We start from the raw sequence: 230686 nt of genomic DNA, 5'->3' as shown, positions 1-230686 counted from the left end.
ACAAGGATGAAAACGGCCAGCTTCTGGAGCCGATCGAGGAAGTCGTCGTCGACGTCGACGAAGAACATTCCGGTGTCGTCGTGCAGAAGATGTCCGAGCGCAAGGCCGAAATGGTCGAGCTGCGTCCGTCGGGCGGTAACCGTCTTCGCCTGCGTTTCTACGCACCGACCCGCGGCCTGATCGGCTACCAGTCGGAACTGCTGACGGATACGCGCGGCACGGCGATCATGAACCGCCTGTTCCACGACTACCAGCCCTACAAGGGTGTGATTGGTGGCCGCGTCAACGGCGTGCTGCTCGCCAACGCTCCCGGCGAAGCCGTCGCCTATGCGATGTTCAACTTGGAAGATCGCGGCCCGATGATCATCGAGCCGGGCGAAAAGGTCTATGCCGGCATGATTATCGGCATCCATTCGCGCGACAACGACCTTGAAGTCAACGTGCTGAAGGGCAAGCAGCTCACCAACATCCGCGCCGCCGGCAAGGACGAAGCGGTGAAGCTGACGCCGCCGATCCGGATGACGCTTGATCGCGCGCTCTCCTGGATTCAGGATGACGAGCTGATGGAAGTGACACCGAAGAATATTCGTCTGCGCAAGATGTATCTCGACGCAAACGATCGCAAGCGTTTCGAAAAGACGAAGGCGGCGCTCTAAGAGCCATTCAAAGTGCGATAGCGTCTTGCGGCTCTCGAAAAGAGGCGCAGCGCTGGAGAGAAATCCCTAAAAACCCCGGCTTGCGCGCCGGGGTTTTTTATTGTGCGCCGCGTCGATTCCGTCTTGTGACAATCGTTAAAAAAGCGTTAACTTTTGATCGTCGTCCACATATCAAGTCTGTGGGCAATCGATCACAATGCCTCTGTGCATATGGTTAATTGCCTTCGGCGGGACCAGAGTAAACGTTATGAAGACGTTGTCGATCGATGTCCGGCGGGCCGAGCCGCAAGATGCCCGAGCCATATCGGAAACACACAGGCTTGCCTGGCAGCATACATATGCGGGCATCATTCCGCATCGCGCGCTGACGCAGATGATCGAGCGGCGCGGCGAAAGCTGGTGGCGCAAGGCAACGCGCGGACCGGCGACGCTGCTGGTTCTCGATGTTGCCGGGACAGTCGCCGGCTATGCGACGCTCGGCCTCAACCGCGCCCGTGCTCTGCCGCAGGAAGGCGAGATTTACGAGCTTTATCTTCGGCCCGAGTATCAGGGTATCGGCCTTGGCAGGATGCTGTTCGGCGAGGCGCGCCGGCTCTTGAAGTCGCTCGGCTGCAACGGGCTGGTCGTCTGGTGCCTCGAGGAAAACGAGACCGCCAGTCACTTCTACCGCCATCATGGCGGTGTCGATTTCTGCGAAGGCATGGAAAGTTTCGACCACAGGCAATTGAAGAAGATCGGCTTCATCTGGAGCTGAACGGCCATTCAAAGTGCCACCGCGTCCTTGGCGCGTCTGAAAAGACGCGCGGCGCTGGAGTCGGCGTTTCACTATCTCCTATTAGAAACTTTTGATGTGAATGTGCGCCGCTGCAGTCAAGCATTGGCGCTGTGCGATGTTGCGTTGCCACATGAAACTGATTATCTGGCTGCCAGCACATTCAACCTCGCGGGAGTTTCTTATGCGCATCGACGCCATTTCAATCGGTAATAATCCACCTGAGGACGTCAACGTTATCGTCGAGGTTCCGGTCGGCGGCCATCCCATCAAGTATGAGATGGACAAGGAAGCCGGCACGCTGGTGGTCGATCGTTTCCTCTATACGCCGATGACCTATCCGGGCAATTATGGTTTCGTGCCGCACACGCTGTCGGAAGACGGCGACCCGATCGACGTGCTGATCGCCAGCACCCGTCCGCTGGTTCCCGGCTGCGTCATCAATGTGCGCCCGATCGGCGTCCTGAAGATGGAAGACAATTCCGGCAAGGACGAGAAGATCATCGCCGTGCCGTCGCCGAAGCTGACGCTACGCTATGAGAAGGTGAAGGACTACACCGATCTTCCCGAGATCACGCTGAAGCAGATCGAGCATTTCTTCGAGCACTACAAGGATCTGGAACCCGGCAAGTGGGTGAAGATATTCGGCTGGGGCGACTCCAAGGAAGCAGGCGAACTCATCCTCGAAGCCGTTGAGCGCGCCAAGAAGAAAGGCTGATCGCTCAGCCTAAAAATATCTCGAGCTTTTTTACCAAATCCTCCGGATCGCCGTCGATCCGGAGGATTTTTTTGCGTGCCGTGTCGCCGGAGATAAGGCTGACGCTGGATTTGGGGATGCGGAGCGACTGGGCGATGAGCAGGATGAGGGCCTTGTTGGCCTTGCCTTTCTCGGGCACGGCAGCGACGCGTGCCTTCAGGAAAGCCTCGTCGGCCTCGATACCGTCGATCGCGTCACGCCCGCCATTCGGCGTCAGCCGGACGGCGAGGCGAAGATGGTCATCGAAAAGGCTCCAGGGACGGCTCAAGCGACCAGCGGGTACAACGTGGTCCAAAGCAGGGTGCGCAGGAAGAAGATGATCAGCAGCAGGATGATCGGCGAAATGTCGATACCGCCAAGGTTCGGCAGCAGGCGGCGGATCGGCTTCAGCACCGGTTCGGTGACATTATAGAGGAATGTGCCGACCGAATTGACGAACTGATTGCTGGAATTGATAACATTGAAGGCATAGAGCCAGGAAAAAATGGCACTGCCAATCAGGATCCAGGTGTAAATATTCAAAGCCAAATCAATGGTTTGAAACAGCGCAAACATCATCGTCTCCAATTCGTTGTTGACAGACATGTAGACATTGGCGACTAAACGAGCAAGTGCCGTGTGGAAACGCACGGTGAATCATGTTTAACGGGCGGCTTTGCCGCTATTCCGGCGCCCGTCTCCTCGGAAAACCTCCATGTCGTTTTCGCCCACCGGAGACCGTTTTGCCGCGTTCCGGCACTCGTCCTATACGCGGTTCTTCTTCGCGCGCTTCCTGCTTTCCTTCTCGCAGCAGATCGTCAGCGTCGCCGTCGGCTGGCAGATGTACGACCAGACGGGCAGCGCGATCTATCTCGGTTTGATTGGTCTCGTGCAGTTCCTGCCGTCGCTGCTGCTCATCCTCGTCACCGGTTCGGTGGCCGATCGGTACAATCGCCGGGCGATCGCCGCACTCTGCTCGCTGGTGAGCGCGCTCTGTACGCTGGCGCTGCTGGTTATGACGGTCATGGGGACATTCACTCCCTTGCCTGTTTTCGCGGTGCTTTTGATCTTCGGTGTTGAACGCGCCTTCATGTCGCCGGCAGTGCAGTCGCTGGCGCCCAATCTCGTGCCGGAGGGGGCACTCTCCAATGCGATCGCCTGGAATTCGTCGTCCTGGCAGCTCGCGGCAATCACCGGCCCGGTGCTCGGCGGTCTGCTCTACGGCGTCAGCGCGACGACCGCCTATACGGTGGCGGTGGTCTTTTCCGTGCTCGGTGCGGCCCTTCTCTACATGATCCCGAAGCCGGAGCAGAAGACGACGGGCGAGACCAAGAGCTGGGCGATGATCCTCGGCGGCTTCAGTTTCATCCGCGCCGAAAAGGTGGTGCTCGGGGCGATCTCGCTCGATCTCTTCGCCGTGCTGCTCGGCGGGGCCACGGCGCTGATGCCAATTTTTGCGCGCGATATCCTCACCCTCGGTCCCTGGGGGCTCGGACTGCTGCGCGCCGCACCGGGACTTGGCGCCATCGTCATGGCGATTTTCCTTGCCGCCTATCCGCTCAAACATCGCGCCGGCATCTACATGTTCATCGGTGTCGCCCTGTTCGGCGTCGGAACGATCATTTTCGGCATCTCGACCAACACCGAGGTCTCGATCGCGGCGCTGGCGCTGATGGGGGCGGCCGACATGGTGTCGGTCTATGTGCGCGAGAGCCTGATTGCGCTCTGGACGCCGGACCAGCTGCGCGGCCGCGTCAATGCGGTCAACATGGTCTTCGTCGGCGCTTCGAACGAGCTCGGGGAATTCAGGGCGGGCACGATGGCGGCGATCTTCGGCGCGGTGCCGGCGGTCGTCATCGGCGGGATCGGAACGCTTGTCGTGGCGGCGATCTGGGCGTCGAGTTTCCCCAAACTGCGCGGGATCGATACGCTGGACGCGCCCACTGTATCGTCGGAATCGATTTAGAAACCGATTATGCGCAAAGAGCGATAGAGGACGCCGCCTTCGCCGTCTTTCCCTCGAAGACGATGTCGAGGAATTCGGTGAGCCAGGCTCTCAGCGGCGCATCGAATAGCATGCGGCCTTCGAGATGTTCGCGGCCCTGCTGGGCGTTCGGCAAGATGAAGCGATGGGCGCCATGCACGACCCAGCGATGCATCATCACCCGGGTCAGTTCGGCATGGAACTGCAGCCCCCAGGCGTTGTCGTCGTAGCGGAAGGCCTGGTTCGGATAGGCATCGCCTTCGGCCAGCAGGTCGGCGCCGCGCGGCAGTTCGAAGCCCTCGCGGTGGAAATGATAGACCATCCTCGGCCAGTGCATCAGCAGGCGGCCCTTCTCGGTCGGGTGCAGCGGATACCAGCCGATCTCGGTCGAGCCATCGGCATTCGGCTGCACCTTGCCACCGAGATGATGCACCAGCATCTGCGCGCCGAGGCAGATACCGAGGTAGGGGCGCTTTTCCCGGAGCGGAACGTTGATCCAGTCGATCTCCTTCTTGACGAAGTCATCGGGATCATTGGCGCTCATCGGCCCGCCGAAGACGACGGCGCCAGCATGGTCTTCAAGTGTTGTCGGAAGCGGCTCGCCGAGAACCGGCCGGCGGATATCGAGGCGGTAGCCCTTTTCGACGAGCAATTGGCCGACACGGCCGGGGCTCGACCGTTCCTGATGCAGGACGATGAGGATCGGGCGCGCGTCGCGGTTCGGGTTTTGCTCAGTCGGTATCATCTTGCGCAACCTGGACGTCTGTCACCCTGGCGGCGGCCTCCTGCCGCTTCTGGATGCGCTCGCGCGAGGAGACGCCGAGCAGATCGGCGATACGCCAGATCACATGGTCTTCCATCTCGCTGCGTTCGCCATCGGCATAGACGATGTCCCAGAGGACGCCGATCAGCTCCAGCCGTTGCTCGGTATTGAGATGACGTTTCAGGTCGGCGGTGAAGCGATAATAGTCGACGGCGGAGCTTTCGGCCTCAAGGCCGGCTGCTATCAGAGCGTCGAGCTGCTTGCCGTCGAGTGCATACTGCTCCTTCAGGAGCTTGCGCAGCCGCTTCTTCTCGCTGGCTTTGATCTGGCCGTCAGCCTCCATGACCTGCATGCAGAGCGCTGCCACTGCGATGCGCGGATCATCAGGGGCAAAACCTTTCTTCGGGTGGTCGGCGGTGAGATTCTGGAAGAATGCCTGAAAGCGTTCGAACATGCGGTTTTCGTTCCATTTCAGAAAAGGCGGAGCCGTGTCTTGGGTTCCGGTTCCACCCTGGGATCGCGAACGCCGGGATCATCCGGCAGTCCGCCAAAGAAAGGTTTCGCCTCGCTCGGCGCGGGCGCTTTATCGCCCGCGGCCGGTTCGACGGGTTTCGGTTTTGACGATGTCGGTGCCGGTGCCGGCGTGGGGCGCACAGCCTCGGCAATCGTCGCGGCGCGTTCCAGCTCGATGATGCGATGGTCGTTGGCGGGACTTTCCGGCCTGACGTCACGCAGCGGCGGCAATGTCTTCAAAGCGGTTTCGATCGAGGCCGGCGCCGAACCGTCTTCGAGCGGACCCTCGATCTGGCCGAAGGGCGCCTTCCATTCGAAGGCGTCGAGACGGCCGGTCACGGGCGATACCGGCAGCCATTTGTCCGACACGAAGCCGTCTGCCACCCAGGCCGGATCGCGCGGCGCCTTGAGCGCCTGGGCCAGCCAGTGGCGCACGCGGCCCTGGTCGCCAGTCTCGGCTTCTTCGATGTCGGCCAGCAGCAGGTAGGCGGCTTCACGCGGCTGCATGCGGGCCGCCGCTTCCGCCTTGGCGCGGGCCTTGGCGAATTCCTGCGCGTCGAGGGCTGCCTGGGCGACGACAAGAAGGGATTCGACATTGTTCGGGCGCTGCCCTTCCAGCCGCTCGGCGCGCTTCAGCCGGTCGAGTGTGGAATCGCCGCTGCGGGCCCTGACATAGGCTTGGCCGATCTCAGGATGAGGTGCCGATTTCCATGCCTGTTCGAGGATCGAGGCGGCCTTGCGCACGCCGCCTTCGCGGAACAGCGCCTTTGCGGCAATGAGGGCTGCCGGAATGAAATCGGCGGCAAGCTTCAGCGCCTGCAGGGCGTCGTCGCGGGCACCGGTCGGGTTGCTTTCCAGCTTCTCGCCGGCGCGCGCCGTCAGAAGAACGGCGTGCAGACGGTTGGCTTCGGCCTTTTCGACGACGCGGGCGGCCTTCTGCTGTTCGAGCAGGCGGATCGCATCGTCCCAGCGGCCGGCCTGGCTGCGATATTCGAGCGTCGCCTGTGCGGCCCAGGGAAGATAGGGCGCGTTGTCGGCAGCCTTTTCGGCATATTGGCGGGCGGCCTCGTTGGCGCCGAGACGGCGGGCTTCCAGATAGAGGCCGCGCAGACCGAGTTCGCGCGTCTCGGGATCATTGGCCATGGCCTCGAACTTGGCGCGTGCCTCATCATGGCGGCCTTCGATGAGGGCGGCCTGAGCTTCGAGCAGGTTGATCAGCGGTTCCTGATCGGCGCGGATGAGGCCGCGCGAGCGGGCGGCCATCTTGCGGGCGAGCAGCGCATTGCCAGCGCCCGCGGCAATCAGGCCGGTCGACAGCGCCTGATAACCGCGATCTCGTTTGCGGGCGCGGAAATAACGCGTCACCGAATGCGGCGAGGTCCAGACGAGACGGACGAACCACCAGGCGATCATCACGGCGGCAATGAGAGCGATGATCGCGCTGGCGGCGACGATCAGCTTCGTCTGGTAGATCTGGCCCTCCCAGATCAGCGAGAGGTCGCCGGGACGATCGGCAAGCCAGGAGAAGCCATAGGCGAGAAGCAACACGAAGAGAGCGAAGACGACAAGGCGGATCAGCATGGTCTTATCCTTCCTTGCCGGTGCCGGAAACCGCTTTCGACAGCGCCCCGCCAACCAGTTCCTCGACGCGGATGCGCGCTTCGAGCGATTGCTTGAAGGCGGCGGACGCCTGCTTGCCGGAAGCGGGCAGGTTATTCCATTCGGCGGAGGCGCCTGGCAGGTCGCCGCTCTTCACCTTCTCCTCCATGCGGGCGGCAATGGCTTCGACGCTTTCGCCCTCGATATTGCCGACGGGACGGACGCTCACCAGCGACTTGGCGCTCGACATCAGCCGATCCGACCAGCTCTGGTTCGGGTCCGGCTGGTTGACGGCTTCGACGATTGCGGTGGCGACATCGGGAACCTCGCGCACCAGCTCGGTGCGTGAGGGAATGCCCGTCTCGGCAAAGGTTCGGAGGTCGGCGACGGCTGGATCGTCGGGTGCGACGCCGGCGAAGGTGTCGAGTTCGGCCAGGAACGGGCCACCGCGATCGATTGCCGCCTTCAGGGCGGCAGCCGCGATCGCCCGGGCAACGGCGACGTCCTCGCGCGGCTCGTTCAGCTTCTTTTCGGCCTCTTCCAGGCGCTTGGCGATATCGGCGCCGTTCGTCGTCTGCTGCTCGGATGACTGGGCAAGCGTTGAGCGTAGCTGGTCGACCTGACCGGTCAGTTCCGCAATCTTCTGGTTGAGTGCCTCGACGTTAACAGAATCGGCCGGCGCGCCGGCTACGGGGGCCTTGGCAGTCGTTTCCAGCGCAGCAACGCGTTTCGCAAGCTCGCCGTCATCCGCGCTCGCCGGATTGGCGGCAAGGTTGGCGACGGTCTGTTTCAGGCCGTCGATCTCGCCGGCAAGATCCGCCGTCTCCGGCGATGTCGTCTGCGGCGTGGAGGAGCCCGGGAGGTAACCGGCATACTGGATGGCGCCGGCGCCAAGCAGCGCAACGAGGCCGCCAACGATGCCGGCGGCAATGAGGCCGGAGGTGCCGGCGCTCTTCGGCGCAGGCTGTTCGGGAGGAGGGGTGAAGGAAGGTTCTGGAGCTGCCGGTTCCTCCTCCGGCGCATCCATCACCGGCTTCTCTTCATCTTCGACATGCGACGCAGTCTCGGTTTCGGACGGCAGGCCGACATCGGCGGCGGCGGTGCTGTCGGCCTCGCCAGCATCATTGTCTACCGGTTTTTCGGTATCGGCTGCAGAGGCGAATTCCTGTGCATCGAGGTCGATCGTGACCGGCTCGTCGGCGCTCTTCGAATGGCGTGGCGGGTTTCCCGATACCATGAGGTCCTCTTTATCCTGCATTGCAACGAAACTAGACAGTGATGCCAGTTAAGGGAAGAGGTTAGATCAAATTTGGGCGGGTGGAGCCTCAAAGCAGCGACAAAAGGCTTTTCTCATCCGTCATCGGTGAAATCGTTACGGCTTTTTTCAGAGCCGTCGGGATGGCCTCCGCCACTGCCTCGCTAAGGCAGAGAAAGCGGATTCCGCTGTGTTCCGGCACGGCTGATCGCAGTTCCGGCACGCGAAAGAAATCCTCGGCCGTCTGCCGGGAATAGAAGAGAATGGCCTCAGGACGAGACCTTGAGAAAATCGCTTCGATCTCGGCCGGGCCGGGAACGATCGGCTGCATGCGATAGCATTCGGCGATAGAAAAGCGGATGCCGAGTTCGCGCAATCCTGCTTCGAAAGTTTCGGCGCGGGGCCAGCCGGCAAGATAAAGCAACCCGTCCGCTCCCTGCGTCGCGACGAGATCGGCGAGATCGCGGCCGTTGCCCTGGGATGAGGCGACCGATCGGAAGCCGAGGCTGCGCGCTTCTTCCGCGGTCGTTTCGCCGACCGCGAAAAGCGGGCGGGCGAGATGCGGACGAAGTTTTTCGCCGAGCGCGGAGAGGACCCTGATGGCTTCGGCGCTGGTCACAGCGATTGCGCCGCTGGTGGTTGCAAGCGCGGCTAGGGCGGCGACGCTGTCGTGCAGCGGCTGACGCAGCGGCAGCAGCAGGGGCTCGTGGCCCATATCGCGCAAACGTTGTGCGGTTCTCGTCGCCGAATGCGCAGGGCGGGTGACGAGCACACGCATGGCCGCTTCAGTGCCAGTCGTCGAAAAAGGCGCTGCCGGCTCTTGCGCGCACGTCCTGGCCGGCGCGGGTGCCGAGCGCTGCCGCATCGCGGCGGTGGCCGTCAGTCGTCACCGCATGCTGGCTGCGGCCGTCGGGAGTGATGATGAGGCCGGAGAACCGGATCAGGTCGCCTTCGCAGACCGCATAACCGCCGATCGGCGTGCGGCAGGAGCCGTCGAGTGCGGCGAGGAAGGCGCGTTCGCAGGAGACTGTGTCGAAGGTCGTGATATCGTTGACCGGCGCCAGCAGATCGTCGATCCTGGCATCGCCGATGCGGCTTTCGATGCAGATCGCCCCCTGCGCCGGCGCCGGCGGGAAGGTGTCGGGATCGAGGATATCGGTCAGCACATCGACCTTGCCGAGGCGCTTCAGGCCGGCAAGCGCCAGCAGGGTCGCATCCACCTCGCCCTCTTCGAGCTTGCGCAGGCGAGTCTCGACCAGGCCGCGGAAGGTGATGACATTGATATCCGGCCGCATGCGGCGGATCAGCGCCTGGCGGCGGAGCGAGGATGAACCGACGGTGGCGCCATGCGGCAGGTCGATCAGTTTGCGTGCGGTGCGGCCGATGACGGCGTCGCGGATATCTTCGCGCGGCAGATAGGCGGAGAGATAAAGCCCCTCGGGCAGCTTCGTCGCCATGTCCTTGGCGGAATGCACGGCGAAATCGAGCTCGCCGGCGGTAAGCTTCTGTTCGAGCTCCTCGGTGAACAGGCCCTTGCCGCCGATCTCGGCCAGCGACCGGTCGGTGATGCGGTCGCCCTTGGTCGTCAGCACGACGATCTCGAACATGTCCTCGGGCAGATGATGCGCCGCCATCAGCCTGTCGCGGGCTTCATGCGCCTGGGCAAGCGCCAGCGGGCTGCCTCGCGTGCCGATCCGGAAAGGTTTTGTTTGCATCCGTTCTATTCCGTTGTTACCGGAGTTCTCGTAAACGGGTTTCCATCCCATCGCAATCAACGAACAGGCTTCATGGTTCCCTTTCTGCGCATCCTTGGCATCGAAACGAGCTGCGACGAGACCGCCGCCGCGGTCGTCGAGCGCGATGCGGAGGGACATTCCAACGTGCTGTCGGACGTGGTGCTTTCCCAGCTCGACGAACATAGCGCCTATGGCGGCGTGGTGCCAGAGATTGCCGCACGCGCCCATGTCGAAGCGCTGGACGAGCTGATCGAGGAGGCGCTGAAGCGCGCCAATGTGTCGCTCAACGATGTCGACGCCATCGCCGCGACGTCGGGGCCGGGGCTGATCGGCGGGCTGCTTGTGGGGTTGATGACCGGCAAGGCGATCGCCAGAGCCGCCGGCAAGCCGCTCTATGCGATCAACCATCTCGAAGGCCATGCGCTGACGGCGCGGTTGACGGACGGGCTGTCCTTTCCCTATCTGATGCTGCTGGTTTCCGGCGGCCATACCCAGCTCATCCTGGTGCGCGGCGTCGGGCAGTATGAGCGCTGGGGCACGACGATCGACGATGCGCTCGGCGAAGCCTTCGACAAGACGGCAAAGCTGCTCGGCCTGCCTTATCCCGGCGGGCCGGCGGTGGAGCGGATGGCGCGGGACGGCAATCCCGATCGGTTCGACTTTCCGCGGCCGCTGGTCGGTGAGGCGAGGCTCGACTTCTCCTTCTCCGGCCTGAAGACAGCGGTGCGGCAGGCGGCGCAGGATATCGCGCCGCTCAGCGATCAGGACGTGGCGGATATTTGCGCCTCGTTCCAGAAGGCAGTTTCGCGGACGCTGAAGGACCGTATCGGCCGTGGCCTGCAGCGGTTCAAGGCGGAATTTCCGACGACATTCCCTGCTACTGGCCCTGCTACTGGCCCTGCTACTGGCGAAAAGCCGGCGCTCGTCGTTGCCGGCGGTGTCGCCGCCAATCTCGAACTGCGCGGCACGCTGCAGGCGCTGTGCGACAAGAACGGTTTCCGCTTCGTCGCGCCGCCGCTGCACCTCTGCACCGACAACGCCGTGATGATCGCCTGGGCAGGACTGGAACGGATGGCGACCGGTGCCGCGCCGGATACGCTCGACGTACAACCACGTTCGCGCTGGCCGCTCGATTCCAATGCGGAAACGCTGATCGGCTTCGGAAAACGAGGGGCCAAGGCATGAGCGAAACCATCGCCGTCGTCGGATCGGGGGCTTTCGGCACGGCGCTTGCCGCCGTCATCGCGCTTGCCGGCCGCAGCGCCGTGACGCTCGTCGGGCGTGATCCGTCACTGATTGCCGATCTGAAGACCGAACGGCTGCACGATGCGGTGCTGCCCGGCATTCTCCTGCCCGATACGCTGGAATTTTCGGCCGAGGCGGATGCGATCGCCGGCGCTTCCATCGTGCTTTTTGCAATGCCATCGCAGGCGCAGGCCGATGCGGCGCGGCAATACGGACCTTATCTTTCCAAGGATGCCGTGGTCGTTACCTGCGCCAAGGGCATCGAGCGGGCGACGGGCAATCTTCTGACCGACATGCTGGAACGGGAACTGCCGGACCATTCCGTCGCCGTGCTCTCCGGCCCGGGTTTTGCCGCCGATATCGCCAAGGGCCTGCCGACGGCGATGGCGATTGCGGCAGCCGACATGGAGACCGCGGAGCGGCTGGCGCAGGCGATTTCCGGCCGGACCTTCCGGCTCTACGCCTCCAACGACCGGATCGGCGTGCAGCTTGGCGGCGCGCTGAAGAATGTGCTGGCGATCGCCTGCGGCATCGTCGAAGGCCGTGGCATCGGTGATTCCGCGCGCGCGGCGCTGATTGCGCGCGGTCTTGCCGAGATGTCGCGTTTCGTCGTCGCCAAGGGCGGGCAGGCGGACACGGTGCGCGGGCTTTCCGGCCTCGGCGATCTGGTGCTGACGGCAACGAGCCATCAATCGCGAAACCTGCGCTTCGGCATCGCGCTCGGGCGCGGCGAAAAGACCGATCCCCTGCAGGGTGCGCTGGTGGAAGGCGCGTTTGCAGCCTCCGTCGCCTCGCGGCTTGCGGCGGAGTTGAAGGTCAGCATGCCGATCACCGATGCCGTTTCCGCCATCATCGACGGCAGGCTCGATATATCAGAGGCGATAGAGCAGCTGATGACGCGTCCGATCACCACCGAATAGGAGACAGACATGCTTTTCGCCCTTCTCTGCAAGGACAAACCGGGACATCTGAACGTGCGCATGGATACGCGTCCGACGCATATCGAGCATCTGAACAAGCTGAATGCCGAGGGCACGCTGAAGATCGCCGGCCCATTTCTCGATGACGACGGCAAGCCCTGCGGCAGCCTGATCATCGTCGAAGCGGAATCGAAAGAGGCGGCGCGTGCGCTTGCCGATGCCGATCCCTATGCCAAGGCCGGACTGTTCGAAAGCGTCGACGTCAAGGCCTATAACTGGGTCTTCAACAAACCGGAGGCGTGAGCATGGCGCACTGGCTCTATAAATCCGAACCCGCTTCCTGGTCCTGGGAGCAACAGAAGGCTGCGGGCGAAAAGGGCACGGAATGGACCGGAGTCCGCAATTATCTGGCGCGCAACAACATGCGGGCGATGCAGATCGGCGACAAAGGGTTCTTCTATCATTCCAATGACGGGCTGGAGATCGTCGGCATCGTCGAAGTCTGCGCCCTGTCGCATCCCGATTCTTCCGCCAAGGGCGATCCGAAGTGGGATTGCGTCGACATCCGCGCCGTCATGGACGTGCCGAAGCCGGTGACGCTGAAGGATGTCAAGGCGAGCGAGAAGCTCGCCAAGATGGCGCTCGTCACCTCGATGCGGCTTTCGGTGCAGCCGGTCACCGAGGAAGAATATCTCGAAGTCTGCCGCATGGGCGGACTGGACAACCCGCCGCGTTGAAGACTGATCCGGAAGCTTTCATTCGCGCCAATACCAGCCTGATGCCGCCGCCGCATGTGCCGGAGATTTCGCTCTATCTGGCAAGCGAGGCGCATGAGCTCTGGTTGAAGACGGAGGAAGAGCTGGAAGCGATCGGCCTGCCGCCGCCCTTCTGGGCTTTTGCCTGGGCGGGCGGCCAGGGACTGGCACGCTACGTTCTCGATCATCCGGAAACGGTGTGCGGCAAGCGCGTGCTGGACTTCGCCAGCGGTTCCGGCCTTGTCGGCATCGCGGCTGTGATGGCTGGCGCCGGGGAGGTCATCGCTAGCGATATCGATCCCTGGGCGGAGACGGCAGTCCGGCTGAATGCCGAGGCCAATCGCGTTTCACTCGGATTTACCGGCGCCGATCTGATCGGGCAGGCCGTCGATGCGGATATCGTGCTTGCCGGCGACGTCTTCTACGACCGCGTTTTCGCCGATGCGCTCGTTCCCTGGTTCGCGAAGCTGGCAGCCGACGGCAAGCGGGTGCTGGTCGGAGACCCCGGACGCAGTTACCTGCCGCGGGATCGGCTGGAATTCTGCGCGGTTTATGAGGTGCCGGTAACGCGGGCGCTGGAGGACAGCGAAATCAAGAAGACGACGGTGTGGCGCTTCGCTTCCTAGATCAAAAATGAGAGCCTGATATCCCAGGCCATTCAGGGGGGAACTAAAGCGGCCGTGGCTTCGCCGCCCGCTGCTCAAGCCGACCCTCGATATCCAGAATGTTCCCGACGAACTTAACCTGACATCACCGAGCTGGCATATGACAGGATAGCGTGCATATTCACACGGGCTATCCGCAGAGCGTTGATCAACGGGGGAGCTTATGACGATCTACGACGAGCTTCGCAAAGCGCCGTTCAACCTCGACGACGCTGCGATATCCTGGATCCGCGACGTCTATGCCTCGCTTGATCTCGATGACAAGATCGGCCAACTCTTCACCTTGATCATGATCGGGACGGATGAGGAGGATTTCAAACGCATTGCTTCACTAAGGCCGGGCGGCGTAACCCGCTTCTTCACGGCTGACCTCGAGTTCGAGCGGCGGGTCATCTCTGACCTCGTGGCCAAGAGCAAAGTCCCGCCCATCATCAGCGCAGACCTCGAAGGCAGCCGTCATTCCTTCGCTTTCGGCACTCCGGTGCTGGGCCAACTTGGCCTTGCCGCCGTCGACGACGTTCAGGCGACCGAGAAAAGTTCAGAAATCCTGGCACGCGAGGGCCGCGCGATGGGGGTGCGCTGGTCCTTCACGCCGGTCATCGACATAAATACCGCGTTCCGATCACCGATTGTCGGTACACGGTCATACGGCTCCGATGTCAACAAGATCGAGCGGCACGCGGTTGCCCATGTTCACGGTCTCCAACGAAATGGCGTTGCCGCCACCGCAAAGCACTGGCCGGGCGAGGGATATGACGACCGCGATCAGCACCTCGTTACGACGACCAATCCGCTTTCCATGGACGAGTGGAAGGAAACCTTCGGTCGGCTCTATAGAACGCTGATCACCGAAGGCGTGTTGGCAATCATGAGTGGGCACATTTCCCTTCCGGCCTATATTCGATCGAAGATGCCAGATGCCGGGCTTGAAGCTTTCCGACCGGCCTCGGTTTCCCGGTTGCTGAACGTTGATCTTCTCCGAGACGAACTCGGCTTCAATGGCATCGTCGTCTCTGACGCGACCCCCATGGGAGGGCTGTCTGCCTGGGGCCACCACCTCGATACGCTGCCTGATATCATCGCAAATGGCTGCGACATGATCCTCTTCAGCGATGAACCTGAGGAGGATATGGCGGCGGTCAAGGCTGCCGTCGAAGATGGACGAATTACTCCGGAGCGACTTGAGGAAGCGGTTCTTCGCGTGCTGGCGCTCAAGGCCCATCTCAAACTTTTTCAACCGTCAGACGTCCTACCCGATGCGGCGGAAGCGTGCCACCTGCTTGCGCATCCAGACAATGTCGCAGCATCAAGGGAATACATCGGCCGCTCGCCTACGCTTGTGAAGGACGTCAATGGTATCTTTCCGCTCGATCCGGCGAAAACAAAGCGCGTGCTGCTGGTCGACGGCGGCATCATTCATCCGCTCATGCCGCAGCCACTGGAATTCTTGCTACCCGCGCTGTTGCGGAAGGAAGGTTTCGAAGTCACGATCGACCGACCGGACATCGTGCCGACCCCCGACGACTTCGACCTCGTCCTCTACGCGCTAGGCGACGAGTCGCTGCTCGTACGAGGCCGGATATTCGTCGACTGGCATAGGATGGGTGGTGGCGGCCTTTTCAAGGCCATGTACCGACCCTGGACGAATATTCCCTCCGTAATGATCTCATTTGGGCATCCCTATCACCTTTACGATGCGCCGCGCGTACCGGCCTATATCAATGCGTACTCCACCATGGACAGCGTCCAGGAAGCCGTCGTTGATTGTATGCTCGGTCGCAAGCCCTTCCTAGGCACCAACCCGGTCGACCCTTTCTGTGGCCTTGAAGATGCGCGCTATTGAAGTCGTTGGGAGCAGAGGCTGCCGGCCTATTGGAACGGGGCAACAGGCCCCCGATCATTCGCGATCGCCCGGACCAGCAGACGTCAGCCGGCGATCAAAGCGGCTTCATACACCATCGTCGCGGCAGCAGGATCGGCCAACGCCGTTCCGACTGCCTTGTAGAGAGTGATCGCGTCGTTGGACGTCCGCGCTGGACTATCCTGGCGACACAGTTCGTCAAGTGCCGCACGCACCGTATCTGTAGAAATCACGCCGCCTCGGCGGGAATAGAACCGTCGGACAGCAGTGCCTTACCTGCTCGACAGGGGTATCACAGCGTCATTGCGCATCACCACCTCTATATGGGCGCAGAATGCTGAGAGACGGACGAGGAGGAATTAGCGGCGAAGCCATGAGCCTCTGTAGAAGAGACATCTTACGCGTTTTTGGCTGCTTCTGCGACGGAGGCAGTTCTTGCGCCGCTCTTTTCGCAAGTTCGAAATCAAAATCAAAAGACATTTCGGGCCTCGTCCACCATTTGGAAATCTCGAAGAAAATCTCGAAGACTAGAATGCAGGAAACGTGCCAACCGCCGCGTTAGGCGGTGCTGGCACGCCGGCGTCAACCCCGTCGCCTCGGCTATTGCGCCTAGATGTGGATGCTCAAGAGGTTGTCTCGGTTGAGGCCGAGGCGACTGATGGGTGTTTTTGATTTCAGGCTGCCGTGCGGACGATGCCAATTGTACATATGGGTCCAGCTTGGCAGATGGGCTTTTCGGTGTTCGGATGACGGATAGGCGCATGCATAGGCCCACTCTCGCAAAGCCGTCTGAATGAAGCGCTCCGCCTTGCCGTTGGTTTTGGGGGTATAGGGTTTGGTGCGGATGTGCTTGAGGCCGAGTGCCTTGCAGGTGGTTGCGAAGTCCTTGGCCTTGTAGCAGGCGCCGTTGTCGGTCATCACCCGCGTGACTGTGATGCCCAGGCTCTGATAATAGGTGACGGCCGCCTTGAGGAAGGCAATGGCGCTAACGGCGGTTTCGTCGGGGAAGATATCGGTAAAGGCGATGCGGGAGGCATCGTCAATGCAGATGTGGACGTATTCCCAGCCGACACCACGCGAGTTGCTTTGGCCGGTCCGGTTGCCGGTGATGCGGTGGCCGACGCGATGAAAGCGGCCGAGGCGCTTGATATCGAGATGGATCAGACCACCCGGCTCGGCATATTCGTAACGTACAATCGGCTCGGCGGGATCGACATCCTTCATCCGTGACAGGCCTGCACGCCTGAGAACGCGGCTGACGGTGGCGGGCGACACGCCTGTTTCCATGGCGATGTGCTTGCCTGTCCGGCGCTGACGGCGAAGTGCGACGATGCGCTCTGCCAAGGACTGACCCGTCTGACGTGGACTGATTTTGGGCCGGGACGAGCGGTCCGCCATCCCGGCGCGTCCTTGTGCCCTGAACCGTTCGACCCAGCGCGAAACGATCTTTGACGAGACACCATAAAGGCGGGAAGCCTGGGCTTTGGACACTTGGCCTTTGGCAACGGCCAAAGCCATTTCCTCTCGACGCAACGGGGTCAGTCGGGGTTCATTCGGAGTGATCCTGGAAAACTGAGGTGTGGTAACTCCAGTCTCCTAAATCCGCTCCGAATGGACAACCTCCGGAAAGCTCACACCTAGAGCATGATGCCGAAAAGTCTGAGCGGTTTTCGGGCGATATCATGCTCTAACTATTTAATTTAGAACAGGATTTAGATTTTAGCCCGACCCGGCCTAAAATCATCCTGTTCTAGGATACGGCCTCAAATCGAATGGATTGCGCGCCTTCCCACAGCGTGAGGCGCCCTATTTCGGCGAGTTGGTCGAGATTGGATGTGATTGTGATGAAATGATTGCCAGCCAGTTGGCCCATTTTCGATGAAAAATCGACGCCTCCGTAGGCAAGCAGGATTTCCGTTTCGCTGATGCCTCCCGGGTAAAGGATGATATGACCGGGGGCCGGATGGCTTGTATGGTTCTCATAACCGACGCCGAAATCATGGTCGCCAAGCGGGATCCAAACGCCCTCGCCAGACCAGCGAACGTGCACGATTTTACCATCGAACGGCATCTGCTTGATGAATGCTTCACAGGTTTTGGGCGCTTTGGCAGTTTCCAGGACAGCGTCGAGGATGAATGGCCCTGCTGTAATTTTCAGTTTCATGATGTCGCTCTTGTTAGATTTGACTGCTTGTTGATTTGTCTCGCCGCGGCTTTCCGATATTGCCTGTGGCCCTTGGTACCCACCAGGACGCCGTTTTCGACGACAGGCTTTCCGGCGACAATTGTCGTTATCGGCCAGCCGGTGATCTCGATCCCCTCGTAGGGCGAATAGTCTGCGCCATCATGCGGTTCCGCATGACGGATGGTCCGTTCGACATGGCTGTCGATGCCGCCTGGAAGGACATATTTGCCCGAGGCGTCGATCGTGCGCGCAGCACCCGACAGGCTCTGCCCGATCTGGACAATCTTGCCGTCTTTAATGCCGATATCCGCCTGGAAAACATCCGCAGCAGTCGCCACCGTGCCGTTCTGGATGATGAGATCGTAGTCGCTCACAAGCCTGACCTTCAGTGCTGCAGGATTTTGCCAAGGAAAGCTTCGGTTCGTGGGTTGTGTTTTCCCGCGAAAAACTCCTCGCTCGGACGATCCTCGACGATCTCGCCCTGATCGATGAAAATCACGCGTGTCGCCACCCGGCGGGCAAATCCCATCTCATGGGTGACGACCATCATCGTCATGCCGTCCTTTGCCAGTCCGGACATGACATCGAGCACTTCGGAAATCATCTCTGGATCAAGCGCGGATGTCGGCTCGTCGAAGAGCATGGCGAGCGGATCCATCGCGAGCGCCCGCGCGATCGCCACGCGCTGCTGCTGCCCGCCGGAGAGTTGGCTTGGATATTTTTTCGCGTTGTCCGTCAGCCCGACGCGATCAAGAAGCGCCATGGCCTTCGCGTGGGCTGCCGTTTCGCTGCGGCCAATGACAATCTTCTGCGCCAGCATGATATTGTTGATGATCGTCAGATGTGGAAACAATTCGAAGTTCTGGAAGACCATCCCTACCCGTGTGCGAAGGTTCGGCAGGTCGGTCTTCGGGTCGCCGACTTCGATACCATGCACCCGGATCGAACCTTCCTGAAACTGCTCGAGCCCGTTGACGCATTTGATCAACGTCGATTTGCCCGACCCCGAGGGACCGCAGACAACCACGACCTCACCGCGCTCGACGTTCACCGAGCAGTTCTTAAGGACAGCGAACTGACCGTAATATTTGGTAACGCCAGCGATCTCAATCATGCCCGGCCTTTCTGGAAACGCGAGATGGAAAAGGGTTGCAAGGCTCTATCGGTCTCGCGACCGAGAACGAGCCGAGATGTCAACTGGCCGACGATCGGGCCGAGCGTATAACCGTTTGAAGTGACGGCGTTGAAGAACCCGGGCATTGACGGATGTTCGCCGAGGATCGGCGCACCGTCGATGTTGATGTTCATCGCTGCCCAGCTCCGGATGACGTGAAGTTTGCGCAGAGCGGGAACGACGTGCTGGGCAACCCAAAGGTTTCCCTCAAGGCTCGACAGTAGCGGGCGTGGATGTTGATGGATGGGATCGAGGCCTGCCGTCCAGCCGCCGCCGATGATGAAGTTCCCGTTTGCCGCCTGCTTGAGTGTCAAATGGCGGTCGGCATGGGCGACGAGACACGAGATCAAAGGTGCTGCGGCCTCGGTAACCACCATCTGCAGTGGAGCACCGAATACCGGCACATGGACACCGAGCATCGCGCCGATCCTTGAAGCGAAGGCTCCGGCTGCATTGACGATCCGTTTTGCCCGCAACATGCCCCTCGATGTCCTGACCTCAAACCCGTCGTCCGAGGTCGTTATTCCGGTGACCTCGCAATTTTCGAAGACTTGAGCGCCGTCTCGCCGTGCCGCCTCCAATATATATTGCGTAGCGACGAGAGGATTGATCTTGCCCTCCTGGGAGCAGTAGGCAGCACCGACGAAGTGAGAAGACAGAGCAGGCTCCAGGGAGCGCAGTTCCTCTTGCCCGATCAAGCGGCAATCGATCCCGGCCGCGCACTCCACCCCGACCTTTTCCGCCAGAAAACGCATGTGGTCATCGGTTTCGGCCACCATGAGGCCGCCTGTGACCTTCATCTCGAAATCCTGCCCGAGCTCGCTTTGCAGCGCGGCCCAAAGAGCGATTGAATCGCGCTGGAGGGGAAGTGTTTGTGCGGCCGTTCCGCCGCCACCTTCGGCACGGGCACCGTGGTCGAAGGAAAGCAACTGGGCATGAAGGCTTCCTGCATTCCCTCCGGACGCCAGCGAGTTCGCAAAAGCGCGCTCCACCACCACAACGTCCTCGCCTTCCCGGGCAAGGAAGAGCGCCGTCGAAAGGCCTGCAATGCCGGCGCCGATTACCAGCGTGGACGTTTCCGCCACCGGCAAAGCTTGAGGATTCGCCAATGGAGGTTTTTCCGGCAAAAGTGCGCGCTTGTGGCCGCCCCATTCCGGCTTCTCGACCGCAAGCGCCGCCAGCGGAATAGGTCGAAGTGGCATTTGCGGGGCCAGAAAACCGCTTGTTTCGCCCGTGAGGTGCCGTTCTTTCGCGACGTCAGCGATCGCTTTGCCGCAGTAGCGGCTCTGACATCGCCCCATGCCGGCACGCGACAGGCGCTTTAATGTCGAGACGTCCTGCGCACTATTTGCGCTGAGCGTCCTCAAGACACCGTAAGTCACTCCTTCGCAACGGCAGATCAATGCATCATCTGGCGGAATTGCCGTCTTTGTCTTTGCATCGTCCTTCGGCGCAAAGACCTGCCAAAGCGCCTCTTGAAACCGTCTATGGCGGGCAAGCCTTTTCACTGCGCTTTCGTCGGCTTGGACAAGGAGGCCCAGTTTTCGCGCAATCGCGGCGGCGGCGATCTGCCCTTCTGCCATCGCAACATGCGCGCCGCCGAAACGCGCCGCTTCACCGACAGCATGCACGTTCGCAAGCGTTGTCTGACCGTCGAGACCTCGCACTGCCCGCAGATCGCCGTCGATGACCTCATGGCTGCAGCCGAGCAGCCGGGACAGCTCATTGGAGGATGTGAAATTGCCGCCGACAAGGACCGTGTCGGCATCGAAATTGATCTCGCCGCCTGGTCCGGTGAACGTGACGTTCTCCACACGCTGCGAGCCGTTGATCGAGGTGAGTACGCTGTTCCAGCCCATCTTGACGCCCGCGGACCTAAGCGTCGATATCTGGCGCAATCCGTGGCGGGCGAGGGCGGGATGCGTTGTCAGAAGGCCGAGGGCTGCCAGCGGCCGAGACCAGGGTGGCGGCGCTGCTTCCAGCAAAGCGACTATCGAGGCTCCTGCCTTTCGAAGTTCGTTTGCGACCTGCATATTCAAAGGACCGTTTCCGGCAATAACGATCCTTCGGCCGGGAACGGTGCCATAGCTCCTCAGCAACGTCTGGGCGGCCCCTGTTGTCATCGCACCAGGAAGTGTCCAACCCCTCACCGGCGTTGGGCGTTCGTAGGCCCCCGTCGCGATGATGAGCATTTTCGGCTTGCAGTAAAACGCATCGCCGGAGCCATAGCAGGCAATAATAAGCGAACCGTCGTCGTCACGTGCGGCACCCCACACCACCGTAGCGGTTAGAAATGTCACGCCGTGATCGCGCACTTGCCCTATAAGCGCTGCGCCGGATAAAGCCTGCTCGTCGCCACTCACTCGCTCAGTGGCGCTCCATGTCGAGGGTTGTTTGAAATACTGTCCGCCGGCGGACGGCCGTTCATCAATGACAGTCACCTTGGCGCCGGCCGCAGCAAGAACCTCAGCTGCGGCAAGCCCTGCAGGCCCCGCTCCGACGATGAGAACGTCCATCGTCCTTGTCGTCAAGGACTGCGGCACACCGCAGAGATCGGCAATCTGACCAGTGGCAAGGTCGGGCCGCGCAGCAGGACGCAGAACCTGCATGTCATCGTCGACAATGGTCATGCAGGCCCGCTGGCTGGCTTTTCCGTCGATCGTCACGAGGCAATCGTGACAGACGCCCATTCCGCAGAAGAGGCCACGGCCGTCGCCTTTGATGCCTCGGGAAAATTCATGCCGCCCCGTCGCCTCGATGGCGGCGGCGACAGACATGCCCTTTTCGGCAAATATCTGCAGACCGTCGACCGAGAGCCTGACCCGTGCATCGTCGGGCCTCAAGCTCTGGTTTATGGAAGCGACGGGCATCATGGAATTCCTCAGACGCCGAACGTCAGACCGAAATCGGCCACCAGCCTCTTCATGGCGGCATCCTGCGCGGGCGGCAACGGTAGGCGCGGCGGACGCGGCAGGCCTGCGCCAAATCCCATGTGGGTCAGCAGGGACTTCGTTCCTGCGACATAGGCCTGGCCCCCGACCGCCTGAATGACAGGCAGCCATTTGAGGTAAAGCTCTCTTGCCTCATCGAACTTTTTCTCATTTGCGACAAGTTCGAAGATCCGCGCCATCGGTCCTGGCGCAACATTTGAAGCCACTGCCACCCAGCCCTGCGCACCCATAACGAAAGACTCGAACCCGAGTATGCCCCCGAACACAGTCATATCGTCGCCGGCCAGCCGGATGATATCGCGCACGCGCGTCACTTCGAGGGTGGACTCCTTGATATAGTCGCAGCCATCGATTTCGGCGATGCGCTTGACCAACTCCGGCTTCAGATCGACGTTTGCGGTCGCGGGATTGTTGTAGACCATAATCGGGATGGCCACGGCAGACGCAATGCTCTTGTAGTGGTGAACGAGTTCGTCATCCGTTGGGGTGGAATAGAACGGCGGAATAATCATGACGCCCTCAGCTCCCATTGCCTCGGCCTTGACGCTAAGGCGAATGGATTCCCGCGTATCTTCCGCTCCCGTGCCGATCAGAACAGGCACCCGTCCCGCGACAGTTTCGATGACGGTCCTCGCCACACCATCGCGCTCTTCCTCGCTGAGCGACAGAAACTCACCTGTCGATCCAAGAGGGATCAGGCCATGGATACCTTCTTTAACCTGCCAGTCGGTAAAGGCAGCCAGCCCCTTCAGATCGACCGCGCCGCTGGGATCCAACGGAGTAATCATCACGGTGTAGACACCGCGGAACGTCTTCTGCATTTGAAAATCCTGGTTCTAGCGCTTCTCGTTAATGGAAAGCCGCGATCCGGCTTGACCGAGACGCTTTTCGATATGGCTCTGGAAGAAGTCCCAGAGTGTTGTGAGGAGGAGGTAATAAATCGCCGCGACCGCAAACAGTTCGAGCACCATGAACCGCTCCTGGATGAGAACCTGAGTCCGGCGAAGGAGTTCTTCGACCGAGATCACAGAAGTGACGGAGGTCGTTTTCAAGAGACCGTTCACCGAATTGCCGAGAGGCGGAACGATAACTTTAAAAGCTTGCGGCATGACGATGTAGCGCATGATCTGACGCTCGGTCATGCCGAGTGCGCGCGCTGCCCTGGTCTGGCCTTCCGGCACGGCTTCGATACCGGCACGAATGATCTCCGCGAGATACGCCGCCTCGTTGACAGCCAATCCGAGCAACGCCGCCTCTATGACGGTGAACTTGATGCCGAACAGCGGAAGCGCCGTGTAGATCGCAATCAACTGTACAAGAAGCGGCGTGCCGCGAAAAAGCCAGATATACGCCTTGGCAATGTAGTATGGCACCCGCCGCGACGATCGCCGCATCAATGCAAGGGCGAAGCCGAGGATAAGCCCCGCAATCAACGAGACGACGGTGAGCCAAACGGTCGTGAACACCCCGCCAAGTATAAAGGGGTTGAACAGATAACCGAAGAAGCCGGACCAGTTCCAAAGCGACATGACAACGACTTTCTGCAAGAGGTTTGGCGCGACGTGGTCGCGCCCCGCCTCATCTCTAAACGATCCTTGAAATCAGTTCAGCGGCCGGGGCCTTTAACCGAATAGTCACCCGCGACCATCGGCAGGCCGTATTTGTCAAAGAGCGCCTTCAGAGATCCATCCGCCTTCATGTCTTTCAACGTCGCAGACACGGCATCGGCCAAAGCCGGGCTTTTGAATGCGACAGAAACCGGGGCTGGGTAGAGGCCGCTGATTGCCCGTTTGAAGTCCCCGCGAGAATCGTACTCCTTGGCGACGGCGTCGATCGACACGACACCCTGCACCTGGCCTGCCCGCAGAGCCTGGTAGGCCAGGGCGAAATTATCGAACGTCTGGATGGTCAAGCCTTCTTTGCCCGCGTCACGCAGTTCCTTGTCGAGAAGGCGTGTCTTCGTTTCCTCGAAACCACCGATTTCGACACCGATCGTCATGCCGGCAAGATCATCTTTTGCGGCGACGTCTTTCTTCGAATCTGGTGCCACGGAGACGCTGATGGCCTGATCTTCATAGGGGATCATCTGCATGATCTTGGCGCGTTCTTCGGTGAAGAAAATGCCCGTATTGATCATGTCCCAGCGGCCAGCCTGCAGGCCCGGAACCATCGCCGAGAATTCGATGCGGACATATTCGGGCTCAAGGCAAAGGCGCTTGGCGATCTCTTTGCCGAGGTCGATGCGCATGCCCTTCAGATCACCCGTGGAGTCGATGAACTGGAGCGGAGGAAGCGTTGGATTGGTCGACATGACGAGCGTGCCGGGCTTGATCAACTCGCCTGCCGCCACTTTGGGTTCGCAGGATTGAGCGAAGGCAAAAGACGCTGTGACCGACAGGAAGGACGCGGCAAGAACGCTGCGAGAGAAGTGTGAACGGAGCATGGAGAGCCTCTGGGAGTTCGGTTCTTTATCGTTGGATCCCGACCGTGCATTCAAGTGGGATCCCACTTTTATACAAAAGTTCACCGTAGATGCAAGTGCATTCTCAACTCATCGATTCAGTAGTTCGCAAGGACGCCCTGACGGACGACTTCGAGATGATCGGTCATGGCTCGGCGAGCCGCCTCGGCATCGTTGGAGGCCAAGGCAAGCAGGATTGCTCGATGTTCCCGCACGCCCGGCTTCGCACGCACCACAGGCAGCTGCCGCTCGAAGATCGTTGTGTAGCGCCGCATCTCCCCGATCGTGGTTGCCATAAAGGGGTTGCGGCTTTCGCTTGCGATATAGTTGTGAAGCGCATCGTCAAACGCCCAGACCATCTCAGGGTCAGGTTCGGGGTCGGCCTCGATCTCGTCCAGCATCCTTGTCAAAGGGTCCAGTTCAAGTCGCGAAGCATGGGGGCTGGCGAGCGCAGCCGCAGTTGGTTCGAGCAGCATCCTCATGGTGAGACTGTCAAGGTAATCCTTGAGACTGATGACCCTGACCGAGAGAACGCCTTTTTCGTTTCTGACAAGTAGTCCCTCTCCTTCGAGACGTCCCAGCGCGTGACGCATGGGAGAACGCGAAACAGCATGTTTCGTCGCCAGGCGGCGTTGCTGGACGACCGATCCCCCCACGAGCCTGGCTGATAGAATATCGGCCAGCAGGGAACGGTAGGTTTCGTCAGCAAGGCTGGAGTCGCCAACTTCATTCAGACCATCGTCCATCTGCACTCGTTCCAGTCCTTTTCCAAATCGGCTATCATATGTAACAAGTGATCGCGTAAGGAAAGCGCGGTGCCGCGTCGAGCGGCCAACGCCCTAAAGAACAAGGAAATAGCAAACGGTGACAGACGCCTTAGCGGCCCCGGGTCGGAAAATTGCCGAGAAAGGGCAGCATAATCTTGCATCGCTGACCTACAAGGCCGTGTCCGACATGATCCGGCATCGCCGGCTGAAAGGCGGGCATGTCATCGTTGAGGCAAGGCTTGCCGAGACACTCGGGATTTCGAGGACACCGCTGCGCGAAGCGCTGCAGAGGTTAGAAGGCGAAGGCCTGGTTCGCAAGGGCGATGGCCGAAACTACGTCGTGCGACAGGTGGATGTCGGCGAGTATCTTCAAAGCTTGAAACTGAGGTTGTTGATCGAACCTGAAGCAGCGGTACTGTCGATCAACGCCATTCCGCGACGTCTTTTGATGAGCGTCCGGCAGGAAATCCACGACCTATTGGGCGCGACGGCGTATCACACAGACGCGCATTGGTTCTCGGACGACAATCTCCATAATATGATCATCGATCATTGCGGCAACGCGGTCATGGCAAAGGTACTGCGGGAGCTTCGGGCGACCACGCGTCTCTTCGAAATCGACCGCCTGAAAGATCGCCTGAAGCCGGACTCCACGGAACACCTCGTTATCATCGAGGCGATCGACCGGGGCGAGGTCGAGGAAACGCGCCGAGCTGTCGCCCAACACATCGAGAGCCTAATGGCATTTACGCGAATGCATCTACAAGTCGCTGACCTCTAGCGCGATTAAGTGGAGGGTTCTTGGTTGCTGTTTCAGACTGCGTAGATGCCGAACTCCCTGTTAATGCCTCAAAAGGGTGCTGATCAGCTGATTCCGCGAACTGCCAGAACGGCTTCCGCAAAGGTGTCGATCTGGCTGGCCTGCAGCCCGGCGACATTGATGCGTCCGTCCTCGACGATATAGATGGCGTGACGCTCGCGCAACATCACAGCTTCCCTGGGTGTCAGACCGATCAGCGAAAACATGCCTTTGTTCTTGGCGAGGAAATCGTAGTCGCTGCCATTGGTGAAACGCCGGAACGAGGCAGCAAGCCCCTGGCGCAGCGACAGAATGCTGGAGCGCATATCGTCCAGTTCGGCGCGCCAGTCGGCGGCGAGTGCCGGGTCTTCCAGGACGGTGCGAACGATAGCCGAGCCATGATCCGGCGGCATCGAATAGACGACACGGGCTCGCACCGTGAGTTGTGCCTTGGCTGCATCCGCCCGATCCGCGTTGGCGGCGAGAATGAATGCGGCACCTGTACGCTCGCGGTAGATTCCGAAATTCTTCGAGCATGACGAGGAGACGAGCATTTCCGGAACCATGCCGGCGAGCAGCCGTACCACGAAGGCATCGTCCTCGAGACCCTCGCCAAACCCCTGATAAGCGATATCGACCAGGGGAACGAGCCCGCGCTCGGCGATGATCTCTGCCAGCGCCTGCCATTGCGAACGGCTCGGGTCGGCGCCCGTCGGATTGTGGCAGCAGCCGTGCAGCAACACGATGTCGCCCCGCTCCGACCGTGAGAAATGATCGAGCAGGGCGTCGAAATCCACCTCGCCTGTTCGGCTGTCGAGGTACGGGTAAGTGACGACCCGAAGCCGGTTGTCTTCGAGGATCGACACATGGTTCACCCATGTCGGGTCGGGCACATGGACCGCGGCACCCGGGCGCGCCAGGGAGATCAGGCCGGCGAGCACCGTCAAGGCGCCTGCTCCGCCCGGCGTCTGGATGCCGCGAATTCGCTCCCACGGCGCCGCCTCGCCGAAGACAAGCCTGCCGATGAGATCGCAAAAAACAGGATCTCCGGCCGGGTCGACATAGGCTTTGGTCGTCTGCGCGGTATGGATTCGCTTTTCTGCCTCCCTCACCGCCCGCGGGATCGGCGTCGTACCGGAGGCGTCCCGGTAGACTCCGACGCCGAGATCGATCTTGTTCGAACGACCGTCCTGCCGGAAAATCGGCATCAACGACAGGATCTTGTCGGCTGGCGGCATTGTCAGATCATCAAACATGGTTCTCTCCGGTCAGGGGAATTGCAGGCGGTGATGAAACGCCGGCGCCGCATGATGCGGCCGCAGCCCAAATCAGCCGGCCCGCCTATTTCAGCGCGCCGATCTTGTTCTCGATGGCCTCGAGAAATGCGCCGGACCGCACGATCTCGAGAGCTGGTGTGGTCTGCTTGGGCATGTAGCTGTCCTCCTGCTGGAACGGGATCGCGTCGCGAAGCGCGTCATAGAGCGCCTGGCTGCCGGTTCCGAGCTTGTAGCCGCCGAGTGCCTCTTCGGTCAGGAAGATGGCGCGGGCCGCAAGCAGGCATTCGACACCAAGGATCTTCGGCATGTTGTCGACCACCTGACGCGTCTTGCGGCATGCCCATGTCGCCATCGAAACATGGTCTTCCTGGCTGCTCTTGGTCGGGATGGTATCGGCAACGGCGGGGAAAGCCAGCGTCTTGTTTTCCGATGCGACTGACGCCGCGGCCGTCGAGATGATGCCATAGCCGTAATTCAGGCCGATCGGCTTGCCGGCAAGGTTCGGCGGCAGGCCGTAGTTCAATGTCGTATCGCAGAGCGAGAACAGGCGGCGCTCGGAAATATTGCCGATTTCCACCAAAGCGATCGTCAGGATGTCCATGGCGAAAGCGATGGGTTCGCAATGAAAGTTGCCGCCGGACAGGAATTCCAGCGCGCCGAGTTCGTTCCAGAAGACGAGCGGATTATCGGTCGCGGCGTTGAGCTCGCGCGTGATCAGCTCCTTGGCGTGCTCCAACTGGTCGCGGCAGCTTCCATGCACCTGCGGCAGGCAACGGAAGGAATACTGATCCTGGATCCGGGCGGTGTGTTTCGGATGCAGGATATCGTCCTCGAGGCGTACCGCACGTGCTGCCTCGGTCGTGCGACGGCTGCCCTCGATAATGCGACGGATATTTTCTGCGGTCGCGATCTGCCCGGGCTGCTTGCGCACGAGATGAATGCGGGGATCGAATGCCGCCTGCTCGCCGCGGATCGCCTCCAGACTGAGCGCCCCGGCCGCATCGGCCGTCTTCATCAGCATCTCGGCGTCGTGGAGGTTGAGAACCGCCATGGCCGCGCAGAGGCTGTTGCCATTGATGAGGGCAAGGCAGTCCTTCGCCTTGAGATCGAAAGCAATCGGGGAGATGCCGGCCTTTTCCAGAGCCTGCGGCGCCGGCATGCGTTCGCCCTGATAATAGGCTTCCGCCTCCTCATAGCCGATCAGCACCGAAACCATGTGGGCGAGCGGCGCCAGATCGCCAGACGCGCCGACCGACCCCTGGATCGGCACCACAGGGTGAACGCCGCGGTTCAGCATCTCAACGAGACGATCGACCACTTCGATCCGCAGGCCGGAAACTCCGAGGCAGAAGGCGTTGATGCGCACGGCCATCATGGCGCGGACGATTTCTTCCGACGCCGGTTCTCCGATGCCGGAGCAATGAGAGAGCACGATATTGCGTTGGAAGCGGTCGTTATCGGCCTGGCTGATGGCATAATCCTTGAGCTTGCCGACGCCGGTGTTGAAGCCGTAGGTTGGCGGTGCATTTTCGGTCAGCCAGTTTTCCTCGATATAGTTTCTCACCTTGATGATTTCGGCGCGCGCTGCATCGGCGAGCGCTACCTTGGCGCCCTGGCGCGCGATACGAACGGTATCTTTGATCGTCAGGCTGTCACCGTCTAAAATTATGGCGTTCATCTCGATGTCCTTGAAGTTCGATAGGTGTGAGAAAGTAAGTGCCGAAATCGAACACGCGCGCTGGGAGCGCAGCCTGTCTCCATCGCAGCGGCAATGCCACCAGTGACGGCGACGTAGTTTTCCGCGACGCCTTCTTCGGTGCCGATGGTTCCTGTCATGACGGCGTCGAAATCGCTCATGATGTCTTCAGATCCTCAGTGCGCATGATGGGGAAGCCGTGGCACACGGCTTTGGCGGCGTCTCGAAGCCGTCCGACCAACGTCCCTGCTTCGGGTTCCGGCATGGAAATCGTTTCGAGATAACGGGCTGCCAGCCCGCCGGGCCCTTCGAGCGGGAGAAAGTCGTCGGCCAGACGCAGGACCTGCAACCGTTCCGCGTCCAGCTCCGCTGCCTTGATCTTCTCGTAAAATTCAATCTCTGCCGTGTTCCTGCGGCCTTGACGCAGGGTTAGCCGAAGATGTCGCAACGGCAGGACGAAAAGCGAGCGCCATTCGCCGGCACGTTCCAGAAGCCGCTGCATCTCGCCGTCATCCGCGCCGTGTCCGTCACTATCCGCAAGAGCGAAGAACAGCAGAGACGGCACATCCACCGCATGACGTGTCTGGGCTTCGAGGCACCAGGACGCGATGCCGGGCTCGCCGTAGAGCCGGACCATGACATCGAACACATTGGCACAGAAAGCAGCGCGCCTCGCAGTTCCGGTATCCTGTTCTGAGCGCGCACTGCCGCTTGCCAGCGTTTTTTCTTCGAATGCGTCAGGGGCTTTTTCCATCACGCTTGCTCCGCCGTCTTCATTCCGGGTGCCGGTTCGTCGTGAGGGAAATGGCAGGCCGCGAACTGGCCGTAGGGCATCGCCGCAAGCTTCGGTTCCTGCGCCGCACAGACCGCCTGAGCGCGCGGGCAACGCCTGCGGAACCGGCATCCGGATGGCGGCGCGCTCCGCGACAAGGCCTGCGTCGGCGTTGCGCTCGGCACGATCTTCCGGCTGGCATCGGGAACCGGGACTGCTTCCAGCAGCATGCGGGTATAAGGATGCGCCGGACGCTGATAGATGGCGTCGCCGGTTCCGATCTCGACGATCTTGCCCATGTAGAGGACGGCGACCCTGTCGCTGACATTGCGCACGACGGCAAGATCGTGGGAAATGAAGATCAGCGCCAGGTTTCGATTCTGGCGGATATCCTGCAGAAGATTGATCACATGCGCTTGCACCGACACGTCGAGAGACGCAACCGGCTCATCGCAGACGATCAGCTCCGGCCCAACGGCTAGCGCCCGTGCGATCGCAATACGCTGGCACTGGCCACCGGAAAACTGATGCGGCCTGCGGCCCTCCACCATCGTCCGGCTCATGCCGACATCGTTGAGCGCACGATCGACCCTTTCCAGTCTTTCCGCTTTGCGGATGCCCTGGATCTCGAGGCCTTCTCCGACGATATCCTGCACCTTGCGGCGCGGATTGAAGGAGGAAATCGGATCCTGGAAGATCATCTGCAGTTTGCTTCGGATGGCGCGAAGATCGGAAGCAGACAGGTCGGCAAGATTCAGGCCGTCATATTCGACGTGGCCGTCGACACGCGTGTCCACCTTCGGCAGAAGCTTCAAAAGGGCACGACCGATGGTCGTCTTGCCGCTGCCCGACTCTCCGACGAGACCGAGTGTTTCCCCAGGAGCCACGTCGAAGGAGACGCCGTCGACCGCAACAAAGATCTTGCCGCCGCGGCGATATCTGACCGAGAGATCGCGTACCTTCAAAAGCGCGTCGTCGCGCAGGAAAGCATCGAAGGCATGCGTTGCGGCACCTGTATCGACGGCCTGGCCGGAAGCCTCGTCATTCATGACGATGCCCTCCTTTCGACCGCAGTGTCGGCTGCATCGCCGGTTTGAACAGGCACATAGCAGGCGAAGCGATGCTTGCCATCCGCACTGGTGGTCATCGGCGGCATCGAAGCATGGCAGCGGGCCTCGGCGGCGGGGCAGCGCGGTGCGAACGGGCATCCGGGCGCGGGGTTGGCAAGATCGGGCGGACGGCCCGGAATCGTGCGCAGTTTCGTATGAGCCGGCTGGTCCATGCGCGGCATCGCCGAAAGCAGAGCCTCGGTATAGCGATGGCGCGGATGGGAAAAGACGGTGTCCGTCGGGCCGTATTCCACGACATGCCCGCCATAGAGCACGAGGATGTCGTCGGTGCGTCCGGCGACGATGCCCAGATTGTGCGTCACCAGGATCATCGACATCTGCCGCTGCTGCTGGATAAGCTGCAGCAGATCGAGAATTTCCTTCTGAACCGTCACGTCGAGCGCAGTCGTCGCCTCGTCGGCGATCAGCAGATCCGGCTGGCAGGCAAGTGCCGTGGCGATCATGATCCTCTGCTTCATGCCGCCCGAAAACTGATGCGGATAATGTCCGTAACATTCCGCGGCATCGGGAATGCCGACGCTTGCCAGTAGTTCGATCGCGAGTGCCTTCGCCTGCGCTTTTCCAAGCCGCAGATGGAAGCGGCTCGCCTCTTCGATCTGCCGCCCCACCCGCACGAACGGATTGAGGGATGTCATCGGGTTCTGGAAAACCATCCCGAACTTGCGGCCGAGAAAGGCGCGGCGTTTCGCCTCGTTGAGCGTCGACAGATCGGTCCCGTCGGCGAGGATGCGGCCGCTGGTTTTCATGCCCTCCGGCGCAATCCCCATGATCGTCTTGACCAGCATGGATTTGCCCGCGCCGGATTCTCCGACGATGCCGAGCGTCGTGCGCGGCGGGATGCTGAAGCTGATGTCGTGCAGCACGCGGATCGGCCCGAACGGTGACCTGAAATAGCAGGAGAGATCGTGACAATCGAGGACCGGGGTGGTTTTCGCAGCCTCACTCATATCAGAGTTCCCTGCCGCGATGGTTCATGCGACGGGCCAGACAATCCCCGACCGTGTTGAGCGAGTAAACTGTTAGAACGATGGCGACGATCGGTCCGAAGATCAGCACTGGAAAGCGGCTGAGCAGGTCGGTCGAGCTGGCGATCATCCCGCCCCAGCTCGGCGCCGGCGCCGGAATGCCGTAACCGAGAAAGCTCAGCGATCCCTCCGTGATGATCAGCCCCGCCATCAGCGGCGGAACGATGGCCGTCAGCGCCGGAACGAGATTGGGCAGGATCTCGCGCAGCAGAAGCCGCATGTCCGATGCGCCCATGGCGCGTGCCGCCAGCACGTAATCACGGTCGTTCTGGGCAATCACGCCGCCTTTGGCGATGCGTGCATACGTTCCGATGTCGAGCAGGCCAAGCGCCAGCATCATCGTGAAAACCGAATTTCCGGTCACCGATATCAGCGCCAGGATGACGAGGATCGGCGGAAGCGACGCCATGGAATTGGCATAGAGATCGACGATCCGCTCGACCGGGCCGCGATAGAAGCCGGCGAGCATCCCGAGGATCATGCCGATCACCAGCGAGATCAACGTCGCGACCGAAACGATGGCAAGTGTCGTTCGCGCACCGTAGAGCACCCGGGACAGGATGCTGCGTCCGAGCGCATCGGTTCCGAATAGACCGTTCAGGCTCCATTCCGGGCCTTGCGAGAAATCGCCATAGGGGAAGCTTGCCCGAACGAGACCCGGAATGAACTCCACGAAAACCGAGGAGGTGATCAGGACCGTCAGGAACACGAAGGCGAACCATTCCATCGGATGGCCGCTCGGCATGCGGAAACGCGCGGTCTTCGGCATCGCGGCATTCAACGTCTCCGCCAATGCGACCGCTTCGCCGGGCACGAGGTCCGTTTGTGTTGGTTGGAGGCGGCTCATGACACGTCCACCCGCGGATCGATAAGCGCGTAACCGAGATCGACCAGGATGAAGATGACGACGAAGATCACCACCGTCAGCGACAGGATGGCCTGCATGACGGGCAGGTCGTGGCTGCTCACCGCATTGAGAACGGTCCAGCCGATGCCGGGCACCGCGAAATAGCTCTCGACGATGAAGGAACCGCCGAGCAGATAGGTCATCGACAGGCCCATCACCGTCAGCACCTGGGGAGAGGCCGGGCGCAGCACGTGGCGCATCAGGATATAGCGTGTCGGCAGGCCCTTGGCCCTGGCAACGAGGACATAGTCCTCCTGGAGGACCGCGACGAATTCGCTGCGGCTCACCCTGTAGAAATAGGCTGCCTGGTGCACGCTGAGGCACATCACCGGCAAGGCGACATAGTAGAGATTGCCGATCGGATCGTCGCTGAAGGTAACCCAGCCGGTCGCTGGCAGCCAGCGCAGCACGATTGCAAAGACGAAACCGAGCAGAACCACGATGACGAAGGTCGGGATCGACAGCATGACCGAGGAGACTGCCCGCAGCACCGTATCGACGATGCCGCCCGGCCGGCTGGCGGTGTACATGGCGAGCGGCACGCCGATCAGCAGCGAGACGAACATGGCAAGCAACGCAATCTCAAACGTCACCGCCGCCCGGTCGACCAGGAGTTTTGCCACGGACTGCTGGCTGAACATGGTCTGCCCGAGATCTCCGTGAAGAAGCCGTCCGAGCCAGCCGAGATAACGTTCCCAGACCGGCAGATCGTAACCGTAACGGCTGTTCAGCGCATCGATCTGGGCCTGCGTCGCGTTCTCTCCGAGGATCAGCTGCGCCGCCGACCCCGGCATCAGGCTCGACAGCGCCGTCGCCGAGAACGTCACCAGCAGGAAGACCGGAATGCCGGCCAGAAGCCGGACGCCGACCGCTTTCAGATAGGAGAGCTTGGCAATTCGCAACGATCGGACTCCGATTGTCAGGTGGAACATCCGATGCCGGGCTGGACCGGCATCCGGATTTCGCAAAACGAGACGGCAGAGCGGCCGGTCTCCGGGATCAGAGCGCCTTCCATCTGTCCTCGGCATCGAGCCAGCCGCTGTCCCGCTCCAGCGAGGATTTCTGCTCGGCGGGCGTCATGCCGCCCATGCTGTGCTCATCCGCGTAGCGCGTGCTGCGGTCCTTGAAGACATGCCGACCGTAATCCATCATGCCATACATCGATCCCTTCTCGAGATAGTGCATGGTCACCAAGTTGAAGCCGAGCGCCTCGATTTCTTCAAGCCGCACGAAGGGCACGCCATTGACGGTCGCGACATCGCCGAACATCTTCCAGCCGGGCAATTCCTTGGCCACCTTCCGGCATTCCTCCAGCGTGCGCAGGCCATGCACATAGGTCATTTCAGCGCCGAGCGCTGCGGCGCGCACGCAGCGTTCGATAGCGTCGTCCAACCCTTTTTCGAGCTTGGATTCGGTGCGCGCTATCACCACGCAATCGCTGCCTTGACAGGCTTCGATCGAGGCCTTGATCTTGGCGAGCCAGAGCTCCTGCGAGACGACCTCATGCGGCACGTTGCCATCGACCTTGCCGGCAAGGGTCGCTGCCTCCATGGCGCGGCCGAACCGCGCATAGCCGCGTTCATTGGGCGTATCCTCGATCAGGATCGCGCCGGCGCCGGCCTTGGCGAGACGATAGCAGGTGCGGAAGGTCTGGACGACATCGCCGAAGCCGTCATCGGCATCGATAACCAGCGGCAAAGGCGAGTAGTCGGCGATGCGGTCGGTCGCATAGACCAGTTCCTCCTGATTGTGCAGGCCAAGATCCGGCACGCCGGACATGCTGAATCCCAGCGACGCGCCGCTGAGCAGGATCGCCTCGAAGCCGGCCATTTCCGCCGCCTTTGCGGAGTAGCAATCCCAGACGCAGGGCGTGAACACCTGCTTGCGGGAAACCAGATCCCGAAACTTCACCTTCTCGCGATTGCCGATCATCGTCATCCACCTTTTCCGATCGCCCCGCATCGCAGGGCTCATTCTGTCGTCTTAACGTCTCTGGCGTGTACGGTCGTCCAGCCCATCGACCGGCCCTTCGCTGCCCGCCCGGATCTTCCGGGCGAGCCTGCGCGTCGTGATCTGGAGCCTGCTATTTCTGGCAGGTATCCGTGCAGACATAGAGGAACTGCTTTTGCAGGATGCCGCCGTTCGAGGGAACGACGCCGCCGGTATTGTTGCGCAGCAGCAGCGAGCGCGTCTGTTCCCCGAAGATGTAGAGTGGCATTTCGGTTGCAACGAGCTTCTGAACCTTGACATAGGCGGCTTTGACAGCGGCAGGGTCGAGGGTGGAGCTGGCCTCCTTCAATGCAGCGTCCATCTCGGCGCTCTTGTACTGTCCCCAGTTGAAAGCACCACCGGAGCTCAGCAGATTGGAAATGTTCGGCTCGGCACCGTTCGACACCAGCACCCCGCCTTCGACGCAGATGTCGAAGTCGAGCTGCGTCTTGCACCGCTGGATCAGCGAGGCCTGGTCGACCTCGACGATATCGGCCGAGGCGCCTTCATAGCCGGTCAGCACCTGCTGGATGTAGGCGGCAAGACGCTTCAGGTCCGAGTTGGTATAAGTGACGATCTTGATCGAGAATGGCTTGCCGTCCGCTTTCAGAGCGTCGAACAGTTCCTGCGCCTTCTTCGGATCATAGGCTGGAAGCGATGAAGCGCTGTCGAAATAGGGCGAATTCTCTCCAAAATAATTGCTGGGTGCCTTGTATCCGGGCATCTGCGTGAAGGCCTGCATCAGCCGCGCGCGGTCGATGGCGGAATAGAAGGCCTCGCGGGCGCGAACATCCGTGAAGATACCCTTGGCCTGGTTGAGATAGGCGCGGTTGATGCCGCGGATCGGGATCTCGTGGGTTGCAACCCCCGGCGCCGTTGCGTTCGAGCCGAACTGATAGGGATAACCGGCCATCATCGTTGCGCCGCCCTGCACGACGGTGGCGATGCGGCTGTTGGTTTCGGGAATGATCGCGAACTTGATCGTATCCAGATAAGGGCGCGGCTGATCCCAATAACCGGGATTGCGGGCCATGGTCATTGATATGCCCTGGTTCCACTCGGTCAGCGTAAAGGCGCCGGCGCCCACCGGCTTGATGTCGGTCTTTTCCTTGGCGGCCTTCAATGCTGCCGGCGAGGCGATGAAGGGGCACAGCTCGGCGACCTGGGCTGCGAAATTGGCGTTCGGGGAGGACAGCTTGATCGTCAGGGTTTGCGGATCGACGACGGTGATTGCCTTGTTCCATGAGGATATGAACGGCTGCGCCGGTGAAAGCGTGGCCGGATCGGCGGCGCGGTCCCAATTGTATTTGACGGCTTCCGCATCATAGGGCGTACCGTCCGTGAACTTCATGTCCTTGCGAAGCTTCAAGGTCCAGGTCACGGCGTCTGCGCTGGTCAGGCTTTCGGCCATGCCGCCGGTCACGACGCCCTTGTCGTTGACATAGACGATAAAGCCGTAGACGGCGTCGAGCACATCCATCGGGCCGCCGGGATAGGTGCCGGCGGTGATCGCCGGATCCCAGCTCTTGATGTCCGAACCGTTGATGATGGTCATCGTGCCGCCGCTGACGGGTTTTTCCGTCTGCGCACCCGCGTGAGACGCGGCGAGCATCACGGGTGCGGCCGCCATCAGCGACAACAGCAACCCGGCGGCGCCGCGCATGAACAGGCTCTGCAGCCTTCTGGAACGATTGTCTGACAACATCACTCTATCTCCTTTTTTTGAGTTCCCCTGGGGGAGTGATTGTGCGTCGTTGTTTTGCATACGGTTGGCATCATGGCCGGGCAGCTTTCGGTGCTGCTCTTCATGGCTCAGTCGTTATGGTCCTCCGTCCAGCGCCGGACCGTCGGATGATGAAGTCCGAATTGATCCAGCGCACGGCCCACGGTCTGGTCGACCATTTCGGCGATTGATTTCGGCAGCGTGTAAAAGCTCGGCACCGGCGGCATGATGACGGCGCCGTTGCGTGTCGCCTGGTCCATCAGTGCGATATGGCCCGCATGCAACGGCGTTTCCCGCACCATCAGCACCAGCCGGCGGCGTTCCTTCAGGCAGACATCGGCGGCACGCACGATCAGATCATCCGCATAACAATGCGCGATCCCGCTCAGTGTCTTGATCGAGCATGGCGCAACCAGCATGCCGTCGCACCGGAAGGAGCCGGAGGCGATCGACGCGCCGATATCCCCGTGGCTGTAGACCCGGTCGGCGAGGCCACGGATTTCGTCCGCGGTCTTTCCAGTCCCTTCGGCCAGTGCCGTGCGGATCGCCGCCGGCGATATGACGAGATGCGTCTCGACATCGTCGAAATCCCGCAGCATCTCCAGCGCACGCAGTCCGTAGATTGCACCGGAAGCCCCTGATATGCCGATGATCAATCGCCTCAAATCAGCATCTCCGGCTTGACGCGCAACAGCAGCTGGCGCATCCGTTCGTAGGAATCCGGCGGCGGAAGTGCCTTGTCGAACCCTTCCCTTCGATCGCCCGCCTTCATCGTGGCGTCGTAGCCGACCTTGGCGATCACGCCGCCGTCTTCCTGAGGCTCGGACCGGTCTGCCGGAAGGTCCGTGACGATGAGAATGTCGCGCGCCGCGCGCATGCGCGTCATCTTGGCCAATTCGACGGCGTCGAGATCCCAGGGGTCGACATCGCTGTCGACGATGGTGACGTTCTTGACGATGCTGACCGCACCCCAGCAGATCGACATGATGCGGCGCGCCTGTCCCGGGCGGGGCGCATCGATCTGCACGACCACGTTGTTCCGTCCGCTGCCGGAGGTGGTGACGGCAACTTCGCCGACATTGAGAACGGACCGCCGGATGACGGCCTTGAGGCTGGCAGCGATCGGCACCGCGCCGAGATAAAGGTGCTCCATGTGGTAACCGGGCTCGATCACCTGCAACATCGCGTCGGAGCGGCAAGTCATGCATTCAAATCTGACGCGCACCCCGGAGCCGTAATCCTCGTACATGCCGTGATATTCGGAGACCAACCCTTCGAGGATCGGCTCGTCGACATGAATATGACCTTCGAGCACGATCTCCGCCTCTGCAGGCACGGCAAGATCGATCGACTTGCAGCGGACCAGCCGCACCGGCTCGCCGAGCAGCGATCCGGCGCAGTGCATTTCATCGTCACCAAGCCCCAGATAGAAGCAGGCGGCAAGCTGAATGGCTGGATGCGCGCCGAGGACGACGGCGAAGGGGAGCGACTCGCCTTTGGCGCCCGCCTTGCGGGCCATGATGGCGAGATGATGGTTCGGTGCAATTCCGATCATCGCCTCGTTCGGACCAAGCACCTTGATGCGGGCATAGGACGCGTTGCCCAAGCCCGTTTCAGGGTCGCGCGCCACGATCAGACCCGCGGTAATGTAAGGACCGGTCTCCTTGGAAAAGAATGTCGGGACTGGAAGCCGGGTCAGGATGTCGTCCTGGAAGAGCTGTTGCTGTACCGGCGCATCGTCTACGAAGACAGGCGGCACCGGAGAGGCGATCGAGGACAGCAGCTTTTCCTGGATCTCGCTTTTCGCGACGCCAAGCGCCAGGGCGACACGATCGAGATCCGACAGGATGTTGCCGAAGATCGGCATGTCGTGACCTTTGATGCGGTCGAGCCGCACCGCCGCCTTTTCATCGACGATGGAAAGGATGGCCGACACGTCGTGGATCGGGTCGATCTCCTCAGAAATCACCAGCAGCCGACCGCGTCGGTCGAGTTCCTGAAGAATGCCTCGACAGGATTGATCGCTTTCGCTGCGTGGCATTGCAGCGCCGGCCGTCCTGGATGTCATGGCCGCGTTTTCAGGCGGATCAGGGTGATCATTCATCCGGCAATCCTGTGAAAGTCAATTCCGAGGGCTGTTTTGATGCGGCAAGTATCAGCCGCAGGCCGGAGGCTGGGTAGCTCGAAAATCATGAATTGGAGGATAGGAAAATCAGAATGCTCCGCGCATGATCCCGATCCGACGCGACATGCGTTAGATCACGCCTGTTGGCCGAAGACGGCAACGAGGGACTGGATCATCGTCCGTTCCGCCTCGGACAGCGTCCTTTCGCCGGAGAAAATCACCGAGAGGTTTCCGGCGATGACGTCTTCCGTAATCGACGCCGCGGTAAGGCGTCCGCTGCCGATGTCCTGCTGGACCGAGGACACCGGCAGGACCGTGCAGACCGGCAAGCGGCGGACCATGGCGATGGCCAATGGCAGAGAACCGACGTCCATGATGGGCTCGACACGCAGATGCCGCGCGCTGGCGGCTGCCATGAACGCCTGATGGATACTGAGATGCTTGATTCCGAGAACCAGCGGAAATCCGCAAACTTCGGCCAGTGGAATTTCCGTTCGGCCGGCAAGGTTCAAGGCCGGATTGGCAACGACCGAGAGGCGCTCGCTCGGTCCGAGATGGATCCGGGTCATCTGCGTCTGGACGACGCCGACAATGGCCAGATTGAGCTCTCCCGCGCGCACCTGGTCGTGAAGCGCAGCGTTGGAACCTTCGACGATCCTCAGCCGGTATTCGGGATGGCCGAGGCGGGTCGCCGTCAGCGCCTGCGCCACCTTGTCCGTCATGACGCTGTCATGCCCCGAACTCGGCAGCATGCCGATTGAGATGGTCGCCTGTGTGTGGGCGGCAATATCCTGACTGGCCCGAAGGAGGCTGTCGATGCGCTCTTCGATCTCCAGGGTGAACGGAAGCAATGCCTTGGCGGCCTTCGTGCTCTCGGCACCGTTGCGCCGCCGTTCGAACAGGGGTTGCCCGACAACCGCCTCGATCTTCTGAATCTGGATCGAAACGGAGGGTTGGGTGACATGCGCCGCGCGCGCCGCCGCCGAAATACCTCCGCTGAGATGCGCAAGGTTGAAGTAGTGCAATTGACGTGCCGTCAACTGCGGTCGAAAGACGATATTGGCCTCCGTTGCCTCCAGATTTTTCTTGAGGCTACAAAGCAGGGCGGACACGACCTCCTGGTCCGGCCCGTTTGCGCGCACGCCCAAGGTGCTCGACAACGGCGGATCGAGGGGTTCCAGATGCAGGCGCGCAAGTCCGAGCCGGTCGGCGACCATACTGCGCGGCATCAGGAACCGCATCTGCGGAAACCCGTTGAGCAGCCGGTGAAGGTCTGCCGGCTCCTCATCCATCAGGATCATGCGGTCGCGGATGCCATGCTCGTCCGCATATCGGGTGACGGCATCGCGAAGTGCCTGACGCATTTTCAAAACGACAAATTTCTGATTGGGGGAGCGAAGATCAACCGCGGCCTCCGCCGTTCCGACGGAAACCCAGACCTCATCGTAAAAAGGCGTCATCGCGGGCAGGTTCGCAGGTGGCACGCCGGTCATATAGCCGACTTCGATTTCCGTCGAACCCGCCTTGCCCGGGATTTTCGCAGCCTCGTCGTCAACAAGGGATTTTCCTCGTCCGTCTGCAAACATTACGTCGATCAGCAGGTCGGGCCGCTCGCGTTCCATATCTTCGACAGTACGTCCGATCGCCTTCGAAAACCGGCCGATGGAGAAACTGAGATCGAGACGAATATCGATGCGAAGATGGTCCGTGTCCCCATTGCGCATCCGACGCACGAACCTTTCGCGATGAAGGATGGCCGTTGCCTGCTGAAACAGCCAGAAGGCTGCCGGTAAAGGACTGAGGTGACCGCTTTTCCGAATGAAGAGCTTGAGTTGAAGTTCATTTTCCAAAGTACGCAGACTTGATGTCAGCGCCGAAGGAGCAATCCCAAGCTCGCGCGCGGTCTCTGCCAGCGTCGGGCTCTGACAGGCCAGCACGAATTGGGCCAGTTGCTGGATTTCGATGCGCGGCGGATTTGTAGTCACTGCGGGTCTATTGCGGGTCTATATCGGATTGCACAAGGGGCTTACCCGACTATGGCACACAAAGCGTTATACCGCACGAATATCAGCGCCGGCCCGTTGCTTCCCCTTCGCCCCAAAGACGTCAGCCGGCGATCAAAGCGGCTTCATACACCATCGTCGCGGCGGCAAGATCGGCCAAGGCCGTTCCGACGGCCTTGTAGAGAGTGATCTCATCGTTGGACGCCCGCGCTGGAACATCCCGGCGACACAGCTCGTCAAGTGTCGCACGCACCGCGTCTGCAGCAATGACGCCGGCCCTGATCGGCTGAACCAGATCGCCCGCTTCGTGAAGGGCTTCGTGAGTGTCGATATAGATCGAGGAGCGCCGAAGCGCCTCGTCATCGGCCTCGCGCATCGCCGGGGTGAAGCCGCCGATCAGATCGACATGGGTGCCCGGCCGCAACCATTCGCCGCGGATAAGCGGTGCGGTCGCCAGCGTCGCCGCGCTGACGATATCGGCTTGCCGCACCGCGGCTTCCAGATCCGTGACGGTAGTGGCCTGGAGCCCCTGTTGCCGGAGGCTCTGCGCCAGCCGTTCGGCATTGGCGGGATCGATATCCCAGATATCGACATCTGCGATCGGCCGGACGGCGCGGTAGGCATCGGGTATGAGGCTCGCGACGCGGCCTGCGCCGATCACCAGCAGACGGCAAGCGTCCTTTCGAGCAAGATAATCCGCGGCAAGGGCCGATGCTGCTACCGTGCGGCGCGTGGTGATCGTGTTTCCGTCAAGTAGCGCAAGCTGCATCCCGGTCCGGCCATCATAGAGCATGTAAGTCGAGGTCAAACCGGGAATGCCGCGTACGGTGTTGCCCGGAAAGACGGTGACGATCTTGATGCCAAGGTAGCGCTCCGACCGGTGCGTTTCATGCCAGGCCGGCATCAGAAGCAGCGTCGCATCCGGTTCGCCGCTATTGGCAATCGTGTGGTGATGCCGTACCGGCACGACACAGCCTTCGGCAAATGCTTGCCGCAGGGTCGCGACCAGCGCGCCGAACGGTAGAAGCTCGCCCGTTGTCCGGGCATCGAGAATACGGATTTGTGTGTCGGTCATTGAAGCGATCTCCCGGTAAGTTCTGACTGCTGGATAAGGCAAATTCTGTGTGATTGAACGAGAGCGGCGTCGCCGCTGCGCGGCGTACCAGCTTTCAACCGGCATCGGCCCTTTGGACACTCCGCTGCGATCGGAATGCGGAGCAACTCGGCACCGCTCAGCCAAACGCCGCTTTCTTCTCCAGAAATCTGGCGTATTGCGTCAGCGGATAGCACAGGGCGAAGAAGATCAGCGCGACGAGACCGTAGACTTTGAAAGGTTCGAAGGTCGCGTTGTTGATGGCGTTTGCGGTTTTCAGCAGTTCGTCGAAGCCGAGGATCGAGGCCAGTGCGGTGCTCTTGATCAACTGGACCAAGAACCCGACGGTCGGTGCGTGCGTGATCCGGAAAGCCTGCGGCAGGATGACAAGGCGAAGTTCGAGGAGACGATGCAAGCCCAGGCTGGCTGCGGCGTCCCATTGCCCGCGCGGCACCGCCTCGACGCCGCTCCGCCAGATTTCGGCAAGATAAGCGCTGGCGTAGAACGTCAGGCCGCAGACGGCGGCGGTCCATGACTCGATCCGGAAGCCGAGCATCGGCAGGCCGAAGAACATCAGAAAGAGCTGCATGAGGAGCGGCGTTCCCTGAAACAGGGCAATGTAGCCGGACGCGAAGCTGCGCGGCCAGCGCGTTTTCGATATCCGTGCAGACAGGATCGCCAGGCCAACGATGGCGCCGCCGGCAAAGGCTGCGAGCGAAAGCATAAGGGTCCAGCGTGTCGCGAAGACAAGATTGCGCAGAATGTCCCAGAAAGTGAACTCAATCATGCCAGACCGGCTCCCAGAAAACGGCGCTTCCCGGTGAAAAGGAGCCGGCGAAGTGCGGCGGACATCGAAAGGTAGATCAACGTCGCCACCAGATAGGTCTCGAAGGACCGGAAGGTGCGCGATTGAAGCAGATCGGCCTCCTGCGCCAGCTCGCGGATGGATATTTGCGAAACCACCGCCGATTCCAGCATCATGATGATGACCTGGCTCGTCAGCGCCGGAAAAATGATGGCGATCGCTTGCGGCAGGATGATCTTGAAGAACACCAGCCGAGGCCTCAGGCCGAGCGCCTGCGCCGCCTCCTTCTGGCCTCTCGGTATGGCATCGAGCCCGGCCCCGACCACCTCGATCGTGTAGGCTGCCATGTTGAGGGTCATGGCAAGGACGGCGGCAGTGACCGGATCGAGGCGAATGCCGAGGCTAGGCAAGCCAAAGAAGATGAAGAACAGCTGCACCAGGAACGGCGTATTGCGCATGATTTCCACATAGAGGCCGACGACCTTGCGCAACCACGGATAAGGTCCCCGGCGCGCGGCCGCGCCGAGAATGCTGAGAACGATCCCGAGGACCGATGTGGAGGCCGTCAGGGCAAGCGTCGTGCCCGCGCCATAAGCCAGAGCTCCCATTCCGTCCCAAAGCCAATTGAAATCGAGGCTGTATCTCATCGCATGTCCTTTGGAGCCGGATGATCTGGGCCGGATCGCCCCGGAAATCTGGATCCGCCTCTCAAGCAAAGAATTGGAGCATGATGCCACCGGAATCGCTTACAGTTTTCGGCATCATGCTCTGGTGAGTGGGAGGCCGTCCTCGTCAGTCCTTCAGGTTTTCCGGGTTGAGCGGCGCTTTCAGCCAGCTCTTCGAGCCTGCGTCGAGCGAACCATCGGCGATCATTGCGGCGACGCTGTCATTGACAGCCTTCTTCAGGCCTTCCTCGCCCTTGCGGAGCGCGATGTGCGAGGGGGAGCTGAGGAGCTGGAACTTCTGCTCCGGCTTCAAGGCTTCCTGTCGTGCCAGAACCTGCGCACCGACATCGTTGCCGACGACCATCAACTGGGTCTGGCCGGATATGAAGGCCTGGATGACCGAATTGTAGTTCTCGAAGCGCTGGATCGCGGCCGAGCCGGGGGCGGCGGCCGTCAGCGACGTGTCTTCGAGCGTCCCACGATTGACGGCAATTGTCTTGTCGGCAAGGTCTTCCTTGCCGCTCACCTTCAGCGCCGTCGGACCGATGACGGCGATATAGTAGGGGGCGTACGGGGCTGCATAATCGATAACCTCGGCGCGCTCCTTCGAATAGCCGACGCTCATCAGCAGGTCGACGCGGTCGTCGTTCAGGTAGGCGATCCTGTTCTGGCCAGTAACGCTGACGAGATTGAGTTTCACGCCGAGCCCGTCGGCGATCTTCTGGGCGACGTCGACGTCATAGCCCTTGATGCTCATATCGGCGCTTGCCGAAGAGAAGGGCGGGAAATCGGAGAAGATGCCGATGTTGATCTCGCCTGCGGCTTTGATATCGGCAAGTTCGTCGGCCTGTGCGGCCCCTGCCAGGATGCCGAACACGGCAATTGCCGCAGTAGCGGTGAAGCGTAATTTCATACGAGCAGTCATGTCGTTCCCCTTTTTGAGACGTGTTGTGCGACAGGTGATGGATGGCAGCGGGCACGAGGCACGCTGCCGTTGTGGAGCTTGTTCTCAGGTCAGCTTTGTCCTGACCGCGGGACTGAACATCGCGAGGCACAGGAGTTCGAACAGGACCTGCGCGGCGATCTGCGCGGTGTTGGTGGTGTTGTCGTATTGCGGCGCGATTTCCACGACGTCGCCGCCGACGAGGTTGATGCCCTTGAAGCCGCGCAGCAGGGTCAGAGCCTCCCTCGGCTGAAGCCCGCCGACTTCCGGCGTGCCGGTTCCCGGAGCGAAGGCCGGATCGAGGCTGTCCACGTCGAAACTGAGATAGGTCGGACCGGCGCCGACGACCTCCAGAGCCTTTGCGATCACCGCCTTGAGGCCCATCTCCGCCACCTCTTCCGCGTGAATGACGGTCATGCCGGAGGCAAAGGAGAACTCCCAGAGATATTCGCCGCCGCCGCGGATGCCGATCTGGATCGTACGCTTCGGATCGAGCACGCCCGCCAGAACCGCCTCGCGGAAGGGCGCGCCGTGATGGAACTTGGAGCCCTCATAGGGACCAGCGGTGTCGCAATGAGCGTCGATGTGGATCATGCCGACCGGCTGGCTGGCCGCCAGGCCCTTGAGGATGGCGCCGGAGATCGAATGGTCGCCGCCGACCGACAGCGGGATAACCCCGGTTGCCGCGATCATCCGGTAGCAGGCCTCGATGTCGGCATGGCATTCGGCCAGGCCGAACCGGCTGCGCATCGGCACGTCGCCGACATCGGCGACCGTTAGCCCTCCCATCGGCGCGACACGCAGAACATGCTCGTAGGGACCGATACGCTCGATCGCCCGGACGGCCCGCGGCCCCAACCTCGCGCCGGCGCGATTGGTAACGCCGAGGTCCATCGGCACGCCGATCAGAGCCACGTCAAGCGCCTCAAGCACCTCGGGCCGCAAGCCGTTCTCGATGAAACGGGCATCCAGAAAGGTCGCAGGATCGGCGAAGGGCCATTTGCGGCTGTCGCCGTCCTTGAATACGCTCGCCGCCACGGCGCGGAAGTGTGGATCTTCCATCTCCCCGCCTGCAGCGCTGCCGAAGCGCTTTCTCAAGTCTTCCAGAAAATCCCGGTCAATGGTCAAGGCAGGCTCCCACGGTATTGATGCTGCCATCATCATCGGCGCCGCCCACTTCTCTTGGAACCGCGAAAATTCGAGAGGGGATATAACGATTATTGATAGCTCGGATCCGCCGAGGCTCCGCGATACAGGTAGCGCGTCCATCGGTGCATTCAGAAAACTTTATAACCCGGCGAGAATTTTCCCACTACCGCGGCTGGCAACCTCCAAGCAGTCTCCGATGCGAACGGTCCGGCAGAGGGCCGACAGCAAAGGGAACCTACCATGTTGCACGATATGACACGCCGCCGCTTCCTCGGATCCGCCGCCGCCGTGGGGATTGCCGGCACGATGACCGGGTTTGCAAGATCCGCCGCAGCCGGCAGCGGCAATCTCACCGCCGTCGAATGGGGCGGCGATGTCGTCGAAGCGATGAAGCAGATTGCCGCCGACCAGAATGCGGCGACATTCAACTGGGTTCTTCACCAGGGCGGCGCGGGCGCGATCCTGCCGAAGATCAAGGCCGTCTGGCCGAATGTCGACTACGACTATGTCGCCGGCTGGGAAGGCTCGTTCAACAGCATGGTGAAGGAGGATTGGCTCGAGACCATCAATCCTGCCGATGTTCCCAACCTCGCGAATATTCCCGAGAAAATCATCATTCGTGACGGCAAGGGCAATATCAAGGCGGTCCCGCGCGCAGTTGGCGGCATGTATTTCGGTGCCCGAACCGACACGGCTCCGATCGCCGTGAAGACCATCGATGATCTGCTGAGCCCCGATCTCAAGGGCGCGATCTGCTGGCCAGGCCCGACACAGAGCATGATGCTCCAGATTGTCGCGCTCGCCCTTCACGCCGGCGGCAGTGAAACGAATATGGAGCCCGGGTGGAAGCTCATGACGGAATTGGCGAAATCCGGCAATATCGGCCGCGTCGCCGTCACCGATATCGATTTCACCAATTCGCTGACGTCGGGCGAAACCTCCGTCGGCTTCTTCGCCGAGCCCGGCTGGGCGGCGGTGGCGAAAAACTTCCCGGTTACGCGCTTCACCAAGGACAGCAACTTCAAGGCCTTTCTCTACCAGAGCGGTTTCGGCGTCCTGAAGAATAGGCCAAACACCAAGGCAACGCTCGATTTCGTCAACTTCGCGATCAGCCCGGACATGAACTCGCTCTACGCCAAGGTGGCTGGCGAAGCGCCGTTGAACAGCAAGGCGGTCACACCCGACAATCTCAAGCATCTGTCCTTCACGTCGGACGAGTTTTCGAGCTTCGTCTATGTGCCGGACTACAATGCCGTTCTCGAACAGCAGGATGCCTGGTCCAAGCGCTGGGAGCAGGATATCGCCCCGTTGCTCTAAGACACCCCGCGGTAGGTTGTCGTAGGCGCGGGCTTCGACAACCTCCCTTTCTCATGGCCCGCAAGGGCGAGGAAAAGGCTGTTCCACCATGACCAAGGTAAGGCGGCAACCCGTTGCCATTTCAATTCCGGATCGCCGAGATGCGGCCCTGACGCTCGGGCCAGCCCTGCTGGTGTTCGCATTCGGTTTTCTGTCACCGCTCATCAACCTGGCAATCGAAAGCTTGAAGGAGTTTACGCCGGGACGCGTCGGCTCCGTGGAAAATGCCGCGGCAACGGTTCAAAACTATTACGAGCTTGCAAACCAGGCGTTTGCAAGCGTCCTGCTGACGACCTTCTGGATCGGCGGAGTTGCCGCGATCATCGGCCAGCTTGTGGCATTCCCGCTGGCCTATTTCATCGTGCGGCGGATCTCGCCGCGGATGCGCACGCTCACCCTCGGCTTCTTGATTACGCTTGTTCTTTCCAGCGTCCTGATCAAGACGTACGCGATCGAACTGACCTTCGGATCGGTCGGCATCCTCCGCCCCTTCCTCTTGACATTGGGCCTTTCGCCCAACAGCCGCGAATATATCAATATCGTCGTTATTGCGGGTCTGGTTCACTCGATCATACCGGTCGCAACGCTAACGTTGATTGGCGCGATGCAATCGATCGATCCGCGTCTGCTCGATGCAGCCCAGTCGCTCGGCGCGCCGGGATGGAAAGCCCATCTGTCGATCACGCTTCCCCTGAGCTTCCCGGCTCTGATCTCGAGCACGCTTGTCTCACTGACTTTCGCGATCAGCGCCTTCGTCATTCCCATGGTGCTCGGGAGGGGCCGGGTGCTTTTCATGTCGAACGTCATCTACACCCGGTTCAGCGATATCGCCAACTATCCGAGCGGCGCGGCGATCTCGCTCGTCATGCTTGCCGCGGCCCTGGCGGTCGTCGCTGTCATAACGTTTGCGCAGGCGCGGAGGGTTTCCCGATGAGCATGCAGTCTCTTGCAGCGAGAAGCGGAGACCGGATCGCCGGTTCCCTTGCCTACGGTGTCATCGGCCTTGGATTGGCGTTCCTTGCCATCCCGTTGGTGATAACATGCGTCATGGCTTTCGATGCCAGGACCTACCTCGGCCCGATGCCGCCACCTGCCTTGTCGCTTCACTGGTTCGAACGGCTCGTCTCCCAGGCGGATATCCTTGCCAGCCTGCGCACCAGCCTCATCTTGGCGGTACTCACGACGGTTCTGTCCGTCACGATTGGAACTGCGGCGGCTGTCGGTCTTGCCCGGGGCAATTTTCCAGGAAAGGCAGCGCTGACTTCGGCCTTTCTCTCGCCACTCATCGTCCCGCCGGTCGTGATTGGATTCGGCCTGCTGCTTTTCCTTTCCAAGGCCGGTATCACAAATGGTATGGCGCGCCTGCTCCTCGGCCACGTGATCGTGACGTTGCCCTATTGCATAAGGACCAGTCTCGCCAGCCTTCTCGGCAGCGACCAACGATTGACGGAAGCCGCAATGGTTCTCGGCGCCACCGAGCGCCAGGCCTTCTGGACCATTACCCTGCCGCTCATGCGCACGGGCGTCGTCACCGGCGCGATCTTCGCCTTCGCAATTTCGATGGATGACGTATCGATCAGTCTGTTTCTGAGCGATCCGTCCGCAACGACCTTGCCTGTTACGCTGGTCAGCAACATGCGCGCGGCTTTCGATCTGACGATCGCTGCAGCGGCCGTGGTCCTGATTGCCGTCACCGCGTTGCTGATCGTTGTGCTGGACCGTGTCGTCGGCTTCGACACTGTCGTCGGTCAGGGTTTGTTTCGTTCATGAGGACAATACGATGATTTCTGCCGTGGAATTTCAAGGGGTCAGCAAGCGCTTCGGCGAAACGGTCGCCCTCGGTAATATCTCCTTCTCGGTGAACCCAGGTGAAACAATCGCACTGCTTGGGCCGAGTGGCTGCGGCAAGACCACCATTCTTCGGCTCATTGCCGGATTCGAGCGGCCCGACAAAGGCTCGATCTTGATCGACGGCCAGCCGATGGCCGGGTTGAAACCCTATGAGCGCAATGTCGGGCTGCTGTTCCAGCACTACGCTCTTTTCCCGCATATGACCGTCGAACAGAACATCGGCTACGGACTTCGCCATCGCAACCATCCACCTGGGCAAATACCGCGCCGCATTGCCGAGATGCTCGAGCTCGTCCGGCTCGTCGGTTTCGGACAGCGGCGGCCGCACCAGTTGAGCGGCGGCCAGCAGCAGCGTGTTGCGCTTGCGCGGGCGCTCGCCACCCATCCAAGCCTCGTTCTTCTGGATGAGCCCCTGTCGGCTCTCGACGCCAAGCTTCGGCATGAACTGCGCACCGAATTGAAGGATGTGCTCGCCGCGGTCGGCTCGACCGCGATCGTGGTAACCCACGACCAGGAGGAGGCGATGAGCCTGGGAGAGCGCATATTCGTGATGAACCGTGGAGCAATCATGCAATCCGGCAGGCCGGACGATGTGTATTGGCGTCCAGACTCGCGTTTCGTCGCGGATTTCATGGGTCGGACGAATTGGATCCATGGCTCGATTTCGGCCGCGGGCGGAACGGCCCGGAAATTTCGCTCCGAATCCGGCTGGGAGTTTCCGGTCGCCTCCACGGCAAGCCTTTCAGGTGCCGCCGAGATTTGCGTGAGGCCGGAAAGCGTCGAGATATCGTCCGGCACTCCGGGTGCCGGGGCTATGGCCGGACGTGTTGCCGACGTCGTGACACTCGGTGCCTTCAGGCATGTCGTTCTGGACCTCGCCAGTGGCGACCGCATAATCTCGGCTTGCCCGAACCGTCCAGACATAGCTTTCGCTCGCGGGCAGGAGATCAGCGTTTCCATTCCCCCCGAGGCATGCGTTCTCTTCGCGCGATAAGCTGGCATTGATGGGGCGCAGCTTATACTGCGCCCGGGCTAAGGGTCACCAGTTGCGGGAAGAACATGGTTCGTCCAATATCCACTTACGGGCAGAGAGGCCCTCGGCTCTCGAGCGCCACAAAGTATGGAATGCGGCTTCTGATGCTTGATCTTGATTCCTATCTGCTTCGTGCATTTCTGACCGTCGCGGAAATCGGCACCGTCAATGGAGCAGCCGTCAAGCTGAACAGAACGCAGGCGGCCGTGAGCATGCAGATCCGCAAGCTGGAGGAGCTTGTCGGCGTTACGTTGTTTTCGCGTTCGTCAAAGGGCCTCGAACTCACGAGCCATGGGCAGATCATGCTGGCTTATGCCCGCGAAATGGTCGCCCTCAGCGACGAGGTCGGGAAAAGGCTGACAGGCAAGATGATCGAGGACCGCATTCGCCTCGGCGTCGTCGAGGACTTCGCAGCCGGCCACCTGATCGACATTCTTAGTGCCTTCAGAGCTCAGAACCCGAAGGTCGAGATCGATATCATTGTCGAGCCGAATCGCCGCCTCGCCAGCCTGTTTGAAGACAGGAAGCTGGATCTCGTGGTTTGCGACATCACCTGCCTCTCGCGAAAACCGACCCTGATCTGGACCGAATATTTGATGTGGACGGTCAGATCCGACTTTGTGGCGGATACGGAAAAACCGCTTCCCATCATCATGTTCGAGGAGGAGTGTCCCTGGACGCTCCCGACGATTGCGGCTCTGTCCCAGCGGAACATCAAGTGGAAGACGGCGTGCGTCGCATCGACGCTGGTCGCCATGGCGACCGCGGTTCGCGTCGGTATCGGTATCGCGCCAATGATGCTCAATACGAAACCGGAGGGCTGCCGGACGCTTGACCGATCGGCGGACCTGCCCGGTCCAGTGCGCATCGAAATCGGTCTGTATGCTCAATCCGAGACAGCCGAAGGTGCGCGCTATCTTGTGGACTTCATCTCGCGGCACACGGCCATATTGTCCAGCTAGAGCCTTTCCTGGTCAGAATGCTTCAAGCTGACCAGGAAAAGCTCTAGGAGCGTTCAGCTTCCATTATATCGGGTCAATTTAATTCCCTCTACCGGAATGGCGAGCGAAGCCCCACAGTGATCGGATAAAGGGTCGACGACCCAATCTCAAGCATTCATGGAAGTCTGCGAATACGATGATGGGGCAAGCCAAAGTTGACGAAACTCTCCTCGCAGATGCGGCCTATCTGCCCGGCCAGGTCGCAAACCTGACGAGGGGAGCGAGCGTGACGGCGCAGACCAACGAAATACTGGAGCGCATCAATGACATGCTGCTGCGCGAAGGTACCGACAAGTCAGAGATCATTCTCGCCAACATCTGGCTCAGGGACCTTGCCTCATTCGAGGAAATGAACAGAGCCTGGGATGCTTGGATGCCGGATAGTGGAACGCCACGGCGGGCGACGTTTGAGGACAAGAATCTCCCGCCGATGTGCGCCATCCGTATTGACGTAGCCGCGTCGCGAAAGAGTGGGGCCGGACAAATTTGAGCCGCCTGCGTTCGTTCTTCATAGCCTTGTCAGCGAAGCCGGAGCGGAATTCCGCACTCTCGGCATCATGCGCTAAGGCCGGATGACGCAGACATTGGCCTCATAGGCGCAGGGATCGTCCTGCACCGCGATATCGATGACTTTCGCCTTCGGTGCCAGTTGCTCAGGCCGTGCTGTGGGATAGAAGCCATAGCCGTCGCCGCCGACATAGGTTCCGCCATCGGCCTGATAGACGTAAGAAGAGCCGGAATAGGTGCCGCCACCACCACCCTGCGCCTGGGGTACGACGACGATGAGATTGTTGCGGGCGAAGCGATTGGTCGCCGGCGATGAAAACTGTTTCAGGAACGGCATCCGTTCTTTGCGGTTCCGATATCGATAGGCGTTGTCGGAACGGATGCCGCGATCGCGCCAGCCGATACGTTCGCCGAGGAGTGATCCGCCGTGGAAAGCGTGACGATGGCCGGGAAAGCGATGATCGCTGCGGCGGTCGCCGGCTTCGGCGGGAAGTGCAGCAAGCGCGGACAGGGCAAGCAGGGCGACTGCGGACAGACTTCGAAACATGGGTGGCCGGCCTCCGGAATTCCGATCCCTAACAAATCGTTAACGCCAGATTGCGCCAAAAGCCGAAGCTTGTCCATTCGGGCCGGAGAAACAGCGCAAAATTTGAGCGGAAAGGGCCAGTTTTGTTAGCCCGCAAACTTCCCGGTAACGCGAATCGATTAAATTAAAAGCAGACAGCGATTGTGCTTGTCGTCGGCGTTCCCGGTGATTAAACGTCGCAATTGATGCAACGCACACAGAGAAATTTGTCATTCGTGTGGTTGACTGAGCATGCTCCGAATTCGGGAGCGCAGAATAGCCGCCGCGAGGTTCTGATGGCGAATGTGACAAATAACCGGCCTCTGTCGCCGCATTTGCAAATTTACAAGCCTATCCCCACCATGATCATGTCCATCGTCCACCGTATCACCGGTGGCGCCCTCTATGTCGGCACGATCCTCGTCGCCTGGTGGCTGATCGCGGCGGCAAGCGGCCAGGGTTCTTATGACTGGGCCAACTGGGTGCTCGGCAGCCTTCTCGGCAAGCTCGTGCTTCTCGGCTACACTTGGGCGCTGCTGCACCACATGCTCGGCGGCTTCCGCCACTTCATGTGGGATCTCGGCTATGGCTTCGGGAAAGAAATCTCGACCAAGCTCGCCATCGCCAACATCATCGGGTCGCTCTGTCTGACCGTGCTGGTCTGGGTGATCGGCTTCCTCATTCGCTTCTGAAGGTCCTCTCATGGATATGCGCACCCCCCTCGGCAAGGTTCGCGGGCTTGGCTCCGCCAAGGACGGCACGGACCATTTCTGGCGGCAGCGGCTGACGGCCGTCGCCAATGTTCCGCTCATCCTCTTCTTCGTCTTCTTCATGCTCGCTTATGCCGGCGCGCCCTATGCGGATGTGGTTCGCGCGCTGTCGAACCCCTTCATCGCGGTCGTCATGGCACTGATGGTGATCTCCGGCGTCATCCACATGAAGCTCGGCATGCAGGTCATCATCGAGGATTACGTGCATGGCGAGTTCGGCAAGATCGTTCTCCTGATGCTGAACACGTTCTTTGCGATCCTGATCGCCAGCCTCTGTCTCTTCGCCATTCTGAAAATCGCATTCGTAGGATAAGCTGATATGGCACCGACTTCACCCGCCCAGAATGGCAAGGCCTACAAGTATGTCGATCACTCCTACGACGTGATCGTCGTCGGCGCCGGTGGCGCCGGGCTGCGCGCCACGCTCGGCATGGCCGAGCAGGGTTTCCGCACGGCCTGCATCACCAAGGTATTCCCGACCCGGTCGCATACGGTCGCGGCCCAGGGTGGCATCGCCGCCTCGCTGCGCAATATGACGCCGGATAGCTGGCAGTGGCACCTCTACGACACCGTCAAGGGTTCCGACTGGCTCGGCGACGTCGACGCCATGCAGTATCTCACCATGGAAGCGCCGAAGGCGGTCTATGAGCTCGAGCATTACGGCGTGCCGTTCTCGCGCAACGAAGAAGGCAAGATCTATCAGCGCCCGTTCGGCGGCCACATGCAGAATTACGGCGAAGGCCCGCCGGTACAGCGCACCTGCGCCGTTGCCGACCGTACCGGTCACGCCATCCTGCATACGCTCTACGGCCAGTCGCTGCGCAACAATGCCGAATTCTTCATCGAGTACTTCGCGCTTGACCTGATCATGTCGGAAGACGGCAGCCGCTGCACCGGCGTCGTCGCCTGGTGCCTCGATGACGGCACGATCCATCGCTTCGCCGCCAAGATGGTGGTGCTGGCGACCGGCGGCTACGGCCGCGCCTATTTCTCGGCAACATCAGCCCATACCTGCACCGGCGACGGCGGCGGCATGGTGGCGCGCGCCGGCTTGCCACTGCAGGACATGGAATTCGTTCAGTTCCACCCGACCGGCATCTACGGTTCGGGCTGTCTGATCACCGAAGGCGCGCGCGGTGAAGGCGGTTACCTCGTCAACTCCGAGGGCGAGCGCTTCATGGAGCGTTACGCGCCTTCGGCCAAGGACCTTGCCTCGCGCGACGTCGTTTCGCGCTGCATGACGCTGGAAATCCGCGAAGGCCGCGGTGTCGGCAAGGCGAAGGACCACATCTTCCTGCATCTCGACCACCTCGATCCGGCCGTTCTTCATGAACGCCTGCCGGGGATTTCCGAGAGCGCCAAGATCTTCGCCGGCGTCGACGTCACGCGCGAGCCGATCCCGGTTCTGCCGACCGTTCACTACAATATGGGCGGCATTCCCACGAATTATTGGGGCGAAGTGCTGAACGCCGACGGTGCCAATCCGGAACGGATCATTCCCGGCCTGATGGCTGTGGGTGAAGCCGGCTGCGCCTCGGTGCACGGCGCCAACCGCCTCGGCTCCAATTCGCTGATCGACCTCGTGGTCTTCGGCCGCGCCGCTGCGATCCGCGCCGGCGAGGTGATCGACCGCGCCGCGCCGATCCCGCATCTCAATGTCGCAGCCTGCGACAAGATCATGGACCGCTTCGACGGTCTGCGTCATGCCCGCGGCGGCACGCCGACGGCGGAACTGCGCGAGAAGATGCAGCGCGCCATGCAGGAAGACGCCGCCGTCTTCCGCACGCAGGAATCGCTGGAATCGGGCTGCCAGCGCATCTCGGCAATCTGGGGCGAGATGAAGGACATCAAGGTCACCGACCGTTCGATGATCTGGAACTCCGACCTTGTGGAAACGCTTGAGCTGCAGAACCTGATGGCCAACGCCATCACGACGATCTACGGCGCCGAGGCCCGCAAGGAGAGCCGCGGTTCGCATGCCCGCGAAGACTATACCGAGGGTGCATTCGCCGGCCGCGACGACGTCAACTGGCGCAAACACACGCTCGCCTGGGTGAACGAGGCGGGCGAGGTCAAGCTCGACTACCGGCCGGTCCATACCGAACTCATTGCCGAAGGCATCGATCCGCACAAGATCGAGCCGAAGGCTCGCGTGTACTGATCTCAAGAGGAACCGGACATGGTTGAACTCGCTCTCCCTAAGAATTCTCAGATGCGCGAAGGCAAGGTCTGGCCGAAGCCGGCGGGTGCCAAGAACACCCGCGAATTCCGCGTCTACCGCTGGAGCCCGGATGACGGTCAGAACCCTTCTATCGATACCTTCTATATCGATGTCGACGACTGCGGGCCGATGGTGCTCGACGGTCTGCTCTACATCAAGAACAAGATCGACCCGACGCTGACGCTGCGCCGTTCCTGTCGTGAGGGCATCTGCGGCTCCTGCGCGATGAATATCGACGGCACGAACACGCTCGCCTGCACCAAGGGCCTCGACGATATCAAGGGCGCGGTGAAGATCTATCCGCTACCGCATCTGCCCGTCGTCAAGGATCTGGTTCCCGACCTCACCAACTTCTATGCCCAGCATCGTTCGATCGAGCCATGGCTGAAGACGGTGTCGCCGGCGCCGGCCAAGGAATGGAAGCAGAGCCATGAGGACCGGCAGAAGCTCGACGGCCTCTATGAATGCATCCTCTGTGCCTGCTGCTCGACCTCCTGTCCGAGCTACTGGTGGAACGGCGACCGCTATCTCGGTCCGGCCGTTCTGCTGCAGGCCTATCGCTGGCTGATCGATTCCAGAGACGAGGCGACCGGCGAGCGCCTCGACAATCTCGAGGATCCATTCCGCCTCTATCGCTGCCACACGATCATGAACTGTGCGCAGACCTGCCCGAAGGGCCTCAACCCGGCCAAGGCGATCGCCGAAATCAAGAAGATGATGGTCGAGCGCCGGGTTTGATCAGCATGCATTCCGATGGCGGAATCGACGGCTTCGATCCCGAAGCCGTCACCTATGTCACGTCGGCCCGGTGTAATCCTTCTGCAGGATGCACCTGAGCGCTATTCCGAGACATTGCGCGAGTTCGACAGGGATCCTGACAGAGATGAACGCGCGCAACACCTTGCTGACAAATTCTATGTGCAGGAAGTTTTGCAGCGGGACAGTTGAACTGTGTCGTTTTTCGGTTAGTTGTTGTCACGGGCAATTTATGCAGCACGACTTGATTAACCAAATCGAATTACGATAATCGGACTTGTCTCACGCCCGTTTCTTTACGGCGATAGCCGAATTCAGGAGTATGATGATGCAGTTGCGATATGCGATGACAGGTCTGGTGGTGGTTCTGTCGCTAGCCGGTTGTCAGCGTACGGCATATGATTACAGCTCCAACGCCAGTGCCGGTCCGGCGCCGTTGACGGCGCAGCCGGTGCCCTCGGTGCAGGGCGGGCAGCTTCCACCGCCGACCGGCGGCTCGCAGTTTCCGGCCGCGCCGACGACGACGGCGCCGATGCCGGGCGCTGAGCCTGGTGCAATGGCCGCGAATGCGCTCGATATCACCAAGGAATCGATGGTCGGAAGCTGGCGCGTCAACGGTAGCTGCGACATGTTCCTAACGCTCACCAATCTCGGCAGCGGTTCGCGCGGCGGAACGCGTGGCTGTGTCGGCGAGCTGACGGCGATGGGCTCCTGGGAGGTCGCCGGCAAGCAGGTGCTGCTCAAGGACCGCTCGGGCAACCAGCTCGGCAGCGTCTACAAGACGGCCGACAACCGCTTCCAGGGACAGACGAGCACAGGCCAGTCGATCAGTCTCAGCCGGTAAATGTTCCGGCGGGTCTCCGCCGTTGACTGACAGGCGGATATGCCCTCATGCAACCAATGCCGGATTATGCGCTCAGCGTCTGCGAACAGCTTAAAGCGCTGACCGCATCGGGCGCCCTTCAGGCCGATTCTGCCCAATTGGACGTGTCAAAGAGCCTCGACCGGGTGCTCGCCGGTCTGAAGCAGCGGCGGCCGGCGGCAAAGTCGAGCGCGCTCGGCTGGCTGTTTGCCGCCAAGAAGAAATCGGCCGACGGCATCAAGGGGCTTTATATCCACGGCAGCGTCGGGCGCGGCAAGACCATGCTGATGGACATGTTCTTCGCGATGGCGCCGTGCAGGAAGAAACGGCGGGCGCATTTCCACGAATTCATGGCGGATGTGCACAACCGCATCGCCGCGCACCGGCTGAAGCTCAAGAACGGTGAGACGAGGCAGGCAGATCCGATGCCGCCGGTCGCCGCAGCGCTTTACGACGAGGCAGAACTGCTTTGCTTCGACGAGTTCACGGTCACCGACATCGCCGATGCGATGATCCTGTCGCGGCTGTTCTCCGAGCTTTTCGCGCGCGGATGCGTGCTGGTCGCGACCTCGAACGTCGAGCCCGACAATCTCTACGCGGATGGTCTCAATCGCGGCCTCTTCCTGCCCTTCGTTGCCTTGCTCAAGCAGCATGTCGATGTCGTTACCCTGGATTCGTCGACCGACTACCGGATGGAGAAGCTGAGCAGCCAGCCGGTCTACCTGGTGCCGATCAACGAGCATAACGACATGGCGATGGATGCGTCCTGGACGCAGGCGCTGCATGGGCGCAAGGCGCAGCCGCTGGATATCCCGATGAAGGGGCGCCACATCCATGTGCCGCTCGCCGTCGACCGCATGGCGCGGTTCTCTTTCGCCGATCTCTGCGACAAGCCGCTCGGGGCGGTCGACTTCCTGGCCATCGCCGAACGCTTCGATACGGTCTTCGTCGATCACATTCCATTGCTCGGGCCGGAAAAGCGGAACCAGATCAAGCGATTCATCATTCTGGTCGATACGTTCTACGATCATGCCGTGCGGCTTTACATTTCCGCGGCGGCCATGCCGGAGGAACTGCTGCTGCACCGCCGGGGCACCGAGGGCTTCGAATTCGACCGCACGGCATCGCGCCTGTTCGAGATGCGCAGTGCGGAATATCTTGCGCTGCACCATGAGAAACGCGCCGCAGAGTAACAATTCAGTGACAGAATGTCTTACGTTTACGTAAGAATTTTTGTATCTAAACGATTGAAAACGCTGCATCAAAAATAATGAATTGCCATTTTTTGGCTTTGGGTCTATGCGATTGCGTCATTGGGCGGTGCCTTGCGCGACCGTTCGACGAATTTGATCGCAAAGGAAACAGCGAAAATGGCGCGTAACAAGATCGCACTCATTGGTTCTGGCATGATTGGTGGCACGCTGGCGCACCTCGCCGGCCTGAAGGAACTGGGCGACATCGTTCTCTTCGACATCGCGGACGGCATTCCCCAGGGCAAAGGTCTCGATATCTCCCAGTCATCGCCGGTCGAAGGCTTCGATGTCAATCTGACTGGTGCCAGCGACTATTCCGCGATCGAAGGCGCTGACGTGTGCATCGTCACGGCAGGCGTCGCCCGCAAGCCCGGCATGAGCCGCGACGATCTTCTCGGCATCAACCTCAAGGTCATGGAGCAGGTTGGCGCCGGCATCAAGAAGTATGCGCCGAACGCCTTCGTGATCTGCATCACCAACCCGCTCGACGCCATGGTCTGGGCGCTGCAGAAGTTTTCCGGTCTTCCGGCCAACAAGGTCGTCGGTATGGCCGGCGTTCTTGACTCCTCGCGCTTCCGCCTTTTCCTCGCCAAAGAATTCAACGTGTCCGTCCAGGACGTCACAGCCTTCGTTCTCGGTGGCCACGGCGACACGATGGTGCCGCTCGCCCGCTACTCGACGGTCGGCGGCATTCCGCTCACCGATCTCGTCACCATGGGCTGGGTCACCAAGGAGCGCCTCGAAGAGATCATCCAGCGCACCCGTGACGGCGGCGCCGAAATCGTCGGCCTGCTGAAGACCGGTTCGGCCTATTACGCGCCGGCCGCCTCGGCGATCGAGATGGCCGAATCCTACCTCAAGGACAAGAAGCGCGTTCTGCCTTGCGCTGCCCACCTTTCCGGTCAGTACGGCGTCAAGGACATGTATGTCGGCGTTCCCACCGTCATCGGTGCTGGCGGCGTCGAGCGCATCATCGAGATCGATCTCAACAAGACCGAGAAGGAAGCCTTCGACAAGTCCGTCGGCGCTGTCGCCGGTCTCTGCGAAGCCTGCATCAACATCGCGCCGGCCCTCAAGTAGTCGACGGGCTGAAGTAATCGAAACAGGGATACACCCATGAACATCCATGAATATCAGGCCAAGGCTCTGCTGAAGGGCTATGGCGCGCCGGTTGCCGAAGGTGTGGCTATTCTCAAGGTTGAAGAAGCCGAGGCTGCCGCCAAGTCGCTTCCCGGTCCGCTTTACGTGGTCAAGAGCCAGATCCATGCCGGCGGCCGCGGCAAGGGCAAGTTCAAGGAGCTCGGCCCTGACGCGAAGGGTGGCGTTCGCCTCGCCAAGTCGATCGAGGAAGTCGTTTCCCACGCCAAGGAAATGCTCGGCAACACGCTGGTGACCGCCCAGACCGGCGAAGCCGGCAAGCAGGTCAACCGTCTGTATATCGAAGACGGCGCCGACATTGCTCGCGAACTCTATTGCTCGATCCTTGTCGACCGCTCGGTCGGTCGCGTGGCCTTCGTCGTATCGACCGAAGGTGGCATGGACATCGAGGCCGTCGCCCACGACACGCCCGAGAAGATCCACACGATCGCCATCGATCCGGAAGCCGGCGTGACGGCTGCCGACGTTGTTGCAATCTCCAAGGCTCTTCAGCTCGATGGTGCTGCTGCTGAAGACGCCAAGACGCTTTTCCCGACGCTCTACAAGGCCTTCGGCGAGAAGGACATGGCTCTGCTGGAGGTCAATCCGCTGATCGTCATGAAGGATGGCCACCTGCGCGTCCTCGATGCCAAGATGTCTTTCGATGGCAATGCGCTCTTCCGTCACGACGACGTCAAGACGTTGCGCGACGAGACCGAAGAAGACGCCAAGGAAATCGAGGCCTCGAAGTGGGACCTCGCCTATGTCGCGCTCGACGGCAATATCGGCTGCATGGTCAACGGCGCAGGCCTTGCCATGGCGACGATGGACATCATCAAGCTCTACGGCAAGGAGCCGGCCAACTTCTGTGACGTCGGCGGCGGCGCCGGCAAGGAGAAGGTTGCTGCGGCTTTCAAGATCATCACCGCAGACCCCAAGGTCGAGGGCATTCTCGTCAACATCTTCGGCGGCATCATGAAGTGCGATGTCATTGCCGAGGGCGTCATTGCTGCGGTCAAGGAAGTCGGTCTCAAGGTTCCGCTCGTCGTGCGCCTTGAAGGCACCAATGTCGAGCTCGGCAAGAAGATCCTGAACGAGTCGGGTCTGGCGATCACGGCGGCCGACGACTTGGACGATGCGGCCAAGAAGATCGTCGCGGCGATCAACGGCTGAGAACGATCATGGCCTTCCAGTCCACGCCCTCCGCTGCTCATTTCCGCCTCAACGCCTTCGCCGGCGTGTGGGAAGGGGATGAGCGTGTCGCGGCGTCGGCGTGGACGAGTGAAGGCAAGGCCAGTGCTGAGTTTTCCGGCGAGGCGTTGTTCGGCGGGTTCTTCCTCGAGCAGCGCTATCGCCAGACGCGCGATGGTGCTGTTTCGTTCGAGGCGCGAAATGTTTTCGGCTTCGATGCTTCGGACAAGACCTACAAGCTCTACCAGTTCGACACCGCAGGTTTTGCGCCGCCCGTGCCGGCGTCCGGCGAGTGGAACGGCAATGAGCTTGTGCTGATGAAGACTTCGCCGCGCGGCAGCCAGCGCACCGTATTCACATTTGAAAATGAAGACTGCTACCGGATGGGCGTCAGCTTTTCGCCTGCAGGCAGCGATACTTGGCAGGAGGTCGTCAGCGGCGTCTATCGTCGTGCGTCCCCCACGTCTTCCAACCTCTCCTAAACAAAGGCCTCGCATGTCCATTCTCGTCAACAAAGACACCAAGGTTCTCGTTCAGGGCCTAACCGGCAAGACCGGCACGTTCCACACCGAACAGGCGCTCGCTTACTACGGCACCCAGATGGTCGGTGGTATCCACCCGAAGAAGGGTGGCGAAACCTGGACCGGCGCGAAGGGCGAAAGCCTGCCGATCTTCGCAACCGTTGCCGAGGGCAAGGAAAAGACCGGCGCCAACGCGACCGTCATCTATGTTCCGCCGGCAGGAGCCGCCGACGCGATCATCGAGGCGATCGACGCCGAGATCCCGTTCATTACCTGCATCACCGAAGGCATTCCGGTCATGGACATGGTGCGGGTCAAGGCTCGCCTCGATCGCTCCAAGTCGCGCCTGCTCGGTCCGAACTGCCCGGGTATCCTGACGCCGGAAGAATGCAAGATCGGCATCATGCCGGGCTCGATCTTCCGCAAGGGTTCGGTCGGTATCGTTTCCCGCTCGGGCACGCTGACCTATGAAGCCGTGTTCCAGACCTCCAATGAAGGTCTCGGCCAGACGACGGCCGTTGGCATCGGCGGCGACCCGGTCAAGGGCACCGAGTTCATCGACGTCCTGGAAATGTTCCTGGCCGACGAAGCCACCCAGTCGATCATCATGATCGGCGAAATCGGTGGTGCGGCTGAAGAAGACGCGGCCCAGTTCCTCAAGGACGAAGCCAAGAAGGGCCGCAAGAAGCCGATGGCTGGCTTCATTGCCGGCCGTACGGCGCCGAAGGGTCGCACCATGGGCCATGCCGGCGCAGTGGTTTCCGGCGGCAAGGGCGATGCGGAATCGAAGATCGCGGCGATGGAATCGGCGGGCATCAAGGTATCGCCCTCTCCGGCCCGTCTCGGCAAGACGCTGGTTGAAGTCCTCAAGGGCTAAGCCACCTATATAGACCGGGCGGAGGAACGGCATCTGCGCCTTCCGCCCGGCCTCGACGACACGAGACCAGCAGATGCGCCGCGGACAGGCGGCAATCGGAATGCGGCAGCCGGCCGTCAAGCCGGCAAATTCATCAAAGTCAGGAGGCGGACGGAAGCGTCCGCATATCACGATGGCACGGCAAGAAGCCAACGAGCAGTTTCAGATCACCTCGTTTCTGGATGGCGCCAACGCTGCCTATATCGAGCAGCTCTATGCGCGGTACGAAGAAGATCCGGCATCGGTCGACGATCAGTGGCGGTCCTTTTTCAAGGCGCTGGAGGAGGATCCCAGCGATGTGAAGAGAGCGGCCAAGGGCGCTTCCTGGCGCAAGAAGAACTGGCCGCTTCAGGCAAGCGGCGATCTGGTATCGGCTCTCGATGGCGACTGGGGCATCGTCGAGAAGGTGATCGAGACCAAGGTCAAGGCCAAGGCCGAAGCTCAGGGCAAGCCTGCCGACAGCACCGAGGTGCTGCAGGCGACGCGCGATTCCGTGCGCGCCATCATGATGATCCGCGCCTACCGCATGCGCGGCCACCTGCATGCCAAGCTCGACCCGCTCGGCATCGCCGCTCCCGTCGACGACTATCACGAGCTGTCGGCGGAGAATTACGGTTTCACGGCCGCAGATTACGATCGCAAGATCTTCATCGACAACGTGCTCGGCTTGGAATACGCGACCATCCGCGAGATGATCGAAATCCTCGAGCGCACCTATTGCTCGACGCTCGGCGTCGAATTTATGCATATCTCCAATCCGGAAGAAAAGGCCTGGATTCAGGAGCGCATCGAAGGACCGGACAAGGGTGTGGCCTTCACGCCGGAAGGCAAAAAGGCGATCCTTGCCAAGCTCGTCGAAGCCGAAGGCTACGAACAATTCCTCGACGTCAAGTTCAAGGGCACGAAGCGTTTCGGCCTCGACGGCGGCGAATCGCTGATCCCGGCGCTGGAGCAGATCCTCAAGCGGGGCGGCCATCTCGGCCTCAAGGAAGCCGTGTTCGGCATGGCCCATCGCGGCCGCCTGAACGTGCTCTCTCAGGTCATGGGCAAGCCGCACCGGGCGATCTTCCATGAATTCAAGGGCGGCTCGGCCGCTCCCGACGAGGTCGAGGGCTCAGGCGACGTCAAGTACCATCTCGGTGCCTCCTCCGACCGCGAATTCGACGGCAACAAGATCCACGTTTCGCTGACGGCGAACCCGTCGCATCTCGAAATCGTCGATCCCGTCGTCATGGGCAAGGTCCGCGCCAAGCAGGACATGAACGCCACCGTCTGGGAAGGCGACATCATCCCGCTTTCCGAGCGCGCCAAGGTGCTGCCGCTGCTGATCCATGGCGATGCGGCCTTTGCCGGCCAGGGTGTCATTGCCGAAATCCTCGGCCTTTCCGGTCTGCGCGGTCACCGCGTCGCCGGCACCATGCATGTTATCATCAACAACCAGATCGGCTTCACGACCAACCCGGCCTTCTCGCGCTCGTCGCCTTATCCGTCCGACGTCGCCAAGATGATCGAGGCGCCGATCCTGCACGTCAACGGCGACGATCCGGAAGCAGTGGTCTATGGGGCGAAGATCGCCACCGAATTCCGCATGAAGTTCCACAAGCCTGTGGTGCTCGACCTGTTCTGCTACCGCCGCTACGGCCACAATGAAGGCGACGAACCGTCCTTCACGCAGCCGAAGATGTACAAGGTGATCCGCGCCCACAAAACCGTGCTGCAGCTCTATGCGGCCCGTCTCGTCGCCGAGGGCCTGCTCACCGAAGGTGAAGTCGAGAAGATGAAGGCCGACTGGCGCCTCCATCTCGAACAGGAATTCGAGGCCGGCCAGCAGTACAAGCCGAACAAGGCCGACTGGCTGGACGGCGAGTGGTCGGGCCTGCGCACGGCCGACAATGCCGACGAGCAGCGCCGCGGCAAGACCGCAGTGCCGATGAAGACGCTGAAGGAGATCGGCCGTAAGCTCTCTGAGATCCCGGCGGGCTTCAACGCGCACCGGACGATCCAGCGCTTCATGGAAAACCGCGCCAACATGATCGCCACCGGCGAGGGTATCGACTGGGCGATGGCCGAAGCGCTCTCCTTCGGCGCGCTCTGCGTCGAAGGCAGCAAGATCCGTCTGTCCGGCCAGGATTGCGAGCGCGGCACCTTCTCGCAGCGCCACTCGGTTCTCTACGATCAGGAAACCGAAGAGCGCTACATCCCGCTCGCCAATCTTTCACCGACGCAGGGGCGCTACGAAGTCATCAATTCGATGCTTTCGGAAGAGGCCGTGCTCGGTTTCGAATATGGCTATTCGCTCGCCCGCCCGAATGCGCTGACGCTCTGGGAAGCGCAGTTCGGCGATTTCGCTAACGGCGCGCAGGTGGTCTTCGACCAGTTCATCTCGTCGGGCGAACGCAAGTGGCTGCGCATGTCCGGCCTCGTCTGCCTGCTGCCGCACGGCTATGAAGGTCAGGGTCCCGAACACTCCTCGGCCCGCCTCGAGCGTTTCCTGCAGCTTTGTGCGGAAGACAACATGCAGGTCGCCAACGTCACGACGCCGGCGAACTACTTCCATATCCTGCGCCGGCAGCTGAAGCGTGACTTCCGCAAGCCGCTGATCCTGATGACGCCGAAGTCGCTGCTGCGCCACAAGCGGGCGGTCTCGACGCTTGCCGAAATGGCCGGCGAGTCTGCCTTCCATCGCCTGCTCTGGGACGATGCCGAGGTGATCAAGGACGGCCCGATCAAGCTGCAGAAGGACAACAAGATCCGCCGCGTCGTCATGTGCTCCGGCAAGGTCTATTACGATCTTCTCGAAGAGCGTGAAAAGCGCGGTATCGACGACGTCTATCTCTTACGTGTCGAACAGCTCTATCCGTTCCCGGCAAAGGCGCTGATCAACGAGCTGTCGCGCTTCCGCAACGCCGAGATGGTCTGGTGCCAGGAAGAGCCGAAGAACATGGGCGCATGGTCGTTCATCGACCCCTTCCTCGAATGGGTGCTCGCCCATATCGACGCGAAGTACCAGCGCGTCCGCTATACCGGCCGTCCGGCCGCCGCCTCGCCGGCGACGGGCCTGATGTCCAAGCATCTGTCGCAGCTCGCCGCATTCCTCGAGGATGCATTGGGCGGTTAAAACAAGGGGGGCGCAATGGCTTATTTCTTTCTGAGATTGCAGCCGCCGCGCGCCACTTTCCCACATGACGGGACCGGGGAGGAAATGGCGGCGATGAAACGCCATGCCGAATACTGGCATCGGAACGCTCTTGCGGGATCGGCGATCATCGTCGGCCCCGTCTTCGAGGGTGAAGGCGCCTGGGGCATGGCGATCGTCGAGGTCGAGGATCAGGCGGCGGCGCAGGTTCTTGCCGACGGCGATCCGATCATCGCTTCCGGTTTCGGTTTCCGCTTCGATATCCTGCCGATGCCCTCGATCATCTCGCGGCCGCCTGCCGTCTGAAACGCATAAACGAAAACACACGAAATCAGGATCTGAACAATGGCCACAGAAATCCGCGTTCCAACTCTCGGTGAATCCGTCAGCGAGGCAACCGTCGGCACCTGGTTCAAGAAGGTCGGCGACGCCATCAAGGCCGACGAGCCGATTCTCGAGCTTGAAACCGACAAGGTGACCATCGAAGTTCCAGCACCCGCCTCCGGCACGCTTTCGGAAATCGTCGTTGCTGCCGGCGAGACCGTCGGCCTCGGCGCGCTGCTCGGCCAGATCGCCGAAGGGGCTGCCGCTGCTGCCGTGCCTGCTGCTGCTGCACCGGCCGCCGCGCCTGCTGCTCCGGCTCCCGCCCAACCGGCCGCTGCTGCTCCGGCCCAGCCGGCAGTTGCCGCCGCTGCTGCGTCGTCCTCGAGCGCCTCCGTCTCCACCATGCCGCCGGCACCGGCAGCTTCGAAGATGCTTGCCGAAAACAACCTTTCCGCCGATCAGGTCGACGGCAGCGGCAAGCGCGGCCAGGTGCTGAAGGGCGACGTCATCGCCGCCGTCGCCAAGGGCATTTCCGCTCCGGCGGCCGCCCCCGCGGCAACGCCTGCCGCCGTGCGGGGCCCGTCGACGGTCGAGGATGCCTCGCGCGAAGAGCGCGTGAAGATGACGCGCCTGCGCCAGACGATCGCCAAGCGCCTCAAGGATGCGCAGAACACCGCCGCCATGCTGACCACCTACAATGAGGTGGACATGAAGGCGGTCATGGACCTGCGCAACAAGTACAAGGACATTTTCGAGAAGAAGCACGGCGTCAAGCTCGGCTTCATGGGCTTCTTCACCAAGGCGGTGACGCATGCGCTGAAGGAACTGCCGGCCGTCAACGCCGAAATCGACGGCACCGACGTCATCTACAAGAACTACTGCCATGTCGGTATGGCCGTCGGAACGGACAAAGGCCTCGTCGTTCCCGTCATCCGCGATGCCGACCAGATGTCGATCGCCGAAATCGAGAAGGAACTCGGCCGTCTTGCCAAGGCAGCCCGTGATGGCTCGCTCTCCATGGCCGACATGCAGGGCGGCACCTTCACCATCACCAATGGCGGCGTCTACGGTTCGCTGATGTCTTCGCCGATCCTCAACGCGCCGCAGTCCGGCATTCTCGGCATGCACAAGATCCAGGAGCGGCCGGTTGCGATCGGCGGCCAGGTGGTCATCCGTCCGATGATGTATCTGGCGCTGTCCTACGATCACCGCATCGTCGACGGCAAGGAAGCGGTCACCTTCCTCGTGCGCGTCAAGGAAAGCCTGGAAGATCCGGAACGTCTGGTTCTCGATCTCTAAGGGAGCGCTTTCGATGCGGAACCGGATCATGCGAGCGGCGCGCCTTCTTCTTTGCGCTGCCGCCGCGCATAATCCGGCCGCCGCATCGGCTGCGGGCTGGGATATCGGCAAGGCAAGCAGCAATTTCGACCTGGTGGCGCTCAGCGATGCCGAACTTTCCGGCCGGTCGATCGGCGTCATCCATATGGGCAATGTGGAGCTGACATCGGGGCGCATCGTTGCGGCCGATCCGCTGGCCCAGCCCGACCGTCCAGCACTCGCAAGAACGGTTGCGCCTGGCGAGTATCCGGTAACGCTCTACCAGGCCTTCGGGCGCGTCGCGGCCGCCAGCATGCGGTTTGCCGAGGGCAAGCCGGATCGTTGGGAGCTTGCGGTCCTGCCCGGGCAGGACCCGGCGACGCTGAAGGACGGCGAGATCTTCGGTTATCCCGTCGATGCCGGCCTCGGCTGTTACATGGACGCCGATACGCTTGATCTGATCGGAGAGCGCGAAAAGCAGGTGCAGGCGCAGAAACCGGATTCCGACGTCAACTATTACGACGACGTGCTGGCGTCGGACCTGGAAGCCAACAAGGACATCTATGCGCTGCACCGGCCGGTCGCCGACAAGAAGGGCAATGTTGCGGTGTTCTGGAGCGGCTGGGGCGACGGTTTCTATCCAGCCTTCTGGGGGCTCGACAGGGATGGCCGTGCGCTGGTGCTGCTGACGGATTTCAGCGTTGTCGAGAACGCCGACGGGCGGAGGGAGCCGAAGCTGCAATGAGCGGAAGGATCAGGATCACGGCGAGACGGAAAGGCGTGGCTGCAATCGCAGCCGCCGCGTTTTTCGTCGTTCCGGCCTCCACCTTCGGTGCCGCATGCAAGCAGGAGCAGGCTGTCTATGTCGATCGCGATGGTGCCTATGAATTGCGCTTTGCACCGCTGAATTCTCCATCGGCGGCCGCCAGCAACCAGTTCAAGGTCAGCGCGCTGAAGACACCTGTCGTGATGGAAGGTTATGTCATGCCGTCGGGAGATCCGGTGCGCGCCATCGGCATCCTGATGTTCAACTGCCCCGAGGGTGATGCGACCGGCGCCGATCTCAATGCCTGCACGGTCTGGCAGGGCGCCGTCTATGGCATGGATGCCGAGGGCGAGATGGACAATCTGCAGCCCGAAGGCGCTGAAGCGGCTGAAAAGCTCGTGCTTCCCGGCCTTGGTCCCGCCATCCGCGAATCCAGCGCCTGGGGCGAGGGCAAGGCCGTGGTGGCACCGTGGGACGTGCTGACATTCAAGGAGTGTGCGACATGAGCGATACACCTGTTGTTCTCATTACCGGCGGAAGCCGGGGTATCGGCGCCGCGGCTGCACGGCTCGCGGCGCGCCAGGGCTGGCGTGTCGCGGTGAACTACGCCGCCAACCGTCAAGCCGCGGATGCCGTCGTGGCTGCGATTGTCGAGGATGGCGGCGAGGCCGTGGCGATCCAGGGGGATGTCGGCAAGGCTGCGGATATCGTCTCGATGTTTACGACGGTCGACCGGCATTTCGGCCGGCTCGACGGGCTCGTCAACAATGCCGGCATCGTCGATTATCCCCAGCGCGTCGACGAGATGTCGGCGGAGCGGATCGAGCGCATGCTGCGCGTCAATGTGACAGGCTCGATACTCTGCGCCGCAGAGGCCATACGTCGCATGTCGAGCCGGCAAGGCGGGCAGGGCGGGGCGATCGTCAACATCTCGTCGATGGCGGCGATCCTCGGTTCGGCGACGCAGTATGTCGATTATGCCGCCTCGAAGGCGGCGATCGACACCTTCACCGTCGGGCTGGCGCGCGAGGTCGCAGCCGAGGGTATCCGCGTGAATGCGATAAGGCCCGGCGTCATCGAAACCGACCTTCATGCCTCCGGCGGCCTGCCGGATCGGCCGCGGGAACTGGCGCCGTCGATCCCGATGCAGCGCGCGGGCACGCCCGCGGAGGTGGCGGATGCGGTCCTCTATCTTCTGTCACCTTCGGCTTCCTATATCACCGGCGCGATCCTCAATGTGAGCGGCGGCCGCTAGAACGACAGGGCGAAAAACAGCCTGCAATACATTCTCGAATTCCACGGCCAGATATCGCGCGCGGCCGATTAAACGAAAAATCAAAGGGAAAGAAGCAATGTCCTACGATGTGATCATTATCGGAACCGGCCCGGGCGGCTATGTCTGCGCCGTCAAGGCGGCCCAGCTTGGCCTCAAGGTCGCCGTCATTGAAAAGCGGGCGACCTATGGCGGCACCTGCCTAAACGTCGGCTGCATTCCGTCGAAGGCGCTGCTGCATGCCTCCGAAATGTTCCATCAGGCCGGCCACGGGATGAGCGCGCTCGGTATCGATGTCCCGGCGCCGACGCTCAATCTCGGCAATATGATGGCCCACAAGGATGCGACGGTGAAGTCGAATGTCGACGGCGTCGCCTTCCTCTTCAAGAAGAACAAGATCGATACCTTCCAGGGCACCGGCAAGATCGTCTCGGCCGGTAAGGTCTCCGTCATCGCCGAAGATGGCAAGGTGCAGGAGATCGAAGGCAAGAACATCGTCATCGCCACCGGCTCCGATGTCGCCGGCATTCCCGGCGTCCAGGTCGAAATCGATGAAAAGACCATCATCTCGTCCACCGGCGGCATCGCGCTGGAGAAGGTGCCGGAAACGCTGATCGTCGTCGGCGGCGGCGTCATCGGGCTCGAGCTCGGTTCCGTCTGGTCGCGCCTCGGCGCCAAAGTCACCGTCGTCGAATATCTCGACACCATCCTTGGCGGCATGGACGGTGAAGTCTCCAAGCAATTCCAGCGCATGCTGGCCAAGCAGGGCATCGATTTCAATCTCAGCGCCAAGGTTACCGGCGTCGAAAAGGGCGACAAGGGCGCCAAGGTCACTTTCGAGCCCGTCAAGGGCGGCGACAAGGTGACGCTCGACGCCGAAGTCGTGCTGATCGCCACCGGCCGCAAGCCCTATACGGCGGGCCTCGGCCTCGAAGAAGCCGGTGTGACGCTCGACAATCGCGGTCGTGTCGAGATCGACGGTCACTTCAAGACCAATGTCGCCGGCATCTATGCGATCGGCGATGTGGTCAAGGGTCCGATGCTGGCGCACAAGGCGGAAGACGAGGGCGTGGCGCTTGCCGAAATCCTCGCCGGTCAACATGGCCATGTGAACTACGAGGTCATTCCGAGCGTCGTCTATACCCAGCCGGAAATCGCTTCCGTCGGCAAGACCGAGGAAGAGCTGAAGGCGGCAGGCGTCGCCTACAAGGTCGGCAAGTTTCCCTTCACGGCGAACGGCCGGGCGCGCGCGATGCTGGCAACGGACGGCTTCGTCAAAATCCTTGCCGACAAGGAAACCGACCGGGTGCTCGGCGGCCATATCGTCGGCTTCGGCGCCGGCGAGATGATCCACGAGATCGCCGTGCTGATGGAGTTCGGCGGTTCGTCGGAAGATCTCGGCCGGACCTGCCACGCGCATCCCACAATGTCGGAAGCGGTGAAAGAGGCTGCGCTCGCAACCTTCTTCAAGCCGATCCATATGTAACCTTACATATTCGTAACAAAGCATACAGCCGCTTGCCGGAAGGCAGGCGGCTGTTTTAATTGTTGCGTATCGTTGAGTTCAGCATCCGCGAAGGTACAGAAATGCAGCAGCCGTCCATCATGAGTTACAGCCTGAGCCAGCGTTTTCTTCATTGGGCCGTGGCGCTGCTGATCTTCTTCAACCTGCTGTTTCCCGATGGCATGAATATCTGGCATCGGCTGATGCGCAGGGGCCAGGTGCCAACGCCGGAGCAGATTTCATCGGCGAATATCCATGCCTATGTCGGCATCGCCATCCTGCTGCTTGCCGTCCTCAGGCTCGGGCTGCGTTTTACCAAGGGCGTTCCGGATGAGATCGCGCAGGAGCCGGTGATCTTCCGTCTTGCAGCGAGGCTTGCCCATGCCGGCCTTTACATCCTGATCTTCGCGATGCCGCTTTCCGGCATCGCCGCCTACTATTTCGGTATCGATCCCGCCGGTTCGTTCCACGCGGATGTGCTGAAAATCATTCTCTGGGCGCTGATCGCGGCGCATGTCGCCGGCGCCCTCGTCCATCAGTTCTATTGGAAAAGCAATGTTCTGCGCCGCATGACGCTCGGCTGACCGCCGGCATAAGCGATCACATGCGCCTTGGCCCGTTAATCGATGAGGTGGCACAAATGGGAGTTTGATTTAGCTTATAGTTGGTTCGCAACGCATCCCGTTCCATGGAAAAGACGCCTTCCCTCCGTCACTCCAGTTTCCTTGGAATTCGGAGAAATCCGATGTGAAGGTTATAACCAGATTCCCGTGGCCATACTTGTCTTGCCAAACGAGATTGCGCGTTAAATCATTTCCATCACCGTCGTCGCTCGGCTCAGCCAGCAAGCCCGTGACAGTCTGCCCTTCCTCGAAGAATACGTAGCTTCCGCTTATCTTGCCGTCTGTGACACTCGGACCGAACGTTGTCTGCGCCTCTGCCATGATGCCGTTCGACAGGAGCTCCCCGCAATATTTCCCCAGCGGAAATCGATTACTCTGGGTGGCGGTGGCGATGCATGGGATACTGGAAGCGGCAAGAATCGCGACCATTCGTAAACTGCGAATAGCTTTCAATTTGTGCTTCCGCGGCGGCGGCAAAAAGTTGGGCCGATTTATAGTTTCCATCTCCGGCGAAATTAATTCGCTTCCCGAACCAGAGCTTGTTTTCACGCCGCCCATCCGGTGCACAAGGCCGACTTTGCCAAGCATGTCCGATCCGTCAATCTTGGCACTGAAGGCTTAATTTACAGCTGTCACGGTGAAGCCCTGCTGGCGCAGCAGTTCGATGACGCCGTCCTTGCCGGGCAGATGCAGGGCCCCGACGGCCATGAAGACGTTGCCGCTGTCTAGGATGGGCGCTGCGCGCTCGGCCATCACCTTATTGCGGTCAAGGATGACACGCTGCTCGAAGGCGGCATAATCGCTGTTTTCGCCTTCCTCCTCCGGTGTCACGGTTTTCAGCATCGGCATGGTCATGCCGATGTCGCCGGAGAGGTAGAGGTCGGTCATCGTCTCGACGACGTCGCTCATCTTGTCGCCGAGTTCCAGCGTCTCGATCAGCGATTTCAGATGGAATTCGACCGGCAGATCGGCCATGGCCTGGATCTGCTCGGCAAGGGTTTCCAGCCCCTTGACCTGTTTGCCCTGAGCAATGGCATCGGTGGCGATCTTCTGGTCGAGGAACTGCGCGCCTTTTGCCTTGCGGGCGATTTCGCAGGCCGGCAGGGCGACGGCGCTGGAAATCATCCAGGGCCGCATCCGGGAAACGGCGCTGATCGGGATACCGCGCTGCTTGAGGCCGGTTTCGAGACGCTTGTAGTCCTCGGGAGAAAGCAGCTTGTCGATCGTCGTGCCGTCGGTGAACATCGTCAGTTCCGGCTTTGCAAGCAGGGCGGCGGTCGCTTTCCGCTCATCGAGGATCTCGTCGGATTCGATGATGATCGTGTCGGCGGCATCGTGGGCTGCCTGGGCGCGCGGCGGCAGGGCCAGCACGCGCGGATCGGTGACATGCATGCTGCCGAGCAGCCACGAGGGTGCAAGTCCCGGCTTCTCGATCTTCCAGAAGATGCCCTTGCCGTTCGGCGTGGCGTCAGCTTCCTTGAGCGCCTCGGCATAGCGGGCAGGGTCGTTCTGCTGCAGCTCGACCATCAGGTTGCGGCCGGTGCAGGCGACATCTTCGGCCGCTGCCGGTCTTGCCGTCAGGAAGGCGGCAAACAGGGCGGCAAGAAGCAGCATGTGAAAGGCCGCGATTAGCCAGAGCAACAGATTGGCCGGCACTGCGAGGTAAGACGTCCGGCGGCCGATTGATGTGGTCATGATGGGTGTTCCGATTACATGCCTTGTGCATTTCATGCTCTACGCCCGGCTTGCGCATATTCCTTTAAGAGAAGGCCTTAACGAGAGCTTAAAGCGCCTCACATTCAATCGCATCCATGCGATGCGCTTTAAGCCTATCGTTTATGCATGTCGTTGCCCCAAAACCGCTGCGCACTTTTGGGCGACATCCATTACGCTCGCGGATGGGCCCGATCATACACCTCGAGCAGCCGCGATGCATCGACGCCGGTATAGACCTGTGTTGTGGAAAGGCTGGCATGGCCGAGCAATTCCTGGATGGTGCGCAGATCACCGCCGCCGGCAAGCAGATGGGTGGCGAAGGAGTGGCGCAGTGCATGCGGTGTCGCCGTTTCCGGCAGGCCGAAGGCGCTGCGCATCTTCTGCATGGTGCGCTGGATGATCGCCGCTTGCAGCTTGCCGCCGCGAGCGCCGCGAAACAGCGGCTCGCCGCTTTCGAGATGATATGGGCAGAGCGTGCGGTATTTCTCGACGGCGTCGAAAACCACGGAGAGCAGCGGCACTAGCCGCGTCTTGTTGCCCTTGCCGGTGATGCGCAGAGTCGTCGCGCGCTTCTGCAGGTCGGCGGGAGTAAGATCCAGTGCTTCGGAGATGCGCAGGCCACAGCCGTAGAGCAGCGTCATGACAGCCGCGTCGCGCGCCGCAATCCAGGGTTCGTCGTGGAGCTGGGCCTCATCGCTGACGACGGTGATCGCCTGGGTGTCCGACAACGGCTTGGGCAGCGATTTCGGCTGTTTCGGCGAGCGCACCGCGGCAGCCCCGGCGGCATTGACCAGGCCCTTCTTTTCGAGATGGCGCAGCAGCGAGCGAAGACCGGCGAGATTGCGGCCGAGCGATCGGGCGCCGGAGCCCTGCTTGCGCCGGGCCGCGAGGAAGGCGCGGAAGTCGGCGGGGCGCAATTCCCTGATATCGCGGAGCGTCGCCGGGCCGGCGAGATGGCCGGTCAGAAAGGTCAGAAACTGGCGGGTATCGCGCTCGTAGGCGTCGAGCGTGTGCTCGGAAAGACGGCGCTCCCCGGCGAGGTTTTCGAGCCACGCGGCCCGTTCCGCCATCAGGCGCTGATCGGCGATAACAAGCAGTTCGTTCACGTTGCGGGCCTTGATTTTGCCTTCAAGTCCGCCAATTTGGAGCAGGAACAGTTATGGAATTGCTAATGCCGGCCAAGCCTTTGTCATCCTTCGATCATATTCTACTGCGATAGCTTATACCCCATAAACAGGATCTTTCATGGCACGGCGCGATTCCATGACGGCTTTCGGACAGCTCGCGGAAGCGATCGCTCTCGTTTCACAGGGAAAGCCCGGTCATATCGTCGATACGCTGATTGCCGAACGCGGCCAGAGGATCGTGAAAAATCCGCTCTGGCCGGTCATGCGGCCGTTCCTCTACACACTGCTGCGCTATAACAAGGCGCTCGAATTCGCCAATGCGGTCGCCAAAATGCCGGGCTTCCAGTCGTTCGAATATATGAGCGACATGCTGAAACTCGACATCGGCATCACCAACGGCGAACGCATTCCTGATACCGGCGGCTTCATCCTCGTCAGCAACCATCCGACCGGCATCGCCGACGGCGTTGCCGTGTTCGATCTTTTGAAAGCGCGCCGGCCGGACATGATGTTCTTTGCCAATCGCGATGCCATCCGCGTCAATCCACGGTTTGCCGAGATGATCATTCCCGTCGAATGGCGGGAGGAGCATAAAAGCAAGCTGAAAGCGCGCGAAACGCTGCAGCTGACAAACCATGCGGTGAAGGAAGGCAAGGCGACAGTGCTCTTTCCCTCAGGCCGCATCGCCTATTGGGCGAACGGCCGGCTGAACGAACGTCCGTGGAAGACCTCGGCCGTCGGGCTTGCGCGCAAATACAATCTGCCGATCCTTCCCATCCATATGACGGCACGCAATTCGGGGCTGTTCTACTGGCTGGCGAAATGGTCGACGGAGCTTCGCGACATGACTGTCTTTCACGAACTGCTGAACAAACGCGGCGACCGCTTCGATTTCGTCATCGGCAATCTCATTCCGGCCGAACATCTGGACGGCGACCTCAACGAGGTGACGAAGGCGCTGGAGAAACATACAGTGCACGACATGGCTAGAGATGGTGACGCGAGTTTCGTGCCGGTCGGCCTGCCGGCTGCGGCGCCGCGCCGCGAGATTCCGGTTCCTGCAATCTAAAACCATCGGCATTGCCATGACAATTGATATCCGCAGGCTCCGCGATCGGTTGCCGCAGGAGATGGCAGGTCTCGAAAGCGAGGCCCGGCGGGAAGGCTATCGCCATGTCGCCCGCCTTATCGACGAATGGTCGGCCGGCGATATCAGGTTCGAACATCACGGCGAAAGGCTGCTTGGCGCCTATGTCGATGATGCGCTCATCGGCATCGGCGGCATGACCGTCGACTCCGTAATGTCAGGGGCGTTGCGGATGCGGCGTTTCTACATTCGTCCTGCAATGCGCGGGCGCGGCATCGGCCGGATGCTTGCCCAGGCTCTGCTCGACCATGCGCGTTCCTGCTGCAGCATCGTCACCGTTCATGCGGGAAACGATGCTGCGGCGAGGTTCTGGGAGTCGCTCGGGTTTCAACCCCACGGACGAGATGGACATAGCCATCTGCTCGAGCTGCACCGCCACAGCGATGATCCAGCGGCTTCGGATTTGCGCCGGTGCGTCACGCCCCGATCTCCTTGAGGCGGATGGCCTGACGTGCCAGCAGCCGCTCGACATCGGCAATATCAAGCGCCGAGAGCTTGGCGCCTGGCTTGCGCAGGGTGGCGGACTTGATCACGCCGCGCTTGGCAAGCACGTATTTGCGCGAGGCAAGGCCGATGCCCTGCTGCTGTTCGTAGCGGGCGAGCGGCAGATAGGCATCGAAGATCGCATGGGCGCGATCGGGATTTCCGGCGGCATAGGCCTCGACGACGCCCACCATCATCTCAGGATAACAAAAGCCGGTCATTGCGCCATCGGCGCCACGGCCCATCTCTTCGGGCAGGAAAAGCCCGCCATTGCCGCAAAGGATCGAGATGCGCCGCATGGCGCCCTTGTCGCTGGCGGCGCGAAGTGCCGAGATCTTCGAAAGACCCGGCCAATCCTCGTGCTTGAGCATGACGCAGTTCGGCACCTCGTTGACGATGCGCTCGATGACCTTGGGCGCAATCGTCACATTGGTTGTGAGCGGATAGTCTTGCAGCACGAAGGGCGTATCGCCCAGGGCCTCGCCGACCGACTGGTAGAAGGCGAAAGCCTGATCGTCGGTCTTGACGGTCCAGGGCGGCGCGACCATGACGCCGGCCGCACCCTCACCCATGACGGCTTCGGCGAGTTCGCTCATCGGCGCAAGCCCTGGCGCCGAAACGCCGACGACGACGGGAAGACGCCCGTCGAGGCGCTTCAGCACCCGTTCGACGACTGTCCGCGATTCCTCGGCGGTCAGCTTCGGAGCCTCGCCGAGCTGGCCAAGCACCGTCAGGCCGGTGACGCCGGCACCCTCGTAGAAATCGACCATGCTGTCGATACTGGCGAGATCGAGCGCGCCGTCATCGGTGAAGGGGGTTACGGCAATCACATAGACGCCCTTGGCATCTTCGGTCAGTCTGGCCATTCCTACTCTCCAAGTCAGCGGCCGAAGAACAGCGCTTCGGCATTTCGAACAAAAATCTTTTCGGCCATCGCGGGATCGTCGATGGCGGCTTGCATGGTCTCGATCAGCTCGGCGTCATCGGGCATGCCGTCCCACAATTCGGTGTGCGGCCAGTCGCTGCCCCAGAGCAGCCTTTCTGCGTGGGTGGCGGCGAGGGCGCGGCCGACTTCGGCGAAACCTTGATCGTTCATGTCCTTCGTCAAGCGGTAGGGCGCGGTGACTTTGACATAGGTATCAGCCGCGTCCATCAGCCTTCTCAGCGCATCGACATGCCGTGATCTCGTCTCCGTGGCAAGCGGAATGAAGCCGAGATGATCGATGGCGATGGGCAGGCGAATGCCGGACAGGGTTGCCGCGATATCGGGAAGTTGTTCGGGATTGATCTGCAATTGCAGCGACCAGCCGAGAGGGGCAATGCTTTCCGCCAATGTCCTGGCGGCGGCGAGCGGGAGGCCGCCCTTGTTGCGCGTGTTGATCCGCACGCCGCGCACGCCGAGCCGGTCGAGCCGCTCGATTTCGGTCTCCGCGGTTTCGGGATCGATGACGACGATGCCGCGCAGACGATCTGGATAGGCGGCCAGCGCCTCCAGCAGCACCCTGTTGTCGAGGCCATAGACGCTTGGCTGCACCAAAACGCCTCTGGCGATGCCAAGGCTGCCGGAGAATTCGATCCAGTCGGTGATCGTCGCAATGTCAGGCGTGTAGCTGCGTGGGGTATTGAGCCGAGCGCCGGCGCGAAAGACGTGGAAATGCGTATCGATCGTGCCTTCCGGCAGTGCGGCCCGCGGCAGCCGCGTCAGCGGCCGGCGGGGCAGGCAAAGCGGTGCCTCCATATCAGCGGCGCTCATCGCGCGTCGATCTCCTCGCTTTGCAGGAAATCGAAATCGGCGCCTTCGTCAGCCTGGAGCACGCGCTCCTGATAGAGCTTGGCATAGCCGCGCGACGGGGCAGGGGACGGCCGGTTGACGACTTCAAGCATGCGGCGATCGAATTCCGCCTGGTCGATATCGAGGTCGATGCGCCGGCCCTCGACGTCGAGGCGAATGTGATCGCCGGTACGGACGATCGCCAGAGGGCCACCATCGGCGGCTTCAGGGGCGATATGGAGGATGATCGTGCCGAAGGCCGTGCCGCTCATGCGGGCATCGGAAATCCGCACCATGTCCTTCACGCCCTGCCGCGCCAGCTTGCGGGGGATGGGTAGATAGCCGGCTTCCGGCATGCCGGGCGCACCCTTTGGCCCGGCATTGCGCAGAACCAGAACGTCGTCGGCGTTGACGTCGAGATCGTCACTGTCGATGCGCAGCGTCATATCCTCGACGGAATCGAAGACGACGGCGCGGCCGATATGCTGGAGCAGATCCTTGGAGGCGGCGGATTGTTTGATGACGGCGCCGCGCGGCGCAAGATTGCCGTGCAGGACCGCGATCGTTCCGATCGGCTTCAACGGTTTCTCGACGGTGCGGATGATGGTCTGGCGCGGCTCGTCAACGACATCGTCGATGATTTCGCCGATCGTTCTGCCGTAGACCGTCGGGGCGCTGCCGTCGATTTCATGGCGCACCGCCTTCAACAATGCCGGGACGCCGCCCGCCTCGTGGAACTGCTCCATGTAATGCTGACCGGAGGGCTGCAGGTCGACGAGCAGGGGAATGCTTCGGCCCAGCCGGTCGAGTTCGGCCATGTCGAGGCGCAGGCCGAGGCGGCCGGTTATCGCGGCAAGATGGACGACGGCATTGGTCGAGCCGCCCATCGCCTGCAGCGCGACGAGGCCGTTGCGGATTGCCTGCGGCGTCAGGATATCGCGCACCGTCGGTGCGGCCTCATCCATGGCGAGACGCGCCGCGACACGGCCCGTCTCCTCGGCAAGGCGAACCCGTTCGGATTCGACGGCGGGCGCCGAACCGGCGCGGGGAAGGCAGAGACCCATGACTTCGGTCAGGTTCGCCATGGTGCTCGCCGTGCCCATCACTGTGCAGGTGCCGATCGAGCTGGCCAGCTTGTTGTTGACCTCAGCGATCTCGGCCTCGTCGATCTCTCCGGCGCGGAAGCGTCCCCAGAAACGGCGACAATCCGTGCAGGCGCCGAGCCGTTCGCCCTTGTGGTGGCCGACGGCCATTGGACCGGTCGGAAGGAAGATCGCCGGTATCTCGCTGCTGGCCGCCGCCATGATCTGGGCCGGCAGGGTCTTGTCGCAACCGCCGATCAGGACGACAGCATCCATCGGCTGGGCGCGGATCATCTCTTCCGTTTCCATCGCCATCAAGTTGCGCAGATACATCGAGGTTGGCGATGCAAAGCTCTCATGGATCGAGATCGTCGGAAACACCATGGGCATCGCACCCGCCAGCATCACGCCGCGCTTGGTTGCCTCGATGAGTTGCGGCACATTGCCGTGACAGGGATTGAAATCACTGTAGGTATTGGCGATGCCGACGATCGGACGGTCGAGCGCATCGTCCGAATAACCCATGGCCTTGATGAATGCCTTGCGCAGGAAAAGAGAGAATCCCTGATCGCCGTAACTCGTCAGCTTGCGACGAAGACCGTTCGACAAACCTGTTCCTCCCTCGCCAAATTGATCCATGGCCGTGGTGTCAGCGTAGAGGGATACGGGTGATTGTCAATAAATAAGATGGCGTCACTGTATCGTATTTTTGGATTTCTTCGGCGATCACCATACAATACAGTGGGAATCTGCGAAATTAGCACTTTCCTTCGATAATCGAACGATTGGCTTTTGTGACGAAGCCGGATAGATTATTGATAAAATGAGACAGAATGCAGAGGAAGCGCGCCATGACGGGAACGAGACGACGGCGTATCGGCATTATCGGTGCCGGCTGGGTCAGCGCCTACCATCTGCCTGCATGGATGCGGCAATCGGAAAGGGCCGAGGTCGTGGCGATTGCCGACCCGTCGCCGAGCGCCATCGCAGCCCGGCTTGCCGCCTTCGATGTCGCGCGCCACTATACGAGCGCGCAGGCGATGCTGGATGCCGAGCGGCTCGATGCCGTGGATATCTGCGCGCCGCGGGAGTTCCATGTCGAACTGGTCCGGCTGGCGGCGGCAAAGGACCTCGATATCATCTGCCAGAAGCCGCTGGCACCTTCCTACCGCGATGCGGTCGAGCTGCTGGCAGGTCTTTCCGGCAGGGGCAGACTGATGATCCACGAGAACTGGCGGTTCCGCGCTTATTATCGGCGGCTGAAGGCGTGGCTCGACGAGGGGCTTGCCGGCGAGATCCGCCAGGTGCAGTTCGAATTCCTGTCCAGCGGCATGATCGCGGATACAGAAGGAAAAAGGCCGGCTCTGGTGCGCCAGCCGTTTTTGCGGACGCAGCAGCGATTGCTGGTCATGGAAGTCATGATCCATCATCTCGATACGCTGAGATATTTGCTGGGCGAGATGGAGGTGGTCAGCGCTCGGCTTGAGAGGAGCAATCGCGATATCGTCGCGGAGGATGTCGCAAGCGTCGTCCTGCGCCGGACGAGCGAAGGCGTTCTCGTCACCATCAATGCCAATCTCGCCGCGCATGGCGCGCCGCCGACGCCGCGCGATCACCTGCGCATCTTCGGGACGCGCGGCACGCTCGAACTGAGCGGCAATCTGCTCTCGGCCGAGGGTGCGCAGCAGCGCCGGGAGAGCTTCGATCCTGACGAGACCTACCAGGGCGCCTATGACGCGACCATTGCGCATTTCCTCGACAGCCTCGATGGAAGGGCGGCGATGGAGACATCGCCGGACGATAACATCAAAACGCTTGCTCTCGTTGAGGATATCTATCGCTTGAGCCGGTTCGACCCGGACCGCAATCCACTGTAACATGGCCCACCGCCGTCAGAGGAGATGACATTGCAGACGCTCAACGAAAGCCGCGAAGACGGCATCGAGCATGATGATTTAAGTATTGCCCGCGCGCTGGAGGAGGACATCATTTTCGGGCGCCTGGCGCCTGGAACCCGTCTGACCGAAGACACGCTCCTTGCCCGCTTTCACGTCACCCGCCATTTCGCCCGGCAGGCGATCGTGCAGCTCGAGACGATGGGCATCGTGGTTCGGGAGCGCAACAAGGGGGCGACCGTCCGCTCGCTGACGGCTCGCCAGGTCCAGGAAATCTACGACGTGCGGGAACTGCTGCAACGGCAGGCGGCGCTGTGGATAAAGCTGCCGGCGCCCGAGGCATTGATCGAGGAATTGCTGGTGCTGCACGAAGAGCATGGCCGCCACATCGAATCCGGCTATCTCAGGGGTGTGCACGAGGCCAACGACAAATTCCATCTGACGCTCTTCGGCGCCTGCGGCAATGCGCATCTGGTGCAATCGATCGAGCTCTATATGCGGCTCAGCCTGCCGGTGCGCGCCAATTCGATGTCGAGCAAGGAGTCGTTGCGCATCTCGCACGAACATCACCGGCTGATGATCGAGATGCTGCGTGGTGGGGATAATTGGGTTCTCGCCCAGCTCTGCGTCGACCATCTGCAGCCGAGCAAGAAGCGTTATCTCGCCTATGTCAGCGAGAACTGACCGGGCTGGTCTTGAAAGGGAGCGCAAACTTTCGATTGCGCTCCCTTCGCCTACCGGCTCACCAATCGAGGCGCAGGAGAGACACGCCCTGACGCGGTAGGGAGACTTTGAGGGTGATCTTGCCGTCATCGACCTTAGCCGTTGCCTCACCTTCGATCTCGGCGAGTTTTCCCGAGGCTTCCAGCCTGGCATAATCTTCGCCGGCCGGATTCTGCGGCTTGCCCATCGCCTTCCAGACGCCGAAAGCGTTGGAATGCTCCTCGTCCATCCTGAAATGTTTGAGCGAGGCGGACGTGTCGTCCCAGCCGTCGAGATTGACCGTGATATCGGCGGACGGCCCGGCTTCATCATCGTCGTGGTAGTGCCAGAGGAGAATGGATACGCCCTTGTCGTCGCGGGTCGCCACGACGTTGACATCGGGCTTGCCGCGAACGCCATGGCTCATAATATCATCGATGTCGCGGCGATAATCGCTTTCCGATTCCAGCCATTCGCCGCCGAGTTTGCCGAGCATGCGGAAGCCGTTGAGGACAGCCTTGTCGACGCCGTTGGTGGCAAGATCGCGGAAGCCGTCGAAATAGGGCTGGTCGTCGAAGAGGAAGGCCCAGGTGACTGCGCCTTCGATGTGGATGTTGGCGCGTCTTGCAAGCTCATAGGTGCGGATCATGCTTTCGACGACATAGACGCCGTAAAGCGGGCCGTTGCGATAGCCGTTCTGTGGATGGACGCGTGCGGAGCAGGCGGCACAGCCTTCCGGATCAGATTCGCCGATCACCACGGGCAGATGCCGGAGTTCCGGAAATTCGTTGATGATGGCAAGGTTCGTCTCGATGTCGCGGAGCTGCTTGTGCAGGCCCATCCGCACGTGACCCTCATAGATCACCGGATTGCCCTTGGCGTGGAAGGCGAGGAAATCGATCGGCGACTTGTTGTCGACGACATGCTTGAGGAAGGCGCGCAGGAAGGTCTGGGCCTTTTCATTGGCAAAGGCGCCGCAGGTGTGCGGCCCGCCGACGCGAGCCTTCGGCAAAGCGCGCTTCAAGGCCTTGGCGCTGACGTCATACATTTCGCAGAATTGTGGGATGGTGCCGGTCCAATAGTGGCCGTCCGGCTCGTTCCACACTTCCCACGGCCAGCGTGAAACGACGTCCTCACCATATCTTTCGGCGAGATGGCGCGCCCATGCTTCGATCAGGTCGCCCCATTTCTTCAGGTCCGTCGGCGGGGCCGTCCAGCCGGTGGTGATCGTTGCGTATTTGTCGGCCGGCTCCCACTGGTGGCGATAAGGGCCGTCGAAGTCGGAGAGCGCTTCGGGCGTGAAGCCGATCTGAATCAGCGGAATGTTGCCGGCTTCGACATAGGTGTCGAAGATCTTGTCGATGATCGTCCAGTCGTAGACGGGATTGCCGTTCGCGTCCTCGGTATAGGCATTGGTCGAACCCCATTTGAGGGCAGGCAGGCCATCGCCGCTGGTCAGAAGATTGTGCGCGCGGATGCGGGGCGGCTCGGGGCTGAGCTCGGTGAGTTCCTTGAGCAGCTTCCTGCCGTGCGGGGAGTAGGTGTAGTTCGGCTCGTCGTAACCGAACCAGTTCCACAAGGGTTGGTATTTGCCGGTTGGCCGGTTGGCGTGAACGGAGATTGTCACGTCATAGGGGCTGCTCATCCTGGTGTCCTCTTGAACGGTCATGCCAAAGCCTCCTCCCGAAAGCAGCCGACCTGTCTGGTGATGAAGTACGGCCTCTTGGGAGGGTGCCGCGCTCGCCGCAAAAGCTAAGCCAAACGCTCACTTTGTCAATAATATAAAAAAGCAGATCATCACCGCTCATCTAAAATGCCTGAAAATGCGCTATTTTTTATAGTCTGCAAAATTATCAGTTGCCGTTTCTCAAAAAATTGTCGATAACTATCGCGTGAGTTCGCCCGCCGCCGAGGAGTGCATGTGCCCTGCGGCACGCGCAGGCAGGGGTTCGCTGGACGCCATCGTCAATTGATTACGGGAAGCGCTCGCTGCGGCGAGTTGAGGAGGAGGAACATCCGATGAAGTTCCGTAAATATGCAGCCATTGCCTTATTGTCGCTCATGGCCCTTCCGGCATTTGCGCAGGATTTCATTGCCGGCATACCGCGCAATGAAACGCTGATCATCCAGGGTACGCCGCAGCAGAATGCCGACTGGTTCAACGTCTGGGCTCCGGGCGGCGGGGCGGCGGCAAACCTCAACGGCCTGCAGCAGCTGACTACCGATACGCTGTGGTTCATCAATCCCGAGGGCGGCAAGGATGCCTGGCAGAATGCGCTGGCCAGCGAACCGCCGAGCTATAACGCCGATTTCACCGAGATGACGGTGAAATTGCGCAAGGGCATCTTCTGGAGCGACGGCGTCGAATTCACCAGCGACGACGTGGTCTATACCGTGCAGACGCAGATCGATCATCCCGGCATGGCCTGGAGCGCGCCCTTCACCGTCAATGTCGCGAGCATCGAAAATCCGGATCCGCAGACGGTCGTCTTCCATCTGAAGAAGCCGAACTCGCGCTTCCATACGCTTTTCACGGTGCGCTGGAATGCCGCCTGGATCATGCCGAAGCACGTCTTCGAGAAGGCCGCAGATCCGCTGTCCTTCAACAATAATCCGCCGGTTTCACTCGGGCCCTACCAGCTGCAAAGCTATGACAAGGGCGGCAACTGGACGATCTGGAAGCTGCGCGACGACTGGCAGCGCACGTCGATCGGCCTGGCTGCAGCACAACCGCCCGAGGTCAAGTACGTCGTCTATCGTGCCGCCGGCAATCCGGAAGCTCGCGTCATCGAACAGCGCAACCACAATCTCGACGTCATCAACGACATGGCGCCCGAGGGCATGTTCTCGATCATGCGTGACAGCAAGAGCACGGCATCCTGGCTGAAGGGCTTCCCTTTCGCGCATCCGGACCCGACGCTGCCTTCCGTTCTCTTCAATACGAAGAAGGCGCCCTTCGACAATAAGGACGTGCGCTGGGCTCTCGCTCTGCTGATCGATATCCGCGAAGTGGCGCTCGGCTCCTATCGCGGCGCGGCCAATATCGCCGCCCTTGCCACGCCGCCGACGGGTTCTGCCCCGGACGACTATTACGCACCGATGCAGGACTGGCTGACGAATTTCGAGCTCGACACCGGATCCCGCAAGATCAAGCCCTACGATCCCAACATCTCGGCGCAGATCGCCAATATGGTGCGCAGCCAATGGGCCGATCAGATCCCGACCGATCCGGCCAAGCTGCAGCGTACCTTCGGCTTCGGCTGGTGGAAAAAGGACGTTGAGGCTGCGACCGAGCTGCTGCAGAAGGCAGGCTTCAAGAAGAGCGGTCGCCAGTGGGTGAAGCCTGACGGCACGCCCTTTACGATCCGCCTGCAGGTGGAAGGCGATGCCATCCCGACGCTTGCCCGCGCCGGCACGGTGATTGCCCAGCAATGGACGCAAGCCGGCATCGCCACCAAGGTCGATGTTGCCGGCCCGACCAATGGCCAGCGCCTCAGCACCGGCGATTTCGAGACGGCGATCTACTGGAGCATCGAGACCTGGGGCGGTCATCCCGACCTCTCCTTTTTCCTCGACAGCTATCATTCGGAGTTCATCAAGCCGGTCGGGCAGATCCAGCCGCCGCGCAATCTGCAGCGCTGGCAGGATCAGCGTCTCGACCAGATCATCGAGCGCAATCGATCGATCGCCTTCGATTCGCCGGATGTCGCCAAACTCGGCCAGGACTTCCTGAAGCTCGCCGTCGAGGAAATGCCGATGATCCCGCTGATGGCCTACAACAAGTTCGCGCCGCTCGATACGACCTACTGGACCAACTATCCGAGCGCGGACAATCCTTATTCGGCTTCGGGTCCGAACTGGTCGAACATTCGCTACATGGTGGTCGGGCTGAAGGCCAATCCGGATGCGCCGAAGCCTTGATCGAGGCACAACAAAGGAAACAGCCGGCCGCCGGCTGTTTCCGTTCTGCTATTGAAGGGTCGATGTCATGAACGGCTTTCTGATCTATGCGGCAAAACGCTTTCTGCAATTTCTCTTCGTGGTCTTCACCGGCATCACGCTGGCCTTCCTGATCGCGCATTTTTCGCCGGTCGATCCGATCGAGCAGACCGTATCGCTGTTGACGAGCTTCGGTTCCACCGATCCGCAGGCCGTCGAAATCCTCCGCGAATCGCTGCGCGAGCTCTACGGCACCGGCGGCCCGCTGCTGGAGCAGTATTTCACCTTCTGGGGCCGTGTCCTGACCGGCGATTTCGGCCCGTCGCTTTCGTCTTTTCCGACCCCCGTGATGACCGTTATCGGCCGGGCGCTGCCCTGGACCGTCGGGCTTCTGACGCTCGCAACGATCATTTCCTGGATCATCGGCAATTTTCTCGGCGCGCTTGCCGGCTATTTCCGCAGCAGCAAGCTGCTGAAGGTTGCCGGCATCGTCATCATGGCGCTGCAGCCGATCCCAACCTACATCATCGGTCTCAGCCTGGTGATCCTCTTCGGTTTCATCTGGCCGATCCTGCCGATCAGCGACGGCGCGCAGGTCAATCTCGCGCCGGCCTTCAACTGGGCCTTCATCAGCTCGGTGATCGAACACGGCATCCTGCCGGCCCTGACCCTCGTGCTCGTCGGCATCGGCGGCTGGTTCATCTCGATGCGCTCGCTGGTTTCCAACATCGTCACCGACGATCACGTCGTCTATGCCGAACTTGGCGGCGTGCGCTCGCGCAGCATCTTTTCGCAATATGTGGCGCGCAACGCCATGCTGCCGCAGGTCACCGGCCTGGCACTCAGTCTCGGCAATGTCTTCGGCGGCGCCGTCATCGTCGAGTTCGTCTTCAACTATCCCGGGATCGGCAAGCTTCTGATCTCCGGCATTTATTCCGGCGACTACAGCCTCGTTCTCGGTGTCACCACAATCGCAATCATCGCGGTTGCCGCCGCGGTCTTCGTGATCGACATCATCTATCCGCTGATCGATCCACGCGTGAAACTGGGGTAATCCGTGATGTTCAAAGTCCTCAGAGATCTGCTTCGCTACAACAAGGAGTTCCTGCTCGGAACCATCCTGATCTCAATCATCCTGGCCCTGATCGTGGCGTCGTTCTTCTCGCCCTATGACGAGAATGCCATCTATGTGGTCGCGCCCGACATGCCGCCTTCGGCCGAATTCTGGCTGGGCACCACCTCGCGTGGCCAGGAGGTTTTCTGGCAGATCGCCGCCTCGATGCGCAATACGCTGTTCTTCGGCATCATCGTCGCCTTCGTCAGCCGCATCATCGCCATCGCCGTCGGGCTGATCTCCGGCTATATCGGTGGGCGAACCGACCAGATCATCATGGCGGTCAATGATACGCTCGGCGCACTGCCGAACATTCCGATCCTGCTGCTTCTGGTCTTCGTGCTTCGCGACCAGATGACGTGGTTCATGCTGGCGATCACAGCGGCGCTGCTCGGATGGACGCATGACAGCCGCCTGATCCGTTCCGTCGCCCTGTCTCTGCGCCACCGGGAATTCACCCGGCACGCGGTCTTTTCGGGCATGCGCACGCGGCAGATCCTCATCCGCGAGCATCTGCCCTATGTCATGCCGATCGTCTTCTTCACGACGATGAACAATCTGATCTGGGCGATCGGCCTCGAGGTGACGCTCTCGGTGCTCGGATTCTCCGACATCAACCGGCCGACGATCGGCGGCATGATCTACTGGGCCAATGCGCATTCCGCGATGGTATCGGGCGTATGGTGGTGGGTCGCCTTTCCGATGCTCTTCGTGGTCATCCTGTTCCTCGGCCTGTTCATGCTCGCCATGTCGGTGAACGAATATATCGACCCACGCTCGCGGCTCGCCCGCATGGGAGCATGAGGAGATGCAGAACCTGATGAGGACGCAGCCTTTGACCCTTGCCGAAAACGCCACGGACGCGCTGACGATCGACGGGCTGAAATGCTATTACGTCAACGACTATTTCGGTGTGCGACGGGAGATCCGCGCGGTCGACGATATTAGCCTGACCATCCGCAGAAACGAGATCTACGGCATTGCCGGCGAATCCTCGAGCGGCAAGACATCGCTGATCAAGACGCTTGCCGGCGCCATCCGGCCGCCGATGCGTGTCGTCGGCGGAACGGTCAAATTCAATTTTGCCGACGGGCCGATCGATGTCTATGGCGAACCGAACAAGATGAAGGCGGCACGCTGGCGCCACCTTTCCTATATCATGCAAGGCTCGATGAACGTGCTGAACCCGGTCAGAAGGGTCAAGCACGCCTTCACCGATTTCGCCTCCCGCCACATGAACCTCGATCCAGATGCCTTCCGCGCGCGCGTCGAGGCGCATCTTGCTAGGCTGCATCTCGATCCGCATGTGCTCGAGGCCTTTCCGCACCAGCTTTCGGGCGGCATGCGCCAGCGTCTGACGATAGCTCTCGCCACTGTCTGCGAGCCGGAATTCATCATCGCCGACGAGCCGACGACGGCGCTTGACGTGCTCGTCCAGCAGGACGTTCTGGCGCTGATCAAGGAAGTGCAGATGCGCCTGCAGTCCTCAGTCATCTTCGTGACCCACGACATGTCGGTGCATGCCGCCATCACCGACCGGCTGGCCATCATGTATGCGGGACGGCTGGCGGAGGAGGGGCCGACGCAGGCGATCTTCGACAATCCGCAGCATCCCTACACCGTCCACCTGATCGGCAGCCTGCCGCGCATCGGTGATGTTTCGACGCGAAAGAGCCTCAAGGGCAAGCCGCCGGCACTTTCGGATCCACCCTCGGGATGCCGTTTCCATCCGCGCTGTCCGATCGCGATCGACAAATGTTCACGTGAAGTGCCGCCCATGCTGCCGAGCGCCACGGGAGGCCGGGTCGCATGCTTCCGTGCCGGGGAGTACCAGATCCAATGAGCGGCCATTTCCTCCTCGAACTCGACCATGTGACCAAGCTCTTTCCGATCGGTGGTTTCTTTTCACGCGAGAAGATGAAGGCGGTCGACGATGTCAGCTTTGCGCTTAGCGCCGATAAGCCCGAGATATTCACGATCGTCGGCGAATCCGGTTCCGGAAAGTCGACGCTGGCGAAGATGATCCTCGGCAGCGAAAAGGCCGATCGGGGCAGCATCCGCTTCGACGGCACGGATGTGAAGGCGGTGCGGTCCCGTCGGGATCGCGAGGCTTTCATGGCCAAGGTCCAGCCAGTCTTTCAAAATCCGTTCGAGGCCTTCAATCCGCTGACGCGGATCGACGAGTATCTGCTGGCCACCGCCCATCGCTTCAAGGGCGCAAAGAGCCGGGCCGAAAAGGAAGCGCTTGCCGATGTCGCCCTTCAACGTGTCGGCCTGTCGATGGCGGAGATAAAAGGTCGTTTCTCGCATGAGCTTTCAGGCGGCCAATTGCAGCGCATCGCCGTCGCCCGTGCGCTGATACCCGAGCCGAAGCTGATTGTGGCGGACGAGCCGGTCTCGATGGTCGACGCATCGCTTCGCATGTCGATCGTCAATCTCTTCCGGGATCTGCGCGACGCTCTCAACGTCTCGATCGTCTACATCACCCATGATCTTGCGACCGCCTATTACATTTCCGACCGCGTGGTGATCATGCGCAAGGGCGTGGTGGTGGAGAGCGGCGACGCCAGGGATGTGCTGGAACATCCGAAACACGCCTATTCGATCGCGTTGAAGAACGCTGTCCTGCCGCCCAATCCACGCGAGGCGTCGGCGATCATCCGCCTGCGGCAACGCAATGCCGAGACAAATGAAGCCACTTCCGGCAGTGGTGACCGCCTTGCGCAGTGAAGCTCAACTTCTGAGCTTCACTGTTTAAATCGTCGCGGCGACCCGTAATGCGCGGCTCCGTCTTTGCGGTTCCAATTCCATCGATTTGCGGGCATGGTCTCGCCCGATGAGCACAGATTCGTCCGATCTCTTTGGCGCGCTTTTCGAGGCACCGCCCGCGAACCGAACGGTTCCGGTGCTGGTGCCGATGCCGGCGCCCAAACCCTATTCCTATTCGGTGCCGGATGGCATGGCGGTCGAGCCCGGCTCGGTCGTGCAGGTGCCGCTCGGGCCGCGACAGGTGATCGGCGTCGTCTGGGACGGCGGCGAGGACGGTGTCGATCCGAAGAAGCTTCGGCCGATCAGCCACGTCTTCGACTGCCCGCCGCTTTCCAGCGAGATGCGGGATTTCATCGATTGGGTGGCGACCTATACGCTCTCGCCGCCCGGCCTCGTCGCCCGCATGGCGCTGAGAGCGCCGAACGCCTTCGAGCCGGAACCGATGGTGGAGGGGTTGAAGCTCGTCGGCGGCGAACCGGAGCGGATGACGCCGGCGCGCGCCCGGGTGCTCGATACGGCCTCCGACGGTTTTTCCTGGACACGCAGCGGCCTTGCGCATGCGGCGGGTGTCTCGACGAGTGTCGTCGACGGGCTGATCACGCTCGGCATCTTCGAGACGGTATTCCTGCCGCCGCCGCCGGTGGTGGCGATGCCCGATCCGGATTTTGCCGCTGCACGTCTCGAAGGGCCGCAGAAGCAGGCGGCCGAAGAGATCGTTTCCGATGTCCGCAAGGGCGAATTTTCGGTGTCGCTGATCGACGGAGTGACCGGCTCCGGCAAGACGGAGGTCTATTTCGAGGCGATTGCCGAAACGCTGAAACGCGGCAAGCAGGTGTTGATCCTGCTGCCGGAGATCGCGCTGACGGCCAGTTTCATGGAGCGCTTCCAGGACCGCTTCGGGGCAAAGCCTGCCGAATGGCATTCCGATCTTGCGCCGCGCATGCGCGAAAAGGTCTGGCGCCAGGCGGTGACCGGCGAAGTGCGGGTGGTGGCGGGCGCGCGCTCGGCGCTCTTCCTGCCGTTCGAGGATCTCGGCCTGATCATCGTCGACGAAGAGCACGATCCCGCCTACAAGCAGGAGGATCGTGTCTTTTACAATGCTCGCGACATGGCCGTCGTGCGCGGCCGCATCGGTGATTTTCCCATCATTCTGGTGTCGGCGACGCCGTCGGTCGAAAGCCAGGTCAACGGCCAGAGCGGGCGCTACAGCACCGTTCATCTGCCGACGCGTTTCGGCGATGCGGCGATGCCGGACCTGCATCTGGTCGATATGCGCAGGCACGCGCCGGAGCGGGGCGGCTTCCTGTCGCCGGTGTTGATCCGGGCGATCGGCAAGACGGTGGAAAAGCGCGAACAGGCGCTGCTCTTTCTCAACCGGCGCGGTTATGCGCCGCTGACGCTCTGCCGGGTCTGCGGCCACCGGTTCCAATGCCCGCAATGCTCGAGCTGGCTGGTGGAGCATCGCTTCCGCAAGCAGCTGCAATGCCATCAATGCGGCCATGCCGAGCGCACGCCGGAGGCGTGCCCGGAATGCGGCACGCTCGACCATCTCGTCGCATGCGGGCCAGGCGTCGAGCGCATCGCCGAGGAGGTGGAACGGCATTTTCCGGAGGCGCGGACGATCGTTCTCTCCTCGGATATCATGGGCGGGGTGAAGCGGCTGCGGCTGGAGCTGGAAGCGATCGCCAAGGGCGAAGCCGATATCGTCATCGGCACCCAGCTTGTGGCCAAGGGCCACAATTTTCCGCTGATGACGCTGGTCGGCATCGTCGATGCCGATCTCGGCCTTGCCAATGGCGACCCGCGCGCCGCCGAGCGCACCTTCCAGCTGTTGTCGCAGGTGACGGGCCGGGCCGGGCGCACCGGCCTCAAGAGCCATGGTCTGCTGCAGACCTATCAGCCGCAGCATCCTGTCATGCAGGCAATCGTCTCCGGCGATTCCGATGCTTTCTACGAGCGCGAGATCACCGAACGCGAACGCGCCCTATTGCCGCCCTTCGGCAGGCTCGCCTCGATCATCGTTTCAGCCGAGACCCGCCACGACGCCGAAAACCATGCGCGCGGCATGCGCAACGCCGCACCGCAGGTGTCAGGCATTTCGGTGCTCGGCCCGGCCGAAGCGCCGCTTGCGCTGGTGCGCGGCCGCCACCGTTTCCGTCTTTTGGTGCACGGCCGGCGGAACTCGGACATGCAGGGGTTCCTGCGGGCGATGCTGTCGCAATCGCCCAAGGAGCGCGGATCGGTGCAGGTGCAGCTGGATATCGATCCGCAGAGTTTTCTCTAAATGAATGACGCCGCCATTCCCTCCTTTTTCGGCCCATGCCATAAAACACTGATTCATCCGGGTGATTTGGGGCTGATGCATGGAGTTTTACTTTCCGACCGAGCTTGGCGAGCAGCTTGCCTTTTGCTCCGCCGCTTTCACGGCGCTTGCCGGCTTCATCATGATGTTCGCGCCGGGCCAAACTTTCCGCCTTCTCGGTCTGCAGGCGCAGGAGGGGCGGCCGGAAGGCTTCGGCGAGGGACGCTCGATGGGCGGTTTCTATCTCGGTTTCGGGCTGTCGGCGATCATGCTCGCCCAGGATTGGATCTACATGGCGCTCGGCGCCTCCTTCGCGATGGCTGCCTTTGCCCGTATCATCTCGATCCTGTCCGATAAGGGGAGTAATCTCGTCAACTATTTACTTCTGGTTGTACAGATCGCCTTGGCCGCGCTACCGCTGCTCTACGTCTTCGGCTTCACCCAGACGTAAGTCTGGCTGCCGACAGACGGCTTCTTTGGCCTGCTTCCAGGCCATTGCGCAATTTTGCGGACAGAAATTCATATGAAAGGCGTATTCGGGCGTTACGCGTGTTGCGAGTCCGAACATCCTATGTTAGACGGACCCCGAATTTCGGAAGAAGCAAGAGGCTTCTCTTGTGATTTCTGGGGGAAATCAAAACGAATTCAAGATCATAGGTTCGGCGCCCGCCGAGAGCCGGATTTTGGGTTGAAATCAGGGAAATTTGTGCCAGTGGCAGACACGTCCCAGCTTACTTCTGGTGTTGCAGAACGCTATGCCTCGTCGCTTTTCGAACTGGCGCTCGAGCAGGGCGCCGTCGACAGCGTCACCGCCGATCTTGACCGTTTCCAGGCGATGCTGGATGAGAGCGCCGACCTGAAGCGCTTCGTCGCAAGCCCGGTTTTTTCAGCCGAAGACCAGCTGAAGGCGATCGTCGCCATCAGCGAGAAGGCCGGCATCAGCGGTTTCTTCGCCAATTTCCTGAAGGTCGTGGCGCGCAACCGCCGCCTGTTCGCCCTGCCGGGCATGATCAAGGCCTTCCGCATCATCGCCGCGAACCATCGCGGTGAAATCTCCGCCGAGGTCACCTCGGCGCATGCGCTTTCGCAAGCGCAGGAAACCGAATTGAAGGTGGCACTCAAGAGCGTTACCGGCAAAGACGTGACGATTGCCGTCACGGTTGATCCGTCAATTCTTGGTGGTCTGATCGTGAAGGTCGGGTCCCGTCAGATTGATACGTCTCTTCGTACCAAACTCTCTACCCTTAAGCTCGCATTGAAAGAGGTTGGCTGATGGATATCCGCGCCGCGGAAATTTCCGCAATTCTCAAAGACCAGATTAAAAATTTCGGCAAAGAGGCAGAAGTCTCGGAAGTCGGCCAGGTTCTCTCCGTCGGTGACGGTATCGCTCGTGTCTATGGTCTGGACAATGTCCAGGCCGGTGAAATGGTCGAGTTCCCGGGCGGCATCCGCGGCATGGCGCTGAATCTTGAAGCCGACAATGTCGGCGTCGTCATCTTCGGTGCCGACCGCGACATCAAGGAAGGCGACACCGTCAAGCGGACCGGCGCCATCGTCGACGTTCCGGTCGGCCCGGAGCTGCTCGGCCGCGTCGTCGACGCGCTCGGCAATCCGATCGACGGCAAGGGCCCGATCAACGCGACGCGCCGTTCGCGCGTCGACATCAAGGCTCCGGGCATCATTCCGCGCAAGTCGGTTCACGAGCCGATGTCGACCGGCCTCAAGGCCATCGACGCGCTGATTCCGATCGGCCGCGGCCAGCGCGAGCTGGTTATCGGCGACCGCCAGACCGGCAAGACCGCGATCCTTCTCGATGCCTTCCTGAACCAGAAGGCCATTCACGACAACGGTCCGGAAGGCGAGAAGCTTTACTGCGTCTACGTCGCCGTCGGCCAGAAGCGCTCGACCGTCGCTCAGTTCGTCAAGGTGCTCGAAGAGCGCGGCGCACTGAAATATTCGATCATCGTTGCCGCGACGGCTTCCGACCCGGCGCCGTTGCAGTACCTGGCTCCGTTTGCCGGCTGCGCCATGGGCGAATATTTCCGCGATAACGGAATGCATGCGCTGATCGGTTACGACGACCTGTCCAAGCAGGCCGTGTCCTACCGCCAGATGTCGTTGTTGCTGCGCCGCCCGCCGGGCCGCGAAGCCTATCCGGGCGATGTTTTCTACCTGCACTCGCGCCTGCTCGAGCGTGCTGCGAAGATGAACGACGACCAGGGCGCCGGTTCGCTGACGGCTCTGCCGGTTATCGAAACGCAGGGCAACGACGTGTCGGCCTTCATTCCGACCAATGTGATCTCGATCACTGACGGCCAGATCTTCCTTGAAACCGACCTGTTCTACCAGGGTGTCCGTCCGGCCGTGAACGTCGGCCTGTCGGTTTCCCGCGTCGGCTCGGCGGCGCAGATCAAGGCGATGAAGCAGGTCGCCGGTTCGATCAAGGGCGAACTTGCCCAGTATCGCGAAATGGCCGCCTTCGCCCAGTTCGGTTCGGACCTCGACGCTGCGACGCAGCGCCTGCTGAACCGCGGCGCACGCCTGACCGAACTCCTGAAGCAGCCGCAGTTCTCGCCGCTGAAGACGGAAGAGCAGGTCGCCGTGATCTTTGCTGGCGTCAACGGCTATCTCGACAAGCTGCCGGTCGCTTCGGTCGGCAAGTTCGAGCAGGGCTTCCTCTCGTACCTGCGTTCGGAAGGCTCTGCCATCCTCGACGCGATCCGCACGGAAAAGGCAATCAGCGATGATACCAGGGGCAAGCTCACCGCTGCTCTCGATAGCTTCGCAAAGTCTTTCTCGTAATCGGGCCCTAAGTTAGGACGGATCACGGATGCCTTCACTTAAGGATCTGAAAAACCGGATCGCCTCCGTCAAGGCGACGCAGAAGATCACCAAGGCGATGAAAATGGTCGCCGCGGCGAAGCTTCGGCGTGCGCAGGAGGCGGCCGAGGCCGCTCGGCCTTATTCGCAGCGCATGGGTGCGGTTCTGGCGAATATCGCCAAGGCCGTCACCGATGCCGACGGTGCGCCGACGCTGATGACCGGCACCGGCCAGGACCAGGTCCATCTGCTGGTGGTGTGCACGGCCGAACGTGGTCTTTGCGGCGGTTTCAACTCGCAGATCGCACGCTTTGCACGCGAACATGTCCGCAAGCTGCTTGCCGAAGGCAAGACGGTGAAGATCTTCACCGTCGGCAAGAAGGGTTACGACATCCTTCGCCGCGAATTCGCGTCGCTGATCATCGAGCGCAAGGAATTGCGCGACGTCAAGCGCGTTGGTTTCGAGAATGCGGACCAGATCGGCAAACGCATCATCGAGATGTATGCTGCCGGTGAGTTCGACGTCTGCACGCTGTTTTATTCCGAGTTCAAGTCGGTGATCAGCCAGATTCCGACGGCGCAGCGGCTCATCCCGGCTTCGGCGGGAGCTGTGCAGGCCGAAGATGCCGAACATGCAGGCGCCGTCTATGAATATGAGCCGGATCCGGCTTCGATCCTCGAAGATCTGATCCCGCGCAACATCTCCGTCCAGGTCTTCCGCGCGCTCCTCGAGAACGTCGCAGGCGAGATGGGCGCCAAGATGAGCGCTATGGACAACGCAACGCGTAATGCCGGTGAGATGATCAACAAGCTGACGCTGAGCTACAACCGCCAGCGTCAGGCGCAGATCACCAAGGAACTCATTGAAATCATTTCGGGCGCGGAAGCGCTCTGAGGCTAGGAAAAGAGGGTCAGAAAATGGCTGAGGCAGCTACCCCCAAGATCGGCTCTGTCGGCAGAGTCACCCAGGTTATCGGCGCCGTCGTCGACGTTGCTTTCGAAGGCGAACTGCCGAAGATCCTGAACGCGCTGGAAACCAGCAACAACGGCATCCGCCTGGTTCTCGAAGTTGCGCAGCACCTTGGCGAAAACGTCGTCCGTACTATCGCGATGGACTCGACAGACGGTCTCGTGCGCGGCCAGGAAGTCGGCGACACCGGCGCTCCGATCATGGTTCCGGTCGGTAACGAGACGCTCGGCCGCATCATGAACGTCATCGGTGAGCCGGTCGACGAAGCCGGTCCGCTGGTCACCGCTCACAAGCGCGCCATCCACCAGGATGCGCCAACCTATGTCGAGCAGTCGACGGAGGGGCAGATCCTCGTCACCGGCATCAAGGTCGTCGATCTTCTGGCTCCCTATGCACGTGGCGGCAAGATCGGCCTCTTTGGCGGCGCCGGCGTCGGCAAGACCGTTCTGATCATGGAACTGATCAACAACGTCGCCAAGGCGCATGGTGGTTATTCGGTTTTTGCGGGCGTCGGTGAACGCACCCGCGAAGGCAACGACCTCTACTATGAAATGATCGAATCGAACGTCAACAAGCATGGCGGCGGCGAAGGCTCGAAGGCTGCGCTGGTTTACGGTCAGATGAACGAACCGCCGGGCGCCCGCGCCCGCGTCGCCCTGACCGGCCTGACTGTTGCCGAGCACTTCCGCGACCAGGGCCAGGACGTTCTGTTCTTCGTCGACAACATCTTCCGCTTCACGCAGGCAGGTTCCGAAGTGTCGGCTTTGCTGGGCCGCATCCCGTCGGCCGTCGGTTATCAGCCGACGCTGGCAACTGACATGGGCCAGATGCAGGAGCGCATCACCACGACGACGACTGGCTCGATCACCTCGGTTCAGGCCATCTACGTTCCGGCCGACGACTTGACCGACCCGGCGCCGGCAACTTCGTTCGCCCACCTTGACGCAACGACGGTTCTGTCGCGCTCGATCGCTGAAAAGGGTATCTACCCGGCCGTCGATCCGCTCGACTCCACGTCGCGCATGCTCGATCCGCTGGTCGTCGGTGAAGAACATTACGACGTCGCCCGCAAGGTCCAGTCGACGCTGCAGCGCTACAAGGCCCTGCAGGACATCATCGCCATCCTTGGCATGGACGAACTGTCCGAAGACGACAAGATTGCTGTTGCCCGCGCCCGCAAGATCGAGCGTTTCCTGTCGCAGCCGTTCTTCGTCGCCGAAGTCTTCACCGGTTCGCCGGGTAAGCTGGTTGCTCTGGAAGACACGATCAAGGGCTTCAAGGGCCTCGTCAACGGCGAATACGATCACCTGCCGGAAGCTGCCTTCTACATGGTCGGCTCGATGGAAGAAGCGGTCGAAAAGGCCAAGAAGCTCGCAGCTGCTTAATGAGCGACGCGCTAGGCGAGATATTCTGCTGCGACTCCCTGAAGGGGGTCGTGGCGGATCTTCCAGAACCAGCCGCGCCGACCGTCTATCGCGCCGATAACGGCGTGCTGATGATGGTGGTGGGTCTGGTTCAAAGCGAGGAAGGCCTCGGTTATCTCGACCAAGCGATAATGCACTGCCCGTTCTGCGGGACTAAATTGCAAGATGCGAAAGCCATAGCCGAGAAGGTAAGTCACTGATGGCTGACAATTTCAACTTTGAGCTCGTTTCGCCGGAGCGCCTGCTGCTGTCGGAGATGGTGACCGAGGTCGTTATCCCTGCGACTGAAGGCGAGATGACGGTCATGGCAAACCATGCACCGACGATGACGACGATCAAGCCGGGCGTCGTGAGCGTACGTTCGGCCTCCGGCAAGAAGCAGGATTACGTCGTGTTCGGCGGTTTTGCCGATATCCTGCCGACTGGCTGTACATTGCTTGCCGAATCCGCGGTTCCGGTCGAGGAACTCCAGAAGGACGAGCTGACGCGCCGCATCGAGGCTGCCCGCCTGGAACTCGAACATGCCGAATTGCATGAGCACAAGTCGAAGCTTGAGCACTTCATCATGGAAATGACGCATCTGCGCGGCGTCGTTGAACAGGATTGATTACAATCGGCAAGATTCATGAAAAGCGGCCGCGATGGCCGCTTTTTTGTTTCTGCCTTTCTCTGTCGACGTGTGGAAAACAGCGCTATCGGCCGAGCTGAAATTAGGACGCGCGGCGCTATAAGACCGCCTACCTCTGGTAGTGATGCCGGATCATTCTCAGAAGCCCGTGCCGCCGCGCAGCTCCATGGCGACCGTCCGGAGCAGTATCTTCAGGTCGAGCAGCAGGCTGAAATTCCGGACATAATAGATATCGCAGGCAATGCGAGCGCGGGCTTCCAGCGATCGCGTCGTCGGGCCCCGCCAACCGCGTGTCTGCGCAAGACCGGTGATGCCGGGGCGCATGATGTGGCGCTGATGGTAGTCGGGCACCAGTTCTTCGTAGAGCTTGCCGGCTGCCCGCATGTTGATGGCGTGGCAGCGCGGGCCGACCAGCGACATCTCGCCCTTAAGAACGTTGAAAAGCTGCGGCAGCTCGTCGATATTGGTCTTGCGGAGCACCGCGCCGATGCCGGTCACCCGGTTGTCGCCCTTGACCGTCTGTTGAACGCCGCTCGGATCACAAGCTTCGGCACGCATCGATCGGAACTTGAAGACCGTGATCTTGCGGCCGTTCAGCCCCCAGCGGATCTGGCGAAAAAACACCGGACCGCCATCGTCGAGCTTGATGAAAAGCGCGATTGCCAGAAAAAGCGGCGCCAGCACCATCAGGGCGCTGACTGAGGCGACAATGTCGATCAACCGCTTCATACCCAGCCGCACCGCCATTTTTCTTTCGACAGGGGAAAAGCTCTCCGGCTGGCGAATGTTGGAGTTCGCTATAACCAGGATCTTGGTTTTGTCCTGACGCTGAGACGGATCGAAGCGTGAATTCGTCTTCGAAGTAAAAGCATTCATTACGCAAGGTCCACAAGTTTAGATGCGGTACTGAACAACAGTGAGACAGATACAGGGTCACGTATCGTTTGTCATCGGTATAAATAGGAATTTGATAACCCTAAAGTCACCAAAAATGGGAGTATTTCGCGTTAACCTTAACGCCTGTAGTTGCGCTTGCGGGAAATTTATACTTTGAAAGGAGTAGCCCGATTGGGTTGGCGCGACGTCAGCCGGTTGCCGAAATCGATCGCTGGCTTTTCCAGCAGGAAGTAGCTGAGGCTTGCGACCAGAAGGATGAGCGCCGCCGCCAGCCCGCAAGATTGCAGCCAGCCGGTGACGACATTTTCCGAGGAAAAGCCAAACGAGCCCGGGTCGAGTCTCTGGATCAATATCAGGATGATCTCCTGCCAGATATAGATGCCGAAGGAGACCTTTGCGATGTAGCGGACAGGAGCGTTGTCGAACAGCCTGCCCAGGTGTTGCGAATGGCTGAGCGAAACGAGCGCCGTTGCGACCGCCAGCGGAAAGACCGGAAAACCATAGGGGATTTCGAGCCAGCCGTAAGCCGCGTCGGAGCCGCCGGGCGATATGACGAGGCGGTAGCCGGCAACGGCGATGGCCAGGAGCGATATAACATCGAACCAGGAGGCGCGCCTTGTTGGGAGCATGACCTCGACGCCGGCGGCAAGCGCGCCGAGCGCGAAGACGGCAAAGAAGCCGATCGGATTATATCTCGGCATCCACTCCTTCGCGCCGCCCTGCAGGCCGTACTGCCAGCCGCGTCCGATGTCGTCGAGCGGAAAGAAGGTCAGGATCAGCACATGGGCGAGAAGCACGGCTGTGATGACGCAAAGCCAGGCGAAGCGGGCAGGCAATGGGCGCCGCCTCAGCACTGGCAAACGAAACAGCAGGAGAAAGCAGATCGGCAGGAGCACATAGCTGGTGACTTCGAAGGCAATGGACCAGAGCGGCCCGTCGGCTTCGACAGGAAACAAGGTGCGCCAATGCCACTGGTTCATGAACAGCAGCCCGGAGACGTAGCGGAGCACAAGCTCCGGCGTCAGCGGCAGGTCAAGCAGCGTCAGGCTGAGGGCGAAGCCGATGGTGGCGGCGAACCAGAAGCCTGGAGCGATGCGCGCCGCCCTGCGGATCGTGTAATGCCGGAGGCTCGGCATGGCGCTACCGGCGTCGAGCGCGCGCCAGAAGGGATGGGCAAGAAGAAAGCCGCTGAGCACGAAGAAGATGGCGACGCCGAAATTGCCGAAGCGGAGGATATTTGCGGTCGGTCCGAGTTCGTCGGGGATTCTGCGCATATCCAGCCGCAGCGCGAAGTGGTGGGCGAGCACCAGCAGACAGGCCGTCGCGCGCAGAAAGTCCGCTCCGGCCAGTCTCTCCTGTTGTCGCATCTTGTCCCCCGCCCTGCCCGGAGCATGATGCCGAAAAGTGTGAGCGGTTTTCGGAGGACATCATGCTCTACTTCTTTGATTTAGATACGGATTCAGATCTTAGGCCGATCCGGCCCAAGATCTGAATCCGTATCTGGGATTTTGCAGCGGAAAGCCGCAACGGGCAAGGCAGGGGGTGGGCTCAGTCGAGAAGTTCGTTGGTATAATAGGTGGAAAAGTCTGGATTCTCCTTGAGTGCGGCGCCATTGGCATCGACCAGAATGCCGTTTTCGACAAGGAAGCCGCCGATGGCGCCGGCCTTTGCCGGGTCGAGCGTACCGATCACACCGGCCTCGGATTTTAGGAAGTGTCCCTCGATCAATGCTTTCTGAGAAGCCTTTACCAGTTCCGTATTCATCAGTGCGCCGTTGCTTCCAGAGATCAGCAGGTCGCAGGCTTCGTCGGGATGGTCGACGGAGTAGGCATAGCCCTTTCGTGTCGCCTGGATGAAGGCGCGGGCGTGTTCCCGACTTGCGGAGAGATAGGCGTCGCTGGAGACGATGACCGTCGTCTGCTCGTCGGGAATGCCGTAATCGGAATAGTGGAAGCGGCCGATCTTCCGCTTTTCCAGTTCGGCGGCGATGCCTTCCCAGGTGTAGATCTCCAGCGTGAAATCGATCGAGCCATTGTCCAGCGCCTCGTAAGCAGAGGTGCCGAGGGTGACGGTCTTGACGTCGCCTTTGCCGCCATCATTGCGGATCATCGCGGAGATCAGCGCGCTCTCCCAGGTGCCGCCAAAGCCGCCATAGGTCTTGCCGTCGAGGTCTTTCGGGCTCTTGATGTCGTCGCGTCCGCCCTTGAAGATCAGGCGTGCGGTTTCCGTCTGGACGACGCCGTAGACCATCTTCACGTCACCGCCGCCAGCGCGCTGCGTGAGGGTCTCGATCTCGCTGCTGATGCCGAAATCGGCAACGCCGTTGGACACCAGCGTTCCGGCGCTGGTATCGGTGAAGGGAAGAATCTCGACATCGAGGCCAGCATCGGCATAGAAGCCCTTCGCCTTGGCGACATAGATGCCGATATGGTTGGTGTTGGGCGTCCAGTCGAGCGCGATGCGGACCTTTGCGGGCGCCGATTGGGCGAAGGCGGGGCGGCCGGCGAGGCTTGCCGCGATGGCGGCGAAGATCGTCTGGCGACGGGTGAGAAGCAGCATGGTGACCTCCTCAGGTCTCTAGAGCATGATGCCGAAAAGTGTGAGCGGTTTTCGGACGACATCATGCTCTAACTCTTTAAATTAGAAGAGGATTCAGATTTCAGGCCGATCGGCCTAAAATCATCCTGTTCTAGCGGATGAAGCAGGGTTTGCAGGATTTCGGTTTCGATCGCCTGGGCCGCCGGCGAGCCGAGATCGGCAATGCTTCTCGGGCGGGGCAGGGGAACGCGGAATTCGCGGATGATACGCGCCGGACGGGCCGAAAGCACGTAGATCCGGTCGGAGAGGAACACGGCCTCGCGAACATCATGGGTGATCAGCAGCGCCGTCCAACGGTGTTCGGTCCACATGCCCTGCAGCCATTCCTGGATCTGCGTGCGCGTCAGCGCGTCCAGCGCGCCGAAAGGCTCATCGAGCAGCAGCATGTCCTGGGTCTGGACCACGGTGCGCAGCAGCGCGGCGCGCTGGCGCATGCCCCCTGATAGTTCTGAGGGATAGTGATGCTCGAAGCCGGCGAGGCCGAAGCGCTCGAACAGAGGCGCGACGGTGGCGCGGGCCGCGCGGCGGCTCATACCGCGCACCTCAAGGCCGAGTGCCGCATTGTCGATGATCCGGCGCCAGGGCATCAGCGCATCGCGTTGCGGCATGAAGGCGAAGGAATGCGGCGCCTGTTCCAGCGGCGCGCCTTTAAAAAGCATGCTGCCGGAATCGGGCCGAAGCGCCTGGGTCAGCAATCTAAGGACCGTCGATTTTCCGGAGCCGGACGGGCCGACGATCGAGACGAACTCGCCGCTTGCGACAGCGAGCGAAATATCGCCGAGCACCTTCATGCCGTCGAAGGACTTCGAGATGTTGCGCAATTCAACCATTCCACCGTTCATCGGCGCCGCTCCCCGGATGGTTGCCAGGGCATGATGAGGCGCTGGATCATCAGTGTCGCTCCGAAGAGGCAGAGTGTCAGCACGGCGCTGACGATGACGGCGGCGAGCACGAGATCTGGACGGAAATTGTTCTTTGCGTTGAGGATATAGATGCCGAGGCCGCGGGCGGCGCCGGCATATTCGGCAAAGATCGCGCCGACGACGGCATAGGTGATCGAGATCCGCAGACCGGCGAAGAAATAGGGCAGCGAGGAGGGAAGCCGTGCCAGGCGGAAAATGCGCCAGCGGCTCGCCTTCATCGAATTCAGCAATTCGGTGATGTCACGGTCGGTCGATTCATAGCCCTGCAGCAAGGCGACGAGCAGTGGGAAGAAGGTGACGAGCGCCACAAGCAGGATCTTCGGCAACAGGCCGAAACCGAACCAGAGGACGACGAGGGGCGCGATCGCCACCAGCGGCAGGGTCTGGCTGGTGATGAAGATCGGCAGCAATGCCCGGCGCATGAAGGGCACGAAATCCATGAGGATCGAGGCGGCGAAGGCGAAGGCAAGCGAGAGGGCGAAACCTCCGAGTGTCGCGCCGAGCGTCGGCCAGGTGTTGGCGATCAGCGCCTCGCGGTTCAGCCAGCCCTGGACGACGATGCGCGAAGGCGCCGGCAGGATGGATGGTTTGATGCCGGAAAGATCGACATAGAGTTCCCACGCCGCCAAAAAAACGCAGCCGGCAAGCAAGGCGGGTATGCCCCGGTAGAGAGCGGCGCGGAGCGCGGCAAGGCGCGGATCCGATGGTTTTGACAGTGTCATCAGCGTTCGATTTCAAGCTTTCGTCGGCTGCTGCATAATTCCTTAAATCGGAATCGATTTAAGGAATTATGCAGCAAATTTAAGGTGCTACAGCGTCCTTTGCGCGTCTGAAAATACGTGCGGCGATGTATTGGCCGACACCGTGATGTCGAGGGTCACATGCCCTTCGGGGTCGCCGAAGCGAAAGAAGGCCTCACGAATGGTGGCGAAGACCGCGCCGGCATCACCAGAAAGCCTGGTGCAGAAATTCTTGGCGCGGTCGAAAGTGCCGGAGCGCTTCAGGAAGTCGATGCAGCCATAGATCTCGTCCATATGGGTACCGGTGCCCATGACGTAGAGCGAGAATTGCGCAGCGGTCGGCTGTCCGCTCTCGGTGGTGATGTCAACGGCGGCAAGTGCGGCTCTTATGCGCTCGGCAAGCGGCTCCGCCTGGCCGGGGGAAGGGTTGACGCCGCAGATGGCGTCGTCGGGCTCGCCGGGGCAGCCGCGTGAAACCGCGGCGGACAGCACGCAATGCTCGCCGGTCCTTGCGGCGGCGACGAAAAGATCGTGCATGGCGGCGAAGAGGATGTCAGGCGGGCCGACCAGCAGTGTGGAGATGTCATCGGTCTCGATGCGCAGTCGGTCGCGATAGGGATCGAGCGCCTTGACGGCATCGAGAATGATGCCGACGAAATTGCCGGACATGGGATAGAGTGACACTTGTGCGCCTGAGAACATCTGAACCTCGCTCCGCTGGCATTACCCAGATCAGCTTTGAAGGGTCCAGAGGTTTGCACCTCACATCTCAGCCCCGGCGATACGGAGCTCCCCTGTTATTTGCGCGGAAACTATCACCGGGGTTTTCTCCCCGCAACAGCAAAATTGCGAACCCGTCCGCGCGGTCGGAATGAAGCTGAGGTGACGGAAAACACCCGGACGGAGGTCCTGCCCGGGTGTTCCCAATGGTTCCGTACCTGCCGGGAACGGAACCGGAGCTTCCTGCCTCAGGCGGCTAGCGCATAACCCCGAAAATCGGAATCGATTTTCGGAAAGGATTATGCGCAGATTCAAAGTGATAGAGCGTCCTTAGCGGGTCTAAAAGACGCGCGGCGCTCTATTCCGGCATAGGGACGATCGCTGCGGGCAGTGACGAGTGCCCGCGTCCACCATTCCAGCCTCGCCATCATCCGATCGAGCAAACGCAGTGCATCGGCGGGATTGTCGAGCCGCCCGTCCGGGTCGAAGCGGTTCCAAGGTGCGGCAAAGCTCACCGAATCGCGGATCGTGACGGCGTGGAGTTCGGCAAAGACGAGCCGCAGCTGTTCGACGGCGCGCAGGCCGCCGGATATGCCGCCATAGGAAACGAAGGCGACCGGCTTGCCCTGCCAGGGCTCGAGGAAGAAATCGATGATCGACTTCAACGAGGCGGTGAAGCTGTGATTGTATTCCGGCGTGACGATGATGAAGGCGTCGGCCATGCCAAGTCGCCCGGCGAGCCTGTCGATTTCGGGGTGCGTCATGTCACGGTTGACCGGCAGCGCGAAATCGAGCGGGTCGATGATGTCGATATCAAATTGCGGGAAGCGGACGAGCTCCTGCGTCAGCCATTTGACCACCCGGTCGCAGATGCGGCCCTCTCTCGTGCTCCCATAGATGACAGCCAGCCTGGTGGGTGTTTGCATGCGTCGCTCCTTATTGCGATTGGACTTTACGATTGCGGGAGCAAGGGTTATAAAACCTCAACTAATATTGAGGTCAAGAGGCGATGGATACAATTCCTGCAGCGCCGCTCGGCAAGCTCCTGACGGTCGGTGAAGTGGCGGAGCGCAGCGGCCTGGCCGTCTCGGCGCTGCATTTTTACGAGACCAAGGGGCTGATCTCGAGCATTCGCTCCCGCGGCAATCAGCGGCGCTATGGGCGCGATGTGCTTCGCCGGCTCGGCATCATCAAGGTGGCGCAGCGTGTCGGCATTCCGCTTTCGGAAATCCAGGCGGCGTTCGAGTCTCTGCCGCAGGGACGCACGCCGACCGTCGGCGACTGGCAGACGCTTTCGGCGCGCTGGAAGGATGATCTCGACGCGCGAATCAGGGGGCTTAGCCTGCTGCGCGACCGTCTGACCGGCTGCATCGGCTGCGGCTGCCTGTCGATCGAAAGCTGTCCGTTGCGCAATCCCTGTGACCGGCTTGGCAAAGAGGGGCCAGGCGCGCGGCTTCTGGAGACCGAAAACTAAAAGGCTGGAACTGCTCGGGAAGACCAGTCTCTCCAGGGCGGGACCTTAGTCTCCCCAGGCAGAGACCAAGTCTCTTCCGGAAAGATCGACGCCTGCCTTTCTTTCGGTCGGCGCGCTCATATGTTAAGGGCGAATGACGCAACCGGCGGCACTGTCCGCGAGGAGGACGGCTTCGTGTTCCATCCCAGACTATTCGAAAATCGCAATGTGGTCGTGACCGGCGCCGGTCGCGGCATCGGCCTTGAAGTGGCCCGGCAGTTCCTGGACTGCGGCGCGAAGGTGATCGTCCATACCGGGCGAAAGCCGGGACGCGACCTGCCGGATTTCCTGCTGACGGCTGAATCCGAAAGACGGGCGCTGCTGCTGCATGCCGATTTCTCCGCAGTCGGCGGGGCAGCGCAATTTGCTAAAGATGCTCTCGCCTTCTTCGACAAGGTCGATGTGCTCGTCAACAATGCCGGCACCATGCTTGGTCGTTTTCCCGCTGCCACACTCACCGACGCAGAATATGAGGCGGTCGTGCGGCTCAACCAGACATCGGTAGTGGCGCTGACGCGGGCGCTGCTGCCGGCATTGAAGGCGGCTGAAGGCGCTGCCATCGTCAACACGGTTTCGATTTCGGCGCTGACCGGTGGCAGCCCCGGTTCTTCGATCTATTCGGCCTCGAAAGCCTTCGTTGCGACCTATTCCAAGGCGCTTGCCCGCGAGCTTGCACCGGACGGAATCCGCGTCAATTGCGTGTCGCCAGGAACGATCGAGACGGAATTCCATGAGCGCTATTCCTCCCGCGAAAAGCTTGAGCAGACGAGAAAATCCATCCCCCTGCAGCGGCTCGGCACGGCGGAGGACTGCGCTCCCGCCTATCTGTTCCTGGCGGCTCCCTCGCTCTCGGGCTACATCACTGGACAGGTGATCGAGATCAACGGCGGTCAGCTTATCTGCTGATTTGCTTGGACCTTTTTTGGCATTTCATCACTTTTGACCAATTCGCTTTTGCGAATATGCTATTGTGCTGATCTACCTCATCGCCTCCCTTCCGAGATACAGAATGCCGTTGCCCAAACCCGAGCCGGGGATGACCGGCCAGGAATTGCACAAACTCGCTGGAAAAGCCCACGAAGCGAGCGATCTGCTGAAAGCGCTAGCGCACCAGACCCGACTTCTGATTCTCTGCATACTGGCGAATGAGGAGCGGACGGTGAGTGAAATCGAAAATATCCTCGGCATACAGCAGGCAATGGTCTCGCAGCAACTGGCGCGGTTAAGGCTCGAAGGCCTGGTCCATACGCGCCGTCAGGGCCGGCTGGTCTATTACAGCATCGGCAATGTCAGCGTGCTTGCCTTCCTCGAATCGCTGTTCGATCTTTTTCCGGCTGCAGAAAACAGTTAGCGACCGCCCTTGCGGAGCACAGCTGCTGCGTCAAAGATGAACTGACCCGGATGATGTCATGCCGGATCGGGAGACCGGATGATCGACAAGCTGGAATTCTTCATCGCCCTTGCCAATGAAAAGCATTTTGGCCGCGCCGCGGAGGAGTGCGGGATCTCGCAGCCAACGCTTTCGGCTGCCATCCGGCAGCTCGAGGATCAGCTTGGCGTCATGCTGGTGCAGCGCGGTTCGCGGTTCCAGGGGCTGACGCCTGAGGGGCAGCGCGTGCTCGAATGGGCCCGACGCATCGTCGGCGATGCCCGCACCATGCGCGAGGAGATGCGCGCCGCGCGCCGCGGTCTTTCCGGCCACATCCGCCTCGCCGCCATTCCGACCGCCCTCGCCATGCTGTCGCGCATCACCACGCCATTTCAGGAGCGGCATCCCGGCGTGACCTTCTCGATCGTCTCGCGGAATTCGCTGCAGGTGCTGAGCATGCTCGAAAACCTCGAAATCGATGCCGGCATCACCTATCTCGAAAACGAGCCGCTCGGCCGCGTCACGACCGTTCCCCTCTATGCCGAGCGCTATAATCTGATCACGGCTGCAGGCAGCCCGCTATCTGATCGCGACAGCGTGACCTGGCGGGAGATCGGCGATCTTCGGCTTTGCCTATTGACTGCCGACATGCAAAACCGCCGCATCATCAACCGCCACTTGACGGAAGCGGGCGCCACAGCGCATCCGACGCTCGAATCCAACTCGATGATCGTGTTGTTCTCGCATGTCAGGACTGGACGCTGGGCGAGCATCATGCCGCGCAACGTTGCAAAATCCTTCGGATTTCCAGTGGAAATCCGCATGATCCCGATCGTCGAGCCGGAGGCGCATCATCTGGTCGGCCTTGTTGCGCCTTATCGTGAGCCCTTCACGCCGCTTGTCTCGGCCTTGCTGCACGAGGCGAGAGTGCTCGTGCAAGATGAAGAACTTTGATAGAAAAAAACTATCAAGCAACGAGATAGCTTTATTGATCGCTGGCTGCTTCCCTGAGATGGTGGTTGCGGAAATAGCACTCGGCCGGGGGAGGCCCGCTAATTCGCAACGAGCAAGCCGCTGGGAGGGCTGCCTTATGACCATTCATATCGCCGAAGGCGATATTGCAGCGCGCACCCGAGCCATCGTCGCCGATCTTCGCTTTCTCGAAGGGCCGCTGCTTCCTATTCTGCACGAGGTTCAGCAGGAATTCGGTTATGTGCCGCAGGAAGCCATGCCCGTCATCGCGGAGGAATTGAACCTCTCCCGTGCCGAGGTGCATGGCGTGGTGACCTTCTATCACGATTATCGCGATCATCCTGCCGGCCGGCACGTGCTGAAGCTCTGTCGCGCCGAAGCCTGTCAGTCGATGGGCGGTGATGCGTTGGCCGAGCGCGTCAAGACACTGCTCGGCATCGATTTTCATCAGACGACGCTCGATGGCGGCGTGACGCTGGAGCCGGTCTACTGTCTCGGGCTCTGCGCCTGCGCGCCGGCGGTGATGCTCGACCGCGAGGTCTATGGCCGGGTCGACGATCAGACGGCGGCGGAAATCGTCGCGGAGGCACGCCGATGACGGTCAGGATATATGTTCCGCGCGATGCCGCAGCGCTGGCGCTCGGGGCCGAAAAGGTGGCAAAGGCGATTGCCCAGGAGATCGCCGCCCGCGGCTTCGATGCCGAGATCGTGCGCAACGGCTCGCGCGGAATGTTCTGGCTGGAGCCGCTGGTCGAGGTCGAGGTTGCCGGCAAGCGCATCGGCTATGGACCGGTGAAGTCAAAGGATGTGCCCGATCTGTTCGATGCCGGGATGATTGATGGAGGCGAGCATCGGCTCTGTCTCGGGGAGGTTGAAGACCTCCCGTTCCTCAAGGAACAAACTCGCCTGACCTTCGCCCGCTGTGGCGTCATCGATCCGCTTTCGCTTGGCGATTACGAGGCTCACGGCGGCCTCGCCGGCCTTCGCCGCGCCATTTCGATGACTTCAGCCGACGTGGTCAAGGAAGTCACGGACTCCGGCTTGCGCGGGCGCGGCGGTGCGGGTTTCCCGACGGGCATCAAGTGGAAGACCGTTCTCGATGCAATCGGTGAACGCAAATATATCGTCTGCAATGCCGATGAAGGCGATAGTGGCACCTTCGCCGACCGGATGATCATGGAGGGCGATCCCTTCGTGTTGATCGAGGGCATGGCGATATCAGGGCTTGCAACCGGGGCAACGAAGGGTTTCGTCTATACGCGCTCGGAATATCCGCAAGCGATCGCTGTCATGACCGAGGCCGTCGGCATCGCACGCCAGGCCGGCATTCTCGGGCCATCGGTGCTCGGCTCAGGCCGCGCCTTCGATATCGAAGTGCGCACCGGCGCCGGCGCGTATGTCTGCGGCGAGGAGACGGCGCTGCTCAACAGCCTCGAAGGCAAGCGCGGCATCGTGCGAGCCAAGCCGCCGCTGCCGGCGCATAAGGGGCTGTTTAACTGTCCGACCGTCATCAACAACGTGATCTCGCTGGCTTCGGTGCCCGTCATCATGGAAAAGGGTGCGGCCTTCTACCGCGATTTCGGCATGGGCCGCTCACGCGGCACCATCCCGCTGCAGATTGCCGGCAATGTCAGATATGGCGGCCTCTTTGAGACGGCCTTTGGTCTTTCGCTCGGAGATATCGTCGACAGGATCGGTGGCGGTACGGTGACGGGACGGCCGGTCAAAGCCGTGCAGGTCGGCGGACCGCTCGGCGCCTATTTCCCGCGGGCGCTGTTCGACACGCCATTCGATTACGAATCCTTCGCTGCCAAGGACGGGCTTATCGGCCATGCCGGCATCGTCGTCTTCGACGACACGGCCGATATGCTGAAGCAGGCGCGTTTCGCGATGGAATTCTGCGCCGTCGAAAGCTGCGGCAAGTGCACGCCCTGCCGCATCGGCTCGACGCGCGGCGTGGAGACGGCCGACAAGATCGCTCACGGCATCGAACCGGAGAAGAACCGGGTGCTGCTTGCCGATCTCTGCAATACGATGAAGTTCGGCTCGCTCTGTGCGCTGGGTGGTTTCACGCCCTATCCCGTGATGAGCGCCATGACGCATTTCCCGGAGGATTTTTCGCCGGCACCTCTGGTGGAGGCGGCGGAATGACGAGTTTTTCATGGAACGCCTGCGCTGACCTCACCATCTCAAGCAAGGAGACCAATCATGTCTCTCATCCATGAAATCGACTACGGCACTCCTGCTTCGAAATCCGAGGCCATGGTGAGGCTCACCATCGACGGACAGCAGATCAGCGTGCCGGAGGGCACCTCCATCATGCGCGCCTCGATGGAAGCCGGCATCAAGGTGCCGAAGCTCTGCGCCACCGATATGGTCGATGCTTTCGGCTCCTGCCGGCTCTGCCTCGTCGAGATCGAGGGTCGCAACGGCACGCCCTCTTCGTGCACGACGCCGGTGGCGGCAAACATGGTGGTGCACACGCAGACGGGGCGGCTGAAGGATATCCGCCGCGGCGTGATGGAACTCTATATTTCCGACCATCCGCTCGACTGTCTCACCTGCGCGGCCAACGGCGATTGCGAATTGCAGGACATGGCAGGCGCCGTCGGCCTGCGCGATGTGCGCTACGGCTATGAGGGCGACAATCACGTCAAGGCGCGCAGCAATGGCGACATCAATCTGAAATGGATGCCGAAGGACGAATCCAATCCCTATTTCACCTATGATCCCTCCAAGTGCATCGTCTGTTCGCGCTGCGTGCGCGCCTGCGAGGAGGTGCAGGGCACCTTCGCGCTGACGATCGAGGGCCGCGGCTTCGGCTCACGCGTTTCGCCCGGCATGCACGAGCATTTCATCGATTCCGAATGCGTTTCCTGCGGCGCCTGCGTCCAGGCCTGCCCGACGGCGACGCTGACGGAGAAATCGGTGATCCAGATCGGCCAGCCGGAGCATTCGGCTGTCACCACCTGCGCCTATTGCGGCGTCGGCTGTTCTTTCAAGGCGGAGATGCGCGGCGAGGAACTGGTGCGCATGGTGCCGTGGAAGGACGGTCAGGCCAATCGCGGCCATTCCTGCGTCAAGGGCCGCTTCGCCTATGGCTACTCCACCCACAAGGACCGCATCCTCAATCCGATGATCCGCGAAAAGGTCAGCGATCCCTGGCGGGAAGTGAGCTGGGACGAGGCCTTCGCGCATGTGGCGCTGGAGTTCCGCCGCATCCAGTATCAATACGGCCGCGAGGCGATTGGCGGCATCACCTCGTCGCGTTGCACCAATGAGGAAACGTATCTGGTGCAGAAGCTGATCCGCGCCGGCTTCGGTAACAACAATGTCGATACCTGCGCCCGCGTCTGCCATTCGCCGACCGGCTACGGTCTCGGCCAGACGTTCGGCACGTCGGCGGGTACGCAGGATTTCGACAGCGTCGAGCATTCGGATGTCGTCGTCGTTATCGGCGCCAATCCGACCGACGGGCATCCGGTGTTCGGCTCGCGGCTGAAGAAGCGGCTGCGCCAGGGCGCCAAGCTCATTGTCATCGATCCGCGACGTACCGATATCGTCCGCTCGCCGCATATCGAGGCCTCGTATCATCTGCCGCTGAAGCCCGGCACCAATGTCGCGGTCATGACGGCGCTGGCGCATGTGATCGTCACCGAAGGCCTCTTTGACGAGGCGTTCATCCGCGAGCGCTGCGACTGGTCGGAGTTCGAGGACTGGGCGGGCTTCGTCGCCGAACCGCAGCATAGTCCCGAGCAGACCGAGACCTTCACCGGCGTGCCGGCCGCGGATCTGCGCGGCGCGGCACGGCTCTATGCCAAAGGCGGCAACGGTGCGATCTACTACGGCCTCGGCGTCACCGAACACAGCCAGGGCTCGACCACGGTCATCGCGATCGCCAACCTGGCGATGGCGACCGGCAATATCGGCCGTCCCGGCGTCGGCGTGAACCCGCTGCGCGGCCAGAACAATGTGCAGGGTTCCTGCGACATGGGTTCCTTCCCGCACGAACTGCCGGGCTACCGGCACATTTCCGACGATGCGACGCGCGATATCTTCGAAAAGCTCTGGGGCGTGAAGCTCAACAACGAGCCGGGCTTGCGTATTCCGAACATGCTGGATGCGGCAGTCGACGGCTCCTTCAAAGGCATCTACATCCAGGGCGAAGACATCCTGCAGTCCGATCCCGATACCAAACATGTCGCGGCCGGGCTTGCGGCGATGGAATGCGTCGTCGTGCAGGACCTGTTCCTCAACGAGACCGCCAATTACGCTCATGTCTTCCTGCCGGGCTCAACCTTCCTCGAGAAGGACGGCACCTTCACCAATGCCGAACGACGCATCAATCGCGTGCGCAAGGTGATGTCGCCGCGCAACGGCTATGGCGACTGGGAAGTGACGCAGAAGCTTGCCCAGGCGATGGGGCTCGACTGGAATTACACCCATCCGTCGGAAATCATGGACGAGATCGCCGCGACGACGCCGAGTTTTGCGATGGTCTCCTACGACTATCTCGAAAAAATGGGCTCGGTGCAGTGGCCCTGCAACGAGAAGAACCCGCTCGGCTCGCCGATCATGCATGTCAATGGCTTCGTGCGCGGCAAGGGCAAGTTCATCCGCACCGAATATGTGGCGACCGACGAGCGCACCGGTCCGCGCTTCCCGCTGCTGCTGACAACCGGCCGCATCCTCAGCCAGTACAATGTCGGGGCGCAGACGCGGCGGACCGAGAATGTCGTCTGGCATGCGGAAGACCGGCTGGAAATCCATCCGCACGATGCCGAGCAGCGCGGCGTTCGCGACGGCGACTGGGTGAAGCTCGGCAGCCGCTCCGGCGACACGACCCTTAGGGCACTGATCACCGATCGCGTCGCGACGGGTGTCGTCTACACGACCTTCCATCATCCCAATACGCAGGCGAACGTCATCACCACCGATTTCTCCGACTGGGCGACGAACTGCCCGGAATACAAGGTGACGGCGGTGCAGGTCTCGCCCTCCAACGGGCCGAGTGAATGGCAGCTGGAATATGACGAGCAGGCGCGTCAGTCACGCCGCATCGCCGGCAAACTCGAGGCGGCGGAGTGACGATGTGGGGGCGGTCTGGTGTGGCTTTCCCTTCTCCCCTCGGGGAGAAGGTGCCCGGAGGGCGGATGAGGGGGCGGCTCGGCAAATGCGACCTCGCTTTCGCTCGTTCGTTCGCTCCTATTGTCGCTCACCCCCTCATCAGCCCTGACGGGCATCTTCTCCCCGCGGGGGAGAAGATGGAGTTTGCATCATGACCTTCACCGTCACTGCCCATGCCCCCGAAACCGCCCGCCGCAACGGCATCCTGCAGACCGGTTCGCGAATCGTGCCGGAAGAGGTGCCGATCGCCTTTTCCTATGGCGGCAGTTCGCATGCGGTGATGATGGCAACGCCTGCGGATCTCGAGGATTTTGCCGTCGGATTCAGCCTGACCGAAGGCATCATTGCCGGGCCGGCGGAGATATCGGGCATCGAGGTCGTCGAGGGTGAGCAGGGGATCGATGTGCAGGTGAGCCTGGTCGACGACGTCGCCGATCGGCTGCGGGCACGGCGCCGCAGCATGGCAGGGCCGGTCGGCTGCGGGCTTTGCGGCATCGAATCGATCGAACAGGCGGTACGGCCGGTGCCTGACGTTTCGACATCGCCGTTGGCATTGTCGCATGCGGATATCGTCCGCGCCATTTCGCTTCTGAACGAGGCACAGCCGCTGCATCATGAGACGCGGGCGGTGCATGGCGCCGGATTCTATCGTCCCGGCAGCGGGCTGGTTGCCGTGCGCGAAGATGTCGGCCGGCACAATGCGCTGGACAAGCTCTGCGGCGCCGTCATCCGCGCCAGTGAAAGAGGCGGGGACGGTGCCGTTGTCGTCACCAGCCGGCTCTCCGTCGAGATGGTGCAGAAGGCGGCGATCCTCGGCAGCCCGGTGCTCATCGCCATATCGGCGCCGACGGCTCTCGCCATCCGCACGGCCGAAGAAGCCGGCATGACGCTCGTCGCGCTGGTGCGCGGCGAGGATTTCGAGATCTTCACCCACCCGCACCGCATCTCGCCCGGAAGCATTGCCGATGTCGCATGATACCAAGACCAAGCTCGTCTATATGGCAAACCAGATCGCCACCTTCTTCAAGAGCCAGCCGCAAAGCGAGGCCGCGCAGGGGGTCGCCACCCATATCAACAAATTCTGGGACCCGCGCATGCGGCGGCAATTGTTCGAAATTCTGGAGAATGAGGAAAACGGCCTGGATGCGCTCGTGCTTCAGGCCGCTCCTCTGATCCGAAAGCCGGAGCCGGTGACACACTAAAGCGCGTCGCAATCTTTCAGATTGGCTTCTCGCGCTTTAGGTCTTTATTTCCAACGCATGTCGTTACCGTAAAACCGCTGCACACTTTTGCGCGCCATGCTTAGGTCCGATAACCAGCATCGGCCCATGCGGGAGGGGAGGCAGGAGCAAGCTGCCTACGCATGCGCCGGTGACAATAAGTCTGAATCAAGCCAGGTCCGAATCAAGCCAGGTCCGAATCAAGGAGGAGTTGTTCATGGTAGCAGCGGGAACACGTACAGACGGGGCGTTGGCGGGGGTAGGCCTGCTCGATCGTGAAAGGATCGTCGCAAGGCCCGGGTTCAATCGGTGGCTGGTGCCGCCGGCCGCGCTCGCCATCCATCTCTGCATCGGCATGGCCTATGGTTTCAGCGTCTTCTGGCTGCCGCTTTCCAAGTCGCTCGGGATCACGGCCTCGACGGCCTGCCCCGATCTGACACTCGCCTCGGCGCTGTTCACCACGACCTGCGACTGGCGTGTTGCCGACCTCGGCTGGATCTATACGCTGTTCTTCGTTCTGCTTGGTTCATCCGCCGCCATCTGGGGCGGCTGGCTTGAGCGCGCCGGTCCGCGCAAGGCGGGCGTCGTTTCCGCCTGCTGCTGGTGCGGCGGCATCATTCTTGCCGCGATCGGCGTCATCACCCATCAGCTCTGGATGATGTGGCTCGGTGCCGGCGTTATCGGCGGCATCGGTCTCGGCCTCGGCTACATCTCGCCGGTCTCGACGCTGATCAAGTGGTTTCCCGACCGGCGCGGCATGGCGACCGGCATGGCGATCATGGGCTTCGGCGGCGGTGCGATGATCGGCGCCCCGCTTGCCAACCTGCTGATGAACGCCTTCAAGACCGACAGTTCGGTCGGCGTCTGGCAGACCTTCATCGTCATGGCGGCGATCTATTTCGTATTCATGATGGGCGGCGCCTTCGGCTATCGCATTCCGCCGGCAGGCTGGCGTCCTGAGGGTTGGACACCGCCTGTGGCCAAGAGCACAATGATCACCACCAAACATGTGCACCTCGGCGATGCCCACAAGACCAAGCAGTTCTGGCTGATCTGGGCGGTGCTTTGCCTCAACGTTTCGGCCGGTATCGGCGTTCTCGGCATGGCCTCGCCGATGCTGCAGGAAATCTTCGCCGGCTCGCTGATCGGCCTGCCGGATGTCGGCTTCGCCCAGCTCGACGCCGGGCAGAAGGCATCGATCGCCACGATCGCCGCCGGTTTTGCCGGTTTGCTGTCACTCTTCAACATCGGTGGACGGTTCTTCTGGGCGTCGCTGTCCGATAAGATCGGCCGCAAGAATACCTATTATTGCTTCTTCGTCCTCGGCATCGTGCTCTATGCGCTGGCGCCCACTTTCGCAGGCATGGGCAACAAAGCGCTGTTCGTTCTCTCCTTCGGCATCATCCTGTCGATGTATGGCGGGGGCTTTGCGACCATCCCGGCCTATCTTGCCGATATTTTCGGCACGCAGTTCGTCGGCGCCATCCACGGCCGGCTGCTGACGGCCTGGGCAACGGCCGGCATCGTCGGTCCGGTCGTCGTCAACTATATCCGCGAAGCGCAGATTGCAGCCGGCGTAGCGCCCGGTCCAACCCTTTATACCGGCACCATGTATATCCTCGCCGGCATGCTGGCGCTCGGGCTTATTGCCAATTCGCTGATCAGGCCGCTTTCGGACAAATGGTTTATGTCCGATGAGGAGGTCGCTGCGCTGCAGGCGAAGTCGGCGGCCGTCAATGCAGGGCCGACGGGTTCCTTCGGCATCGGCACAGGCGGGCTGGACGCCAAGGCGATGCTTGCCTGGGCCGTCGTCGGCATTCCGCTGCTCTGGGGTGTCTGGGTGACGCTGAGGGCGACTTTTGCGCTCTTTGGGTAACCCATCAAAGCGCGCCGCATGGGTATCATGCGACGCGCTTATCTTCGTATGCAGCTCAACGTGATCAAAGTGCCGCCGCTTTGCGGCGGCACGGTAAAATGGTCATGCGGGGAGACCGCGATCAGAACTCTTCCCAGCTCTGGGCTGTTGCTCCGGCAGCGCCGTGCGCCTTTGCGACACGTGAAACGAGATGCAGCGCCGGCGAACCCGTCTGTCTTGCCTCATGCCTGCCGGCGGTCTGGGTCTGGCCCGGCAGACGGAACCTCGTCAGCAGCACACGCAGCGTTTCGGCTTCCTTCGCAAGACTGTGGCTGGCGGCGGTGCTCTCCTCGACCATCGCGGCATTCTGCTGGGTTGCCTGATCCAGCGTATTGACCGCCTGGTTGATTTCCTTGAGGCCGGTTGCCTGTTCCCTGGAGGCTTCGACGATGGCGACGACATTGCCGTCGATATCGCCGACCTGTGCGACGATCTCTTCGAGCGCCTTACCAGTCCGGCCGACGAGGCCGACGCCGTTCCTGACATGCTCGCCCGACGTGTTGATCAGCGCCTTGATCTCCTTGGCAGCTTTGGCGGAGCGCTGGGCCAGCTCCCGCACCTCCTGGGCCACCACGGCGAAGCCCTTGCCGGTTTCGCCGGCGCGGGCCGCCTCGACGCCGGCATTCAATGCCAGGAGGTTGGTCTGGAAGGCGATATCGTCGATGACGCTGATGATGTTGGTGATCTCGCGCGAGGACTGTTCGATCTGGCCCATAGCGGCGACGGCATTGCTGACAACGACACCGGATTGCTCGGCGCCCTGCTTGGTCATGGCGACGAGGCGGCCGGCTTCATCGGCGCGACGGCTGGAATCGTTGACGGTGGTGGTGATCTCTTCCAGCGCGGCTGCGGTTTCTTCGACGGAGGCGGCTTGCTGTTCCGTCCGCTTGGAGAAGGAATCCGCCGATGCGCCTATCTCGCGTGAGCCGGCGGCGATCGCGCTGGCATTCTCGCCGATCGTCTTCATCGTCTCGGCAAGATCTTTGATCGCAGTGTTGAAATCCTGGCGCAATTGCTCCATCGAGGGGACGAAGGGCGTGTCCAGCGTCCTTGTCAGATCACCTTCGGATAACTGACGCAGCGCGCCGCCGAGCAGAGAAATCGCGCTCATGCGCTGGGTGACGTCGGTTGCGAACTTCACGACCTTGTAGATCTTGCCGTCGGCATCGACGATCGGGTTATAAGCCGCCTGGATCCAGATTTCGCGGCCGTCCTTGCCGAAGCGGACGAATTCGTTGGCAATGAATTCGCCATTGGCGAGACGCCGCCAGAAATTGCTGTAATCCTCGGTGCTGACATAGGCCGGCTCGCAGAAGATGCTGTGATGCTTGCCGGTGATCTCGGCCAGGGAATATCCCATGGCTTTGCAGAAATTCTCGTTCGCGGTCAGGATCTCGCCCTTCGGGGTGAATTCAATCACTGCCTGCGACCGTGAGATCGCCTGAAGCTTGCCGGAATCCTCGACCGCCTGCTTCTTGGCGGCAGTGATATCGGCGGCGAATTTCACCACCTTGAATGGCTTTCCGCCCTTGAAGACAGGATTGTAAGAAGCCTGGATCCATATCTCGCTATTGCCCTTGGCAAGACGCTTGTAAGCACCGGCATCATATTCGCCGCGTCCGAGCCGCGCCCAGAAGGCGCGATATTCCGGGGTCGCCGTATAGGCCGGCTCGCAGAACATGCTGTGATGTTTGCCGACGATCTCGTCTAGGCGATAACCAAGTGCGTTGCAGAAATTCTCGTTCGCCTTGAGGATATTTCCCTTGAGATCGAATTCGATGATCGCCTGCGATTTGGAAATGGCATTGAGAATATATTTCGAATCGTAAGATAGACCAAACATTCTCGTCCCCATGAGATGAGCAGCAGCTTCTGCTGCTACGGCTGGTAAGGCGAAGCCGGTCGGGCGAGAAAAACCGGCGCCGGGAAGACAGCCGATAACCGGCTATTTTTCCTGTCTATCGGGAAACGTGTTGTCCTTATGCTTCGCAACCCATGCTGATGAAGTATGGTTAATATCCGGTATAGAAGGCATCTCTAATATTCAAATATCAGAGCCGAAAAAATGATGGTTGCGATTTAAATTTGCTTATGATGACGCAATAAAAAACCGCCCAAAGCGGGCGGCTTCTATTATTCGATTGTATGGTCCGAATCACGCCGCCAGTTCATCCGTCTCGTTTTCCTTGAACATCTTGGCGAGGTTCAGGAAGCAGATCATGCCGTTTTCCGAGGCAATGATGCCTTCGCAATAAGCGCGGTCGAAGGACGCGGTCACTTCAGGCACCGGCTGGACCTGGCTGGAGGAGATGGTGAGGATATCCGAGACGCGGTCGACCAGCATGCCGATGACCATGCTGTGAACTTCGGCGACGACGATGGCGCTGCGCTCATTGGCGACCGTGCTCTTCATGCCGAGCTTGAAAGCAAGATCGATGATCGGGATCACCGAGCCGCGCAGGTTCATGACACCGATGACATCGGCCGGTGCATGCGGGATCGGCGTCGACGGCGCCCAGCCGCGGATTTCGCGAATGGTCGTGGTCTTGACGCAGAATTCCTGATCATGCAGGCGGAAGGCAATAATTTCGAGCGTATCGCCGCTGAAGTTAGTCGAATTGATCGTGGCCATTAGAATTCTTCCCAACTGTCGTAAGCTAGGGCAGAAGCGGATGCGCCACCATTGGCGCGGACAAGCTTTGCCTTCATACCACGCGATGGCTTTGCGCTCGGCGAAGCATCGTTACGGTTATTGACGACATTAGCGAAAGAGTGTTGCCCAAATCTAAATTGGGCGACGAGATTGCGAAGGTTTTTATCTCGGATGACAACCAGGCGGTTTTGCTGTCGATCTCTTCCAGCCGATCTTTGGCATTCAGGATCTTCCAGGCTTCTGCGGGATAGTGAAGAAGAATTGCGCCGATTTACTCAGCCTATCGTCTTTTCAATCTGCGAGACGGCCCAATCCACCTGCTCTTTGGTGATGACCAGTGGCGGAGCGAGGCGAATCGTATGGTCGTGGGTATCCTTGGCGAGAAGGCCGCGCTCTTTCAGCGCATGGCAATATTGCCGTGCGCCGCCGGCTTCGGGTTCCAGCTCGATGGCCATCATCAGGCCACGGCCGCGCACGTCTCTGACGATGTTCGAGCGGATCGACCTGAGGCCTTCGGTGAAGTAGTCGCCCATGACAGCGGCGTTCTCGATCATGCCCTCTTCCGTCAGCACCTTGAGTGCGGCGCGCGCCACTGCGCAGGCGAGTGGATTGCCGCCGAAGGTCGAGCCGTGCTGGCCGGGCTTCAGCACGCCCAGAACTTCGGAATTCGAAAGCACGGCCGACACGGGATAGAAGCCGCCGGACAGCGCCTTGCCGATCAGCGTCACGTCGGCCTCGATGGCTTCGTGCTCCTCGGCCAGCAGCTTGCCGGTACGGCCGAGTCCGGTCTGGATCTCGTCGAGGATGAGGGTGACGTTGTTTGCCGTGCAGAGCTCGCGGACGCGGGTGAAATAACCCGCCGGCGGAATGATGACGCCGGCTTCGCCCTGAATCGGCTCGATCAGGGCGGCCACCGTATTGGCATTGATTGCGGCGGCGAAAGCCTCGGCATCGCCGAAGGGAATGATGCGGAAACCTGGCGTATAAGGACCGAAGCCGGCGCGGGCCTCGGGATCTGTGGAGAAACTGATGATGCTCAGCGTCCGGCCATGGAAATTATCGGCGCAGACGATGATCTCCGCCTTGCCCTCCGGCACGCCCTTGACCTCGTATCCCCATTTGCGCACCGCCTTGATGGCGGTCTCCACCGCTTCGGCGCCGGAATTCATCGGCAGGATCTTGTGCGAGCCGGTGAGAGCCGCGAGCTCTTCGTAGAGATAGGCGAGCTGATCGTTGCGGAAGGCCCGGGAGGTGAGCGTCAGCCTGCCTGCCTGCTCGACCATGGCGGCGAGGATCTTCGGATGACAATGGCCCTGGTTGACGGCGGAATAGGCTGAGAGGCAATCGAGATAACGGTTGCCGTCAGTATCCCAGACATAAACACCTTCGCCACGCGTCAGCACCACGTCGAGCGGCTTGTAGTTATGGGCGCCGAGCCGTTGTTCCGTGGCAATCAGTTTTTCCGATGTGTTCATGGCCGTTCTCCCTCCAGAGCATGATGCCAATTTTATGCGGCGCGTGTCGGGCGATCGAAGATGCGGCGGCCAAACAGGCTTGCCGTCAGCTCGACCAGGATGCGGGCGCTCTTGCCGCGATCGTCGAGAAACGGATTGAGCTCGACGAGATCGAGCGACGAGACGAGGCCGCTGTCCGAAAGCATTTCCATCACCAGATGCGCCTCGCGAAAGGTCGCGCCGCCCGGGACCGTCGTGCCGACGCCGGGGGCAATCTCGGGATCGAGGAAATCGAGGTCAAGGCTGACATGCAGCAGCCCGTTCGCCTTGGTCACAACATCGAGGATCTCACGCATGATGGCGCCGATGCCCTGCTCGTCGATCGCGCGCATGTCGAAGACATTGACGCCGTGTTCGTGGATTTCCTCGCGCTCGCGCGCATCGACCGAACGGATGCCGACCTGGAAGACATTCTTTGGATCGACGAACGGACGATCCTTCGGCAGGATCTCGGCGAACTCCGCCTCGCCGCAGAAGAAGGCGACGGGCATGCCGTGAATATTGCCGGAAGGCGACGTCGCCGGAGAATTGAAATCGGCATGGGCATCAAGCCAGAGGACGAAGAGCGGGCGGCCTTTGCTAGCGGCATAGCGGGCCATGCCGGAGACGCTGCCCATGGAAAGGCTGTGGTCACCGCCGAGAATCAGCGGAAAACGCCCGGAGGCGGCCACGTCGTGGACGCTGCTTTCGAGGGCGCGTGTGAAGGCGCCGACAATCCTCAGATTGTGGGCCTTCGGGTGATTCGGCAGGTCCATCGCCGGCACGATCCTGAGATCGCCGATATCGGCGACGTCATGGCCAAGCTCGATCAGCGTCTGGTCGACGCCGGCAATGCGCAGGGCCGCGGGGCCCATGGCAGCCCCCCTGCGGCCGGAGCCTTCTTCCAGCGGCGCGCCGATGAGGGTGACAGATCGCGATTGGGCATCCATTTCGAGGGCTCCGTGGTTGTGGCCTGTTTCGACCAATATTGGGGTAAAGTGCTGGTAGCAAAAAGATGGAAAAACGTCAGAAATGGACTATGATTGCGCAGATTGATAAATCTATTTTGACAAAGTGGTCAGCGTGGACGATCTCGACACCGAACTTCTCAGTGCACTTCGCCATAACGCCCGGATTTCCGTCTCGTCGCTTGCCGCGACGACAGGTGCATCGCGGGCGACGGTTGCCGCACGTATCGACCGACTGGTCGCCAGCGGCACCATTGTCGGCTTCACCATTCGCACCGGTCACGAGACGCGGTCCGCCGGCGTGCGCGCCATCGTCATGATCGAGGTGCTCGGCAAGCTCGCCGACAGGGTGGCCGATCAGTTGAGGGGCCTGCCGCAGGTGCGCGCGCTTCACAGCACCAACGGCAAATGGGATTTTGTCGCCGAACTCGAGGACCGCGACCTTGCCGCCTTTGACGAGACGCTGCGCCGCATCCGGCTGATCAACGGCATCAATTCGACCGAGACCAATATCCTTCTCAAGACGAGTAAGACGGGTTTCTAGAGCAATTTCCAGGAAAAGTGCGAAGCGGTTTTCCCAGGCAAAGCGCGAAGCGGTTTTGCCAGGAATTGCGTAAAACAAAGATTAGGCTGGCTCAGTATTCCCGCTCATAGACAATGCCGGCTTCGCCCTCACCGTTGCCACCGGCCCCTCCGCGCAGCTTGACGCCGCGGCCGACATCGAGGTTGATCACCGCCTTGGCGCCGGCCGAACCGCCCTGCTGCAATTCGAAATAGGTGCGATCGTTGAGATAGCGGCCGACGCTGACGCTCGTCTGGCCCTTGGAATCGGTGCTGACGTCGAAATCGTCGACGCCGAGCTGGTTGCGTAAGCCTTCGAAAAGTGAGGTGGAGCGGTTGCCGGCCAGCTGACTGACGGCGTCGGCGAGCTGGGCGATCTGCACCGGCGAGAGCTTCGACATCGACTGGCCGAAGATCAGCTGCGCCAGCACCTCGTCCTGCGGCAGCTGGGGCGAGGAGGAAAAGGTGATCGCGGGGTCGGTGGCGAGGCCGGCGACGTCGACGGTCAGCGTCGTCGATCCAGAGGCCGAGGTCGCTTCCATATCGAGCGCCGGCGTCAGGTCGCCGGCAAAGGTGATCCTGCTCTTGTCGGAGAAGTCCAGACGGCGGTTGAGAATGGTCATGCGGCCGCGGCGCATGGTGAAACCGCCGGTCACGATGGGTGCAGCCGCCGTGCCGCGGATCGTCACCAGGCCGCCAAGCTCGGCATCGATGCCGCGGCCGCGCACGAAGATATGCGAGGGCGCGTCGATTTCGAGATCCAGCGTGATCACCGAGGATTTCTCGCCGGGTTTGCGCTCGCCGTCATCGCGCAACTGCGCAAGTACAGCCCGCGGCGCATTCTTATGCCGGATGTCGATTTCTCTCAGTGAGGTCGGCAATTTTTCCGGGACCGTGATTGAGGTCTTGTCCAGCCGAAGCTTGCCGCTCAGCGTCGCATTGGTGATCGGCCCGCGCAGGCCGACCGTGCCATTGACGGTCGAGACGACAAGGGTTCCATCGACATAGACCGCCTTGTCGAGCTTGATCGAAATGTCGGTGGGAAAGCCGCCGGCTGGCTGGATGCCGATCGTGCCGCTGGCCGAAATCGTGCCGCCGCCGCCAAGGCTGCCGTTGAGGCGCGATATCACGGCCTGGCTGCCATTGAAGGTCACGGTCGCCATAAGATTGTTGATGGCCAGGTTGCGTCGGACGTCGACGAGCTTGGCGCCATTGGTCGAGACCGTGCCGTTGATGACGGGTGCTGCGGCCGTTCCGCCGATCTGGAGATTGACGGTGGCGACGCCATCCGCAACGAGGCCCTGCTGCGCAAGCGGGGCGCCGAGCACGGCGAAAGGAAGATTGCCGTTAAACCGCATGTCGATGGCGCGATTGCCTGTGATCACGACACTGCCGCCGCCCTTCAGCGACATGCCGGCGTCACCGGCAAGGCTGGTGTCGACCGTCAGCCTGTTTCCGGCAAGTTTGCCTGACGCACCGATGCTGAACGGCGAAAGGCCGGCACCTTTGGTCTGGCTCGTCGCCGCGTTCTTCCAGTCGACCTTGAAGTCGACGGAGGGCGCCGATAGCGCGCCGGTGGCCTTTACGGTCGCCGAGACCGCGCCCTCGGCTGCAAGACCGGGAACGAAGCCGTTGGCAATGCCCGCCGGCAGATTGGTGGTATTCGCCGTGACATCGAGAGACTTGATCGACGTGCCGGCTATGGCGAGATTACCGGTGGCCTTGAGCGCAATTCCGCCGCTGCCGTTGAGGGTGGCATCAAAATCCAGCCTGTCACCGGCGTATTTTCCCGTCGCTGCCAGCGCAAGGCGAGAGAGGCCGGCAGCCTTGGTGTGGCTGGTCGCGGCATCTTTCCAGTTGAGCTTGAAATCGACGATCGGGCTTGCCGGCGTTCCCGACGTTATGGCGTTTGCCGAAAGCGTGCCTTCAGCACCGAGACCGGGAACGAAGGCATTTGCGATATTTGCCGGCAGCGCCGGGATATCGGCATTGATCGAAAGGTCCCGGATGGCCGTTCCCGCGATCGTGACGCCGCCCTTCGCCTTGGCCAACACGCCGTCCTTGCCGCTAAGGTTGGCATCGAAGTCGACCCGGTCGTTGGCGAACTTGCCGGATGCCGCAGCACTCAGGCCCGAAAGGCCGCTGCTCTTGGTCTGGGCGGTCGCGGCGTTCTTCCAGTCGAGCTTGAAATCGACCGCTGGCTTCGGCAGCGCGCCGGAGGCCGATGCCGTGCCCGAGACGGTGCCTTCGGCGGCAAGACCGGGGACGAAGCCGTTGGCGAGGCCTGCAGGCAGGTTGGCGAGATCGGCCTTGACGTCGAGGTTGCGAACTGATGTGCCTAATATCGCGATGTTGCCGGCGGCCTTCAGCGAGAGGCCGTCCCGGCCGCCGAGATTGGCATCGAAATCGAGCCGGTCGTCGGCGAAGCGTCCGGATGTGGTGAGCGCTAAGCCCGAGAGATGAGCGCTTCGGGTATGGCTGGTCGCAGCATCCGTCCAGTCGAGCTTGAAATCGGCTTTCGGTGCGGCGGGTGTCCCGGCGGCGGACACAGTGCCGGATATCGTGCCGCCGGCCGCCAGATCGGGAACGAAGGCATTTGCGAGACTGGCCGGAAGCTTGACGATCTCGGCATCGACCTTGATGCTGTCGATCGCCGTGCCGGCCAATGCGACATTGCCCATGGCCTTCAGCGAGAGGTCTTTATCGCCGCTAACTGCCGCGTTGAAATCAAGCTTGTTTTCGGCAAATTTTCCCGATGCGGTCACGCCGAGCGCTGCAAGGCCGGCACGTTTCGTGTGGCTCGTCGCAGCGCCTTTCCAATTGAGATCGAAATCGGCACTCGGGGCGGAAAGGGACCCGCTGGCCGAGATCTTTCCGGAGATCGCACCTTCGGCGGCGAGATCCGGGACGAAGCTGTTTGCTATATATGCTGGGACATTTGCCAGCGCGGCATCGACTTTGATGCTGTCGATCGCCGTACCGGCCAATGCGACATTGCCCATGGCCTTCAGTGAGAGGTCTTTGTCGCCGCTAACTGCCGCGTTGAAATCAAGCTTGTTGTCGGCAAATTTTCCCGATGCGGTCACGCCGAGCGCTGCAAGGCCGGCACGTTTCGTGTGGCTCGTTGCAGCGTCTTTCCAATTGAGATCGAAATCGGCACGCGGGGCGGAGAGCGACCCGCTGGCCGAGATCTTTCCGGAGATCGCGCCTTCGGCGGCGAGATCGGGGACGAAGCTGTTTGCGATATTTGCGGGAACATTCGCCAGTGCGGCGTCGACCGTGACCTTGCCGATCGTCGTGCCCGTGATGGCGACATTGCCGTTTGCCTTCAGCGAGAGGCTGTCGGCGCCGCCGATCACTGTATCGAAATCGAGCTTGCTGTCGGCGAATTTTCCAGATGCCTTGACAGCGAGGGCGGCAAGGCCTGCACGCCTCGTCTGGCTCGTCGCAGCACTTTTCCAATCGAGATCGAAATTGGCGGTGGGAGCAGCCAGCGAGCCGGAGGCCGTCAGTTTTCCTGTAATCGTGCCTTCGGCGGCGAGATCGGGCACGAAACCATTGGCGATGCGGGCAGGCAGGTTGAGGATATCGGCGTTGACATCAAGCACCGGCGCCTTCGGGTCGGCGAGCGCGACATTGCCGGCGGCCTTCAGCGAGAGGCCGTCATTGCTGCCGACCGTCGTGTCGAAATCGAGCTTGTTGTCGGCGAATTTGCCGCCGGCGGTGATGCCGAGCGGTGCCAGGCCGGCGCCCTTGGTCTGGCCCGTCGTCGCATCCTTCCAGTCGAGCTTGAAGTCGGCGACCGGTGCTGCCGGCGTTCCGGTCACGGCAATCGTTCCGGAGATCGTGCCGCCGGCTGAAAGGTTCGGAACGAAACCGTTGGCGAGCGCCGCCGGCAGCTCGCGGATATCGGCATCAAGCTTCAGCGTTTCGCCGGCGGAACCGGTGACGGTCACCGAACCGGCGCCGGTCTTCAGCGTCAGTCCGTTCAGACTGGCGGCACCGTCGCCGATGGCGACCTGCGTCGGTGCGGCAAGCTCGATCGGGATATTGCGGGGGCTTGCCGAGAAACGATCAAGGTTCAGGTGGATCGTGCCGTCCGCCGCCTCGACATTGCCGGCGGCCAGCAGGGGATTGCCGTCATAGGCAGCATCGAGATCGAAGTTGGTATGGTTTTGCTGCTTGGTAAACCTAAGCGAAAGGCCGGCAAGCTTGTTCGTTCCGGCGCTCACCTCCTCGGCCTTGACCGTGCCGTTTGCGGCAAGGGCGCTGAGATCGCTGACCGTTACATCGATATCCGGCTTGACGATCGCAAGCGTATCACGGCGGATCGAGCCGCCTGTTGCAAGCAGTTTGAGCGCGATCCTGCCGCTGTCGCTGCTGACGCCGAGCGAACCCTTGAGATCGCCTTCGGCCTTCTGTCCGCCGAGTGCGGCGAGCAGGCCGACATTGGGGAAATCGAAGGTCAATGCGCCTGTTGGCTCCAGAGAGGGCGAGAATTCCACATTGCCGGTCAGCCGGTTGCCGCCGATATCGGCGGTCAGTGCCGGAATGCTTATCTTGCCGTCCTGCGAGGTGATGTCGCCGTTGATGCCGATCGGTTGGCCATCGATCGTACCGGTGGCGGCGATCCTGCCCTGCGGCGCCTTGGGATCGGCGAGACCCGACAGGTCGATATTGAGGTTGCTGAGCGTGCGGTCGGCCATTTTAAGGCTGGCGGCCTTGAGATTGGCCGTCACCGAGATTGCCGGGAGCTCACCGCCCACTCTCAACGCATAACCCGCCCCACCACTGGCTCCGGGGATGAGCTTGCCGATGTCAGGCAGCCGGCCGGAGAGATCGGCATTCAACATCCCGCCATCAAGCGCGACGTTGCCGGCGGCTTCGAGCGTGCTGGACTTCAGGACGAGATTGGACAGCGCGAATTTTGACGGGATGGTGCCGACCACCTGGCTTTCGAGCGAGATCGGTCCGTCGAACTTGCTTGTTACCGCAGCCGGCAGGGCTGCCGGGTTGATGGTGAGCTTGAGGTTGCCGGTCAGCGCCTTGTCTGCCAGCCGATAGGAACCGTTGAGGCCGCCGTTGATATTGGCACTTTCGACGGTGGTGCCGTTGAAGCCGATGCCACTGGGCGAGATCTGCAGCGGCGAGGCGATCGTGACCGGGCCCTGGACCGCGCGATTGAGGTTCGGCTCGGCAAAGGTCGCGTCGCCGGCAACGAGGCGCAGCTGGACGCTGCCGGAACGCGCTGCGAGATTGAAGGCGTCGCTCTTTGCGGTCAGCTTGATATTGCCGATATTGGCCTGCGGAAGGGTTGCGGTGTCGAGCGAGCCGCTGACGTTCAGCCGGGCCGCCTGCGCATCGCCTGTTAGTGCCAGGTTGAGGCCAGAAATGAGGAAGCGCGCTTCGCCTTCAGCGAGTGGCCAACGGAAATCGACGGGCCCCGACGTGCCGAGCAGATTGGCGTTCAGACTGTTGTTGCCGGCCGGATCGAGGGTGCCCGAGGCGGCGATCACCACGCTGCCGGTGGCGATATTGCCGGTCTGGATATCGATCTTGCCGTGATTGTCGAAGGTGGTGGCAAGATCGATATTGGTCTGGCCGGCAAAAAGCGGCCGGAATGCCGATGGAAGCAGCGAGCTCAGGTCACCGCCGCCCTTGAGGTCGAGGTGGTGCAGCCCGTCTTCCGTAATCTGATGCCGGGCCTCGATTGCGGCGCGCTGCTGCCCGTCGAGGGCAGCCTGCAATTTGCCTTTCCAATCGGATATCGGCCCCTGGCCGTCCAGATCGATGTTGACGGCCGGGCTGTCCGGCAGGCCGAGAAAGCCCGCCAGCAGCCCGCCCTTCGGCTCGGACAGCTGCGCCTTCAGCCGCAGCCGGTTTTCGGCAGGCGCAAAGGCGATGTCGGCGGCAAGCCGCGCATCCGGGACCGCGTGACGGCTGACATTGACGACAGCTTCGCCGCCATCGCCATTCGCCGAAAGGCTGCCCTCGGCGGCGAGCGCAAAGGCGCGGCCGGCAACGGGTGCGGCAAGTTTGATATCGGGCAGCGCGACACGGTCTATATCGACCTTGATCGGAAGATTAAATCCGCCGGAATTTTCAGCTCCGGGCCGCGAGGGCAGGGTGCGCAGCGGCTTGCGCAGCACGTTGATCGCTTCGATCTCGAAGCGTTTGGCATGGAAAGTTCCCGTCAGCAGCGCAAGCGGATTCCAGTCGATCGCGATGCCATGAATTTCCGCAAAGACACCCCTGGTGTCGGAGATGGAGATCTCGGCGGCGCGAAGCCCGCCGGTCAAAAGGCCTTGCGGTTCGCGAACCTCGATCGTCATGTCGCGGTTGGAAAGCGTGGAGGCTATCTTTTCGGTAACGATTCGAGCGCCAAAACTGGTGAAGCCGAAGATCGCAAGCGCAGCGACCGCGAGAATCAAAGTGGCACCGACGGCATAGCCGGTGAGCCGTATGATCCAGTTGACGATTTTTGCCAGCGTTTGCATTGGCGCGGACACTACCCCGTTTTCATGACGGCTCACAGATCGGAAAACACGAACGGAATCGGCAATTCTAGAAGGACTGGCCGATGCCGGCGTAGATTCCGTAATCTGTGCCATCTTCGTACTTGTTCAGCGGCATGGCAAAATCAAGCCGCAGCGGGCCGAAAGGCGTTGCATATCGTATTCCGGCGCCGGCGCCGGCGCGGATATCGGAAAAACCTGGAAAGGTGCTGTCCGATACGGTGCCGACATCGATGAAGGGCACGATGCCGATCGTATCGGTAATCTTGATGCGAGCCTCCAGCGAACCGGTCACATAGGAGCGGCCGCCAGTGGGATCACCATTGTCGTTATAAGGCGAGATTTCCTGATAGCTGTATCCGCGCACGGAGCCGCCGCCGCCGGCAAAGAAGCGCTGTGTGGCGGGAATATCCCCAATGCTATCGCCGCCGATCAGGACGCCGGCGGCAACCTTGCCGGCCAGCACGACGCCGTCTTCCTGGCCGAATGGCAGATAGCCGGAGATCGAGCCCTCGAATGCCGCATAGGGCGTGGCGTTGAAGATTTCGTAGCCAGGCTTTGCCGAGAATGTCGCGCGATAACCCTCCGTCGGGTTGAACTTGTCGTCGCGTGCGTCGCGATCATATTGGATCGGCAGGGTGAAGGTCAGATAGTCGTTCGTGCCGAAGGCGTCATCATCGCGTTCCCAGCTGACCTCGCCGCTCGCCGAGACCGTGTCCTGGTCAGTCAGTTCGTAGGAAAGACCGAGCGAGGCGGTGACGAGCGTCGCGTTATAGGCATCCGGATTTTCGGTCTTGGCGACGATGCCGGCTTTCAGCGTGGCGGCGGGAAAGAAGGCGCCGGGCTTGGTGAAGAGGATGCCTGCGGAATAGTCGAGGCTGCCGACATCCGTCGTTTCGCCAAGCCGCGAAACCGATCCCTCGATCCTCAGCGTTTCGGCTTCGCCAAACAGATTGCGGTGGCCCCAATAGCCCTGAACACCGAAGCCGTCGGTGGTGGAATATTGCGCGCCGACGCCGAAGTAACGTCTCTTGCCTTCTGAGACCTCGATCGTCATCGGCAAGGTGCCATCCGGCGCCAGCGCATCCCCTTGGTGGATGGTGACGCTCGAAAAGACGCCGAGGGCGCGAAGGCGCTCGCCGGCTTTCTTCAGCGTTTCCGGGGAATAGGCTTCGCCCTTGTTCAGCCGGGAGTAGCGCTGGATGAAGCCTGGTCTGACAGTCTTCTCGCCGGTGACGCCGACATCGCCGATCGGGGCGATGGGACCGCCCTCGGCAGCAAGGACGATATCGACGGTATCGCTGTTGTGATCGGCGACGACCTTGCGTTCGGTCAACTTGGCGAAGGGCCGGCCTTCACTCTTCAATTGTTCGACGATCTTGTCGCCGGCCCTGATGATGGCGAGCGAGCCGGCCTCAGCGCCCGGGGCGAGGTCGTAATCGGCGGGATTGTGGTTTGCAGCATCGCCGCCGAACTGTACCTCCCTGACCTTGAAAACGGGACCGGGAGCAATGTCGACGGTGACGGGGATCGGTCCGGACCGGTCGAATGTCGGATTGGGCGGCAGGTCGTCGATATTCTTGCCGTCGATGGCGATCGTCACCAGGCCGCCATAACGGGCCTTTTCATACAGAGTGGCGATCAGCCGCTCACGGTCGTCGCGCGCCTTGACGACGATGCCAAGATCGCCGGAAACCGGCTGCTTCTGGTCGCTGACGAGACGGGAACTGTTTTCCAGCGCTTCTTTCAGGTCGGGATCGGCGGTATCGGCCCTGAGGTCGACGTGGTAGCGCACCGGATCGGGCACCTGTTCGCCTTCGTCTTCTTCTTTGCCGAAAATGGTGATGCCGAAAAGCTTGAAGGCGTAAGCGTCGCCGATCAGGACCGGTGAGAACGCAGCTGCCGCTGCGACCACCATCATGGTGCCTGTTCGCCGATACGCAGTACCTGTTTTCGGGCCTGTCCCTCTGATCCGCATCCGCCGCTTTTGGTTATGTCTACATTGAAGCTTCGTTGCCCAGCCATGAACAGCTTAGCGACAAAATCGCGCGGGGTGTACCATTTTAAATTGCCAACGCGCTAATTTAGCACAAAAAATCCCGGACGTGTGTCCGGGATTTCCTGAATTTGCCGATCTCCGAGCGCTCTCAGCGCGGGCAACTATCGATGTAGCGGCGGCCGTAACGGTCGCGATAGTAGCACTGGCCGGGCTGTTCGGCGACGCTGCCGATGAGGGCGCCAGACACGCCGCCGATAGCGGCGCCGACTGCCGCGCCACGGACGTTGCCGGTGACGACGCCGCCGATGACGGCACCGGATGCAGCGCCGATGCCGGCGCCCTGTTGCGTCGGCGTGCAGCTTGCGATCGACAGGCCGATCAGTGCGAGTATGACAACTTTCTTCATCTTTTCTCTCCGAGGTTGTTGCCCAGCGGGCAAAGGCCGTCCCTTCTATTTTTTTGTCAGGCTAGACCGAAAACTATGTCGGAAGAAAGGGTTGTCCATCCGGTGTGCTGATTTTTTTGCGATCAGGCTGGGTCGCCTTTTGCACGGTGCGCAAACTCGGCTGCCTTCTGCGGCATCAATTTCATTGATCGCGGCTCGCATATTTTTTATCTGGAATCATTCAAAAATCTGGGCCTTTTGCCGCAGTTGATGTTAAAGCAAAGGGTAAGCATTGACGCGCGGACGTCCAGTCATCAAGAACATCCGCGCGATACTGGAGCATATGATGGATTTCGAAGCGTTTTTCAAAAACGAGCTGGACGGGCTTCATGCTGAGGGCCGTTACCGCGTTTTTGCCGATCTCGAACGTCACCGCGGCAATTTTCCCCGCGCGACGCGTTACACCGCGGATGGCCAAAAGGAAGTCACGGTCTGGTGCTCCAACGACTATCTCGGCATGGGCCAGCATCCGAAGGTGATCGAGGCGATGAAGAACGCCATCGACCACTGTGGCGCGGGTGCGGGAGGCACCCGGAATATTTCTGGCACCAACCACCATCACGTCATGCTCGAGCGTGAGCTTGCCGACCTGCACGGCAAGGAAGCAGCGCTGATCTTCACGTCGGGCTATGTGTCCAACTGGGCAGCACTCGGCACGCTCGGCGCCAAGATCCCCGGCCTGATCATCTTCTCCGATGCGCTGAACCATGCTTCGATGATCGAGGGCATCCGCTATGCCAAGTGCGACAAGGTGATCTGGAAGCACAATGACGTGGCCGATCTCGAAGCCAAGCTCAAGGCCGCCGATCCGAAGGCGCCGAAGCTGATCGCCTTCGAGAGCGTCTATTCGATGGATGGCGATATCGCCCCGATCAAGGCGATCTGCGACCTCGCCGACAAATATGGGGCGATGACCTATCTCGACGAAGTGCATGGCGTCGGCATGTATGGCCCGCGCGGCGGCGGCATTGCCGAGCGCGAAGGGCTGATGGACCGGCTGACCGTCATCGAAGGCACGCTCGGCAAGGCGTTCGGGGTGATGGGCGGCTATATCGCCGCTTCGACGGCACTTTGCGATTTCATCCGCTCGTTTGCCTCGGGCTTCATCTTCACCACGGCGTTGCCGCCGGCACTGGCCGCCGGCGCCGTTGCCTCGATCCAGCACCTGAAGGTCAGCCAGTTCGAGCGCGCCCGCCATCAGGACCGTGTCCGCAAGCTGAGGGCGCTGCTTGACCAGCGCGGCATTCCGCATATGCCCAATCCAAGCCATATCGTGCCGGTGCTGGTCGGCGATGCGGCCAAGTGCAAGTGGATCTCCGACCTGCTGCTCGACAATTGCGGCGTCTATGTCCAGCCGATCAACTATCCCACCGTGCCGAAGAAGACCGAGCGGCTGCGCATCACGCCGACGCCGCTGCATTCCGACGCCGATATCGCCCATCTCGTCGAGGCGCTGCATTCGCTCTGGTCGCGTTGTGCGCTCGCAAGGCACGTCGCCTGATTTTTCGATGATCGCTCGGTTCGAACCGTAATTCAGGGCCTCCACTGGAGGTTCTGACAGCGATCGGTCTTGCTCCCGCAAGACGCCGCAATAAACCTCCCTTGCCCTTCCAAGATCATCCGCTCTGCGCTTGGTCTTAACACTGATGACACATCGCAATTGGCCTGACCGATGCGCATGGATCTTTCCCTGTGCTTGCGTCCTCCCACAAACTGCGCCGCCGATCCGAGCCTTGGGGTCGTATGAGAAAACCTTTTCTCACTTGACATAGGGATTGGTAAAAGCTTTTCTCAGATCACTTCAGAAGGAGGACGTTCTGAACATATCGGGAGGAAAAAGAGGCAGGATCACCATCCACGAGGTGGCGGCGGCTGCCGCGGTGAGCATCTCGACGGCGTCGAAAGCTCTCAATGATACCGGCCGGATGGGGTCGGAGACGCGCGAGCGGGTGAAGCGGATCGCCGCCGAGATTGGATATCGGCCGAATGCGCTGGCGAGAGGTCTTCTCAGCAAACGCAGTTTCACCATCGGGCTGCTGACGAACGACACCTATGGCCGTTTCACGCTGCCTGTCATGGCGGGTATTTCCGACGCTCTCGTCGATCACGGCGTTTCGGTCTTCCTGTGTGCCATTGAAGACGATCCGGCGCTCGCTCAGATCCATGTCGACGCGATGCTGGACAAACAGGTCGATGGCATCATCGCGACGGGAAAACGCTTGGACAGACGCCTGCCTGTCGATCTGTCGAATTTGCATGTGCCTGTCGTCTACGCATTCACGGAGGGGACGCAGAACAGCGTGACCTTCCGGTCTGACGACGAACAGGGTGCGCGGCTGGCGGTGGAATGGCTCGTGAAGATCGGACGGCGGCGGATTGCGCACATCACCGGGCCGGAGGATTTCTTCTCGGTGCGGGAACGTGCCGGCGCCTATCACGAGGTGGCCGGTCACCGCGAACCGGTGCTCTACGGCGTCTGGTCGGAAAGCTGGGGTCATGAGGCGGTCGAACAGCTTTGGAAGAGACCGGGAGAAAAACCGGATGCGCTCTTCTGCGGCAATGACCAGATCGCCCGCGGCGCTGCGGATGCGTTGCGCGAGCGCGGCGTCAAGGTGCCGCAGGACGTCTCGGTCATCGGCTTCGACAATTGGGAGATTGTCGCGGCCCAGACGCGGCCGCCGCTGACGACGGTGGACATGGAACTGAAGGAGCTCGGGCGGCAAGCCGGATTGACGGTGCTTGCGCTTGCGGAAGGACGGCCTGTCGAGCCGGGAGTGAGGAAATTGCCGTGCCGGCTGATCGTCCGGCAGTCATGCGGGGGTAAAGCCCCCCGGGGATGAGAACAAGAGAATGAGCAAAGGCGCGAGGAGATGCGCCATATCGGGAGGAGTGTCATGATCAAGCGTCTTTTGGCGGCGACCAGCATCGCTACCTTATGTCTGGTGTCGGCCGCGTCGGCTGCCGAAAATGTCGAAATGTGGGTTCGCTCGGGGATCGGCGACGCCTTCAAGAAGGTCGTCGAAGCCTATAATTCCGGTCACGAGAACAAGGTCGTGATGACCGAGGTGCCGTTCTCCGAGCTGGTGCAGAAATATGCGACGGCGATCGCCGGCGGACAGGCGCCGGACGCCCTGTCGATGGACCTCATCTATAACCCTGCCTTTGCCGCGGCCGGCCAGCTGGAAGATCTGACGGACTGGGCAAAATCCCTGCCGTATTTCAATTCGCTTTCGCCATCGCATGTTCGCTTGGGCACCTATCAGGACCGGATCTACGGCCTGCCGCTTTCGGTCGAAACATCCGTCTTTGCCTGGAACAAGGATCTCTACAAGAAGGCCGGTCTCGACCCGGAAAAGGCACCTGTGAATTGGGACGAAATTACCGCCAATGCCGAGAAGATCCGGGCGCTCGGTGACGACACCTATGGCTTCTATTTCTCTGGCGGCGGCTGCGGCGGCTGCATGATCTTCACATTCACGCCGCTCGTCTGGGGTGCGGGCACCGATATCCTGTCGGCCGACAGCAAGACGGCGACGCTCGATACGCCTCAGATGCGCAAGGCCGTCGACATCTATCGCAACATGGTCAAGAAGGACCTGGTGCCGGCGGGAGCCGCCAGCGACAACGGCGCGAACTTCCTGACCTTCACCAACGGCAAGATCGGCCAGCAAAGCCTCGGCGCCTTTGCCATCGGCACGCTGGTGACCGAGCATCCCGATATCAACTTTGGCGTGACGCTCATTCCCGGCGTCGACGGGAAGCCTTCGTCCTTTGCCGGCGGCGACAACTTCGTCATCACCAAGGGCACGAAGAAGATCGACGCGGTGAAGGAGTTCCTCGAATATGTGTATTCGATGGATGGCCAGAAGATCATGGCAAAGTATGGCAGCCTGCCGACGCGCGGCGATATCGCCGATAAGGTGCTTGAGGGCCTCGATCCGCGCATGCAGGTTGGCCTGAAGGCGATCGGTGTGGCCAAGACACCCTATACGCTGCAGTTCAACGACCTGATCAACAGCGCCAACGGGCCATGGGCAAGCTTCACCAACGCCGCGATCTTCGGCGACGACGTCGACGGCGCGTTTTCGAGTGCGCAATCGGAAATGCAATCGATCATCGATAGCGGCCAGTAAACTCTCCCCCGGCCGCGGCCGGGGAGCGGTGGCAGCTTCCCGGCCAATCCCACTCGACAGATGCGGAGCGTTTTGATGACCGGTTCCGGTTCAGAGATTCTATTGCCTCGGCGCAGGCGACGGCGCAGATCGAACTGGCGCGGCCTCGTCTACATTGCGCCGGCCATGGCGCTGGTCATCGTCTTCTTCATCATGCCGGTTCTCTTCACCGGATGGATGAGCCTGCATAACTGGCCGCTGATGGGGGCGTCCCGCTGGATCGGCTTCAACAATTATGTCCGCATGGCCAACGACACCCGCTTCATGACGGCGCTGAATTTCACGGCCTATTACACCGTGATCGTCACCATCGCGATCTTCGCGATCGCCTTTCCGCTGGCAATCTTCGTCGAGAAGGAACGGCAGTTCGTCGGCGCCTACCGGACGATCATCTTCCTGCCTGTCGTGGTCGGTCTTGCGACAGCCTCCCTGCTCTGGGTCTGGCTCGCCAATGTCGATAGCGGCTTCATCGGCCCGGCCTTGAGAGGGCTCGGCCTTCTGGAAAAGAGCCCCAATCTTCTTGCGACTTTCGACACCGCCTTTTTGACGATCGTGGTGATGGTCGTCTGGAAGATCGCCGGCTTCACGATGATCATTCTTTTGACCGGGCTTCAGGCCATTCCGTCCGAGCTGACGGAGGCGGCCCGCATCGACGGCGCCGGCCGCTGGCAGCGTTTCCGGCATCTGACGCTGCCGCTGATGCGCAAGACGATCGCGCTGGCGCTGATCGTCTCCGTCACCGGTTCGATCCTCGCCTTCGACCAGTACTACATCATGACGTCAGGCGGACCGCAGAACAAGATGATCTCGGTGGTCTACTACATCTTCAATCAGTCCTTCGTGTCGTTCAATCTCGGTTATGGCGCAGCACTGTCGATCGTGCTTCTCGCCATTCTGGTGGCGATCAGCATCGTGCAGCTCTGGCTGCTTCGCGTCGGGGAGGAGCGTCCATGACCACGTCAAGGGAACGCCGCGCGCGCAAGGCCATCCGGACGAAGTTGGCCTATCATCTGACCGGCATCACTATCTCGATCTTCTTTCTCGCCCCCTTCGTGATCACGCTGTTGTCGTCCTTCCGGCATGGCACGGAGGCCAGCCTGCCGCCCTTGCCGCCCTGGCCGACATCCGGCGTCAGCATCGATTCCTACGCGCTGCTCGATACATTCGGCGCCGGCATCTGGCGGCACATGATCAATTCGCTATTCGTTTCGGTCGCCACCGTGGTGCTCACCGTCGCCGTCAGCCTGCTCGCCGGTTACGGCTTCTCGCGCTACCGGTTCCCGCTGAAGAATGCGCTCTTCGTGCTGATCATCGCGACGCTGATGATCCCGTTCCAGTCGATCCTGACGCCGCTCTTCATCATCCTGGCAAAGCTCGGCCTCAACAATTCGCTGCTTGGGCTGACGCTCGTCTATGTGACGCTGCAACTGCCCTTCTCGGTCTTCATGATGCGCAACGCCTTCGACGCCGTGCCGAAGGAGATTGAAGAGGCCGCACGCATCGATGGGGCGCGGGACCTCAGGCTTCTGGTGCGGGTTCTTCTGCCGCTGGTGCTTCCGGGTGTCGCGACGGTCGCGATCTTTGCCTTCCTCAATGCCTGGAACGAGTTTCTCGCCGCGCTGGTGCTGCTCTCCAGCAATGAGAAATACACCCTGCCGGTGCTGATGACGGCGGTTCGCGCCGGACGGCTCGGCGCCATCAACTGGGGAGCGGTCCAGGCCGGTGTCGTCGTCATGACGATCCCCTGCCTGATCGTCTTCCTGCTCCTGCAACGCTACTACATGCGCGGGCTGATGGCCGGCGCGGTGAAATGATCTTAGAGAAAGTGGAGCCCATGACCAAACCAAGCAACGACCGCCAGTTTCGCCCCGTCGCCGTTCCCGATGTGGAGCTCGGCGGGTTCTGGGGCAAATGGCAGGACGCCGTCTGCAATTCCACTGCCGAGACCCTGCTCGACCGCTGTGTCGAGGCCGGCATGCTCAAGGCGATCGACGTCGATCAGCCGAGCCCCGGGGTCGTCATTCCCATTCAGCCATGGGGCGGCACGACGCAGATGTTCTGGGATTCCGACCTCGGCAAATCGATCGAGACGATCGCCTATTCGCTCTATCGCCGGCCGAACCCGAAGCTCGAAGCGCGCGCCGATGAGATCATCGACATGTACGAGAAGCTGCAGGATGAGGACGGCTATCTGAATGCCTGGTTCCAGCGCGTGGAACCGAACCGCCGTTGGACCAATCTGCGCGACCATCACGAGCTCTATTGCGCCGGCCACCTGATGGAAGCTGCGGTCGCTTATTATCAGGCTACCGGCAAACGCAAGCTGCTCGACATCATGTGCCGCTATGCCGATTACATGATCAAGATTTTCGGCCACGGCAAAGGCCAGATATCAGGCTATTGTGGCCACGAGGAAGTCGAGCTGGCGCTGGTCAAGCTCGCTCGCGTGACCGGCGAGAAGAAATATCTCGAATTGTCGAAATACTTCATCGACGAACGCGGCACCGAACCGCATTTCTTCACCGCCGAGGCAACCCGCGACGGGCGCGATGTCTCCGGGTACCACCAGAAGACCTATGAATATGCGCAGGCGCACCAGCCGGTGCGCGCGCAGACAAAGGTCGTCGGCCACGCGGTGCGCGCCATGTATCTCTATTCCGGCATGGCCGACATCGCCACCGAATACAAGGACGACAGCCTGACGGCAGCGCTGGAAACGCTCTGGGACGATCTGACGACCAAGCAGATGTACATCACTGGCGGTATCGGGCCGGCTGCCTCCAACGAGGGCTTTACCGATTACTTCGACCTGCCGAACGATACCGCCTATGCGGAGACCTGCGCCTCGGTCGGCCTGGTGTTCTGGGCGAGCCGCATGCTCGGCCGCGGTCCGGACCGGCGCTATGCCGACATCATGGAGCAGGCGCTTTACAACGGCGCGCTGCCCGGGCTTTCGACCGACGGCAAGACCTTCTTCTATGACAATCCGCTCGAAAGTGCCGGCAAGCACCACCGGTGGAAGTGGCACCATTGCCCCTGCTGCCCGCCCAACATCGCCCGGCTGGTGACCTCGATCGGCTCCTACATGTACGCCGTTTCGGATAACGAGATCGCCGTGCACCTCTATGGCGAGAGCACCGCAAGGCTGAAGCTGGCCAACGGCGCCGAGGTGGAACTCGAGCAGACCACCAACTATCCGTGGGAAGGGGCGGTCGCCTTTACCACCAAGCTGGAGAAGCCGGCGACATTCGCGTTGTCGCTGCGCATTCCGGATTGGGCTGATGGTGCGACTCTCAGCGTCAATGGAACGATGCTTGATCTCAACGCCACTATGCACGACGGATATGCCAGGATCGATCGCGAGTGGGCCGCGGGTGATCGTGTCGCCCTCTACCTGCCGCTGGCGCTTCGCCCGCAATATGCCAACCCGAAAGTGCGCCAGGATGCCGGGCGCGTCGCACTGATGCGCGGCCCGCTGGTCTATTGCGTCGAAACCACTGACAATGGCGAAGACCTCAACGCCATCGTCCTGCCGCGTGAGCTCTCCACAGCCGAAACCGTCGTGCTGAAGGATCTCAATGATGCCGTCGCTCTCGATCTCAAGGTCGAGCGCGAGGAAACATCGAACTGGGGAACAGCGCTCTACCGCAAGGCGCCGGCCGAAAGGCAGGTCGCCACCGCGCGTTTCGTGCCCTATCATCTCTGGGACAACCGCGCGCCCGGAGAGATGCTCGTCTGGGTCCAGTCGGACAGATAGGTCTTTTTGGGGATGACGAACGGTATGGGTAACAAGAGCGTCGTGCTCCAGGACGTGCGAAAAAGCTATGGCAATCTGCAGGTGGTCCACGGGATCGACCTGACGATCGCGGAGGGCGAATTCGTCGTCTTCGTCGGCCCTTCCGGCTGCGGAAAATCGACGCTTCTTCGCATGATCGCCGGCCTGGAAGACGTGACCGACGGGGAGGTCGAGATCAAGGGGCGTGTTGTCACCGATCTCGATCCATCCGAGCGCGGCATCGCCATGGTCTTCCAGTCCTACGCGCTCTATCCGCATATGAGCGTGCGCGACAACCTGGCCTTCGGCTTGAAGATGGCGCGCACCAATGCCGCGGAGATAGAGACGCGGGTCAAGGCCGCCTCCGCGATCCTGAAGATCGACCATCTTCTCGACCGGCGGCCGGGACAGCTTTCCGGCGGCCAGCGGCAGCGTGTGGCGATCGGCCGGGCGATCGTGCGCAAGCCCGACGTCTTCCTATTCGACGAACCGCTGTCCAATCTCGATGCGGAACTGCGCGTTTCGATGCGCATCGAGATCGCCCGCCTCCACCGCGAACTCGGCAACACGATGATCTATGTCACCCACGACCAGACGGAGGCGATGACGCTCGCCGACAAGATCGTCGTGCTGCGCGACGGCCGCGTCGAACAGGCGGGAACGCCGCGGGAAATCTACGAGAATCCCTCGAATACCTTCGTGGCGGGCTTCATCGGCTCGCCGAGGATGAACCTGCTGAATGCCCGCTGGGGTGAGGGGGGCCTGGTCGAGGTCGCCGGCCGGCAGATCGAAAGCGGCCTGCCGCCGGCGGACAGGCCGGTTGGTGCAGCGGTGACGCTCGGTCTGCGGCCGGAGCATCTGAAGGTGGCATCCGACCTATCGGGCAGCCTGACGGCCAGGGTTGATTTTTCGGAATATCTCGGCGGAACGCAATATCTCTATTGCCAGCTTGCCGATGGCCAGTCACTCACCGTCGAGCATCGGTCACCGATCAGTATTGCGGCGGGCGAGCAGGTGAGCCTGCTGTTTGAACCGTCGGATTGCAGGTTGTTCGACGAGGGCGGGAACCGGTTGCGCTAATCGCGACCGTCAGGAGGCGGGCGAGCACCCGGCGATCGGCCGGGTCTGAACTTCACTCGGCGATCGCCAGTGTCATGAGCTCTGCCGCCCTTTGCCGGGCCTGCCTGTCGGCGGCGAAGACATCGTCCATGGCGGAAGCCGGGGGCAGGCGGGCCAGATCGTCCATGACCCTCTCGGTGACCTCGGCCATGGCGAGGAAGGACAGTCGCCCTTCGATGAAGGCTTCGAGCGCCACTTCCTTGGCGCCGTTCAGCACCGCGCCCTGAACACCGCCGCGCGTCATCGCCAGGCGCGCGAGCCGCAGCGCCGGAAACCGCACTTCATCCGGTGCCTCGAAATCCAGCCTGGCGAGCTTGGCGAAATCCAGCCGCTCGACCGGCAGGTTCGGCCGGCGCGGAAAGGACAGGGCATAACCGATGGCGGTGCGCATATCGGGCGCGCCAAGCTGCGCCAGCACAGACCCATCCGTATAGCCGACCATGGAATGGATGATCGATTGCGGGTGGAAGATGACCTCGATCTGTTCGGGGCTGAGGCCGAAAAGGTGCCGGGCTTCGATCATCTCCAGCGCCTTGTTGAACATCGAGGCGCTGTCGATCGAGATCTTCAAGCCCATCGACCAGTTCGGGTGGGCGCGCGCGGTTTCCACCGTCACATCAGCCATGTCACGCAGCGAGGCGGTGCGGAAGGGGCCACCCGACGCCGTCAGGATGACCCGCTCGACGGCATGGCGTTGGTTCTCTTCCAGCACCTGGAAAATCGCGTTGTGCTCGCTGTCGACCGGAAGCAGCCTGCCGCCGCCTTCGCGGATCGCTGCGATAAAGAGATCACCGGCCGATACCAGGCATTCCTTGTTGGCAAGAGCGATATCGGCGCCGCGGCGCGCAGCGGCAAGGGTCGGCGCCAGGCCCGCAGTGCCGACGATGGCCGCCATCACCCAGTCGACTTCGCGGTCGGCGGCTTCCATCAGGCCGGATTTTCCCGAGGCGACCGCGATGCCGCTGCCAGAAAGTTCGCTCTTCAGTGATTCGTAATGGCGGTCGTTTGCCGTCACCGCCAGCCGCGCGCCGGATAGTTTCGCCTGCCGAGCCAGCAATTCGACATTGCCGCTGCCGGTCAGCACGGAGATTTCGAAGTTCTCCCGTCCGCCCAGGTGATCGACGACATTGAGTGTATTCTGGCCGATCGAACCCGTCGAACCGAAGATGCTGAGGCGCCGCGGCGCGCTTTTGCCGGTCATCATGTAGAATTTCGCGAAAATTTCTCTCGTAGGCTCAGGCTCTACTAGGCTTTGGAGGGGGCGGCAAGTGTGCGGTGCAGCAGATTTCAACCCTTGAGGGGTTTACAGAACGGCGGTTGGATGTGATCCTCCTAACATTGCTTGAGGAATCGCGGTTCCGTTGCGGCTGGTTTCGGTCGCATGGGCAATTTGAGGCGCTAAAGCGTCTATTGAAGAACAGGCACTCGGTGCCGCCGGCTTTCCGAGCCAACCATTAAATCGAGGATGAAACCGGGATGAGCGGCTTGGCCGAGATCCCTCATCGCGTTCGCTGCGAGCGCTTCTGTGTGCTGCTGCTTCGGTTTCGGAGCCGCAGCCCTGTGTCAGGCAAAACGTTCTTACTTCATGACGACATTTAAAATAGCGTGCATTCTTTTCGCCATCCTGCCCTCGCTCACCGCTGCAGCGAGGGCGGATGACTTGGTGATCTGGTCACCGGCCAAGCTTTCGGACCGGTCCTACAAGGCGACGATGGGGTTTCGTTTGCCGGCGGAATGGGAAACGAGCGCCGGCGCCGATATTGCGCTTGCCTCGACCAAAGGCGGGGCGCCGCTGCCCGGCTCGGAACAGGCAATGCTTTGGGGCAGGATCACCAGGACGAGCGTCACTCCGGAAAGCCGGTCACAACAGGGCGCGAGCGTCAGCGTCGATACGCTGCGCGGCAGCGGCGCGCTGACCCTCAGCCGCTCGCGCAGCTGGATCCTGTCCGATTCGCTCGACATGCAATCGAGCCGGTCCATCAGCGTTCAATATGATGCGGTCGATGCCCGGCAGGCTTCTGTGACGGCATCGCAGGCGCTGAAACTGATCCATCCCTGGACGGGAACCTCGCTTTCGGCAGGCACAGGCGTCAGCAATGTCAGCGGCGACTTCTCGAGTACGGTGGCGGTCAGCCAGGCCATCCTGCCGAACCTCAATCTCGATGCGTCGATGAACAATCCGTTTTCGGGGGATGAGGCTGGCAGCGTCAATCTCCGCTATCGCGTTAACTGGTAGCGGCGCTGAAACCAAACTCTGTCGAAGGGCGTTTCCTCTGGAGGTTTCACGGAGGAATGGATCATGGTTTTCAAGGAGCAGACATTTCACGGGCTCGAACCCGAGATGGAAGCGGAAATCGCCAATCGTGCATCGGTCGAGGCAGCCGTCGCCAATGCGCTGGCGATCGCCGGCGGTATCGATGCGTCTGATGTCGAAGTGACGATGGAGAACGACCAGATCGTGCTGAGCGGCACCGTCGGCACGGTCGGCGAGATCGAACGGGCAACCGCGGTTGCCAAAGCCGTCGAGGGCGTGCATGCGGTGCTAAACCGGATCCTGCTTGGCGGATCCTCGCTCGACGGCACGCATTAGCCAGATAGCAGGCTGCTCCGGAGCCAAACCTGCCGGACGAGGACAGTTCCGCGTCGCCGCTATAAGTCGGCACTCAGCCGGTCAACCGGCGAAGCGTTCGACGAGGAAGGACGAGCCGGCCAGACGATCCGTTTTATGTGCGGCGCCCGATCCCTGCGGCTGGTAGGCGATGGCGAGCAGCAGGACACTGACGGCGACATAGGCGATGGCCAAAAGAGTCATCTTGATACGCATGATGAATACTCCTGTTTCGCGATAAACGCGGCTGATATGGCGAAGTTCCTCATTGGCGCGATCAGATGAAAAGCCCGGCTGGGGAGGATCAGCCGGGCTTTTCCTGCAGGGATTGCCTTATCGGCAGATTCGGGTTTCCTTGACGATCGTGTGACCGTGGCGGCGGATTTTTTCCACCTTGGTGAAGCACTCCTCGGAAATGTGACGCGGCCTCATGTGAGGGCGGTAATAGGGCCGGTCTGAATGGCGGTAGTACGGACGCGCGTCATCCGTGGTGATGGTCACACTTGCCGCCTGGGATGGCATTGCGGAAAAGATGGACGCAGCAGTGAGCGTGCAGGCAAGGATAATCTGTTTCATGACGAGCCTCTCTTTCTGAGTTGGTCACGGCATCAACTCGCTGGAAGCACAGTCAGTTCAATCACATAGAGTTACCGATTGTGACGGAGGCAGAAACCTTTACGGCCGCGGATCGTTAGCGCAGGGGATAGCCGGAGGCATCGATCATGGGACTGATTGCAAGGATCATCGCCATTGTGGCCGGGCTTGCGGGCGGCACGATTTTTTCGCAGGCGCCGGAATTTGCGCAGCAATACCGCCAGCGGATCGGTGGGGCGATCGACGAATTGCGCGTCATCGTCGAGGATTTCAACGCCCAGGCCGCCGAGCACCATCTCGATCGCCAACAGGCGCTGAATGCCTATGCGCAATCACCCGACGATTTTCTGCGCGACCGCGGCGTCTCGATGCGCAGCACGATCACGCGTTACGAAACGCTGCTCTCCCAGCAGCTCCACCTCGGCACCGCCGCACCCGTCGCCAAGCCTTTCATCCTGCTGCAGGACGCGGATGAGGGCGTTCTCGCCAATACCTGGCGCGACTTCATGCCCGGCGTGCCCGTCAGTTTTGCCGGTCTCGTCTGGGGCGCGATCGGCTTTGTCGGAGGTTGGGCCGTGGCGGCGCTGCTGGGATTGGGTGCGCGGCGGGTCACGAGGACACGGCGCGTCCATCGTCAGGTGCGATGAACCAATTGGCGGCGAACGCGGCCTGGGGCAATGAAGATCGAACGGTCTTCGAGCTCATTTTCGAGAATGGTTTAAGAACTTTGCCGGCGGGTTGGCCCACCTGAACGGCGAGGCGAAGCGACCGGCCCGGAACGTGATGATATCAGTCAGGCTTGCGCTGAAATGACCCCCGCCAAACTCCGGCGGGGGCGTCGATATTGATCGGAACCAGTTCGTGCAGTCGCCTTTCCGGTGATCGGGCCAGAGAGCCTTGTTACGTGGACGCTGCCGCTTCCTTGGCGATGCCACCTGAAAGCAAACGCCAAATGCCGAATGCCACCACGCCCATCGCGAGGAAGATCACAAAGATCAGGAAGTTGTAGTAGATCATCGCCGCCAGCGCGACGAGGGCGAGCCCGAGGGCAATGGCTGGCACCACGGGATAACCCCAGGCCCTGAAGGGTCGGGCGAGTTCAGGTTCGGCCTGACGCAGCTTAAACAGCGACGCCATCGAGACGATGTACATGATGATCGCGCCGAACACCGACATGGTGACAATATTGGCCGTCAGCGGCAAACCGCCGATCTGGATCAGGCTGTCGGAAAAGATGGCTGCGATGCCGACGGCGCCACCTGCAAGGACTGCGAGATAAGGCGTGCGGAATTTCGGATGGATTTTTGCAAGGACTTCCGGGAGGTAGCCGGCGCGGCCCAGCGCAAAAATCTGCCTGGAATAGCCCATGATGATGCCGTGAAAGGAAGCAATCAGGCCGAACAGGCCGATCCAGACCAGCATGTGCAGCCAACCGGAGGATTCGCCCACCACTGCCTTCATCGCCTGCGGTAGCGGATCGTTGATGTTGGACAGCGTGCGCCAGTCGCCGACGCCACCGGCGAAGATCATGGTGCCGAAGGCAAGGAAGACGAGTGTCAGAATACCCGCAATATAGGCAATGGGAACGGTGCGGGTGGGGTTCTTGGTCTCCTCAGCCGCCATCGCCGCGCCTTCGATCGCCAGGAAAAACCAAATGGCAAATGGAATGGCGGCAAAGATGCCTCCAATGGCACCGACCGAGAATTCAGGGGCGCCAGCCCAGCCATTGGCCGCGAAATTGGCAAAAGAGAAGCCCGGCGCGACGACACCCATAAAGATCAGCAGTTCGGCAATCGCCAGAATGGTGATGAAGAGTTCGAAGGTTGCCGCGATGGTAACTCCGACAATATTGAGCGCCATGAAAATGATATAGGCGCCGACCGCCGCCACTTTCGGATCGAGCCCCGGGAACTGCACATTGAGATAGGCGCCGATGGCCAGCGCGATGGCCGGAGGGGCGAAGACGAATTCAACCAATGTCGCAAAGCCCGCAACGAAGCCGCCGAGCGGGCCGAAAGCCCTCAGCGCATATGCAAAAGGGCCGCCGGCATGGGGAATAGCCGTCGTCAGCTCCGTGAAGGAGAAAATGAAGGTGGTGTACATCACGGCGATCAGGATTGTGGTGATCAAGAACCCGAGTGTGCCGGCAGCCGCCCAGCCATAGCTCCAGCCGAAATATTCGCCGGAGATGACGAGGCCGACGGCAAGTCCCCATAAATGCAGCCCGGTCAGGCTTTTGGCGAGCGTCGGTTGAGAATTTGACATGATTGTTCCCCTTTTTTTTAGATTGAATTTTATGCTTCTTGGTGTGGCAGCGCTTCTATGGCGCCTTCGGCATTTTCCTTGAGATCGACACCAGTCAGCTGCAAGCGAAGCGCCTCCCGGACGATCCAAACGATCTTGTCCGCTGCGACCTCGTAGCTGAGCCCGTCGGCATGAATATTCGAAATGCAGTTGCGCTCACTATCGCGCCGTCCCGATTGCGGTCGGAACGTGATGTAGGCGCCGAGACTGTCAGGTACGCTTAGTCCCGGCCTCTCGCCGATCAGCACGATCGCAACTTCCGCACCAAACGCCGCCGCTGCCTCATCACCAAATGCCACCCGCGCCTGCTCGCCCAATATCACCGGGGCGACGCTGAAGCCGCCGAGACGCTTCATGCATGCCTTAAACAGCGGCACCGCATGGTGCTCGACCGCCGAGGCCGAAAGTCCGTCTGCGATGATGAAGGCGATATCATAGCGATCGCCTGAGCTCGGGAGATCGGCTGCGTTGGTCTTACGGCCGAGATCCGGGCGCGCCAGATAGATCGTACGGTCTTTGGCGCGAGACCGAATCCGGACCGTCGGCACGGGAGCAAGCTGCTTGGCAAGGGCGACAAAATCCACTTGCCCGTGCACGGCATCCCGCGCCCGGGCATGGGCAAGCTGGAAGTCGAGAATTGCCGATGTCGGTAAAGCGTCGCCTGCCCTTCCAAGCCCAATCCGGGCGCGTGTGGCGTTGCGGAACCGCGCAAACGGATCTCGTTCGAAGGGAGTCATGCCGATGCCCTGTAGCTCAAGAGGTTACGAGAAAAGGCGCCCGAGGCGCTGGCAGGCGCAAGACGACCCGCGTGATCAAGCATGCCCATGCGATGGAGCCAGGCTTCGAACTCCGGAGCGGGCGGACGATTGAACTGGTGCCTGAGGCCGACAATATCGTGGTAGGAAAGGCTCTGATAATTGAGCATGACGTCGTCGGCGCCGGGCACTGCGATCAGAAAGCTGACGCCCGCAACAGTCAGCAATACCATCAGATTATCCATATCGTCCTGGTCGGCTTCCGCATGGTTCGTGTAGCAAACGTCGACCCCCATCGGCACACCAAGCAGTTTGCCGCAGAAATGGTCTTCGAGCCCGGCGCGGATAATTTGCTTGGCGTCGAAAAGATATTCGGGGCCAATGAAGCCGACGACTGTATTGACGAGCAACGGATTGAGTTCACGTGCAACGGCATAGGCCCGCGCCTCCACCGTCTGTTCGTCGACACCATGATGGGCGTCGGCCGAGAGAGCGCTGCCCTGGCCGGTCTCCAGATACATGACATTGTTTCCGACCGTGCCGCGCTTCATGGAAAGTGCTGCCTGCTGGCCTTCCCTGAGGACGGCGAGATCGACGCCGAAACCCTTGTTGGCGGCCTCAGAGCCGGCGATTGACTGGAACACCAGGTCGAGCGGCGCTCCAGCCTCGATCGACTTGATTGACGTGGTGACATGGGTCAATACGCAGGATTGGGTCGGGATATCGAACCGTTCGCGCAGCCGGTCGAAAAGAACCATCAATCTTGTGCAGGCCTCGAGATTGTCGGTCGCCGGGTTGATGCCGATCACCGCATCGCCGATCCCATAGAGAAGTCCATCGAGCGTCGAGCCGGCGACGCCTTCAGGATCATCGGTGGGATGATTGGGCTGAAGACGGCTCGACAGTCGGCCGGGCAGACCGATCGTGGAACGAAAGGCAGTGACCACCCTGCATTTGCCGGCGACGGTGATCAGATCATGGTTGCGCATGATCTTGGAGACCGCCGCGACCATTTCGGGGGTGAGGCCTGGTGCAATCGCAAGCAGTTTTTCGGAGGTCGCGTCATAAGAGAGAAGCCAATCGCGAAACTCACCGACCGTCATATGAGATACCGGCGCGAATGCCATCCAATCATGGCGGTCGACGATCAGTCGGCTGACCTCGTCGACCTCGTATGGAATGACGAGATCCTCCAGGAAAGTTTTGAGAGGCATATCCGCGAGCAGGTAGCGGGCGGCCACCCGCCGCTCGTTGCTTGACGCTGCGATCCCGGCCAGCACGTCACCGGATTTCAGCGGCGAAGCGCAAGCCAAGACCGATTTCAGATCCTGAAAGACATGGCGTTCGCGTCCTAGAACGATCGAATATGTTGTCATCTGCTCCTGGCCGTCGATCAGCCTATTCCAAATGTCCGAGAACTCACCCACCTTCCGGTTGTGAGAATTCGTGGGCTTCCGCCGAACATGCTCGGCTATACGCCAAGCAACGCAAGAAGCGTGCCATTCTTTATGGGCTGGGATGCCGAGGCAGCCGTGCCAAGGACTTCGCATGGCTGGACCATGACGGCCTACGCTGCGCGCCCTCGCAGAGATCATTTTCAACTAGGGATAGATAATCAGTCGGAGCGGTTTATCCACTTTGCGACGGCATGCTCCGATATGCGCACATTTGCGTCGAGCGCACACTGATCGCGAAAATATTCGTTGACCGTTCCTGATCTAGTGGTTCTGGCCGACTGCCTTTTTCGGTAGGGCAGTCTGTGCTGAGACGCGATCGTCAATTTTGAGCGAACTGACCGTGGATCGACGCCGATGTTGAAAAACTAGCCAGTTGAACGAATCCAATTGATCGCCCATCTCTTGCCCCAAGAGTTCGGGTCGTGCTGCCTTAGCGCGACGCTCGGCCTCGCTACTAACAGTCAAGTCCGGTTTCTCATGATATCGTTATTGCGTTCCTGCATGTCTGCAGAAACGTACGTTCTGTCGAGGGAGATAAGCATCTGATTGACTGGTGATCCCGGCGCGATTCGAACGCGCGACCCCCAGATTAGGAATCTGGTGCTCTATCCTGCTGAGCTACGGGACCACTTGAGTGCCATGCATACAAAAGGCTTGGCGGGAAGCCAAGCCTTAATTGTTGCTAGAGGCCGAGGCGCTGTTCGGCGAGGCGGGCCCAGTAGGAGATGCCGTGGGCGATGGCTTCGTCGTTGAAGTCGTAGGCCGGATTGTGCAGGCCGGCGCTGTCGCCGTTGCCGATGAAGATGAAGGCGCCGGGGCGGGCGTTCAGCATGTAGGAGAAGTCCTCGCCGCCCATCATCGGATCGATCTCGGCGTTGACGTTCGCCTCGCCGGCGATGGCGCTGGCGGTGGCCACAGCATGCTCGGTTTCATCGGGGTGGTTGACGGTGACGGGATAGTTGCGATGGAAGCTGATGTCGGCCTCGGCGCCGTGGGCAGCGACCAGTCCCTCGACGATCTGCCGGAACCGCGTCTCGGCGAGCGTGCGCACCTCGGGGTCGAGGGTACGAACCGTACCGGCGAAGGTCGCGTCGTTCGGAATGACGTTATGGGCGAAACCGGCATTGAATTTGGTCACCGAGACGACGAGCGAGCGCAGCGGATCGGCGGTGCGCGAGGCGATCATCTGCAGGTTGGCGATGATCTGGGCGCCGATGGCGATCGGGTCGATTGTCCGGTGCGGCTGGGCGGCGTGGCCGCCGCGGCCCTTGATGGTGACGGTGAATTCGTCGGTCGCCGCCATGATCGCGCCCTTGCGGGTGGCGAACTGGCCGACGGGCAGGCCCGGCAGATTGTGCATGCCGTAGACCTCTTCGATAGCGAAGCGCTCCATCATGCCGTCCTTGACCATCAGATTGCCACCGCCGCCGCCTTCTTCGGCGGGTTGGAAGATGACGGCGACATTGCCGTTGAAGTTGCGGGTCTCGGCCAGGTATTTCGCGGCGCCGAGCAGCATGGCGGTGTGGCCGTCATGGCCGCAGGCATGCATCTTGCCCGGTGTCTTCGAAGCCCAGGGCTTGCCGGTGATCTCAGTCAGCGGCAGGGCGTCCATGTCGGCGCGCAGGCCGACCGTGCGGGAGCCTTCGCCCTTGCCCTTGATCAGACCGACGACACCGGTGCGGCCGATACCAGTAACGATCTCGTCGACGCCGAATTCCTTTAGTTTTTCGGCGACGAAGGCGGCCGTATTTTCCACCGCGAAGAGGAGTTCGGGCCGGGCGTGGATGTGGCGGCGCCATTCGGCGACCTCGTCCTGTAGCTCCGCGGCTCTGTTCAAAATCGGCATATCGGCGTTCCTGTTATGAAATCTCGACAATCTTTCATCGCATCACAAGGGTGTGAGGCTGTGGAAATTACTTAGTCAATGACCTTTGCCATGTCATAGCCATATAGGCTAAATAGGGGAAGATTTCGAGATTTTCCTGATATCTGAAGGACGAACCGTGTCGACGCGCCACTTCCGTTTGTTTGCTGCCTTGCGGCCGCTTTCTTTCGTATCAGCGGCGACTGCCGTTTTTCTGGGCTCCGTTTCGCTTGCCCAGGCCAATCCGCATATTCTCGTCGACGTGCAGACAGGCCGCGTGCTCGAGCATGAGGAAGCCTTCCGCAAATGGTATCCGGCCTCGCTGACCAAGCTGATGACCGTCTATACCGTGTTCGATGCGATCCGCGCCGGGCAGATCAGCCTCGATACGCCCATCGTCATGAGCAAGCGCGCCGCCGCGCAGCCAGCTGCCAAGATGTATTTCAAGCCGGGCCAGAAGCTGACGCTCGACAGCGCGCTGAAGATCCTGATGGTGAAATCGGCCAACGACATCGCGGTTGCGGTTGCCGAAGCCATCGGCGGCACGCAGGAGGGCTTCGTGACGCGGATGAACGGCGAGGCGCTGAAGCTCGGCATGACGGATTCGCATTTCGTCAATCCGAATGGCCTTCCCGGCAAGGGGCAGTATACGACGGCACGTGACCTTGCGGTGCTGACGGTGGCGCTGCGCCGCGATTTTCCGCAATATGCCGGTTATTTCGCGCTGGAGGGCTTCACCACCGGCCAGCAGAACGTGCCGAGCCTCAACATGCTGATCGGCCGCTTCGCCGGCGCCGACGGCATGAAGACCGGCTTCATCTGCGCCTCGGGCTTCAACCAGATCGGTTCGGCCACGCGCAACGGCCGCACGCTGGTCTCCGTCGTGCTCGGCACCGACAGCCTCGCGGCGCGCGCCGATGCGACGGCGAACCTTTTGCAGAAAGGCTTCACCACCCAGCCTGCCAGCAACGACACGTTGGGTTCGCTGAGACCCTACGGTTCGGGACAGGACCAGGTGACCGACATCAGCGCCGATATCTGCAGCGCCAAGGGCGCCAAGGTGCGCAGCGAAACGCGCGACGAAGTCGGCCGCATGCGAGTGCAGTCACCCTATATCCAGCCAATGGACCACGATCCGCAATTCGTTTTTGCCGGCCTCATTCCGGGCCAGGATCCGCAGCCGGCCGCGCAGCCGGAAAAAATGGCGCGCGGCGATACGGCGGGAGCGATCGCCAACGTGCCGGTGCCGATGCCGCGCCCGACATCCTTTTAAGCTTTAAGGTAGATGACATGAGCGCGCTCAACGACAGGATTCCGGTCACCATCCTGACCGGCTTTCTCGGCGCCGGCAAATCGACGCTGCTCAACCGCATCCTCAAAGACCCCGTGATGAAGGATGCGGCCGTCATCATCAACGAATTCGGCGATGTCGGCATCGACCACCTCCTGGTCGAAAGTTCCGGCGATTCGATCATCGAACTATCCGACGGATGCCTGTGCTGCACCGTGCGCGGCGAACTGGTGGATACGCTGGCGAACCTGATGGACGCGGTGCAGACGGGCCGCGTCAAGCCGGTCAAGCGCGTTGTCATCGAGACGACGGGCCTTGCCGATCCTTCGCCAGTCATGCAGGCGATCATGGGCAATCCCGTCATCGCCACGAATTTCGAGCTGGACGGCGTCGTCACCGTCGTGGACGCGGTGAATGGGCTGCAGACCCTCGACAATCACGAGGAAGCGCGCAAGCAGGCGGCGGTCGCCGACCGGCTGATCGTCTCGAAAAAATCGATGGCCGAGGCGACGGACGGGCTGGAAAAGCGGCTGCGGGCGCTCAATCCGCGCGCGACGATGATGGATGCCGACAGCGCCGAGGCGGGCAGTGCCGCGGTGCTGGTCAACGGGCTCTACGATCCGGCGACGAAGATTGCCGATGTCGGCCGTTGGCTGCAGGACGAGGATGCGCACGAGGCGCATCACGATCACGACCACGGTCGTGATGGACATCACAATCATGGCCATGATCATGATGGTCACCACCACCATCATCACGCTCATGCGGATCAGGATCCGCATGACGTCAATCGTCACGATGCCTCGATCCGTTCTTTCTCGATCATTGAGGAGAAGCCGATCGATCCGATGGCGCTTGAGATGTTCATCGATCTCCTGCGCTCTGCCCATGGCGAGAAGCTGTTGCGGATGAAGGCGATCGTGTCCGTCTCCGACCGGCCGGATCGGCCGCTGGTGCTGCATGGGGTGCAGAGCATCTTCCATCCGCCGGTGCGGCTTCCCGCCTGGCCGGGGGAAGACCGGCGCACACGGATGGTGCTGATCACCCGGGATCTGCCGGAAACCTTCGTGAAGGATCTCTTCGACGCTTTCCTCGGCAAGCCGCGCATCGACATGCCGGATCGTGCGGCGCTCTCCGACAACCCGCTCGCTATCCCCGGCCTCAGAATTTAAAGCATGTCGCGCAAAAGTGTGCAGCGGTTTTGCGCCAAAGACATGCGGAAAACAAAGACCTAAAGTGCGGCAAGCGAATCTGAAAGATCGCGACGCTCTTTAGCGCTTGCGGATCAGGAAGCGGTGGCCGCTTTCGGTCTTTTCCGTCTCGATCAGCTCGTGGCCGTCCTCATTGCAGAAATGCGGCATATCGATCACGGCCAGCGGATCGGTGGTGTCGACGCGAATGAGCGTGCCGCTCGCCATGGCGGCGAGCTTCTTGCGTGTCTTGATCACCGGGAATGGGCATTTCAGGCCGCGAAGATCGTAGAGAACCGGATTCAAGCCGTTCAGTTCCTCGCCCAGAATTTCCAGAACGGCTTCTTTGCCGTGGCTTCCGCCGTTTCCTGCGGTTCGGGCGCTGTAAAGGCCAGCGGGTTCTGCATCGGCACCGGCACGACCGCAGGTGTCGCGGCAGCGACGGCCACTGCCTGCGGCTGGGCAGGTGCTGCAGGCGGCGTGGCGCCCGGCGCGCTCTTGGCAGCGAGGCCCTGCGCGGTGCGCTTGGCCATCAGGTCTTCAAGTTCGGCGACCTTGACCATGCGGCCGGCTTCCAGCGAGGTACCGGTCGGAGCGTAGGCGAGTTCGCGGCCCTTGCGCGTCTTGGCGACCACGGCCTTGCGCTCGGCTTCCGTGGGATCGTACCAGGCCATGCCGTCAAATTTGCCCATCGCCTTGGCATAATCGGCATCGTAGGTCTTGTCGTAGGAGGCAAGGGCCGCCGTCAGCGCCGGCGGCGTCGACATCGCAGGGCACTTGCCGGCGGCATTGAAGGCGCTGCCGTCGGTTGCCTGCTGATTGAAGACGTATTTCTTCTCGCAGACATTCACCTCAGGCGGGCGCTTCGTCACTTCGAAATTGTCGTAGCCGACCTTCAGCATCTTCCAGAAGTCGTAACTGCTGTCGAGGCGATGCTTGACCATGTTTTCCGCCGTCATGCGGAAGGGGAAGGCCTGCAGCTGCACAGTCGACTGGCCGCCCTTGAAGGCGTCGCGGGCGAAGGCGTAGATCTCCAGCACCTGCTGGTCGGTCATCGAATAGCAGCCGGAGGACGAGCAGGCGCCGTGGATCATCAGATCGGAGCCGCTGCGGCCGTTCGCCGCGTCGTAGCGGTTCGGAAAGCCGGTGTTGATCGCCAGATAATATTTCGAATTGGGATTCAGGTTGGCGCGCGTCAGGTCGTAGAAACCTTCCGGCGCCTGCCGGTCGCCGGTCTTTACCTTCGGACCGAGACGGCCGGACCAGGCGCAGATCTTGTAATCGGCGATCTTGTCGAAACGGTTGTCGGTCTTCGCCTTCCATATCTCCATGGCACCTTCTTCCTTGAAGATGCGGATCATGATCGGCGAATTGCGGTCCATGCCCTTGGCGGCCATGGCAGTGAGGATATGGCTGGGAAGCGGCTGTTCGACCTTGTTCTTAACCTTGGAAAGATCGACCTGCGCGGTTTCCAACGCGTCATTGCAGCCGGACAGAGCCAGCGCCATGAGGGAAATATAGGCAAAATGACGTATGCGCATCCAAACTAGCCCATAAATATAATACGACCCGGTCCGCCTATGGAGTCCGGGCATCAGAAGGAATCATAGGCGGCTTATACTTTATAAAATCTTACCAGCCAATGACGTGCCTGGAACATCCCCGCAAGCGCGATTGCTACAGATAACATCAATGTGGCCAAGATTTGGCCCCAATCGCCTAAGAGCCGAATGTCTGCTAGAGATTGCGGCCCATGGCGAGGAATTTCTGGCGGCGGTCGTTGCGCAGCTGTTCGCCGGAGCGGGGTGCCATTTCGGCCAGCGCACCGGCGATTACGTCGCCGGTTGCGGCTATCACGCTGTCGGGATCGCGATGCGCGCCGCCGAGGGGCTCGGAAATGATGCCGTCGATGACGCCGAGCGATTTCAGGTCTTCGGCGGTGATCTTCATGTTGGTCGCCGCTTCACGGGCGCGGGTGGAATCGCGCCAGAGGATGGAGGCTGCCCCTTCCGGCGAGATGACGCTGTAGATCGAATGCTCGAGCATATAGACCTTGTTGCCGGTGGCGATGGCGATCGCCCCGCCCGAGCCGCCTTCGCCGATGACGACGGAGACGAGGGGAACCTTCACGCCCAGGCACATTTCCGTGGAGCGGGCGATCGCCTCGGCCTGGCCGCGCTCTTCGGCGCCGACGCCGGGATAGGCGCCTGCCGTATCCACCAGCGAAATCACCGGCAGGCCGAAACGATCGGCCATCTCAAGGATGCGGATCGCCTTGCGGTAGCCTTCCGGGCGGGGGCTGCCGAAATTGTGCTTCAGGCGGCTCTTGGTGTCATTGCCCTTTTCCTGGCCGATGACGGCGACAGGCTGGCCGCGGAAACGGGCAAGGCCCGCCTGGATCGCGGCATCCTCGGAAAATTTGCGGTCGCCGGCAAGCGGCGTGAATTCCTGGAACAGCGTCTTGGCGTAATCGACGAAATGCGGGCGCTGCGGATGGCGGGCGACCTGCGTCTTCTGCCAGGGATTGAGCTTGGAATAGATTTCAACGATGGCCTCACGGACGCGAACCTCCAGCCTGCCGATCTCATCGGTGGTGTCGATGCTCTCGTCTTCCGTTGCGAGCTTCTTCAGCTCGATGATCTTGCCTTCGAGGTCGGAGATCGGCTTTTCGAAGTCGAGATAATTGTGCATGAGGTGCGTTTCCGTTCCTTGTGCCCGGGGCGTTTTCCTGGCTCCGCCCCTTGTCGCCGGTCCTATTCGTGCTTTTTCGCCTGTTTGGCAAGGGGGTGATGCGTCTGGACAAGCTGCTGCAGCCTCTCTTCGAGGACATGTGTGTAAATCTGCGTGGTCGAAATGTCCGAATGGCCGAGGAGTTCCTGTACGACGCGCAGATCGGCGCCGTTGGCAAGCAGGTGGCTGGCAAAGGCGTGGCGCATGACATGCGGCGAGATCAGCGACGGCGTCAGACCGGCGCGGATCGCCAGGTTCTTGAGGTCGCGGGCGAAAACCTGGCGCGGCAGATATCCCTCCTTCGAAGCGGAGGGAAATAGCCAGGGGCTTTCCTGCGGCGGCTCCTTCGTCGCGGCATTTTCGGCCGCCAGCCGGCGCCCATAGGATTTCAGGGCTGATATCGCCGATTGCGACAGCGGCACCAGCCGTTCCTTGTTGCCCTTGCCGCGGATCATCAGGAAACGGCCCTCCTGATCGAGCACACGGGCAGGAAGCGAGACGAGCTCGCTGACACGCATACCGGTGGCATAGAGCAGCTCCAGCAGCGCCAGCATGCGCAGGCGCTGCAGCTGGCCCGGAGCCGGATCGTCTGCCTCGGCCTCGGCCTGCGAAAGCAACCTGCCGACCTCCTCGACGCCCATCGTCTTCGGCAGCGGACGGCCTTTCTTCGGCGCGTCGAGAATGCCTGTGGGGTCGTCGGTCCTCAGGCCCTCGGCGTAGAGAAACTTGTAGAACTGCCGCATGGCCGCAAGCCGGCGCGCCTGGGAGGAGGGTTTGAAGCCCTTTCGGGCGAGTGAGGAGAGATAGGCGGCGAGATCGGCGGAGGCGGCTTCGGTGAGCCTTATGCTGCGCTCCTTCAGGAAGGATCTGATATCGTCGAGATCGTGTTCATAGGATTGCAGCGTGTTGGCGGCAGCACCCCGTTCGGCGCTCATCATCTCCAGGAAAGATTCCACATGGACGCGGCCGAGATCCACCATGCCGCTCACTTCCTGGTCGTGTCGATCGCGCCCGTGGCGGGCGGATTGACCCGCTCGGACGGAATGCGGATCGTCACGTCGCGCTGCTGCGGCTCCACGAAGGTCACAAGCGCCAGCATCGCTCCGTAGACCGTCCCGGCGAGGATCGCGCAGACGAACAGGAAACGGAACAGGGTCGGCATCCAGCAACTCCTTCATGCTCTGCTTCTGTTATAAGAAGCCTATCTGCAAGTGCAAGAAGCGGTATTCAAGCCATGATTCCCTTGTCCGCGACTTGACGCTCCATCTGCATTTGTCGATACCGTTTGCAAACAAAGTGTGAATGGACCGATGAGTGAACAACTGCTGACCGTTGCTGACAGCTTGAAAGACAGAGCTCGCGCCGCGCTCGGTTCACGCAACCTGATCCTTGTCGGCCTGATGGGCGCCGGAAAATCCTCCGTCGGGCGCATCGTCGCCAGCCAGCTCGCCATTCCCTTCATCGACAGCGATCTTGAGATCGAGCGGGTTTCGCGCATGACGATCGCCGAGCTTTTCGCCGCCTATGGCGAGCAGGAGTTCCGGGCGCTGGAAGCGCGGGTGATCAAGCGGCTGCTGAAGAGCGGGCCGCGCGTCGTCTCCACCGGGGGCGGCGCCTTCATCAACGACCGGACGCGCAAGCATATCAAGAAGGGCGGCCTTTCCGTCTGGTTGAAGGCCGATCTCGACGTGCTCTGGGACCGGGTCGCCAAGCGCGACACGCGGCCGCTGCTCAAGACCGAAAATCCGAAGCAGACGCTCGAGGGCCTGATGAATGCGCGTTATCCGATCTATGCGCAGGCTGATCTGACCGTGCTTTCGCGCGACGTCCGCAAGGAAATCATGGCCGACGAAGTCTTAAAGGCCTTGATCGAAGCTCAGAAGGAAAGTGCAGCGTCATGAATGCGATAACCTCCGCCCCCGCCATCCGAACGGTGCATGTGCCGCTCGGCGAGCGCGCCTACGACATCCTGATCGGGCCGGGGCTGATTGCGCGGGCCGGCGCCGAGATCGCCTCTCGCCTCAAGGGCCGCAAGGCGGCTGTTGTCACCGACGAAAATGTCGCTCCGCTCTATCTCAAAACCCTCGTCGCAAGTCTGGATGAAGCGGGCATCGCCTCGGCTGAGGTCGTCCTGCCGGCCGGCGAGAAGACCAAGAGCTTCGAACATCTGATCACTGTCTGCGACAAGGTGCTTGAGGCGCGCGTCGAGCGTAACGATTACGTCATCGCGCTCGGCGGCGGCGTCATCGGCGACCTTTCGGGATTTGCGGCCGGCATCGTCCGCCGAGGCGTGCGCTTCGTCCAGGTGCCGACCTCGCTTTTGTCGCAGGTCGATTCCTCGGTCGGCGGCAAGACCGGCATCAATTCTCGCCACGGCAAGAATCTGATCGGCGTCTTCCATCAGCCGGACCTGGTTCTGGCCGATACGGATGTGCTGAATTCGCTGAGCGAGCGTGAATTCCGCGCAGGTTACGCCGAGGTCGCGAAATACGGGCTGATCGACAAGCCGGATTTCTTTGCCTGGCTGGGAGCGAACTGGAAGGCGGTTTTTACCGGCGGCTCCGCGCGCATCGAGGCGATTGCCGCGAGCTGCCAGGCGAAGGCCGATGTCGTTGTTGCCGACGAGCGCGAGAACGGCCCGCGGGCGTTGCTCAATCTCGGCCATACTTTCGGCCATGCGCTGGAAGCGGCGACCGCCTATGACAGCTCCCGCCTCGTGCATGGCGAGGGCGTTTCGATCGGCATGGTGCTGGCGCACGAATTCTCCGCACGAATGAACCTTGCAAGCCCGGACGACGCGCGGCGTGTCGAGCGGCATCTGAAGGAGGTCGGCCTGCCGACCCGCATGTCCGACATTCCGGGCGACCTGCCGCCGGCTGAAATGCTGATGGACGCGATCGCCCAGGACAAGAAGGTCAAGAGCGGCAAGCTCACCTTTATCCTGACGCGCGGCATCGGCCAGTCCTTCGTCGCCGATGATGTGCCGGCGTCCGAAGTGATCAGCTTTCTCAGGGAAAAACACCCTTGATAGCGATCGAAGGCGCTCTGGCATTTCTGGAAACATATTGGCCGGAAATCCTTTCGATCACGGCACTCGTGCTCATGTCAGCCTTCTTCTCCGGCTCGGAAACCGCGCTTACCGCCGTTTCGCGCAGCCGCATCCATACACTGGAGGCGAACGGCGACGAGCGCGCCGGCCTCGTCCGGCAACTGATCGAACGGCGCGATCGGTTGATCGGCGCGCTGCTGATCGGCAACAATCTCGCTAACATTCTCTCCTCCTCGATCGCCACCAGCCTTTTCCTCGGGCTGTTCGGCAATTCCGGCGTGGCGCTGGCGACGCTTGCGATGACCGTCATCCTGGTCATCTTCGCCGAAGTGCTGCCGAAGAGCTGGGCGATTTCGACGCCAGACCGCTTCGCGCTCGCCATCGCCGTTCCGGCCAAGCTCTTCGTCACCGTCGTCGGCCCGGTTTCCTCCTTCGTCAACGCGATCGTCCGGCAGATTCTGTCGCTGTTTGGCATCAACCTCTCTCGCGAGACGTCGATGCTGACGGCGCATGAGGAGCTGCGCGGCGCCGTCGACCTGCTGCATCGCGAGGGATCGGTGGTGAAGGCCGACCGCGACCGCCTCGGCGGCGTGCTCGATCTTAGCGAACTCGAACTGTCCGACATCATGGTTCACCGCACCGCGATGCGGGCGATCAACGCCGACGATCCGCCGGAAGCGGTGGTGCGCGCCATCCTCGAAAGTCCCTATACGCGCATGCCGCTCTGGCGCGGCACGATCGACAACATCATCGGCGTCGTCCACGCCAAGGATCTGCTGCGGGCGCTTGCCGAGCCGAACATGGAGCCGCAGAACCTCGATATCGTGAAGATCGCGCAGAAGCCGTGGTTCGTGCCCGACAGCACCAATCTCGAGGACCAGCTCAACGCCTTCCTGCGGCGCAAACAGCATTTCGCCGTCGTCGTCGACGAATATGGCGAGGTGCAGGGCATCGTCACGCTGGAGGATATTCTCGAGGAAATCGTCGGCGACATTTCCGACGAACACGATATCGAGATACAGGGCGTGCGTCAGGAGGCCGACGGTTCCGTCGTCGTCGACGGCGGCGTTCCGATCCGCGACCTGAACCGCGCGCTCGACTGGAACCTGCCCGATGAGGAGGCGACGACGATCGCCGGCCTCGTCATCCACGAATCGATGACCATCCCGGAAGAGCGTCAGGCCTTCACCTTCTACGGCAAGCGTTTCGTCGTCATGAAGCGGGAGAAGAACCGCATCACCAAGCTGCGCATCCGCCCGGCCGGAGAAGACGGCGCAAAGCCAGCCTGATTCTGTTTGGATCGTAGACGGCCAATGCCTATATGGGTTGCGTGCCGCTACCAGCGGGTCGGTTCATCAGGTGCAGCCGGTTCGACGGCCAGCGCATGCAGGCCGGCATCGAGCTCCGGTTTCAACAGGTCGGTGATCGCCCGGTGACGCGCCAGCCGCGACATGCCGGCGAATTTCCCGGAAACGATCCTCACCCGCATATGGGTTTCGCCGGTGCCGGTGATATCGGGCTGGTGGCCGGCATGCAGATGGCTTTCGTCGATGACGCTCAGGCGTTCGGGCGCGAAGGCTTCAACAAGTTTTTCTTCGATGCGGGTTCGCAGGGTCATCATCCGGTCTTGCTGGTTCGCGAAAAGGGTTCCTACCAAGCCTGCAACATTCCCATTTGTCAATTCTTGTTGTCGCTTCGCGACAGCCCCATAATTAGCGCCGTCATGAGACTTGATTCCAAATATTTCGATCGCATCCGAACACGCCGCAAACGCGAGCCGGAGACAGAGCAGGCGCCGCCTACCTGTCAATGGGACGGGTGCGACAAGAAGGGGGCGCATCGCGCTCCCGTCGGCCGCAATGCGGAAGGCCAGTTCTTCTTGTTCTGCTTCGAGCACGTCAAGGAATACAACAAGGGCTACAATTATTTCTCCGGTCTTTCGGACGGCGAGATCGCGCGTTACCAGAAAGAGGCGATCACCGGCCATCGGCCGACATGGACGGTCGGCGTCAACAAGGCGGCGAAGGACAGTCCGCTGCATTCGGAGATCCGCTCCGGCGCCTATACGCGTGTTCGCGATCCCTTCGGCTTCGTCAAGGAAGGCGGCAAGGGCAGCGGACCGCGTTTTCCGCAGGCGCGCAAGCTGAAATCGCTTGAGACCAAGGCCTTCGAAACGATGGGCCTCGACGCCAATGCGACATCGGCGGAGATCAAGAGCCGCTACAAGGAACTGGTGAAGAGACACCATCCGGATGCCAATGGCGGCGACCGCGGCTCGGAGGAGCGTTTCCGCGCCGTCATCCAGGCCTATCAATTGTTGAAGCAGAACGGTTTTTGTTAATTCCCGTCCTTGCTCTTAAGCTTCAATCGGGTATGGTCCAAATCGGCTGAGGCCGCAGGCAAACGCGGCTCATATTTGTGCGTTTTCCCGACATCGCCTCCGCCGACCTTCCGGACGCGGCGTTTCTTGTCCGGGACTCTTTCAAGAATGCTCGCACGCGGTCATTATCCCGCCGAGGTTTCGTTTCAGTCCCGGAGAAGCATCGCCGACGTTCCGACCTGGACGGGCGCGGAATAAAAAACGCGGCGTCTAGGTTGCGACATGGCCTGAGACAGTATGGCCGGGTGGCATCACCCGCCTTGGAGACACGATGAGCAAGATCGACCTGGATATATCAGAACTGCCCGATACCACCGTTTCGGTCCGCGAGGCCTTCGGTATCGATTCCGACATCCGCGTTCCCGCCTACAGCAAGGGCGACGCCTATGTGCCGGACCTCGATACCGACTACCTTTTCGACCGCGACACGACGCTCGCCATTCTCGCAGGCTTCGCCCATAACCGCCGCGTGATGATCTCCGGCTATCACGGCACGGGCAAGTCCTCGCATATCGAGCAGGTGGCGGCGCGGCTCAACTGGCCCTGCGTGCGCATCAACCTCGACAGCCATGTCAGCCGTATCGATCTGGTCGGCAAGGATGCGATCGTCGTCAAGGACGGGCTGCAGGTCACCGAATTCAAGGACGGCATTCTGCCCTGGGCCTATCAGCACAATGTCGCGCTCGTCTTCGACGAATATGACGCCGGCCGTCCGGATGTGATGTTCGTCATCCAGCGCGTGCTCGAATCCTCCGGCCGCCTGACGCTGCTCGATCAGAGCCGCGTCATCCGGCCGCACCCGGCCTTCCGGCTGTTTGCGACCGCCAATACGATCGGCCTCGGCGACACGACCGGCCTCTATCACGGCACGCAGCAGATCAACCAGGCGCAGATGGACCGTTGGTCGATCGTCACCACGCTGAACTACCTGCCGCATGATCACGAAGTGAATATCGTCGCCGCGAAGGTGAAGAGCTTCGGCAAGGATAAGGGCGGCCGTGAGACCGTTTCGAAGATGGTTCGTGTCGCCGACCTGACGCGCGCCGCCTTCATGAACGGCGATCTTTCGACCGTCATGAGCCCACGCACGGTCATCACCTGGGCCGAAAACGCCGAGATCTTCGGCGATCTGGCCTTCGCCTTCCGCGTCACCTTCCTCAACAAGTGCGATGAGCTGGAGCGTCCGCTGGTCGCCGAGCACTATCAGCGCGCCTTCGGCGTCGAGCTGAAGGAAAGTGCCGCCAACATCGTTCTCGGGGCTTGAGACCGACCGATCATGGCAGCTCGCGGTGACAATTCGAAAGCAAAGCCCGGCGCGCCTGTCGACGTCGAGCCACTGCGCCGGGCGATAACCGGTTGCGTGCGCTCGATCGCCGGCGACGGTGATGTCGAGGTGACCTTCGCCAATGAACGGCCGGGGATGACCGGCGAGCGCATCCGGCTGCCGGAACTTTCCAAGCGGCCGACGGCGCATGAGCTGGCGGTCACCCGCGGTCTCGGCGATTCGATGGCGCTGCGCCTTGCCTGCCATGACGAGAAGGTGCATGCGACGATGGCGCCGCAGGGCTCGGACGCCCGGGCGATCTTCGATGTGGTCGAGCAGGCGCGTGTCGAATCGATCGGTGCGCTGCGCATGGAGGGCATGGCGTCGAACCTGCGCTCCATGACGGAGGAGAAATATTCCAAGGCGAATTTCACCGGCATCGAGCGTCAGGAAGACGCACCGGTCGGCGAAGCTGTTGCGATGATGGTGCGCGAGAAGCTGACCGGCCAGCGTCCGCCGGCCTCCGCCGGCAAGGTGCTCGACCTCTGGCGCGACTTTATCGAGGACAAGGCAGGGTCCGAACTTGACAACCTGTCGAACGCGATCAACGACCAGCAGGCCTTCGCCAAGGTCATCCGCAACATGCTGTCGGCCATGGAAATGGCCGAGGAATACGGCGACGACGACAGCGATGCCGACAATGACGACCAGTCGGAGCAGGAAGACCAGTCGAGCGGCGACGAGCAGGACCAGGACGAGGTCGACGAGGATGCCGGCACGGATGCCGCCCCTGTCGAGGACAGCGAGGTCGCCGACGAGCAGATGGAGGACGGCGAGACCGAAGGCGCCGAAATCTCCGACGACGACATGATGGAAGAAGGCGAGGACGATTCGGAAACGCCGGGCGAGACCCGCCGTCCGAACACGCCCTTTGCCGATTTCAACGAAAAGGTCGATTATCACGTCTTTACCGAAGAGTTCGATGAGATCATCACCGCCGAGGAACTTTGCGACGCCGCCGAGCTGGAGCGCCTGCGCGCCTTTCTCGACAAGCAGCTGGCACATCTGCAAGGTGCGGTCGGCCGTCTCGCCAACCGGCTGCAGCGCCGCCTGATGGCGCAGCAGAACCGCTCCTGGGATTTCGACCTGGAAGAGGGCTATCTCGATCCGGCCCGGCTGCAGCGCATCATTATCGATCCGATGCAGGCGCTCTCCTTCAAGATGGAGCGCGACACCCAGTTCCGCGATACCGTCGTCACGCTGCTCATCGACAATTCCGGCTCGATGCGCGGCCGGCCGATCACGGTTGCCGCCACCTGTGCCGACATTCTCGCGCGCACGCTGGAGCGCTGCGGCGTCAAGGTCGAGATCCTGGGCTTTACGACCAAGGCCTGGAAGGGCGGGCAGGCGCGTGAAAGCTGGCTTGCCGGCGGCAAGCCGCAGACGCCCGGCCGCCTCAACGACCTGCGTCATATCATCTACAAGTCGGCCGACGCGCCGTGGCGGCGCGCGCGCGCCAATCTCGGGCTGATGATGCGCGAGGGCCTGCTCAAGGAAAATATCGACGGCGAGGCGCTGATCTGGGCGCATAATCGCCTGCTCGCACGCCGCGAGCAGCGCCGCATCCTGATGATGATCTCGGACGGGGCGCCGGTCGACGATTCGACGCTGTCGGTCAATCCGGGCAATTATCTGGAGCGGCACCTGCGTGCCGTCATCGAACAGATCGAGACACGCTCGCCTGTTGAGTTGCTGGCGATCGGCATCGGTCACGACGTGACGCGCTACTATCGCCGCGCCGTGACGATCGTCGATGCGGACGAGCTTGCGGGTGCGATGACCGAGCAGCTTGCCTCGCTGTTCGAAGACCAATCCGTCCAGCCGCGCGGCGGCCGGATACGCCGTGCCGGCTGACGCCGCTGGAAGAATGACGGTCAAGCGCCTCTGCCGTGCGGCGTCGATCGCTTTCTGTATCGCAGCCGGCGCTTCCTCGTCATGGGCCGGCGACGACGTACCGGTCATTAGCCGGCAAATCTCCAATTTCAGGATCGGCTCTTCGGAGATGCAATTCGGATCGCTGGAATTTCTCGGCGGGCTGGAAATGGTGTCCAGCCGAGCGCTGTTCGGCTCGCTCTCCTCCATCCGTTTCCGGCAGGACCAAAAACATTTCGTCGTCGTGCTCGATACCGGCCAGTGGCTGACCGGCAGCATCGAGCGCGACATCAAGGGCAGGCTTTCCGGCCTTTCGGATGTCGAGATCACGCCGATGAAGAACAGCGCCGGGCGCAGCTTCGAGGGCAAGGGACATATGGATGCCGAGGGCCTGGCGCTCGACGGCGACCGGATTCTGGTCTCCTTCGAGCAGGATCATCGCGTCGATGTCTATCCCGATCCTGGCTTTGCCGGCTCGGGAGCGATCGCCACCCTGCCGATTCTTATCCCGCGGAGGATGCTGGACGACAACCGCGGCATCGAGACCATCGCCGTGGCGCCGGCATCCAGCCCGCTGCGGGGCGGCGTGGTCGTCGTCTCCGAACGCGGTCTCGACAGTGACGGCAACCGGCTGGCGGCCATTCTCAGTGGGCCGCTGAAAGGGCGTTTCTCGGTCGAGCGGGACGGCAGTTTCGACATCACCGACGGCGCCTTCCTGCCGAGCGGCGACCTGCTGCTGCTGGAACGCCGCTTCAACATGGCCGAAGGCATCGGCATGCGCCTTCGGCGCATCAAGGGCACTGATATCAGGCCTGGCGCCATTGTTGACGGCGAACTACTGCTGGAAGGCAATTTCAACTCGCAGATCGACAATATGGAAGGGCTCGATGCTTTCCAGGCCGCCGACGGCACCACCCATATCATTCTGGTGTCGGACGACAATCATTCGATCCTGCAGCGCAATCTGATGCTGGAATTCCGGCTTTCGGAAGAGGCCGCGTGGTCAGCGCCGAATTCCCGGAAGCAGAATTGATCCTAGCCATCGGCCCGAAAATCGGAATCGATTTTCGGAAAGCACGATGCGTAGATTCAAAATGTTAGAGCGTCAGACTGATGTCATATGCCTCGGCTATCCCGCTCGCGGTATGGACGAAGCAGTCTTCGGAGGGAAGTTCATGGTGCATATTCATGTCATGGGCGCGTCCGGTTCCGGAACGACATCACGGGGCCGTGCGCTTGCCGAAAAGCTCGATATCGCCCATCTCGACACCGACGATTTCTTCTGGCTGCCGACTGATCCGCCGTTCACGACGCCGAGGGATGCCGGCGAGCGCATCAGGCTGCTCCTCGATGAGGTCGCGCGGCATGAAGGCTGGGTTCTCTCCGGATCGGCGCTGAAATGGGGAAGGCCGATTGAGCCGTTCTACGATCTGATCGTGTTCCTCAGGATCGATCCGAGGCTTAGAATGACGCGCATCCTTGCGCGGGAGATTGCCCGATACGGAAACAGAATCAAGCCTGGCGGCGACATGGCCGTCAAGAGTGGGGAATTCCTGGAATGGGCGGCGAGCTATGACACGGCCGGTCCCGAACGCCGCAGCCTTGCGGCACATGAGCAATGGCTGGAAACACGGACAGCGCCGGTGCTGTGGCTCGACTCATCGCTAGGTATCGACGATCTGGCTGCAGAGGTGCTGCTGCATCCGGTCATCGCCGCCGGTGCGGTCCGGCGGCGTCCGTAGCTTAAATTAGCTGGCGCGAGCGGCCTGCATCGGCCGCAGCACGTTCATCAGCGCGCCATAGGGCAGCAGCATGACGAGGCCGACGATCATCTTCACGGCGAAATCGCCGATCGCCCAGGAAATCCAGCGCGGAGCCTCCGTGGCGAAGACGCCGAGGACGGGGGCTGCTTCGAGCGCAAAGGGATCGTTGGGGCCGAGGAAGACGAAAAACGCGGCGAAGGACAACGAGAAGAACATCACCGTATCGAGCGCCGAGCCGATCAGCGAACCGACCAGCGGCGCGCGCCACCAGGCTTGGCGGCGAAGGCGGTTGAACACGGCGATATCGAGCAGCTGGCCGGCGAGATAGGCCGAGCCGGAGGCGATGGCGATGCGCGGCACCGAGGTGAAGAAGGAGAGCGTCACGCCGACGACGAAGCCAGCAAACACGACCTTGCGGGCTGCCTGCGGGCCGAACTGACGGTTGGTCAGATCGGTGATCAGAAAAGCGATCGGATAGGAGAAGGCGCCCCAGGTCAGGATGTCGGCGAGGTTGATGCCGGCGACTTCGGCGTTCAGCGGAAACTGGACGAGGAAGTTGGAGGCGACGACGACGAGCGTCATCAGCGCGACATAGGCAATGGTATAGCGGGTCTTCAGCATTTTTTTATCCTGGGTGATGCCACCAGTTGGAGGAGCAAACCGACAAAGCAAAAGGCTTGTCCGGTATTATCCGTTCAAGCCTTTTGAAGCCGTATGAAAGAAGGGCAGAAGCTTACGCAGCAGCGGCTTCAGCGGTCTTCTTGGCGATCTGACGGCGCAGCAGACGCGCGCGCATCGACAGTTCGTTTTCGCTGGCCTTCAGCAGGAAGGCATCGAGGCCGCCACGATGTTCGACAGTGCGAAGAGCGGCAGCCGAAACGCGAAGACGGTAACGCTGGTTGAGAGCGTCGGAAATCAGCGTAACCTGGCACAGGTTCGGCAGGAACCGGCGCTTGGTCTTGTTGTTGGCATGGCTGACATTGTTACCAGTCAGGACGGCCTTGCCGGTCAATTCGCACACGCGGGACATGGAACACCTATTCTTGTTTTTCTCGGGCCATCGAATTGCCACTCCCGGCAAAGCCAGGCGCGCAATCCAACGGGCATGATTGGAAAGTTGCGGTTCTATAGTCAGACAGGCTGCTCGCGTCAAGCCAAACCTTGGCCTTTCCCGCAATTCTGTCAAAAAGCTGCTGTTTTCTTCCCTTCGCGGCAGGAGTATACAGCGCTCAGCAAGGGCCTGCCAGCGCGCAGCAAGACAAGGCTTTTTTCCATGGCTCATTCGGGCAGACGGATTTTCATTTCGGCCATCGCCGCGCTTCTTGCCATACCGGCATCGGCGGCCGAAATCCAGCATCGGACGGAATACCGGGTGGCGCTCGCCGGCCTGCCGATCGCGCGCGCCGCGTTCCTGACGCAGATCGAAGACGATCACAGTTACAAGATCGCGGGCGACATCAACTCCGCCGGTCTTGCCGATCTCGTCACGACGATTTCGGCGAAGACCAGCGTTTCAGGCGTCGTGCGCAATGACAGATTGCAGGCGCAGAAATATTCGCTCTACTACAAGAGCGGCAAGAAGAAGGCCCGCATCTACGAGGTCAGCTACCGCAACGGCAACATCATCTCGGCGACGACCACACCGATGCCGAAGCGTCCGAAGAACTGGATCGACGTCACGCCGCGCGACATGCGCTCGGTGCTCGATCCGATCTCCGGCCTGGTCTTTACCGGCGATACCAAGGTCTGCTCGCAGACGCTGCCGATCTTCGACGGCGAGACGCGCATGGATCTTGTGCTCTCGCCGAAGGGCGACGAGGATTTTTCCACCAATGGGTTCAAGGGCAAGGCAACCGTCTGCAGCGTGCGCTTCGTGCCGCGCTCGGGCTACAAAAAGGGCCGCAAGGATATCGACTATCTCAGCAAGAGCGACCGCATGGAAATCTGGTTTGCCAAGTCGGACGCGGCAAATGTATACGCTCCTGTCTATGTGCGCATTCCAACCGAATATGGAATGGTGACGATCACTGCCGTCAAATACGGCAGCAACAGCTGACGGGGCTTCTGTCTCCGTGAAAGGGGACAGGTGAAGCTTCGCGCGACGTTGATTGGTTTTACGGCCATTCTGATGTGGTCGTTCCTGGCGTTGTTCACGGCCGCCTCCGGCAAGATGCCGCCGTTCCAGCTTTCGGCCGTCTGCTTTGCGATCGGTAGCATTCCCGGCCTCGTGGTGCTTACCCTCAATCCCGCGCGACTGGCGCTGCTGAAGCAGCCGGCCAAGGTCTGGATAACAGGTATTTCAGGGCTGTTCGGTTATCACTTCCTCTATTTTACCGCGCTCCGGAACGCGCCGGCGGTGGAGGCGGGGCTGGTCGCCTATCTCTGGCCGCTGTTGATCGTCGTCGGTTCGGCGCTGCTGCCGGGCGAACGGCTGCGCTGGTATCATGTGGCGGGTGCGCTTGCCGGACTTTGCGGCACCTTCCTGATCGTCGGCCGCAACGGCATCGATTTCGACGGCGCCTATGCCATCGGTTACGGTGCTGCTGTTCTCTGCGCCTTCACATGGTCCGGCTATTCGCTACTGACGCGGCGTTTCGACGCCGTCTCCACAGATGTCGTCACTGGCTTCTGCCTTGCGACCTCCATCCTGTCGTTCTTCTGCCATCTCGGCCTGGAGACGACCGTCTGGCCTGCAACGAGTTTCGAGTGGGTCGCCGTCGCCGGACTCGGGCTCTTCCCGGTTGGGGCTGCCTTCTACGCCTGGGATTACGGCGTCAAGAACGGCGATATCCAGATCCTCGGCGCGGCAAGTTACGCAGCACCACTGCTATCGACACTGATTCTGGTGCTGTTCGGATTTGCCGAGCCGAGCTGGCGCATTGCTCTCGCCTGTGTGCTCGTCACCGGCGGGGCGGTGCTCGCCGCTCAGGACATGTTCCGCCGCAAAATTCCGGTGCAGTCCGCGACAGCAGAGTAGGTCTTAGAACAGGATGTCAGAGCATGATGTCGTCCGAAAACCGCTCACACTTTTCGGCATCATGCTCTAGCGCCGGGCTTCCAATCGAGCGGCGCCATCTCGAAGCTCGAAAATTCGAAGCCGGGCGAGACGGTGCAGCCGACCAGGGTGAAATCGCCAAGGGTTTCGGCCGATTGCCACCAATTGGCGGGAATGATCGCCTGCGGCCGCTCGCCGGCGAACAGGTTCGTTCCGAGCGTCAAGGTCTCGCTTGCAGTTCCGTCTTCCGACCGATGCAGCGAGAGCGGCGCGCCGGCGTAATAATGCCAGACCTCCGCCGCGTCATGGACGCGATGCCAGTGCGAACGCTGTCCCCTGGTCAGCAGATAATAGATCGCTGTCGAGTGGCCGCGTTCCCCGCCCGCCGCATCGCGGAATGTCTGCACGTACCAGCCACCTTCGGGATGCGGCTGCATGCCGAGTTCGCGGATGATGTCCTCGGGCGACATCAGAAATTGTCCTTGCGCTTGCGGATCTCGGCAAAGACTTCCTCGTTGGTCTTGCCTTCCATCAGCAGATTGCGGCGGATCGCCGGATCGGCGGCGCGCAGGAACGGGTTGGTTTCCTTTTCCAGCCCCAATGTCGTCGGGATGGTGAATTTGCCGTCGGCGCGCAAGGCTTCGATCTCGGCGGCACGGCTCTTCAGTCGCTCATTGTCCGGATCGACGGTCAGTGCGAAGCGGGCATTGGACAATGTGTATTCATGGCCGAAATAGACGGCGGTCTCATCGGGCAACACGGCGAGTTTCTGCAGGGAATGCCACATATCGGCGGCGGGGCGTTCGAACAGCCGGCCGCAGCCGAGCGCAAACATCGTGTCGGCGGCAAACAGCAGCTTGTCATCGGCAAAGTGATAGCAGATGTGGCCGGCGGTGTGGCCGGGTGTCTCGATGACGTTGACGGTGTGATCGCCGAAAAGGAAGCTGTCGCCATCGGCCATCGTCCGATCGAGGCCGGGAATGGCGACGGCCTCGTTGATCGGGCCGATGACCTCGCAGCCGAATTGCTCCTTGAGCGCCAGGTTGGCGGTGACATGATCGGTGTGATGATGCGTGGTGAAGATATGGGTGATTTTCCAGCCGCGACGTGTCGCCGCTTCCAGGATCGGCGCCTCCTCCGGCGCATCGATCGCCGCGGTAAAGCCTGTCTCCTGATCGTGCACGAGAACGCCGAAATTGTCGGTGCGGCAGAGAAAAACGTCTAATTCCAAAGGTTTCATCGTTCAATAATCCCTTATCCCAGGAGTCTTGCGGAAATGTAGAGGTTCCGGCCTTGAAGTCCAACCGCCCGCTGATAACATTTGTCGCAATGCACGCCGATATCGTCGACTTACGCCAGTTCTATCATTCCGAGCTCGGACGTCTTGCCGAGCAGTCGATCGCCATGGCGCTGTCCTCGCTCTGGGTGCGGCTGCCGCAGGAGCGTCTGGTCGGTCTCGGATATGCCGTGCCTTTCCTTGATCGCTTCCAGGCCGATACCGAGCGCACCTTCGCCTTCATGCCGGCCGGGCAGGGCGCGGTGAATTGGCCGATGGGCTCGCTTTCGACGACGGCGCTGATTTTCGACGAGGAACTGCCGCTGCCGGATTCCTCGATCGACCGGGTGCTGATGGTGCATTCGCTGGAATTTGCCGAAAGCCCGCGCGAGACTCTGAAGGAACTCTGGCGGGTGCTGGCGCCGGGCGGACGGCTGGTCATCGTCGTGCCGAACCGGCGCGGCGTCTGGGCACGCATGGAGCATACGCCCTTCGGTTCGGGCCGGCCCTATTCCCGCGGTCAGCTGACAAATCTGCTGCGCGAGACGAATTTCACGCCGGGCGCGACGGCTGAAGCGCTGTTCTTCCCGCCCTCGAAGCTCAGGACCATCCTGCGGCTTCGCCGCGCCTTCGAGCGGATCGGCCGAACGCTATGGCCGGCCTTCTCGGGCGTCATCATCGTCGAAGCGCAGAAGCGGCTCTATCAGGGGCTGCCGGTTGCGGCGCGGGCCTCCCGCCGCGTCTTCGTGCCGGTTCTCGCACCGCATGGCGTGCCGACCACACGCACGACAGCGCCGCGCGTCTTTTAAGACGCGCAAAGGACGCTGTAACACTTTGAGTGCGGCATAATCTTATCCCTAAATCGATTCCGATTTAAGGAATTATGCAGGAGGTAACGTCGCGCCCAGCGTTCTCCAACTGCTTGTGTCACGCCCATAGCTCTCGACAACAATCGCATTCCGCTTTAATGCCACTTGGTGTTTTTCAGCCCGGATTTCCGGCAATTCCAAGGTCGAACCCATGAGCGTTGAGATGAGCAAGCCTGTTCCGCGTCCCGGTATTCTCGATATCGCAGCCTATGTGCCGGGCAAGGAACATGCGCCGGGTGTTGCCCGCGTCTACAAGCTTTCGTCCAACGAAACGCCGCTCGGCGCCAGCCCGAAGGCAATCGAGGCCTTCAAGGCGGTTGCCGACAATCTGGGGCGTTATCCTGACGGGCAGGCGATCGAACTGCGCGAGGCAATCGCCGCCGTGCACGGTCTCAATCCGGCAAACATCCTCTGCGGCAACGGTTCCGACGAACTGCTCGGCCTGCTCTGCCATGTCTATCTCGGCGCCGGTGACGAGGGCATCATCACCGAGCACGGCTTCCTCGTCTACAAGATCCAGATCCTCGGCGCTGGCGCCACGCCTGTGGTCGTCAAGGAGAAGGACTATACCGTCGATGTCGATGCGATCCTTGCCGCGGTGACGGAGAAGACGAAAATCGTCTTCATCGCCAATCCCGGCAATCCCACAGGCACCTATGTTTCCGTCAGCGAGATCCGCCGTCTGCAGGCCGGACTGCCGAAACATGTCGTCCTCGTGCTCGATGCCGCCTATGCCGAATATGTGCGCCGCAACGATTATGAAGCCGGCATCGAGATCGTCTCCTCCCATGCCAACGTGGTGATGACCCGCACCTTCTCGAAGGCTTATGGTCTTGCGGCGTTGCGCGTCGGCTGGATGTATGCGCCGGCCGAGATCGTCGACGCGTTGAACCGCGTGCGCGCGCCGTTCAACTTGAACGCGCCGGCAATCGCCGCCGCTGCCGCTGCCATCCGCGACCAAGTCTTCATCCAGCAGGCCGTCTCCTTCAACCAGATGTGGGTCGAGAGGCTCACCCAGGCGCTCGAAGCGATCGGGCTGAAGGTGACGCCGTCCGTCGCCAATTTCGTCCTCATCCATTTCCCGGAGATCGACGGCAAGCGCGCCGCGGATGCCGACGATTTGCTGACGAGCCGCGGCTACATCCTGCGCGCCGTGCGCGGCTATGGTTTCGCCAATGCGCTGCGCATGAGCATCGGCCCCGAAGAGGCCAACCGCGGCGTGATTGCTGCGCTCACCGAATTCATGGGACATCAGGCATGAGCGTGCAGTTCGATCGGATTGCGCTGATCGGCATCGGCCTGATCGGCTCTTCGCTTGCCTACGACATCAGACGGCTTGGTCTTGCAAGGGAGATCGTCGTCGCCACGCGCAGCCCCGATACGCTGAAGCGTGCGGAAGAACTCGGTCTCGGCGACCGCTACACGACGTCTTCGCAGGATGCCGTCAAGGATGCCGATCTGGTGATCGTCTCGGTGCCGGTCGGCGCTTCGGAAAGTGTGGCGAAGGAGATTTCGGGAAGCCTGAAGCCCGGGGCTATTGTCACCGATGTCGGCTCCACCAAGGCCTCGGTCATTGCGCAGATGCTGCCGCATATGCCCGCCGATGTGCATTTCATCCCCGGCCATCCCCTGGCCGGTACTGAGAAATCCGGCCCGGATGCCGGCTTCCCCGGCCTCTTCGAAGGCCGTTGGTGCATCTTCACGCCGGTCGCGGATACCGATGAGACAGCGTTGAAGCGGCTGCGCAGCTTCTGGGAAGCGCTGGGCTCGAAAGTCGACGAAATGGATGCCGAACATCACGACAAGGTGCTCGCGATCGTCTCGCACCTGCCGCATATCATCGCTTACAATATCGTCGGCACCGCCGACGATCTGGAGACGGTGACGGAGTCGGAAGTCATCAAATATTCCGCCTCTGGCTTTCGTGATTTCACCCGCCTCGCCGCCTCCGACCCGACCATGTGGCGTGATGTCTGCCTGCACAACCGCGATGCGATCCTCGAAATGCTGGCGCGCTTCTCGGAGGACCTCGCCTATCTGCAGCGCGCCATCCGCTGGGGCGAGGGCGACAAAATTTTCGAACTCTTCACCCGCACACGCGCCATCCGCCGTTCGATCGTCCAGGCCGGCCAGGATGTCGACGCGCCGGATTTCGGCCGCCACGCGCTGGACAAGAAGTAGCCGCCGCGATGGTAGTGGCGATACGCGCCGGCCAAGCAGATATCGACTGGCTGGTGCGCGCGGATGCCAGCGCCGGTGCGGCGTGGGTATCGCGCTGCGTGGCGCTCGGCGAATATCTGGTTGCCAAGCAGGCCGATGAGATTGTCGGCTTCCTGCGTTTCTCCCGCTTCTGGGGCAGGGTTCCCTATATGGAAATGATCCGCGTTCTGCCCGGCCATCGCCGGTTGGGCGTTGGAACGGCGCTGTTTCTCGCCTGGGAAGAAGCCATGCGCAGCGACGGCGCCCGCCTGTTGATGACGTCGAGCGAATGCGATGAAAGCCGGCCTCAAGACTGGCATCGCCGCAACGGATTTTCCGAAAGCGGCGCGATCGAGTTGCCCGGCCTGCAATCGGTGCCGGAAGTCTTCTTCATCAAGCGAATCGCCTGAAGCGCCTCGCGTCGAGCCGGAATCATCCGACGCGCTTCAGGCCTTTTCTACTTCGTATGCATCCCGTTGCCCAAAACCACTGGACACTTTTGGGCGAGATGCATCAGATCGGCGGAATCCGGCCGAGCGGAATGAAACCGCTGACGGTGGCATTGCCACGATCGACGACGAGATCAACCGAGACCTTGTCGCCGCCACCGGCAAGCGACTTCAGCAGCTTTGTCGCCGTGTTGACGGTCGAGGCGATATCCGGAAAGGCCTGTTTCAGGCTGTCGCCCCAGGGGCCGAGCTGTTCGATCTCCAGCTTGAACTTTCCCGAGAGCAGACCCTGTTCGTCAAAGGAGAAGGGGCCAGTCAGCGTCATCACCTTGCCGTCGCCGATGTCGGCGACGATGCGGCGCAGTTCACCGGTGGCGCCATTGAGGCCGTTCGGATCACTGCCGTCGATCAGGCCGGCCTTGCCGGCGATGGTCAGATCGATGCTGGCAGACATTTTTGGAAAGATCTGCGGCCAGTCCTTGATCGCCGTATTCGCATCCTGCACGGAGATCGCGCCATCGAGATCGGCGCCGTTCTGGCGCAGATGGATTTCGGTGCGGGCGGCATCGAAGCTGATGGTCTGGCCGGTGTAGGAGGAGACGGCCATCGCCTTCAGACCCTCGATGACGGTCGAGCTGCGGTCGATGCCCTGCAGCCTGGTCGCAAGACTCGCCTGCAGGTTCGTCCATTGGGCCGAGATCGACAGGCCGTTGGTGGTGCGGATTTCGGCCGGCGAATCGAGTTCCCAGACAATATTGCCGGGTGCATAGACCTGTGCTGCCGAGCGTAGCGCGCCGAAGGTGGCGGAGACGCCGTTGACATTGTCGTCGACGTCGATCTTGGAGCAGAACAGGCCGATACGGAAGGGATAGCCGCGGAATTCGATATCGGAGCATTCGCCGCTGACGCCTGCCTGGTCGCGTGGCGCGATCGCCTTCAGCACCGTGGTCTTCAATGCCGACGCCGCATAGAACCAGCCGCCGGTATAAAGCGCGATCACCAGGAGGATACCTCCACCCAGCAACCAGAATTTCTTACCGCTGCCGGATTGGCTGCTGCCGGATCGGCTTGACGCTGCCATGATGTTCTCCAATGGTGAATCGCAAATGTGATTCCCGGTCTGGCGTGCGATATGGACGAATTTTGGGTATTTGGCTACGGTTCGCTGATGTGGAATCCGGGCTTCGAGTTTATGGAGCGGTCAGAGGCTCTGGTCTACGGCTACAGGCGTTCGCTTTGTGTCCGCTCCTTTGTCCATCGTGGCACACGCGACAATCCGGGCCTGGTTCTCGGCCTCGACAGGGGTGGCGCCTGCCGCGGCATGGCTTTCCGCATTTCGCCTGAAAAATGGAAAGAGGTGATCGATTATCTCCGCGCCCGCGAACTGGTCACCAATGTGTATCTGGAGCGCCGGGTGCGGCTGCAGCTTGCCGGCCGGCGCCGGGTGGAAGCGGTCGCCTACATCATCGACCGCGAGCATGAACAATATGCCGGCGCGCTCGATGCGCTTGCGGCGGCACGGGTGGTGAACGACGCAAAAGGCCAGTCAGGTCCGAATGATGCCTATGTCTTCAACACGCTGACGCATCTGAAGCAGATGGGCATTCGCGACCATTGGCTGGAGCAGGTCGTCAACGAAGTGGAGCGGCTACGCGCCGCCTGATCTCAGGCAGTTGCCGCGTTCAGCTTGCGCAGCTCGACCAGTCTTTCGACCGCCGTCGGCGGTAGCGGCAGATGCGGATTTCGTTCGACGGTTTCGAGCAGAAGCTCGTCGCTTGCCCGCTCCGATACCTCGATCAGATGGGCGAAAAAGGCGTCCGGATCCATTCCCGGCATGATTGGCGGCAGGATTCTCACTTTGAAATGACCGGGATAACGACGAATGCTCCGCCGCGGCCAGAACAGACCGGGATGCATGGCGACCGGTACGACGGGGAGGTTAAGGTCGCGGTACATGCGGGCGATGCCGTATTTATAGACCGGTTCCGCACCCGGCGGGCGGCGGGTGCCCTCGGGATAGATGATGAGCTGGCGGCCGGTCGAAAGCTCCTCCTTCGTGCGTTTCAGCACTTCCACCATCACCTTGCCGCGGGCGCCGCGATCGACCGGGATCATGCGCTGCTTCTTCGCATACCAGCCGAAGAGCGGAATCCACATCAGTTCGCGCTTCAGGATGTAGACCGGATCCTCCAACCAGGGCAGCAGCGCGTAGGTATCCCAGAAAGACTGGTGCTTCGGCGCCAGGATGTAACTGCCATCAGGCAGGTTCTCCAGGCCCTCGATCTCGAAGGTAGTGCCGACGATCACTCGCATCAGCCAGTGGTTGGAGCGCGCCCAGTTCTTCGGGATCGCATAGGCGATCTTGCGCGGCACGACGAAATAGTAGGGCGAGAGCACGATCATCCGGATGATGAGGTTGGCATAGAAGATCGTGTTGAAGAGAACGGAACGCAGGGCGATCATGAAACTTTCCCGAGGCATGCTCACGCGACCGGCCTACACGATATTGCCCGTCATAAAAAGCGTTTGATGCTGCCTTGATGTAAAAGCCTGGAGCAATTCCAGCAAAAGTGCGCAGCGGTTTTGCGTCCGGAATTGCGCAAAACAAGAAGATAGAGCGTCCGTAGCGCGTCCTATCCGACGTGCGGCTTTATTGCTGGCCGGACGCATTTGCCGAGCGCAGCCCGGTGTGGCGGCCGAAGCCGGTGATGTTGCGGGCGCCGGCCAGCAGCACTTTCGCATATTCGGCAAGCATGACGCGCATCGCATTCGGGTCGGTGAACCAGTTGCTGCTCTTCAAATCCGAATTGACCACGGGATAAGCGATGAACTCGATGTCGGGATCGACATAGGAGAGTTCGGCGAGGCTTCGGGGCATGTGGTAATTGTTGGTGACGATCAGAACGCTCCGGTATCCCTTGGCGTGGATCCAGTTCGAAGCTTCCTCGGCATTGCCGATCGTGTCGATCGCATCGTAGCCGATATCGACACAGCAGGAGAACAGATCGGCCGAACCCTGCGTCATTTTGCGGATCTGTGCCGGCGTCGTCGTCGGGTGGACGCCGGAAATGAGCAAACGTTTGCCAGCACCCTTCTGCAACAGCTCCACGGCCTGGTCGATGCGCTGGTAGCCACCCGTCAGGACCACGATCGCATCTGCCTTCGGCTCGGCCGGCGGTCTGAGTGTCGTCACCGAATCGGCAAAACGCAGAAAACCGCCGAACACCAGGGCGATTACCAGCAGGCAGCCAAAGCCGCCCCAGCGCAGCAGGCGGCGGATCGGCCCGCGCCGCGGCGGCAGACCCACCGGGCGATCAAGCTCCGGGTCCTGATGAATCGGGTTGGGTGTCGTATCTCCCATGGTCATGAATCGTGATTATACGCTGATTGCGGCGCAGAACAGACGCTTTCATGGCAAAACGGCACGGTCACGATCAACTTCCGATGCCGTCGGTGCGCGTCGGGTCCGAGCGTAGTGTATCGATTTCGTAGATCGTCCGCATGACGGTCAGCCGCGCGGTGAAGGTGGTGAGGAGCGCGATGACGATCATCGTCGCGAAGATGCCGGCATAACCAAGCACGCCGACGGAGAAGGTGCCGAAGAGCGCGGTCGCCTGATCCGTTTCCGGGGTGGCGAGGGTGCGGCTTTGCCAGAAACCGGCCGTGGCGAAGAAGAGAGCGGCAAGCGCGCTTCCGATCGCCGAGCCCTTGAGGCTGATCTTCAGGAAATGCTTCTGGAATTCGGTGGCGACGAAGGAGCTTTCGGCGCCGACGAAATGCAGCACTTCGACAACGTGACGATTGCCCGACAGCGCGCCGCGTGTGGCGAAGACGACGGTGAGCACCATCGCCGTGAAAACCAGGAGCAGGATGCCGGTGCCGATCATCACGGTCGTGTGCGCCATGGACACCAGCCGGTCGACCCAGGTGCGGTGATCGTCGAGGCTGGCCTGCGGGATACTGTCCTTCAGCAGCGCCCGCATCGAATCGAAATCCGGCGGATTGCTCTCGTCGATGGTGATGATGACGAGGCGGGGAACAGGCAGATCCTTGAGATCGAGACCGGGGCCGAGCCAAGGTTCGAGCAGGCGAGCGGTCGCCGCTTCGTCGACGATCTGGCCGCTCTTGGTGCCGACGAAGGTCAGCGCCAGGTCGCGCGCCTGGGTCAGCGCTTTTTCCATGTCGAGATTGTCGTCCGGCTTGATCTGAATGGTGATCTCGCGGGAGATCTGGCTCTCCCAGCTTGCCGCCGTCGAGCGCACCATGCTGACGCCGCCGAGCGTCAGGCAGGCGAGAAAGGCCATGATTGATATCACCACCATCAACGCACTGCCCTGGATGTTGGAAGGCGGCAGGATCGGCGCGGTCGGACGCACGCGCAATTCCGGCCGCTTCTGCTGGATCTTGGCAGCCGCCTTCTCGGGGTTTCTGGACGGGGGCTCAGTCATAAATATCGAGATGCCCCTCTGAGAGGATCATGCGGCGGGCTTCCACCTGTTCCATCAGCGCCAGGTCATGCGTGGCGATCACGACCGCCGTGCCGAGGCGGTTCAGCTCGAGGAAAAGATTGAGCAGGCGTTTGGCCATCGGCGGGTCGACATTGCCCGTGGGTTCGTCGGCCAGCAGCACTTCCGGCCGGTCCATCAGCGCCCGGGCGATTGCGGCGCGCTGCTTCTCGCCGCCGGAGAGCACAGGCGGCAGCACGTTGATGCGTTCGCCAAGGCCGACCCATTTCAACAGTTCCAGGACGTCGGTCTTGTAGGAGCTCTCATCCTTGCCGCGCACCCGTAAGGGCAAAGCGACATTCTCATAGGTGGTGAGATGGTCGAGCAGGCGGAAATCCTGGAAGACGATGCCGACGCGGCGGCGCAGAAGCGGCAGTTCGGGGCGGGGGATTTCGGAAATGTCGCGCCCGAACATGCGGATCAGGCCGCGTGTCGGCTGCAGCGACATGAAAAGCATCCGCAGCAGCGACGTCTTGCCGGCGCCCGATGGGCCTGTCAGAAACTGAAAGGATTTCTTCGGGATGTCGAAGGTCAGGTCCCGGAGGATTTCCGGGCCCATGCCATAGCGCAAACCGACATTCTCAAAGTGGATCAACGGGCAGCTCAGTCTGTTGTGGGTTTCACCGCACGACTTGTTAACCAACACCGTTAACAGCCGGTAAATTTTGCTGGAAAGACGCCCGTTTGATGGCGATCTTTGCGAAGCATTAACCATTAAAATTTACGACTGAGCAGGATTCGTTTCAATGCCAGATTTCTCCTGGCAACGAAACCATGTGGACATCTGCGAGGCAGCCACCATGGAAGCATCCTCCTTCAGTCGCCGGACGCCGGGCCAGGCCTATGATTTCCTGCCGCCGGAGCCCGCCAACCGTCTGTACCGCTCGGCGCGCCCTGCCGATATCTCCGACGCTGAATTCGTTACCCTCGGCAAAGTGCTGCCCAGGGAATTCAGCGCAAGGACCCATAACGACAACCGCAAGCGCATAGCTGCCGCACAGGCCGCACGGGCTGCACAGCCGCCGCTCATGCCAGCGATGGCCGCTTCCGTTCTGCGGACAGCGGAATCCTGGCTGCAGCGCGCGTCGATGCGGAGCTTCGCAGCGCTGGTGCTGGCGCTCGTCGTGCTCGTCTTCGGTCTCGCGGGTGGTTTTTCCGGCCTTTCCGGCGAGCGCGCCACTTCCGGAGCGCCGCTGCATTTCACCCACGTCACGGTGACGCCGCGTGATGCAAACGGCATGCGCGTGCTCGTTATCAACGGCATCATCGAAAACGAGAGCGGCACGACGCAGACGGTGCATCCGATCCGTGCCGATCTCGTGACCGACGAGCGGCTGACTGCAAGCATCGTCATCGACCCGCCGGCCGATGTCATCTATGGCGGCCAAAGCCGGGGCTTCTCGGCTCGCGTACAGCATGCCGGCGGAAAGATGGCGGAGGTCCGGCTTTCCTTCCTGCCATAGACGTAACAGGACATGGAATGGTCGACTTTCCCGCCACAGGTCGCGCCAATCCCGTTAATTTCATGGTCGGCGAGGCTGTTTCAGGCTCGCATATGTGCTAACGGCTTACCCTTCTTTTCATGGAGCAAGCCCTTATGCCTGTCGTGCGCGGAAAAAACATCGAGCCGCTTTTCACCGCCGAGCAGATCGCCGAGCGCAATCATTCGATGGCGCGGGAGATTGCCAGTGGCCCGACCAAGGACCTGCTGGTCATCGCCGTGCTCAAGGGCTCCTTCATTTTCGCCGCCGACCTGATCCGCGCCCTGCATGATAGCGGGCTTGCCCCGGAGGTCGAGTTCATCACTCTGTCGAGCTACGGCATCGGCACGGTTTCGCAGGGCGTACGCATCGTCAAGGATATCGACAGCGACGTGCATGGCCGCGACGTCCTGCTGATTGACGATATCCTCGAATCCGGCCGAACGCTGCTCTTTGCCAAGGAACTGCTCTTCGAGCGTGGCGCGCGCAACGTCACGATCGCCGTGCTGCTCGACAAGCGCGTCAAGCGTAAGGAAAAGCTGGAGGCTGATTATGTCGGCTTCGAATGCCCCGACTATTTTGTCGTCGGCTACGGCATGGATGTCGCCTATGCCTTTCGCGAACTGCCCTTCGTCGGCGTGGTCACCGGGGACGCCTGAGCCGCTGCAAAGTGTTACAGCGCTTTTGCGCGACATGCCTTAGCCGTTCGAGACGGGTTGTTAACCATCTCGTCCATCGCTTCACCATCTTTACCGATCGAAAAGGAAAGTCTGGTGATTTCCGTCGCGGGGCTGACGACGGAGCGATGCACATATGGCAAGAATTCTGATTACGGAAGACGAGGACTCCCTGCGGTCCTTCGTAGCCCGGGCCCTGCGGCTCGATGGCCACGAGACCGATGAGGCCGCCGATGGGGCCGAGGGGCTGGAGAAGCTCAAGGACGGGGTCTACGATCTGCTGCTTTCAGACATCCGCATGCCCGTGATGGACGGCATTGAACTCGCCCATCAGGCAAAAGACGCTTTTCCTGGCTTGAAAATCCTGCTGATGACCGGCTATGCCGAACAACGCGAACGGGCCGACGATCTTGCCGAGAAGATTATCGACGTCGTCGCCAAGCCATTCGCGCTTCCCGATATCCGCAAGGCGGTCGCCCGGGCGCTTGTCGCTTAGAGCCTGGATGCCGAAAAGTATCAGCGCTTTTCGGTCGACATCCCGCTCTATTTCTCTGATTTAGATCAGGTTCAGATTCTAGGCCGCTCCGGTCTAGAATCATCCTTTCCAGTGCGCGTCCTATCATTGCGCGGAGGCGTAAGGCCTACTGGATGTCCAACAACCGTTCGAGATACCGCCGTTCCATTTCCTGCGGCGGATTGTTGCCAAGCTTTTCGCGAATCGCGTCGAGGATTTCTCGTGCCCGCTGAACGTCGATTTCGTCAGGCACCTTCACGCTGTTGTCGCCGAAATCCGGCCCCTGGGGCCGGCGCGGCCGGCCGAGCGGGTCGCGGCCGTTCTGGTCGCCTTGGCCTACCTGGCCGTTCGGACCTTGACCCTGCTGGCCCTGCTGCGCCTGCATCATCTGGTTCATCATGTCGCGGGCGCCCTGGCGAAGCGCTTCCAACGCGCGGCCCTGACCCTCGACGGCCGGTTGGCCGCGGCCCTGGCCGAGTTCACGGCCGGCGCCTTCCATTTCGCGCTGCGCCTGCCCAAAGCCCGGGCCGGGTTTCATTCCCATCTCGCCGAGGCTCTTCTGCAATTCGCCGAGCTGCTTGCCCAGCGCATCCTGCTGGGCGCGCAGCTGTTTCAGCGCCTCACGCAGCTGCTCGGCCGTCATCTGGTCGGAGGGCTGCTGTCCATCCTTGCCTTGCTGGCCCTGTTGCTGATCCTGCGGCTCGCCGTTCTCTCCGGGGTTCATCTCGTCGAGCAGCGGATCGTTCTCGCCCATGTCGGGCTCGCCGCGCTGCATGCGGTCCCTGAGCTGCTGGTCGAGCCGGAAGGTCTGCTCCATCAGCTTTTGCTGGTCGCGCAGGATCTCGCCGAGCTTGTCGATCTGCTTGCGGGCCTCGCTGTTTTCCTGGCTCTGCTGGCTGCGCTGCGGGCGGCCGGCCTGCAGGTTGTTCATCATCCGCTGCAATTCCGACAGCATCTGCTGGGCCGCGTCACGATTGCCGGAGCGGGCGAGATTTTCGATCTGATCCATCATCCGTTCCAGATCCTGCTGGCGCAGAATGTTCTGCGCGTTCTGGTTCGGCTGCATTGGCGCGTTCTGCATGCGTTGGGCGAGCTCGGTCATATAGTCCTGCATCGCCTTGCGCAGCTCGTCCATCAGCTTCTTGATCTCTGCGTCCGGGGCGTTGCGGTCCAACGCGTCGGCGAGGTTCTGCTGGGCCTCGCGCAGCTTGCGCTCGGCCAGCGAAAGATCGCCGTCCTCCATGCCGAGGGCAATCTCCCACAGATATTGGGCCGTATCCTTCAGCGCATCCTCGCCCCTTGCAAGCTTCATACGCGTCAAGGCGGATTCCAAGAGCAGGTAGTTGGTGAGCTTCGGGATGGTCTCCTCGGGGCGGATGGTCAGCGCCTCGTTCAGGGCGATGGCCTGCGGCATCTTGCGCGTATCGAGCGCGAAAACCTGCCGTTCCTCGGCGACGGCTGCGGCGAGCGGTTCGTTGAAGGGGCGTGACGGTAGCGTCATCTCATGCGGCGGGCTGCGGCCGGTCTGGCCGGCGGCATCCTTGGCGACGAGCGTGATGCGCACACGTTTGCCGGCAAGCGGATGTTCGGTCAGGTTGCGGCTGGTTACAGCCTTGGCGTCGCGGGCGTTGCGGCGGGGAATATCCAGCCGATATTCCGGCAGTGGATAGAGCGGCGTTGCCGTCGGATCGGTTTCGACGGGAACAATCTCCGCATGCGCCTCCTGGACCCCGTAATCGTCCTTGACGGTGAAGGCGATTTCAAGCGCGCCGTTGACGCTGGGCTTCGGCAAGCCGTCGAAGGCAATCTCTGGCGCCTTGTCGGGGAGTACGTCGAAGCTCCAGCGGCGGCCGTTGACCTCGAGTGCACCGTTCTCCTGGAGCTTCATCATATGCGTCTGCGCGATGAGAGCCTGGCTGGTCGGTGCCGCCGTCTGCTGCTCGCTGCCTGATGCCGCCGTCTGCTGCGGCTTGGTATCTGCCTGCACGGCGATATCCTGCGCCTCGCCGTTCGCCTTGCGGAACACGACCTTTTCGGCCGTCTTTCCGCCGCTGACGCGCACGGTGAGGCTTGAAAACTGCGGAATGCCGATCGGCGCCTGCTCGCTGCCGTCAGCCGTCAGATAAACCGGGGCGCGACCGGTATAAGAAGGCGGCGTCACCCAGGCGTCGATGCGCACTGCCGGATCGCTGACCACCTGCTCGGGCGCCGCCTGCAATGCGTCGCGGATCGAGCCGCCGTTGATCGACAGCGAATAACCGAAGGCCGTGACGAGCAGCAGCGCCGGGACGGCGCGCAGGGCGAAACGATCATGCGCGGCGATATCAGGCCGCGGCAGTCCCGCATCGAGCGCTGCGATCTTTTCAGCCATGCGCGTCTGGTGCTCGCGCCAGAGCGCCCGGCCGAAGGGCGTATCGAAGGCCGGCTCGTCTTCCTGGACGGTGACCGGCTGGTGCGGCAGGCCGTTGCGCTCTTCCAGCATGCGGTCGGCTTCGGCGATCCTCGGCCAACGCAGGGTGCGGAAGGGGAGGAGCGAGACGAGAAAAGCGGCAGCAAAGGCGATGAGCAGCAGGATGCGCAGCCAGTCAGGCACGCTGCGGAAGAGGCCGAACCAGGAGGCGGAGAGATAAAAGGCGATGACGGACAGTACCGGCATCAAAGGCGGCAGCAACTGCTCGAAAAAGAGCACGATGCGCGCCAGCAGGCGTTTCGTCGTCACCAGCCGGGCAAGCGAGGGACGGAAGGCAAATGCACCTTTCTTCTGCCTCGAGGGGCTTGTCATCGGTCCGGTCTCCGCGATCTGGCGTTCTGGAACAGAGGGCGCTTCCGGCGATTGCGGGGCAATACGCTCATGAACGAAAGGATAACACTCTTTGTGGCGAAGGCGAGGGCGAGCGGCCGGTAATACCGGCTTTTCACGTTTATTCGCCAAAAAGTGATGGCTTGTTCAGTCGAGCCAGGCCGGAACGGAATCGAGGCTGATCAGCTCGGCATAGGTTCTGCGCGGTCGAATCGTATGGAAATCGCTGCCCCTGACCAGAACTTCGGGCACCAGCAGGCGGCTGTTATAAGTGCCGGCCTGGACCGCGCCATAGGCGCCGGCAGTGCTGACGGCCATCAGGTCGCCGGGCTTCGGCATCGCCATCTCGCGGTCGAGCGCCAGATAGTCGCCGGTCTCGCAGACGGGGCCGACGACATCGGCGCGGATGCGCGGCGCGTTGGCCGCCGAAATCGTTACCGGGCGAATCTCGTGATAGGCCTCGTAGAGCGTCGGACGGATGAGATCGTTCATCGCGCCGTCGACGATGACGAAGGTCTTTTCGCCGCCATCCTTCACATAGAGGACTTCTGTCACCAGGATGCCGGCATTGCCGACGATCAGGCGGCCGGGTTCGGTGATGATCTTGCAGTCCAGGCCGCGCAGCTGGTTCTTGACGATTGCCGCATAGGCGTCTGGCAGCGGCGGCGGATTGTTGTCGTCCTTGTAGGGAATGCCGAGGCCTCCGCCGATATCGACGTGATGGATGGTGTGGCCGTCGGCGCGGAGCGTCGCGACAAGGTCATGCAACAGCTTGAAGGCGTCGTCGAAGGGCCGCAGTTCGGTGATCTGGCTGCCGATATGCATGTCGATGCCGGTGACCTCGATGCCGGGTAACTTTGCGGCATGGGCATAGATGGCGCGGGCGCGCTCCCATGAGATGCCGAATTTGTTTTCCTTCTTGCCGGTCGAGATCTTGGAATGCGTCTTTGCATCGACATCCGGGTTGATGCGGAAGGAGACCGGCGCTTTTTTGCCCGCGCTCACAGCGCGCTGGTTGAGGATTTCGAGCTCAGGCTCGGATTCGACGTTGAAGCAGTAGATGCCGGCCTCAAGGGCGAAATCCATCTCGGACGGCGTCTTGCCGACACCTGAGAACATGATGCGGTTTGCCGGAATGTCGGCAGCAAGCGCGCGGCGCAGTTCGCCTTCAGAGACCACGTCGATGCCGGCGCCGAGGCGACCCAGCGTCTTCAGCACTGCCTGGTTCGAATTCGCCTTCATCGCATAGCAGACCATGGAGTCCATGTCGGCGAAGGCTTCCGAAAAGACGCGGTAATGGCGCTCCAGCGTTGCAGTGGAATAGACGTAGAAAGGTGTGCCGACCGCCTTGGCGATCTCGGGAACGGGGACGTTCTCGGCATGAAGGACGCCGTCTCGGTACTCGAAATGGTTCACGGGCTTGTGCCTTAAAGAAGGGGATCGAGAAGGAAGGGCTTGTCGACGGTTCCCGGCTGTTTCGTCGGCTTGGAAACGTCGCCTTCCTTGGTTGCCGCAGCGCTCGGCGGATCGAGGTCGCCCTTGCGCCCGCATCCGGCAACGGCAAAGCCGATGACGGCGAGAACCGCCGTCAGGCGGACGAGGTGCGGCAAGCTCTTCATGGATATCCTCTTCTGCGGCATGTGACGGCATCATTCATATCGAATGACGGACATCTTCATAGCGAAGTTTATCCGCCTTGTGCACCCTGATTGTTGGACGGTCTTTCCGCCAGCAGGAAGGGCGCGGGCGGCTTTTCGCCACGCCTGGTATCTCTTAGTTGCGGGCGCGCCAGAAGGCGATCTGCTTGCGCACTTCGGACGGCGCTGTGCCGCCGAAGCTCTTGCGGCTGGCGACCGAGGCCTCGACGGTCAGCACATCATAGACCTTGTCGGTGATGTCGGGATGGATCGCCTGTAGATCGGAGAGCGGCAGCTCGGCAAGGTCGCAGCCCTTGCTTTCGGCCAGTGCGACCGCGCGGCCGGTGACGTGATGGGCGTCGCGGAAGGGGAGGCCGGCTTCGCGCACCAGCCAGTCGGCAAGATCGGTCGCGGTCGAATAGCCGGAGCCGGCCGCCGCCTTCATGCGCGCGGTGTTGACAGTCATGTCGCGCACCATGCCGGTCATGGCAGCAATTGCCAGTTCCAGGCTCTCGGCTGCGTCGAAGACCTGTTCCTTGTCTTCCTGCATGTCCTTGGAATAGGCAAGCGGCAGGCCCTTCATGATCGTCAGCAGCGCCACCAGCGAGCCGTTGATGCGGCCGGTCTTGGCGCGCACCAGTTCGGCGGCATCCGGGTTCTTCTTCTGCGGCATGATCGACGAGCCGGTCGAGAAGGCGTCGGAGAGACGCACAAAACCGAATTGCGGGGTCGACCAGATGACGATTTCTTCTGCCAGACGCGACAGGTGCATGCCCGCAATCGCTGCGATCGACAGAAATTCGATGGCGAAATCGCGGTCGGAGACCGTATCGATGGAGTTGCGGGTCGGCTCGCGGAAACCGAGCGCCTTGGCCGTCATATGGCGGTCGATCGGGTAGCCGGTGCCGGCAAGGGCGGCGGCGCCGATCGGGCTTTCATCCAGATGCTCGATGGCGTGGCGCACACGCGAGCGATCGCGGCCGAACATTTCGACATAGGCCATGCAGTGATGGCCGAAGGTAACGGGCTGGGCAGTCTGCAGGTGGGTGAAGCCCGGCATGACGCTTTCGGCATGTTCCTCGGCGCGGTCGAGGAAGGCCGCGATCAGGCGGGTCAACATCTGCTCGGTCTTCTGCAGCTCTTCCTTCACCCAGAGACGGAAGTCGAGCGCCACCTGATCGTTGCGCGACCGGGCGGTGTGAAGACGGCCGGCGGCCGGTCCGATCAGCGTCGCCAGGCGTGCCTCGACATTCATATGGATGTCTTCGAGCTGGCGCGAGAATTCGAAATTGCCGCTTTCGATTTCTGACAGGATCGTGTTTAGCCCGTGAACGATCTTGTCCTTATCTTCGGCGGAAATGATCCCTTGATGGGCAAGCATCGTCGCATGGGCGATCGAACCGCGGATATCCTGCGCGAATAGCTTCTTGTCGAAACCGATCGAGGCATTTATCTCCTCCATGATCGCGTCCGGGCCGGAGGCGAAGCGACCGCCCCACATCTGGTTGGAGGATTTGGTGTCCGTGGTGTCGTCGGCCATGAAGGTGTCCGCCTTGAGGATGCATGTCCAGGAGAATGAAATGACGACAAGAAAACCCCTCGGGCTGCCATCCCTGAAATGGATTGCGATGGCCGCCGTTGCGGGTGTCGTTGCCGGTGCGGCAGCGGTATACGTGAAGGAGACGGGGATTGGCAATGGCGGCGGCGAAACGGCATCTGGCGAATGCAAGCTTGCCAAGGATCGCGTCGCCAGCGTCACACCGCTGATGAAGGGGCAGGTGGCCGCCATGGTCGCCGCCTACGAGCCGCGCAAGCTGACCGCAGTCTCCTTCAACGGGCCGGACGGCAAACCGCTGACGCTCGATCATTTCGCCGGCAAGACCGTGCTTCTCAATCTCTGGGCGACATGGTGCGTTCCCTGCCGCGAGGAGATGCCGGCGCTGAACGCGCTCGAGAAGGAGATGGGCAGCGACAGGTTCCAGGTGGTGCCGGTCAATATCGATACCGGCGACGACGAGAAGCCGAAGACGTTCCTCACCGAGATCGGCGTCGATGCGCTGCAGCTCTACCGCGACAATACGATTTCGGTGTTCAACAATCTGAAGAAAGAGGGCCTCGCCATGGGGCTGCCGGTGACGCTGTTGATCGACGACAAGGGCTGCCTGATTTCAGCGATGAACGGCCCGGCTGCCTGGGACAGCGAGGATGCCAAGGCGCTGATCAAGGGTGCGATCGGGTCGTAGAGCCGCGACCGGTTACTCTCTTGTGCTAAGGACGGTGCTTCGAGCAGCAGCGTTTAACGCGTCGGGACCGGCACTTCGCCGCGATAGTCATAGAAACCGCGGCCGGACTTGCGTCCGAGCCAGCCGGCTTCGACATATTTCACCAGCAGCGGGCAGGGGCGATATTTCGAGTCCGCCAGGCCGTCATGCAGCACCTGCATGATCGAGAGGCAGGTGTCGAGGCCGATGAAATCGGCAAGCTGCAGCGGCCCCATTGGATGGTTGGCGCCGAGCTTCATCGCCGTATCGATGGCGTCGACCGTACCGACGCCTTCATAGAGCGTGTAGATCGCTTCGTTGATCATCGGCAGCAGGATGCGGTTGACGATGAAGGCCGGGAAATCCTCGGCGACGGTGATGGTCTTTTCCAGCGTGCCGACGAATTCCTTGGCGGCGGAGAAGGTCTTCTCGTCGGTCGCGATGCCGCGCACCAGTTCGACCAGCTTCATCACCGGCACCGGGTTCATGAAATGTATGCCCATGAAGCGTTCGGGGCGGTCGGTGGCGGCAGCAAGCCGGGTGATGGAAAGGGAAGAGGTATTGGTGGCAAGCAGCGCTTCCGGCTTCAGGACCGGACAGACCTGCGCGTAAATCTTCCGCTTGACTGTTTCATCCTCGGTGGCGGCCTCGATGACGAGATCAGACGGGGCGAGATCATTGACATCGGAAGAGCCAGTGATGAGCGACAAGGTCGACTTGCGTTCCTCTTCGGTCATCTTGCCGTTCGTCACCAGGCGGGCCAGGTTGCCATTGATGGTGGCAAGGCCGGATTCGATGCGGTCCTGGGAGAGATCGTAGATGTGAACCCTGTAACCTGCGGCGGCCGAAACATGCGCGATGCCGCAGCCCATCTGGCCGGCACCGATAATACCAATATTCTTCAACACCGCATTCATCTCCAAACCCCCGCACGGCATTCGCCCCCGCGCCGCCGCATTTTTCTAGCAATACTGCCGGACGAAGGATCGCCCGGCAGCAGTAGTAGCCCGATAAAAGATAATTTTCCAGTCATTCGCAAGTGCGAAAGAAAAGCATTTGACGCGGTCAGAGCGCCTTTTCCAATTCCGGCAAGGCGTCGAAGAGATCGGCAACCAATCCGTAGTCGGCGACCTGGAAGATCGGCGCCTCTTCGTCCTTGTTGATGGCAACGATCACCTTCGAATCCTTCATGCCGGCCAGATGCTGGATGGCGCCCGAAATGCCGCAGGCGATGTAGAGCTGCGGGGCGACGACCTTGCCGGTCTGGCCGACCTGCCAGTCGTTCGGGGCATATCCGGCATCGACCGCGGCGCGGCTTGCGCCGATCGCGGCGCCGAGCTTGTCGGCGACCGGCAGGATGACTTCCCTGAACTTCTCCGCCGAACCCAGCGCGCGGCCACCCGATATGATGATCTTCGCCGATGTCAGTTCCGGGCGGTCGGAGTTGGAGAGCGCGTCTCCGATGAAGGTGGAAAGACCCGGGTCGGAAACCGCAGGGATCGCCTCGACGGCAGCCGAGCCGCCTTCGGGCGCAGCAGCAAAGGAGGCGGTGCGCACGGTGATGACCTTCTTGGCGTCCGTTGCCTGCACCGTCTGGATGGCGTTGCCGGCATAGATCGGCCGCTTGAAGGTGTCTGAGGAGATCACCTCGATGATTTCGGATACCTGGGCGACATCGAGCAGGGCTGCGACGCGCGGCAGAACGTTCTTGCCGACGGAGGTCGCGGCGGCAATGATTGTGTCATAGGCGCCAGCCAGCGAAACGATTAGGTCGCCGAGCGGTTCGGCAAGGTTGTTGGCGAGTTCGTCGCTTTCGGCCAGCAGCACCTTGGAGACGCCGGCAAGCTTGGCGGCGGCATCGGCAGCGGGCTTGGCAGTCTTGCCGGCGACGAGAATATGAATATCGCCGCCGATCTTGGTGGCGGCCGTCAGCGCCTTGGCGGTCTGATCGGACAGGCTGGCATTGTCGTGGTCAGCCAGAAGAAGAATGGCCATGATGATATCTCCCTAGTTCTGGCTTAAAGCACGCCGGCTTCGTTCTTGAGCTTGTCGATCAGTTCGGCGACTGACTTGACCTTGACGCCGGCCTTGCGGCCCGACGGCTCTTCCGTCTTCAAGACCTTGAGGCGCGGTGTGGTGGAGACGCCGAAGTCGCCGGGCGTCTTCTTGTCGAGCGGCTTCTTCTTCGCCTTCATGATATTCGGCAGCGAAGCATAACGCGGCTCGTTCAAGCGCAGGTCGGTGGTCACAACAGCCGGCAGCTTGATCTCGATCGTCTGCAGGCCGCCATCGACTTCGCGGGTCACCTGAGCCTTGCCATCGCCGATCTCGATCTTCGAGGCAAAGGTCGCCTGGGCAGTTCCGAGCAGCGCCGCCAGCATCTGGCCGGTCTGGTTGCTGTCGTCGTCGATCGCCTGCTTGCCGACGATGATCAGTCCCGGCTGTTCGGCATCGGCGACAGCCTTGAGGATCTTGGCGACAGTGAGCGGCTCGATTTGATCGTCGGTCTCAACCAGGATCGCCCGGTCGGCGCCCATGGCAAGTGCGGTGCGCAGCGTCTCCTCGGCCTTGGCTGGACCAATCGAGACGACCACCACTTCCTCGCACTTGCCGGCTTCCTTCAGCCGCAGCGCCTCTTCCACCGAGATCTCGTCGAACGGGTTCATCGACATCTTCACATTGGCAAGCTCGACACCCGTGCCATCCGGCTTCACCCGGATCTTCACGTTGTAGTCGACAACCCGTTTGACTGGGACGAGTATCTTCATGGGGTCCTTCCTTCAGGAGAAACTGGTTTCAGAGACTTTTTAGAAAATGCGCGCTCGGGCGCCGCTCCGATTGTCGAATGGCGACATGGATACGCGTTTTTCCTCCAAATTCAACGCTTCCATGACGCCGGCAGGCGATTTGCCTCGGCAATATATGGACGTTTACGTTCACGTCAATATTGCGTCAGCGACGACCCCAGGGAAATCGCTGTGCCGTGCGCCCGTCCGTGCCGGCCGCGATGGCTGGGCCGGCGCCCGGCTCGTTTCTGACGGCGCGGGGCGTGACGATCTGCCGGTCGAAGAGCGGCACACCAGGCCGGCGCAACACCAGGATCAGGAAAGCCCCGGCAAGGATGCCGCCGACATGCGCGCCCCAGGAAACGTCGCCGTCAGGTGCGATCGCCAGCATGAAGAACTGCTGCCCGATCCACAGAAGCAGCGGCACGAAGGCCGGCAGGGGCAACGGCACACGGAAAAACACCAGCACCCAGACCCGGACGCGCGGATGCAGCATGACATAGGCGGCAACGACGCCGGAGACCGCCCCCGATGCGCCGACCAGCGGCGCTTCCGAGGTCATGGTTAGCAGGCCGTGGCAAAGCGCGCCGGCGGCTGCGCAAACGAGATAGAAAATCAGGAAGCGCAGATGTCCCATCGCATCCTCGACATTGTCGCCGAAGACCCAGAGGAAGATCATGTTGCCGGCGAGATGCCAGAAGCCGGTGTGGACGAAGGCATAGGTAAGGTAAGTCAGCGGCTCCGGCACGATTTCGAGCCCCTGCGCCAACACCGCGTGGCCGAAGGCGATTGCCGGGATATAGCCGAGCCCGACGGTCGTCGCCTGGGCTGCCTGTTCGCTCTCAAAACTGGTCAAAAGCCAGGCCGCGATATTCAGTGCGATCAGTGCGAGCGTCACCCACTGAACCTTGATATGTTTCAGCGTGTTGGCATCGTGAAGTGGTATGAACATAAAGGCCCCCGGGCGATCGTGATCGCGGCTAGCCTATCTGTTTTTTCCCGGAACCCAAAGCACATCCGCATGACCCCGGTCGTTTGCATGACGTGCGGCGACGAAGAGGAAATCGGAGAGCCGGTTGACATATTTCATCGCCGGCTCGCCGACGATTTCGCCGTCGGTGCGGGCAAGCGCCACCATCAAACGTTCGGCGCGCCGCGCAATCGTGCGGGCAAGATGCAGATGTGCGGCGGCCGGGCTGCCGCCTGGCAGGATGAAGGATTTCAGCGGCTCCAGACCGGCGTTCAGCTGGTCGATATCGTGCTCGACGCGGTCGACCTGCGTCTCGATGATCCGTAGCGGCTCGTAGGCCGGCGGCTCACCCGTGTCAGGGGTGGCGAGATCGGCGCCGAGATCGAAGAGGTCGTTCTGGATCGACATCAGCATGGCGTCGAGTTCGGGCAAGCCGGCCGTGTACAGCCGCGCCAGGCCGATCGCGGAATTGGCCTCGTCGATCGTACCGTAGGCCTCGATGCGCAGATCGTCTTTGAGCCGGCGCGGGCCGGACACCAGCCCGGTCGTGCCGTCATCGCCTGTTTTCGTGTAGATCTTGTTGAGCTTGACCACGGTTTCCCCCTTGAAGTCTGGTCAGGTCGGGCGGCCACCGCCGGTCAGCCAGAGTGTCAGCATGATCAGGATGACGGCAATCGCCTGCAGCAGCACACGAAGCTGCATCAGTTTGTTGGAAAGGTTGGGATCGCCGCCCTTCATCATGTTGAAGAGACCGCGGATCAGGACGAGGGCGACGACGCCCATGACGATGATCGCGAGGATATAGGTGACCGTGGACATGGTATTCAGCTTTCTCAGTCAGTCCGTCCGGCGCATCAGGCGGTAGAAGAGGTCTGCCGGAAGCAGCCGCTTCAGGAACATACCCTGCTTAGCCGGAGTCGTTACGGGATAATGTGGCCTCGGATTTTTCGAGTTCAATGCGTGTTTCAATACGGAATAGACCGCTTCCGGTCCGAGTTTGTGGCGATTGACCGGTCCCGATCCGTCGAGTCTCGCCAGTTGCCTGATGTAATCGACCGCGTGCGGCGAATTCTCGAGGTCGATATGCTCTTTGATCTTTGCGAGCGCATTGGCGGTGAAACGCGTGGCGATCGGTCCCGGTTCGATCAGGCTCACATGGATGCCGCTGCCCTGCAGCTCCATGCGCAGGGTGATGCTGAGGCCTTCGAGCGCGAATTTGGAAGCGGTGTAGGCGCCGCGATAGCGATAGGGGACGACGCCGAGGATCGACGAGCATTGCACGATCCGCCCTTGGCCACGTTTGCGCATCGGCGGAATGACCTGCCGCGTCAGTTCATGCCAGCCGAAGAAATTCGCCTCGAACTGTGCGCGCAGCGTTGCCGTCGAAAGATCCTCGACAGCGCCCGGCTGGCCGTAGGCGCCGTTATTGAAGAGTGCGTCGATGCGACCGCCGCTGCGTTCCAGAACCGCGCCGACCAGGTCGGAAATCGTCTCGGTCCTGGCATAATCCATCAGGAAGGCTTCGATGCCCTCCGCTTCCAGCCCCTTGAGATCGTCCGGCTTGCGCACCGTCGCGAAGACACGCCAGCCATCGGCTTTCAGCGCCCGCGCGCAATGAGCGCCGATACCGGACGAACATCCGGTCACGACGATGGTGCGCTGCTCCGCCATGGAATGATTCCTGTACAAAATGGGACTCGTTTCCCATATTCGGCCAGAGGATACAATCTGAAAGCCGGAGACAGAATGCTGAAGGTGCTGCGCACGATCTACGAGGTGGTCTATGACGCGATCTGTCACATGGTCGAGGACGACGGCTTCGCCATGGCAAGCCATGTGGCGCTTTCAAGCCTGCTTGCAGTTTTCCCCTTCCTGATCTTCGGCACGGCGCTTGCAAACTTCCTCGGCGCCGATCAGTTTTCCTCGACCGCCATCCACCTGATCTTCGACACTTGGCCCGAGGCGATCGCCAAGCCGCTCGCCGACCAGGTGCTGCAGGTGCTGACCATTCCACGCGGCGGGCTGCTGACGATCTCGGTGCTGGCGGCCGCCTATTTCGCCTCGAACGGCGTCGAGGCGCTACGCATCTCGCTCAATCGCGCCTACCGGGTGCAGGAAACGCGGCCCTGGTATTTCACGCGTCTCGCCAGCCTGGGCTACGTGCTGATCGCGGTCATCATCTTCGCGGCAATCAGCATCCTGCTCGTCGCCCTGCCGCTGGCACTTGACTATGCCAGGAAGTGGTTTCCGCTGTTTGCCGATACGCTCGACATCGTCTTCAGCTGGCGCATCTACGGCACGCTGGTGGTTCTGACGGTCGGACTGCTGGTCATGCATCTCTGGCTGCCAGCCGGCAAGCGGCGGGTCTTCGACGTCATTCCCGGCGTGCTGCTGACGCTGCTTCTCTGGCTCGCCGGCGCGCTGATCTTTGCCTATTACCTGGTGACCTTCGCCAACTATACGGCAACCTATGCCGGTCTCGCCTCTGTCATGATCGTGCTGATCTTCCTCTACATGGTCGGCGTCATCTTCATCATCGGCGCGGAGATCAATGCGGCGCTGATCAAGTTCCGCGTCTTCCGGATGTTCTCCCACACGCTTTCGATCGTCGGCAGAGAGCGTGTCGAAAGGCAGTCAGAGCCCGACAAGGCGGCGAATATCCGCTCCTGACATGCCCTGGGCGCGCAATTCGCCAAGCCCAGTGTCGCCTTGGCTTTTCGAAAGCTTGCGGCCATCCGCGCCAAGAATGAGACGGTGATGGTGATAGACCGGCTGCGGCAGGCCGAGCAGCACCTGCAACAGCCGGTGCACCGATGTCGCGTGGAAGAGGTCGAGCCCACGCACGACATGGGTGACGCCCTGCAGCGCATCGTCGACGACCACGGAAAGATGATAGCTCGACGGCGCATCCGAGCGCGACAGGATGACGTCGCCCCAGACGTCGGGCTCGGCGGCGATCTCACCTGTCCTGCCGTCGCCGGTTTCCGTCCAGAACAGCAGCTCGCCGATCAGGTCGAGCGCTTTGCGCATATCGAGCCGCCAGGCATGTTTCTTCCCAGGGGTCAGCAGGTCCCGCCATTCGTCTGCCGAACGCTCGCGATCATTTGCGGTATAATGCGGAGTGCCGTCGGGATCGCGCGGCCAGGATTCACCAGTCGCCTCGTAGGCAGCGACGCGCGCCTTCACCTCGCCGCGCGTCAGAAAGGCTGGATAGACCAGCCCGCGCTCGATCAGCGTGTGCAGCGCCGTCTGATATTCGGGAAAATGGTCCGACTGGCGCCGCACCGGGCTTTCCCAGCTGATATCAAGCCATTCGAGATCCCTGAGGATGCCGGCCTCGAACTCGGGCGTGCAGCGCGTCTGATCGATATCTTCGATGCGTAGCAGCAAGCGTGCTTGTTCGGCCTCGGCCATGTCGCGGTTCAGCAGGGCCGAGAGGGCATGTCCGAGATGCAACGGCCCGTTGGGGCTCGGCGCAAAACGAAAGACAGGTTTTTGACGCTCACTCGTGGTCATGCTTTCTTCTGCCATGGATTCGGCTTTTGAACCACTGCGAGGCAAAATGCAGATCATCCGCAACGAAGACGATGTCAGGCAGGGGCTCGAAGCGCTGCTTCGCCTCGATCCACGTCTTGCGCCGATTGTCGCGGAGGCCGGACCTATTCCGCTGCGGCTGCGTGAGCCCGGCTTTGCCGGTCTTGCCCATATCATCGTCTCGCAGATGGTGTCGCGCGCCAGCGCCGATGCGATCTGGCGGCGCATGCTGCCGGCGGACGGTCTTTTAACCGCCGGAGGCTACGCACTGCTTCACTCCGAGGCATGGCGCGAATTCGGCCTGTCGCGCGCCAAGGCCGAGACGCTGTCACGGATCGCCGAGGCGGTCGCCTCCGGCCGCCTCGATCTCCCCAGGCTCTGCCTGAAGCCGCCGGGCGAAGCGCTTGGCGAACTCACCGCGCTGAAAGGCGTCGGTCCGTGGACGGCGGAGGTCTATCTGATGTTTTGCGGCGGCCATGCCGATGTTTTCCCGGCCGGCGATGTCGCGCTGCAGAATGCCGTCGGAGCGGCATTCGGTCTTGCAGCACGGCCGCCGGCAAAGGCGCTGACCCAGCTTGCGGAAGTCTGGTCGCCGTGGCGTTCGGTGGCGGCACGGCTTTTCTGGGCCTATTACGCCACGAAAATGCGCCGTGACATGGTGCCGATCGGCTGATCGGCAACACTCTTCAAATTGCCTTTATCCTCTGAATTTATTGGACTTCACAATCCTGTAACAACCGGCCTAATATACAGGTGCAGATGCCGAATCGATCAGGAGAGTCCCTTGACGATTGCAGTCTCCCCACAGGCCCTGCCGGCGCTCGTCCTGAACGCTGACTACCGGCCACTGAGTTATTACCCCTTGTCGTTGTGGTCCTGGCAGGACGCGATCAAGGCGGTATTTCTCGACCGTGTGAACATCATTGCAGAATATGAACATTCGGTTTCCTCGCCGAGCTTTTCGATGCGGCTTCCGAGTGTCGTGTGCCTGAAGACTTACGTTCAGCCTTCCCGCAATCCCGCCTTCACCCGGTTCAACGTCTTCCTGCGTGACCGGTTCGAATGCCAGTATTGCGGCGCCCATGACGACTTGACCTTCGACCACGTCATCCCGCGCGCCCATGGCGGCGAGACGACCTGGCAGAATGTCGTGGCAGCCTGCTCGCCCTGCAATCTGCGCAAGGGCAGCAAGCTTCCGAAGCAGGCAGGCATGTTCCCGGCGCAGAAGCCCTACCAGCCGACGGTGCAGGATCTGCACAATAACGGCCGGCTGTTCCCGCCAAACTATCTGCATGAAAGCTGGCTCGACTATCTCTACTGGGATACCGAACTGCAGCCCTGATCGAACGGCCTACAGCGTCGCGCGTCTTTTCGGACGCGCAAAAGACGCTGTAGCTTTCGGTTTCCTGCATAATTTATTCAGTGGCGGCCTTGCGAACGCCGACAAAGGCGAAGGCCGCAAGCAGGATTCCGGCAATCACGTTCCAGCCGGCAAAAGACAGGCCGAGCACCCGCAGGGCCGCGTCGGTGCAGGACGGGCCCTTGATGGTGTTGAGCTCACCGAGCAGATCACCGGCATTGGTCGTCATGCTGCTTGCCGTCGTCGAGCAAGTGGCCGGGCCGGGCCAGAAATGCCATTCGACGCCGGCGTGATAGACACCCATGCCTGCCGTCACCAGCATCAGGATGCCGGCCGCGAGAATGAGCGCCCGGGTGATCCAGTTCGGCAGTCCGACGAGTTCGGAGATTGCGGCCAGGATCGCGATCGGGATGGCGTAATAATAGGGCTGACGCTGCAACAGGCAGAGCGCGCAAGGAATATAGCCGCCGATATACTGGAAGCCGAGCGCGGTGCCGACCGCCGCCGCCATGCCGATGGCGAGCAAAATGGAGTAGACAAAGCCGGGGCGGGCGAGCGGCGAGGAAGTGGCGGTCATGGCGGAGCTCCGCGAAATTGGCTCAGTGGGCAAACAGTTTATAAGCGATTCCGAGTGTGATGAGGACGCCTGCACCGATGCCGACGATCTGACCAAGGCGCTTCTCGACGAAGTGGCGGATCGGCTCGCCATATCGACGAAGCAGCCACGCCAAAAGCAGGAACCGAGCACCGCGAGCTATGATGGCTGAGATAACGAAGAAGCCTAGATTCATGCCAATGACGCCAGCCATAATGGTCACGACCTTAATCGGCGGAAGGTGTGCTAAGCCGGAAGTCACCAGCAATAGTAACAGGATTTCCCATTCGCCGTGAATTTCGCGTCGCAATCGCTCGAAATCATCGAATTTGCTGTAGAACTCAAGGACTGGTCTGGCGATTGCATCATAGGCGTAATAGCCGAGCGCCCAGCCGGCGATGCCGCCGAGGACGGAGGCGACGGTTGCAATCAGCGCATAGCGATAGGCGCGTTCCGGCTTGGCAAGCGCCATCGGCAGGAAGAGCACATCAGCGGGGACGAGAAAGACGGAGCTTTCGACGAAGGCGATGACGGCGAGCCAGACTTCGGCCGATTTGCGCGAGGCCAAAGACATGGTCCAGTCGTAAAGTCTGCGGAGCATTCCGTTTCCTTCCTGTTGCGGTGCAAAAAGCTTTAGGGGCCGTGCGCGGCGCTGTAAATGCTCGGCCGTGTCCTTCCTGCCACCGCGGTCGAAAAATTTTCGTGATGCGGGGTATCGGCACCTCTCCCAAGATTTCGTGGGATTGCGAATCGGCCATTCTGCGGCAAGCTGATTTGGGGTCGACGTGCAGGGTGGCAGGGGAATGTTCAAAGTGATCGAAGGCGGCCGTGGGCAGGCCGTGCAAATGGATGACCGATCCGAAGAGGGTCGTGGACCGAGCAAAGACGACGTGCGCCGGGAGGCTGCGCGGCGGCTGAACGAGAGCGGCTATCATCTCTCCCGCATCCGGGAATTCGCGACCGGCGTACCGATGCTGGCGTCTCTTAAATATTTGTCGCTGCAGATCGATTTCGCAGCCGAGACGTTGTCGCGGCTTGATCCGATCCCGGAGGATTTCCACGCCGATGGCTATTGGCCGGCGGGCTGAAGCAATCACGGTGGCGCGATTGCCGCTGACATGCGGTGGCGTTTGCGTCAGGACAGGTCCATCGACTTTTCCCGTTGCTGACGCAGGACGTTCATTTCCGTCCGCTGCTGGGCCATTTCGCTAACGGCGGCGCGCAGATGTGGATGGTGCGACATGAACATGTTGAAGTCGCGCCGTTCGAGCACCTCGAACTGGCAGAAGTCGACGGCGATGACGTCGGCTGTCCGCCGTCCGCCGGTCAGGAGCGCCATTTCCCCGAAGAAGGCTCCCGGCTCCAGGCGGATCGCGCCGCTGGCGAGCCGCACCTCCACCGCGCCCGAGGAGATGAAATACATGCTATCGCCGCGATCGCCGCGGCGGATGACGCGTTCGCCGGGCGGCGCGGATTTCGCCTTGAAGAGCAGCAGCAGCTCCTCCTGCGCGTCCTCGTCGACCTCGGAGAACAGCGGGAAAGTCTCGATCAGCTGCTGCATCTTCAGTTGATGCTGGCGCTCGCGCTCTTCGCCGAGCGCCCTGATCTTTTCCAGTTCTTTGCCGAGCGCCTTCTGCCTGCTCCTGCCGTAGCTTTCCCAGAGAGAGGGCCATTTCGAATGGATGTATTTCTTCAGGCCGTCGGTCGCAAAGATCACGATTGGGTTGAGGGTGATCGACAGGATCGCGGCAGCCAGGATCAGATCCTGGCCCTCATGTGGCAGGAGCCCGAGTGAGACGCCGAGGCCGGCGAGGATGAAGGAAAATTCGCCGATCTGGGCAAGGCCGCCGGCCAACGTTAACCCCATGCTGATCGGGTATCGCAGCAGGATGACGATGAGGAAGGTGATGATGCCCTTACCCAGGATCACGAGCGCCAGCGCGCCGATCACGGCCAGCGGCTGGCGCACCAGGATCGAGGGGTCGAAGAGCATGCCGACGGACACGAAGAACAGCACGGAGAAGGCGTTCTGCAACGGCAGCGAGTCGGCGGCTGCCCTGTGGCTGAGCTGGGATTCGCTCATGACGACGCCGGCGAAAAATGCACCGAGCGCAAAGGAGACGCCGAAGATCGCCGCCGAACCGAAGGCGATGCCGAGTGCGATCGCCAGCACCGTCAGCGTAAAGAGTTCGCGCGAGCCGGTGCGGGCAATCATCGTCAGCAGCCAGGGCACGATGCGAGGACCGAGGAAGATCGCCATGGCGGCGAAGGCCACAACCTTCAGCAGCGTCAGGCCGATCGTCAGCACCAGCGGCAGGTCGCCGAGGCCGTGGTTGGTCGTATCGCTGGCGTTGCCACCCAGAAGCTCTGCGAGCGCCGGCAGCAGCACCAGCGCCAGCACCATCACCAGATCCTCGACGATCAGCCAGCCGACGGCGACGCGTCCGCTGGCAGCGTTAACGAGATTGCGCTCCTCCAGCGCCTTCAAGAGAACGACGGTGCTCGCCACCGACAGGCTGAGGCCGAGGACGATGCCGGCGCCGAGGCTCCAGCCCCAGAGTTTGCAAAGACCGATGCCCAACAGGGTGGCGAGGATAATCCGCCCGATTGCGCCCGGCACGGCGATGCCGCGCACGGCGAGCAGGTCGGAAGCGGAAAAATGCAGGCCGACGCCGAACATCAGAAGAATGACGCCCATTTCGGCGAGCTGGCCGGCAAGGGCGGTATCGGCGACGAAGCCCGGCGTGAACGGGCCCATCAGGATGCCCGCCATCAAATAACCGACGAGTGGCGGCAGCCGAAGCCTGTCGGCTCCATAGCCCAGGATCGCTGCGAAAACGAAACTGACGGCGACCGTCGCGATGAGTCCTACTTCCTGATGCACGTCCGCCCTCTCTTGTGATAGCGGCGGCCACTTTGGACGAAGCGCAAGCAAAATTAAACAGTTGATTTGGATGACCGGCTACTGTTCGGGGGCCTTCGCTCTCATTTTGGCGGGTAGGATAGAATAATGCTGCAATTCCAAATGTTAAGGCGTCCTTCTCAGGTCTAAAAAGTCGCGCGGCGTTGTAGGCACGGCCCTTTTTCGCGGCACGGTCGGACCGTCACGATGTTGGAACCACTTGTGTCTTGCCTCGTTGCTCTTTCATCAAGAAAGGAGAACGACATTCGAAAGATGATCTTGAACTGTACTGTGGCGGCCCTTGCCGTCTGCTCGTTTGCAGCGCCTGTTCTTGCCGACAGCGTCTATGTCAGGGAGCGTTCCTATGACGACGGCTATCGTCATGAGCGGGTACGACCCGGCATCACCATCAGCGAGCGTGGCGTCACTTTCGGTGCCGTGCACGAACGTGAGCACCGCCGCTATCGCGATAATGGCTGCGAAACCAGGAGCGTCACCCGACAGACCGACGAAGGCGAGGTCACCAAGACGGTCCGGCGCTGCAATTAACGAAAAAATGTGCGATAAGGACGAAGCCCGGTTCCGACGAGCCGGGTTTTCGCCTTTTGTGGCACGAATATTTCAATGCAGTGGTGAAAGTCGTCTGTCGGTGTTATGAGCACGCCTTTGGTAACAGCGCGTTCCCAGCGCAAACACCGCCCGCACAGGATCTTTTAGTATGATTGAGCTTACGCCGTCCCAGATCGCCGCACTTAAACTCGCCAGGGATGGAGACCTTTATCCTCAGCCAGCCAATAAATGGACGCACGAGAACGCGACGGTGACTTATGCAAAAACTGACCGGTGGAAAGAGCGGCCCCAGAAAATAAAGTCGGTCACTGCCAAGACGCTGGGCGAGTTGAAGGAGCCGGGTTTTCTCGAAAGGCGGCACCTGGATGACGACGCATCAAAAGACGTCTACGGCATCACGATGGCCGGCAAGATGTGGCTGCTGAAAAACAAGTAAGCTTCGCTGAGACACGGGATCATGTTCTGTGGCCCGTGTGCGCTTGTTGCGACAGAGGCGTTGCAGGAACTAGAGGTAGTCGTCCCACGTGCTGGGGCTTACGCAACGCGTCACATCAAAGCCTGCGGACCGGCCCGTGCTCTTTGAACAACTGCTTGTTATTGAGATTTAAGTCCCCATTTAACACGACCTTCCGTCGTGGTTGAAAAAAACCTACCAGAGTAACTTATGCGGGTTGCAGGGGTTAAGGTTTGAGGGGTACTGTGCTCGATAAACTAGGAAGAATGCGCGTAATTCTGTGCGCTCTCATCGTGATGGGGATTTGTGAAACTACAAGCGTAGGGGTTTGCGCAGCCGAGATAACAGCCGTTGATTGGCGGGGCCACAAGGTTCTTCGTCTCATGGGCGAAATCGACGACGGCACAGCACACAAGCTGGCCGAACAACTGCGGCTGCTATTGGCACGGTCATCACGGCTGCAAAAGAGCCACCATAAGGCACGTGAAAGCCGTTCGGCATAGTTCTTCTTGTCCGCTTGCGTAGCCTCGACTGAGCGGTCGCCCGCCACGATTAGCTCACCCCGGATCGTTTCGTCCAAGACTTCCTCAGGCCTTCCGTTCGCCCATCATGCCTGCCTTCGATCGATGATTCGCATGAATCTAGCGTGATGCGCTGCGGATGCCGAGTCGCTTCATAGGGGCGTGGCGTGGAACGGGAAGGTACTACCGGAAGTGCCGGTCCACGTCTATCATAAGTGAACCGCGTACCGCGCGTGTCACCTGCCGCCGACGAGGCAGATGTTCAGGGGGTATCACTTTACCATGTCACTTCTATCTCGCCTCTTTCGGTCCAAAGCTCAAAAAGCGGTAGACGCCCTCCAAGATAACCTGAACCACCGCCTAGTGGCCATCGACGCCGGTCTGAAGCTGTTCAAGAAGTCGGCCGACGCATTCGATGCGTCTAGTATCCCCGAAGGCTCAGAGGAAGAGGCGTCTTTCAAACTCGCTCAGGGAAAACATGCCTACTTTACAAACGCCCTCCTTGACGATCTCAAACACGCCGAGGAGTTGATCAAGGCAATGCAACTCTCTCTTAGTTTCAACAGTGGCCGTCCTTCCCCTGGCTTCGAAACGGACGTTCTTCGCACTGAGAAGGTGCTCGAAGGGACCGACGATAACGTCAATCGCCTATCGCATGTAACGAAGGACATGTTGGATATCGTAGGCGAGGTCTACCCGGACGACACCCAACCTAAGCGGAAGGAAGACCTCGCTGCTTTTAAAACGCTCCTCGACCACGCTAAGGCGCGCAAAAGCGAGGTCGATGACACTATGACTCAAATGGATAAAATCCTGAGTGGCATCATTGACCAATACGAGGAAACCGAGACGTTCTCGGACCGCGAACTTGCAAAGCAGGCCGCCGCTTTCATGAAGGCTGGAACAGCCCTCTCCTTGGCCGAGGGCGAGTGGATCGACTTCCTCCAGAAGGCCATCAAAGCCCCGTCTGTTGATCCCTTCCGCCCAGACGTAGGGCGCAAGGGAGCGTGGTTGGAGGAACGTTGGCAAGTATATAACAACTCCAAAGCCACGCTTCAGGCCCTCCTGGACGATACCGATGGCGGATCAGCTTAGATAGCGGCCTCCCGGTAACTTCTTCACTCGAAGGCCAAACTTCCGACCGCGACCGATGTAGGTCTTTCGTTCACATTATGAGCATGGTGGGGCTTCCCTCTGGGGGCTGGCCGTCGCCCATAGCTGCCAGGTATGCCTTCCGGTGCCGTCAGTTTTGGCCGACGCACACCTTCACCGCTTTGGTGGTCGCCACTAGTCGAGCCTTCGCCAGCTACAGAATGCCCTAGAATCAGATGCCGATCATGCCCACTCACTCCGGCTACGATCATACGATCCTGCATGTTGTGTCTCAGGCTGTGGACGGTGACATTTGGGTCTGAAACGACCTTCCTGAGGTTCTTCATTAGAGCAGCACTTGCTGCGTCACCGCCGCCTTTTCTGCATATTTTGCAAATAGTGGTTGCGGCTCGCGACGCTGGTGCTTTGGGCGTTCGTTTGCTCTCGCTCCACCCATCATTGTAGGATGGCCACCGCTTGATTGCTTTGGGCTCGCTGAGTCCCAAGACCTTTTTGAACTCGTATCGCCCCAAGCGTTCTCGCAGAGAGACAGGTACTTGTCGCCGGTACTCGAAACTGCCGGTCTTTGTTTTGGTCACGTATTTCAGGATGATTGTCTTCAAGGTCTGGTCCTCGTTCGGCACCTGATACAGCACCCGGAGGACGAATTTGCCAAGTCGCTTCAATGAACTAAGGCCTTTTGGCCTCGGTAGTGGTGCCCCATGCCGGAGTCGAACCAGCACTTCTTTCGAAACTCGATTTTGAGTCGAGCGCGTCTACCAATTCCGCCAATGGGGCAACGGATACGAACGGGCGGCTGTCTAACATGCGAGCGCCCGGACGCGCAAGACGGGCAAGCGAAGTTATCGGACTGATCCGGTAGAGAGATCCGGCCCCGTTTTGAGGCCGGATCCTGTTTGACATCAATGGGCGGCGGCCGGTGCCGGGCTGCTCAGGCCGGACTTCTTCAGCGTGATCGCCAGGATCGAGGCCAGCAGGCAGAAGGCGCCGGCGACGAAAAACGCCGGCAGGTAGCTCGAAAGCTCCGTGCGCGAGAGGCCGGCGCCATAGGCGGCGGTGGCGGCTCCCAGCTGATGTCCGGCAAAGACCCAACCGAAGACGAGGCCGGTCTTTTCGCGGCCGAAGCGGTCGGCGGCGATCTTGACGGTCGGCGGCACGGTGGCAATCCAGTCGAGGCCGTAAAAGACGGCGAAGATGGAGAGGCCGTAAAAGCTGAAATCGCTGAAGGGCAGGTAGAGCAGCGACAGGCCACGCAGGCCGTAATACCAGAAGAGCAGCCAACGATTGTCGAAGCGGTCGGACAGCCAGCCGGAACCGATGGTGCCGAAGAAATCGAAGATGCCCATGACAGCCAGCACGCTGGCCGCGGCCACCGGCACGATGCCGAAGTCGCCGCACAGGGTGACGAAATGGGTCTGGATCAGGCCGTTGGTGCTGAGACCGCAGATGAAGAAGGTGGCAAAGAGGATCCAGAAGGTCGAGGTCTTCGAGATTTCCTTGAGGACGGTGATCGGCGTCATCAGCGCGGCGCCGAGGGAGGTGCTTGCCGGTGGCGGCGTCACCTGCGTCTCACCGAAAGCGGGCAGGTTGAGGTCGGCGGGGCGGTCGCGCATGAAAGCAAGCACGGCAAGGGCTGCGACCATGATCATGGCGCAGACGAAAAACACCGTCGAGCGCCAGCCATAACGTTCCGTCAGCTCCGCCATCAGTGGCAGAAAGACGAGCTGACCGGTGGCCGAGCTCGCCGAGAGCATGCCGACGACGAGACCGCGATGCTTGGTGAACCAGCGGCTGGAGATCGTTGCGGCGAGCACCATGGCCGTCAATCCCGTGCCGAAACCGACGACGATACCCCAAAGCAGCAGCAACTGCCACAGCGTCGTCATGAACAGCGAACCAACGAAGCCCGCGCCGATCAGCGCTAAGGCGAAGACAATGACCTTGCGCACGCCGAAATAATTCATGAAGGCGGCGGCGAACGGACCCATGAAGCCGAAAAGGATCAGGCGGATGGCAAGGGCCGAGGAAATCTGCGAGGTCTCCCAGCCGAACTCGTCCTGCAGCGGCTTGATGAGCACGCCGGGTGCGCCCATGGCGCCGGCGGTGACCAGCATGGTGAGGAAGGTCGCGGCGACGACGACCCAGCCGTAATGGATGTTGCGCCGAGCAAGGGAGGAGGCGAGGGCTGTGGAAACCATGGGCAAGATTCCGTTTGAATTCTGGTTCGAGACGATAGTGGATCGATTTACATGATGGTCATCATATTTCTTGCGTATTGATGATGGACGTCATATATTTTGTCAAGCGACTATTTCTGGAGACGACAATGCGGGTCAGCCGCGAAAAATTTGCCGAAAACCGCGAAAGGATTCTGAGCGTTGCCGGCGTGCTTTTCCGCGAAAACGGTTTCGACGGGGTCGGCGTCGCCGACATCATGAAGGCGGCGGGACTGACGCATGGCGGCTTCTACGGTCATTTCGGTTCGAAGGACGACCTGGCACTTGAGGTCAGCCGCAAGCTGATCGACAGGGTGGAAGAGCGCTGGAAGGAGCATATCGCCGAATCGCCCGACCGGCCGCTGGCCGCTCTTCTCGACCATTATATCCACTGGCGCACGGTTGACGATCCCGGCGGCAGCTGTGTCTTCGCAACGCTGATCCAGGAAGTCAGCCGCAGCCGCGGCGCCGTCCGCGCGGTCTTCAGCGATGGGCTTTCCGTGCTGGTCGAGACGCTTGCCGATATCGTTCCCGGCGAAACGGAGGAGGAGCGCCGCGCCAATGCGACGACGACACTCTCATCGATGATGGGCGCTGTCATTCTTGCCCGCGCGGTCGAGGACAGGGCGCTTGCCGAGCAGTTTCTGGTGACCATGCGCCGGCAGCTCGATCCTGACAGCCAGACATAATCTCAGTCGCGGGGCCATGGTTTCGCTCTCCCTCTCCGGATGGAGAGGGATCTGCCCTTGCATATGCCTGAGGACCGAGAAGCCAATGACTACTTGAAGCCGGCGATGGCGTGCGGGACGTAGGGTGCTTCCAGTGCTGCGATTTCCTCGGCGGTGAGCTTGACCGAGAGCGAGGCAACGGCGTCTCTGAGGTGGTTGGGTTTGGACGCGCCGATGATCGGGGCGGTGACGGCACTCTTCTGCAGGATCCAGGCGGTTGCGACCTGGGCGCGGGAGATGTTGCGGGCCTTGGCGATTTCGGCCACGGCTCCGACGATCTTGCGGTCCGCATCAATGGACTGCGTGTAGAGCGTCTTGCCGAATTCGTCGGTTTCGCTGCGCGCCGTCGTCTCGTCCCAGTCGCGGGTCAGGCGGCCGCGGGCAAGCGGGCTCCAGGGGATGACGGCGATTTTCTGATCCTCGCAAAGCGGCAGCATTTCGCGCTCTTCCTCACGGTAGAGCAGGTTCAGGTGGTCCTGCATGCTGACGAATTCGGTCCAGCCATTCAGCCTGGAGACGTAAAGCGCCTTGGCGAATTGCCAAGCATACATGGAGGAGGCGCCGATATAACGCGCCTTGCCCGATTTGACGACGTCGTGCAGCGCTTCCAGGGTTTCCTCGATCGGCGTCGTGTAGTCGAAGCGGTGGATCTGGTAGAGATCGACGTAGTCGGTGCCTAAACGACGCAGGCTGTTGTCGATCTCGTCGAAGATCGCCTTGCGTGACAGGCCGGCGCCGTTCGGGCCCGGCCGCATGCGGTTGAACACCTTGGTCGCCAGCACGATGTCCTCGCGTTTGGCGAAATCTTTTATGGCTCGGCCGACGATCTCCTCTGATGAGCCGTTGGAATAGGTGTTGGCGGTGTCGAGGAAATTGATGCCGAGGTCGATCGCCTGCTTGATTATAGTCCGGCTTTCGTCTTCCCTGAGGCTCCAGGCATGATTGCCGCGGCCGGGATCGCCGAAGGTCATGCAGCCCAAGCAGATTTTCGACACTTCGAGACCGGTCTTGCCAAATTTTGCGTATTCCATGAAACGACTCCGTGATGAATTGGATGACCCCCAGGCGGCTTTCCATGATTTAGCGCGAGATGGCCAAAGTCGCAGGGCGGCAAATGAAGAATCTATGCTGCATGCGCACAATGATCCGTGATCGACTTCTGAAGCTCATCGCTGTCGATTCCGGCTGCAGCTTGCACATCCGCGCCGCAAGATGTTAGCTGATGCAGCATTTTACCGGAATCCGACCATGCAGCTGCCGTCCCACGATCGCTACGACGATCTTTATCGCGATTTCTCCTGGCGGATTCCGGAGGATTTCAATATCGGCCGCGCCGTCAGCGACGACTGGGCCGCAAGAGATCCGGAGCGCGTCTGCCTTGAGCATTTCAGCCCCGATGGCGATCATCTTTCGCTGACTTACGGTGAGCTTGCCGGTTCCTCGTCCATGTTCGCCAATGCGCTGGCTTCGCTCGGCATTAAGCGAGGCGACCGCGTCGCCCTGCTGATGCCCCAGTCCTTCGAGACTGTGGTCGTTCATGTTGCGATCTACAAGATGGGCGCAATCGCCTTGCCGCTGGCGCTGCTCTTCGGCGTCGAGGCGCTCGAATACAGGCTGAGGACCTCAGGTGCGGTGGCAATCGTCACCAACGATTTCGGCCTCGATCGCGTCCGGAAAATTCGCGATCGGCTGCCGGAGCTTCGGCATGTGATCAGCCTCGATAATTCTCTCGACGCTCTCTCCTTTGCCGATCTGATCGTGTCATACGAGCCCTTCTTCAAGGGAGAAAAGACGTCTCCCGACGATCCGGCGCTGATGATTTTCACCTCGGGAACGACAGGGCCGCCCAAGGGCGCGCTGCATGGTCATCGCGTTCTGCCCGGCCATATTCCCGGTATGCAGTTTGCCCATGAGGGCTTTCCGAAAGTGGGCGACAAGGTCTGGACGCCGTCCGACTGGGCCTGGGCGGGCGGTCTGCTCAATGCGCTGCTGCCGAGCCTTCTACTCGGAATTCCCGTGGTCTCGTCGCCGGCGCAGAAATTCGATGCCCATATGGCCTATCGCATCATGGCGGAGATGGATGTGCGCAACGCCTTCATTCCGCCGACGGCGCTGAGGCTGATGAGATCCGTGCCCGATCCGCGCTCGAAATATGATCTGGTGCTGCGCACCATCGGCTCGGCCGGGGAGGCGCTCGGCCGCGAGACCTATGAATGGGCGCGGCATACGCTCGGCATCACCGTCAACGAATTCTACGGCCAGACGGAGTGCAATTTCGTGCTCGCTTCCAGCGCTGCCTATGGCGTCACCAGGGCCGGTGCCATCGGGCGGGCGGTGCCTGGGCATCGTGTTGCGATCGTCAGCGAAGCGGGCGACGAATTGCCGGCTGGCGAACCGGGCCAGATCGCCATCGCCAGTCCCGATCCTGTGATGTTCCTCGGCTATTGGGACGATGCGGCGGCGACCGAACGAAAATTCGCCAAGGGCTGGCTGCTCACCGGCGATATCGGTCGGCAGGATGCTGAGGGCTACGTCACCTTCGAAGGCCGCGACGACGACGTCATCACCTCGTCGGGATATCGCATCGGCCCGGCCGAGATCGAGGACTGCCTGATCGGCCATCCCGCCGTGCAGCTTGCCGCCGCCGTCGGCAAGCCCCATGCCGTGCGCACCGAGATCGTCAAGGCCTATATCGTGCTTTCACCGGGCCATCACCCAAGCGAGGCGCTGGCCGCCGAGATAAGGGAGTGGGTGAAGACGCGGCTTTCGATGCACGAATATCCGCGCGAGGTGGAGTTCATCGATGCATTGCCGCTGACCACCAGCGGCAAGGTGATCCGCCGGCTGCTGCGGGAGAGGGCGGCCGACGAGGGGTAGATCATTTCCGAAGGTGATCTATCTTTTTGTTTTTGCGCAATTCCGGACGCAAAACCGCAACGCACTTTTGCTGGAATTGCTTTAGCCCCGGCCAGCGAGCGACATGATCTTTTCGCGCAGCATCTTCGCCATGTTGCGGGTGCTGCGGTACATGTGGAGCTGGGCTGAGACCTGGCGCATGTCGCGGTCGCCGTTCTGCGTCAGGCCGATCACCAGCGTTCCCATCTCCTCGCGCTCCTGCCAGAAACGGCTCATGATCGGATGATCCGAGACAGCGCAGGAATCGGAGCGGACGATATTGGCATCGTCGAGATGCCATTCGGTGAGTTCGCTCATCAGCAGCTTGCCCGGCGAATACCGGGCGTAGTTCTCGTCATAAGCGGTCTTCCACGTATAGGCCTCGCCGCCCATCATCAGCACGACGATGGCGGCTATCGCCTTGCCGTTGAGATCGATCGTGTGAATACGCACGGCATCGACGGCGGCAAGGTTCGACACCGCCTCGCGGGCGAAGGCCGTATGATAACGATCGGTGACGAGAGCGCTTCGCCGCTTGCCCTTCCAGCCGCCGGCTTCCATCGCCAGGAATTCCTCGAAGCGGACATGGATTTCGCGCGGCTGGCGGGCGACGGTATAGACCGCTGTTCCCACCTCATCCAGCAGGCGCCACTGGCGGCGCATCTCGCGCATGTGCGAGGAGGAGATGGTTTTGCCGAGATAGGCCGGCGCCTCTTCGTCGCTCTGCAGCATCGGGCGCAGGTAGGGATTGGTGACAGTAACGGGAAGATTGCGGCTGAGCGCCACGGCCTTGAGCATGCGCACGAAGATACCGTTCAGCCTGAGATCCGGCAGAACCAATAGGCCGGGCAGATTGAGATCGCCGGCGGTCAGTCCCTCGAAGAGATTGTCGAGCGTCTCGGCGGCATCCTCGCCATCGACGAGCGGCGTGCCGAGCGGACCGAAGCTGTTCGACCAGCCGCGGATGATCGATGGGCCGACGGCGAAGCCCGGCTTGTCGACCGAAAACGGCAAGAGGAACCGCATGCGGCTGCGGCCGGCATTGTGATCGCGGATCAGGGCGAAGTTCACCTGCCGATCTTCGAGCCGCGGCATGGCGGGGGCTAGGAAACGGCCGGAGAAAAAGACGTTCGGCTCCATCGCCCGGTTGGAGAGGAAATCGAGCTCATCCTGAAGCTCATAGCCCAGCTTGCCGGGATAGAGGCAGAGCTCGCGCCCCGGCCGGCCGATCTCGGCGCGAGCCTCGGCCCGCGGTGCTTCGAAATTCAACGCGGCGAGATCATGCACCATGCGGTTTGCGGCGCTGTCGGTGCTTTCGGTAACGGGGGGAACACGCACCATCTATCGAACTCTCATTTCTGGCGTTGCGGCGGAGGGGCTGGCGAAGGCGAAAAGGACGATGCCGAGCGTATGGCGCACGGCGACATGCAGCAGGATCGCCTCGACCGCCATGGCCGAGGCCGTGGCGATCGCCGTGCCCTCGATGCCGTAATGCGGGATCAAAGCGAGGTTGAGGCTGACATTGGCCGTCAATGCGCCGGCATAGAGTGTGACGCAGAGGTTCTGCTTGCCTGCCATCATCAGCAGCGTTTCGGCCGGGCCGACCAGCGATTTGGCGAGGATGCCGGCGAGCAGGATCGCCATCACCAGATAGCCTGATGTAAAGGCGCCGCCGAAGAGCGACAGCAGCAGATGGCCTGCCGCAAGCACGACAAGGCCGACCCCGAGCGCCGGCCAGAAGGTCCAGCGGGCGGCGTCGATGGCAGCGGTTGCCAGCTGGGCGTGGTCGCCTTCGGCGATGATCGAGGAAAAGCGCGGGCCGGAGGCGGCCTTGACCGAGAAATTGATGAAATGCACCAGCGCCATCGTCTTGGCGGCGGCGAAATAGATGGCGACGTCGTGCGGCTCGAGGAAGATGCCGACGACGACGACATCGGAATTGGTGAGCAGGAAGCTCACGCCCTCGATCAGGAAAATCGGGAAGGCGACGCTGAACCAGGCGAGGAAATCGACCTTGCGCGGGCCTTCGTCATAATGCCGGCGAAGGCGGTAGAGCGTTGCGGCATACTGACCAAGGGCGGTGACGAAGGTGGCGACGAGTGCTGCCTGCATCGCGGTGACGGCCGTGTGCTCGGCGCCGATGGCAATCGCGATCAGCATGAAGAGGATGATGAGGATCGGGCGGACGATGTAAACCGGGCTCAACGCCATCACTGGCCAATGGTTCGCCCGTGACGTGCCTTCCAGAATATCGCCGAGCGCGATCATCGGCATGGCGAGCAGGCCGATGAAGATCGGGACGAGATAATAGACCTGGATCATATCGCCGAAGAAATGCAGCCCGAGCATGCCAGCGGCGAGCACCGTCGTGCCGGACAGCAGCGCAAAAATCCGAGCCGTGCCTGTCAGGCCGCGGATTTCCTCGAAAGCGCCCGCTGCCCTGTATTGCGGCAGGAAGCGGATGATCGCGGTGTGGAAACCGAGGCATGAGAGATCGCCGAAGACGACGACCAGCACCCAGACGAAAACGAAGATGCCATATTCATATTCGCCCATCAGCCGGGCAAGCACGATCTGGGAGACGAAGGCAAGTGCTGCGCTGAGGATGCGGATCGAAAACGCTGTCAGCGCCATGCGCTGGGCGGCCGCCTTCTCCCCGCGTTCGGTGAGCACGGCCGCAAGCATGCGCAGCGTACGGCCGCCGACTGGGCGCAGGCCCGCGGGCAGCATCTTCTCCGCTGTTTCTATGACCGCCATGATGAACACGCAAAACTCTGAGGTCAGGCAAATCGCCCCTGAAGTCTTGACAGGACAGGGTTAAGAAACGGTTCCGGATTGGGCTGCCGTCCAACGCTGAATTCCGGTTTTCCGGCGTTGCCGCAGAAAAGAAAATGCCGCCCGGAGGCGGCATTTTCGCGGATCTTTGCGGACTTGCCTCAGACCTGCTCGAAGGCGCCGTGGCAGTGCTTGTATTTCTTGCCGGAACCACAGGGGCAGGTCTCGTTGCGGCCGACCTTGCCCCAGGTGGCTGGGTCATCCGGGTTGCGGTTTTCAGGCGAAACGATGACTTCCGACGCCTGGTAGATCGCCGGGGCGAAATCGTCCTCGCCGGTCGTCGGATCCAGGTGATGGGCCTGCATCAGCGGCGGTTCAGGCTCGGCAGGGGCCTGCTGCACCAGTTCGACGCGCATCAGCTGGGCGGTGACGGCCTCGCGCAGATTGTTGAGCAGCGCGGTGAAGAGCTCGAAGGCCTCCGACTTGTATTCCTGCAGCGGATCGCGCTGGGCATAGCCGCGGAAGCCGATGACGGAGCGCAGATGGTCGAGGTTGACGATGTGCTCGCGCCAGAGATGATCAAGCGTCTGCATGACGATCGAGCGTTCGACATAATGCATGATGTCGTCGCCGAAACGCTCGGCCTTTTCCGTGAAGGCCGCATTGGCGGCTTCCGTCAGGCGCTCGCGGATATCGTCCTCGCCGATGCCTTCTTCCTTCACCCAGTCCTCGACCGGCAGGTCGAGATTGAGGATGTTCAAAGCCCCGGTCTTCAGGCCGGCGGCATCCCATTGTTCGGCATAGGCGCGCTCTGGAATATGCTTGTCGACCATGTCCTCGATCACTTCACGGCGCATGTCGGAAACGGTCTCGGAAATATTGGTCGATTCCATCAGTTCGAGGCGCTGCTCGAAGACCACCTTGCGCTGATCGTTGAGAACGTCGTCATACTTCAGGAGGTTCTTGCGGATATCGAAGTTGCGGGCTTCGACCTTCTTCTGGGCGCGTTCCAGGGCCTTGTTGATCCAGGGATGGACGATCGCCTCGCCTTCCTTGAGGCCGAGCTTGGTCAGCATGCTGTCCATGCGGTCGGAGCCGAAGATGCGCATCAGGTCGTCCTGAAGCGAGAGGTAGAACTTCGAACGGCCGGGGTCGCCCTGACGGCCGGAGCGGCCGCGCAGCTGGTTGTCGATGCGGCGGCTTTCATGGCGTTCGGTGGCGATGACGTAGAGGCCGCCGGCTTCGAGCGCTTTTTGCTTGAGTTCCTTGATCTCCTCGATGATCGCCTGGATCCGGGCGTCACGCTCCGGACCGGCTTCGACTTCGCCAAGTTCGCGCTCAATGCGCATGTCGAGGTTGCCGCCGAGCTGGATGTCCGTGCCGCGGCCGGCCATGTTGGTGGCGATGGTGATGGCACCCGGCACGCCGGCCTGGGCGACGATATAAGCTTCCTGCTCGTGGTAGCGGGCATTCAGCACCTTGAAGTCGTCGAAACCCTGCTTGCGCAGGCGCTCGGCGAGCAGTTCCGATTTCTCGATCGAGGTGGTGCCGACCAGCACAGGCTGGCCGCGCTTATGGGCGTCGAGGATCTCCTCGATGATCGCCTTGAACTTCTCGTCGAAGGTCCGGTAGACCTCGTCATCCTCGTCGAGGCGCTTGATCGGCAGGTTGGTCGGGACCTCAATGACATCGAGATTGTAGATATTGGCGAATTCTTCCGCTTCCGTCTGCGCCGTGCCGGTCATGCCGGCGAGCTTGTCGTACATGCGGAAGTAGTTCTGGAAGGTGATCGAGGCCAGCGTCTGGTTTTCCGGCTGGATCTGCACCTTTTCCTTGGCTTCGAGCGCCTGGTGCTGGCCTTCCGAATAGCGGCGGCCCGGCATCATGCGGCCGGTGAACTCATCGATGATGACGACTTCGTCGTTGCGGACGATATAGTCCTTGTCGCGCTGGAAGAGCTTGTGGGCCTTCAGCGCGTTGTTGACGTGGTGGACGATCGCAACGTTCTCGATGTCGTAGAGCGCGTTGCCCTTCAAGAGGCCGGCCTGGCGGAGCAGGTTTTCCAGCTTCTCGGTGCCCTCTTCGGAGAAGTTGGCAGAGCGCTGCTTCTCGTCGATCTCGTAATCGCTGGGCACCAGCAGCGGAATGTAGGCATCGATCGTATTATAGAGTTCGGAGCGGTCGTCGAGCGGGCCGGAGATGATCAGCGGCGTGCGCGCCTCGTCGACGAGGATCGAGTCAACTTCGTCGACGATCGCGAAGTTGTGGCCGCGTTGGACCATCTGGTTCTTCTCATACTTCATGTTATCGCGCAGATAATCGAAGCCGAGTTCGTTGTTGGTGGCGTAAGTAATGTCGCAGGCATAGGCCGCGTGCCGTTCCTCGTCGGAGAGGCCGTGGACGATGACGCCGGTGGTCATGCCGAGGAAGCCGTAGACGCGGCCCATGTTGGCGGCATCGCGCTGGGCGAGGTAATCGTTGACGGTGACGACGTGCACGCCCTTGCCGGAAAGCGCGTTCAGATAGACCGGCAGGGTGGCGACGAGTGTCTTGCCTTCGCCGGTCTTCATCTCGGCGATCGCATTCGAATGCAGGATCATGCCGCCGACCAGCTGTACGTCAAAAGGTCGCAGGCCGAGAACGCGGCGCGAGGCTTCGCGCACGACGGCAAAGGCCGGGATCAGAATGTCGTCCAGCGTCTTGCCCTCGGCGAGCAGGGCGCGAAACTCCACGGTCTTTGCCGCGAGCTGCTCGTCCGTCAGGGCCTTCGTCTTCTCTTCGATAGAGTTGATGGCAGTGACGTTCGGCTGGAAGGACCGCACGCGGCGGTCGTTGGAAGACCCAAATAACTTGCGGGCTATACCGCCAAAGCTGACCATATGACTGGCCCTTTCTCAATATTCATCCCCGGCGTTTCTTGTTCGCGGCCCAGCCGAAAATCAGGCGCGCGCCTTAAAACGCCCGGAAACTGTTCTGGACGCGAGGTTGCGTGACAGATAAGAGGGGGGTCGAATGATGTCAACGGATTTGGCGGATACAGAAAGGCCACAATCCGATGTTGATGGCTATTTTGGGCTGGATTCAGGGGATGCTGAAACCGGCAATGTAACTGTGAAGGGTATTTCATGTTGAGCACCAACAAACTTGCCGTTCTGGCGTTCGCAACTTTTGTTGCGCTCCAGGCTCCGGCCTATGCCGATGACGCCGTCATCGCCAAGGTCGGCACTCTGGAGATCCACCAGTCGGAACTCGACCTCGCCGTCGCCAATCTCGACCCGCAGCTGGCACAGCTTCCCGATGACCAGAAGAAGGTCGCAGCCCTTTCCGCCGCCATCGACGTCAAGCTGCTCGCCGCCGATGCTGCGGCCGAGAAGCTCGATCAGACCGACGAATTCAAGAAGCGCATGCAGTATCTCACCGACCGCGAGCTGCACAATGCCTATTTCAAGAAGCATGTCGTCGACATCGTGACGCCTGACGAAGTCAAGGCCCGCTACGACAAGGAAGTCGCTGCCCTGCCGAAGCAGGAGGAAGTCCACGCCCGTCACATCCTCGTCAAGACCGAGGACGAAGCCAAGGACATCATCAAGCAGCTCGACGCCGGCAAGGATTTCGCCGAACTCGCCAAGGAAAAGTCCACCGATCCGAACAAGTCGGAAGGCGGCGATCTCGGTTATTTCTCGCGCGGCCGCATGGTCAAGGAATTCGAAGATGCAGCCTTCGCGCTTGAGAAGGGCACCTACTCCAAGACGCCGGTCAAGACCGATTTCGGCTTTCACGTCATCAAGGTCGAAGATAAGCGCGATGCCCCGCCGCCGCCCTTCGATCAGGTGCAGGATCAGGTTCGTCAGCTCGTCATGCGCGACAAGTATCTTGCGCTTCTGAACCAGGCGAAGGCCTCCGCCAAGATCGAGATCACGGACGAGACGCTGCGCAAGGGTTACGACCAGGCCAACAAGCAGCCGGAGCCGGGCAGCGAGCCCGTCGCGCCGGCGCCGCAGCAGTAATAATAGTCGCCTAGGGCCCGGTTCTTCCGGGCCCTTCACTATCGTGGTTGTCGCATTTCCGGACGGCGAACCGGTTTCCAATTCGCCTGGAAATGCTCATTGGCAGGTCTCATCATGTCCGGTTCCGTCTCTCCGCTTGCTCCGAAATCCTTCGTCTCGATGCCACCGCTGCGCGGTGTGCGCATGGCGACGGCTTCCGCTGGCATCAAGTACAAGAACCGTACCGACGTGCTGATGATGGTCTTCGACAGGCCGGCGACCGTCGCAGGCGTTTTTACCCGTTCGAAGTGCCCGTCGGCGCCGGTCGATTTCTGCCGCGCCAACCTCCCCCATGGCAGCGCCCGCGCCGTCGTCGTCAACTCAGGCAATGCCAATGCTTTCACTGGCCTGAAAGGCCGCCAGGCGACCGCGCTGACGGCGAAATCGGCTGCCGCTGCCGTCGGCTGCGCCGAAAACGAGGTCTATCTGGCCTCGACCGGCGTCATCGGCGAGCCGCTCGATGCCACCAAATTTTCAGGCGTTCTGGAACGGATGCAGGTCGAAGCGACCGGCGATTTCTGGTTCGAGGCCGCCAAGGCGATCATGACGACCGACACCTATCCGAAGGTTTCCACCCGCAGCGCCGAGATCGGCGGCGTGGCCGTGACGATCAACGGCATCGCCAAGGGCGCCGGCATGATCGCGCCTGATATGGCGACGATGCTCTCCTTCGTCGTCACCGATGCCGACATCGCGCCTGCCGCGCTGCAGGCGCTTCTGTCTGACGGCGTCGGCCCGACCTTCAATTCCATGACCGTCGACAGCGATACCTCCACCTCCGATACGCTGATGCTGTTTGCGACGGGTGCGGCGGCCGAGGACGGCCAGGCCCGCATCGAACGCGCCGATGATCCGCGCCTTGCCGCCTTCCGAGCCGCACTCAACGAAGTGCTGAAGGATCTGTCGCTGCAGGTGGTGCGGGACGGCGAGGGCGCCACCAAGATGCTCGAAATCACGGTGACGGGTGCAGAGAGCGACGCCGCTGCCAAGCGTATCGGGCTGTCGATCGCCAATTCGCCGCTGGTCAAGACGGCGGCCGCCGGCGAAGACGCCAATTGGGGCCGTATCGTCATGGCCGTCGGCAAGTCCGGCGAGATGGCCGATCGCGACCGGCTCGCCATCTGGTTCGGCGACATCAGGGTCGCCGTCAATGGCGAGCGTGATCCCGATTATTCCGAGGAGGCGGCCTCGAACGTCATGAAGGCGCAGGATATCCCCGTCAAAGTCGATATCGGGCTCGGCACCGGCACGGCAACCGTCTGGACCTGCGACCTCACCAAGGAATATGTTGCGATCAATGGCGACTATCGGAGCTGATCGTTCATTGGCGCAGGCATCCATTTCCTCACACAATCTGCCGCTGGTCCGCAGGCTGGAGGCCGTCGGCTTTCGTGCCTGGCCCGCGGCATCCGTGCAATATGACGGCAGCTGGCAGGTGCGGCTGACGGCCGGTCACCCGTCCAACCGGCTGAATTCGATCGTGCCGCTCGATCCTTCGGATCATCGCGACGTCGAAATCCGCCTGGAAAAAGCGCGCCGGAAGTTCGAGGCCTATGGCCGCGCCGCCGTGGTCCGCCAGACGCCGCTTGCCTCGCCGGTGCTGATCGAACTTCTACGCGCGCAGAACTGGACGTGCTTCGACGAGACGGTGGTGATGACCTGCGACCTTGCCGAGGCGGAGCTGCCCGATACGCTCGACCACCTGCCGACCCATGATGTCGGCCGTTTCGTCGACGCCAATCTTGCCGTCGAACGAGCGCCACTGAGGCTGAAGCCGGCGCTTGCCGAAATCATTTCGGCGATCAAGCCGCCATCCGGCCTGTTCATGATCGAGAACGCGGCGGACGGCCCGCTTGCGACCGTGCTCTGCGTCCAGGACAACGACCTTGCCGGAATCATGTCACTTTCGGTCTCCGAGGCGCGGCGGCGCGAGGGGCTTGGCATCGAAATCCTAACCTCGGCGCTACGCTGGGCGCGCATGCGTAGCGCCCGTTCGGCCTGGCTGCAGGTGAAGCTGTCCAACCGCCCGGCCATCGCACTTTATGAGCGCCTCGGTTTTCGCGACGCCTATCATTATTGCTATTGGCAAAAGGAGCCGCGATGAGCGAGGCGGGCCGGAAGATATTGCTGGTCGCCGCCTGTGCGCTGATCGATGCCGACGGGCGTATCCTGTTGGCACAGCGCCCCGAGGGAAAGTCGCTCGCCGGGCTATGGGAGTTTCCCGGCGGCAAGGTCGAGCCGGGTGAGACGCCGGAGGAAACACTGGTGCGCGAGCTCGAGGAAGAACTCGGCATCAACACCAAGATCGCCTGCCTGGCGCCGCTGACCTTCGCCAGCCACTCCTACGAGACCTTCCACCTTTTGATGCCGCTTTATATCTGCCGGCGCTATGAGGGCATTCCCCAGGGCCGCGAGGGTCAGGCGCTGAAATGGGTGCGCCCGCAGGCGTTGCGCGATTATCCGATGCCGCCGGCCGACGAGCCGCTCATCCCGATGTTGCAGGATTTACTTTAGCATTGTCTGATTATTATTGTGCCACACCGTTTTCGGCTGTGGATATTAATGGATCGTTTAACACCTTCTGCCAAAGATCGGCCTCAATCAAGCATCTGGCGTGCGTGTATTAAAAGGCTTGACGTCATGGACGATGATTTCTGGAAAGCTGTCCGGGAAAAGGAACGGGCCTCGTCTGCCTCGCGCAGGACGGGTGCGCTGAATATCGCCCTTCTGTTCGGCACGGCGGTGGTCGCGCTGACGCTCATCCTGACGCCAATGCTTGCGGATTCCTCGAAGAAAAGCGTCTTTGCCAGCGCGCCGGCGGATTTCGATACGATCACGACAGGATCAATCCCGAAGAGCGAAAGCGGCAAGCGTTATACGATCCGCCGCAGCGTCCTCCAGGATACGCCAGGCTCGGTCTGCGTCGTCCAGGGCTACGGCGTCGGCGCCGGTTGCTGAAGAATGCCGGCCGTCGCCCGATGGTCGTGGAATTGGTCGTTTGCTGTCGGTTTCGCTCAGAGGGTCGCGTAATAATGCGTATTTTGAAAGCATTTCTTGCTGATAACAGAGGTGCGACGGCAATTGAGTATGGCTTGATCGCCGCCCTCATTTGTGGCGCGCTCGTCTCTGGTCTCGGGGTCTTCACCGGCGCCTTGCAAGACGTCTTCAACGTGATCAACAACAATATGACGGTGAATTGAAGAAGCAGCCGGCCCTTACTGCTTGAGCTTGTGTTCGTCCACCTTCAGTGCATCGGCAAGGCGCGCCTTGGCCGAACCTGGCCTGAGCGGCTTTTGCTGGCTCTCATGGGCAGACCATCCCGAGACATAGATGATCGAGAAGGTGGCGCGGATACGTCCGTCGGGATCGGAATAACGTTCGGCGTAGATCTCCGCTGCGCGCAGGAAGAAGGCGCGCGTCAGCGGCATCCGGGCGCGGGCTGCAAGCGGATTGCTCATGCCCATCGCTCTCAGATCCCGCATCAGCGGAAAGAGCGAATCATATCGCACCGTATAGTTCTCCGCATCGATCACCGGCAACGTGAAGCCGGCGCGCTGCATGAGGCTGCCGACATCGCGCACATCAGCGAAGGGGATGACACGCGGGCTTGCGCCACCCGTCATCTCGACCTCGGTGGCCAGCAGCACATCGCGCAGTTCCTGCAATGTGCCGGCGCCGGAGATCGCGGCCATGAACAGGCCGTCCGGCTTCAGGGCGCGGCGGATCTGGATGAAGACACCCGGCGTATCGTTGGTCAGATGCAGGCTGAGCGGCGCAAGGATAAGATTGGCCGATTGCGGTTCGAGCGGCACATCCTCCAGCGGCGCCTCGATCAAGGTTTCGCCCGGTCCGGCATAGGCCTTCTCGCTTTCGATGCGGATCATCGTGCCGATTTTGCCCGTCGCTAGCGCGGCACGGGCGGCAGCACCGGTTGCGCCATGCAGTTCGACGGCGGTCTCGAAGGTCCGCTCGACCACAGTAAGCCTCTCTGCCATTTCCTCAGCGGCAATGTCGAGCAGGAAGGCGGCTTTCGGGTCGTTGTTTACAAGCGCACGATGGCGATGTGCGGCGATCAGGGCGCTGTCGAAGATCGTTTCCATGGCGATGTCCTTAGTCCCGCGCCGTCTGTGCGGCAAGACGATTTTCCTTTCGTGGAGAACGCGCTAGTCTCTGCGGCATGGGGCCAATCGAATTGAAAAGACCGGCAGAATTCTTGCGGACGCATCTCTTGCGGCCGTTTTCGGCGCTTGCCGATTTCTTTTATCCGCCCGCCTGTTCCGTCTGCGGCATTTCCACAGGCGGCCATCGCGGGCTCTGTGCGAAATGTTGGTCCAGTATCCGCTTCATCGAACGGCCCTATTGCGAGGTGCTCGGCATTCCCTTCTCGCACGATCTCGGCGCCGGGATCCTCAGCGCCGAGGCGATCGCCAACCCGCCGCCCTTCGACCGGCTGCGGTCGGCTGCGACCCACGATCATGCGGTCCGTGATCTCGTCCATGGGCTGAAATATCGCGATCGTACCGATCTGGCGCCGATGATGGCCGCCTGGATGCTGCGCGCCTCCGACGAAACCGTCGAACGTTGCGATGCGCTGATCCCGGTGCCGTTGCACCGCACCCGCATGCTGTCGCGCAAGTTCAACCAGGCAGCAGAGCTTGCCCGCCACATGGCAAAGCTCTCGGGCAAGCCGCTGCTTGCCGCCACGCTTATTCGCGTCAAGCGCACCAGCCAGCAGGTCGGCCTTGGCGCAAAGGCGCGCGAGGACAATGTCAGGGGCGCTTTCGCGATTGCCAAGGGTTGCGAAAACGACATTTTCGGCAAGCGCATCGTGCTGGTCGACGACGTCTATACAACAGGGGCGACGGTCGCTGCCGCAACCCGCGTGCTGCGCAAGGCAGGTGCCCTCGACATAACGGTTTTGACCTTTGCAAGGGCTCTTCCCGAGCCTATATGACAGACATACCCCGGCATCCGTCTGGAGATCTTTATGGTACCCGTCACTATCTATACACGGCAGTTTTGCGGTTATTGCAGCCGCGCCAAGTCCCTTCTCGAAGAAAAGGGCGTCGAATATGTTGAGCACGACGCGACCTTTTCGCCGGATCTTCGCCAGGAGATGATCGGCAAGGCAAACGGCCGTACCACCTTTCCGCAGATATTCATCGGCACCGATCATGTCGGCGGTTGCGACGATCTCTTTGCACTCGATCGGGCCGGCAAGCTCGATCCGATGCTTGTTGCCTGAGGAAAAACCGATGAGCTTCAAGGCCGCCGCCGTCCAGATGTGCTCCGGGGTTGATCCCGTAAAGAACGCCGCCGCCATGGCGCGCCTAGTGCGCGAGGCCGCAGCCCAGGGCGCGACCTATGTGCAGACGCCCGAGATGACCGGCATGCTACAGCGTGACCGCCCAGCGGCGCATGCCGTGCTTGCCGACGAAACGGACGACATCATCGTCAAGACCGGTTCGGAGCTTGCAGTCGAACTCGGCATCCATATGCATGTCGGCTCGACGGCGATCGCGCTTGCCGACGGCAAGATTGCCAATCGCGGTTTCCTCTTTGGCCCCGACGGCAGGATCCTCAATCGTTACGACAAGATCCACATGTTCGACGTCGACCTCGACAATGGCGAGAGCTGGCGTGAAAGTGCTGCCTATACCGCCGGCTCGGAGGCGCGCGTGCTGTCGCTGCCCTTTGCCGAAATGGGCTTCACCATCTGCTACGACGTGCGTTTCCCGGCGCTTTTCCGTGCCCAGGCGGTGGCCGGCGCCGAGGTGATGACCGTTCCTGCCGCCTTCACGAAGCAGACCGGTGAGGCGCATTGGGAGATACTTCTCCGGGCGCGGGCGATCGAGAACGGCGTCTTCGTCATCGCCGCCGCTCAGGCCGGCCGGCATGAGGACGGCCGTGAGACCTTCGGCCATTCGATGATCATCGATCCATGGGGCACGGTGCTGGCCTCGGCCGGCGCCACCGGCGAGGCGGTCATCGTCGCCGAAATCGATCCCGGCGCAGTCAAGGTTGCGCACAACAAGATCCCGAACCTTAGGAACGGCCGGGAATTCTCGGTCGAAAAGATTGCGGGGGCAGTCGCCGGAGGCGTCGCCGCTTGATCCGCTATTCGCTCACCTGTGACAATGCTCATGAATTCGAAGGCTGGTTTTCGGAAGGCGCGGATTTCGACCGTCAGGTCGCGACCGGTTTTCTGACCTGCCCGGTCTGCCATTCCGCCGCCATTTCCAAGTTGCTGATGGCACCCTCGGTCTCGACTGCGCGCAAGAAGGACGAAATGCAGACGCTGGCGATGGATGCCATGCGACGCGAGGCGCTGGAGAAGCTCAAGGAGGCCGTCGCCGCGGTCAAAGCCAATTCCGAGGATGTCGGCACGCAGTTTCCCGAGGAAGCCCGTAAGATCCACTACGGCGAGGCGGATGCTCGCGGCATCATCGGCCAGGCGACATTCGACGAGGCGCAGGCGCTTCTGGAAGAGGGTATCGAGATCGCCGCCATTCCTGTTTTGCCGGAAGACGTCAACTGACAGAATAGCCGGCTCAATGATCGTGGGAACTATGCCGGTCGCTTTGCCACCAGCATATAGTTCACATCCATATCCCTGGACAGGTTCCACTGGTTCGATAGCGGATTGAAGAAAACGCCGGTACGGTCGGTGATCTCGAGGCCGTTTGCGGCCAGCGGCTTTTTCAGTTCTTCAGGGCGCACCAGCTTTTCATACTGATGGGTGCCGCGCGGCAGCCAGCGCAGAATGTTTTCGGCGGCGAAGATCGCAAGGGCCGCCGCCTTCATCGTGCGGTTGATGGTGGCGACGAAGATTAGGCCGCCGGGGCGGACCATTTTCGCGCAGGTCGTCATGAAGAACTCGACGTCGGCGACGTGTTCCACCACTTCCATGTTCAGCACGATATCGAAGGTCTCGCCGGCGTCGGCGAGTTCCTCGGCGGTGACGGCGCGGTAGTCGACCGAAACGCCGGAGGCCTTCGCGTGGGTCGAGGCGATGCCGATGTTCTTCTCGGAAGGATCGGCGCCGGTGACGGAGGCGCCCATGCGGGCGACAGGTTCCGACAGCAGGCCGCCGCCGCAGCCGATGTCGAGCACGCGCAGGCCTTCCAGCGGGCGAGCGTTTTTCGGATCACGGCCGAAATTCTCGCAAGCCTTGTCCCTTATATAGGTGAGGCGGACGGGATTGAACTTGTGCAGCGGTCGGAACTTGCCGGTCGGGCTCCACCATTCCGCCGCCATCGCCGAGAAGCGGTCCACTTCGTCCTGGTCAATCGTGCTTCTGGCGGTTTCCGTCATCGTCCACTCCTTCATTCGCTAAATGTGAAGTCGGACGATCAGGGGCATAAGTCAAGGGCGCAGATCGGGGGACCGACGAGCGCGGAGCCGCTCGCCAATAGCTTTTTTCGCGCGCGCTTGCCTCCCCCCGCCAAACTCGCTAAGAGACGCCGCAACTTGGGGCCTTTGGGGACCTGGGCTTTTAGAGCGGTTCCAGAAGTTGGTAATCCGGCTCTTTGGCCAAGCGGTCTGCCCCAGAGCTTTCGTGATGCCGGATCCGCTTTTCCGCTTTCCCGGCGCCAGTCATGGTAGAGGCATATGGCACGCATCGTAATGAAATTCGGCGGGACGTCCGTCGCTGACCTGGACCGCATCAAGAACGTTGCCCGGCATGTGAAACGCGAAGTCGATGCCGGGCACGAGGTAGCGGTGGTGGTATCGGCAATGTCCGGCAAGACCAATGAGCTGGTCGGCTGGGTGCAGGGCACGCCGAAGGTGATCGGCGCCAATTCTCCGTTTTACGATGCACGGGAATATGATGCGGTGGTCGCCTCCGGCGAGCAGGTAACCTCGGGCTTGCTGGCGATCGCCTTGCAGGCGATGGATATCAATGCGCGCTCCTGGCAGGGATGGCAGATCCCGATCCGCACCGACAACGCTCATGGCGCGGCGCGGATCATGGAGATTGACGGCTCCGACATCGTCAAACGGATGGGCGAGGGCCAGGTTGCCGTCATCTCCGGCTTCCAGGGATTGGGACCCGACAACCGCATCGCAACGCTCGGGCGCGGCGGATCGGACACGTCGGCCGTCGCCATCGCGGCAGCTGTCAAGGCGGATCGCTGCGATATCTATACGGATGTCGACGGCGTTTATACGACCGATCCGCGTATCGTGCCGAAGGCTCGCAGGCTGAAAAAGATCGCCTTTGAGGAAATGCTCGAAATGGCCTCGCTCGGCGCCAAGGTGCTGCAGGTGCGCTCGGTCGAGCTTGCCATGGTGCACAAGGTGCGCACCTTCGTGCGCTCGTCATTCGAAGATCCCGATGCTCCGGGCATGGGCGATCTGTTGAACCCGCCCGGAACGCTGATTTGTGACGAGGATGAAATCGTGGAACAGGAAGTAGTTACCGGCATCGCCTATGCCAAGGATGAGGCTCAGATCTCGCTTCGCCGTCTTGCCGACCGGCCGGGCGTTTCCGCCGCCATCTTCGGGCCGCTTGCCGAATCCCATATCAATGTCGACATGATCGTCCAGAATATCTCCGAGGACGGATCGAAGACCGACATGACGTTCACCGTGCCATCGGGCGACGTCGAGAAGGCGATCAAGGTGCTCGGCGACCATAAGGAGAAGATTGGCTACGATGTCGTGCAGAACGAATCGGGGCTGGTGAAAGTGTCGGTCATCGGCATCGGCATGCGCAGCCATGCGGGCGTCGCGGCGACCGCGTTTCGTGCACTTGCCGAAAAAGGCATCAACATCAAGGCGATCACCACCTCCGAGATCAAGATTTCCATCCTGATCGACGGTCCTTATGCAGAACTCGCTGTCAGGACTTTGCATTCCTGCTACGGTCTGGATAAGAATTGATTCCCAGTGGGCGGCCTGCCCCTTCAGGTTGAGGAGACGAAGGCCGGCCCGCCGGGACTGAGTGCGTTGTTTCGGGAGCTTGAGACGCCATGAGAGACCTTTCCGGTGGTCCGCGCGTGCTGCTCAGGCGGCTGCGCGAGTTGATGGCGGAGCCGCTGGAGCCGCAGGAGCGTCTTGACCGGATCGTCCGCCAGATCGCCGGCAACATGGTGGCGGAGGTCTGCTCCGTCTATGTGCTGCGCGCCGACGGCGTGCTCGAACTCTATGCCACCGAAGGCCTCAACCGTGAGGCCGTCCACCTGGCGCAGCTGAAGATGGGGCAGGGCCTCGTCGGCACGATCGCGGCCTCGGCGCAGCCGCTGAACCTTTCCGACGCGCAGTCGCATCCTGCTTTCCGCTACCTGCCGGAGACGGGCGAAGAAATCTACCATTCCTTCCTCGGCGTGCCGATCCTGAGAACCGGGCGCTCGCTCGGCGTTCTTGTCGTGCAGAACAAGGCGAGCCGCAACTATCGCGAAGAAGAGCTGGAAGCGCTCGAAACAACGGCGATGGTGCTTGCCGAGATGATCGCCACAGGCGAACTCAAGAAGATCACCAAGCCGGGCCTCGAACTCGATCTGACGCGCTCGGTGACGGTTGACGGCGATACTTATAATGACGGCATCGGCCTCGGTTACGTCGTGCTGCACGAGCCGCGCATCGTCGTCACCAACCTGTTGAACGAAGATGCCGAGAAGGAAATCCGGCGGCTGGCCGAAGCCATGGGCTCGCTTCGGATTTCGATCGACGACATGCTGTCGCGTCGCGACGTCTCGATGGAGGGCGAGCATCGCGAGGTGCTCGAAACCTATCGCATGTTCGCCCATGACCAGGGCTGGGTGCGCAAGCTCGAGGAGGCGATCCGCAACGGCCTGACGGCGGAAGCGGCGGTCGAGAAGGTGCAGAGCGACACCAAGGCGCGGATGATGCGGTTGACCGACCCTTATCTGCGCGAACGCATGCATGATTTCGAGGATCTGGCGAACCGTCTGCTCAGACAGTTGACCGGTTATACCGGCCGGACGACCGCCGAAGGTTTCCCCAGCGACGCGATCATCCTGGCGCGCGCGATGGGAGCAGCCGAACTGCTCGATTATCCGCGTTCCAATGTGCGTGGGCTGGTGCTGGAAGAAGGGGCGGTGACGAGCCACGTGGTGATCGTCGCGCGCGCCATGGGTATTCCGGTCATCGGTCAGGCAGCGGGCGTGGTGGCGCTCGCCGAGAACGGCGATGCCGTGATCATCGACGCCGACGAGGGACATGTGCATCTGCGGCCGATGGCCGATCACCGGCGTTCCTACGAGGAAAAGGTCCGCTTCCGCGCCAGGCGGCAGGAGCAGTTCCGGGCGCTGCGCGCCGTCGAGCCGGTGACCAAGGACGGGCGGCGGATCGCGCTCATGATGAATGCCGGCCTGCTGGTCGACCTGCCGCAGCTTTCGGAATCGGGTGCCGAGGGCATCGGTCTCTTCCGCACCGAGCTGCAGTTCATGATCGCCTCCACCATGCCGAAGGCGGAGGAGCAGGAGCAGTTCTATCGCAATGTGATAAAGCAGGCGGCGGGCCGCTCCGTCACCTTCCGTACGCTCGACATCGGCGGCGACAAGGTGGTGCCGTATTTCCGTGGCCATGAGGAAGAAAATCCCGCACTCGGCTGGCGCGCCATCCGGCTGTCGCTCGACCGGCCGGGACTGTTGCGCACCCAGTTGCGCGCTCTGCTGAAGGCATCGGCCGACACCGAGCTGAAGCTGATGGTGCCGATGGTGACCGAGGTTTCCGAGCTGAAGATAGTGCGCGAGCTCTTGCAGAAGGAAGTGCAGCACCTCTCGCGCTTCGGCCACGGGCTGCCGCGCAAGCTGCAATTCGGGGCGATGCTGGAGGTGCCGGCACTGCTTTGGCAGCTCGATGAATTGATGGAGGCGGTCGATTTCGTCTCGGTCGGTTCGAACGATCTCTTCCAATTCTCGATGGCGGTCGATCGCGGCAATGCGCGGGTCTCGGACCGCTTCGATCCGCTCGGCAAACCGTTCTTGCGCATCCTGCGCGACATCGTGCGCGGGGCGGACCGGAACAAGACACCGGTGACACTCTGCGGCGAACTCGCCAGCAAACCCATCTCGGCAATGGCGCTGCTCGGCATCGGCTTCCGCTCGATCTCGATGTCGCCGGCCTCGATCGGACCGGTGAAGGCGATGCTGCTCGGGCTCGATGTCGGGGCGCTGACGAAGGCGATGGACGAGGTGCTGGACGATCACCACGCCTTGATGCCGATGCGCGAGGTGCTTGCCCGCTTCGCCGAGAGCCACAATATTCCCCTTTAGACAGGGATTAAGAAGAATCGGAGTGCAGGGTGGCGAAGCTTCCCGTTGAAAAGATGCGCGAGCTGGAACGTCGTTTCGGCGAGATCGAGGCGCGCATGTCGGCTGGCCCGGCTGCCGATGTCTATGTGAAGCTCGCATCCGAATATTCCGAGCTGCAGCCTGTCGTGACGAAGATCCGCGTCTATGAGAAGGCGATCGCCGAGCTTGCCGATCTCGAAACGCTGCTCGAGGACAGGTCCGTCGACCGCGAGATGCGCGACCTCGCCGAGCTGGAGCTGCCCGAGGTGAAAGAGCAGATCGAGGCGCTGGAACAGGAGATGCAGATCCTGCTTCTGCCGAAGGACGCAGCCGACGAAAAGAGCGCGATCCTCGAAATCCGCGCCGGCACGGGCGGCTCGGAAGCGGCCCTTTTCGCCGGCGATCTCTTTCGCATGTACGAGCGCTTCGCGGCGGAAAAGGGCTGGAAGGTGGAGGTGCTCTCGGCGAGCGAGGGCGAAGCCGGCGGCTACAAGGAAATCATCGCGACGATCACCGGTAGAGGCGTCTTCGCCAAGCTGAAATTCGAATCCGGCGTGCATCGCGTGCAGCGTGTGCCGGAAACCGAGGCGGGCGGACGCATCCATACGTCGGCCGCAACGGTTGCGGTGCTGCCGGAGGCAGAGGAGATCGACATCGAGATCCGGGCCGAGGATATCCGCATCGACACGATGCGCTCTTCGGGTGCGGGCGGCCAGCACGTCAATACGACGGACTCGGCGGTGCGCATTACCCACCTGCCGAGCGGCATCGTCGTCACCAGCTCGGAAAAATCGCAACACCAAAATCGCGCCAAGGCGATGCAGGTGCTGCGCTCCAGGCTCTACGATGCCGAGCGGCAGAGGGCCGACAGCGAGCGCTCTGCCGATCGTAAGAGCCAGGTCGGCTCCGGCGACCGCTCGGAACGCATCCGCACCTATAATTTCCCGCAGGGGCGGGTGACGGACCATCGCATCAACCTGACGCTCTATAAGCTCGACCGGATGATGGAAGGCGAGATCGAGGAGGTCGTCGACGCGCTGATGGCTGATTACCAGGCCAGCCAGCTGGCGCAGCTCGGCGAGCAACAATGAGCTCGACGGTCGCCGATATGCTTGCCGATGCGCGTCGCCGCTTCACCGAAGCAGGTATCGTCGACCCGGCGACCGATGCGCGGCTGCTTGTCGCGGGCCTTCTGAAACTGTCGCCGACCGAGCTGTTGACGCGATCGGCCGAGAGGCTTTCTGCTGAGCAGGCCGAATTGATTTTCAAGGCGCTGGAGCGGCGGCTTGCTCATGAGCCGGTGCATCGCATTCTCGGCGAGCGGGAATTCTATGGCCTGCCGCTTCGGCTCTCGGCGGAAACGCTGGAGCCGCGGCCGGATACGGAAATCCTGGTCGATACGGTTCTCGTCTATCTCAAAGACCTTGCAAAGGCGCAAAGCCGTCTCCATATCCTTGACATGGGAACCGGGACCGGGGCTATATGCCTTGCGCTTTTGAGCGAATGTCCTGATGCGTCAGGTGTAGGCAGCGACATATCGGCGGATGCACTTTTGACGGCAAGATCGAATGCAGAAAGAAACGGGTTGCAGGATCGTTTTCAGGCCATACAGTCGAGTTGGTTCGAGGACATCCAGGGATCCTTTCACGTGATTGTCTCAAATCCGCCCTATATTGCTTCCAATGTTATTCACGATCTCGCTCCCGAAGTGACCAAATTTGATCCGGCTGCGGCTCTGGATGGCGGCCCGGATGGGCTTGACGCTTACAAAGCCATCGCCAAGGATGCGGCAAGGTTCATCAGGCCCGATGGGGTCGTCGGACTGGAGATCGGCTACGATCAGCGAAACGACGTGACGGCGATCTTTGAAGCGAAAGGCTTCAGGTGCCTCAAATCCGTGAAAGATTATGGTCAGAACGACAGGGTGCTCGTGTTCGCGCTCGCGTGAAAGGCGATAATGCAGCACTGGACGAGACATTATTGTTATTGCGAAGAAAAGGCTTGGATTTCCCGGTGAAGCAATATAGGTTGCGGTCACGTGTTGGGCAGATAGGAATGAACGAGATTCGTTCGGTACTTGGTTTGCCTCGGGGGTCCGCTCTTTTAAACGAGAGTTTCAACGGTTGAACACGACCCAATGCGTGAATCAGTCAAACTGACTTGAGAACCAAGCGGCAGGTCGGCGCAAAGGCGCAGTATGCTCGCGGCACAAAGGTCCTGATCCGGTTTTCCGGTCATGGCGGTTGGTGCCATGTATCCATCACAAACAGAGAATTCAGGTGAACGATCTATGAGGCCAGGACAGCAGAACAAGCGCGGTCGAGGGCGTGGCAACAATAATAACGGCGGCGGAAATAACAATAACAACAATTTCAACCGCAAGGGCGGCAATCCGCTAACCCGGACCTATGACAGCTCCGGCCCCGATGTGAAGATTCGCGGTACTGCGCAGCATATCGCCGAAAAATACGCGCAGCTCGCCCGCGACGCCCAAAGCTCCGGTGACCGCGTGATTGCCGAGAACTATCTCCAGCACGCCGAACATTATAATCGTATCATCGCCAGTGCCCAGGCGCAGATGCAGGAACGCTTCCAGCGCGACGACCGCGGCGAGTACAATGATCGTGACGGTGCGGACCGCGACGGCGATGATATGGACAACAGTGACAATGAGAATGACAATGACGGCGACGATGTCGTTATCGTCCAGCCGCCGCAGAGCAGGCCGCACCAGCCGCAGCAGAGCAGACAGCACCAGCCGCAGGCACAGCCGAAGCCGGTAGCCGCTCAGGCGCCTGCACCGGCACCCCAGCCCGAGGTCATCGATGGAACCGGCCCGCAGCCGGAGATTGACGGCATTCCGGCCGAAGTCGCCATGGACGAGGAAGGTGCCGGCGGCCAGCCGCGCGAACGCCAGCCCCGCCGCCGCAGCACCGGCAGCCGTCCCCGTCGCCCGCGTCGCGGCGCTGAGGGCGAAGAAGCAGCCGCTGAAGGCGAGGGTGCCTCTGCCGAGGCGCCAGTGCTGGCTGAGGTCGCATCGGAATGAGGATTTCGCTTCCCCTTCAGGGAGAGCGTGACGTTCATGCCATCTGCTCGAATTAGCTTGAAAATCCCCGGCCTTGTGCCGGGGATTTTCATTTTATGGGCTCTTTAAACTCGCCGAACAGGCTACCATATTCTCCTCGAACTGCTTCGCCCAAATCTCAGACGGGCCAAGGGCGACCTGCCTTTTCAGGGGGTCGATCTCAATCATCGGTCTGCGCCTCGTCAGGGCAGGGCGATCCATGGAGGTAGAATATGAATATCGAGAAATATTCGGAGCGGGTGCGCGGTTTCATCCAGTCCGCCCAGACCTATGCGCTGGCGCAAGGTCACCAGCAATTTACGCCCGAACATGTGCTGAAAGTCCTGCTCGACGACGAGCAGGGCATGGCGGCGTCGCTGATCGAACGCGCCGGCGGCGATGCCAAGGCCGCCCGTCTTGCCAATGACGCGGCCCTTGCCAAGCTGCCGAAGATCTCCGGCGGCAACGGTAATATCTATCTGGCACAGCCGCTCGCCAAGGTGCTTTCGACCGCCGAAGAAGCGGCGAAGAAGGCCGGCGACAGCTTCGTTACCGTCGAGCGCCTGCTGCAGGCGCTGGCGATCGAATCCTCCGCCTCGACCTTTTCGACCCTGAAGAATGCCGGCGTGACGGCTCAGGGTCTCAATCAGGTCATCAACGACATTCGCAAGGGGCGGACGGCGGATTCCTCCAATGCCGAGCAGGGTTTCGATTCGCTAAAGAAGTTCGCACGCGATCTCACCGCCGAAGCCCGTGAGGGCAAGCTCGACCCGGTGATCGGTCGCGACGACGAAATCCGCCGCACCATCCAGGTGCTTTCACGCCGGACGAAGAACAATCCGGTTCTGATCGGCGAGCCCGGCGTCGGCAAGACGGCGATCGTCGAGGGCCTGGCGCTGCGCATCGTCAACGGTGACGTGCCGGAATCGCTCAAAGACAAGAAGCTGATGGCGCTCGACATGGGCGCGCTGATTGCCGGTGCGAAATATCGCGGCGAATTCGAGGAGCGGCTGAAGGCCGTGCTCAATGAAGTCCAGGCGGAAAACGGCGAGATCATCCTGTTCATCGACGAGATGCACACGCTGGTCGGCGCCGGCAAAGCGGATGGGGCGATGGACGCTTCCAATCTCCTGAAGCCCGCCCTTGCCCGCGGTGAGCTGCATTGCGTCGGCGCGACCACGCTCGACGAATATCGCAAACATGTCGAGAAGGATCCGGCCCTTGCCCGCCGCTTCCAGCCGGTCGTCGTCGACGAACCGACGGTCGAAGACACGATCTCGATCTTGCGCGGCCTGAAGGAAAAATACGAGCAGCATCACAAGGTGCGTATCGCCGATGCGGCGCTGGTGGCTGCGGCGACCCTTTCCAACCGCTATATCACCGACCGTTTCCTGCCTGACAAGGCGATCGACCTGATGGACGAGGCGGCGGCGCGGTTGCGCATGCAGGTTGATTCCAAGCCGGAAGAGCTCGACGAACTCGACCGCCGGATCATGCAGCTGAAGATCGAGCGCGAAGCGCTGAAAAAGGAAACGGACGTCGCGTCCGCCGACCGTCTGAAGCGGCTTGAATCCGAAGTGACCGATCTCGAGGAACAAGCCGATGCGCTGACTGCCCGCTGGCAGGCGGAAAAGCAGAAGCTCGGCCTTGCCGCCGATCTCAAGAAGCAGCTCGACGATGCCCGCAACGAACTGGCGATCGCGCAGCGCAAAGGCGAATTCCAACGTGCCGGCGAGCTGACCTACGGCGTTATTCCGGATCTCGAAAAGCAGCTCGTCGATGCCGAGAAGCAGGATGGCGATCGCGGCGCGATGGTGCAGGAGGTCGTCATCCCCGACAATATCGCCCATGTCGTTTCCCGCTGGACCGGCATTCCGGTCGACAGGATGCTGGAGGGCGAACGCGACAAGCTGCTTCGGATGGAAGATGAGCTGGCGAAATCGGTGATCGGCCAGGGCGATGCGGTGCAGGCCGTGTCGCGCGCCGTCCGCCGCGCCCGCGCCGGCCTGCAGGATCCGAACCGGCCTATCGGCTCGTTCATCTTCCTCGGTCCGACCGGGGTCGGCAAGACGGAGCTCACCAAGGCGCTCGCCCGCTTCCTCTTCGACGACGAAACGGCGATGGTGCGCATGGACATGTCGGAATATATGGAGAAGCACTCCGTTGCCCGGCTGATCGGTGCGCCTCCCGGCTATGTCGGTTATGATGAAGGCGGAGCGCTGACGGAGGCGGTTCGCCGCCGGCCATATCAGGTCGTGCTGTTCGACGAAATCGAAAAGGCGCATCCCGACGTCTTCAATATCCTGCTGCAGGTGCTGGACGACGGGCGTCTGACGGACGGCCAGGGCCGGACGGTCGATTTCCGCAACACGATGATCATCATGACCTCGAATCTCGGCGCCGAATATCTGACGCAGCTGAGGGACGGCGACGACAGCGACACGGTTCGCGAGCAGGTGATGGAGGTGGTGCGCGGGCATTTCCGGCCGGAATTCCTGAACCGCATCGACGAGATCATCCTCTTCCATCGCCTGAAGCGCGAGGAGATGGGCGCGATCGTCGATATCCAGCTGAAGCGGCTGGTGGCTCTGCTGTCCGAGCGCAAGATCGTCATCGACCTCGACGAGGAAGCCCGCCACTGGCTGGCGAACAAGGGTTACGATCCGGTCTACGGCGCAAGGCCGCTGAAGCGGGTGATCCAGAAGTTCGTGCAGGATCCGCTGGCCGAGCAAATCCTGTCCGGCCAGGTGCCGGACGGATCGACGGTGACGGTGACGAGCGGTTCGGACCGGCTGCAGTTCACGACGAGGCAGACGGTGAGCGAAGCGGCGTAAGCCGGTTTATCGAACGGATGGGAAATGGCGGCTTCGGGCCGCCATTTTCGTTTGGTGGCTTTTTTCGTTTGGTGGCGGGGGCGTCTCTTGAAGGGGAAGCAGCGTAGATGGACGCTACTTGCTCGCCACCTGGTCCGGCGTCTGGTTGTTCAGCAGCGTATCGATGCGCTTGCGCTCGTCTTCGAATTTCGCCAGCGCCTCGCCCTGCAGCGATTTGCCGCCCGGCAGGCGGATGCGCAGCGGATCGACCTTGGTGCCGTTGACGATCAGCTCGTAATGCAAGTGCGGGCCGGTGGATTCGCCCGTTGTGCCGACCCAGCCGATCACCTGACCCTGGCGGATCTTGGCACCGGGGACGACGCCCTTGGCAATGGCGCTCTGGTGATTGTAGGAGGATTCATAGCCGTTGGCATGGCGCACGATCGTCTGGTTGCCATAACCGCCGGAATCCCAGCCGGCTTTTTCGACCGTGCCGTTGCCGGCGGCGATGATCGCCGTGCCGCGGGGTGCAGCCCAGTCGACGCCGGTGTGCATGCGGGCAAAACCGAGGATCGGGTGGCGGCGCATGCCGAAGCCCGATTTGAAGATGCCGTTCGGCACCGGGTTGCGCAGCAGGAACTGGCGGATACTCTTGCCGTTCTCGTCGAAATAATCGACCGTGCCGTCCTCGGGGTCCTGGAAGCGGTAGAAGCGCGTCTGCGTATCGCCGAAACGGGCGTTGACGTAGAGCAGTTCGGAATCCTCGGTCGCCTGGCCGCCGCTGTCGGCGACGGAGAAGAAGGCCTCGAGACTGTCGGTCGGCCTCAGCTGTGCCTGGAAATCGACATTGCTGGCGAGCAGCTTGATGATCAGCGCCGTCATATCCTTGGTCATGCCGTAGGAAAGGGCGGCACGATAGATGCCGTCATAGACGCGCGGCAGGTTCTGGCCGGGGGGCGGTGCAAAGGAATTATCATCGAAGGCGGTGGCGATGGCATCCAGCATCGGCGGCTCGCTGCCGGGCACGTATCTGCCCTTGTCGTCGACGGCCACGGTGACGAGATGGCGCGTGCCGCGATAGACGCTGGCTCGGATGATCTTTGCCTGTTCGCCCTTCTGAATGATGCCGATGCGCAGCACATCACCCTTGTCGAGATCACCAGAACCCAGTTGCTGCGCGATATAGCCGGCAATGCCGTCGGCATATTGCTGCGGATAGCCTGAATCCGTCAGCGCCTTGGCGATGGGCGTATCGACGCGCACGGGCAGGATGTCGTCGGCGAATTCTTCGGTCTGCGGCGTGATCGATTCCGATGCGGAGACCGTCATGTTCTGTTCGAGGACGCGGGCGGACAGACCGGCGGTCAGATCGACGTCGGCGTCCTCGTTGGAGAAACGACGCGGATCGACGTAATAAAGGGCTGCGAGCTGCGTGTTGCCGTCGGTCAGCACCGAGCCGTTGGAGCGCACGTTCTCTTCAACCTCCTCGAGCGACAGGCCGGACGCCATCTGCATGCTGGTCTTGCCGGTCGGGAAGGGGATGGTCTTCAGGCTGACTTCGGATTCGACGTCGGAGCCGTAAAGCGCACCGGTGCGGCTTTGCGGCGCGGGCTGAGGCTCGTCGGCGGAAAAGATCGCCAGGGGATCGAAGTCGGGATAGTCCTCGGTCGCCAC

221 protein-coding genes, 2 tRNA genes, 1 pseudogene and 1 riboswitch (2 of these 225 running past the window's edge) are annotated in these 230686 nt (G+C 61.3%); of the genes and pseudogenes, 119 read left to right on the top strand and 105 right to left on the bottom strand.

All coding sequences use genetic code 11. The features are described 5' to 3' along the window. The 3 genes from typA to ppa all read left to right on the top strand — a co-directional run. Positions 1-656: the 3' end of a translational GTPase TypA gene (typA, locus tag J3P73_RS23275; protein WP_018072079.1), read on the top strand. The gene continues 1165 nt to the left of window position 1, outside the view; 656 of the gene's 1821 nt are visible here — the last part of the coding sequence; its start codon lies beyond the left edge, outside the window; it ends in the stop codon at positions 654-656. A gap of 247 nt (positions 657-903) precedes the next feature. Beyond that, positions 904-1410: a GNAT family N-acetyltransferase gene (locus tag J3P73_RS23270; RefSeq protein ID WP_017966220.1), complete on the top strand. Its 507-nt coding sequence runs from the start codon at positions 904-906 to the stop codon at positions 1408-1410. 202 nt (positions 1411-1612) lie between these two features. After that, positions 1613-2146 carry an inorganic diphosphatase gene (gene ppa / locus J3P73_RS23265; RefSeq protein WP_011653868.1) on the top strand — a complete coding sequence of 178 codons (534 nt, stop codon included), beginning with the start codon at positions 1613-1615 and terminating at the stop codon, positions 2144-2146. 4 nt (positions 2147-2150) lie between these two features. On the opposite strand, the gene J3P73_RS23260 is transcribed toward ppa, so the two are convergent. Both J3P73_RS23260 and J3P73_RS23255 read right to left on the bottom strand, forming a co-directional pair. Continuing rightward, positions 2151-2453 (bottom strand): DUF167 domain-containing protein, encoded by a 303-nt coding sequence (locus tag J3P73_RS23260; protein WP_130692960.1) that lies wholly within the window; start codon positions 2451-2453, stop codon positions 2151-2153. Further along, a complete protein-coding gene (locus J3P73_RS23255; protein ID WP_012759328.1) occupies positions 2450-2740 on the bottom strand; it encodes a YggT family protein in 291 nt (96 codons plus the stop codon). Before J3P73_RS23255 ends, J3P73_RS23260 begins: the two co-directional genes overlap by 4 nt. A 139-nt stretch (positions 2741-2879) precedes the next feature. Between J3P73_RS23255 and J3P73_RS23250 the strand changes: the two genes are divergently transcribed. Next, complete coding sequence (locus J3P73_RS23250; protein WP_130692959.1) at positions 2880-4130, top strand: MFS transporter; 1251 nt, start codon at positions 2880-2882, stop codon at positions 4128-4130. Positions 4131-4137: 7 nt separating this feature from the next. Here J3P73_RS23250 and J3P73_RS23245 read toward each other — a convergent pair whose 3' ends face one another. From J3P73_RS23245 to hemC, 6 genes are all read right to left on the bottom strand, one after another. Next, the gene (locus J3P73_RS23245) at positions 4138-4902 is read right to left on the bottom strand and encodes a glutamine amidotransferase (RefSeq protein ID WP_130692958.1); all 765 of its coding nucleotides are present in this window, start codon (positions 4900-4902) and stop codon (positions 4138-4140) included. Beyond that, positions 4880-5365: a tellurite resistance TerB family protein gene (locus tag J3P73_RS23240; RefSeq protein ID WP_012759325.1), complete on the bottom strand. Its 486-nt coding sequence runs from the start codon at positions 5363-5365 to the stop codon at positions 4880-4882. The genes J3P73_RS23245 and J3P73_RS23240 overlap by 23 nt, the downstream gene beginning before the upstream one ends. A 17-nt stretch (positions 5366-5382) precedes the next feature. Then, a complete protein-coding gene (locus tag J3P73_RS23235) occupies positions 5383-7005 on the bottom strand; it encodes a heme biosynthesis protein HemY (RefSeq protein WP_130692957.1) in 1623 nt (540 codons plus the stop codon). 4 nt (positions 7006-7009) lie between these two features. Continuing rightward, on the bottom strand, positions 7010-8281 hold the full coding sequence (locus J3P73_RS23230) for a COG4223 family protein (RefSeq protein WP_197727303.1): 1272 nt from the start codon (positions 8279-8281) through the stop codon (positions 7010-7012). Positions 8282-8348: 67 nt separating this feature from the next. Beyond that, on the bottom strand, positions 8349-9056 hold the full coding sequence (locus J3P73_RS23225) for a uroporphyrinogen-III synthase (protein WP_130692955.1): 708 nt from the start codon (positions 9054-9056) through the stop codon (positions 8349-8351). Positions 9057-9063: 7 nt separating this feature from the next. Beyond that, positions 9064-9993, bottom strand: a complete 930-nt coding sequence (gene hemC, locus J3P73_RS23220; RefSeq protein WP_130692954.1) for a hydroxymethylbilane synthase — start codon at positions 9991-9993, stop codon at positions 9064-9066. 72 nt (positions 9994-10065) lie between these two features. On the opposite strand from hemC, the gene tsaD reads away from it, so the two are divergent. From tsaD to J3P73_RS23190, 6 genes are all read left to right on the top strand, one after another. Beyond that, complete coding sequence (gene tsaD / locus J3P73_RS23215) at positions 10066-11199, top strand: tRNA (adenosine(37)-N6)-threonylcarbamoyltransferase complex transferase subunit TsaD (RefSeq protein ID WP_130692953.1); 1134 nt, start codon at positions 10066-10068, stop codon at positions 11197-11199. Continuing rightward, positions 11196-12179: an NAD(P)H-dependent glycerol-3-phosphate dehydrogenase gene (locus tag J3P73_RS23210; protein WP_130692952.1), complete on the top strand. Its 984-nt coding sequence runs from the start codon at positions 11196-11198 to the stop codon at positions 12177-12179. Before tsaD ends, J3P73_RS23210 begins: the two co-directional genes overlap by 4 nt. Before the next feature lie 9 nt (positions 12180-12188). Continuing rightward, the gene (locus J3P73_RS23205) at positions 12189-12482 is read left to right on the top strand and encodes a YciI-like protein (RefSeq protein WP_003543605.1); all 294 of its coding nucleotides are present in this window, start codon (positions 12189-12191) and stop codon (positions 12480-12482) included. A 2-nt stretch (positions 12483-12484) separates the two neighbouring features. Further along, positions 12485-12916 carry an EVE domain-containing protein gene (locus J3P73_RS23200; protein WP_003543603.1) on the top strand — a complete coding sequence of 144 codons (432 nt, stop codon included), beginning with the start codon at positions 12485-12487 and terminating at the stop codon, positions 12914-12916. Continuing rightward, positions 12913-13560 (top strand): class I SAM-dependent methyltransferase, encoded by a 648-nt coding sequence (locus J3P73_RS23195; RefSeq protein WP_130692951.1) that lies wholly within the window; start codon positions 12913-12915, stop codon positions 13558-13560. The genes J3P73_RS23200 and J3P73_RS23195 overlap by 4 nt, the downstream gene beginning before the upstream one ends. Before the next feature lie 202 nt (positions 13561-13762). Further along, a complete protein-coding gene (locus tag J3P73_RS23190) occupies positions 13763-15442 on the top strand; it encodes a glycoside hydrolase family 3 protein (protein ID WP_130692950.1) in 1680 nt (559 codons plus the stop codon). 83 nt (positions 15443-15525) lie between these two features. On the opposite strand, the pseudogene J3P73_RS23185 reads toward J3P73_RS23190, so the two are convergent. From J3P73_RS23185 to J3P73_RS23140, 10 genes and pseudogenes are all read right to left on the bottom strand, one after another. After that, positions 15526-15702: pseudogene (locus J3P73_RS23185) on the bottom strand (bifunctional Delta(1)-pyrroline-2-carboxylate/Delta(1)-piperideine-2-carboxylate reductase); the annotation flags it as partial. A gap of 367 nt (positions 15703-16069) precedes the next feature. Then, positions 16070-16978, bottom strand: a complete 909-nt coding sequence (locus J3P73_RS23180) for an IS481 family transposase (protein ID WP_207579708.1) — start codon at positions 16976-16978, stop codon at positions 16070-16072. 232 nt (positions 16979-17210) lie between these two features. Beyond that, positions 17211-17624 carry a DUF3830 family protein gene (locus tag J3P73_RS23175; RefSeq protein WP_130692948.1) on the bottom strand — a complete coding sequence of 138 codons (414 nt, stop codon included), beginning with the start codon at positions 17622-17624 and terminating at the stop codon, positions 17211-17213. Further along, entirely contained in the window at positions 17621-18019 is a 399-nt protein-coding gene (locus tag J3P73_RS23170) for a hypothetical protein (RefSeq protein ID WP_130692947.1), read from the bottom strand. Before J3P73_RS23170 ends, J3P73_RS23175 begins: the two co-directional genes overlap by 4 nt. A gap of 11 nt (positions 18020-18030) precedes the next feature. Then, complete coding sequence (locus tag J3P73_RS23165) at positions 18031-18759, bottom strand: amino acid ABC transporter ATP-binding protein (protein ID WP_130692946.1); 729 nt, start codon at positions 18757-18759, stop codon at positions 18031-18033. Then, positions 18756-21689, bottom strand: coding sequence for an FAD-dependent oxidoreductase (locus tag J3P73_RS23160; RefSeq protein WP_397496501.1), 2934 nt, complete (start codon positions 21687-21689; stop codon positions 18756-18758). Before J3P73_RS23160 ends, J3P73_RS23165 begins: the two co-directional genes overlap by 4 nt. A gap of 11 nt (positions 21690-21700) precedes the next feature. After that, positions 21701-22591 carry a 4-hydroxy-tetrahydrodipicolinate synthase gene (gene dapA / locus J3P73_RS23155; protein WP_130692945.1) on the bottom strand — a complete coding sequence of 297 codons (891 nt, stop codon included), beginning with the start codon at positions 22589-22591 and terminating at the stop codon, positions 21701-21703. A 15-nt stretch (positions 22592-22606) separates the two neighbouring features. Then, a complete protein-coding gene (locus tag J3P73_RS23150; protein ID WP_130692944.1) occupies positions 22607-23299 on the bottom strand; it encodes an amino acid ABC transporter permease in 693 nt (230 codons plus the stop codon). A 77-nt stretch (positions 23300-23376) separates the two neighbouring features. Beyond that, positions 23377-24213 carry an ABC transporter substrate-binding protein gene (locus tag J3P73_RS23145; protein WP_024320386.1) on the bottom strand — a complete coding sequence of 279 codons (837 nt, stop codon included), beginning with the start codon at positions 24211-24213 and terminating at the stop codon, positions 23377-23379. A gap of 116 nt (positions 24214-24329) precedes the next feature. Further along, positions 24330-24983, bottom strand: coding sequence for a GntR family transcriptional regulator (locus J3P73_RS23140; protein WP_197727302.1), 654 nt, complete (start codon positions 24981-24983; stop codon positions 24330-24332). 112 nt (positions 24984-25095) lie between these two features. On the opposite strand from J3P73_RS23140, the gene J3P73_RS23135 reads away from it, so the two are divergent. Next, positions 25096-25779, top strand: a complete 684-nt coding sequence (locus J3P73_RS23135) for a GntR family transcriptional regulator (protein ID WP_130692942.1) — start codon at positions 25096-25098, stop codon at positions 25777-25779. 83 nt (positions 25780-25862) lie between these two features. On the opposite strand, the gene J3P73_RS23130 is transcribed toward J3P73_RS23135, so the two are convergent. The 18 genes from J3P73_RS23130 to speB all read right to left on the bottom strand — a co-directional run bounded on the left by J3P73_RS23130 (position 25863) and on the right by speB (position 45078). Further along, entirely contained in the window at positions 25863-27053 is a 1191-nt protein-coding gene (locus J3P73_RS23130; RefSeq protein WP_130692941.1) for an amino acid aminotransferase, read from the bottom strand. An 85-nt stretch (positions 27054-27138) separates the two neighbouring features. Further along, positions 27139-28752: a histidine ammonia-lyase gene (hutH, locus tag J3P73_RS23125; protein ID WP_130692940.1), complete on the bottom strand. Its 1614-nt coding sequence runs from the start codon at positions 28750-28752 to the stop codon at positions 27139-27141. Next, on the bottom strand, positions 28749-28931 hold the full coding sequence (locus J3P73_RS23120) for a hypothetical protein (RefSeq protein WP_130692939.1): 183 nt from the start codon (positions 28929-28931) through the stop codon (positions 28749-28751). The genes hutH and J3P73_RS23120 overlap by 4 nt, the downstream gene beginning before the upstream one ends. Next, positions 28928-29524 (bottom strand): TIGR02444 family protein, encoded by a 597-nt coding sequence (locus J3P73_RS23115; RefSeq protein WP_130692938.1) that lies wholly within the window; start codon positions 29522-29524, stop codon positions 28928-28930. Before J3P73_RS23115 ends, J3P73_RS23120 begins: the two co-directional genes overlap by 4 nt. Then, positions 29524-30591 carry an ABC transporter ATP-binding protein gene (locus tag J3P73_RS23110; protein WP_075225492.1) on the bottom strand — a complete coding sequence of 356 codons (1068 nt, stop codon included), beginning with the start codon at positions 30589-30591 and terminating at the stop codon, positions 29524-29526. The genes J3P73_RS23115 and J3P73_RS23110 overlap by 1 nt, the downstream gene beginning before the upstream one ends. Next, positions 30588-31619, bottom strand: a complete 1032-nt coding sequence (locus J3P73_RS23105; protein ID WP_130692937.1) for an ABC transporter ATP-binding protein — start codon at positions 31617-31619, stop codon at positions 30588-30590. Before J3P73_RS23105 ends, J3P73_RS23110 begins: the two co-directional genes overlap by 4 nt. Before the next feature lies 1 nt (position 31620). Beyond that, positions 31621-32544, bottom strand: coding sequence for an ABC transporter permease (locus J3P73_RS23100; RefSeq protein WP_130692936.1), 924 nt, complete (start codon positions 32542-32544; stop codon positions 31621-31623). Further along, positions 32541-33536 carry an ABC transporter permease gene (locus J3P73_RS23095; RefSeq protein ID WP_029767573.1) on the bottom strand — a complete coding sequence of 332 codons (996 nt, stop codon included), beginning with the start codon at positions 33534-33536 and terminating at the stop codon, positions 32541-32543. The genes J3P73_RS23100 and J3P73_RS23095 overlap by 4 nt, the downstream gene beginning before the upstream one ends. Positions 33537-33603: 67 nt before the next feature. Next, positions 33604-34542 (bottom strand): isocitrate lyase/PEP mutase family protein, encoded by a 939-nt coding sequence (locus J3P73_RS23090; protein ID WP_024320377.1) that lies wholly within the window; start codon positions 34540-34542, stop codon positions 33604-33606. A 145-nt stretch (positions 34543-34687) separates the two neighbouring features. Next, positions 34688-36298: an ABC transporter substrate-binding protein gene (locus J3P73_RS23085; RefSeq protein WP_130692935.1), complete on the bottom strand. Its 1611-nt coding sequence runs from the start codon at positions 36296-36298 to the stop codon at positions 34688-34690. A 107-nt stretch (positions 36299-36405) separates the two neighbouring features. Beyond that, positions 36406-36981, bottom strand: a complete 576-nt coding sequence (locus J3P73_RS23080) for a UbiX family flavin prenyltransferase (protein WP_012759297.1) — start codon at positions 36979-36981, stop codon at positions 36406-36408. After that, entirely contained in the window at positions 36978-38420 is a 1443-nt protein-coding gene (locus J3P73_RS23075; protein ID WP_130692934.1) for a UbiD family decarboxylase, read from the bottom strand. Before J3P73_RS23075 ends, J3P73_RS23080 begins: the two co-directional genes overlap by 4 nt. A 155-nt stretch (positions 38421-38575) precedes the next feature. Further along, on the bottom strand, positions 38576-40426 hold the full coding sequence (locus tag J3P73_RS23070; protein ID WP_130692933.1) for a LysR family transcriptional regulator: 1851 nt from the start codon (positions 40424-40426) through the stop codon (positions 38576-38578). A 121-nt stretch (positions 40427-40547) separates the two neighbouring features. Continuing rightward, entirely contained in the window at positions 40548-41519 is a 972-nt protein-coding gene (lhpI, locus tag J3P73_RS23065; protein WP_130692932.1) for a bifunctional Delta(1)-pyrroline-2-carboxylate/Delta(1)-piperideine-2-carboxylate reductase, read from the bottom strand. Between the two features lie 157 nt (positions 41520-41676). Beyond that, positions 41677-42324 (bottom strand): amino acid ABC transporter permease, encoded by a 648-nt coding sequence (locus J3P73_RS23060; RefSeq protein ID WP_130692931.1) that lies wholly within the window; start codon positions 42322-42324, stop codon positions 41677-41679. Beyond that, on the bottom strand, positions 42321-42989 hold the full coding sequence (locus J3P73_RS23055) for an amino acid ABC transporter permease (protein WP_207579707.1): 669 nt from the start codon (positions 42987-42989) through the stop codon (positions 42321-42323). The genes J3P73_RS23060 and J3P73_RS23055 overlap by 4 nt, the downstream gene beginning before the upstream one ends. Positions 42990-43134: 145 nt before the next feature. After that, the gene (locus J3P73_RS23050; RefSeq protein ID WP_130692929.1) at positions 43135-43932 is read right to left on the bottom strand and encodes a transporter substrate-binding domain-containing protein; all 798 of its coding nucleotides are present in this window, start codon (positions 43930-43932) and stop codon (positions 43135-43137) included. Positions 43933-44016: 84 nt separating this feature from the next. Then, positions 44017-45078 (bottom strand): agmatinase, encoded by a 1062-nt coding sequence (gene speB, locus J3P73_RS23045; RefSeq protein ID WP_197727301.1) that lies wholly within the window; start codon positions 45076-45078, stop codon positions 44017-44019. 261 nt (positions 45079-45339) lie between these two features. On the opposite strand from speB, the gene J3P73_RS23040 reads away from it, so the two are divergent. The 6 genes from J3P73_RS23040 to J3P73_RS23015 all read left to right on the top strand — a co-directional run bounded on the left by J3P73_RS23040 (position 45340) and on the right by J3P73_RS23015 (position 50830). Further along, positions 45340-46416: an ABC transporter substrate-binding protein gene (locus J3P73_RS23040; protein WP_027689404.1), complete on the top strand. Its 1077-nt coding sequence runs from the start codon at positions 45340-45342 to the stop codon at positions 46414-46416. Positions 46417-46504: 88 nt separating this feature from the next. After that, the gene (locus tag J3P73_RS23035) at positions 46505-47389 is read left to right on the top strand and encodes an ABC transporter permease (RefSeq protein ID WP_018069078.1); all 885 of its coding nucleotides are present in this window, start codon (positions 46505-46507) and stop codon (positions 47387-47389) included. Then, complete coding sequence (locus tag J3P73_RS23030) at positions 47386-48225, top strand: ABC transporter permease (RefSeq protein ID WP_024320367.1); 840 nt, start codon at positions 47386-47388, stop codon at positions 48223-48225. Before J3P73_RS23035 ends, J3P73_RS23030 begins: the two co-directional genes overlap by 4 nt. Before the next feature lie 10 nt (positions 48226-48235). Beyond that, on the top strand, positions 48236-49300 hold the full coding sequence (locus J3P73_RS23025; protein ID WP_130692927.1) for an ABC transporter ATP-binding protein: 1065 nt from the start codon (positions 48236-48238) through the stop codon (positions 49298-49300). Positions 49301-49431: 131 nt separating this feature from the next. Beyond that, positions 49432-50301: a LysR family transcriptional regulator gene (locus J3P73_RS23020; RefSeq protein WP_197727300.1), complete on the top strand. Its 870-nt coding sequence runs from the start codon at positions 49432-49434 to the stop codon at positions 50299-50301. A gap of 175 nt (positions 50302-50476) precedes the next feature. Beyond that, positions 50477-50830 carry a RidA family protein gene (locus tag J3P73_RS23015; RefSeq protein ID WP_012759284.1) on the top strand — a complete coding sequence of 118 codons (354 nt, stop codon included), beginning with the start codon at positions 50477-50479 and terminating at the stop codon, positions 50828-50830. Positions 50831-50902: 72 nt separating this feature from the next. Here J3P73_RS23015 and J3P73_RS23010 read toward each other — a convergent pair whose 3' ends face one another. Further along, positions 50903-51394, bottom strand: a complete 492-nt coding sequence (locus J3P73_RS23010; RefSeq protein ID WP_130692925.1) for a hypothetical protein — start codon at positions 51392-51394, stop codon at positions 50903-50905. 314 nt (positions 51395-51708) lie between these two features. Here J3P73_RS23010 and sdhC point away from each other — a divergent pair, with 314 nt between their 5' ends. The 18 genes from sdhC (at position 51709) to J3P73_RS22920 (ending at position 69943) form a co-directional block, all read left to right on the top strand. Next, positions 51709-52104: a succinate dehydrogenase, cytochrome b556 subunit gene (gene sdhC, locus J3P73_RS23005; RefSeq protein ID WP_130692924.1), complete on the top strand. Its 396-nt coding sequence runs from the start codon at positions 51709-51711 to the stop codon at positions 52102-52104. Positions 52105-52114: 10 nt separating this feature from the next. Beyond that, the gene (gene sdhD / locus J3P73_RS23000; protein ID WP_018069073.1) at positions 52115-52495 is read left to right on the top strand and encodes a succinate dehydrogenase, hydrophobic membrane anchor protein; all 381 of its coding nucleotides are present in this window, start codon (positions 52115-52117) and stop codon (positions 52493-52495) included. A 6-nt stretch (positions 52496-52501) separates the two neighbouring features. After that, positions 52502-54343 (top strand): succinate dehydrogenase flavoprotein subunit, encoded by a 1842-nt coding sequence (gene sdhA / locus J3P73_RS22995; protein WP_024320363.1) that lies wholly within the window; start codon positions 52502-52504, stop codon positions 54341-54343. 18 nt (positions 54344-54361) lie between these two features. Beyond that, a complete protein-coding gene (locus J3P73_RS22990; RefSeq protein WP_003567268.1) occupies positions 54362-55141 on the top strand; it encodes a succinate dehydrogenase iron-sulfur subunit in 780 nt (259 codons plus the stop codon). 346 nt (positions 55142-55487) lie between these two features. Next, positions 55488-56003, top strand: coding sequence for a protease inhibitor Inh/omp19 family protein (locus tag J3P73_RS22985; protein WP_011653815.1), 516 nt, complete (start codon positions 55488-55490; stop codon positions 56001-56003). A gap of 47 nt (positions 56004-56050) precedes the next feature. Then, positions 56051-57214, top strand: a complete 1164-nt coding sequence (zapE, locus tag J3P73_RS22980; RefSeq protein ID WP_207579706.1) for a cell division protein ZapE — start codon at positions 56051-56053, stop codon at positions 57212-57214. Positions 57215-57391: 177 nt separating this feature from the next. After that, positions 57392-58354 carry a malate dehydrogenase gene (mdh, locus tag J3P73_RS22975; RefSeq protein ID WP_003543522.1) on the top strand — a complete coding sequence of 321 codons (963 nt, stop codon included), beginning with the start codon at positions 57392-57394 and terminating at the stop codon, positions 58352-58354. A 36-nt stretch (positions 58355-58390) separates the two neighbouring features. Continuing rightward, positions 58391-59584, top strand: coding sequence for an ADP-forming succinate--CoA ligase subunit beta (gene sucC, locus J3P73_RS22970; RefSeq protein ID WP_017995378.1), 1194 nt, complete (start codon positions 58391-58393; stop codon positions 59582-59584). An 8-nt stretch (positions 59585-59592) separates the two neighbouring features. Next, positions 59593-60084 (top strand): DUF1579 family protein, encoded by a 492-nt coding sequence (locus tag J3P73_RS22965; protein WP_018482679.1) that lies wholly within the window; start codon positions 59593-59595, stop codon positions 60082-60084. 13 nt (positions 60085-60097) lie between these two features. Beyond that, on the top strand, positions 60098-61000 hold the full coding sequence (gene sucD, locus J3P73_RS22960) for a succinate--CoA ligase subunit alpha (RefSeq protein WP_011653811.1): 903 nt from the start codon (positions 60098-60100) through the stop codon (positions 60998-61000). A gap of 172 nt (positions 61001-61172) precedes the next feature. Then, the gene (locus tag J3P73_RS22955; RefSeq protein WP_027689399.1) at positions 61173-64157 is read left to right on the top strand and encodes a 2-oxoglutarate dehydrogenase E1 component; all 2985 of its coding nucleotides are present in this window, start codon (positions 61173-61175) and stop codon (positions 64155-64157) included. Between the two features lie 15 nt (positions 64158-64172). Next, positions 64173-64481 (top strand): YciI family protein, encoded by a 309-nt coding sequence (locus J3P73_RS22950; RefSeq protein WP_018069066.1) that lies wholly within the window; start codon positions 64173-64175, stop codon positions 64479-64481. 39 nt (positions 64482-64520) lie between these two features. Further along, on the top strand, positions 64521-65798 hold the full coding sequence (gene odhB / locus J3P73_RS22945) for a 2-oxoglutarate dehydrogenase complex dihydrolipoyllysine-residue succinyltransferase (RefSeq protein ID WP_018069065.1): 1278 nt from the start codon (positions 64521-64523) through the stop codon (positions 65796-65798). A 13-nt stretch (positions 65799-65811) separates the two neighbouring features. Continuing rightward, a complete protein-coding gene (locus J3P73_RS22940) occupies positions 65812-66561 on the top strand; it encodes a DUF4241 domain-containing protein (protein WP_130665206.1) in 750 nt (249 codons plus the stop codon). Continuing rightward, entirely contained in the window at positions 66558-67088 is a 531-nt protein-coding gene (locus J3P73_RS22935; RefSeq protein ID WP_130692922.1) for a hypothetical protein, read from the top strand. Before J3P73_RS22940 ends, J3P73_RS22935 begins: the two co-directional genes overlap by 4 nt. After that, positions 67085-67837, top strand: coding sequence for an SDR family oxidoreductase (locus J3P73_RS22930; RefSeq protein WP_207579705.1), 753 nt, complete (start codon positions 67085-67087; stop codon positions 67835-67837). Before J3P73_RS22935 ends, J3P73_RS22930 begins: the two co-directional genes overlap by 4 nt. A 97-nt stretch (positions 67838-67934) precedes the next feature. Continuing rightward, positions 67935-69341, top strand: coding sequence for a dihydrolipoyl dehydrogenase (lpdA, locus tag J3P73_RS22925; RefSeq protein ID WP_024320358.1), 1407 nt, complete (start codon positions 67935-67937; stop codon positions 69339-69341). 101 nt (positions 69342-69442) lie between these two features. Then, complete coding sequence (locus J3P73_RS22920; RefSeq protein ID WP_024320357.1) at positions 69443-69943, top strand: cytochrome b; 501 nt, start codon at positions 69443-69445, stop codon at positions 69941-69943. Between the two features lie 69 nt (positions 69944-70012). Here the strand turns inward: J3P73_RS22920 and J3P73_RS22915 are convergent, their stop codons facing one another. From J3P73_RS22915 to J3P73_RS22905, 3 genes are all read right to left on the bottom strand, one after another. Further along, the gene (locus tag J3P73_RS22915; protein ID WP_226532073.1) at positions 70013-70570 is read right to left on the bottom strand and encodes a hypothetical protein; all 558 of its coding nucleotides are present in this window, start codon (positions 70568-70570) and stop codon (positions 70013-70015) included. A 30-nt stretch (positions 70571-70600) separates the two neighbouring features. Next, the gene (locus J3P73_RS22910; RefSeq protein WP_017995369.1) at positions 70601-71677 is read right to left on the bottom strand and encodes a TraB/GumN family protein; all 1077 of its coding nucleotides are present in this window, start codon (positions 71675-71677) and stop codon (positions 70601-70603) included. A gap of 191 nt (positions 71678-71868) precedes the next feature. Then, positions 71869-72804 (bottom strand): tyrosine recombinase XerC, encoded by a 936-nt coding sequence (locus J3P73_RS22905; protein WP_130675854.1) that lies wholly within the window; start codon positions 72802-72804, stop codon positions 71869-71871. 139 nt (positions 72805-72943) lie between these two features. Between J3P73_RS22905 and J3P73_RS22900 the strand changes: the two genes are divergently transcribed. Then, a complete protein-coding gene (locus J3P73_RS22900; protein ID WP_024323380.1) occupies positions 72944-73894 on the top strand; it encodes a GNAT family N-acetyltransferase in 951 nt (316 codons plus the stop codon). 16 nt (positions 73895-73910) lie between these two features. Further along, positions 73911-74408 carry a GNAT family N-acetyltransferase gene (locus J3P73_RS22895; RefSeq protein ID WP_130675853.1) on the top strand — a complete coding sequence of 166 codons (498 nt, stop codon included), beginning with the start codon at positions 73911-73913 and terminating at the stop codon, positions 74406-74408. Here J3P73_RS22895 and J3P73_RS22890 read toward each other — a convergent pair. Genes J3P73_RS22890 through J3P73_RS22880 form a run of 3 tightly spaced genes read right to left on the bottom strand, consistent with a single transcriptional unit; the run spans position 74389 to position 77917 of the window. Then, a complete protein-coding gene (locus tag J3P73_RS22890; protein WP_024323378.1) occupies positions 74389-75321 on the bottom strand; it encodes a dihydrodipicolinate synthase family protein in 933 nt (310 codons plus the stop codon). The two genes, J3P73_RS22895 and J3P73_RS22890, sit on opposite strands and share 20 nt — an antisense overlap. A gap of 14 nt (positions 75322-75335) precedes the next feature. Beyond that, the gene (locus tag J3P73_RS22885; RefSeq protein WP_018069054.1) at positions 75336-76208 is read right to left on the bottom strand and encodes an amidohydrolase family protein; all 873 of its coding nucleotides are present in this window, start codon (positions 76206-76208) and stop codon (positions 75336-75338) included. Next, positions 76205-77917: an IlvD/Edd family dehydratase gene (locus J3P73_RS22880; protein WP_018069053.1), complete on the bottom strand. Its 1713-nt coding sequence runs from the start codon at positions 77915-77917 to the stop codon at positions 76205-76207. Before J3P73_RS22880 ends, J3P73_RS22885 begins: the two co-directional genes overlap by 4 nt. Before the next feature lie 242 nt (positions 77918-78159). Here J3P73_RS22880 and J3P73_RS22875 point away from each other — a divergent pair, with 242 nt between their 5' ends. Continuing rightward, positions 78160-79185: a Gfo/Idh/MocA family protein gene (locus tag J3P73_RS22875; protein ID WP_130692918.1), complete on the top strand. Its 1026-nt coding sequence runs from the start codon at positions 78160-78162 to the stop codon at positions 79183-79185. A gap of 30 nt (positions 79186-79215) precedes the next feature. After that, positions 79216-79887, top strand: coding sequence for a GntR family transcriptional regulator (locus tag J3P73_RS22870; protein WP_018069051.1), 672 nt, complete (start codon positions 79216-79218; stop codon positions 79885-79887). Between the two features lie 58 nt (positions 79888-79945). On the opposite strand, the gene J3P73_RS22865 is transcribed toward J3P73_RS22870, so the two are convergent. Further along, positions 79946-81574 (bottom strand): GH39 family glycosyl hydrolase, encoded by a 1629-nt coding sequence (locus J3P73_RS22865; RefSeq protein ID WP_130656540.1) that lies wholly within the window; start codon positions 81572-81574, stop codon positions 79946-79948. Between the two features lie 350 nt (positions 81575-81924). Between J3P73_RS22865 and J3P73_RS22860 the strand changes: the two genes are divergently transcribed. From J3P73_RS22860 to J3P73_RS22800, 13 genes are all read left to right on the top strand, one after another. After that, positions 81925-83826 (top strand): ABC transporter substrate-binding protein, encoded by a 1902-nt coding sequence (locus J3P73_RS22860; protein ID WP_130692916.1) that lies wholly within the window; start codon positions 81925-81927, stop codon positions 83824-83826. A gap of 67 nt (positions 83827-83893) precedes the next feature. Continuing rightward, the gene (locus tag J3P73_RS22855) at positions 83894-84898 is read left to right on the top strand and encodes an ABC transporter permease (protein WP_003543481.1); all 1005 of its coding nucleotides are present in this window, start codon (positions 83894-83896) and stop codon (positions 84896-84898) included. Positions 84899-84904: 6 nt separating this feature from the next. After that, a complete protein-coding gene (locus J3P73_RS22850) occupies positions 84905-85762 on the top strand; it encodes an ABC transporter permease (protein WP_024323372.1) in 858 nt (285 codons plus the stop codon). A gap of 16 nt (positions 85763-85778) precedes the next feature. Then, on the top strand, positions 85779-86801 hold the full coding sequence (locus J3P73_RS22845) for an ABC transporter ATP-binding protein (protein ID WP_392709626.1): 1023 nt from the start codon (positions 85779-85781) through the stop codon (positions 86799-86801). Continuing rightward, the gene (locus J3P73_RS22840; protein WP_024323370.1) at positions 86798-87688 is read left to right on the top strand and encodes an ABC transporter ATP-binding protein; all 891 of its coding nucleotides are present in this window, start codon (positions 86798-86800) and stop codon (positions 87686-87688) included. Before J3P73_RS22845 ends, J3P73_RS22840 begins: the two co-directional genes overlap by 4 nt. Positions 87689-87794: 106 nt before the next feature. Then, a complete protein-coding gene (locus tag J3P73_RS22835; protein WP_024323369.1) occupies positions 87795-90011 on the top strand; it encodes a primosomal protein N' in 2217 nt (738 codons plus the stop codon). 79 nt (positions 90012-90090) lie between these two features. After that, the gene (locus tag J3P73_RS22830; protein ID WP_011653787.1) at positions 90091-90480 is read left to right on the top strand and encodes an AGROH133_08824 family phage infection protein; all 390 of its coding nucleotides are present in this window, start codon (positions 90091-90093) and stop codon (positions 90478-90480) included. Positions 90481-90735: 255 nt separating this feature from the next. Further along, on the top strand, positions 90736-91302 hold the full coding sequence (locus J3P73_RS22825; protein ID WP_017966273.1) for a F0F1 ATP synthase subunit delta: 567 nt from the start codon (positions 90736-90738) through the stop codon (positions 91300-91302). Further along, positions 91302-92831, top strand: coding sequence for a F0F1 ATP synthase subunit alpha (gene atpA / locus J3P73_RS22820; protein WP_018069041.1), 1530 nt, complete (start codon positions 91302-91304; stop codon positions 92829-92831). Before J3P73_RS22825 ends, atpA begins: the two co-directional genes overlap by 1 nt. Before the next feature lie 28 nt (positions 92832-92859). Continuing rightward, positions 92860-93744 carry a F0F1 ATP synthase subunit gamma gene (locus tag J3P73_RS22815; RefSeq protein WP_018069040.1) on the top strand — a complete coding sequence of 295 codons (885 nt, stop codon included), beginning with the start codon at positions 92860-92862 and terminating at the stop codon, positions 93742-93744. 23 nt (positions 93745-93767) lie between these two features. Then, positions 93768-95204 carry a F0F1 ATP synthase subunit beta gene (atpD, locus tag J3P73_RS22810; protein ID WP_018069039.1) on the top strand — a complete coding sequence of 479 codons (1437 nt, stop codon included), beginning with the start codon at positions 93768-93770 and terminating at the stop codon, positions 95202-95204. Continuing rightward, entirely contained in the window at positions 95204-95443 is a 240-nt protein-coding gene (locus J3P73_RS22805) for a hypothetical protein (protein WP_024323368.1), read from the top strand. Before atpD ends, J3P73_RS22805 begins: the two co-directional genes overlap by 1 nt. After that, complete coding sequence (locus J3P73_RS22800) at positions 95443-95850, top strand: F0F1 ATP synthase subunit epsilon (RefSeq protein ID WP_018069038.1); 408 nt, start codon at positions 95443-95445, stop codon at positions 95848-95850. The genes J3P73_RS22805 and J3P73_RS22800 overlap by 1 nt, the downstream gene beginning before the upstream one ends. Positions 95851-96009: 159 nt before the next feature. Here J3P73_RS22800 and J3P73_RS22795 read toward each other — a convergent pair whose 3' ends face one another. From J3P73_RS22795 to J3P73_RS22765, 7 genes are all read right to left on the bottom strand, one after another. Next, positions 96010-96747 (bottom strand): sugar transferase, encoded by a 738-nt coding sequence (locus J3P73_RS22795; protein ID WP_130656534.1) that lies wholly within the window; start codon positions 96745-96747, stop codon positions 96010-96012. Positions 96748-96914: 167 nt separating this feature from the next. Then, a complete protein-coding gene (locus J3P73_RS22790) occupies positions 96915-98135 on the bottom strand; it encodes an acyltransferase family protein (protein WP_130692912.1) in 1221 nt (406 codons plus the stop codon). Between the two features lie 181 nt (positions 98136-98316). Continuing rightward, positions 98317-99327, bottom strand: a complete 1011-nt coding sequence (locus J3P73_RS22785; RefSeq protein WP_130673192.1) for an ABC transporter substrate-binding protein — start codon at positions 99325-99327, stop codon at positions 98317-98319. 68 nt (positions 99328-99395) lie between these two features. Beyond that, entirely contained in the window at positions 99396-100208 is an 813-nt protein-coding gene (locus J3P73_RS22780; RefSeq protein ID WP_018069034.1) for an ABC transporter ATP-binding protein, read from the bottom strand. Continuing rightward, the gene (locus J3P73_RS22775) at positions 100205-101011 is read right to left on the bottom strand and encodes an ABC transporter permease (RefSeq protein WP_075225468.1); all 807 of its coding nucleotides are present in this window, start codon (positions 101009-101011) and stop codon (positions 100205-100207) included. The genes J3P73_RS22780 and J3P73_RS22775 overlap by 4 nt, the downstream gene beginning before the upstream one ends. A gap of 87 nt (positions 101012-101098) precedes the next feature. Continuing rightward, positions 101099-101731: a YkoF family thiamine/hydroxymethylpyrimidine-binding protein gene (locus J3P73_RS22770; RefSeq protein ID WP_018069032.1), complete on the bottom strand. Its 633-nt coding sequence runs from the start codon at positions 101729-101731 to the stop codon at positions 101099-101101. Then, positions 101722-101835, bottom strand: a riboswitch (TPP riboswitch). Its footprint overlaps the gene before it by 10 nt. A 225-nt stretch (positions 101836-102060) precedes the next feature. After that, positions 102061-102675, bottom strand: coding sequence for an NADPH-dependent FMN reductase (locus J3P73_RS22765; protein ID WP_018069031.1), 615 nt, complete (start codon positions 102673-102675; stop codon positions 102061-102063). Positions 102676-102758: 83 nt separating this feature from the next. Here J3P73_RS22765 and soxR point away from each other — a divergent pair, with 83 nt between their 5' ends. From soxR to J3P73_RS22715, 10 genes are all read left to right on the top strand, one after another. Beyond that, positions 102759-103223: a redox-sensitive transcriptional activator SoxR gene (gene soxR, locus J3P73_RS22760; RefSeq protein WP_018069030.1), complete on the top strand. Its 465-nt coding sequence runs from the start codon at positions 102759-102761 to the stop codon at positions 103221-103223. 174 nt (positions 103224-103397) lie between these two features. Next, positions 103398-104168: an SDR family NAD(P)-dependent oxidoreductase gene (locus J3P73_RS22755; protein ID WP_130662849.1), complete on the top strand. Its 771-nt coding sequence runs from the start codon at positions 103398-103400 to the stop codon at positions 104166-104168. A gap of 103 nt (positions 104169-104271) precedes the next feature. Further along, positions 104272-104613: an ArsR/SmtB family transcription factor gene (locus J3P73_RS22750; protein WP_018069028.1), complete on the top strand. Its 342-nt coding sequence runs from the start codon at positions 104272-104274 to the stop codon at positions 104611-104613. A gap of 78 nt (positions 104614-104691) precedes the next feature. Beyond that, entirely contained in the window at positions 104692-105585 is an 894-nt protein-coding gene (locus J3P73_RS22745; protein WP_018069027.1) for a LysR family transcriptional regulator, read from the top strand. Between the two features lie 136 nt (positions 105586-105721). Continuing rightward, entirely contained in the window at positions 105722-106201 is a 480-nt protein-coding gene (locus J3P73_RS22740; RefSeq protein WP_130692910.1) for a formate dehydrogenase subunit gamma, read from the top strand. After that, positions 106198-107754, top strand: coding sequence for a formate dehydrogenase beta subunit (locus J3P73_RS22735; RefSeq protein WP_130662362.1), 1557 nt, complete (start codon positions 106198-106200; stop codon positions 107752-107754). Before J3P73_RS22740 ends, J3P73_RS22735 begins: the two co-directional genes overlap by 4 nt. A gap of 57 nt (positions 107755-107811) precedes the next feature. Then, positions 107812-110691 (top strand): formate dehydrogenase subunit alpha, encoded by a 2880-nt coding sequence (fdhF, locus tag J3P73_RS22730; RefSeq protein WP_130665201.1) that lies wholly within the window; start codon positions 107812-107814, stop codon positions 110689-110691. Between the two features lie 190 nt (positions 110692-110881). Beyond that, positions 110882-111706, top strand: a complete 825-nt coding sequence (fdhD, locus tag J3P73_RS22725; RefSeq protein ID WP_024323358.1) for a formate dehydrogenase accessory sulfurtransferase FdhD — start codon at positions 110882-110884, stop codon at positions 111704-111706. Further along, positions 111696-111932, top strand: coding sequence for a formate dehydrogenase subunit delta (locus J3P73_RS22720; RefSeq protein ID WP_018069022.1), 237 nt, complete (start codon positions 111696-111698; stop codon positions 111930-111932). Before fdhD ends, J3P73_RS22720 begins: the two co-directional genes overlap by 11 nt. Before the next feature lie 235 nt (positions 111933-112167). Further along, positions 112168-113826 carry an OFA family MFS transporter gene (locus tag J3P73_RS22715; RefSeq protein WP_024323357.1) on the top strand — a complete coding sequence of 553 codons (1659 nt, stop codon included), beginning with the start codon at positions 112168-112170 and terminating at the stop codon, positions 113824-113826. Positions 113827-113947: 121 nt separating this feature from the next. Here J3P73_RS22715 and J3P73_RS22710 read toward each other — a convergent pair whose 3' ends face one another. The 4 genes from J3P73_RS22710 to rocF form a co-directional block, all read right to left on the bottom strand. After that, complete coding sequence (locus tag J3P73_RS22710; protein WP_024323356.1) at positions 113948-115708, bottom strand: methyl-accepting chemotaxis protein; 1761 nt, start codon at positions 115706-115708, stop codon at positions 113948-113950. A gap of 312 nt (positions 115709-116020) precedes the next feature. Next, positions 116021-116497, bottom strand: a complete 477-nt coding sequence (locus J3P73_RS22705) for a chemotaxis protein CheW (RefSeq protein ID WP_003543427.1) — start codon at positions 116495-116497, stop codon at positions 116021-116023. Positions 116498-116793: 296 nt separating this feature from the next. Beyond that, positions 116794-117993: an ornithine--oxo-acid transaminase gene (gene rocD / locus J3P73_RS22700; protein ID WP_018069019.1), complete on the bottom strand. Its 1200-nt coding sequence runs from the start codon at positions 117991-117993 to the stop codon at positions 116794-116796. Positions 117994-118025: 32 nt separating this feature from the next. Further along, positions 118026-118961: an arginase gene (rocF, locus tag J3P73_RS22695; protein WP_024323355.1), complete on the bottom strand. Its 936-nt coding sequence runs from the start codon at positions 118959-118961 to the stop codon at positions 118026-118028. Between the two features lie 124 nt (positions 118962-119085). Here rocF and J3P73_RS22690 point away from each other — a divergent pair, with 124 nt between their 5' ends. Then, positions 119086-119523: an Lrp/AsnC family transcriptional regulator gene (locus tag J3P73_RS22690; protein WP_017966296.1), complete on the top strand. Its 438-nt coding sequence runs from the start codon at positions 119086-119088 to the stop codon at positions 119521-119523. A gap of 91 nt (positions 119524-119614) precedes the next feature. On the opposite strand, the gene J3P73_RS22685 is transcribed toward J3P73_RS22690, so the two are convergent. The 3 genes from J3P73_RS22685 to J3P73_RS22675 all read right to left on the bottom strand — a co-directional run bounded on the left by J3P73_RS22685 (position 119615) and on the right by J3P73_RS22675 (position 128460). Beyond that, positions 119615-126037: a translocation/assembly module TamB domain-containing protein gene (locus tag J3P73_RS22685; RefSeq protein ID WP_130693114.1), complete on the bottom strand. Its 6423-nt coding sequence runs from the start codon at positions 126035-126037 to the stop codon at positions 119615-119617. A 67-nt stretch (positions 126038-126104) separates the two neighbouring features. Beyond that, complete coding sequence (locus J3P73_RS22680) at positions 126105-128033, bottom strand: autotransporter assembly complex protein TamA (RefSeq protein ID WP_018067914.1); 1929 nt, start codon at positions 128031-128033, stop codon at positions 126105-126107. Positions 128034-128202: 169 nt separating this feature from the next. Beyond that, positions 128203-128460 carry a YMGG-like glycine zipper-containing protein gene (locus tag J3P73_RS22675; protein ID WP_012759223.1) on the bottom strand — a complete coding sequence of 86 codons (258 nt, stop codon included), beginning with the start codon at positions 128458-128460 and terminating at the stop codon, positions 128203-128205. A 325-nt stretch (positions 128461-128785) separates the two neighbouring features. On the opposite strand from J3P73_RS22675, the gene hemA reads away from it, so the two are divergent. The 7 genes from hemA (at position 128786) to J3P73_RS22640 (ending at position 137526) form a co-directional block, all read left to right on the top strand. Next, positions 128786-130000 (top strand): 5-aminolevulinate synthase, encoded by a 1215-nt coding sequence (gene hemA / locus J3P73_RS22670; RefSeq protein WP_130687160.1) that lies wholly within the window; start codon positions 128786-128788, stop codon positions 129998-130000. A 361-nt stretch (positions 130001-130361) separates the two neighbouring features. Beyond that, complete coding sequence (locus tag J3P73_RS22665) at positions 130362-131339, top strand: LacI family DNA-binding transcriptional regulator (RefSeq protein ID WP_024323314.1); 978 nt, start codon at positions 130362-130364, stop codon at positions 131337-131339. Between the two features lie 54 nt (positions 131340-131393). Further along, positions 131394-132632 (top strand): ABC transporter substrate-binding protein, encoded by a 1239-nt coding sequence (locus J3P73_RS22660; protein WP_130686853.1) that lies wholly within the window; start codon positions 131394-131396, stop codon positions 132630-132632. Positions 132633-132707: 75 nt separating this feature from the next. Beyond that, on the top strand, positions 132708-133625 hold the full coding sequence (locus J3P73_RS22655; protein WP_130692908.1) for a carbohydrate ABC transporter permease: 918 nt from the start codon (positions 132708-132710) through the stop codon (positions 133623-133625). Then, entirely contained in the window at positions 133622-134485 is an 864-nt protein-coding gene (locus tag J3P73_RS22650) for a carbohydrate ABC transporter permease (protein ID WP_075225901.1), read from the top strand. Before J3P73_RS22655 ends, J3P73_RS22650 begins: the two co-directional genes overlap by 4 nt. A 20-nt stretch (positions 134486-134505) precedes the next feature. Further along, a complete protein-coding gene (locus J3P73_RS22645) occupies positions 134506-136428 on the top strand; it encodes a glycoside hydrolase family 127 protein (protein ID WP_130692906.1) in 1923 nt (640 codons plus the stop codon). A 24-nt stretch (positions 136429-136452) separates the two neighbouring features. Next, entirely contained in the window at positions 136453-137526 is a 1074-nt protein-coding gene (locus tag J3P73_RS22640; protein ID WP_174826609.1) for an ABC transporter ATP-binding protein, read from the top strand. A gap of 52 nt (positions 137527-137578) precedes the next feature. Here the strand turns inward: J3P73_RS22640 and dxr are convergent, their stop codons facing one another. Further along, positions 137579-138769, bottom strand: a complete 1191-nt coding sequence (gene dxr, locus J3P73_RS22635; protein WP_075225904.1) for a 1-deoxy-D-xylulose-5-phosphate reductoisomerase — start codon at positions 138767-138769, stop codon at positions 137579-137581. 381 nt (positions 138770-139150) lie between these two features. Here dxr and J3P73_RS22630 point away from each other — a divergent pair, with 381 nt between their 5' ends. Beyond that, complete coding sequence (locus J3P73_RS22630; protein ID WP_174826540.1) at positions 139151-139801, top strand: hypothetical protein; 651 nt, start codon at positions 139151-139153, stop codon at positions 139799-139801. 63 nt (positions 139802-139864) lie between these two features. Next, the gene (locus J3P73_RS22625; protein WP_018069280.1) at positions 139865-140155 is read left to right on the top strand and encodes a BON domain-containing protein; all 291 of its coding nucleotides are present in this window, start codon (positions 139865-139867) and stop codon (positions 140153-140155) included. An 81-nt stretch (positions 140156-140236) separates the two neighbouring features. On the opposite strand, the gene J3P73_RS22620 is transcribed toward J3P73_RS22625, so the two are convergent. Continuing rightward, positions 140237-140389: a hypothetical protein gene (locus J3P73_RS22620; RefSeq protein ID WP_018069279.1), complete on the bottom strand. Its 153-nt coding sequence runs from the start codon at positions 140387-140389 to the stop codon at positions 140237-140239. A gap of 117 nt (positions 140390-140506) precedes the next feature. Further along, entirely contained in the window at positions 140507-140749 is a 243-nt protein-coding gene (locus J3P73_RS22615; RefSeq protein ID WP_130692904.1) for a hypothetical protein, read from the bottom strand. A gap of 146 nt (positions 140750-140895) precedes the next feature. Between J3P73_RS22615 and J3P73_RS22610 the strand changes: the two genes are divergently transcribed. After that, positions 140896-141414: a DUF2937 family protein gene (locus tag J3P73_RS22610; protein ID WP_130692902.1), complete on the top strand. Its 519-nt coding sequence runs from the start codon at positions 140896-140898 to the stop codon at positions 141412-141414. Between the two features lie 253 nt (positions 141415-141667). On the opposite strand, the gene eat is transcribed toward J3P73_RS22610, so the two are convergent. From eat to J3P73_RS22585, 5 genes are all read right to left on the bottom strand, one after another. Beyond that, positions 141668-143032: an ethanolamine permease gene (eat, locus tag J3P73_RS22605; protein ID WP_027682627.1), complete on the bottom strand. Its 1365-nt coding sequence runs from the start codon at positions 143030-143032 to the stop codon at positions 141668-141670. 29 nt (positions 143033-143061) lie between these two features. Further along, entirely contained in the window at positions 143062-143808 is a 747-nt protein-coding gene (gene eutC, locus J3P73_RS22600; protein ID WP_130675843.1) for an ethanolamine ammonia-lyase subunit EutC, read from the bottom strand. Further along, positions 143805-145253, bottom strand: coding sequence for an ethanolamine ammonia-lyase subunit EutB (locus tag J3P73_RS22595; protein WP_130692900.1), 1449 nt, complete (start codon positions 145251-145253; stop codon positions 143805-143807). The genes eutC and J3P73_RS22595 overlap by 4 nt, the downstream gene beginning before the upstream one ends. A 581-nt stretch (positions 145254-145834) precedes the next feature. Further along, positions 145835-145911: transfer RNA gene (locus J3P73_RS22590), tRNA-Arg, on the bottom strand. 54 nt (positions 145912-145965) lie between these two features. Beyond that, entirely contained in the window at positions 145966-147129 is a 1164-nt protein-coding gene (locus J3P73_RS22585; RefSeq protein ID WP_130692851.1) for a M20 aminoacylase family protein, read from the bottom strand. A 157-nt stretch (positions 147130-147286) separates the two neighbouring features. On the opposite strand from J3P73_RS22585, the gene J3P73_RS22580 reads away from it, so the two are divergent. Both J3P73_RS22580 and J3P73_RS22575 read left to right on the top strand, forming a co-directional pair. After that, the gene (locus tag J3P73_RS22580) at positions 147287-148420 is read left to right on the top strand and encodes a D-alanyl-D-alanine carboxypeptidase family protein (protein ID WP_024323331.1); all 1134 of its coding nucleotides are present in this window, start codon (positions 147287-147289) and stop codon (positions 148418-148420) included. 17 nt (positions 148421-148437) lie between these two features. Beyond that, the gene (locus J3P73_RS22575) at positions 148438-149610 is read left to right on the top strand and encodes a CobW family GTP-binding protein (RefSeq protein WP_130692849.1); all 1173 of its coding nucleotides are present in this window, start codon (positions 148438-148440) and stop codon (positions 149608-149610) included. A 99-nt stretch (positions 149611-149709) separates the two neighbouring features. On the opposite strand, the gene J3P73_RS22570 is transcribed toward J3P73_RS22575, so the two are convergent. From J3P73_RS22570 to J3P73_RS22550, 5 genes are all read right to left on the bottom strand, one after another. Next, positions 149710-149934 (bottom strand): sulfurtransferase TusA family protein, encoded by a 225-nt coding sequence (locus tag J3P73_RS22570; protein WP_018069270.1) that lies wholly within the window; start codon positions 149932-149934, stop codon positions 149710-149712. A 5-nt stretch (positions 149935-149939) separates the two neighbouring features. After that, positions 149940-151169, bottom strand: a complete 1230-nt coding sequence (locus J3P73_RS22565) for a L,D-transpeptidase family protein (RefSeq protein WP_130692847.1) — start codon at positions 151167-151169, stop codon at positions 149940-149942. A gap of 196 nt (positions 151170-151365) precedes the next feature. Further along, entirely contained in the window at positions 151366-152319 is a 954-nt protein-coding gene (locus J3P73_RS22560) for an acetyl-CoA carboxylase carboxyltransferase subunit alpha (RefSeq protein WP_003543368.1), read from the bottom strand. A 62-nt stretch (positions 152320-152381) separates the two neighbouring features. Next, on the bottom strand, positions 152382-153338 hold the full coding sequence (gene xerD / locus J3P73_RS22555; RefSeq protein ID WP_018069268.1) for a site-specific tyrosine recombinase XerD: 957 nt from the start codon (positions 153336-153338) through the stop codon (positions 152382-152384). Positions 153339-153343: 5 nt separating this feature from the next. After that, entirely contained in the window at positions 153344-153520 is a 177-nt protein-coding gene (locus tag J3P73_RS22550; protein WP_012759201.1) for a hypothetical protein, read from the bottom strand. Positions 153521-153668: 148 nt separating this feature from the next. On the opposite strand from J3P73_RS22550, the gene J3P73_RS22545 reads away from it, so the two are divergent. The 3 genes from J3P73_RS22545 to J3P73_RS22535 are packed head-to-tail and all read left to right on the top strand — an operon-like array spanning position 153669 to position 156696. Then, positions 153669-154259: a shikimate kinase gene (locus tag J3P73_RS22545; RefSeq protein WP_018069267.1), complete on the top strand. Its 591-nt coding sequence runs from the start codon at positions 153669-153671 to the stop codon at positions 154257-154259. Beyond that, positions 154256-155386: a 3-dehydroquinate synthase gene (gene aroB, locus J3P73_RS22540; RefSeq protein WP_024323335.1), complete on the top strand. Its 1131-nt coding sequence runs from the start codon at positions 154256-154258 to the stop codon at positions 155384-155386. Before J3P73_RS22545 ends, aroB begins: the two co-directional genes overlap by 4 nt. Continuing rightward, complete coding sequence (locus J3P73_RS22535; RefSeq protein ID WP_130662847.1) at positions 155386-156696, top strand: HlyC/CorC family transporter; 1311 nt, start codon at positions 155386-155388, stop codon at positions 156694-156696. The genes aroB and J3P73_RS22535 overlap by 1 nt, the downstream gene beginning before the upstream one ends. Positions 156697-156743: 47 nt before the next feature. Here J3P73_RS22535 and J3P73_RS22530 read toward each other — a convergent pair whose 3' ends face one another. Next, positions 156744-157028: a BolA family protein gene (locus J3P73_RS22530; protein WP_171816872.1), complete on the bottom strand. Its 285-nt coding sequence runs from the start codon at positions 157026-157028 to the stop codon at positions 156744-156746. Between the two features lie 102 nt (positions 157029-157130). On the opposite strand from J3P73_RS22530, the gene J3P73_RS22525 reads away from it, so the two are divergent. The 5 genes from J3P73_RS22525 to J3P73_RS22505 all read left to right on the top strand — a co-directional run bounded on the left by J3P73_RS22525 (position 157131) and on the right by J3P73_RS22505 (position 162725). Further along, positions 157131-157748 (top strand): J domain-containing protein, encoded by a 618-nt coding sequence (locus J3P73_RS22525; RefSeq protein WP_130662337.1) that lies wholly within the window; start codon positions 157131-157133, stop codon positions 157746-157748. A gap of 310 nt (positions 157749-158058) precedes the next feature. After that, positions 158059-159051: a cobaltochelatase subunit CobS gene (gene cobS, locus J3P73_RS22520; protein WP_011653731.1), complete on the top strand. Its 993-nt coding sequence runs from the start codon at positions 158059-158061 to the stop codon at positions 159049-159051. Positions 159052-159063: 12 nt separating this feature from the next. After that, positions 159064-160965, top strand: coding sequence for a cobaltochelatase subunit CobT (gene cobT / locus J3P73_RS22515; RefSeq protein ID WP_018482763.1), 1902 nt, complete (start codon positions 159064-159066; stop codon positions 160963-160965). 13 nt (positions 160966-160978) lie between these two features. Beyond that, positions 160979-162016, top strand: a complete 1038-nt coding sequence (locus tag J3P73_RS22510; RefSeq protein ID WP_130692845.1) for an esterase-like activity of phytase family protein — start codon at positions 160979-160981, stop codon at positions 162014-162016. A 142-nt stretch (positions 162017-162158) separates the two neighbouring features. Then, entirely contained in the window at positions 162159-162725 is a 567-nt protein-coding gene (locus J3P73_RS22505; protein WP_130692843.1) for an ATP-binding protein, read from the top strand. 6 nt (positions 162726-162731) lie between these two features. Here the strand turns inward: J3P73_RS22505 and J3P73_RS22500 are convergent, their stop codons facing one another. Further along, complete coding sequence (locus J3P73_RS22500; RefSeq protein WP_017962311.1) at positions 162732-163367, bottom strand: VUT family protein; 636 nt, start codon at positions 163365-163367, stop codon at positions 162732-162734. A 112-nt stretch (positions 163368-163479) separates the two neighbouring features. Then, positions 163480-163776: a 50S ribosomal protein L28 gene (gene rpmB, locus J3P73_RS22495; RefSeq protein ID WP_003543341.1), complete on the bottom strand. Its 297-nt coding sequence runs from the start codon at positions 163774-163776 to the stop codon at positions 163480-163482. 243 nt (positions 163777-164019) lie between these two features. Here rpmB and J3P73_RS22490 point away from each other — a divergent pair, with 243 nt between their 5' ends. Together J3P73_RS22490 and yddG are read left to right on the top strand one after the other, a co-directional pair. Then, complete coding sequence (locus J3P73_RS22490; RefSeq protein WP_075225914.1) at positions 164020-164802, top strand: DUF3108 domain-containing protein; 783 nt, start codon at positions 164020-164022, stop codon at positions 164800-164802. A 30-nt stretch (positions 164803-164832) separates the two neighbouring features. After that, a complete protein-coding gene (gene yddG / locus J3P73_RS22485; protein WP_075225915.1) occupies positions 164833-165723 on the top strand; it encodes an aromatic amino acid exporter YddG in 891 nt (296 codons plus the stop codon). 59 nt (positions 165724-165782) lie between these two features. Here yddG and J3P73_RS22480 read toward each other — a convergent pair whose 3' ends face one another. Then, positions 165783-166211 (bottom strand): cupin domain-containing protein, encoded by a 429-nt coding sequence (locus tag J3P73_RS22480; RefSeq protein ID WP_075225916.1) that lies wholly within the window; start codon positions 166209-166211, stop codon positions 165783-165785. Then, positions 166211-166981: a hydroxyacylglutathione hydrolase gene (gene gloB, locus J3P73_RS22475; RefSeq protein ID WP_130692837.1), complete on the bottom strand. Its 771-nt coding sequence runs from the start codon at positions 166979-166981 to the stop codon at positions 166211-166213. The genes J3P73_RS22480 and gloB overlap by 1 nt, the downstream gene beginning before the upstream one ends. A gap of 53 nt (positions 166982-167034) precedes the next feature. Here gloB and J3P73_RS22470 point away from each other — a divergent pair, with 53 nt between their 5' ends. The 4 genes from J3P73_RS22470 (at position 167035) to J3P73_RS22455 (ending at position 170495) form a co-directional block, all read left to right on the top strand. Continuing rightward, entirely contained in the window at positions 167035-167826 is a 792-nt protein-coding gene (locus J3P73_RS22470) for a class I SAM-dependent methyltransferase (RefSeq protein ID WP_018448111.1), read from the top strand. A 223-nt stretch (positions 167827-168049) separates the two neighbouring features. Continuing rightward, positions 168050-169147 carry a histidinol-phosphate transaminase gene (gene hisC, locus J3P73_RS22465; RefSeq protein ID WP_018069254.1) on the top strand — a complete coding sequence of 366 codons (1098 nt, stop codon included), beginning with the start codon at positions 168050-168052 and terminating at the stop codon, positions 169145-169147. After that, the gene (locus J3P73_RS22460; protein WP_075225919.1) at positions 169144-170067 is read left to right on the top strand and encodes a prephenate/arogenate dehydrogenase family protein; all 924 of its coding nucleotides are present in this window, start codon (positions 169144-169146) and stop codon (positions 170065-170067) included. Before hisC ends, J3P73_RS22460 begins: the two co-directional genes overlap by 4 nt. Positions 170068-170075: 8 nt before the next feature. After that, positions 170076-170495, top strand: a complete 420-nt coding sequence (locus J3P73_RS22455; RefSeq protein WP_130692835.1) for a GNAT family N-acetyltransferase — start codon at positions 170076-170078, stop codon at positions 170493-170495. A 103-nt stretch (positions 170496-170598) separates the two neighbouring features. On the opposite strand, the gene J3P73_RS22450 is transcribed toward J3P73_RS22455, so the two are convergent. Beyond that, a complete protein-coding gene (locus J3P73_RS22450; protein ID WP_018069251.1) occupies positions 170599-171615 on the bottom strand; it encodes a DUF2125 domain-containing protein in 1017 nt (338 codons plus the stop codon). Between the two features lie 51 nt (positions 171616-171666). On the opposite strand from J3P73_RS22450, the gene J3P73_RS22445 reads away from it, so the two are divergent. Next, positions 171667-172197 (top strand): gamma-glutamylcyclotransferase, encoded by a 531-nt coding sequence (locus tag J3P73_RS22445; protein ID WP_075225921.1) that lies wholly within the window; start codon positions 171667-171669, stop codon positions 172195-172197. A 2-nt stretch (positions 172198-172199) separates the two neighbouring features. Here the strand turns inward: J3P73_RS22445 and J3P73_RS22440 are convergent, their stop codons facing one another. The 4 genes from J3P73_RS22440 to ftsE form a co-directional block, all read right to left on the bottom strand. Next, on the bottom strand, positions 172200-172997 hold the full coding sequence (locus J3P73_RS22440; RefSeq protein WP_075225922.1) for a lysophospholipid acyltransferase family protein: 798 nt from the start codon (positions 172995-172997) through the stop codon (positions 172200-172202). A gap of 187 nt (positions 172998-173184) precedes the next feature. Further along, positions 173185-173895, bottom strand: coding sequence for a YdcF family protein (locus tag J3P73_RS22435; RefSeq protein ID WP_075225929.1), 711 nt, complete (start codon positions 173893-173895; stop codon positions 173185-173187). Between the two features lie 73 nt (positions 173896-173968). Further along, on the bottom strand, positions 173969-174982 hold the full coding sequence (locus tag J3P73_RS22430) for a cell division protein FtsX (protein ID WP_018482780.1): 1014 nt from the start codon (positions 174980-174982) through the stop codon (positions 173969-173971). Next, positions 174975-175634 (bottom strand): cell division ATP-binding protein FtsE, encoded by a 660-nt coding sequence (ftsE, locus tag J3P73_RS22425; protein WP_003543317.1) that lies wholly within the window; start codon positions 175632-175634, stop codon positions 174975-174977. Before ftsE ends, J3P73_RS22430 begins: the two co-directional genes overlap by 8 nt. Before the next feature lie 205 nt (positions 175635-175839). On the opposite strand from ftsE, the gene J3P73_RS22420 reads away from it, so the two are divergent. From J3P73_RS22420 to J3P73_RS22410, 3 genes are all read left to right on the top strand, one after another. Further along, positions 175840-176502, top strand: coding sequence for a hypothetical protein (locus J3P73_RS22420; protein ID WP_130693112.1), 663 nt, complete (start codon positions 175840-175842; stop codon positions 176500-176502). Positions 176503-176636: 134 nt separating this feature from the next. Continuing rightward, positions 176637-177179, top strand: coding sequence for a hypoxanthine phosphoribosyltransferase (hpt, locus tag J3P73_RS22415; RefSeq protein ID WP_003543314.1), 543 nt, complete (start codon positions 176637-176639; stop codon positions 177177-177179). A 154-nt stretch (positions 177180-177333) separates the two neighbouring features. After that, positions 177334-177693 (top strand): response regulator, encoded by a 360-nt coding sequence (locus tag J3P73_RS22410; RefSeq protein ID WP_003543311.1) that lies wholly within the window; start codon positions 177334-177336, stop codon positions 177691-177693. Between the two features lie 145 nt (positions 177694-177838). Here J3P73_RS22410 and J3P73_RS22405 read toward each other — a convergent pair whose 3' ends face one another. From J3P73_RS22405 to argH, 4 genes are all read right to left on the bottom strand, one after another. After that, on the bottom strand, positions 177839-180493 hold the full coding sequence (locus J3P73_RS22405) for a TIGR02302 family protein (RefSeq protein WP_075225924.1): 2655 nt from the start codon (positions 180491-180493) through the stop codon (positions 177839-177841). A 165-nt stretch (positions 180494-180658) separates the two neighbouring features. Continuing rightward, a complete protein-coding gene (gene lysA, locus J3P73_RS22400; RefSeq protein ID WP_130692833.1) occupies positions 180659-181927 on the bottom strand; it encodes a diaminopimelate decarboxylase in 1269 nt (422 codons plus the stop codon). 11 nt (positions 181928-181938) lie between these two features. Then, positions 181939-182151 carry an LPS translocon maturation chaperone LptM gene (lptM, locus tag J3P73_RS22395; protein ID WP_018069242.1) on the bottom strand — a complete coding sequence of 71 codons (213 nt, stop codon included), beginning with the start codon at positions 182149-182151 and terminating at the stop codon, positions 181939-181941. A gap of 133 nt (positions 182152-182284) precedes the next feature. Next, a complete protein-coding gene (gene argH, locus J3P73_RS22390; RefSeq protein WP_018069241.1) occupies positions 182285-183688 on the bottom strand; it encodes an argininosuccinate lyase in 1404 nt (467 codons plus the stop codon). A 40-nt stretch (positions 183689-183728) separates the two neighbouring features. On the opposite strand from argH, the gene tlpA reads away from it, so the two are divergent. Next, positions 183729-184391 (top strand): thiol:disulfide interchange protein TlpA, encoded by a 663-nt coding sequence (gene tlpA, locus J3P73_RS22385; RefSeq protein WP_024323352.1) that lies wholly within the window; start codon positions 183729-183731, stop codon positions 184389-184391. Between the two features lie 53 nt (positions 184392-184444). Here the strand turns inward: tlpA and J3P73_RS22380 are convergent, their stop codons facing one another. The 7 genes from J3P73_RS22380 to J3P73_RS22350 all read right to left on the bottom strand — a co-directional run bounded on the left by J3P73_RS22380 (position 184445) and on the right by J3P73_RS22350 (position 189836). Continuing rightward, positions 184445-185326, bottom strand: a complete 882-nt coding sequence (locus J3P73_RS22380; RefSeq protein ID WP_018069239.1) for a 3-hydroxybutyryl-CoA dehydrogenase — start codon at positions 185324-185326, stop codon at positions 184445-184447. A 148-nt stretch (positions 185327-185474) separates the two neighbouring features. Then, complete coding sequence (locus tag J3P73_RS22375) at positions 185475-186404, bottom strand: electron transfer flavoprotein subunit alpha/FixB family protein (protein WP_130692831.1); 930 nt, start codon at positions 186402-186404, stop codon at positions 185475-185477. 23 nt (positions 186405-186427) lie between these two features. Then, the gene (locus tag J3P73_RS22370) at positions 186428-187177 is read right to left on the bottom strand and encodes an electron transfer flavoprotein subunit beta/FixA family protein (protein WP_130656351.1); all 750 of its coding nucleotides are present in this window, start codon (positions 187175-187177) and stop codon (positions 186428-186430) included. A gap of 184 nt (positions 187178-187361) precedes the next feature. Continuing rightward, complete coding sequence (locus J3P73_RS22365) at positions 187362-188147, bottom strand: rhomboid family intramembrane serine protease (protein WP_130662328.1); 786 nt, start codon at positions 188145-188147, stop codon at positions 187362-187364. 33 nt (positions 188148-188180) lie between these two features. Further along, complete coding sequence (locus tag J3P73_RS22360) at positions 188181-188759, bottom strand: cob(I)yrinic acid a,c-diamide adenosyltransferase (RefSeq protein WP_130662327.1); 579 nt, start codon at positions 188757-188759, stop codon at positions 188181-188183. Between the two features lie 21 nt (positions 188760-188780). Next, positions 188781-188984 (bottom strand): twin transmembrane helix small protein, encoded by a 204-nt coding sequence (locus J3P73_RS22355; RefSeq protein WP_018069234.1) that lies wholly within the window; start codon positions 188982-188984, stop codon positions 188781-188783. A gap of 18 nt (positions 188985-189002) precedes the next feature. After that, positions 189003-189836, bottom strand: a complete 834-nt coding sequence (locus J3P73_RS22350) for an SDR family oxidoreductase (protein WP_018069233.1) — start codon at positions 189834-189836, stop codon at positions 189003-189005. A gap of 75 nt (positions 189837-189911) precedes the next feature. Between J3P73_RS22350 and J3P73_RS22345 the strand changes: the two genes are divergently transcribed. Then, the gene (locus J3P73_RS22345; protein ID WP_018069232.1) at positions 189912-190835 is read left to right on the top strand and encodes a YihY/virulence factor BrkB family protein; all 924 of its coding nucleotides are present in this window, start codon (positions 189912-189914) and stop codon (positions 190833-190835) included. Here J3P73_RS22345 and gluQRS read toward each other — a convergent pair. Beyond that, positions 190800-191681, bottom strand: a complete 882-nt coding sequence (gene gluQRS, locus J3P73_RS22340) for a tRNA glutamyl-Q(34) synthetase GluQRS (RefSeq protein WP_130665173.1) — start codon at positions 191679-191681, stop codon at positions 190800-190802. The genes J3P73_RS22345 and gluQRS overlap by 36 nt on opposite strands. Between gluQRS and J3P73_RS22335 the strand changes: the two genes are divergently transcribed. Together J3P73_RS22335 and J3P73_RS22330 are read left to right on the top strand one after the other, a co-directional pair. Beyond that, on the top strand, positions 191680-192372 hold the full coding sequence (locus J3P73_RS22335) for a DNA-3-methyladenine glycosylase family protein (RefSeq protein WP_130693111.1): 693 nt from the start codon (positions 191680-191682) through the stop codon (positions 192370-192372). The genes gluQRS and J3P73_RS22335 overlap by 2 nt on opposite strands. A 111-nt stretch (positions 192373-192483) precedes the next feature. Then, positions 192484-193041, top strand: coding sequence for an HNH endonuclease (locus J3P73_RS22330; protein WP_018069229.1), 558 nt, complete (start codon positions 192484-192486; stop codon positions 193039-193041). A 73-nt stretch (positions 193042-193114) separates the two neighbouring features. Here J3P73_RS22330 and J3P73_RS22325 read toward each other — a convergent pair whose 3' ends face one another. Both J3P73_RS22325 and J3P73_RS22320 read right to left on the bottom strand, forming a co-directional pair. Next, positions 193115-193636 (bottom strand): disulfide bond formation protein B, encoded by a 522-nt coding sequence (locus tag J3P73_RS22325; protein WP_024323604.1) that lies wholly within the window; start codon positions 193634-193636, stop codon positions 193115-193117. 22 nt (positions 193637-193658) lie between these two features. Next, positions 193659-194255: a YqaA family protein gene (locus tag J3P73_RS22320; RefSeq protein WP_024323603.1), complete on the bottom strand. Its 597-nt coding sequence runs from the start codon at positions 194253-194255 to the stop codon at positions 193659-193661. A gap of 202 nt (positions 194256-194457) precedes the next feature. Here J3P73_RS22320 and J3P73_RS22315 point away from each other — a divergent pair, with 202 nt between their 5' ends. Then, a complete protein-coding gene (locus J3P73_RS22315) occupies positions 194458-194742 on the top strand; it encodes a hypothetical protein (protein WP_024323602.1) in 285 nt (94 codons plus the stop codon). A 47-nt stretch (positions 194743-194789) separates the two neighbouring features. Here the strand turns inward: J3P73_RS22315 and J3P73_RS22310 are convergent, their stop codons facing one another. Beyond that, positions 194790-196538 carry a cation:proton antiporter domain-containing protein gene (locus J3P73_RS22310; RefSeq protein ID WP_018069225.1) on the bottom strand — a complete coding sequence of 583 codons (1749 nt, stop codon included), beginning with the start codon at positions 196536-196538 and terminating at the stop codon, positions 194790-194792. Between the two features lie 282 nt (positions 196539-196820). On the opposite strand from J3P73_RS22310, the gene J3P73_RS22305 reads away from it, so the two are divergent. From J3P73_RS22305 to J3P73_RS22295, 3 genes are all read left to right on the top strand, one after another. Then, complete coding sequence (locus J3P73_RS22305; protein ID WP_130693110.1) at positions 196821-197105, top strand: hypothetical protein; 285 nt, start codon at positions 196821-196823, stop codon at positions 197103-197105. Between the two features lie 169 nt (positions 197106-197274). Next, a complete protein-coding gene (locus J3P73_RS22300; RefSeq protein ID WP_003543268.1) occupies positions 197275-197562 on the top strand; it encodes a hypothetical protein in 288 nt (95 codons plus the stop codon). An 821-nt stretch (positions 197563-198383) separates the two neighbouring features. After that, positions 198384-199196: a hypothetical protein gene (locus tag J3P73_RS22295; RefSeq protein ID WP_130692829.1), complete on the top strand. Its 813-nt coding sequence runs from the start codon at positions 198384-198386 to the stop codon at positions 199194-199196. A 710-nt stretch (positions 199197-199906) separates the two neighbouring features. Here J3P73_RS22295 and J3P73_RS22290 read toward each other — a convergent pair. Together J3P73_RS22290 and J3P73_RS22285 are read right to left on the bottom strand one after the other, a co-directional pair. Beyond that, positions 199907-199991: transfer RNA gene (locus J3P73_RS22290), tRNA-Leu, on the bottom strand. Between the two features lie 125 nt (positions 199992-200116). Next, positions 200117-201412 (bottom strand): MFS transporter, encoded by a 1296-nt coding sequence (locus tag J3P73_RS22285; protein WP_024323599.1) that lies wholly within the window; start codon positions 201410-201412, stop codon positions 200117-200119. A 128-nt stretch (positions 201413-201540) separates the two neighbouring features. Here J3P73_RS22285 and J3P73_RS22280 point away from each other — a divergent pair, with 128 nt between their 5' ends. After that, on the top strand, positions 201541-202119 hold the full coding sequence (locus J3P73_RS22280) for a TetR/AcrR family transcriptional regulator (protein ID WP_130662322.1): 579 nt from the start codon (positions 201541-201543) through the stop codon (positions 202117-202119). Between the two features lie 89 nt (positions 202120-202208). Here the strand turns inward: J3P73_RS22280 and J3P73_RS22275 are convergent, their stop codons facing one another. Then, positions 202209-203189 (bottom strand): aldo/keto reductase, encoded by a 981-nt coding sequence (locus J3P73_RS22275; protein ID WP_130692827.1) that lies wholly within the window; start codon positions 203187-203189, stop codon positions 202209-202211. 217 nt (positions 203190-203406) lie between these two features. Between J3P73_RS22275 and J3P73_RS22270 the strand changes: the two genes are divergently transcribed. Then, positions 203407-205035: an AMP-binding protein gene (locus tag J3P73_RS22270; protein WP_130692825.1), complete on the top strand. Its 1629-nt coding sequence runs from the start codon at positions 203407-203409 to the stop codon at positions 205033-205035. A gap of 81 nt (positions 205036-205116) precedes the next feature. On the opposite strand, the gene J3P73_RS22265 is transcribed toward J3P73_RS22270, so the two are convergent. The 3 genes from J3P73_RS22265 to secA form a co-directional block, all read right to left on the bottom strand. After that, complete coding sequence (locus tag J3P73_RS22265) at positions 205117-206394, bottom strand: GNAT family N-acetyltransferase (protein WP_130675826.1); 1278 nt, start codon at positions 206392-206394, stop codon at positions 205117-205119. Then, entirely contained in the window at positions 206395-207810 is a 1416-nt protein-coding gene (locus J3P73_RS22260) for a lipopolysaccharide biosynthesis protein (protein WP_130675825.1), read from the bottom strand. It lies immediately after the preceding gene. A gap of 179 nt (positions 207811-207989) precedes the next feature. Next, positions 207990-210707, bottom strand: coding sequence for a preprotein translocase subunit SecA (secA, locus tag J3P73_RS22255; RefSeq protein ID WP_130675824.1), 2718 nt, complete (start codon positions 210705-210707; stop codon positions 207990-207992). A 246-nt stretch (positions 210708-210953) separates the two neighbouring features. Between secA and J3P73_RS22250 the strand changes: the two genes are divergently transcribed. The 6 genes from J3P73_RS22250 (at position 210954) to J3P73_RS22225 (ending at position 215074) form a co-directional block, all read left to right on the top strand. Beyond that, positions 210954-211835 carry a peptidylprolyl isomerase gene (locus J3P73_RS22250; RefSeq protein WP_064247730.1) on the top strand — a complete coding sequence of 294 codons (882 nt, stop codon included), beginning with the start codon at positions 210954-210956 and terminating at the stop codon, positions 211833-211835. 114 nt (positions 211836-211949) lie between these two features. Continuing rightward, entirely contained in the window at positions 211950-213191 is a 1242-nt protein-coding gene (argJ, locus tag J3P73_RS22245; RefSeq protein WP_130656340.1) for a bifunctional glutamate N-acetyltransferase/amino-acid acetyltransferase ArgJ, read from the top strand. Continuing rightward, entirely contained in the window at positions 213172-213978 is an 807-nt protein-coding gene (locus tag J3P73_RS22240; protein ID WP_130675823.1) for a GNAT family N-acetyltransferase, read from the top strand. The genes argJ and J3P73_RS22240 overlap by 20 nt, the downstream gene beginning before the upstream one ends. Next, a complete protein-coding gene (mutT, locus tag J3P73_RS22235) occupies positions 213975-214388 on the top strand; it encodes an 8-oxo-dGTP diphosphatase MutT (protein WP_012759141.1) in 414 nt (137 codons plus the stop codon). Before J3P73_RS22240 ends, mutT begins: the two co-directional genes overlap by 4 nt. 126 nt (positions 214389-214514) lie before the next feature. Beyond that, on the top strand, positions 214515-214832 hold the full coding sequence (locus tag J3P73_RS22230; protein ID WP_003543245.1) for a hypothetical protein: 318 nt from the start codon (positions 214515-214517) through the stop codon (positions 214830-214832). Between the two features lie 74 nt (positions 214833-214906). Further along, complete coding sequence (locus J3P73_RS22225; protein WP_024323594.1) at positions 214907-215074, top strand: Flp family type IVb pilin; 168 nt, start codon at positions 214907-214909, stop codon at positions 215072-215074. A gap of 15 nt (positions 215075-215089) precedes the next feature. Here J3P73_RS22225 and J3P73_RS22220 read toward each other — a convergent pair whose 3' ends face one another. After that, positions 215090-215974, bottom strand: a complete 885-nt coding sequence (locus J3P73_RS22220) for a methyltransferase domain-containing protein (protein ID WP_018069210.1) — start codon at positions 215972-215974, stop codon at positions 215090-215092. Positions 215975-216051: 77 nt separating this feature from the next. Here J3P73_RS22220 and J3P73_RS22215 point away from each other — a divergent pair, with 77 nt between their 5' ends. Genes J3P73_RS22215 through J3P73_RS22200 form a run of 4 tightly spaced genes read left to right on the top strand, consistent with a single transcriptional unit; the run spans position 216052 to position 218412 of the window. Continuing rightward, positions 216052-216828: a ComF family protein gene (locus J3P73_RS22215; RefSeq protein ID WP_018069209.1), complete on the top strand. Its 777-nt coding sequence runs from the start codon at positions 216052-216054 to the stop codon at positions 216826-216828. 33 nt (positions 216829-216861) lie between these two features. Then, complete coding sequence (gene grxC / locus J3P73_RS22210; RefSeq protein ID WP_018069208.1) at positions 216862-217119, top strand: glutaredoxin 3; 258 nt, start codon at positions 216862-216864, stop codon at positions 217117-217119. Between the two features lie 10 nt (positions 217120-217129). Beyond that, the gene (locus J3P73_RS22205; RefSeq protein ID WP_130692823.1) at positions 217130-217987 is read left to right on the top strand and encodes a carbon-nitrogen hydrolase family protein; all 858 of its coding nucleotides are present in this window, start codon (positions 217130-217132) and stop codon (positions 217985-217987) included. Beyond that, complete coding sequence (locus J3P73_RS22200) at positions 217984-218412, top strand: DUF1178 family protein (protein WP_024323593.1); 429 nt, start codon at positions 217984-217986, stop codon at positions 218410-218412. Before J3P73_RS22205 ends, J3P73_RS22200 begins: the two co-directional genes overlap by 4 nt. Positions 218413-218441: 29 nt before the next feature. Here J3P73_RS22200 and ubiG read toward each other — a convergent pair whose 3' ends face one another. Continuing rightward, a complete protein-coding gene (gene ubiG / locus J3P73_RS22195) occupies positions 218442-219188 on the bottom strand; it encodes a bifunctional 2-polyprenyl-6-hydroxyphenol methylase/3-demethylubiquinol 3-O-methyltransferase UbiG (protein ID WP_130665168.1) in 747 nt (248 codons plus the stop codon). 297 nt (positions 219189-219485) lie between these two features. On the opposite strand from ubiG, the gene J3P73_RS22190 reads away from it, so the two are divergent. From J3P73_RS22190 to clpB, 6 genes are all read left to right on the top strand, one after another. Further along, on the top strand, positions 219486-220760 hold the full coding sequence (locus J3P73_RS22190) for an aspartate kinase (protein WP_011653679.1): 1275 nt from the start codon (positions 219486-219488) through the stop codon (positions 220758-220760). A gap of 89 nt (positions 220761-220849) precedes the next feature. Continuing rightward, positions 220850-223117, top strand: coding sequence for a phosphoenolpyruvate--protein phosphotransferase (gene ptsP, locus J3P73_RS22185; RefSeq protein ID WP_018069204.1), 2268 nt, complete (start codon positions 220850-220852; stop codon positions 223115-223117). A 29-nt stretch (positions 223118-223146) separates the two neighbouring features. Continuing rightward, positions 223147-224226, top strand: coding sequence for a peptide chain release factor 1 (gene prfA / locus J3P73_RS22180; protein WP_018069203.1), 1080 nt, complete (start codon positions 223147-223149; stop codon positions 224224-224226). After that, positions 224223-225083 (top strand): peptide chain release factor N(5)-glutamine methyltransferase, encoded by an 861-nt coding sequence (gene prmC, locus J3P73_RS22175; RefSeq protein WP_130692821.1) that lies wholly within the window; start codon positions 224223-224225, stop codon positions 225081-225083. The genes prfA and prmC overlap by 4 nt, the downstream gene beginning before the upstream one ends. A 342-nt stretch (positions 225084-225425) precedes the next feature. Further along, the gene (locus tag J3P73_RS22170; RefSeq protein ID WP_130692819.1) at positions 225426-226181 is read left to right on the top strand and encodes a DUF4167 domain-containing protein; all 756 of its coding nucleotides are present in this window, start codon (positions 225426-225428) and stop codon (positions 226179-226181) included. A 251-nt stretch (positions 226182-226432) separates the two neighbouring features. Beyond that, positions 226433-229033: an ATP-dependent chaperone ClpB gene (gene clpB, locus J3P73_RS22165; protein ID WP_018069199.1), complete on the top strand. Its 2601-nt coding sequence runs from the start codon at positions 226433-226435 to the stop codon at positions 229031-229033. Positions 229034-229147: 114 nt separating this feature from the next. Here clpB and J3P73_RS22160 read toward each other — a convergent pair whose 3' ends face one another. Beyond that, positions 229148-230686, bottom strand: partial view of a M23 family metallopeptidase gene (locus tag J3P73_RS22160; RefSeq protein ID WP_027689391.1) — the 3' portion only. Its footprint extends 402 nt past the window's final position; only the last 1539 of its 1941 coding nucleotides appear in the window; its start codon lies beyond the right edge, outside the window; it ends in the stop codon at positions 229148-229150.

This window comes from Rhizobium ruizarguesonis (genome assembly GCF_017357285.1).
GTDB lineage: Bacteria > Pseudomonadota > Alphaproteobacteria > Rhizobiales > Rhizobiaceae > Rhizobium > Rhizobium ruizarguesonis.
Note: the sequence above shows the minus strand (reverse complement) of the source record. Positions and strands in the feature narration are given on the sequence as shown.

Coding starts and splice junctions, on each gene's coding strand:
- J3P73_RS23270 (WP_017966220.1), top strand. CDS start 904: ATGAAGACGTTGTCGATCGATGTCCGGCGGGCCGAGCCGCAAGATGCC.
- ppa (WP_011653868.1), top strand. CDS start 1,613: ATGCGCATCGACGCCATTTCAATCGGTAATAATCCACCTGAGGACGTC.
- J3P73_RS23255 (WP_012759328.1), bottom strand. CDS start 2,740: ATGTTTGCGCTGTTTCAAACCATTGATTTGGCTTTGAATATTTACACC.
- J3P73_RS23250 (WP_130692959.1), top strand. CDS start 2,880: ATGTCGTTTTCGCCCACCGGAGACCGTTTTGCCGCGTTCCGGCACTCG.
- J3P73_RS23240 (WP_012759325.1), bottom strand. CDS start 5,365: ATGTTCGAACGCTTTCAGGCATTCTTCCAGAATCTCACCGCCGACCAC.
- J3P73_RS23235 (WP_130692957.1), bottom strand. CDS start 7,005: ATGCTGATCCGCCTTGTCGTCTTCGCTCTCTTCGTGTTGCTTCTCGCC.
- J3P73_RS23230 (WP_197727303.1), bottom strand. CDS start 8,281: ATGCAGGATAAAGAGGACCTCATGGTATCGGGAAACCCGCCACGCCAT.
- J3P73_RS23225 (WP_130692955.1), bottom strand. CDS start 9,056: ATGCGTGTGCTCGTCACCCGCCCTGCGCATTCGGCGACGAGAACCGCA.
- hemC (WP_130692954.1), bottom strand. CDS start 9,993: ATGCAAACAAAACCTTTCCGGATCGGCACGCGAGGCAGCCCGCTGGCG.
- tsaD (WP_130692953.1), top strand. CDS start 10,066: ATGGTTCCCTTTCTGCGCATCCTTGGCATCGAAACGAGCTGCGACGAG.
- J3P73_RS23210 (WP_130692952.1), top strand. CDS start 11,196: ATGAGCGAAACCATCGCCGTCGTCGGATCGGGGGCTTTCGGCACGGCG.
- J3P73_RS23205 (WP_003543605.1), top strand. CDS start 12,189: ATGCTTTTCGCCCTTCTCTGCAAGGACAAACCGGGACATCTGAACGTG.
- J3P73_RS23200 (WP_003543603.1), top strand. CDS start 12,485: ATGGCGCACTGGCTCTATAAATCCGAACCCGCTTCCTGGTCCTGGGAG.
- J3P73_RS23190 (WP_130692950.1), top strand. CDS start 13,763: ATGACGATCTACGACGAGCTTCGCAAAGCGCCGTTCAACCTCGACGAC.
- J3P73_RS23180 (WP_207579708.1), bottom strand. CDS start 16,978: ATGGCTTTGGCCGTTGCCAAAGGCCAAGTGTCCAAAGCCCAGGCTTCC.
- J3P73_RS23175 (WP_130692948.1), bottom strand. CDS start 17,624: ATGAAACTGAAAATTACAGCAGGGCCATTCATCCTCGACGCTGTCCTG.
- J3P73_RS23165 (WP_130692946.1), bottom strand. CDS start 18,759: ATGATTGAGATCGCTGGCGTTACCAAATATTACGGTCAGTTCGCTGTC.
- J3P73_RS23160 (WP_397496501.1), bottom strand. CDS start 21,689: ATGCCCGTCGCTTCCATAAACCAGAGCTTGAGGCCCGACGATGCACGG.
- dapA (WP_130692945.1), bottom strand. CDS start 22,591: ATGCAGAAGACGTTCCGCGGTGTCTACACCGTGATGATTACTCCGTTG.
- J3P73_RS23150 (WP_130692944.1), bottom strand. CDS start 23,299: ATGTCGCTTTGGAACTGGTCCGGCTTCTTCGGTTATCTGTTCAACCCC.
- J3P73_RS23145 (WP_024320386.1), bottom strand. CDS start 24,213: ATGCTCCGTTCACACTTCTCTCGCAGCGTTCTTGCCGCGTCCTTCCTG.
- J3P73_RS23130 (WP_130692941.1), bottom strand. CDS start 27,053: ATGTTTGATGATCTGACAATGCCGCCAGCCGACAAGATCCTGTCGTTG.
- hutH (WP_130692940.1), bottom strand. CDS start 28,752: ATGAACGCCATAATTTTAGACGGTGACAGCCTGACGATCAAAGATACC.
- J3P73_RS23120 (WP_130692939.1), bottom strand. CDS start 28,931: ATGAGCGATTTCGACGCCGTCATGACAGGAACCATCGGCACCGAAGAA.
- J3P73_RS23115 (WP_130692938.1), bottom strand. CDS start 29,524: ATGGAAAAAGCCCCTGACGCATTCGAAGAAAAAACGCTGGCAAGCGGC.
- J3P73_RS23110 (WP_075225492.1), bottom strand. CDS start 30,591: ATGAATGACGAGGCTTCCGGCCAGGCCGTCGATACAGGTGCCGCAACG.
- J3P73_RS23105 (WP_130692937.1), bottom strand. CDS start 31,619: ATGAGTGAGGCTGCGAAAACCACCCCGGTCCTCGATTGTCACGATCTC.
- J3P73_RS23100 (WP_130692936.1), bottom strand. CDS start 32,544: ATGAGCCGCCTCCAACCAACACAAACGGACCTCGTGCCCGGCGAAGCG.
- J3P73_RS23095 (WP_029767573.1), bottom strand. CDS start 33,536: ATGTTCCACCTGACAATCGGAGTCCGATCGTTGCGAATTGCCAAGCTC.
- J3P73_RS23090 (WP_024320377.1), bottom strand. CDS start 34,542: ATGACGATGATCGGCAATCGCGAGAAGGTGAAGTTTCGGGATCTGGTT.
- J3P73_RS23085 (WP_130692935.1), bottom strand. CDS start 36,298: ATGTTGTCAGACAATCGTTCCAGAAGGCTGCAGAGCCTGTTCATGCGC.
- J3P73_RS23075 (WP_130692934.1), bottom strand. CDS start 38,420: ATGAATGATCACCCTGATCCGCCTGAAAACGCGGCCATGACATCCAGG.
- lhpI (WP_130692932.1), bottom strand. CDS start 41,519: ATGACCGACACACAAATCCGTATTCTCGATGCCCGGACAACGGGCGAG.
- J3P73_RS23060 (WP_130692931.1), bottom strand. CDS start 42,324: ATGATTGAGTTCACTTTCTGGGACATTCTGCGCAATCTTGTCTTCGCG.
- J3P73_RS23055 (WP_207579707.1), bottom strand. CDS start 42,989: ATGAGATACAGCCTCGATTTCAATTGGCTTTGGGACGGAATGGGAGCT.
- J3P73_RS23050 (WP_130692929.1), bottom strand. CDS start 43,932: ATGACTGCTCGTATGAAATTACGCTTCACCGCTACTGCGGCAATTGCC.
- J3P73_RS23040 (WP_027689404.1), top strand. CDS start 45,340: ATGTTGCACGATATGACACGCCGCCGCTTCCTCGGATCCGCCGCCGCC.
- J3P73_RS23035 (WP_018069078.1), top strand. CDS start 46,505: ATGACCAAGGTAAGGCGGCAACCCGTTGCCATTTCAATTCCGGATCGC.
- J3P73_RS23030 (WP_024320367.1), top strand. CDS start 47,386: ATGAGCATGCAGTCTCTTGCAGCGAGAAGCGGAGACCGGATCGCCGGT.
- J3P73_RS23025 (WP_130692927.1), top strand. CDS start 48,236: ATGATTTCTGCCGTGGAATTTCAAGGGGTCAGCAAGCGCTTCGGCGAA.
- J3P73_RS23020 (WP_197727300.1), top strand. CDS start 49,432: ATGCGGCTTCTGATGCTTGATCTTGATTCCTATCTGCTTCGTGCATTT.
- J3P73_RS23015 (WP_012759284.1), top strand. CDS start 50,477: ATGATGGGGCAAGCCAAAGTTGACGAAACTCTCCTCGCAGATGCGGCC.
- J3P73_RS23010 (WP_130692925.1), bottom strand. CDS start 51,394: ATGTTTCGAAGTCTGTCCGCAGTCGCCCTGCTTGCCCTGTCCGCGCTT.
- sdhC (WP_130692924.1), top strand. CDS start 51,709: ATGGCGAATGTGACAAATAACCGGCCTCTGTCGCCGCATTTGCAAATT.
- sdhD (WP_018069073.1), top strand. CDS start 52,115: ATGGATATGCGCACCCCCCTCGGCAAGGTTCGCGGGCTTGGCTCCGCC.
- sdhA (WP_024320363.1), top strand. CDS start 52,502: ATGGCACCGACTTCACCCGCCCAGAATGGCAAGGCCTACAAGTATGTC.
- J3P73_RS22990 (WP_003567268.1), top strand. CDS start 54,362: ATGGTTGAACTCGCTCTCCCTAAGAATTCTCAGATGCGCGAAGGCAAG.
- J3P73_RS22985 (WP_011653815.1), top strand. CDS start 55,488: ATGCAGTTGCGATATGCGATGACAGGTCTGGTGGTGGTTCTGTCGCTA.
- zapE (WP_207579706.1), top strand. CDS start 56,051: ATGCAACCAATGCCGGATTATGCGCTCAGCGTCTGCGAACAGCTTAAA.
- mdh (WP_003543522.1), top strand. CDS start 57,392: ATGGCGCGTAACAAGATCGCACTCATTGGTTCTGGCATGATTGGTGGC.
- sucC (WP_017995378.1), top strand. CDS start 58,391: ATGAACATCCATGAATATCAGGCCAAGGCTCTGCTGAAGGGCTATGGC.
- J3P73_RS22965 (WP_018482679.1), top strand. CDS start 59,593: ATGGCCTTCCAGTCCACGCCCTCCGCTGCTCATTTCCGCCTCAACGCC.
- sucD (WP_011653811.1), top strand. CDS start 60,098: ATGTCCATTCTCGTCAACAAAGACACCAAGGTTCTCGTTCAGGGCCTA.
- J3P73_RS22955 (WP_027689399.1), top strand. CDS start 61,173: ATGGCACGGCAAGAAGCCAACGAGCAGTTTCAGATCACCTCGTTTCTG.
- J3P73_RS22950 (WP_018069066.1), top strand. CDS start 64,173: ATGGCTTATTTCTTTCTGAGATTGCAGCCGCCGCGCGCCACTTTCCCA.
- odhB (WP_018069065.1), top strand. CDS start 64,521: ATGGCCACAGAAATCCGCGTTCCAACTCTCGGTGAATCCGTCAGCGAG.
- J3P73_RS22940 (WP_130665206.1), top strand. CDS start 65,812: ATGCGGAACCGGATCATGCGAGCGGCGCGCCTTCTTCTTTGCGCTGCC.
- J3P73_RS22935 (WP_130692922.1), top strand. CDS start 66,558: ATGAGCGGAAGGATCAGGATCACGGCGAGACGGAAAGGCGTGGCTGCA.
- J3P73_RS22930 (WP_207579705.1), top strand. CDS start 67,085: ATGAGCGATACACCTGTTGTTCTCATTACCGGCGGAAGCCGGGGTATC.
- lpdA (WP_024320358.1), top strand. CDS start 67,935: ATGTCCTACGATGTGATCATTATCGGAACCGGCCCGGGCGGCTATGTC.
- J3P73_RS22920 (WP_024320357.1), top strand. CDS start 69,443: ATGCAGCAGCCGTCCATCATGAGTTACAGCCTGAGCCAGCGTTTTCTT.
- J3P73_RS22915 (WP_226532073.1), bottom strand. CDS start 70,570: ATGCTTGGCAAAGTCGGCCTTGTGCACCGGATGGGCGGCGTGAAAACA.
- J3P73_RS22910 (WP_017995369.1), bottom strand. CDS start 71,677: ATGACCACATCAATCGGCCGCCGGACGTCTTACCTCGCAGTGCCGGCC.
- J3P73_RS22900 (WP_024323380.1), top strand. CDS start 72,944: ATGGCACGGCGCGATTCCATGACGGCTTTCGGACAGCTCGCGGAAGCG.
- J3P73_RS22895 (WP_130675853.1), top strand. CDS start 73,911: ATGACAATTGATATCCGCAGGCTCCGCGATCGGTTGCCGCAGGAGATG.
- J3P73_RS22890 (WP_024323378.1), bottom strand. CDS start 75,321: ATGGCCAGACTGACCGAAGATGCCAAGGGCGTCTATGTGATTGCCGTA.
- J3P73_RS22885 (WP_018069054.1), bottom strand. CDS start 76,208: ATGAGCGCCGCTGATATGGAGGCACCGCTTTGCCTGCCCCGCCGGCCG.
- J3P73_RS22875 (WP_130692918.1), top strand. CDS start 78,160: ATGACGGGAACGAGACGACGGCGTATCGGCATTATCGGTGCCGGCTGG.
- J3P73_RS22865 (WP_130656540.1), bottom strand. CDS start 81,574: ATGACCGTTCAAGAGGACACCAGGATGAGCAGCCCCTATGACGTGACA.
- J3P73_RS22860 (WP_130692916.1), top strand. CDS start 81,925: ATGAAGTTCCGTAAATATGCAGCCATTGCCTTATTGTCGCTCATGGCC.
- J3P73_RS22855 (WP_003543481.1), top strand. CDS start 83,894: ATGAACGGCTTTCTGATCTATGCGGCAAAACGCTTTCTGCAATTTCTC.
- J3P73_RS22850 (WP_024323372.1), top strand. CDS start 84,905: ATGTTCAAAGTCCTCAGAGATCTGCTTCGCTACAACAAGGAGTTCCTG.
- J3P73_RS22845 (WP_392709626.1), top strand. CDS start 85,779: ATGAGGACGCAGCCTTTGACCCTTGCCGAAAACGCCACGGACGCGCTG.
- J3P73_RS22840 (WP_024323370.1), top strand. CDS start 86,798: ATGAGCGGCCATTTCCTCCTCGAACTCGACCATGTGACCAAGCTCTTT.
- J3P73_RS22835 (WP_024323369.1), top strand. CDS start 87,795: ATGAGCACAGATTCGTCCGATCTCTTTGGCGCGCTTTTCGAGGCACCG.
- J3P73_RS22830 (WP_011653787.1), top strand. CDS start 90,091: ATGGAGTTTTACTTTCCGACCGAGCTTGGCGAGCAGCTTGCCTTTTGC.
- atpA (WP_018069041.1), top strand. CDS start 91,302: ATGGATATCCGCGCCGCGGAAATTTCCGCAATTCTCAAAGACCAGATT.
- J3P73_RS22815 (WP_018069040.1), top strand. CDS start 92,860: ATGCCTTCACTTAAGGATCTGAAAAACCGGATCGCCTCCGTCAAGGCG.
- atpD (WP_018069039.1), top strand. CDS start 93,768: ATGGCTGAGGCAGCTACCCCCAAGATCGGCTCTGTCGGCAGAGTCACC.
- J3P73_RS22805 (WP_024323368.1), top strand. CDS start 95,204: ATGAGCGACGCGCTAGGCGAGATATTCTGCTGCGACTCCCTGAAGGGG.
- J3P73_RS22800 (WP_018069038.1), top strand. CDS start 95,443: ATGGCTGACAATTTCAACTTTGAGCTCGTTTCGCCGGAGCGCCTGCTG.
- J3P73_RS22795 (WP_130656534.1), bottom strand. CDS start 96,747: ATGAATGCTTTTACTTCGAAGACGAATTCACGCTTCGATCCGTCTCAG.
- J3P73_RS22790 (WP_130692912.1), bottom strand. CDS start 98,135: ATGCGACAACAGGAGAGACTGGCCGGAGCGGACTTTCTGCGCGCGACG.
- J3P73_RS22785 (WP_130673192.1), bottom strand. CDS start 99,327: ATGCTGCTTCTCACCCGTCGCCAGACGATCTTCGCCGCCATCGCGGCA.
- J3P73_RS22780 (WP_018069034.1), bottom strand. CDS start 100,208: ATGAACGGTGGAATGGTTGAATTGCGCAACATCTCGAAGTCCTTCGAC.
- J3P73_RS22775 (WP_075225468.1), bottom strand. CDS start 101,011: ATGACACTGTCAAAACCATCGGATCCGCGCCTTGCCGCGCTCCGCGCC.
- J3P73_RS22770 (WP_018069032.1), bottom strand. CDS start 101,731: ATGTTCTCAGGCGCACAAGTGTCACTCTATCCCATGTCCGGCAATTTC.
- J3P73_RS22765 (WP_018069031.1), bottom strand. CDS start 102,675: ATGCAAACACCCACCAGGCTGGCTGTCATCTATGGGAGCACGAGAGAG.
- soxR (WP_018069030.1), top strand. CDS start 102,759: ATGGATACAATTCCTGCAGCGCCGCTCGGCAAGCTCCTGACGGTCGGT.
- J3P73_RS22750 (WP_018069028.1), top strand. CDS start 104,272: ATGCCGTTGCCCAAACCCGAGCCGGGGATGACCGGCCAGGAATTGCAC.
- J3P73_RS22745 (WP_018069027.1), top strand. CDS start 104,692: ATGATCGACAAGCTGGAATTCTTCATCGCCCTTGCCAATGAAAAGCAT.
- J3P73_RS22740 (WP_130692910.1), top strand. CDS start 105,722: ATGACCATTCATATCGCCGAAGGCGATATTGCAGCGCGCACCCGAGCC.
- J3P73_RS22735 (WP_130662362.1), top strand. CDS start 106,198: ATGACGGTCAGGATATATGTTCCGCGCGATGCCGCAGCGCTGGCGCTC.
- fdhF (WP_130665201.1), top strand. CDS start 107,812: ATGTCTCTCATCCATGAAATCGACTACGGCACTCCTGCTTCGAAATCC.
- fdhD (WP_024323358.1), top strand. CDS start 110,882: ATGACCTTCACCGTCACTGCCCATGCCCCCGAAACCGCCCGCCGCAAC.
- J3P73_RS22720 (WP_018069022.1), top strand. CDS start 111,696: ATGTCGCATGATACCAAGACCAAGCTCGTCTATATGGCAAACCAGATC.
- J3P73_RS22715 (WP_024323357.1), top strand. CDS start 112,168: ATGGTAGCAGCGGGAACACGTACAGACGGGGCGTTGGCGGGGGTAGGC.
- J3P73_RS22710 (WP_024323356.1), bottom strand. CDS start 115,708: ATGTTTGGTCTATCTTACGATTCGAAATATATTCTCAATGCCATTTCC.
- J3P73_RS22705 (WP_003543427.1), bottom strand. CDS start 116,497: ATGGCCACGATCAATTCGACTAACTTCAGCGGCGATACGCTCGAAATT.
- rocD (WP_018069019.1), bottom strand. CDS start 117,993: ATGAACACATCGGAAAAACTGATTGCCACGGAACAACGGCTCGGCGCC.
- rocF (WP_024323355.1), bottom strand. CDS start 118,961: ATGGATGCCCAATCGCGATCTGTCACCCTCATCGGCGCGCCGCTGGAA.
- J3P73_RS22685 (WP_130693114.1), bottom strand. CDS start 126,037: ATGCAAACGCTGGCAAAAATCGTCAACTGGATCATACGGCTCACCGGC.
- J3P73_RS22680 (WP_018067914.1), bottom strand. CDS start 128,033: ATGCGGATCAGAGGGACAGGCCCGAAAACAGGTACTGCGTATCGGCGA.
- J3P73_RS22675 (WP_012759223.1), bottom strand. CDS start 128,460: ATGAAGAAAGTTGTCATACTCGCACTGATCGGCCTGTCGATCGCAAGC.
- hemA (WP_130687160.1), top strand. CDS start 128,786: ATGGATTTCGAAGCGTTTTTCAAAAACGAGCTGGACGGGCTTCATGCT.
- J3P73_RS22660 (WP_130686853.1), top strand. CDS start 131,394: ATGATCAAGCGTCTTTTGGCGGCGACCAGCATCGCTACCTTATGTCTG.
- J3P73_RS22655 (WP_130692908.1), top strand. CDS start 132,708: ATGACCGGTTCCGGTTCAGAGATTCTATTGCCTCGGCGCAGGCGACGG.
- J3P73_RS22650 (WP_075225901.1), top strand. CDS start 133,622: ATGACCACGTCAAGGGAACGCCGCGCGCGCAAGGCCATCCGGACGAAG.
- J3P73_RS22645 (WP_130692906.1), top strand. CDS start 134,506: ATGACCAAACCAAGCAACGACCGCCAGTTTCGCCCCGTCGCCGTTCCC.
- J3P73_RS22640 (WP_174826609.1), top strand. CDS start 136,453: ATGGGTAACAAGAGCGTCGTGCTCCAGGACGTGCGAAAAAGCTATGGC.
- dxr (WP_075225904.1), bottom strand. CDS start 138,769: ATGATGACCGGCAAAAGCGCGCCGCGGCGCCTCAGCATCTTCGGTTCG.
- J3P73_RS22630 (WP_174826540.1), top strand. CDS start 139,151: ATGACGACATTTAAAATAGCGTGCATTCTTTTCGCCATCCTGCCCTCG.
- J3P73_RS22625 (WP_018069280.1), top strand. CDS start 139,865: ATGGTTTTCAAGGAGCAGACATTTCACGGGCTCGAACCCGAGATGGAA.
- J3P73_RS22620 (WP_018069279.1), bottom strand. CDS start 140,389: ATGCGTATCAAGATGACTCTTTTGGCCATCGCCTATGTCGCCGTCAGT.
- J3P73_RS22615 (WP_130692904.1), bottom strand. CDS start 140,749: ATGAAACAGATTATCCTTGCCTGCACGCTCACTGCTGCGTCCATCTTT.
- J3P73_RS22610 (WP_130692902.1), top strand. CDS start 140,896: ATGGGACTGATTGCAAGGATCATCGCCATTGTGGCCGGGCTTGCGGGC.
- eat (WP_027682627.1), bottom strand. CDS start 143,032: ATGTCAAATTCTCAACCGACGCTCGCCAAAAGCCTGACCGGGCTGCAT.
- eutC (WP_130675843.1), bottom strand. CDS start 143,808: ATGACTCCCTTCGAACGAGATCCGTTTGCGCGGTTCCGCAACGCCACA.
- J3P73_RS22585 (WP_130692851.1), bottom strand. CDS start 147,129: ATGCCGATTTTGAACAGAGCCGCGGAGCTACAGGACGAGGTCGCCGAA.
- J3P73_RS22575 (WP_130692849.1), top strand. CDS start 148,438: ATGAGCGCGCTCAACGACAGGATTCCGGTCACCATCCTGACCGGCTTT.
- J3P73_RS22565 (WP_130692847.1), bottom strand. CDS start 151,169: ATGCGCATACGTCATTTTGCCTATATTTCCCTCATGGCGCTGGCTCTG.
- J3P73_RS22560 (WP_003543368.1), bottom strand. CDS start 152,319: ATGCACAATTATCTCGACTTCGAAAAGCCGATCTCCGACCTCGAAGGC.
- xerD (WP_018069268.1), bottom strand. CDS start 153,338: ATGGTGGATCTCGGCCGCGTCCATGTGGAATCTTTCCTGGAGATGATG.
- J3P73_RS22550 (WP_012759201.1), bottom strand. CDS start 153,520: ATGCCGACCCTGTTCCGTTTCCTGTTCGTCTGCGCGATCCTCGCCGGG.
- J3P73_RS22545 (WP_018069267.1), top strand. CDS start 153,669: ATGAGTGAACAACTGCTGACCGTTGCTGACAGCTTGAAAGACAGAGCT.
- aroB (WP_024323335.1), top strand. CDS start 154,256: ATGAATGCGATAACCTCCGCCCCCGCCATCCGAACGGTGCATGTGCCG.
- J3P73_RS22530 (WP_171816872.1), bottom strand. CDS start 157,028: ATGATGACCCTGCGAACCCGCATCGAAGAAAAACTTGTTGAAGCCTTC.
- J3P73_RS22525 (WP_130662337.1), top strand. CDS start 157,131: ATGAGACTTGATTCCAAATATTTCGATCGCATCCGAACACGCCGCAAA.
- cobS (WP_011653731.1), top strand. CDS start 158,059: ATGAGCAAGATCGACCTGGATATATCAGAACTGCCCGATACCACCGTT.
- cobT (WP_018482763.1), top strand. CDS start 159,064: ATGGCAGCTCGCGGTGACAATTCGAAAGCAAAGCCCGGCGCGCCTGTC.
- J3P73_RS22510 (WP_130692845.1), top strand. CDS start 160,979: ATGACGGTCAAGCGCCTCTGCCGTGCGGCGTCGATCGCTTTCTGTATC.
- J3P73_RS22505 (WP_130692843.1), top strand. CDS start 162,159: ATGGTGCATATTCATGTCATGGGCGCGTCCGGTTCCGGAACGACATCA.
- J3P73_RS22500 (WP_017962311.1), bottom strand. CDS start 163,367: ATGCTGAAGACCCGCTATACCATTGCCTATGTCGCGCTGATGACGCTC.
- rpmB (WP_003543341.1), bottom strand. CDS start 163,776: ATGTCCCGCGTGTGCGAATTGACCGGCAAGGCCGTCCTGACTGGTAAC.
- J3P73_RS22490 (WP_075225914.1), top strand. CDS start 164,020: ATGGCTCATTCGGGCAGACGGATTTTCATTTCGGCCATCGCCGCGCTT.
- J3P73_RS22480 (WP_075225916.1), bottom strand. CDS start 166,211: ATGTCGCCCGAGGACATCATCCGCGAACTCGGCATGCAGCCGCATCCC.
- gloB (WP_130692837.1), bottom strand. CDS start 166,981: ATGAAACCTTTGGAATTAGACGTTTTTCTCTGCCGCACCGACAATTTC.
- hisC (WP_018069254.1), top strand. CDS start 168,050: ATGAGCAAGCCTGTTCCGCGTCCCGGTATTCTCGATATCGCAGCCTAT.
- J3P73_RS22460 (WP_075225919.1), top strand. CDS start 169,144: ATGAGCGTGCAGTTCGATCGGATTGCGCTGATCGGCATCGGCCTGATC.
- J3P73_RS22455 (WP_130692835.1), top strand. CDS start 170,076: ATGGTAGTGGCGATACGCGCCGGCCAAGCAGATATCGACTGGCTGGTG.
- J3P73_RS22450 (WP_018069251.1), bottom strand. CDS start 171,615: ATGGCAGCGTCAAGCCGATCCGGCAGCAGCCAATCCGGCAGCGGTAAG.
- J3P73_RS22445 (WP_075225921.1), top strand. CDS start 171,667: ATGGACGAATTTTGGGTATTTGGCTACGGTTCGCTGATGTGGAATCCG.
- J3P73_RS22440 (WP_075225922.1), bottom strand. CDS start 172,997: ATGATCGCCCTGCGTTCCGTTCTCTTCAACACGATCTTCTATGCCAAC.
- J3P73_RS22435 (WP_075225929.1), bottom strand. CDS start 173,895: ATGGGAGATACGACACCCAACCCGATTCATCAGGACCCGGAGCTTGAT.
- J3P73_RS22430 (WP_018482780.1), bottom strand. CDS start 174,982: ATGACTGAGCCCCCGTCCAGAAACCCCGAGAAGGCGGCTGCCAAGATC.
- J3P73_RS22420 (WP_130693112.1), top strand. CDS start 175,840: ATGGAAGCATCCTCCTTCAGTCGCCGGACGCCGGGCCAGGCCTATGAT.
- hpt (WP_003543314.1), top strand. CDS start 176,637: ATGCCTGTCGTGCGCGGAAAAAACATCGAGCCGCTTTTCACCGCCGAG.
- J3P73_RS22410 (WP_003543311.1), top strand. CDS start 177,334: ATGGCAAGAATTCTGATTACGGAAGACGAGGACTCCCTGCGGTCCTTC.
- J3P73_RS22405 (WP_075225924.1), bottom strand. CDS start 180,493: ATGACAAGCCCCTCGAGGCAGAAGAAAGGTGCATTTGCCTTCCGTCCC.
- lptM (WP_018069242.1), bottom strand. CDS start 182,151: ATGCCGCAGAAGAGGATATCCATGAAGAGCTTGCCGCACCTCGTCCGC.
- argH (WP_018069241.1), bottom strand. CDS start 183,688: ATGGCCGACGACACCACGGACACCAAATCCTCCAACCAGATGTGGGGC.
- tlpA (WP_024323352.1), top strand. CDS start 183,729: ATGACGACAAGAAAACCCCTCGGGCTGCCATCCCTGAAATGGATTGCG.
- J3P73_RS22380 (WP_018069239.1), bottom strand. CDS start 185,326: ATGAATGCGGTGTTGAAGAATATTGGTATTATCGGTGCCGGCCAGATG.
- J3P73_RS22375 (WP_130692831.1), bottom strand. CDS start 186,404: ATGGCCATTCTTCTTCTGGCTGACCACGACAATGCCAGCCTGTCCGAT.
- J3P73_RS22370 (WP_130656351.1), bottom strand. CDS start 187,177: ATGAAGATACTCGTCCCAGTCAAACGGGTTGTCGACTACAACGTGAAG.
- J3P73_RS22365 (WP_130662328.1), bottom strand. CDS start 188,147: ATGTTCATACCACTTCACGATGCCAACACGCTGAAACATATCAAGGTT.
- J3P73_RS22355 (WP_018069234.1), bottom strand. CDS start 188,984: ATGTCCACGGTCACCTATATCCTCGCGATCATCGTCATGGGCGTCGTC.
- J3P73_RS22350 (WP_018069233.1), bottom strand. CDS start 189,836: ATGGCGGAGCAGCGCACCATCGTCGTGACCGGATGTTCGTCCGGTATC.
- J3P73_RS22345 (WP_018069232.1), top strand. CDS start 189,912: ATGCTGAAGGTGCTGCGCACGATCTACGAGGTGGTCTATGACGCGATC.
- J3P73_RS22335 (WP_130693111.1), top strand. CDS start 191,680: ATGCTTTCTTCTGCCATGGATTCGGCTTTTGAACCACTGCGAGGCAAA.
- gluQRS (WP_130665173.1), bottom strand. CDS start 191,681: ATGACCACGAGTGAGCGTCAAAAACCTGTCTTTCGTTTTGCGCCGAGC.
- J3P73_RS22325 (WP_024323604.1), bottom strand. CDS start 193,636: ATGACCGCCACTTCCTCGCCGCTCGCCCGCCCCGGCTTTGTCTACTCC.
- J3P73_RS22320 (WP_024323603.1), bottom strand. CDS start 194,255: ATGCTCCGCAGACTTTACGACTGGACCATGTCTTTGGCCTCGCGCAAA.
- J3P73_RS22315 (WP_024323602.1), top strand. CDS start 194,458: ATGTTCAAAGTGATCGAAGGCGGCCGTGGGCAGGCCGTGCAAATGGAT.
- J3P73_RS22300 (WP_003543268.1), top strand. CDS start 197,275: ATGATTGAGCTTACGCCGTCCCAGATCGCCGCACTTAAACTCGCCAGG.
- J3P73_RS22295 (WP_130692829.1), top strand. CDS start 198,384: ATGTCACTTCTATCTCGCCTCTTTCGGTCCAAAGCTCAAAAAGCGGTA.
- J3P73_RS22285 (WP_024323599.1), bottom strand. CDS start 201,412: ATGGTTTCCACAGCCCTCGCCTCCTCCCTTGCTCGGCGCAACATCCAT.
- J3P73_RS22280 (WP_130662322.1), top strand. CDS start 201,541: ATGCGGGTCAGCCGCGAAAAATTTGCCGAAAACCGCGAAAGGATTCTG.
- J3P73_RS22275 (WP_130692827.1), bottom strand. CDS start 203,189: ATGGAATACGCAAAATTTGGCAAGACCGGTCTCGAAGTGTCGAAAATC.
- J3P73_RS22270 (WP_130692825.1), top strand. CDS start 203,407: ATGCAGCTGCCGTCCCACGATCGCTACGACGATCTTTATCGCGATTTC.
- J3P73_RS22265 (WP_130675826.1), bottom strand. CDS start 206,394: ATGGTGCGTGTTCCCCCCGTTACCGAAAGCACCGACAGCGCCGCAAAC.
- J3P73_RS22260 (WP_130675825.1), bottom strand. CDS start 207,810: ATGGCGGTCATAGAAACAGCGGAGAAGATGCTGCCCGCGGGCCTGCGC.
- secA (WP_130675824.1), bottom strand. CDS start 210,707: ATGGTCAGCTTTGGCGGTATAGCCCGCAAGTTATTTGGGTCTTCCAAC.
- J3P73_RS22250 (WP_064247730.1), top strand. CDS start 210,954: ATGTTGAGCACCAACAAACTTGCCGTTCTGGCGTTCGCAACTTTTGTT.
- argJ (WP_130656340.1), top strand. CDS start 211,950: ATGTCCGGTTCCGTCTCTCCGCTTGCTCCGAAATCCTTCGTCTCGATG.
- J3P73_RS22240 (WP_130675823.1), top strand. CDS start 213,172: ATGGCGACTATCGGAGCTGATCGTTCATTGGCGCAGGCATCCATTTCC.
- mutT (WP_012759141.1), top strand. CDS start 213,975: ATGAGCGAGGCGGGCCGGAAGATATTGCTGGTCGCCGCCTGTGCGCTG.
- J3P73_RS22230 (WP_003543245.1), top strand. CDS start 214,515: ATGGACGATGATTTCTGGAAAGCTGTCCGGGAAAAGGAACGGGCCTCG.
- J3P73_RS22225 (WP_024323594.1), top strand. CDS start 214,907: ATGCGTATTTTGAAAGCATTTCTTGCTGATAACAGAGGTGCGACGGCA.
- J3P73_RS22220 (WP_018069210.1), bottom strand. CDS start 215,974: ATGGAAACGATCTTCGACAGCGCCCTGATCGCCGCACATCGCCATCGT.
- J3P73_RS22215 (WP_018069209.1), top strand. CDS start 216,052: ATGGGGCCAATCGAATTGAAAAGACCGGCAGAATTCTTGCGGACGCAT.
- grxC (WP_018069208.1), top strand. CDS start 216,862: ATGGTACCCGTCACTATCTATACACGGCAGTTTTGCGGTTATTGCAGC.
- J3P73_RS22205 (WP_130692823.1), top strand. CDS start 217,130: ATGAGCTTCAAGGCCGCCGCCGTCCAGATGTGCTCCGGGGTTGATCCC.
- ubiG (WP_130665168.1), bottom strand. CDS start 219,188: ATGACGGAAACCGCCAGAAGCACGATTGACCAGGACGAAGTGGACCGC.
- J3P73_RS22190 (WP_011653679.1), top strand. CDS start 219,486: ATGGCACGCATCGTAATGAAATTCGGCGGGACGTCCGTCGCTGACCTG.
- ptsP (WP_018069204.1), top strand. CDS start 220,850: ATGAGAGACCTTTCCGGTGGTCCGCGCGTGCTGCTCAGGCGGCTGCGC.
- prmC (WP_130692821.1), top strand. CDS start 224,223: ATGAGCTCGACGGTCGCCGATATGCTTGCCGATGCGCGTCGCCGCTTC.
- J3P73_RS22170 (WP_130692819.1), top strand. CDS start 225,426: ATGAGGCCAGGACAGCAGAACAAGCGCGGTCGAGGGCGTGGCAACAAT.
- clpB (WP_018069199.1), top strand. CDS start 226,433: ATGAATATCGAGAAATATTCGGAGCGGGTGCGCGGTTTCATCCAGTCC.